This window comes from Virgisporangium aliadipatigenens, from assembly GCF_016863615.1.
GTDB classification, from domain to species: Bacteria; Actinomycetota; Actinomycetes; order Mycobacteriales; family Micromonosporaceae; genus Virgisporangium; species Virgisporangium aliadipatigenens.
In genome coordinates, this window is record NZ_BOPF01000014.1 from 1 (window position 1) to 230,686 (window position 230,686).

At 70.6% G+C, this 230,686-nt stretch carries 215 protein-coding genes, 4 tRNA genes and 1 pseudogene (1 of these 220 cut by a window edge); 132 read left to right on the top strand and 88 right to left on the bottom strand.

Features of this window, described 5'->3' with window-relative positions; genetic code table 11:
* Positions 1-63 precede the first annotated feature (63 nt).
* Positions 64-402 (top strand): thioredoxin, encoded by a 339-nt coding sequence (gene trxA / locus Val02_RS20045; RefSeq protein WP_203900668.1) that lies wholly within the window; start codon positions 64-66, stop codon positions 400-402.
* Positions 403-873: 471 nt separating this feature from the next.
* On the top strand, positions 874-2,040 hold the full coding sequence (locus tag Val02_RS20050; RefSeq protein ID WP_203900669.1) for an N-acetylmuramoyl-L-alanine amidase: 1,167 nt from the start codon (positions 874-876) through the stop codon (positions 2,038-2,040).
* A gap of 446 nt (positions 2,041-2,486) precedes the next feature.
* Here the strand turns inward: Val02_RS20050 and Val02_RS20055 are convergent, their stop codons facing one another.
* The 11 genes from Val02_RS20055 to rpmH form a co-directional block, all read right to left on the bottom strand.
* On the bottom strand, positions 2,487-3,173 hold the full coding sequence (locus Val02_RS20055; RefSeq protein WP_203900670.1) for a GNAT family N-acetyltransferase: 687 nt from the start codon (positions 3,171-3,173) through the stop codon (positions 2,487-2,489).
* Positions 3,174-6,392: 3,219 nt separating this feature from the next.
* Complete coding sequence (locus tag Val02_RS20060) at positions 6,393-7,301, bottom strand: hypothetical protein (protein ID WP_203900671.1); 909 nt, start codon at positions 7,299-7,301, stop codon at positions 6,393-6,395.
* A 235-nt stretch (positions 7,302-7,536) separates the two neighbouring features.
* Positions 7,537-8,574, bottom strand: a complete 1,038-nt coding sequence (locus Val02_RS20065) for a ParB/RepB/Spo0J family partition protein (protein WP_203900672.1) — start codon at positions 8,572-8,574, stop codon at positions 7,537-7,539.
* Positions 8,571-9,380 (bottom strand): ParA family protein, encoded by an 810-nt coding sequence (locus Val02_RS20070; RefSeq protein WP_239153217.1) that lies wholly within the window; start codon positions 9,378-9,380, stop codon positions 8,571-8,573. Before Val02_RS20070 ends, Val02_RS20065 begins: the two co-directional genes overlap by 4 nt.
* Before the next feature lie 801 nt (positions 9,381-10,181).
* Complete coding sequence (rsmG, locus tag Val02_RS48555; protein ID WP_203900673.1) at positions 10,182-11,588, bottom strand: 16S rRNA (guanine(527)-N(7))-methyltransferase RsmG; 1,407 nt, start codon at positions 11,586-11,588, stop codon at positions 10,182-10,184.
* Positions 11,589-12,991: 1,403 nt separating this feature from the next.
* Positions 12,992-13,435 carry a GNAT family N-acetyltransferase gene (locus tag Val02_RS20080; protein ID WP_203900674.1) on the bottom strand — a complete coding sequence of 148 codons (444 nt, stop codon included), beginning with the start codon at positions 13,433-13,435 and terminating at the stop codon, positions 12,992-12,994.
* A 1,649-nt stretch (positions 13,436-15,084) separates the two neighbouring features.
* Positions 15,085-15,693, bottom strand: a complete 609-nt coding sequence (locus Val02_RS20085; protein WP_373317923.1) for a Jag family protein — start codon at positions 15,691-15,693, stop codon at positions 15,085-15,087.
* A 188-nt stretch (positions 15,694-15,881) separates the two neighbouring features.
* Positions 15,882-16,937, bottom strand: coding sequence for a membrane protein insertase YidC (yidC, locus tag Val02_RS20090; RefSeq protein ID WP_203900884.1), 1,056 nt, complete (start codon positions 16,935-16,937; stop codon positions 15,882-15,884).
* Positions 16,931-17,200, bottom strand: a complete 270-nt coding sequence (gene yidD / locus Val02_RS20095) for a membrane protein insertion efficiency factor YidD (RefSeq protein ID WP_203900675.1) — start codon at positions 17,198-17,200, stop codon at positions 16,931-16,933. The genes yidC and yidD overlap by 7 nt, the downstream gene beginning before the upstream one ends.
* The gene (gene rnpA / locus Val02_RS20100; protein ID WP_203900676.1) at positions 17,197-17,586 is read right to left on the bottom strand and encodes a ribonuclease P protein component; all 390 of its coding nucleotides are present in this window, start codon (positions 17,584-17,586) and stop codon (positions 17,197-17,199) included. The genes yidD and rnpA overlap by 4 nt, the downstream gene beginning before the upstream one ends.
* Before the next feature lie 16 nt (positions 17,587-17,602).
* On the bottom strand, positions 17,603-17,740 hold the full coding sequence (gene rpmH, locus Val02_RS20105; protein WP_203900677.1) for a 50S ribosomal protein L34: 138 nt from the start codon (positions 17,738-17,740) through the stop codon (positions 17,603-17,605).
* 461 nt (positions 17,741-18,201) lie between these two features.
* Here rpmH and dnaA point away from each other — a divergent pair, with 461 nt between their 5' ends.
* The 6 genes from dnaA to Val02_RS20135 all read left to right on the top strand — a co-directional run bounded on the left by dnaA (position 18,202) and on the right by Val02_RS20135 (position 25,112).
* A complete protein-coding gene (gene dnaA, locus Val02_RS20110; RefSeq protein ID WP_203900678.1) occupies positions 18,202-20,217 on the top strand; it encodes a chromosomal replication initiator protein DnaA in 2,016 nt (671 codons plus the stop codon).
* A 630-nt stretch (positions 20,218-20,847) separates the two neighbouring features.
* Positions 20,848-21,978 (top strand): DNA polymerase III subunit beta, encoded by a 1,131-nt coding sequence (gene dnaN, locus Val02_RS20115; protein WP_203900679.1) that lies wholly within the window; start codon positions 20,848-20,850, stop codon positions 21,976-21,978.
* 28 nt (positions 21,979-22,006) lie between these two features.
* Positions 22,007-22,882 (top strand): phosphogluconate dehydrogenase (NAD(+)-dependent, decarboxylating), encoded by an 876-nt coding sequence (gene gnd, locus Val02_RS20120; protein ID WP_203900680.1) that lies wholly within the window; start codon positions 22,007-22,009, stop codon positions 22,880-22,882.
* Positions 22,882-24,003 carry a DNA replication/repair protein RecF gene (gene recF, locus Val02_RS20125; RefSeq protein ID WP_203900681.1) on the top strand — a complete coding sequence of 374 codons (1,122 nt, stop codon included), beginning with the start codon at positions 22,882-22,884 and terminating at the stop codon, positions 24,001-24,003. The genes gnd and recF overlap by 1 nt, the downstream gene beginning before the upstream one ends.
* A complete protein-coding gene (locus tag Val02_RS20130) occupies positions 23,996-24,532 on the top strand; it encodes a DciA family protein (protein WP_203900682.1) in 537 nt (178 codons plus the stop codon). The genes recF and Val02_RS20130 overlap by 8 nt, the downstream gene beginning before the upstream one ends.
* Positions 24,533-24,581: 49 nt before the next feature.
* Positions 24,582-25,112, top strand: a complete 531-nt coding sequence (locus tag Val02_RS20135) for a hypothetical protein (protein WP_203900683.1) — start codon at positions 24,582-24,584, stop codon at positions 25,110-25,112.
* On the opposite strand, the gene Val02_RS20140 is transcribed toward Val02_RS20135, so the two are convergent.
* Positions 25,030-25,587 (bottom strand): hypothetical protein, encoded by a 558-nt coding sequence (locus Val02_RS20140; RefSeq protein ID WP_203900885.1) that lies wholly within the window; start codon positions 25,585-25,587, stop codon positions 25,030-25,032. The two genes, Val02_RS20135 and Val02_RS20140, sit on opposite strands and share 83 nt — an antisense overlap.
* Positions 25,588-25,946: 359 nt before the next feature.
* Here Val02_RS20140 and gyrB point away from each other — a divergent pair, with 359 nt between their 5' ends.
* The 8 genes from gyrB (at position 25,947) to Val02_RS20175 (ending at position 33,896) form a co-directional block, all read left to right on the top strand.
* Entirely contained in the window at positions 25,947-27,893 is a 1,947-nt protein-coding gene (gene gyrB, locus Val02_RS20145; RefSeq protein WP_275415589.1) for a DNA topoisomerase (ATP-hydrolyzing) subunit B, read from the top strand.
* Between the two features lie 204 nt (positions 27,894-28,097).
* A complete protein-coding gene (gene gyrA / locus Val02_RS20150) occupies positions 28,098-30,539 on the top strand; it encodes a DNA gyrase subunit A (RefSeq protein WP_275415596.1) in 2,442 nt (813 codons plus the stop codon).
* A 2-nt stretch (positions 30,540-30,541) separates the two neighbouring features.
* Complete coding sequence (locus Val02_RS20155) at positions 30,542-31,576, top strand: DUF3566 domain-containing protein (protein ID WP_203900684.1); 1,035 nt, start codon at positions 30,542-30,544, stop codon at positions 31,574-31,576.
* Between the two features lie 80 nt (positions 31,577-31,656).
* Positions 31,657-31,730, top strand: a tRNA-Ile gene (locus tag Val02_RS20160).
* A 200-nt stretch (positions 31,731-31,930) separates the two neighbouring features.
* The gene (locus tag Val02_RS47470; RefSeq protein WP_239153197.1) at positions 31,931-32,059 is read left to right on the top strand and encodes a DLW-39 family protein; all 129 of its coding nucleotides are present in this window, start codon (positions 31,931-31,933) and stop codon (positions 32,057-32,059) included.
* Between the two features lie 56 nt (positions 32,060-32,115).
* Positions 32,116-32,191 (top strand) — tRNA-Ala (locus Val02_RS20165).
* Between the two features lie 290 nt (positions 32,192-32,481).
* Positions 32,482-33,165, top strand: coding sequence for an HAD family hydrolase (locus Val02_RS20170; RefSeq protein ID WP_239153198.1), 684 nt, complete (start codon positions 32,482-32,484; stop codon positions 33,163-33,165).
* A gap of 314 nt (positions 33,166-33,479) precedes the next feature.
* A complete protein-coding gene (locus tag Val02_RS20175; protein WP_203900686.1) occupies positions 33,480-33,896 on the top strand; it encodes a hypothetical protein in 417 nt (138 codons plus the stop codon).
* Between the two features lie 27 nt (positions 33,897-33,923).
* Here the strand turns inward: Val02_RS20175 and Val02_RS20180 are convergent, their stop codons facing one another.
* Complete coding sequence (locus Val02_RS20180) at positions 33,924-34,391, bottom strand: DUF1707 SHOCT-like domain-containing protein (RefSeq protein WP_203900687.1); 468 nt, start codon at positions 34,389-34,391, stop codon at positions 33,924-33,926.
* Between the two features lie 155 nt (positions 34,392-34,546).
* On the opposite strand from Val02_RS20180, the gene Val02_RS20185 reads away from it, so the two are divergent.
* On the top strand, positions 34,547-35,530 hold the full coding sequence (locus tag Val02_RS20185; protein ID WP_203900688.1) for an ATP-binding cassette domain-containing protein: 984 nt from the start codon (positions 34,547-34,549) through the stop codon (positions 35,528-35,530).
* Positions 35,527-36,306: an ABC transporter permease gene (locus tag Val02_RS20190; protein ID WP_203900689.1), complete on the top strand. Its 780-nt coding sequence runs from the start codon at positions 35,527-35,529 to the stop codon at positions 36,304-36,306. Before Val02_RS20185 ends, Val02_RS20190 begins: the two co-directional genes overlap by 4 nt.
* Here Val02_RS20190 and Val02_RS20195 read toward each other — a convergent pair.
* Positions 36,264-39,362, bottom strand: coding sequence for an ATP-binding protein (locus tag Val02_RS20195; protein ID WP_203900690.1), 3,099 nt, complete (start codon positions 39,360-39,362; stop codon positions 36,264-36,266). The two genes, Val02_RS20190 and Val02_RS20195, sit on opposite strands and share 43 nt — an antisense overlap.
* 27 nt (positions 39,363-39,389) lie before the next feature.
* Between Val02_RS20195 and Val02_RS20200 the strand changes: the two genes are divergently transcribed.
* From Val02_RS20200 to Val02_RS20215, 4 genes are all read left to right on the top strand, one after another.
* Complete coding sequence (locus Val02_RS20200) at positions 39,390-39,875, top strand: mycothiol transferase (protein WP_203900691.1); 486 nt, start codon at positions 39,390-39,392, stop codon at positions 39,873-39,875.
* The gene (locus Val02_RS20205) at positions 39,859-40,701 is read left to right on the top strand and encodes a TrmH family RNA methyltransferase (RefSeq protein ID WP_203900692.1); all 843 of its coding nucleotides are present in this window, start codon (positions 39,859-39,861) and stop codon (positions 40,699-40,701) included. The genes Val02_RS20200 and Val02_RS20205 overlap by 17 nt, the downstream gene beginning before the upstream one ends.
* Positions 40,702-40,821: 120 nt before the next feature.
* A complete protein-coding gene (locus Val02_RS20210; protein WP_239153199.1) occupies positions 40,822-41,550 on the top strand; it encodes an ATP-binding cassette domain-containing protein in 729 nt (242 codons plus the stop codon).
* Positions 41,547-42,242, top strand: a complete 696-nt coding sequence (locus tag Val02_RS20215; protein WP_239153200.1) for a hypothetical protein — start codon at positions 41,547-41,549, stop codon at positions 42,240-42,242. Before Val02_RS20210 ends, Val02_RS20215 begins: the two co-directional genes overlap by 4 nt.
* Positions 42,243-42,374: 132 nt before the next feature.
* Here the strand turns inward: Val02_RS20215 and Val02_RS20220 are convergent, their stop codons facing one another.
* Positions 42,375-43,142: an SDR family oxidoreductase gene (locus Val02_RS20220; protein ID WP_203900694.1), complete on the bottom strand. Its 768-nt coding sequence runs from the start codon at positions 43,140-43,142 to the stop codon at positions 42,375-42,377.
* 83 nt (positions 43,143-43,225) lie between these two features.
* Between Val02_RS20220 and Val02_RS20225 the strand changes: the two genes are divergently transcribed.
* A complete protein-coding gene (locus tag Val02_RS20225) occupies positions 43,226-43,426 on the top strand; it encodes a hypothetical protein (RefSeq protein ID WP_203900695.1) in 201 nt (66 codons plus the stop codon).
* Here Val02_RS20225 and Val02_RS20230 read toward each other — a convergent pair.
* Positions 43,411-44,103, bottom strand: coding sequence for a YidC/Oxa1 family membrane protein insertase (locus Val02_RS20230; protein WP_203900696.1), 693 nt, complete (start codon positions 44,101-44,103; stop codon positions 43,411-43,413). The two genes, Val02_RS20225 and Val02_RS20230, sit on opposite strands and share 16 nt — an antisense overlap.
* Before the next feature lie 108 nt (positions 44,104-44,211).
* A complete protein-coding gene (locus tag Val02_RS20235) occupies positions 44,212-44,493 on the bottom strand; it encodes a DUF6412 domain-containing protein (protein ID WP_239153201.1) in 282 nt (93 codons plus the stop codon).
* A 37-nt stretch (positions 44,494-44,530) separates the two neighbouring features.
* Here Val02_RS20235 and Val02_RS20240 point away from each other — a divergent pair, with 37 nt between their 5' ends.
* Positions 44,531-45,064, top strand: a complete 534-nt coding sequence (locus tag Val02_RS20240; protein ID WP_203900890.1) for a YbaK/EbsC family protein — start codon at positions 44,531-44,533, stop codon at positions 45,062-45,064.
* Positions 45,065-45,384: 320 nt separating this feature from the next.
* On the opposite strand, the gene Val02_RS20245 is transcribed toward Val02_RS20240, so the two are convergent.
* The gene (locus Val02_RS20245; protein ID WP_203900697.1) at positions 45,385-45,804 is read right to left on the bottom strand and encodes a CBS domain-containing protein; all 420 of its coding nucleotides are present in this window, start codon (positions 45,802-45,804) and stop codon (positions 45,385-45,387) included.
* 78 nt (positions 45,805-45,882) lie between these two features.
* On the bottom strand, positions 45,883-48,456 hold the full coding sequence (locus Val02_RS20250; RefSeq protein WP_203900698.1) for an Hsp70 family protein: 2,574 nt from the start codon (positions 48,454-48,456) through the stop codon (positions 45,883-45,885).
* A gap of 95 nt (positions 48,457-48,551) precedes the next feature.
* Here Val02_RS20250 and Val02_RS20255 point away from each other — a divergent pair, with 95 nt between their 5' ends.
* Complete coding sequence (locus Val02_RS20255; RefSeq protein ID WP_203900699.1) at positions 48,552-49,343, top strand: SGNH/GDSL hydrolase family protein; 792 nt, start codon at positions 48,552-48,554, stop codon at positions 49,341-49,343.
* Positions 49,343-50,599 (top strand): aminotransferase class V-fold PLP-dependent enzyme, encoded by a 1,257-nt coding sequence (locus Val02_RS20260; protein WP_203900700.1) that lies wholly within the window; start codon positions 49,343-49,345, stop codon positions 50,597-50,599. Before Val02_RS20255 ends, Val02_RS20260 begins: the two co-directional genes overlap by 1 nt.
* Before the next feature lie 116 nt (positions 50,600-50,715).
* On the opposite strand, the gene Val02_RS20265 is transcribed toward Val02_RS20260, so the two are convergent.
* The 5 genes from Val02_RS20265 to Val02_RS20285 form a co-directional block, all read right to left on the bottom strand.
* A complete protein-coding gene (locus Val02_RS20265) occupies positions 50,716-51,663 on the bottom strand; it encodes a glycoside hydrolase family 130 protein (RefSeq protein ID WP_203900701.1) in 948 nt (315 codons plus the stop codon).
* Positions 51,653-54,058, bottom strand: a complete 2,406-nt coding sequence (locus tag Val02_RS20270; protein WP_203900702.1) for a glycosyltransferase — start codon at positions 54,056-54,058, stop codon at positions 51,653-51,655. Before Val02_RS20270 ends, Val02_RS20265 begins: the two co-directional genes overlap by 11 nt.
* Positions 54,059-54,151: 93 nt before the next feature.
* Complete coding sequence (locus Val02_RS20275; RefSeq protein ID WP_203900703.1) at positions 54,152-54,940, bottom strand: maleylpyruvate isomerase family mycothiol-dependent enzyme; 789 nt, start codon at positions 54,938-54,940, stop codon at positions 54,152-54,154.
* A gap of 44 nt (positions 54,941-54,984) precedes the next feature.
* A complete protein-coding gene (locus Val02_RS20280; RefSeq protein WP_203900704.1) occupies positions 54,985-55,896 on the bottom strand; it encodes an ADP-ribosylglycohydrolase family protein in 912 nt (303 codons plus the stop codon).
* A 93-nt stretch (positions 55,897-55,989) separates the two neighbouring features.
* Positions 55,990-56,493 (bottom strand): endonuclease V, encoded by a 504-nt coding sequence (locus Val02_RS20285; RefSeq protein ID WP_203900705.1) that lies wholly within the window; start codon positions 56,491-56,493, stop codon positions 55,990-55,992.
* Between the two features lie 70 nt (positions 56,494-56,563).
* Between Val02_RS20285 and Val02_RS20290 the strand changes: the two genes are divergently transcribed.
* Together Val02_RS20290 and Val02_RS20295 are read left to right on the top strand one after the other, a co-directional pair.
* Positions 56,564-56,941 (top strand): response regulator, encoded by a 378-nt coding sequence (locus Val02_RS20290; RefSeq protein WP_203900706.1) that lies wholly within the window; start codon positions 56,564-56,566, stop codon positions 56,939-56,941.
* A gap of 9 nt (positions 56,942-56,950) precedes the next feature.
* Positions 56,951-57,982, top strand: a complete 1,032-nt coding sequence (locus Val02_RS20295) for an alpha/beta hydrolase (protein ID WP_203900707.1) — start codon at positions 56,951-56,953, stop codon at positions 57,980-57,982.
* Here Val02_RS20295 and Val02_RS20300 read toward each other — a convergent pair.
* Positions 57,912-59,912: a hybrid sensor histidine kinase/response regulator gene (locus Val02_RS20300; RefSeq protein ID WP_203900708.1), complete on the bottom strand. Its 2,001-nt coding sequence runs from the start codon at positions 59,910-59,912 to the stop codon at positions 57,912-57,914. The genes Val02_RS20295 and Val02_RS20300 overlap by 71 nt on opposite strands.
* 80 nt (positions 59,913-59,992) lie before the next feature.
* Between Val02_RS20300 and Val02_RS20305 the strand changes: the two genes are divergently transcribed.
* The 13 genes from Val02_RS20305 (at position 59,993) to Val02_RS48245 (ending at position 77,976) form a co-directional block, all read left to right on the top strand.
* Complete coding sequence (locus tag Val02_RS20305) at positions 59,993-60,526, top strand: VanZ family protein (protein WP_203900709.1); 534 nt, start codon at positions 59,993-59,995, stop codon at positions 60,524-60,526.
* Positions 60,523-62,346 (top strand): HSP90 family protein, encoded by a 1,824-nt coding sequence (locus Val02_RS20310; RefSeq protein WP_203900710.1) that lies wholly within the window; start codon positions 60,523-60,525, stop codon positions 62,344-62,346. The genes Val02_RS20305 and Val02_RS20310 overlap by 4 nt, the downstream gene beginning before the upstream one ends.
* Positions 62,343-65,165 carry a hypothetical protein gene (locus Val02_RS20315; RefSeq protein ID WP_203900711.1) on the top strand — a complete coding sequence of 941 codons (2,823 nt, stop codon included), beginning with the start codon at positions 62,343-62,345 and terminating at the stop codon, positions 65,163-65,165. The genes Val02_RS20310 and Val02_RS20315 overlap by 4 nt, the downstream gene beginning before the upstream one ends.
* A complete protein-coding gene (locus Val02_RS20320; RefSeq protein WP_203900712.1) occupies positions 65,165-66,169 on the top strand; it encodes a tetratricopeptide repeat protein in 1,005 nt (334 codons plus the stop codon). Before Val02_RS20315 ends, Val02_RS20320 begins: the two co-directional genes overlap by 1 nt.
* Positions 66,142-66,513 (top strand): immunity protein YezG family protein, encoded by a 372-nt coding sequence (locus Val02_RS20325; RefSeq protein WP_203900713.1) that lies wholly within the window; start codon positions 66,142-66,144, stop codon positions 66,511-66,513. Before Val02_RS20320 ends, Val02_RS20325 begins: the two co-directional genes overlap by 28 nt.
* 44 nt (positions 66,514-66,557) lie before the next feature.
* Complete coding sequence (locus Val02_RS20330; protein ID WP_275415590.1) at positions 66,558-67,142, top strand: TetR/AcrR family transcriptional regulator; 585 nt, start codon at positions 66,558-66,560, stop codon at positions 67,140-67,142.
* 73 nt (positions 67,143-67,215) lie between these two features.
* Complete coding sequence (locus Val02_RS20335) at positions 67,216-68,568, top strand: acetyl-CoA carboxylase biotin carboxylase subunit (protein ID WP_203900714.1); 1,353 nt, start codon at positions 67,216-67,218, stop codon at positions 68,566-68,568.
* A gap of 15 nt (positions 68,569-68,583) precedes the next feature.
* The gene (locus Val02_RS20340; protein ID WP_203900892.1) at positions 68,584-69,486 is read left to right on the top strand and encodes a hydroxymethylglutaryl-CoA lyase; all 903 of its coding nucleotides are present in this window, start codon (positions 68,584-68,586) and stop codon (positions 69,484-69,486) included.
* Positions 69,487-69,717: 231 nt separating this feature from the next.
* Entirely contained in the window at positions 69,718-70,626 is a 909-nt protein-coding gene (locus Val02_RS20345) for a hypothetical protein (protein ID WP_203900715.1), read from the top strand.
* Between the two features lie 197 nt (positions 70,627-70,823).
* Positions 70,824-72,704, top strand: a complete 1,881-nt coding sequence (locus tag Val02_RS48240) for a chaplin family protein (RefSeq protein ID WP_275415591.1) — start codon at positions 70,824-70,826, stop codon at positions 72,702-72,704.
* Positions 72,705-72,883: 179 nt separating this feature from the next.
* Positions 72,884-74,413: an acyl-CoA carboxylase subunit beta gene (locus Val02_RS20360; RefSeq protein WP_203900716.1), complete on the top strand. Its 1,530-nt coding sequence runs from the start codon at positions 72,884-72,886 to the stop codon at positions 74,411-74,413.
* 12 nt (positions 74,414-74,425) lie between these two features.
* Positions 74,426-75,568, top strand: coding sequence for an acyl-CoA dehydrogenase family protein (locus Val02_RS20365; RefSeq protein ID WP_203900717.1), 1,143 nt, complete (start codon positions 74,426-74,428; stop codon positions 75,566-75,568).
* 74 nt (positions 75,569-75,642) lie between these two features.
* Positions 75,643-77,976: an ATP-binding protein gene (locus Val02_RS48245; protein ID WP_203900718.1), complete on the top strand. Its 2,334-nt coding sequence runs from the start codon at positions 75,643-75,645 to the stop codon at positions 77,974-77,976.
* Between the two features lie 189 nt (positions 77,977-78,165).
* On the opposite strand, the gene Val02_RS20375 is transcribed toward Val02_RS48245, so the two are convergent.
* Positions 78,166-78,624 (bottom strand): MarR family winged helix-turn-helix transcriptional regulator, encoded by a 459-nt coding sequence (locus tag Val02_RS20375; protein ID WP_203900893.1) that lies wholly within the window; start codon positions 78,622-78,624, stop codon positions 78,166-78,168.
* A 143-nt stretch (positions 78,625-78,767) separates the two neighbouring features.
* On the opposite strand from Val02_RS20375, the gene Val02_RS20380 reads away from it, so the two are divergent.
* Both Val02_RS20380 and Val02_RS20385 read left to right on the top strand, forming a co-directional pair.
* Positions 78,768-79,343, top strand: coding sequence for a YceI family protein (locus tag Val02_RS20380; RefSeq protein ID WP_203900719.1), 576 nt, complete (start codon positions 78,768-78,770; stop codon positions 79,341-79,343).
* Positions 79,344-79,597: 254 nt separating this feature from the next.
* On the top strand, positions 79,598-81,082 hold the full coding sequence (locus Val02_RS20385; RefSeq protein WP_203900894.1) for a glutamate-cysteine ligase family protein: 1,485 nt from the start codon (positions 79,598-79,600) through the stop codon (positions 81,080-81,082).
* A 13-nt stretch (positions 81,083-81,095) separates the two neighbouring features.
* On the opposite strand, the gene Val02_RS20390 is transcribed toward Val02_RS20385, so the two are convergent.
* The gene (locus Val02_RS20390) at positions 81,096-82,610 is read right to left on the bottom strand and encodes a hypothetical protein (RefSeq protein ID WP_203900720.1); all 1,515 of its coding nucleotides are present in this window, start codon (positions 82,608-82,610) and stop codon (positions 81,096-81,098) included.
* Positions 82,611-82,736: 126 nt separating this feature from the next.
* Here Val02_RS20390 and Val02_RS20395 point away from each other — a divergent pair, with 126 nt between their 5' ends.
* On the top strand, positions 82,737-83,432 hold the full coding sequence (locus Val02_RS20395; RefSeq protein WP_203900721.1) for a PASTA domain-containing protein: 696 nt from the start codon (positions 82,737-82,739) through the stop codon (positions 83,430-83,432).
* A 4-nt stretch (positions 83,433-83,436) separates the two neighbouring features.
* Here Val02_RS20395 and Val02_RS20400 read toward each other — a convergent pair whose 3' ends face one another.
* Positions 83,437-83,694 carry a hypothetical protein gene (locus Val02_RS20400; RefSeq protein ID WP_203900722.1) on the bottom strand — a complete coding sequence of 86 codons (258 nt, stop codon included), beginning with the start codon at positions 83,692-83,694 and terminating at the stop codon, positions 83,437-83,439.
* 381 nt (positions 83,695-84,075) lie between these two features.
* On the opposite strand from Val02_RS20400, the gene Val02_RS20405 reads away from it, so the two are divergent.
* The 3 genes from Val02_RS20405 (at position 84,076) to Val02_RS20415 (ending at position 86,022) form a co-directional block, all read left to right on the top strand.
* Positions 84,076-84,924, top strand: a complete 849-nt coding sequence (locus Val02_RS20405; RefSeq protein ID WP_203900723.1) for a helix-turn-helix domain-containing protein — start codon at positions 84,076-84,078, stop codon at positions 84,922-84,924.
* Positions 84,924-85,154 (top strand): DUF397 domain-containing protein, encoded by a 231-nt coding sequence (locus Val02_RS20410; protein WP_203900724.1) that lies wholly within the window; start codon positions 84,924-84,926, stop codon positions 85,152-85,154. The genes Val02_RS20405 and Val02_RS20410 overlap by 1 nt, the downstream gene beginning before the upstream one ends.
* 196 nt (positions 85,155-85,350) lie before the next feature.
* Positions 85,351-86,022: a hypothetical protein gene (locus Val02_RS20415; protein WP_203900917.1), complete on the top strand. Its 672-nt coding sequence runs from the start codon at positions 85,351-85,353 to the stop codon at positions 86,020-86,022.
* 2 nt (positions 86,023-86,024) lie between these two features.
* Here the strand turns inward: Val02_RS20415 and Val02_RS20420 are convergent, their stop codons facing one another.
* The 3 genes from Val02_RS20420 to Val02_RS20430 form a co-directional block, all read right to left on the bottom strand.
* Complete coding sequence (locus Val02_RS20420) at positions 86,025-86,879, bottom strand: WecB/TagA/CpsF family glycosyltransferase (protein ID WP_203900725.1); 855 nt, start codon at positions 86,877-86,879, stop codon at positions 86,025-86,027.
* Complete coding sequence (locus Val02_RS20425) at positions 86,876-87,949, bottom strand: NAD-dependent epimerase/dehydratase family protein (protein WP_203900726.1); 1,074 nt, start codon at positions 87,947-87,949, stop codon at positions 86,876-86,878. The genes Val02_RS20420 and Val02_RS20425 overlap by 4 nt, the downstream gene beginning before the upstream one ends.
* 108 nt (positions 87,950-88,057) lie before the next feature.
* Positions 88,058-88,143, bottom strand: a tRNA-Leu gene (locus Val02_RS20430).
* Positions 88,144-88,262: 119 nt separating this feature from the next.
* Here Val02_RS20430 and Val02_RS20435 point away from each other — a divergent pair.
* The 7 genes from Val02_RS20435 to pknB all read left to right on the top strand — a co-directional run bounded on the left by Val02_RS20435 (position 88,263) and on the right by pknB (position 97,634).
* On the top strand, positions 88,263-89,033 hold the full coding sequence (locus tag Val02_RS20435; RefSeq protein WP_203900727.1) for an FHA domain-containing protein: 771 nt from the start codon (positions 88,263-88,265) through the stop codon (positions 89,031-89,033).
* Positions 89,034-89,095: 62 nt separating this feature from the next.
* A complete protein-coding gene (locus tag Val02_RS20440; RefSeq protein WP_203900728.1) occupies positions 89,096-89,587 on the top strand; it encodes an FHA domain-containing protein FhaB/FipA in 492 nt (163 codons plus the stop codon).
* On the top strand, positions 89,584-91,005 hold the full coding sequence (locus tag Val02_RS20445; RefSeq protein WP_203900729.1) for a PP2C family protein-serine/threonine phosphatase: 1,422 nt from the start codon (positions 89,584-89,586) through the stop codon (positions 91,003-91,005). Before Val02_RS20440 ends, Val02_RS20445 begins: the two co-directional genes overlap by 4 nt.
* A 26-nt stretch (positions 91,006-91,031) precedes the next feature.
* Positions 91,032-92,564 (top strand): FtsW/RodA/SpoVE family cell cycle protein, encoded by a 1,533-nt coding sequence (locus Val02_RS20450; protein ID WP_373317918.1) that lies wholly within the window; start codon positions 91,032-91,034, stop codon positions 92,562-92,564.
* Between the two features lie 40 nt (positions 92,565-92,604).
* Complete coding sequence (locus Val02_RS20455; RefSeq protein ID WP_203900730.1) at positions 92,605-94,128, top strand: peptidoglycan D,D-transpeptidase FtsI family protein; 1,524 nt, start codon at positions 92,605-92,607, stop codon at positions 94,126-94,128.
* A 13-nt stretch (positions 94,129-94,141) separates the two neighbouring features.
* Entirely contained in the window at positions 94,142-95,845 is a 1,704-nt protein-coding gene (locus tag Val02_RS20460) for a serine/threonine-protein kinase (RefSeq protein WP_203900731.1), read from the top strand.
* 58 nt (positions 95,846-95,903) lie between these two features.
* Entirely contained in the window at positions 95,904-97,634 is a 1,731-nt protein-coding gene (gene pknB / locus Val02_RS20465) for a Stk1 family PASTA domain-containing Ser/Thr kinase (protein ID WP_203900732.1), read from the top strand.
* A gap of 75 nt (positions 97,635-97,709) precedes the next feature.
* On the opposite strand, the gene Val02_RS20470 is transcribed toward pknB, so the two are convergent.
* The 4 genes from Val02_RS20470 to Val02_RS20485 form a co-directional block, all read right to left on the bottom strand.
* A complete protein-coding gene (locus Val02_RS20470) occupies positions 97,710-98,357 on the bottom strand; it encodes an aminodeoxychorismate/anthranilate synthase component II (protein ID WP_203900733.1) in 648 nt (215 codons plus the stop codon).
* Between the two features lie 8 nt (positions 98,358-98,365).
* Entirely contained in the window at positions 98,366-98,665 is a 300-nt protein-coding gene (locus Val02_RS20475; protein ID WP_203900734.1) for a hypothetical protein, read from the bottom strand.
* A 3-nt stretch (positions 98,666-98,668) separates the two neighbouring features.
* Positions 98,669-100,054, bottom strand: a complete 1,386-nt coding sequence (locus tag Val02_RS47490; RefSeq protein WP_239153203.1) for a class E sortase — start codon at positions 100,052-100,054, stop codon at positions 98,669-98,671.
* A gap of 776 nt (positions 100,055-100,830) precedes the next feature.
* On the bottom strand, positions 100,831-101,640 hold the full coding sequence (locus Val02_RS20485) for a DUF881 domain-containing protein (RefSeq protein ID WP_203900736.1): 810 nt from the start codon (positions 101,638-101,640) through the stop codon (positions 100,831-100,833).
* 100 nt (positions 101,641-101,740) lie between these two features.
* On the opposite strand from Val02_RS20485, the gene Val02_RS20490 reads away from it, so the two are divergent.
* Positions 101,741-102,004, top strand: a complete 264-nt coding sequence (locus Val02_RS20490) for a cell division protein CrgA (RefSeq protein WP_203900737.1) — start codon at positions 101,741-101,743, stop codon at positions 102,002-102,004.
* Positions 102,005-102,105: 101 nt separating this feature from the next.
* Positions 102,106-104,217: a (Fe-S)-binding protein gene (locus tag Val02_RS20495; RefSeq protein WP_203900738.1), complete on the top strand. Its 2,112-nt coding sequence runs from the start codon at positions 102,106-102,108 to the stop codon at positions 104,215-104,217.
* A gap of 5 nt (positions 104,218-104,222) precedes the next feature.
* Here the strand turns inward: Val02_RS20495 and Val02_RS20500 are convergent, their stop codons facing one another.
* Positions 104,223-104,453 (bottom strand): hypothetical protein, encoded by a 231-nt coding sequence (locus Val02_RS20500; protein ID WP_203900739.1) that lies wholly within the window; start codon positions 104,451-104,453, stop codon positions 104,223-104,225.
* A gap of 147 nt (positions 104,454-104,600) precedes the next feature.
* Between Val02_RS20500 and Val02_RS20505 the strand changes: the two genes are divergently transcribed.
* The 5 genes from Val02_RS20505 (at position 104,601) to Val02_RS20525 (ending at position 109,968) form a co-directional block, all read left to right on the top strand.
* On the top strand, positions 104,601-105,920 hold the full coding sequence (locus Val02_RS20505; RefSeq protein WP_203900896.1) for a hemolysin family protein: 1,320 nt from the start codon (positions 104,601-104,603) through the stop codon (positions 105,918-105,920).
* Positions 105,920-106,954, top strand: a complete 1,035-nt coding sequence (locus Val02_RS20510) for a hemolysin family protein (RefSeq protein WP_203900740.1) — start codon at positions 105,920-105,922, stop codon at positions 106,952-106,954. The genes Val02_RS20505 and Val02_RS20510 overlap by 1 nt, the downstream gene beginning before the upstream one ends.
* A gap of 97 nt (positions 106,955-107,051) precedes the next feature.
* Positions 107,052-108,011 carry a C40 family peptidase gene (locus Val02_RS20515; RefSeq protein ID WP_203900741.1) on the top strand — a complete coding sequence of 320 codons (960 nt, stop codon included), beginning with the start codon at positions 107,052-107,054 and terminating at the stop codon, positions 108,009-108,011.
* 164 nt (positions 108,012-108,175) lie between these two features.
* On the top strand, positions 108,176-108,823 hold the full coding sequence (locus Val02_RS20520) for a LamG-like jellyroll fold domain-containing protein (protein WP_203900742.1): 648 nt from the start codon (positions 108,176-108,178) through the stop codon (positions 108,821-108,823).
* Between the two features lie 185 nt (positions 108,824-109,008).
* The gene (locus Val02_RS20525; RefSeq protein ID WP_203900743.1) at positions 109,009-109,968 is read left to right on the top strand and encodes a C40 family peptidase; all 960 of its coding nucleotides are present in this window, start codon (positions 109,009-109,011) and stop codon (positions 109,966-109,968) included.
* Position 109,969: 1 nt separating this feature from the next.
* Here the strand turns inward: Val02_RS20525 and dcd are convergent, their stop codons facing one another.
* On the bottom strand, positions 109,970-110,560 hold the full coding sequence (gene dcd, locus Val02_RS20530; RefSeq protein WP_203900744.1) for a dCTP deaminase: 591 nt from the start codon (positions 110,558-110,560) through the stop codon (positions 109,970-109,972).
* Between the two features lie 104 nt (positions 110,561-110,664).
* Between dcd and Val02_RS20535 the strand changes: the two genes are divergently transcribed.
* The gene (locus Val02_RS20535) at positions 110,665-111,147 is read left to right on the top strand and encodes a pyridoxamine 5'-phosphate oxidase family protein (RefSeq protein WP_203900745.1); all 483 of its coding nucleotides are present in this window, start codon (positions 110,665-110,667) and stop codon (positions 111,145-111,147) included.
* Between the two features lie 30 nt (positions 111,148-111,177).
* Positions 111,178-111,248 (top strand) — tRNA-Gly (locus Val02_RS20540).
* A 46-nt stretch (positions 111,249-111,294) separates the two neighbouring features.
* Here the strand turns inward: Val02_RS20540 and Val02_RS20545 are convergent.
* From Val02_RS20545 to Val02_RS20570, 6 genes are all read right to left on the bottom strand, one after another.
* On the bottom strand, positions 111,295-112,446 hold the full coding sequence (locus tag Val02_RS20545; protein ID WP_203900746.1) for a tyrosine-type recombinase/integrase: 1,152 nt from the start codon (positions 112,444-112,446) through the stop codon (positions 111,295-111,297).
* Positions 112,439-112,648, bottom strand: coding sequence for a helix-turn-helix domain-containing protein (locus tag Val02_RS20550; RefSeq protein WP_203900747.1), 210 nt, complete (start codon positions 112,646-112,648; stop codon positions 112,439-112,441). Before Val02_RS20550 ends, Val02_RS20545 begins: the two co-directional genes overlap by 8 nt.
* A gap of 99 nt (positions 112,649-112,747) precedes the next feature.
* On the bottom strand, positions 112,748-114,370 hold the full coding sequence (locus tag Val02_RS20555) for a replication initiator (protein ID WP_239153204.1): 1,623 nt from the start codon (positions 114,368-114,370) through the stop codon (positions 112,748-112,750).
* A complete protein-coding gene (locus Val02_RS20560) occupies positions 114,370-114,618 on the bottom strand; it encodes a hypothetical protein (RefSeq protein WP_203900748.1) in 249 nt (82 codons plus the stop codon). Before Val02_RS20560 ends, Val02_RS20555 begins: the two co-directional genes overlap by 1 nt.
* Position 114,619: 1 nt before the next feature.
* Positions 114,620-114,997, bottom strand: a complete 378-nt coding sequence (locus tag Val02_RS20565) for a hypothetical protein (protein ID WP_203900749.1) — start codon at positions 114,995-114,997, stop codon at positions 114,620-114,622.
* Entirely contained in the window at positions 114,994-115,374 is a 381-nt protein-coding gene (locus Val02_RS20570; protein ID WP_203900750.1) for a helix-turn-helix domain-containing protein, read from the bottom strand. Before Val02_RS20570 ends, Val02_RS20565 begins: the two co-directional genes overlap by 4 nt.
* 449 nt (positions 115,375-115,823) lie before the next feature.
* Here Val02_RS20570 and Val02_RS20575 point away from each other — a divergent pair, with 449 nt between their 5' ends.
* Positions 115,824-116,663: a hypothetical protein gene (locus Val02_RS20575; RefSeq protein ID WP_203900751.1), complete on the top strand. Its 840-nt coding sequence runs from the start codon at positions 115,824-115,826 to the stop codon at positions 116,661-116,663.
* A 36-nt stretch (positions 116,664-116,699) separates the two neighbouring features.
* On the opposite strand, the gene Val02_RS20580 is transcribed toward Val02_RS20575, so the two are convergent.
* Positions 116,700-117,368, bottom strand: coding sequence for a GntR family transcriptional regulator (locus Val02_RS20580; RefSeq protein ID WP_203900752.1), 669 nt, complete (start codon positions 117,366-117,368; stop codon positions 116,700-116,702).
* Between the two features lie 824 nt (positions 117,369-118,192).
* On the opposite strand from Val02_RS20580, the gene Val02_RS20585 reads away from it, so the two are divergent.
* Positions 118,193-118,408 (top strand): hypothetical protein, encoded by a 216-nt coding sequence (locus Val02_RS20585; RefSeq protein WP_203900753.1) that lies wholly within the window; start codon positions 118,193-118,195, stop codon positions 118,406-118,408.
* Between the two features lie 216 nt (positions 118,409-118,624).
* On the opposite strand, the gene Val02_RS20590 is transcribed toward Val02_RS20585, so the two are convergent.
* The 7 genes from Val02_RS20590 to Val02_RS20620 form a co-directional block, all read right to left on the bottom strand.
* Positions 118,625-118,858 carry a hypothetical protein gene (locus Val02_RS20590; RefSeq protein WP_203900754.1) on the bottom strand — a complete coding sequence of 78 codons (234 nt, stop codon included), beginning with the start codon at positions 118,856-118,858 and terminating at the stop codon, positions 118,625-118,627.
* A 697-nt stretch (positions 118,859-119,555) separates the two neighbouring features.
* Entirely contained in the window at positions 119,556-120,467 is a 912-nt protein-coding gene (locus tag Val02_RS20595) for a CPBP family intramembrane glutamic endopeptidase (RefSeq protein ID WP_203900755.1), read from the bottom strand.
* A 122-nt stretch (positions 120,468-120,589) separates the two neighbouring features.
* Positions 120,590-120,859, bottom strand: a complete 270-nt coding sequence (locus Val02_RS20600) for a hypothetical protein (RefSeq protein WP_203900756.1) — start codon at positions 120,857-120,859, stop codon at positions 120,590-120,592.
* A complete protein-coding gene (locus tag Val02_RS20605; protein ID WP_203900757.1) occupies positions 120,856-121,233 on the bottom strand; it encodes a helix-turn-helix domain-containing protein in 378 nt (125 codons plus the stop codon). Before Val02_RS20605 ends, Val02_RS20600 begins: the two co-directional genes overlap by 4 nt.
* Before the next feature lie 114 nt (positions 121,234-121,347).
* Positions 121,348-122,925 carry a TROVE domain-containing protein gene (locus tag Val02_RS20610; protein ID WP_203900758.1) on the bottom strand — a complete coding sequence of 526 codons (1,578 nt, stop codon included), beginning with the start codon at positions 122,923-122,925 and terminating at the stop codon, positions 121,348-121,350.
* A gap of 234 nt (positions 122,926-123,159) precedes the next feature.
* Positions 123,160-123,669, bottom strand: a complete 510-nt coding sequence (locus Val02_RS20615) for a GNAT family N-acetyltransferase (RefSeq protein WP_203900759.1) — start codon at positions 123,667-123,669, stop codon at positions 123,160-123,162.
* Positions 123,666-123,917 (bottom strand): hypothetical protein, encoded by a 252-nt coding sequence (locus tag Val02_RS20620; protein ID WP_203900760.1) that lies wholly within the window; start codon positions 123,915-123,917, stop codon positions 123,666-123,668. The genes Val02_RS20615 and Val02_RS20620 overlap by 4 nt, the downstream gene beginning before the upstream one ends.
* 170 nt (positions 123,918-124,087) lie before the next feature.
* On the opposite strand from Val02_RS20620, the gene Val02_RS20625 reads away from it, so the two are divergent.
* From Val02_RS20625 to Val02_RS20635, 3 genes are all read left to right on the top strand, one after another.
* On the top strand, positions 124,088-124,717 hold the full coding sequence (locus tag Val02_RS20625; protein WP_239153205.1) for a septal ring lytic transglycosylase RlpA family protein: 630 nt from the start codon (positions 124,088-124,090) through the stop codon (positions 124,715-124,717).
* A gap of 109 nt (positions 124,718-124,826) precedes the next feature.
* Complete coding sequence (locus tag Val02_RS20630; RefSeq protein WP_239153206.1) at positions 124,827-125,915, top strand: PP2C family protein-serine/threonine phosphatase; 1,089 nt, start codon at positions 124,827-124,829, stop codon at positions 125,913-125,915.
* 315 nt (positions 125,916-126,230) lie between these two features.
* The gene (locus Val02_RS20635) at positions 126,231-128,087 is read left to right on the top strand and encodes an acyl-CoA dehydrogenase (RefSeq protein WP_203900762.1); all 1,857 of its coding nucleotides are present in this window, start codon (positions 126,231-126,233) and stop codon (positions 128,085-128,087) included.
* Between the two features lie 31 nt (positions 128,088-128,118).
* Here Val02_RS20635 and Val02_RS20640 read toward each other — a convergent pair whose 3' ends face one another.
* Positions 128,119-128,619 (bottom strand): SixA phosphatase family protein, encoded by a 501-nt coding sequence (locus Val02_RS20640; protein WP_203900763.1) that lies wholly within the window; start codon positions 128,617-128,619, stop codon positions 128,119-128,121.
* Between the two features lie 120 nt (positions 128,620-128,739).
* On the opposite strand from Val02_RS20640, the gene Val02_RS20645 reads away from it, so the two are divergent.
* Positions 128,740-129,003 (top strand): DUF6458 family protein, encoded by a 264-nt coding sequence (locus tag Val02_RS20645; protein ID WP_203900764.1) that lies wholly within the window; start codon positions 128,740-128,742, stop codon positions 129,001-129,003.
* A gap of 45 nt (positions 129,004-129,048) precedes the next feature.
* On the opposite strand, the gene trhA is transcribed toward Val02_RS20645, so the two are convergent.
* From trhA to Val02_RS20660, 3 genes are read right to left on the bottom strand one after another with little or no spacing between them, the layout of a single operon-like run.
* Positions 129,049-129,720, bottom strand: coding sequence for a PAQR family membrane homeostasis protein TrhA (trhA, locus tag Val02_RS20650; RefSeq protein WP_203900765.1), 672 nt, complete (start codon positions 129,718-129,720; stop codon positions 129,049-129,051).
* 10 nt (positions 129,721-129,730) lie between these two features.
* On the bottom strand, positions 129,731-131,554 hold the full coding sequence (locus Val02_RS20655) for an NHL domain-containing thioredoxin family protein (RefSeq protein ID WP_203900766.1): 1,824 nt from the start codon (positions 131,552-131,554) through the stop codon (positions 129,731-129,733).
* Between the two features lie 5 nt (positions 131,555-131,559).
* Complete coding sequence (locus tag Val02_RS20660) at positions 131,560-131,997, bottom strand: LppU/SCO3897 family protein (protein ID WP_203900767.1); 438 nt, start codon at positions 131,995-131,997, stop codon at positions 131,560-131,562.
* Here Val02_RS20660 and Val02_RS20665 point away from each other — a divergent pair.
* Positions 131,987-132,298, top strand: a complete 312-nt coding sequence (locus Val02_RS20665) for a hypothetical protein (RefSeq protein ID WP_203900768.1) — start codon at positions 131,987-131,989, stop codon at positions 132,296-132,298. The genes Val02_RS20660 and Val02_RS20665 overlap by 11 nt on opposite strands.
* Positions 132,299-134,347: 2,049 nt before the next feature.
* Here the strand turns inward: Val02_RS20665 and Val02_RS48250 are convergent.
* The 4 genes from Val02_RS48250 to pdhA form a co-directional block, all read right to left on the bottom strand.
* Positions 134,348-134,476: a hypothetical protein gene (locus tag Val02_RS48250; RefSeq protein WP_275415592.1), complete on the bottom strand. Its 129-nt coding sequence runs from the start codon at positions 134,474-134,476 to the stop codon at positions 134,348-134,350.
* Positions 134,477-134,636: 160 nt separating this feature from the next.
* Complete coding sequence (locus Val02_RS20670) at positions 134,637-136,277, bottom strand: dihydrolipoamide acetyltransferase family protein (protein ID WP_203900769.1); 1,641 nt, start codon at positions 136,275-136,277, stop codon at positions 134,637-134,639.
* An 11-nt stretch (positions 136,278-136,288) separates the two neighbouring features.
* Positions 136,289-137,260: an alpha-ketoacid dehydrogenase subunit beta gene (locus tag Val02_RS20675; RefSeq protein WP_203900770.1), complete on the bottom strand. Its 972-nt coding sequence runs from the start codon at positions 137,258-137,260 to the stop codon at positions 136,289-136,291.
* On the bottom strand, positions 137,260-138,366 hold the full coding sequence (gene pdhA / locus Val02_RS20680) for a pyruvate dehydrogenase (acetyl-transferring) E1 component subunit alpha (protein WP_203900771.1): 1,107 nt from the start codon (positions 138,364-138,366) through the stop codon (positions 137,260-137,262). The genes Val02_RS20675 and pdhA overlap by 1 nt, the downstream gene beginning before the upstream one ends.
* Positions 138,367-138,688: 322 nt before the next feature.
* Between pdhA and Val02_RS20685 the strand changes: the two genes are divergently transcribed.
* Positions 138,689-139,330: a hypothetical protein gene (locus Val02_RS20685; protein ID WP_203900772.1), complete on the top strand. Its 642-nt coding sequence runs from the start codon at positions 138,689-138,691 to the stop codon at positions 139,328-139,330.
* 71 nt (positions 139,331-139,401) lie between these two features.
* Here the strand turns inward: Val02_RS20685 and Val02_RS20690 are convergent, their stop codons facing one another.
* The gene (locus Val02_RS20690) at positions 139,402-140,073 is read right to left on the bottom strand and encodes an NUDIX hydrolase (RefSeq protein ID WP_203900773.1); all 672 of its coding nucleotides are present in this window, start codon (positions 140,071-140,073) and stop codon (positions 139,402-139,404) included.
* 74 nt (positions 140,074-140,147) lie between these two features.
* On the opposite strand from Val02_RS20690, the gene Val02_RS20695 reads away from it, so the two are divergent.
* Positions 140,148-141,161, top strand: a complete 1,014-nt coding sequence (locus Val02_RS20695; RefSeq protein WP_203900774.1) for an SPFH domain-containing protein — start codon at positions 140,148-140,150, stop codon at positions 141,159-141,161.
* The gene (locus Val02_RS20700; protein ID WP_203900775.1) at positions 141,158-142,039 is read left to right on the top strand and encodes an NAD(+)/NADH kinase; all 882 of its coding nucleotides are present in this window, start codon (positions 141,158-141,160) and stop codon (positions 142,037-142,039) included. The genes Val02_RS20695 and Val02_RS20700 overlap by 4 nt, the downstream gene beginning before the upstream one ends.
* Here Val02_RS20700 and Val02_RS20705 read toward each other — a convergent pair.
* Together Val02_RS20705 and Val02_RS20710 are read right to left on the bottom strand one after the other, a co-directional pair.
* Positions 142,036-143,985: a PQQ-binding-like beta-propeller repeat protein gene (locus Val02_RS20705; protein ID WP_203900776.1), complete on the bottom strand. Its 1,950-nt coding sequence runs from the start codon at positions 143,983-143,985 to the stop codon at positions 142,036-142,038. The genes Val02_RS20700 and Val02_RS20705 overlap by 4 nt on opposite strands.
* A 47-nt stretch (positions 143,986-144,032) precedes the next feature.
* On the bottom strand, positions 144,033-145,250 hold the full coding sequence (locus Val02_RS20710; RefSeq protein ID WP_203900777.1) for a hypothetical protein: 1,218 nt from the start codon (positions 145,248-145,250) through the stop codon (positions 144,033-144,035).
* A gap of 82 nt (positions 145,251-145,332) precedes the next feature.
* On the opposite strand from Val02_RS20710, the gene Val02_RS20715 reads away from it, so the two are divergent.
* The gene (locus Val02_RS20715; RefSeq protein ID WP_203900778.1) at positions 145,333-145,860 is read left to right on the top strand and encodes a GNAT family N-acetyltransferase; all 528 of its coding nucleotides are present in this window, start codon (positions 145,333-145,335) and stop codon (positions 145,858-145,860) included.
* Between the two features lie 78 nt (positions 145,861-145,938).
* Positions 145,939-146,931, top strand: a complete 993-nt coding sequence (locus tag Val02_RS20720; protein WP_203900779.1) for a DUF4192 domain-containing protein — start codon at positions 145,939-145,941, stop codon at positions 146,929-146,931.
* Here Val02_RS20720 and fdhD read toward each other — a convergent pair.
* Entirely contained in the window at positions 146,897-147,766 is an 870-nt protein-coding gene (gene fdhD, locus Val02_RS20725; RefSeq protein ID WP_203900780.1) for a formate dehydrogenase accessory sulfurtransferase FdhD, read from the bottom strand. The two genes, Val02_RS20720 and fdhD, sit on opposite strands and share 35 nt — an antisense overlap.
* Positions 147,767-147,819: 53 nt before the next feature.
* On the opposite strand from fdhD, the gene mobA reads away from it, so the two are divergent.
* Genes mobA through Val02_RS20740 form a run of 3 tightly spaced genes read left to right on the top strand, consistent with a single transcriptional unit; the run spans position 147,820 to position 149,871 of the window.
* On the top strand, positions 147,820-148,479 hold the full coding sequence (mobA, locus tag Val02_RS20730) for a molybdenum cofactor guanylyltransferase (RefSeq protein WP_203900781.1): 660 nt from the start codon (positions 147,820-147,822) through the stop codon (positions 148,477-148,479).
* The gene (locus Val02_RS20735; RefSeq protein ID WP_203900918.1) at positions 148,466-148,702 is read left to right on the top strand and encodes a DUF6457 domain-containing protein; all 237 of its coding nucleotides are present in this window, start codon (positions 148,466-148,468) and stop codon (positions 148,700-148,702) included. The genes mobA and Val02_RS20735 overlap by 14 nt, the downstream gene beginning before the upstream one ends.
* A gap of 47 nt (positions 148,703-148,749) precedes the next feature.
* Complete coding sequence (locus Val02_RS20740; RefSeq protein ID WP_239153207.1) at positions 148,750-149,871, top strand: T3SS (YopN, CesT) and YbjN peptide-binding chaperone 1; 1,122 nt, start codon at positions 148,750-148,752, stop codon at positions 149,869-149,871.
* Here Val02_RS20740 and Val02_RS20745 read toward each other — a convergent pair whose 3' ends face one another.
* The 3 genes from Val02_RS20745 to Val02_RS20755 form a co-directional block, all read right to left on the bottom strand.
* Complete coding sequence (locus Val02_RS20745; protein ID WP_203900782.1) at positions 149,872-150,549, bottom strand: hypothetical protein; 678 nt, start codon at positions 150,547-150,549, stop codon at positions 149,872-149,874.
* Positions 150,550-150,741: 192 nt separating this feature from the next.
* The gene (locus tag Val02_RS20750) at positions 150,742-152,691 is read right to left on the bottom strand and encodes a beta-propeller domain-containing protein (RefSeq protein ID WP_239153208.1); all 1,950 of its coding nucleotides are present in this window, start codon (positions 152,689-152,691) and stop codon (positions 150,742-150,744) included.
* A 44-nt stretch (positions 152,692-152,735) separates the two neighbouring features.
* Positions 152,736-153,173, bottom strand: a complete 438-nt coding sequence (locus Val02_RS20755) for an Lrp/AsnC family transcriptional regulator (RefSeq protein WP_203900783.1) — start codon at positions 153,171-153,173, stop codon at positions 152,736-152,738.
* An 86-nt stretch (positions 153,174-153,259) separates the two neighbouring features.
* Between Val02_RS20755 and ddaH the strand changes: the two genes are divergently transcribed.
* Positions 153,260-154,069 carry a dimethylargininase gene (gene ddaH / locus Val02_RS20760; protein ID WP_373317924.1) on the top strand — a complete coding sequence of 270 codons (810 nt, stop codon included), beginning with the start codon at positions 153,260-153,262 and terminating at the stop codon, positions 154,067-154,069.
* Here the strand turns inward: ddaH and Val02_RS20765 are convergent.
* On the bottom strand, positions 154,066-154,638 hold the full coding sequence (locus Val02_RS20765) for an isochorismatase family protein (protein WP_203900785.1): 573 nt from the start codon (positions 154,636-154,638) through the stop codon (positions 154,066-154,068). The two genes, ddaH and Val02_RS20765, sit on opposite strands and share 4 nt — an antisense overlap.
* Positions 154,639-154,655: 17 nt before the next feature.
* Positions 154,656-155,330 (bottom strand): hypothetical protein, encoded by a 675-nt coding sequence (locus Val02_RS20770; RefSeq protein WP_203900786.1) that lies wholly within the window; start codon positions 155,328-155,330, stop codon positions 154,656-154,658.
* Between the two features lie 184 nt (positions 155,331-155,514).
* On the opposite strand from Val02_RS20770, the gene Val02_RS20775 reads away from it, so the two are divergent.
* A complete protein-coding gene (locus Val02_RS20775; RefSeq protein WP_203900787.1) occupies positions 155,515-155,835 on the top strand; it encodes a hypothetical protein in 321 nt (106 codons plus the stop codon).
* Between the two features lie 11 nt (positions 155,836-155,846).
* Here Val02_RS20775 and Val02_RS20780 read toward each other — a convergent pair whose 3' ends face one another.
* From Val02_RS20780 to Val02_RS20795, 4 genes are all read right to left on the bottom strand, one after another.
* Positions 155,847-156,167 carry a protease inhibitor I42 family protein gene (locus Val02_RS20780; protein WP_203900788.1) on the bottom strand — a complete coding sequence of 107 codons (321 nt, stop codon included), beginning with the start codon at positions 156,165-156,167 and terminating at the stop codon, positions 155,847-155,849.
* Positions 156,157-156,519, bottom strand: a complete 363-nt coding sequence (locus tag Val02_RS20785; RefSeq protein WP_203900789.1) for a hypothetical protein — start codon at positions 156,517-156,519, stop codon at positions 156,157-156,159. Before Val02_RS20785 ends, Val02_RS20780 begins: the two co-directional genes overlap by 11 nt.
* 11 nt (positions 156,520-156,530) lie before the next feature.
* Entirely contained in the window at positions 156,531-157,631 is a 1,101-nt protein-coding gene (locus tag Val02_RS20790) for a C1 family peptidase (protein WP_203900790.1), read from the bottom strand.
* 100 nt (positions 157,632-157,731) lie between these two features.
* Positions 157,732-158,169 carry a hypothetical protein gene (locus tag Val02_RS20795; RefSeq protein WP_203900791.1) on the bottom strand — a complete coding sequence of 146 codons (438 nt, stop codon included), beginning with the start codon at positions 158,167-158,169 and terminating at the stop codon, positions 157,732-157,734.
* A gap of 134 nt (positions 158,170-158,303) precedes the next feature.
* Here Val02_RS20795 and Val02_RS20800 point away from each other — a divergent pair, with 134 nt between their 5' ends.
* Complete coding sequence (locus tag Val02_RS20800) at positions 158,304-158,828, top strand: PH domain-containing protein (RefSeq protein WP_239153209.1); 525 nt, start codon at positions 158,304-158,306, stop codon at positions 158,826-158,828.
* On the opposite strand, the gene Val02_RS20805 is transcribed toward Val02_RS20800, so the two are convergent.
* Positions 158,806-160,860, bottom strand: coding sequence for a SpoIIE family protein phosphatase (locus tag Val02_RS20805; protein ID WP_203900792.1), 2,055 nt, complete (start codon positions 160,858-160,860; stop codon positions 158,806-158,808). The two genes, Val02_RS20800 and Val02_RS20805, sit on opposite strands and share 23 nt — an antisense overlap.
* On the opposite strand from Val02_RS20805, the gene Val02_RS20810 reads away from it, so the two are divergent.
* Together Val02_RS20810 and Val02_RS20815 are read left to right on the top strand one after the other, a co-directional pair.
* Positions 160,859-165,268: a HAMP domain-containing protein gene (locus tag Val02_RS20810; protein WP_203900793.1), complete on the top strand. Its 4,410-nt coding sequence runs from the start codon at positions 160,859-160,861 to the stop codon at positions 165,266-165,268. The two genes, Val02_RS20805 and Val02_RS20810, sit on opposite strands and share 2 nt — an antisense overlap.
* A gap of 8 nt (positions 165,269-165,276) precedes the next feature.
* Entirely contained in the window at positions 165,277-165,855 is a 579-nt protein-coding gene (locus Val02_RS20815; RefSeq protein WP_203900902.1) for a response regulator, read from the top strand.
* Positions 165,856-165,867: 12 nt separating this feature from the next.
* Here the strand turns inward: Val02_RS20815 and Val02_RS20820 are convergent, their stop codons facing one another.
* Positions 165,868-166,194: an STAS domain-containing protein gene (locus tag Val02_RS20820; RefSeq protein ID WP_203900794.1), complete on the bottom strand. Its 327-nt coding sequence runs from the start codon at positions 166,192-166,194 to the stop codon at positions 165,868-165,870.
* An 82-nt stretch (positions 166,195-166,276) separates the two neighbouring features.
* Here Val02_RS20820 and hemL point away from each other — a divergent pair, with 82 nt between their 5' ends.
* From hemL to ccsB, 6 genes are all read left to right on the top strand, one after another.
* Positions 166,277-167,608 carry a glutamate-1-semialdehyde 2,1-aminomutase gene (hemL, locus tag Val02_RS20825; RefSeq protein ID WP_203900795.1) on the top strand — a complete coding sequence of 444 codons (1,332 nt, stop codon included), beginning with the start codon at positions 166,277-166,279 and terminating at the stop codon, positions 167,606-167,608.
* The gene (locus Val02_RS20830; RefSeq protein WP_203900796.1) at positions 167,605-168,252 is read left to right on the top strand and encodes a histidine phosphatase family protein; all 648 of its coding nucleotides are present in this window, start codon (positions 167,605-167,607) and stop codon (positions 168,250-168,252) included. The genes hemL and Val02_RS20830 overlap by 4 nt, the downstream gene beginning before the upstream one ends.
* Positions 168,253-168,254: 2 nt before the next feature.
* Positions 168,255-168,749 carry a TlpA disulfide reductase family protein gene (locus tag Val02_RS20835; RefSeq protein WP_203900797.1) on the top strand — a complete coding sequence of 165 codons (495 nt, stop codon included), beginning with the start codon at positions 168,255-168,257 and terminating at the stop codon, positions 168,747-168,749.
* Between the two features lie 8 nt (positions 168,750-168,757).
* Positions 168,758-169,504, top strand: a complete 747-nt coding sequence (locus Val02_RS20840; RefSeq protein ID WP_203900798.1) for a cytochrome c biogenesis CcdA family protein — start codon at positions 168,758-168,760, stop codon at positions 169,502-169,504.
* Between the two features lie 79 nt (positions 169,505-169,583).
* Positions 169,584-171,113, top strand: coding sequence for a cytochrome c biogenesis protein ResB (gene resB, locus Val02_RS20845; protein WP_203900799.1), 1,530 nt, complete (start codon positions 169,584-169,586; stop codon positions 171,111-171,113).
* Positions 171,106-172,044: a c-type cytochrome biogenesis protein CcsB gene (ccsB, locus tag Val02_RS20850; protein WP_203900800.1), complete on the top strand. Its 939-nt coding sequence runs from the start codon at positions 171,106-171,108 to the stop codon at positions 172,042-172,044. The genes resB and ccsB overlap by 8 nt, the downstream gene beginning before the upstream one ends.
* Here ccsB and Val02_RS20855 read toward each other — a convergent pair.
* Positions 172,029-173,483 (bottom strand): hypothetical protein, encoded by a 1,455-nt coding sequence (locus Val02_RS20855; RefSeq protein ID WP_203900801.1) that lies wholly within the window; start codon positions 173,481-173,483, stop codon positions 172,029-172,031. The two genes, ccsB and Val02_RS20855, sit on opposite strands and share 16 nt — an antisense overlap.
* Before the next feature lie 142 nt (positions 173,484-173,625).
* Positions 173,626-175,161, bottom strand: a complete 1,536-nt coding sequence (locus Val02_RS20860; RefSeq protein WP_203900802.1) for an LPXTG cell wall anchor domain-containing protein — start codon at positions 175,159-175,161, stop codon at positions 173,626-173,628.
* A gap of 188 nt (positions 175,162-175,349) precedes the next feature.
* Here Val02_RS20860 and Val02_RS20865 point away from each other — a divergent pair, with 188 nt between their 5' ends.
* Positions 175,350-176,810 (top strand): menaquinone biosynthesis decarboxylase, encoded by a 1,461-nt coding sequence (locus Val02_RS20865; RefSeq protein ID WP_203900903.1) that lies wholly within the window; start codon positions 175,350-175,352, stop codon positions 176,808-176,810.
* Between the two features lie 103 nt (positions 176,811-176,913).
* A complete protein-coding gene (mqnP, locus tag Val02_RS20870) occupies positions 176,914-177,795 on the top strand; it encodes a menaquinone biosynthesis prenyltransferase MqnP (protein WP_203900803.1) in 882 nt (293 codons plus the stop codon).
* A gap of 117 nt (positions 177,796-177,912) precedes the next feature.
* On the opposite strand, the gene Val02_RS20875 is transcribed toward mqnP, so the two are convergent.
* Positions 177,913-178,128, bottom strand: a complete 216-nt coding sequence (locus Val02_RS20875) for a DUF397 domain-containing protein (RefSeq protein ID WP_203900804.1) — start codon at positions 178,126-178,128, stop codon at positions 177,913-177,915.
* On the bottom strand, positions 178,125-179,012 hold the full coding sequence (locus Val02_RS20880) for a helix-turn-helix domain-containing protein (protein ID WP_203900805.1): 888 nt from the start codon (positions 179,010-179,012) through the stop codon (positions 178,125-178,127). The genes Val02_RS20875 and Val02_RS20880 overlap by 4 nt, the downstream gene beginning before the upstream one ends.
* A gap of 90 nt (positions 179,013-179,102) precedes the next feature.
* Between Val02_RS20880 and Val02_RS20885 the strand changes: the two genes are divergently transcribed.
* Positions 179,103-179,729, top strand: a complete 627-nt coding sequence (locus Val02_RS20885; RefSeq protein WP_203900806.1) for a UbiX family flavin prenyltransferase — start codon at positions 179,103-179,105, stop codon at positions 179,727-179,729.
* Here the strand turns inward: Val02_RS20885 and Val02_RS20890 are convergent.
* Positions 179,726-179,923, bottom strand: a complete 198-nt coding sequence (locus Val02_RS20890; RefSeq protein ID WP_203900807.1) for a BldC family transcriptional regulator — start codon at positions 179,921-179,923, stop codon at positions 179,726-179,728. The genes Val02_RS20885 and Val02_RS20890 overlap by 4 nt on opposite strands.
* Positions 179,924-180,067: 144 nt before the next feature.
* On the opposite strand from Val02_RS20890, the gene Val02_RS20895 reads away from it, so the two are divergent.
* The 4 genes from Val02_RS20895 (at position 180,068) to Val02_RS20910 (ending at position 183,740) form a co-directional block, all read left to right on the top strand.
* Positions 180,068-180,523 (top strand): Lrp/AsnC family transcriptional regulator, encoded by a 456-nt coding sequence (locus tag Val02_RS20895; protein WP_203900808.1) that lies wholly within the window; start codon positions 180,068-180,070, stop codon positions 180,521-180,523.
* Positions 180,520-181,698, top strand: coding sequence for a MalY/PatB family protein (locus Val02_RS20900; RefSeq protein WP_203900809.1), 1,179 nt, complete (start codon positions 180,520-180,522; stop codon positions 181,696-181,698). Before Val02_RS20895 ends, Val02_RS20900 begins: the two co-directional genes overlap by 4 nt.
* 143 nt (positions 181,699-181,841) lie before the next feature.
* The gene (locus Val02_RS20905; RefSeq protein WP_203900810.1) at positions 181,842-182,597 is read left to right on the top strand and encodes a hypothetical protein; all 756 of its coding nucleotides are present in this window, start codon (positions 181,842-181,844) and stop codon (positions 182,595-182,597) included.
* A gap of 618 nt (positions 182,598-183,215) precedes the next feature.
* Positions 183,216-183,740 carry a hypothetical protein gene (locus Val02_RS20910; RefSeq protein WP_203900811.1) on the top strand — a complete coding sequence of 175 codons (525 nt, stop codon included), beginning with the start codon at positions 183,216-183,218 and terminating at the stop codon, positions 183,738-183,740.
* A 1,009-nt stretch (positions 183,741-184,749) separates the two neighbouring features.
* Here the strand turns inward: Val02_RS20910 and Val02_RS20915 are convergent.
* Entirely contained in the window at positions 184,750-186,075 is a 1,326-nt protein-coding gene (locus tag Val02_RS20915; RefSeq protein WP_203900812.1) for a C40 family peptidase, read from the bottom strand.
* 315 nt (positions 186,076-186,390) lie between these two features.
* On the opposite strand from Val02_RS20915, the gene mqnE reads away from it, so the two are divergent.
* From mqnE to Val02_RS20930, 3 genes are all read left to right on the top strand, one after another.
* Positions 186,391-187,560: an aminofutalosine synthase MqnE gene (gene mqnE, locus Val02_RS20920; RefSeq protein WP_203900813.1), complete on the top strand. Its 1,170-nt coding sequence runs from the start codon at positions 186,391-186,393 to the stop codon at positions 187,558-187,560.
* Positions 187,557-187,817: a DUF4229 domain-containing protein gene (locus Val02_RS20925; protein ID WP_203900814.1), complete on the top strand. Its 261-nt coding sequence runs from the start codon at positions 187,557-187,559 to the stop codon at positions 187,815-187,817. The genes mqnE and Val02_RS20925 overlap by 4 nt, the downstream gene beginning before the upstream one ends.
* A 105-nt stretch (positions 187,818-187,922) precedes the next feature.
* Positions 187,923-189,806 (top strand): M14 family metallopeptidase, encoded by a 1,884-nt coding sequence (locus Val02_RS20930; RefSeq protein ID WP_203900815.1) that lies wholly within the window; start codon positions 187,923-187,925, stop codon positions 189,804-189,806.
* A gap of 17 nt (positions 189,807-189,823) precedes the next feature.
* Here the strand turns inward: Val02_RS20930 and Val02_RS20935 are convergent, their stop codons facing one another.
* From Val02_RS20935 to Val02_RS20955, 5 genes are all read right to left on the bottom strand, one after another.
* On the bottom strand, positions 189,824-191,452 hold the full coding sequence (locus Val02_RS20935) for an alpha-amylase family protein (protein WP_203900904.1): 1,629 nt from the start codon (positions 191,450-191,452) through the stop codon (positions 189,824-189,826).
* 30 nt (positions 191,453-191,482) lie between these two features.
* A complete protein-coding gene (locus tag Val02_RS20940; RefSeq protein ID WP_203900816.1) occupies positions 191,483-191,857 on the bottom strand; it encodes a hypothetical protein in 375 nt (124 codons plus the stop codon).
* A complete protein-coding gene (locus Val02_RS20945; RefSeq protein ID WP_203900817.1) occupies positions 191,854-192,210 on the bottom strand; it encodes a hypothetical protein in 357 nt (118 codons plus the stop codon). Before Val02_RS20945 ends, Val02_RS20940 begins: the two co-directional genes overlap by 4 nt.
* Positions 192,211-192,272: 62 nt before the next feature.
* Positions 192,273-193,022 carry a VOC family protein gene (locus Val02_RS20950; protein ID WP_203900818.1) on the bottom strand — a complete coding sequence of 250 codons (750 nt, stop codon included), beginning with the start codon at positions 193,020-193,022 and terminating at the stop codon, positions 192,273-192,275.
* 110 nt (positions 193,023-193,132) lie between these two features.
* On the bottom strand, positions 193,133-195,142 hold the full coding sequence (locus Val02_RS20955; protein ID WP_239153212.1) for a HelD family protein: 2,010 nt from the start codon (positions 195,140-195,142) through the stop codon (positions 193,133-193,135).
* A 213-nt stretch (positions 195,143-195,355) separates the two neighbouring features.
* Here Val02_RS20955 and Val02_RS20960 point away from each other — a divergent pair, with 213 nt between their 5' ends.
* The 4 genes from Val02_RS20960 to Val02_RS20975 are packed head-to-tail and all read left to right on the top strand — an operon-like array spanning position 195,356 to position 198,426.
* Positions 195,356-195,685, top strand: a complete 330-nt coding sequence (locus tag Val02_RS20960) for a helix-turn-helix domain-containing protein (RefSeq protein ID WP_203900819.1) — start codon at positions 195,356-195,358, stop codon at positions 195,683-195,685.
* Positions 195,686-195,707: 22 nt separating this feature from the next.
* Positions 195,708-196,283, top strand: a complete 576-nt coding sequence (locus Val02_RS20965; RefSeq protein WP_203900820.1) for an ArsR/SmtB family transcription factor — start codon at positions 195,708-195,710, stop codon at positions 196,281-196,283.
* Positions 196,284-196,327: 44 nt separating this feature from the next.
* On the top strand, positions 196,328-197,587 hold the full coding sequence (locus Val02_RS20970) for an MFS transporter (RefSeq protein ID WP_203900821.1): 1,260 nt from the start codon (positions 196,328-196,330) through the stop codon (positions 197,585-197,587).
* The gene (locus Val02_RS20975; protein ID WP_203900822.1) at positions 197,584-198,426 is read left to right on the top strand and encodes a menaquinone biosynthetic enzyme MqnA/MqnD family protein; all 843 of its coding nucleotides are present in this window, start codon (positions 197,584-197,586) and stop codon (positions 198,424-198,426) included. Before Val02_RS20970 ends, Val02_RS20975 begins: the two co-directional genes overlap by 4 nt.
* On the opposite strand, the gene Val02_RS20980 is transcribed toward Val02_RS20975, so the two are convergent.
* On the bottom strand, positions 198,419-199,327 hold the full coding sequence (locus tag Val02_RS20980) for a hypothetical protein (RefSeq protein WP_203900823.1): 909 nt from the start codon (positions 199,325-199,327) through the stop codon (positions 198,419-198,421). The genes Val02_RS20975 and Val02_RS20980 overlap by 8 nt on opposite strands.
* 140 nt (positions 199,328-199,467) lie before the next feature.
* Here Val02_RS20980 and paaA point away from each other — a divergent pair.
* The 8 genes and pseudogenes from paaA to Val02_RS21020 all read left to right on the top strand — a co-directional run.
* A pseudogene (gene paaA, locus Val02_RS20985) lies at positions 199,468-200,352 on the top strand (1,2-phenylacetyl-CoA epoxidase subunit PaaA); the annotation flags it as partial.
* Positions 200,353-200,366: 14 nt separating this feature from the next.
* Complete coding sequence (paaB, locus tag Val02_RS20990; RefSeq protein ID WP_203900906.1) at positions 200,367-200,636, top strand: 1,2-phenylacetyl-CoA epoxidase subunit PaaB; 270 nt, start codon at positions 200,367-200,369, stop codon at positions 200,634-200,636.
* Positions 200,633-201,316: a 1,2-phenylacetyl-CoA epoxidase subunit PaaC gene (gene paaC / locus Val02_RS20995; RefSeq protein WP_203900825.1), complete on the top strand. Its 684-nt coding sequence runs from the start codon at positions 200,633-200,635 to the stop codon at positions 201,314-201,316. Before paaB ends, paaC begins: the two co-directional genes overlap by 4 nt.
* Before the next feature lie 32 nt (positions 201,317-201,348).
* Positions 201,349-201,819 (top strand): 1,2-phenylacetyl-CoA epoxidase subunit PaaD, encoded by a 471-nt coding sequence (gene paaD, locus Val02_RS21000; RefSeq protein WP_203900907.1) that lies wholly within the window; start codon positions 201,349-201,351, stop codon positions 201,817-201,819.
* A 1-nt stretch (position 201,820) separates the two neighbouring features.
* On the top strand, positions 201,821-202,900 hold the full coding sequence (gene paaE / locus Val02_RS21005; RefSeq protein WP_203900826.1) for a 1,2-phenylacetyl-CoA epoxidase subunit PaaE: 1,080 nt from the start codon (positions 201,821-201,823) through the stop codon (positions 202,898-202,900).
* A gap of 64 nt (positions 202,901-202,964) precedes the next feature.
* The gene (gene sigK, locus Val02_RS21010; protein WP_203900827.1) at positions 202,965-203,552 is read left to right on the top strand and encodes an ECF RNA polymerase sigma factor SigK; all 588 of its coding nucleotides are present in this window, start codon (positions 202,965-202,967) and stop codon (positions 203,550-203,552) included.
* Positions 203,553-203,589: 37 nt separating this feature from the next.
* Positions 203,590-204,336: an anti-sigma factor gene (locus Val02_RS21015; RefSeq protein WP_203900828.1), complete on the top strand. Its 747-nt coding sequence runs from the start codon at positions 203,590-203,592 to the stop codon at positions 204,334-204,336.
* Positions 204,337-204,399: 63 nt separating this feature from the next.
* Complete coding sequence (locus Val02_RS21020) at positions 204,400-204,825, top strand: DUF4383 domain-containing protein (protein WP_203900829.1); 426 nt, start codon at positions 204,400-204,402, stop codon at positions 204,823-204,825.
* Here Val02_RS21020 and Val02_RS21025 read toward each other — a convergent pair.
* Positions 204,822-205,775 carry an aldo/keto reductase gene (locus Val02_RS21025; protein ID WP_373317920.1) on the bottom strand — a complete coding sequence of 318 codons (954 nt, stop codon included), beginning with the start codon at positions 205,773-205,775 and terminating at the stop codon, positions 204,822-204,824. The genes Val02_RS21020 and Val02_RS21025 overlap by 4 nt on opposite strands.
* Before the next feature lie 35 nt (positions 205,776-205,810).
* On the opposite strand from Val02_RS21025, the gene mqnC reads away from it, so the two are divergent.
* The 21 genes from mqnC to Val02_RS21130 all read left to right on the top strand — a co-directional run bounded on the left by mqnC (position 205,811) and on the right by Val02_RS21130 (position 229,947).
* Complete coding sequence (gene mqnC, locus Val02_RS21030) at positions 205,811-207,001, top strand: cyclic dehypoxanthinyl futalosine synthase (RefSeq protein ID WP_203900830.1); 1,191 nt, start codon at positions 205,811-205,813, stop codon at positions 206,999-207,001.
* 129 nt (positions 207,002-207,130) lie between these two features.
* Positions 207,131-208,657, top strand: a complete 1,527-nt coding sequence (locus Val02_RS21035; protein WP_203900831.1) for a COG1361 family protein — start codon at positions 207,131-207,133, stop codon at positions 208,655-208,657.
* 50 nt (positions 208,658-208,707) lie between these two features.
* On the top strand, positions 208,708-209,403 hold the full coding sequence (locus tag Val02_RS21040) for a demethylmenaquinone methyltransferase (RefSeq protein WP_373317921.1): 696 nt from the start codon (positions 208,708-208,710) through the stop codon (positions 209,401-209,403).
* Between the two features lie 368 nt (positions 209,404-209,771).
* Complete coding sequence (locus Val02_RS21045; protein WP_203900832.1) at positions 209,772-211,031, top strand: geranylgeranyl reductase family protein; 1,260 nt, start codon at positions 209,772-209,774, stop codon at positions 211,029-211,031.
* An 87-nt stretch (positions 211,032-211,118) separates the two neighbouring features.
* Positions 211,119-211,484 carry an NADH-quinone oxidoreductase subunit A gene (locus tag Val02_RS21050; protein WP_444545999.1) on the top strand — a complete coding sequence of 122 codons (366 nt, stop codon included), beginning with the start codon at positions 211,119-211,121 and terminating at the stop codon, positions 211,482-211,484.
* 4 nt (positions 211,485-211,488) lie between these two features.
* Positions 211,489-212,139 carry a NuoB/complex I 20 kDa subunit family protein gene (locus Val02_RS21055; protein WP_203900833.1) on the top strand — a complete coding sequence of 217 codons (651 nt, stop codon included), beginning with the start codon at positions 211,489-211,491 and terminating at the stop codon, positions 212,137-212,139.
* Between the two features lie 148 nt (positions 212,140-212,287).
* Positions 212,288-213,040, top strand: coding sequence for an NADH-quinone oxidoreductase subunit C (locus tag Val02_RS21060; protein ID WP_203900911.1), 753 nt, complete (start codon positions 212,288-212,290; stop codon positions 213,038-213,040).
* Between the two features lie 34 nt (positions 213,041-213,074).
* Positions 213,075-214,397, top strand: a complete 1,323-nt coding sequence (locus Val02_RS21065) for an NADH-quinone oxidoreductase subunit D (protein WP_203900834.1) — start codon at positions 213,075-213,077, stop codon at positions 214,395-214,397.
* Positions 214,394-215,203, top strand: a complete 810-nt coding sequence (nuoE, locus tag Val02_RS21070) for an NADH-quinone oxidoreductase subunit NuoE (protein ID WP_203900835.1) — start codon at positions 214,394-214,396, stop codon at positions 215,201-215,203. The genes Val02_RS21065 and nuoE overlap by 4 nt, the downstream gene beginning before the upstream one ends.
* Positions 215,200-216,516 (top strand): NADH-quinone oxidoreductase subunit NuoF, encoded by a 1,317-nt coding sequence (gene nuoF, locus Val02_RS21075; protein ID WP_203900836.1) that lies wholly within the window; start codon positions 215,200-215,202, stop codon positions 216,514-216,516. Before nuoE ends, nuoF begins: the two co-directional genes overlap by 4 nt.
* Positions 216,516-218,984: an NADH-quinone oxidoreductase subunit G gene (locus tag Val02_RS21080; RefSeq protein WP_203900837.1), complete on the top strand. Its 2,469-nt coding sequence runs from the start codon at positions 216,516-216,518 to the stop codon at positions 218,982-218,984. The genes nuoF and Val02_RS21080 overlap by 1 nt, the downstream gene beginning before the upstream one ends.
* Entirely contained in the window at positions 218,984-220,318 is a 1,335-nt protein-coding gene (nuoH, locus tag Val02_RS21085; RefSeq protein WP_203900838.1) for an NADH-quinone oxidoreductase subunit NuoH, read from the top strand. The genes Val02_RS21080 and nuoH overlap by 1 nt, the downstream gene beginning before the upstream one ends.
* A gap of 3 nt (positions 220,319-220,321) precedes the next feature.
* Positions 220,322-220,900: an NADH-quinone oxidoreductase subunit NuoI gene (gene nuoI, locus Val02_RS21090; protein ID WP_203900839.1), complete on the top strand. Its 579-nt coding sequence runs from the start codon at positions 220,322-220,324 to the stop codon at positions 220,898-220,900.
* Positions 220,897-221,679 carry an NADH-quinone oxidoreductase subunit J gene (locus Val02_RS21095; RefSeq protein WP_203900840.1) on the top strand — a complete coding sequence of 261 codons (783 nt, stop codon included), beginning with the start codon at positions 220,897-220,899 and terminating at the stop codon, positions 221,677-221,679. The genes nuoI and Val02_RS21095 overlap by 4 nt, the downstream gene beginning before the upstream one ends.
* A 19-nt stretch (positions 221,680-221,698) precedes the next feature.
* The gene (nuoK, locus tag Val02_RS21100) at positions 221,699-221,998 is read left to right on the top strand and encodes an NADH-quinone oxidoreductase subunit NuoK (RefSeq protein ID WP_203900841.1); all 300 of its coding nucleotides are present in this window, start codon (positions 221,699-221,701) and stop codon (positions 221,996-221,998) included.
* A 9-nt stretch (positions 221,999-222,007) separates the two neighbouring features.
* On the top strand, positions 222,008-223,909 hold the full coding sequence (gene nuoL, locus Val02_RS21105) for an NADH-quinone oxidoreductase subunit L (RefSeq protein ID WP_203900842.1): 1,902 nt from the start codon (positions 222,008-222,010) through the stop codon (positions 223,907-223,909).
* 100 nt (positions 223,910-224,009) lie between these two features.
* Positions 224,010-225,539, top strand: coding sequence for an NADH-quinone oxidoreductase subunit M (locus tag Val02_RS21110; RefSeq protein ID WP_203900843.1), 1,530 nt, complete (start codon positions 224,010-224,012; stop codon positions 225,537-225,539).
* Positions 225,536-227,086, top strand: coding sequence for an NADH-quinone oxidoreductase subunit NuoN (gene nuoN / locus Val02_RS21115; RefSeq protein WP_203900844.1), 1,551 nt, complete (start codon positions 225,536-225,538; stop codon positions 227,084-227,086). Before Val02_RS21110 ends, nuoN begins: the two co-directional genes overlap by 4 nt.
* 145 nt (positions 227,087-227,231) lie before the next feature.
* Positions 227,232-227,840: a Uma2 family endonuclease gene (locus Val02_RS21120; protein ID WP_203900845.1), complete on the top strand. Its 609-nt coding sequence runs from the start codon at positions 227,232-227,234 to the stop codon at positions 227,838-227,840.
* A gap of 141 nt (positions 227,841-227,981) precedes the next feature.
* Positions 227,982-228,974 carry a polyprenyl synthetase family protein gene (locus tag Val02_RS21125; protein WP_308440014.1) on the top strand — a complete coding sequence of 331 codons (993 nt, stop codon included), beginning with the start codon at positions 227,982-227,984 and terminating at the stop codon, positions 228,972-228,974.
* Positions 228,975-229,167: 193 nt separating this feature from the next.
* Positions 229,168-229,947, top strand: coding sequence for an IclR family transcriptional regulator (locus Val02_RS21130; RefSeq protein ID WP_203900847.1), 780 nt, complete (start codon positions 229,168-229,170; stop codon positions 229,945-229,947).
* A gap of 59 nt (positions 229,948-230,006) precedes the next feature.
* Here the strand turns inward: Val02_RS21130 and Val02_RS21135 are convergent, their stop codons facing one another.
* Positions 230,007-230,686: the end of a PhoX family protein gene (locus Val02_RS21135; RefSeq protein WP_203900848.1), read on the bottom strand. It continues 1,375 nt past the right edge of the window; the window shows 680 of its 2,055 coding nt (coding positions 1,376-2,055); its start codon lies off the right edge, out of view — the gene reads right to left on this strand; the stop codon is at positions 230,007-230,009.

A 230,686-nucleotide genomic window follows, 5' to 3' on the forward strand; every position in this document is an offset into this window, starting at 1 on the left:
CTGTGCCGCTGCCCTGGACGCCGAGCGCTACATCGCATCGCTGGAATCCGGAGAGGGGAACTGATGAAGGCCGTCACCGACGCCTCGTTCAGCAGCGAAGTACTGCGGGCCGACAAGCCCGTGCTGGTCGACTTCTGGGCGGACTGGTGCCAGCCGTGCCGCAAGGTCGCCCCGCTGCTCGAGGAACTGTCGCGTGAACTCGGCGACGAGGTCGAGATCGTGAAGGTCGACATCGACGCCAACCCCGAGGTGACCCGCGCGTACCAGGTGATGTCCGTGCCGACGCTGACGATGTTCCGGTCCGGGCGGCCGGTGAAGCAGGTCGTCGGCGCGCGGCCCAAGGGAGATCTCGTGCGGCTCATCAAGTCGGCGCTGGACGCCCCGGCCAAGACGGCCGTGTAAGACCGCTTTCTGATAGGCGCCCCGGCGGGACGGATGATTGTCCCGGCCGGGGCGCGTGCTTATGGTGATCTTCAGTTCAGGTGCTACCGCCGCACCACGACGAGCTGCGGTTTCGACTTTGGCCCACGGGCCGGCCGGATCGGCGGGACGGTCTCCGGCCCGCCGCAGCGGTTCGGTGGTCGGCTGGACGGGAATCGGCCATGCGCGCCGCGTCGACGACGTTTGTGGACGGCGCCGACGATCATGTCTGACAGGGGGCGAGGCCTGTGGCGGAGGCCGGTCGGTGCCAGGTCGGTCGGACTGCGCACCACGGACCCTGGGATACCGCCCGGCGCGCGCTTGCCACCCGCGGCGGCCCCGAGCAGGGGCGCCCCATGGTCGGCGGGCGCGGCGGCAACGGTGCCGGTACGCTCCGCCGAGATGCCCAAACCGTTGCGTTTCGCCACAGGGTGGTTGAAGGAGGCCGGACGAATGCGCCCGATCCGACGCGGTGAGACCGGTATGGCCGTTGCGGAGATCCGCGACATCCTGACCACGCTGACCCTACTGCCGGCCGCTGACGTAACCGGCGCCGGCGACGAGTTCGACGCGGCGACGGAACGGGCCGTCCGGGCCTTCCAGCAGAGCCGTGGGCTCTCCGCGGACGGCGTCGTGGGTATCGAGACCTGGCAGGCTCTCGACGCCGCACGGTGGCGTCTCGGGCAGCGTGCGCTCTACTACGCCGTGTCGGAGCCCATCGTCGGCGACGACGTGCGCCAGCTCCAGGAACGCCTCCTCGAAATGGGCTACGACGCGGGCCGCCCCGACGGCGTGTACGGCGACCGGACCGCGAAGGCGGTGGGGCAGTTCCAGCGTGAGGTCGGGCTCTCGCCGGACGGCGCCTGCGGGCCGCAGACGCAGCACGCGCTGCGCCGGCTCGGGCGCAAGGTCGTCGGCGGGCGGCCGCAGCTGCTGCGCGAGAGTGTGGCGTTCCGCTCCTCCGGACCGGCCCTCGTCGGCAAGCGCATCATCATCGACGCCGGACACGGCGGCCCCGACCCCGGTGTCGTGGTGCCCGACGGCATCCTGCGCTGGACCGAGGCCGACCTGGCGTGGGACCTCGCCGCCCGGCTCGAGGGCCGGCTGGCCGCCGCCGGCATGCGCGTCCACCTGACCCGCGGCCCCACCCAGGCCACCGAGCTGACCGACCGCGACCGGGTCCGGCTCGCCAACGAGCTCGGCGCCGACCTGTTCATCTCCATCCACGTGGACGCCCATACCGACCCGGCCGCCGACGGCGTGGCCGCCTACCACTTCGGTTCGATCTCCGGCGGTGTCTCGTCGACCGTGGGGGAGCGGCTCGCCGGGCTCGTTCAGCGCGAGATCGTCGCGCGGACCGGGATGCGCGACTGCCGCATCCACCCCAAGAGCTGGGACATTCTCCGACTCACCCGGATGCCGGCCGTCCGGGTCGACGTCGGTTACCTGACTTCACCCCTTGATCGGGAACGTCTTGTGGATCCGGCGTTCCGCGACCGGGTGGTGGAGGCCATGATGGCCGCTGTCCAGCGCATGTACTTCCGCGAGGAGTCCGACGTGCCGACCGGCTCGATCGACGTCACCCGCCTGCGGGAGCTGACGGCGGCGCTGGCGGAGTAGGCCTGCTTCTTCGCTCCTGGGATGCGCTGGGTCCCGGGACGGCGGGGTGGTCCGCACCGACTGCGGTGCGGAGCCCGCTCCGAGGATGGCGCGCATCCTGGCCATGTCGCGGCCTCTCCCGAAGGGTGGCGCTTGCTGTCCCAGTTGCCCGCTGGTCCGCCGACACGGCTTCTATGGGCGGCAGCTGTGGGACATCGGCGATCCGAGCCGGCCGTTCCCGCCGGGCAGCCACCGGCCGGCGCGGGTCGTTCTTCAAGAACGGCAGGCGTCATCGGCTTATAGGCGCCTTCGGCGTCATGGGCTTTATCGGCGTCATGGGCTTCATGGGCGCCTGCGGCTTCATCGCTTCATGGGCGTCATCGGCCGATCCGTCGAAGGCCGCGGCCGGGCATCCGCTCGCCCAGCAGCTCGGCGCCGGCCCACCCGAGGGCCGGCGTGGGGTCGGCTCAGACGGCGGCGGAGGTGGACGTGCGGGTGGCCGGGCGGACCGGGCGCAGCAGCGCGTCCGGCGTCATCGAGCCCAGCAGCTTCTCCAGCGCGTACTCGACATCGGACTTCCACGACAACGCGGTGCGCAACTCCAACCGCAGGCGCGGGTACCGGGGATGCGGCCGCACCGTCTTGAAGCCCACCGACAGGAAGTAGTCCGCCGGCGCCAGACATCCACCGGACCGCTCCGGCACCCGGGGATCATCGTCCGCTTCACCGAACTTCGCGTCGCCGAACGCCTCGATCGCCTTGACCCCGCGCTTCGTCAGATCCCGCGCGACGCCCTGCACCAGCATCCGCCCGAGCCCCCCACCGGCGAACGGCAACACCACGTGCGCCGTCGTCAGCAGCACGGCATCCGGTGACACCGGCGACGTCGGGAACGCCATCGACCGCGGCACGTAGGCCGGCGGCGCGAACATCACATAACCGGCCGCCATGCCGTCGACGTAGACGAGCTTCCCGCAGGAACCCCACTCGAGCAGCGTCTGGGAGACCCACGCTTCCTTTTCGAGAGCCGGGTCGCCGGCGGCACACGCACGCTCGGCGGAAACCGGGTCGAGCTCCCAGAACACGCACTGGCGGCAGGAGCGGGGAAGATCCTCAAGGGTGTCGAGGGTCAGATTGACCAGACGTCGAGACATGCGGCGGTCCATCCGATCGTGATGATTCGGGTAGTCCGGCTGAGGCGTGTCGGCCGTCCCAAGCACCAGATCGTACGCCGCGTGACGGAACGGTGCGAGGTGTAGCCGCTATTTGTCCCAGAATCTGCGATATGGGCACTCAGTTGATTACAGGAACGTACTGGTCGAACGCGTCCCGTGCTGACCGGATCGGCCGCCGAGCGCCGACAGATGAAAGGTCCTGACGCTGGACCGTAGCCCACATCCCGCGCGCTCGACAGGGGGACATCTCAACGCCGCCGCCCTGCCGTCGTGCGGCGGCTACCCGGAGGCCCACGACCTCGGCGACCCGATGATCCCGGCGACGACCCAGGGCAGCACGTCCGCCGCGCGTGCCGGAGGGTGATGGAACAGGCGCTCCACGACGGCGCCGTCATTCGGCGGACTGTCCGGAGATGCAGCAGTTGTCTCGCAGTCGCGGTCGGCCGCTCGAGATTGCCGCACCGCTCCATCTAAAGTCCGCCCGACGTCCGAACACGGATCGAGGCACTCTCGTTAGGTGTCCGCCCATATACGCCGCCGTGCCCGGGGACCACGGCGCGCACCCGTGCGTGCGCCGCTCATCGGTCAGGGCGTCGGCGACGGTCAGTGTGGCGGCGTCCGGTCTCTGGCCGCAGCCGTGCTCTGCCGAGCAGAGGGCGCGTCGGTGCCGTCCTGGTGGCCGTGCGGCCGGCCGCTCGTGAGTTCGTGCGCCGTCGGGCGCCGATTGGTGTGGGCGCGGGTCGGGGCGCGTCGCTTCGGTTCGTCGGAGCGCTCGCCGACTCGTCGGGGATGTACTCGTCGCGTGATCGGTGCTCGCGCGGCGAAAAGGTAGTGCGGGCGCTGATGCGGGTTTCCGGAGAGCGGTTCGAGGGATCGGAGAGACTCTGCAGCTCAGAGGCTCTGTCGTAACGTATTTTTCTGCTGCCTGGACGGTTGGATCGGCCGCCTGGGGCGGTTGCGGGGGACCTCTCGGCCACTCGCGATCAGCTGCACCGCCGGCGCGGCATTCGTGGCGTCGACGTTGATCCACACATGGCCCGTCGGCGGCGGGTCGACGACGACGGCGTGGCCGCCCGGATACAGGACATGACGCTCACCGGGTCACAGCTCGCCGCAAGCACTCGGCACCGCGTCGGCGGCACTACATCCTCGGCACGGCCGGGTCACAGCCGCGTCATCGGCACGGGTTGCGTCGGCGACGCCGCATCGTCGGCACGATGGTCTCGTGCCGCGTCATGGGCACGGCGGTGTCTGCACGGGTGGCATCGTCGCGGGCATTGTCGGCGCCGCACCGTCGCCACAGCGGTGTCGGCGTCGCATCATCGGCACGGCGGTGTCGGCGTCGCATCATCGGCACGGCGGTGTCGGACGGATGACGTCTGATGTCCTTCCAGCGCTACTCGCCGGAGCAAGCCCGCTGGCACGAGGTGCGGCCCGGGGTCACCGGCACGTGTAGGCGTCGGAGGCATTCGCCTGTCGGGCGGTGGGCATCAGGTGTCGAGCAAGCGGGGAGCGGGCGGGGAGAGCGCCCAGCCGGCAGCAGCACGACGGCGATGCGCATCACGGCGGTGCGCATCCGGGCCGGTCGCGGCGGCCGCGACTTTCACCGAGGCCCGGGCGACATCGTCGGGCAAGAGACGATGCCGGCGTCATAAGCGCGGCGTCGGTGGAGCGGCCCGACGGTCAAGACGCTCGTCCCACCCGACTCGATCAAGGCGCTGTTCGTGGAAGGACAGCACCGGCAGCCGGCTCGACGATTGCGCAGACGTCGCCGGATCCACGGCTTGGCGAGTCCCTCGTGGACAACAACCGCGTTCTCTTGGAGACCTTCGACGCAGCCCTCGATGTGGAGGCTCGAGTGTCCGAAGGTCCAGAGGCCGGAAGGGCTCGGATCCCTCGAAGTTCCGTGTGCTCAACTCCTTCGAAGCTCCGTGTTCTGGGAGAGATCCTCGCCGGCCAGGTGACCCGCACTCTCGATGGGCACACGCCGCGACGTGCCATAGGTCGCGAGGTGCCGCGTGTCTACATCAGTTCCGGATCGCGAAGTGACCTGAGCCTGGATGGGCTCCTTTCCGCGAAGCACGTGCCCAAAGACGAGCGCGCTCACCGGTAGATGCGTGGGGACGCCGCGAGCAGGAAGGCGACGCCAAGTCTGTACGCCGTCGACAAGGCCCCGCTCGCGAGGTGTCGACTCTTCGACGAGCGCAAACAAGCAACCGAGCTGGCTGGCCCAAGCCCGACGACCGACCACGGCCTACCCACACCCCTGAGCCGCTGGTTCGGCCAAGTCGAAGCGGAGTCCGCGCCAGCTACACCGCGGCCGCCACGGCCGTACTCCTCGCTCGCGGCCGCAGGCCGTACTCCTGCATACCGCGATCGCCTCCAGTGGTGATGACGTTGGCGGCGAGCCTCTGCACGCGCACCCATGGAGTCGGTGCCGGGGTCGGGCATCGGCGGGGGCACCCCGAAGTCGACGTCGGCGCGGCGAGGTCCCCGCCGAATGCCCCGTCCATCGAGCCTCCAATCGCGGTGCCGGCGTAGGAGCCGCACGACCCGTGCCGGTGGACGTGCGGGACCCGCGGGTCGCTGGCACCGGCTTTGCCCACCTCGTGGGCGGCTCCGATATCGCCGGTTAGGGAGTGTCCCGGTCGAGGTTGTCGCTCATGACCCCGAAGTAGCCGCCGTCGGGCAGCTGATCAGCGCGTCCGGTGCCGGCCCCAGCAGCACGCCACCCACCCACATGGTTGGGCTTCTCTTGCCGTCTTTGACGTCCGTGACGTCATCGCCGACCGCCCATAGCGCAGCCGGTCGAACACCCGCAGCAGGTGGCCGATGGAGCTCGGTGATCGTCATCGAGCGCAACGTTGACGTGCTCTGGCTGGTGGACTGCTGACCCCGACCCTGCCGTCCGACCGTCTACAGCGCGCTTGCCCGGCCCGTATTCGACGTCGGGCTGCGCCGCACCAAGGCGGCAGCTTCACCGAAGAGTGCCGGGCGCGGGGCGGGCGGTATAGGCCCGCGATGCCGGCTGACCCCGGCTCAGGCGCTGACCAGCCGAGTGCTTCCCGGGCAACCACGAGCGGCTCGGTCACGGGTCGCGCGGGTTGAGGTCGCCGTGAAGCGTTGCACGTGAAACCGAGCCGTTCGGAGCGTCGCCGTGAGTCCTGTCGGGGTCTCCTCAGCCGAGCCACCACGTGCTCAACCCGATCGGTGCTTGTCTGGGGCCGTTCCGGTTGTGGCGTCTGATGGTCCAGTGGCGGCCGCCGCCGCCGTCGCCCCGAAGGCTCCAGCTCCCGGAGCCGCGGTCGACGCGACCGCGGGGCCAGTTGAGCCTTCCGACGCGTTCGACGCCGTCGGGGAGCCGGTCGACGTTGAGGCGCCTGCGCCTCTGCCGGAGGAGCCGGCCGGGGGCGTTCCGGGCGAGGTGCTGTCGTCGATCGTCTCGAGCTGGCCGGCCCCGTCAGAGACCACCGCGCCGTGCGCCAGCTCCTCTGTGCCGTCCGGCGAGGCGGAGTCGCGCTGTGCCGGAGCGCTGAAGCTCACCGGCGTCTGCCAGTCGATGTGCGGCGGCTCCGCGAGTGCCTTCCCGCCGAACTCCGCCAGCCACTCCGCGACGAGGGCCAGGTTCTCCCGCCAGACCGGCTCGGGGATGCGGGGGAGGATGTCGTCCCACAGCGAAAGGAATGTGCCCCGCAGCTGCAGCCGCCCGAACGGCCGCGCCAGGAACCACACGTGCAGGTGCGCGGAGCCGTCGCCCCAACGGTTCACGTGGACCCGTGCGACGCCGTCCAGCGAGCGCACAGCGCGCTCCAGCCGAACGGTGAGCACGCCCAGCTCCGCCGCGAGAAGGTTCGGCAGGTCGCCGAGATCGAGGTGCGAACGGGACTCCAGGATCAGCACCATGGGGAGCCCGGTCGGGCGGTCGAGCGCACGCACGCGCCAGCGTTCGCTCACCCAGATGTACGCCTCGTCGGGAGCCCGGCAGGCACTGCACTCGGCTGGATCCTCGCCGTGGCGCGGCGGCTCGACATCGGCCGGCTCCTCCAGCGGCTTGACCCTGAGGTCACCTTCGAAGGGGAACGTCGGCCACGACGTAAACGCAGGCATGGGGAGGGGTGCGTCCGACACGAGCCAAACTTAGCCGACCTGCGTGCCTATGTCGTTCCCCTGTCTCGGCCTAGCTGGGGGCCATCCGTACTCCGTATCCACAGGCGCACACCGCGTCCGACCGGCCGTTTCACGTGAAACGGGGCCGCCCTGTGGAAAGAGCCTGTGGACAACAAAACGGCCGGGGTTAACCCCGGCCGCCTCGGTCGTTCATTCGCGGTGTTCCCGCGCGTTGCTACTCGGCTTGGCGCTGCTGCTCTTCCATACCGATGATCCCGACGATGCGCTCGAGGTCGTCCACGGTCGCGAACTCGATCGTGATCCGCCCCTTGCGCCGGCCGATGTCGACCTTCACCCGGGTGTCGAACCGGTCCGAGAGCCGGTCCGCCAGATCGGTCAGCGCGGGCGCGTGGGGCTTCGCGCGTCGCTGGGCGGGAGTCGACTTCTTGCCGCTGTCGTCGGCGTTCATGAGGGTCACGAGTTCTTCGGTGGCGCGAACGGAGAGCCCCTCCGCCACGATCCGCTTCGCGAGCTCCTCCTGCTTGTCGTGATCCTCGATACCGAGGAGTGCCCGTGCGTGCCCCGCCGAGAGCACGCCGGACGCGACCCGGAGCTGAACGTGTGCCGGCAGGTTCAGCAGGCGGATCGTGTTGGAGATCTGCGGCCGGCTGCGCCCGATGCGCCTTGCCAGTTCCTCGTGGGTGGCGCCGAACTCCTCCAGCAGCTGCTGGTACGCCGCCGCTTCTTCGAGCGGGTTGAGGTTGGCGCGGTGGATGTTCTCCAGGAGGGCGTCCCGGAGCATGGCGTCGTCCCGCGTCTCCCGAACGATCGCCGGGATGACCTCACGCTCCAGTGCCTTCGCGGCGCGCCAACGGCGTTCGCCCATGACGAGCTCGTACTTGCCGGAACCGAGCTCCCGCACGACCACCGGCTGGAGGAACCCGACCTCCTCGATCGAGGCCTTCAGCTCATCCAGCGCCTCGTCGTCGAAGTACTGCCGCGGCTGCTTCGGGTTGGGTTCGATCGCGTCAACCCTGATCTCGGCGAACCGTGCACCGGGAACGGGCGCGAGCTGACTCGGTGCCGGTTCCACCGAAGAAACCTGAATCGGCGCGGAGATGGCGGCGTCGCTCGGGGGAGCGGGTTGGGGAACCGTCGGGGGCGGCTCCACAGTGGCCACCGACGTCGCTCCTCCCGACTCTTCCGCCGGGGGAGCGGTCGGGATCAGGGCGCCGAGACCCCGCCCCAGACCACCGCGTCGCGAACTCTTCATGCCATGCCTCCGGTCTGAGCCCGCTGCGCACCGCGCAGGGCGATCTCCTGTGCCGCCTCGAAGTAACTCACCGCGCCACGAGAGCCCGGATCGTATGTCATGACGGACTTGCTGTAGCTAGGAGCTTCAGACACTCGGACGTTCCGGGGGATGACGGCGTTGAGGCACTTGGCACCGAAGTGGGCGCGCACGTCCTGCTCGACCAGGTCGGCGAGCCGGGTCCGCCGGTCGTACATCGTCAGCAGGACCGTGCTGACGTTCAGGATGGGGTTGAGGTGCGACCGGATCATCTCGATGTTCTCGGTGAGCGCCTTGACGCCCTCCAGCGCGTAGTACTCGCACTGGATCGGGATCATGACCTCTTCGGTCGCCACGAGGGCGTTCACGGTGAGGAGGCCGAGAGAGGGCGGGCAGTCGATGAAGATGTAGTCGTACGTGGCGGCGGAGCCGTCGATCGCCCGCTTGAGCCGCGACTCGCGAGCTACGACGGAGACGAGTTCGATCTCCGCGCCGGCGAGGTCGATGGTGGCGGGTACGGCCCAGAGGTTCGGGATTTCCTCCACGGCCTGGGTGACGTTATCGAGCGGCACACCCTCGATGAGGGCCTGGTACACGTCCGGCACACCGGAGTGATGGGGAACGTTCAGGCCGGTGGAGGCGTTCCCCTGCGGGTCGAGGTCGATGACCAGGACTCGGTTGCCGTGGAGCGCGAGCGCGACCGCCACGTTCACGGCGGTGGTCGTCTTGCCGACGCCACCCTTCTGGTTCGCCACGCAGATGATCCTGCGCTTTGGCGGACGGGGCATCTGGACCTCACCGCTGGGATTGAGAATTTCCACCGCTCGCTTCGCTTCCTGGGCCAGCGGGGGATCGTCCGGCTCGGTTTCACGTGAAACGTAGGCATCGGTCACGTCGGCCTCCGCTGGTTCGCCGTGCGAGGGCGGGCCGGGGGGAGTCACAGCCCGCGTGGGACCGTCCTGCCCGGATTCGTCGCCGCTCGGCCCCGTCCATGCCGGCCCGACCGCGGGCGCCCCACGGCCGTAGAGCGTACCGGCCCGTTGCGCGGGCGGCACGGCCGACAGTTCTGGATCAGCTACCGCGACCTGATGGGGGGCAGTGGCGCGCCCCATCACCCGAGGACCCACCGCCCCCGTGACTTCGGTGTGTTCCACGGTCTCGGTTTCACGTGAAACGGTGAGATCCGCCAACGGAGGTTCGGGGTCCCGCGCGGGAGAATTTCCACTGTCGCGCACCGTGTCAGTCCCGTTCTGTACCAATGGATGGTCGTCGTCCACGCCGGGTTGGTCGCCCTTAGCAACGACGCGCGGCTCATTGGAGCCCGTACATCCGACGCGCGGCCAGCCTACGGCGGAGGACCGGGCCGTGCTACGCCCCTCCGCGCGAAACGCCGCCCCGTGAGAGGGAACGAACACGAGAAACCCCGGTACCAGTCCCATACCCCCGCCGCAGCGCGCGCCGCCGCCTCCCGGCCAGCCGACGCCCCCCGACGCCCTGCGCCACATTCTGTTATTCCCCCGCCTTTCAACGGCCGTCGCGGTGCCACCCGCTCCGACCTCCCCCGTCGCCGCGCCTACCGCGCGACGTGATCACATCTCGCCGTCTCCTTTGTGGGAACGTCGTTGAGCACCCGACTCACCCGCATCCCCTCGACCCGGTCGACGGCCACCGGGCGGCGATTTCCGCACCCGCCCGAAGCCCTCATCACTTCCGGAGCCCGCTCCTCGCCCGGGAGCAAACCCGCCCCTTGGAACGTCCCCGCCACGGGGATCCGAGCGCTGCGAGCCGTGGTCCGCCACGTCACCACCTCGGCCACCCGAGCGCCGCGAGCCGCTACGAGTCGTCGGGCCGTCACCCCGGCGCTGCCAGCCGCGCTCCGCCGGGCCTTCACCCCGATACTCTGAGCGTCGCGAACCGTCGGAAGCCGTTCGGTCATCGCGTCGACGGCTCGAGCCCTCATCCGTCCCGTCCTCGCCGCGGCGGCCCGAGCGCCTAGAAGCATCGCGGTCAGGGGCGGAGTTGTGCGGGCGCCCCGAGTCCGACGGCCGACCACGGTCCGCCCCGGGGGAGTCGCGGCGGCCCGAGCGTGGCGAGCCCTCGCGGTCCGCTGGGGCGAAGCCCTGACGGCCTTCGCGGTCCGGGGTGGAGGAACGCCCGCGTCCGGCACCGCCGGCCCACTTGCCGACGCCATCCGGCCGCCGGCCTTCACCCGAGCCGAAGCCTTCACCGGAGGCGGGGCGCTCCTTCGTTGCCGCGCGGCGAGCAGCGGCCCGGCGCGGCTCCTCGGAGACCCGGCGAACGTCCACGATGATCGCGGGTGGCTCGATGACGCCCACACCGCACTCCTGGACGGTGGGTTCGGCTCCGCCGAGTCGCCGCACCGCAGCCGCGTGCTCGACGACCTCCTCACCGGCCGACGCTCCCTTGAGCGCCAGCAGGTGACCACCGGTCCGAAGCAGGGGTAGCGCCCATCCCGTGAGCCGGTCGAGCGGCGCGACCGCCCGCGCGGTCACGTAGTCCTGGCGAGGCAGCCGGTCGACGCATTCCTCGGCCCGCGCCCGCATGACCGTGACGCCGGTGAGGCCCAACTCGTCCACGACCTCATCCAGGAACGCCGTCCGTCGAGCCAGAGACTCGATCAGCGTGATGGTGAGATCAGGGCGGGCCACTGAAAGGACGATACCGGGCAAACCGGCCCCTGAGCCGATGTCTACTATAGATGCCCCAGAAGACACTAAACCGCTCATGGCGGCGCAATTCAGGATGTGGCGCTCCCAGATGCGCGGCGCCTCTCGTGGACCGATCAAACCCCGAACCACGCCGTCCGTCATGAGCAACTCCGCGTACCGGATCGCCAGCGGAAGCCGTTCGCCGAACAGGGCCTGCGCCGCCGGCGCGAGTTCGGGCGGAGGGGCCGGTGACGCATCGGCCGCGTCTCCCGAGTCCGTCGCGCGCGCCACGAACTCGCGCTCGTCCGGGCCGATTTCGTTGCTCATCACATGCCTTCCGATCCGCGCCCGCACACTCGCGACCGCCACCCACACGCGACCCGCGCCCGATCCGGCGCGCGTCCGCCCAACGCAATCACACGCCCCACCGGGAACATCGACCGCCTCGGCGGAACCATCCTCAATGGGCGCGCCGGCCACGGTCCGCCGGCCGCGATGTTTCACGTGAATCCACGATCAGCGCGCCTAGAAGGTCGGCCCGTCCTACGTGGCACCGGATACGTGGCAACGGATGAGGAGCGAGGAGGAAGGACGCGCACCAACGTGCGGGCCGGCGAGCGGAGTAGGGCAACGTCGACTGCGGCGCTCCCGTCCTGGGGTTCTCACGCGCGATCACCCGCGCTCGCGCACTCGGCCGGACGGAGGCCGGATCCGAACAATGCGCGCCCACGCGAGTCGGCCTGATCCAAAGAGCGCGCGAGCATCCATGCCGACACCGCACCGGACGCCGAGCCAACCCGTGTCACAGGCGAACCGGAGCATCGGCGCAACCCGCGCTCACGCCGGAATCCCGTCGAGCCGGTGCAACCCCGCGCTCACGCTGACTAACGCGAACCCGCGCCGCGCTCCGCCCGCACCAGGCTCACCGCGCCGGTGCCACTAGCGCCACGTCGACCCGGGCGAGGTTCAGGGGTGACACATGGATCATGACTGGATCGGCTGGCCCGAAGACGAGGACCACACCGGGGACACCGACCCACGCCGCGTCCGTCCCGCGCCACGCACACCGTCACCATGCCTATCCGCGCCATGCTCATCGCGACGCGCTCACCGGCGCCACGCACACCCGGCCCGTCGCCACCGGCGCCATAACCACCCGACACCCCGGCCACCGGCGCCACGGCCACCGGTGTCACGCACACCCCGCGCCGACTCGCGCCACAAAGCTCTCGCCAAAGCCAACCCCGCGCATGCTCAGCCAGAAACCCGCTTGGTGTGCCCTCGGCCACCCGCGTCGATCGGGCTCACCCGTCGAGTCCCTCATCCTCGCGAGGGGGGCAGCCCGGGAAGCGCGTGCCGCCCTTGCCTAATCCGCGCCAGCACGCACCCATGCTCAGCCCGCGCCACGTTCAACCCGCGCCACGTTTCAACACGCACCGCGTTCAACCCGCGCCGAGCCGCCCGCACAACACGCCACCGCCGCTCGTCGGCTCAAAAGATCTCGCTCGCGCCCGACCGGACTCGCCTCAGCTCTGCTCCACAGAGGCACGCCGGACTCGATTCACGCCGCGATCCCCGCAGGCGAGCGGTGTTCCGCCAGCCGCGATGAAGGCCAGGACGCCGGGGCCCAGCGTCGTGCGGTGGCGCGACCGGCCGCCCCGACCCGTTCGGGGTGCCTGGACTGCCGCCGGCAGCCGGGTACCGCCCGTGCCCGTTCGGCGCACGTGGCCTCAGTCGAAGTAGAGGCGGTACCCCTGGGCGGCCGCTCGGAATCCGCGCGCCTCATAGAACGCGTGCGCGCCTTTGCGATCAGTCCGCGACAGCAGCTGGACCTTGTAACACCCCGCCTGCCGAGCCAGGCGCACCGCGGCCTCCATCAGCGCGGTACCTACACCGGCCCGCCGGTACCCGGCGCTGACGACGACGTTCTCGACCAACATGAACGGCCGGGCGGCGCGCGTGAAGTTCGGCAGCACAGTGCAGTCGATTGTGCCGGCAAGGGCCGCTCCGGCCTCCGCGACCAGTATCGTCCGGCCGGCCTGCGCCTCGACGGCACGCCAGACCTCGGTCGCGGTGTGCGTCGCCAGTGGCGGGTCGGCGGGATGCAGTTCGGCGTAGAGCTCCAGCAGCGCGGGCAGGTCGTCTTGGACCGCCGGTCGGACAACGATCTGCACCGGGCGAGTATAGGAAGCCGTCGACGACCGGATGGACGGCCGCGACCTGCGAGCCGCTCCGGCGAGAGCGCATCCGGTACGGCCCGGCTTCAACGAGGAGGCGCCGCGGGGACGCATCGCCGAATTCGGCGCCCCCGACACGCGCCACCAACGACGATCCACAACGCGCCTCCTACGCCGCTCGAGGCCCAGCTACGGCGCATCGGCGGCAGCACGACCGCGCTCGACGCAGCCCCAGGACGAACGCACTCGGCGCTCGACACAGCACGACGGGCCTCGACCCAGGGCCACGACGCTCGGCGCAGCATGACGGTGCTTGGCGCAGACCCCAGGACGAACGCGCTCGACGCTCGGCGCAGCACGACGGCGCTCGGCGCAGACCCCACGACGAGCGCGCTCGACGCTCGGCGCAGCACGACGGCGCTTGGCGCAGCGCCCAGGACGAACGCGTAGTACGACGGCGCTAGGCGCAGCGCCCACCACAACCGCGCTCGACGCTCGGCGCAGGACGACGACACTCGGCCCGGGACGCGAGACGCGGGACCCGGCTCGCGGCAGGACGACGCGGGTGCCCGGCGTATCGCGAGCCACGCGGGCCGGGTCGGAGGGCAGGTGATACGCCACGAGGGCATCCCGGGCGGGCGCGACTCCATAGCGCGCAACGCACCCAAGAGAAGCTTCGGACCCGCCTCGGAGGTCGAGTCGGCAACTCCCGCCACGGCCGCTTACCGAATGCGCGCGTCCCGGCTGGACGCCCCGGATCGGCCGGACGGATCGTTTCGCTCCCGGGACTCGCGGATCTCCGGATCGAGGGGAGACAGGCCGGTGAGCCGTTCGAAGCGCGCTTTGCCGGTAAGCGATCCGCCTGTAGGTGCGTGCGTCGGCGGGCTACCGGGTTCATGGCGCCGGTCGCTTCGACTCTCGACGGCGCGATAGGGGAAGGCGCGGCAAGTGTCACGGCACGCAGAGACGAGCGGCGCCGACGGGGATGCACACGATCCTCGAACGCACGGTCGGCGGCGCGGGTGGTGGGTGCGAAGCCGTGGTGTCGAGCTACCCGTCGGGCTTCGTGTCAGCCGGCGCGCGACCGGTGCGAGTGGAGCACCCCGGTCGAGCCGAGATCCCGGACGGCCGCTATGCGTGGCCGAGCCGCCTCGGGTCGGCGATGCACGAATTGAGGAGACGGGCGGGCGGTGCGCCGCGTGGCCGCCCGCGCGGCGCGGGTACGCCGAGAGCGGGCCGTCCTCTCAGCGCCGCCGCACGCGCAGCACACAGGTGAAGGTGCGCGCGTCGCTACCGGAAGGTCGGCGGCACGCCGATGCCCCTGCGGCCGCGGCGCCTTCCCGACCCGGCGGGCCGAACCAGGTCTCCACGCCACCGCGAAACAGCCGCCCGGTGCACCAGTTATCGAGGGCGGCGAGATCGGCCGCACACGTCAGCGGGGGGACGCCGGCCGCCCTCAGATGTGCCAGGCGGCGCGATGGCGCACCGAACGGCCGTCGCGTCGTTGATGCAACGAAAACGGCGTCCCACACCGACGCGCCGAGCCGCAGACGAAAGCCCGAGCCGCGCAGCCAACCCCGGGCCGAAAACGAAAAGCCAAGGGCGCCGGCGCGCACACGCACCGACGCCCTTGGCGAAGCAGCTGGTCAGGCCGAGGGCCGCACCACGATCCGGCGGCTCGGTTCGACGCCCTCCGACTCGCTCTCGACTCCGGCGAGCGCGTTGATCACGTCGTGCACGCACTTGCGTTCGAAAGCGCTCATCGGCTCCAGGCGCACCGGCTCGCCGAACTCCTTGACCTTTTCCGCGGCGTTCTTGGCGACGGCGCCGAGTTCCTTGCGTCGGCCGGCCCGGTAGCCACCGATGTCGAGCAGCAGCCGGCTGGGCGTGCCGGTCTGCCGGAACACGGCGAGTCGGGCCAGTTCCTGGAGGGCCTCAAGGGTGGCGCCACGCGTGCCGACGAGGGCGTTGAGCCGGCCGCCGACGACCTCGACCATGGGCCGGCCGGCGGAGACCAGTTCGTCGATGTCGCCGTCGTAGTCGAGGATGTCGAGCAGGCCCTCGATGTAGTCGGCAGCGATCTCGCTCTCGCGGAACAGCGTCTCGGTGCCCTTGCCGCTCTTGCCCGTGGCGGCCGCGCCTTCCGCGGCGTCGTCCTCGTCGTCGCCGTCCTCTTCGTCCTCGTCCTCTTCCTCATCCGCGTCGGCGGAGGCGGAAGAGGAGTCGTCGAGGATCGGGGCGGCGGCGTTCTGCACGTCGTCGCGTTCGGCGTCGCCGGACGAGGCGACCATGGCGTCGTCGGCGTCCTCTGCCTGGCGGGGCGAGGCGCTGCTGGTATCAGTCACGTTGGTACTCCGCATGTTCGGGGCTCCCGAGAGGGGGAGCCTGACGTCTGCTCAGGGGAGCGCCAGGGCGCGGAGTCGGTGGCCCCGCGCCCGTCGCATCAACCCGCCGGTCTGCGCGCCGGTCCGCGTTTCTTGGGGTTGTTCGGCTTGGCGCCGGGGCGTGGTGCGAGCGCGCGCCCGATGGTGCCGGCCGGGGTTTCCTCGTTCTTGGTCAGGTTGGGCTTGCCGTTGGGGCTCTTGCCGGTGGCCTTCTTGGCCGTCCCGGTGCCGGCCTTGCCGGTGCCCGTCTTGCCGGTGCCGGCCTTGGCGGTCGAACCGCCGCTGGTCTTCTGCGTGCCCGTGCCCGTCTTGCCCGCCATCGGCGGCGGCGGGTACTTGCGCAGCACCCAGAACTGCTGGCCGAGGGAGAACAGGTTCTGCGTGGTCCAGTAGATGACCACACCGATCGGGAAGATCCCGCCGGAGATCAGCAGCGAGAACGGGATGCCGTACAGCATCAGCTTCTGGATCATCCGCTGCTGCGGGTCCTCGGACCACCCGGTCTTGAGGATCATCTGCCGGCTGGTGAGGAACGTCGTAGCGATCATGATCGCGACCAGCACACCGGCCGTGATCTTCACCCCGACCGTGGTGCCGCCGAGCTTCTCCAGCTCGGCGGCGGTGGAGGTGAAGTGCGCCGGGATGGGGGAGCCGAACAGCTTCGCCGACGACGCGCTCTCGAACTGCTCCGCCGTCCAGCCGTACAGCGTCTGCCACTTCTCGGCGCGGCCGGGCGCCAGCCGCTTCAGCGTGTGGAACAGCCCGAGGAAGACCGGGATCTGCAGGAACATGGGCAGGCAGCCCATGAGCGGGTTGGCCTTCTCCTTGCGGTAGAGCTCCATGAGCTCTTTCTGCATGGACTCGCGGTCACCCTTGTGCTTTTCCTGGAGGGCCTTGACCTGCGGCTGCAGCGCCTGCATGGCCCGCTGCGACTTGATCTGCTTCACGAAGACCGGGAAGAGGATCACGCGCACCGTGATCACCAGGGAGATGATCGCGAGGATCCAGCGCCAGTTGGTCCCGAGGACCTCGCCGTCGGGGAGGACCTTCGACCACAGATCGTGCCACCGCAGCAGGATCCAGGAGATCGCAGTATAAATAGCGTCCATCACGATGCGGCTCCAGGCTCACTTCGGCTTGCTGGCGGTACCGGGTCGTACCCGCCGGGGTGGAAGGGGTGGCAGCGCAGCAGCCGCCGGATCGCCATCAGGACTCCGCGGAGCGGGCCGTGCACCGCGACCGCCTCCAGGGCGTACGCGCTGCATGACGGATAGAACCGACAGCGTGCCGGCAATGCCGGGCTTACCCAACGACGGTACGCGACAATGGGCGCCGCAACGATTCGGCCACCCCGCGTCGTGGGCATGGGCAAGGTCATCGCCGCCTCGCCGCCGTCGCCCGCGCCAGCGCCTCGTCGAGGTCCTTCTCCATCTGAGGGAACGTCCGTGAGCTTGCCAGCGGCAATGCGCGCACGACGAGCGTGGTGCCGGACGGGAAGGCCGCGATGCGTTCGCGCATCAGGTGCCGGAGCCGGCGCTTCACGAGGTTGCGCACGGTGGCGCCGCCGACCGCTCGGGAAACGACGAAACCGGCCCGGGGTGGAGTGGGCTCCACCGGTCGGGCCGGTTCGCTGTCGTCACCGGGGTGCCGGACGCCGGGGACCAGCATGTGGACCACCAGGGCACCTTTGCTGGCGCGCCGTCCGCCGCGAACGGTGGCGGCGAAGTCGGCACGCCGACGCAGTCGGTGGGCGGCCGCCAGCACCAGGGCTCCGCCGGGATCAGGCCGCGAGGCGGTCGCGGCCCTTGGAGCGGCGGGCGTTGATGATGGCGCGCCCGGCACGGGTACGCATCCGCAGCCGGAAGCCGTGGGTCTTCGCACGACGGCGGTTGTTGGGCTGGAAGGTGCGCTTGCTCACGTGAGGCTCCGAGAAGTCGTGGTCCAGTGGCGTACTTTGCAGCTTACTTCGGGCACGCCGACTCTCCGCGCTGTGGACAACACGGCCGTTACAGGGTACGCACCCCGCCCCGACCGGTCAAAACGACTCGTGGAGACCCTTGACCTGTGGACAGCGGTTGAGCCCTGTGGACAACGCTGTTAGCGTCGCCGGTTGCCGCTGCGCGCCGGGTACCGCGAATCCCATCCATTTGGCTACCAGGCAGACACGGCGCGTGTGGAGGGTCTGACCACCGGAACCGCGAACACCGGTCGGTCGTTCGAGACGATGTACCTGTACATCGCCGCGATTTCGTCCGTACTGGACGGGCCATCGGCGGGGGGTCACTCGTTGATACACAGGTTGTGGATAACTTGTGGATGACGAGGGAGGCCCGTCGTCCTCCGGTGACACGCTGACCGCGAGCAGCGAGGGGGTACGCGGTGGCAGACGCCGACGACTTGGCAGCCGTATGGGACGCCGCCACTGATGAGCTCGCCGACGAGATCGTGTCGGCGAGCCAACGGGCGTACCTCCGGTTGACCCGGCTTCGCGCCATCGTGGAGGACACGGCGCTGCTGTCGGTGCCGGACGCGTTTACGCGGGACGTGATCGAGTCGAAGCTGCGGCCGGCCATCACGGAGGCGCTGTCGCGCCAGCTCGGCCGGCCGATCCAGGTGGCCGTGACCGTGCGGCCGGTCGAGGACGCCGCGGCGGTGCCGGTGGCGCGTTCCGCGGATCGACTGTTCGACCTGCCCGAGGAGGGGCGTGCCGGCCGTGGCGGCGGGCTCGCCCAGGAGTCACTCGACTACGAGGCGCGACGCGACGGCTACCTGCCGGCTCATGACGTTCCACCGCATGATCGGGAACACGACGGTGCCGGGGACGCGGACGCCGAGCCGGTGAGCGGGCCGCCCGCCGAAGGCGTGGACAGTATGGAGTCGGACGGTGACGGGCCGGCCCGTGGGCGACGGCCGCGACCGACCGACAAGGGCGACAAGCGGCGCCCGCCGGTGCAGGAGGCGCTCGACTTCGACGGCCGGGTGCGGCCGCGCGACCCCGACGACGCCCGGCCGGCGGACGGCCCGCCCTTCGACGAGAGCGACCATCGACCCGCCGCATACGACGGCGCCGGCTACAACCGGCCCGGCTACGAGGCGCGCTACGAGCCGGCCCGGTACGACGCGCCCGGCTACGAGAACGCCCGCTACGAGCAGCCCGGCTACCCGCCGCAGGGGTACGAGCAGCGCGGGTACGACCCGGCCTACCGCGCCGGCTTCGACGCGGGGACCAGCTGGGGCGCCGGGCCGAGCACCGCCGCGGCGGCCGCCTCCCGGGCCGCGAACGACGGTGGCCCGCCCGCGCAGCGCCCGCACGGCCCGGGGACCGGCCGCGACGAGCGGCGCCCCGGCGCGGCGCCCGACACCGGCGGCAACCGGCTCAACCCGAAGTACACGTTCGAGACGTTCGTCATCGGCTCGTCGAACCGGTTCGCGCACGCCGCCTCGGTGGCGGTCTCCGAGTCGCCGGCCAAGGCGTACAACCCGCTGTTCATCTACGGCGACTCCGGGCTGGGCAAGACCCACCTGCTGCACGCCATCGGTCAGTACGCGCAGCAGCTCGGCAACGCGCGCCACGTGCGCTACGTGTCGACCGAGGAGTTCACGAACGACTTCATCAACTCGCTGCGCGACGACAAGACCAGTGCGTTCCAGCGCCGCTACCGGGATGTGGACATCCTCCTGATCGACGACATCCAGTTCCTGGAGAACCGGGAACGGACGCAGGAGGAGTTCTTCCACACCTTCAACACGCTGCACAACGCCAACAAGCAGATCGTGATCAGCTCCGACCGTTCGCCGAAGCAGCTGGCGACGCTGGAGGACCGGCTGCGGACGCGGTTCGAGTGGGGGCTGCTGGCCGACATCCAGCCGCCGGACCTCGAGACGCGTATCGCGATCCTGCAGAAGAAGGCGGCCCAGGAGCGGCTGTACGCGCCGGCGGACGTGCTGGAGTTCATCGCCTCCCGGGTCTCGAACTCGATCCGGGAGCTCGAGGGCGCGCTGATCCGGGTGACGGCGTTCGCGTCGCTGACCCGCTCGCCGGTGCAGCTGTCGCTGGCCGAGGAGGTCCTGCGGGACTTCATCCCCGACGGGTCGGGTCCGGAGATCACGGCCGACCAGATCATGGCGTCGACGGCTGAGTACTTCGGTGTGAGCCTGGACGACCTGAAGGGCCACTCCCGCTCGCGCGTGCTCGTCAACGCCCGCCAGGTGGCCATGTATCTGTGTCGGGAGCTGACCGACCTGTCGCTGCCCCGGATCGGGCAGGCGTTCGGCGGGCGGGACCACACGACCGTGATGCACGCCGACCGCAAGATCCGTCAGCAGATGGCCGAACGCCGGTCGCTCTACAACCAGATCGCCGAGCTGACCAACCGGATCAAGCAGACGGCGTAGACGCGTCGCGTCACCCCGCATCTACCTGCGGTAACTCCCGGCTGCCCGAACGTGTGATTCGCGTCGCGGCACGTTCGGACCGTTACCCCCATCCCTACTCACACCCTGTGGATAACTTCTGGGGATAACTCTGTGGACGTACCCGTGCAGTGACCCTCACGCGTACGACGCGTGAACGGCGGGTTGCTCGCAGCCGGTGGATAACCGGTGTGGACACGGGGGAAAACATGTGGAAAACCGGTGGATGACCTGTGCACCGTCATCCACAGCCCGTCCACATGTGGATGGCAACCGGGTTTCGACACGTGTCCATCCACCGTTCGTCCACTGGCACGAATTGCTGCTGAGCTGCATCAACAGGGGTTTTCCACAGTTTCCACAGGACCGACTATTACGACTGTTAGATCTTCAATAGAGAAAAAAGAAAATCACCAGGGCGTGGATAAAGTTCTTTCTCGAAAAAGCCGGGGTCCGGTGCACACGCCCGGGCCGGACGCCTTAAGGTGCGAGGGGCAACTTCCAAGGGCCGACTGTGCCCACCCGTCGCCGGGGCTCTGGTCCCGATGCGACGGAGGACCTACCGTTGCCCAGTCCCGATCCCCAGCACACCTCTGACGCGGAGGACCCGCGATGAAGTTCCGAGTCGAGCGCGACGCGTTGGCCGATGCCGTCGCGTGGACCGCCAAGAGCCTGCCCTCCCGCCCGTCGGTGCCCGTTCTGGCCGGCGTCATGCTGCGCGTCTCCGACGGCCGCCTCCAGGTGTCCGGCTTCGACTACGAGGTCTCCAGCCAGGTCGGGGTCGACGTCCAGGCCGACGCCGACGGTGCGGCACTGGTGTCCGGTCGGCTGCTCGCCGAGATCACCAAGTCGCTGCGGGCCCTTCCGGTCGAGCTGGCCGCCGTGGGGTCGCACGTGGAGCTCACCTGCGGCAGCGCGCGGTTCACGCTGCCGACGATGCCGGTCGAGGACTACCCGACGCTGCCGGACATGCCGGCGACCGCGGGCACCGTCGAGGCCGGGCCGTTCGCGGCGGCCGTCGCCCAGGTGGCCCTCGCCGCCGGTCGGGACGACACGCTGCCGGTGCTGACCGGCGTTCGGCTGGAGCTGGAGGGCAAGACCCTCACGATGCTCGCCACCGACCGGTACCGGCTGGCGATCCGGGAGCTGGAGTGGCGGCCGGAGGGCGGCGAGGTCAGCGCGGCCGCGCTCGTTCCGGCGCGCACCCTCAACGACACCGCGAAGGCGCTCGGCCCGCTGGGCGGCTCGGTCACCGTGGCACTGTCCCGGGGCGGCGTCGGCGAGGGCATGATCGGGTTCTCCGCCGGCGCGCGGCGCACCACGTCGCGGCTGCTGGACGGGGAGTTCCCGAAGGTGCGGGCGCTGCTGCCGGACACGCACAACGCCCAGGCGCGGGTGCCGGTGTCGGCCCTCGCCGAGGTGGTCAAGCGGGTCGCCCTGGTCGCCGAGCGGGCCACGCCGGTGCGGCTGTCGTTCGGCGAGGACGGGCTGGTCGTCGAGGCGGGCGGCACCGAGGACGCGCGCGCCAGCGAGGCGATGGACTGCGAGTACACCGGCGAGCCGATGACGATCGCGTTCAATCACCAATACCTGCTGGACGGCCTGGCCGCACTCGACGGGCCGGTCGCTGTGTTGTCCTTCACGGAGCCCAAGAAACCCGCGATCATCGCGCCTGCCGGGGAAGATGGACAGATCACGTCGAGCTACCGGTACTTGATCATGCCGGTACGCATCGGCGGCTGACATACCCGCCAGGGAAGGACTGTCCACAATGCAACTCGGACTCGTAGGACTCGGTCGGATGGGCGGCAACATGCGTGACCGCCTCCGCGCCGCCGGGCACGAGGTGGTCGGCTACGACCACCACCCTGAGGTTTCCGACGTGTCCAGCCTTTCGGAGCTGGTCGAAAAGCTCACCGAAAGCCCCAGGGTGGTGTGGGTGATGGTGCCCGCACACGTCACCGAGAGCACCATCGACGAGGTCGCGGCGCTGCTGTCCGAGGGCGACATCGTCATCGACGGCGGCAACTCCCGGTTCAGCGACGACCAGCCGAGGGCCGAGCGGCTGGGCGCGCGCGGGATCGGCTACCTCGACGTCGGGGTTTCCGGCGGCGTCTGGGGCAAGCAGAACGGCTATGCCCTCATGGTCGGCGGCGAGAAGGCCGACGTCGACAAGTGCATGCCGCTGTTCGAGGCGCTGAAGCCGGCCGGGGAGTTCGGCTTCGCGCACGCCGGGAAGCACGGCGCCGGCCACTACGCCAAGATGGTCCACAACGGCATCGAGTACGGCCTGATGCACGCCTACGCCGAGGGGTTCGAGCTGCTGCAGGCGGCCGAGATGGTGGAGGACGTGCCGGCCGTCTTCAAGTCGTGGCGCGAGGGCAGCGTCGTCAAGTCGTGGCTGCTCGACCTGCTCGACCGGGCGCTGGACGAGGACCCCACGCTCGCCGGCATCAAGGGCTACGCCGAGGACACCGGCGAGGGCCGCTGGACCGTCGACGAGGCGATCCGGCTGGCCGTTCCGCTGCACGTCATCTCGGCCTCGCTGTTCGCACGGTTCGAGTCCCGCCAGGACGACTCGCCGGCGATGAAGGCCGTCGCGGCGCTGCGCAACCAGTTCGGCGGGCACGCGGTCAAGAAGGGCTGATGTACGTACGCCGGCTCGAACTCGTCGACTTCCGCAGCTACCCCAGGGTGGTGGTCGAGTTCGAGCCGGGCCCGGGAGTGTTCGTCGGGTCCAACGGCGTGGGCAAGACAAACCTCGTCGAGGCCCTCGGATACGTCGCGACCCTCTCGTCGCACCGGGTCTCGACGGACGCGCCACTGGTCAGGATCGGGGCGCAGCGCGCGGTGGTGCGCTGCGCCGTCGTCCACGAGGGCCGCGAACTCCTGGTGGAGCTGCAGATCGAGCCGGGCAAGGCCAACAAGGCCCGGCTCGGTCGGGCTCCCACCACCCGGCCGCGGGACATCCTGGGCGCGCTGCGGCTGGTGCTCTTCGCGCCGGAGGACCTGTCCCTGGTGCGCGGCGAACCCGAGGGACGGCGCCGGTTCCTGGACGATCTGCTGGTGGCGCGGCAGCCGCGCTTCGCGGCCGTGCGTTCGGACTACGAACGGGTGCTCAAACAGCGCAACGCGTTGCTGCGCACGGCGTACCTGACCCGGCGCGTGAAGGGCTCCGGCGGTGATCTGTCCACATTGGACGTGTGGGACGCGCACCTGGCCGAACACGGTTCGCGGCTGTGGGCGGCCCGCCTCGAGCTGACCGCCGCACTCGCGCCGCACGTCGAACGCGCCTACGACGCCGTGGCCGCCGGCAAGGGCACCGCGCGGGTGCGGTACCACTCGCGGAACGAGACGACCGAGACCGCGCCTCAGGAGCTGGAGAAGGTTCTCGCGGAGGCGCTCAAGAACGGCCGCCCGCAGGAGGTCGAACGCGGCGTGACCCTCGCCGGCCCGCACCGCGACGACCTGTCGTTGCTGCTCGGCGAGATGCCGGTGAAGGGCTACGCGAGCCACGGGGAGTCGTGGTCGTTCGCGCTGGCGATGAAGCTGGCGGCGTACGAGCTGCTGCGCGCGGAGGGGATCGAGCCGGTGCTGGTGCTGGACGATGTCTTCGCCGAGCTCGATGCTGGACGCAGGGAACGCCTCGCCGATCTCGTGGGCGGGGCCGAGCAGGTGCTGGTGACCTGCGCGGTGGACGCCGATGTGCCGGCACGGCTGCGTGGTGCGCGGTATGCCGTTCGGGAGGGCGAGGTGGAGCATGGCTGAGTCGGACAAGCCCGCGGAGAAACCGGCCGAGGGGCCGCGCGGGCCGGAGCTGGCGCGCGCCGCGCTGGAGGCCGCGCTGGCCAAACGGAAGCTGCCGCCGCCGAAGCGGGCCGTCGGCGGTGGTTCGGGGTCGGGGCGTCGGCTGCGCGGTTACTCGGGTCCCGGGCCGGACCCGCGGGATCCGCAGCTGCTCGGCTCCGTGCTGGCCAAACTGGTGAAGAACCGCGGCTGGCAGCGGCCCGCGGCCGAGGCGACGGTGTTCGGGGAGTGGTCGCGCGTGGTCGGCGAGGACGTGGCCGCGCACTGCCGCCCGGTGAAGCTGGAGAACGGCGAGCTGACCGTCGAGGCGGAGTCGACCGCGTGGGCGACCCAGCTGCGGCTGCTGGCCGGCCGGCTGTTGGCCCAGATCGGTGGCGCGATCGGGCACGGCGTCGTGAAGAAGCTACACATCCACGGCCCGGCCGCGCCGTCCTGGGGGCGGGGGCCGCGGCGGGTCCGGGGACGCGGGCCGCGCGACACCTACGGCTGAGCGGGATCCGTTCGCGCCCCGGCCGCGTCCGAGTCGTATGCGTCGGTGGATGGTGGCGGCGGCGGTCGTGGGGCTCATCGCGACGACCGGCACGCCGGCGGCGGCCTGTTCGCCCTGCCCGAGCCTGACCGCGGAGGAGAAGGAGCGCCTCGCCGACGTGATCGTCGAGGGCGTGGTCACCGATCTCGACCGTCCGGGGTGGTTCCGCGACGGCTGGGTCGCGACGGTGCGGGTCGAGGGCGCGCTCAAGGCCTACGCCGGGGGAACGCTCCGGATGAACACCGCCGGGCCGGATCCGGTCTGCGGGTTCGCGCTGCGGGAGGGGTACCGGTACCGGCTGTACCTGACGGAGATCGGTGGCGAGTTGGAGGCGTTGCCGTGCGGTGGCACGACCGCGCTGTCGCGCGAACCGGTGTTGCCGTGGTGGCGGATATCCGACGAGTCGCTGCTCGCCCTCGCCGGGTTTCTCCTGTCGAACGTCCTGGCGGCGGCCGCGCTCAGAAGTCCGCGTAGACGGCGAAGCCACGATCCGCGCAGCGCCGGTAGAACGCGGCCAGCACGGTCAGCTCCGTCAATGTGAACGACCACTGCGGCGGCTCGCCGCTCTCGTCCCGCAACGCGTCGAGCCGGTTTTCCAGCCAGCGCAGTTGTTGCTCCGCCAAACGCGTTCCCTCGAGTGCTTTACGGAGAACGGCCCCGACGGACTCGAAGGTGACCTCGTCACCGTGATCACGGTGGCCCTTGATGAACCGCTCGACGCCGCCGGCGACCCACGCACAGCCGTCCGGGTCTATCACCGGGTCCTCGTCCTCGGCGCTGGCGTCCGTGGCGTAGAGCACACCGCTCAGTCCGAGCAGAAGATCCACCAACTCGCTGTAACCGGTGGCGCGGATCGTGCCGGTCTTGGCGACGTGGTCGGCGAGGGCGGCGGCCGGCCCCGGCATGGTGGGGCTGCGGTCGGCCAGCTCGGCGAAGTCGACGAACTCGGCCGGAGCGACCGGATCGTAGAAACGGCCGGTACGCGGCCATTGCACCGCCACGTTGTCCAGGCCCATCGATTCCTCCCACACCGAGCGATGTTGCGCGCGGGAATCTACGCTAAATGCGCCGTTTTGGCGAGAGCGTGCGGTCCGGCCTTACGGGCGGTCCAGTTTCCGGGTGCGTTCCGGTGAGGTCCGGTCGCGTGGGGGGAGTCGCGCCGGGGGGCTTTCGGGCCGCTGTGAGCGCCACAGGTGCCCGCGAGGCACATTCTGTCGGTCCGGCACAGTAGAATCGGAGCAGCACTTCAGCAACGCGTGTGCGTCATCAGCCACCGGTACCCCGGGGGATCCGCTCCCGAGGGCCGCCGTGTGCTGTGCGTGACGACGCGCCCTACCCCGTCCGCGGTACGTCGCGGGCGAGAAAGCGACCGAGTGTGACAGCGCCGAAGCAAGCGGACGATTACACCGCCAACACGATGACGACCCTCGAGGGTCTGGAGGCGGTGCGTAAGCGCCCCGGCATGTACATCGGTTCGACCGGCGAACGTGGCCTGCACCACCTGGTGTGGGAGGTTGTGGACAACTCCGTGGACGAGGCCCTCGCCGGCTTCTGCGACACGATCCACGTGACGATCCTTCCGGACAACGCGATCCGCGTGGTCGACAACGGCCGCGGCATCCCGATCGACGTCAACACGAAGACGAAGCTGACCGGTGTCGAGATGGCGCTGACCCAGCTGCACTCCGGCGGAAAGTTCGAGGGGAAGAACTACGCCGTCTCCGGCGGCCTGCACGGCGTGGGCGTCTCGGTCGTCAATGCGCTGTCGACCCGGGTCGACATCGAGGTGCGCAAGGCGGGGCACGTGCACCGGCAGTCGTTCGTCGACAGCAAGCCCGCCGCCAAGCTCGAGAAGGGCGAGGCCGCCGAGGGCACCGGCACCTCGGTGACGTTCTGGCCGGACGGCAAGATCTTCGAGACCACCGTCTACAACTACGAGACCATCTACCGGCGGCTGCAGGAGACGGCGTTCCTCTGCCGCGGACTCACGATCACGCTCCGGGACGAGCGGCCGGAGGCCGCCGAGGAGAAGCGCGAGGTCACCTTCTACTACGCGGGCGGCATCGCCGACTTCGTGCGCCACCTCAACCAGTCCAAGACGCCGGTGCACAAGTCCGTCGTGGAGTTCGGCGCCGAGGTCGAGGGCATGGCCGTCGAGGTCGCCATGCAGTGGAACGAGTCCTACGGCGAGAGCGTGTACACGTTCGCCAACCTGATCAACACGCACGAGGGCGGCACCCACGAGGAGGGCTTCCGCGCGGCGCTGACCACGGTCATCAACAAGTACGGCGCGGACAAGAAGATCCTCAAGGGCGACGAGAAGCTGACCGGCGAGGACATCCGCGAGGGGCTCGCCTGCATCATCTCCGTGAAGATCGCGGAGCCGCAGTTCGAGGGGCAGACGAAGACCAAGCTCGGCAACACCGAGATGAAGAGCTTCGTACAGAAGACCTGCAACGAGTGGCTGACGGACTGGCTGGAGCGCAACCCGGCCGAGGCGAAGATCATCATCACCAAGGCGTCGCAGGCGTCGCGTGCGCGGATCGCCGCCCAGCAGGCGCGCAAGCTGGCCCGGCGCAAGTCGCTGCTGGAGTCCGGTTCGATGCCGGGCAAGCTGGCCGACTGCCAGTCGACCGACCCGCGCTCCTGCGAGCTGTTCATCGTCGAGGGCGACTCGGCCGGCGGTTCGGCCAAGCAGGGGCGGGACCCGAAGGTCCAGGCGATCCTCCCGATCCGGGGCAAGATCCTCAACGTGGAGAAGGCACGCATCGACCGCGTGCTGAAGAACAACGAGGTCCAGGCGCTGATCACCGCGCTGGGCACCGGCATCCACGACGAGTTCGACATCGAGAAGCTGCGGTACCACAAGATCATCCTGATGGCGGACGCCGACGTCGACGGACAGCACATCTGCACGCTGCTGCTGACCCTGCTGTTCCGCTTCATGCGGCCGCTGGTCGAGCTGGGGCACGTCTACCTCGCCGCGCCGCCGCTCTACAAGATCAAGTGGAACAAGAAGGGCGACGACTCCCAGTACGCCTACTCCGACCGCGAGCGGGACGGCCTGATCCAGCTGCGCCAGGCCAAGAAGGCCAACGCCAAGCCGGACGACATCCAGCGGTTCAAGGGCCTCGGTGAGATGAACTACCCCGAGCTGTGGGAGACCACGATGAACCCGGAGACCCGCACCCTCAAGCAGGTCACTCTCGATGATGCTGCAACCGCCGACGAGCTCTTCAGCGTCCTGATGGGTGAGGACGTCGAAGCCCGCCGGTCGTTCATCCAGCGCAACGCCAAGGACGTGCGCTTCCTCGACATCTGAGGTCCGTGGACCACCCACCCCGTGCGGCCCGACCGACTGATCTAGTAAGGAACTTTCGTGACGCAACCCGATGGTGCGCTGCCCGACGACAACGAGGCCTCCTCCGCTGGCGACCCCACGAGCGGGCCGGTAGGCGCCGGCGCGGGCGAGGCACCCGGCCCGGCCGGTGCGCCGGGCCTCGCCGGCGACGGCACTAACGGCCGCATCGAACCCGTCGGCATCGAGGTCGAGATGCAGCGCTCGTACCTCGACTACGCGATGAGCGTGATCGTCGGCCGGGCACTGCCGGACGTGCGGGACGGCCTCAAGCCGGTGCACCGCAAGATCCTGTACGCGATGTACGACTCCGGCTACCGGCCGGACCGCGGTTACGTGAAGTGCTCCCGGGTCGTCGGCGACGTGATGGGCCAGTTCCACCCGCACGGCGACTCGGCGATCTACGACGCGCTGGTGCGCATGGCGCAGACCTGGTCGCTGCGCTACCCGCTGATCGACGGCAACGGCAACTTCGGCTCGCCGGGTAACGACCCCGCCGCCGCCATGCGCTACACCGAGTGCCGGCTCGACCCGCTGGCCATGGAGATGCTGCGGGACATCGACGAGGACACCGTCGACTTCCAGCCCAACTACGACGGCCGGGCCCAGGAGCCCACCATCCTGCCGTCGCGCATCCCCAACCTGCTGGTCAACGGCTCCGAGGGCATCGCCGTCGGCATGGCCACCAAGATCCCGCCGCACAACCTGCGCGAGGTGGCCCAGGCCGTCCAGTGGTGCCTGGACAACCCGGAGGCCGACGAGGCGACCACCCTCGACGAGCTGATCAAGCTGGTGAAGGGCCCGGACTTTCCGACCCACGGCCTGATCGTCGGGACCCAGGCCATCCAGGACGCCTACCGCACCGGTCGCGGTTCGATCCGGATGCGGGCCGTCGTCGACGTGGAGGAGGACAAGCGGGGCCGCGCCACGCTCGTCGTCTCCGAGCTGCCGTACCAGGTCAACCCCGACAATCTGGCGGAACGGATCGCCGAGCTCGTCAAGGACGGAAAGCTCGCCGGCATCGCCGACATCCGCGACGAGTCCTCCGGCCGCACCGGCATGCGGATCGTGATCGTGCTGAAGCGCGACGCGGTCGCGAAGGTCGTGCTGAACAACCTGTACAAGCACACGCAGTTGCAGGAGACGTTCGGCGCCAACATGCTGGCGCTGGTCGACGGGGTGCCGCGCACGCTCAACCTCGCGCAGTTCATCCGGCACTACGTCGCGCACCAGATCGACGTGATCGTCCGGCGCACCCGCTACCGCCTGCGCAAGGCGGAGGAACGGGCGCACATCCTGCGCGGCCTCGTGAAGGCGCTCGACGCGCTGGACGAGGTCATCGCGTTGATCCGGCGTTCGATGACGGCCGAGGAGTCGCGCACCGGCCTGATGCAGCTGCTGGACATCGACGAGATCCAGGCGACGGCCATCCTGGACATGCAGCTGCGCCGGCTCGCCGCGATGGAACGCCAGAAGATCATCGACGAGTTGGCGAAGATCGAGATCGAGATCGCCGATCTGCAGGACATCCTCGCCAAGCCGGAACGCCAGCGGAAGATCGTCTCCGACGAATTGGCCGCCATCGTCGAGAAGTGGGGCGACGACCGCCGCACCCAGATCATCCCGTTCGACGGCGAGGTCTCCATGGAGGACCTCGTCGCCCGGGAGGACGTGGTCGTCACGATCACGCGCACCGGATACGCCAAGCGCACCAAGGTCGACCTCTACCGGTCCCAGAAACGGGGCGGCAAGGGCGTCTCGGGCGCGTCGCTGCGCCAGGACGACATCGTCAGTCACTTCTTCGTCACATCGACGCACGACTGGATGCTGTTTTTCACGAACAAGGGTCGGGTATACCGCGCCAAGGCCTACGAACTTCCCGAGGCCAACCGCGTGGCGAAGGGACAGCACGTGGCGAACCTTCTGGCGTTCCAGCCGGAGGAGCAGATCGCCCAGGTGATCCAGATCCCGGACTACCAGGTTTCTCCCTACCTCGTGCTGGCCACCAAGAACGGCCTCGTGAAGAAGACCCGGCTGGAGGAGTTCGACTCCAACCGCTCGGGCGGCATAATCGCGATCAACCTGCGCGAGGACGACGAACTGGTCGGGGCCGCCCTGTGTGGCCCGGAGGAAGACCTGTTGCTGGTGAGCAAGAAGGCACAAGCAATCCGATTCAATGCCAACGACGACGTCATGCGTCCGATGGGACGAGCGACGTCTGGCGTGATCGGCATGCGGTTCACCGACGGAGACGAATTGCTCTCCATGGAGGTTGTCCGCGAAGGTATGGATGTGCTGGTGGCTACCGACGGCGGGTTCGCGAAGCGCACGCCGATCGAGGAGTACCCGGTGCAGGGGCGCGGCGGCAAGGGTGTCCTTACCGCTAAAATCACGTCCCGCCGAGGGGGACTGGTCGGCGCCGTGGTGATCAACCCGGATGATGAACTGTTTGCGATCACGTCGAACGGTGGCGTGATCCGGACCCCGGTCAAGCCTGTACGCAGGACCCGGGATCGGAACACAATGGGGGTCAAGCTCATGGACTTGCCCGCGGGTGTGACCCTGATTGCGATAGCCCGCAACGCCGACGAGCCGGACGAACAGGACTAGTAATGACGGAAACTCAGGCGTCCGCGAACGCCCGTGCGGCGGAAGCGGCCGGATCGGCCAACCCGCAGGGAGCCGATTCGGATCCCTCCGCGCCGGCTTCCGGCCCGCCGCGTCCGGCCGGCTCCGACGGTTCGGCCCGTGGCAGTGCCCGTCCGCCGTCCGCGGCGCCGGTCAGCGGTGCGGCCGCCGGTCGTGCCGCCCCGGGCGCCGCCACCGGGCGTGCCGTGGTCGGTCGGGTCACCGTTCCCGGTTCGGGCTCGGGTGCGGGTGGCTACAACCCGCCGCCCGCGCACTCGCCGTCTTCGCAGTCCGATTCCGGTGAGACGACCGGCTCGGCACCGAAGTTCCAGCGGGCGCCTGGTATCACTCCGCCCGACCTCGCCAAGCCGACGGACCTGCCGAGCACGCCGCCTTCCGGGCAGCCGCACGCCGGCGGGCCGTCCGCCGGGCGGGGCGGGCAGGACGGGCTGAGCACGACGGGGACGTTCGCGGCTATCGCACGCCTGGGCCGGCCGGCCGCGCGCGGGGCGGCGAGCGTCAGTTCGTCGTCGGCGACGGGCACCGTGCAGGGGCCGGTCGACGGTCCGACCGGGGCGATCCCGGGTTCGGCGCGGGTCACCGAGGCCGTGCGGGCGGCCCGGGCCACCGTCTCGTCCGCCGCGGGCCGTGGGCCGCGTCGCGCGCGCCTGCACATCAAGCGGATCGACCCGTGGTCGACGATGAAGTTCTCGTTCGCGGTGTCGCTGGTGCTGTTCTTCGTCGCCGTCGTGGCGACGTCGGTGCTGTACCTCGCGCTCGACGCGATGGGCGTGTTCGACCAGGTCAACCAGGCCTTGGCGGAGATGATCGGCAGCACCGGCGGCAACGCCGACAACAGCTTCCGGATCACCGCCAAGGGCGTCGTCGGCGGGTCGGCGCTGATCGGCGCGGTCAACGTCGTGCTCTTCACGGCGCTGGCGACGCTGGGGGCGTTCATCTACAACGTGTGTGCCGACCTGGTCGGTGGCATCGAGCTGACCCTGGCCGAAAAGGACTGAGCAGCAACGGGGATACCGGTTTGGGGCGTGCATCCCCCATGCGGTAACCTTGCTCGTCGCGCCGGTACGTCACGGCGGGCGGGGCTATAGCTCAGTCGGTTAGAGCGCAGAGCTGATAACTCTGAGGTCGCTGGTTCGATTCCAGCTAGCCCCACAGTTTCCTTCGGTGGTTCCGGATCCGTCCGGGGCCACCGATTTGTTTTTCGGGAACGCCTGCCGGTGCGGCCCACGCACTGCCGCCGCTGGAGCGCGGGGGTAGGATCTGCGGGCAGTCAACACCGGGAATCGCGTGGTTGTGTAGGCTCGGGCTTCGTATTCGCCGGTTCATCAGCTACTCCGCGAGGAGACATTTCGATGGTCAAGAAGCTGCTCGTCGTAGCGGGTCTGCTCGGCGTCGCGGTCGTGGTGGCGCGGAAGGTGCGGGCCGCCAACGAGGAGCGCGCGCTCTGGCACGAGGCGACGACGGCGCCGGACCTCCGGTAAATTCGTTCGCCGGTACCGCTCGGCCCGCGCCATGATGGATGAACGCGGGCACCTCCGGGGGCATAGCTCAACTGGCAGAGCACTGCCTTTGCAAGGCAGGGGTTAGGGGTTCGAGTCCCCTTGCTTCCACCAATAACACCCTCCGAGCTGCGGTTCAGCACTCCCCAAGATCGTCGTTTGCAACGGCGGTACAAGGCAGAGCGGATCATGAGGCCGTCCGCCCGTCCCGACGGACCCGAGCGGCAGCCAGCGCGCCACCGACGATCCCCTGCAGCTGGACCGCTTCAGCTACCCGGTGGTCGAGCATATGGTGACCGTCGAGGGGAAGTCGATGACGCCCTACGATGCGATGGGCAAGGACTCGATCCTGTTCCCGTTTGCGCCGAGCGCCGAGCAGACACCATCGCCCGCGAGTATGCGACGTGAGCCGGCTCGCCTCGATCGTGAAGCGCGCCCGGGTCCTGCTTCTCGACTTTGACGGACCGGTTTGTTCCGTCTTCGCGGGGTACCCCGCTGACACCATCGCGGCCGAGCTGCGGCGCGCGCTCGTGGACCAAGGCATGAGTTTGCCGGCCGAGCTGCTGGACGAGCCGGATCCGTTGGAGGTGCTGCGGTACTCCGCGACGCTCAACCGGCCCGGGGTGATGCGCAAGGTGGACGAGGTGTTCCGAGCCGCCGAGGTGGCGGCGGTGCGGAGTGCTTCGCCTACGCCGTTCGCTCGGGAAGCCATCGTGACGGCCCATCAGACGGGGCGTCGGGTTGCCATCGTGTCGAACAACTCCGGTGAGGCGGTGCGGGAGTATCTGGTCGAGCGCCGGCTGACCAGGTGCGTGTTTTCGGTGGTCGGGCGGCCCGCCGACGATCCGGCGAAGATGAAGCCTGATCCGGTGGTGTTGCTCGTCGCGATGAAGTCGCTCGGTGCGCAGGAGAGCGACTGTCTGATGATCGGCGACTCGGTGAGCGACATCCAGGCGGCGCGGGCGGCTGGCGTGCCGGTCGTCGGATACGCGAACAAGCCCGGCAAGGATGCGCGGCTCGCCGAGGCCGATGCGGTCGTGTCGAGCATGGCTGAGATCGCCGAGGAGCTGTCCGAAGCCGAGCTTTAGTTCCTTTCCCAGAAACGAACGCCCGGCGCCTGAACCTCGGCCCGGGATCGTTACTGCGCCGTCGGGCTGGCGGAGCGCGATCTCTCGTGCACCCATCAGATGCAGGCCCATCGGCGGACGATAACTGGGACGCGGCGAGATAGCGCAGCGCGAGGTCTCGGAGACGCACAGTTATGCACAGGCTGTCCACACCGTCGAACACAGGCGAGACGTGGTTATCCACAGGATAGGCCTGAGTTATCCACAGACCCCGGCGTTGTTTCACGCGAAACGGTATCGACGAAAGTGCCGGTGAGAGGAGTAGGAAGGGACACGTGTGGACCACCGAAGAGGACCTGACCAACGCCCGTGAACGGTTCGCCGCCCGGATCCCGGGCTATCGGCCACCGGCCGCCTGTGGGGTGGCGCGCCGCGACGGCGACCGTCTGACGTTCGGCCACGTCAACCCGCCGGGGGTCGTTCGCGGGCTGCCGGCCGTGGTGCTGGCGACCGTGGCCGGCTATGTGGACACGACCGCCGTTGTGCGGCTGGACCGGGCGGCCTTCGAAAAGGCGGTCGAGCTGTTGGCGCCGGCCGAGGGCGCCACCCACAAGTCGCACCCCAACCTGTGGACCTGGCGCGAACTGCTCGACGGGTCCACAGAGGACAGTGTGTTCCTGGTGTTCCTCGTCGCCGACGTCGAGGATCCGGTGGTCGACGCCGATGACGCGGAGTTCCGTCGACGGTGGTGAGCCGGTGGAGTGCGGGAGACGGAGTGGTCAGCCGAAGAGGGTGATCACGAGGACGAGCAGCGAGAGCGCGATGCCCACCAGCCCGAGGCCGATTCCCGCGATCGCCTGCGGCGGGTTGGCGCCGTCGCGCAGCGCCCGGACCCCGAACACCGCACCGACGATCCCCAGAATGCCGCCGGCCCCGACGCACAGCGCGGACGGGATGGCGATCGCGCCGAGGATGACGCTGGTCAGCGCCTCGTTGCTGGCGCGTTCCCGCCGGCGTCCCTCGGCACCGGCCGGCGGCAGGTGGCGCGGGTCCCAGCGGAACTGCGGCGGCAGGTCGGCGACCTGCGCGTAGAGGGCGTGCACCGTCTTGGCCTGGGTCACCTGCGGCATGCGGTTCTCGTACTCGTGCAGCTCGAGGTAACCCTCCTCCAGCGCACGGTTGAGCAGTTCGAGAACGGCGGCGCGCTGAGCGTGCCCGACGCGCTGCTGTTGAAGCCCTCCGCCCATGGTCCACCTCCCCGTCGTGGTGCGATGTGTCAACAACGCTGTCACAGTCCGGCAACCGCAACCTCCCCAAAAGAGGCCGCGACGTCATCAGAGCCCGCCGCCCGTGAAACCGCGGTGAAACCGCCGCAATACCGGGGGCGTTCAGCCTCCTACCCATGCCAACGACAGCTATCTCGGCCATCGGCCTCCACAAGTCCTACGGGGACAGTGTGGTGCTCGACGGCCTCGACATCGAGGTGCCGGCCGGCACGATTTTCGCGCTGCTGGGCCCCAACGGCGCGGGCAAGACGACGACCGTCCACATCCTCGCCACGCTCATCTCGGCCGACGCCGGCGAGGTCCGGGTCGCGGGTCACGATCTTTCGCGGGAACCGGACCGGGTGCGCGCCGCCATCGGCGTGACGGGCCAGTACTCGGCGGTCGACCAGCTGCTCACCGGCCGGGAGAACCTGCGCATGATGGGCCGCCTGCACCACCTGAGCGCGCCGGCCCGGCGGTGCCGCGAGGCGGAGCTGCTCGAACGCTTCGACCTGGTCGACGCGGCCGACCGGATCGTCGCGGCCTACTCCGGGGGCATGCGCCGGCGGCTGGACCTGGCCATGACGCTGGTCGGCAGCCCGCAGGTGATCTTTCTCGACGAGCCGACGACCGGCCTCGACCCGCGCAGCCGCCGCACCATGTGGCAAATGATCCGCGAACTCGTCCGGGACGGCGTGACGATCTTCCTCACCACGCAGTACCTGGAGGAGGCGGACCGGCTCGCCGACCGGATCGCGCTGCTGGACCGGGGGCGGCTGGTCGCCGAGGGCACGTCGGAACAGTTGAAGCGGCTGGTGCCGGGCGGTCACGTCCGCCTGCGGTTCCCGGATGTCGAGGAGTTGGACCTGGCGACGCGGGTCTTTCCGGACGGGAGCCGCGACGACGAGGCGCTCACCCTGCAGGTGCCGGGCGGGGGTGGGGTGCGTGAGCTGCGGGCGTTGCTGGACCGGCTGGCGGACGCCTCGCTGGAGGTCGAGGAGCTTGCCGTGCACACGCCGGACCTCGACGACGTGTTCCTGGCGCTGACCGGCCGTCCCGAGAACGCGCCGGGCCACACCGAGAACGCGCCGGGCCACACCGAGAAGGAAGGTGCGCGATGAGTGCGAGCTACGCGATCGCTGACTGCCTCACCATGCTCGGCCGCAATCTCAAGCGGCTCCGGCGCTACCCGTCGCTCACGGTGATGCTGCTGGCCGTTCCGATCGTGTTCCTGCTGCTGTTCGTGTACGTGTTCGGGGAGACGCTGGGCGCCGGACTGGGCGACGCCGGCCGGGCCGGATACCTGCGGTACGTGCTGCCCGGCATCGTGCTGATGACCGTGGCCAGCGGCGCGCAGGGCACCGCCATCGCCGTCGCGACCGACCTGACGCAGGGCATCATCGCGCGGTTCCGCACCATGGCGATCTTCCGGCCGGCCATCCTGACCGGTCACGTGGTCGGGGCCGTTCTGCAGACCATGCTGATCGTCGTGGCGGTGGTCGCGGTGGCCGTGCTGATCGGGTTCCGGTCGGGGGCGTCGGTGTGGGAGTGGCTGGCCGCCACGGGACTGGTGGCGCTGACGGCGTTCGCGATGACGTGGTTGTCGGTGGCGATGGGGCTGGTCTCCAAGACCGTCGAGGGCGCCAGCAACCTGCCGCTGCCGCTGGTCTTCCTGCCGTTCCTGGGCAGCGGGTTCGTGCCGACCGGGTCGATGCCGACGGCGTTGCGGTGGTTCGCGGAGTACCAGCCGTTCACGCCGATCATGGAGACGCTGCGCGGGCTGCTGCTCGGCACCGCGATCGGACACCACGGCGCCGGCGCGGTCGCCTGGTGCCTGGCCCTCTCGGCACTCGGCTACGCCTGGGCGAGGCGATCGTTCAATCGCGAGCGCTCATGACGTTCGACCAGAAATGAGACGGCGGCGCGGAGGTCGCGGTGATCAAGGGCCGAGTACCGCGACGCCGCGTCGGCGTGGGTCGGACCGTCGGCCTTCGCGACCGCGCGCCGGACGGCGGCCGGGGAGACGAAGCTGCGCTGGTAGCGGAGGCGCTCGGCCATCGCGAGCAGCCGCGCGCGCCCGCCGGGGTCGGCCTCCGCGTACGCCAGCGCCACGAGCACGGTCCCGATCAGGGGGAACTCCGTGAGCGTCGGCGACGGCCCGCCGGGCGGCTGCGCGAGAAGCGTGCGCAGCAGGCGCGGCAGCAGGGCTGCGACGTCCCGGACGGCGTCGAGGCGATCGTGCCGGCCGTGCGCCACCACGGCGGCGGCCAGCACCTCCAGCCCCCACGGCGCGACGCCGGCCGGGCCCGCGGCGAGCACGTCCGCGAGCGCGCGCCGCCACCACCGGAGCCCCTCCTCGACCTCGCCGCGGAACAGGTGCAGTTCGGCGCGGATGCCGTGCTCGAACGCGCGCAGGCCGTGGGCCGGATCGGCGGCCTCCCGTTCGGCGGTGCGGAGCCAGTACTCCGCTTCGTCGCCCTGCCCCAGGTGGATGCAGGCGAGCACCAGGTTCCAGCGGAGCTGGTTGGCGTCCGGGCCCTCGCCCATCGCCCGCAGCGCCGCCAGGAGGTGCTCCTTCGCCTCGGCGCCCCGGTCGAGCTGCATGGACAGTTCGGCCATCCGCGAGTGCGCGAGGATGCGCACCCAGGGGCCCGGCCCGTCGGCGAACGCCGCCAGCATCCGGCGGGCGGCGGCGAGCGCGCCGGGCCAGTCGTCGTTCGCCACGCGGGTGTAGGTGGTGAGGCCGTTCGCGAGGCCGGCCAGCAGCGGCGCATCGCTGTCGCAGAGCGCGTCGAGGCCGGCGGCGTCCAGCCCGGGCAGCGCGCGCATGAGCGCCGCCAGCGCACCGAGCGGCGAGTCCGGCCGCGCCGGCGGCAAGCGGCGCAGCACCACCAGGCTCCGCGTCGCCCGCGCCCCGTACAACATGAACGTGGTGATCGCGCACAGCGCCGCCGCCGCACGTGCCGCGTCGACGTACTCCGGCGCGGGCCGGTAGTGGGAGAGCAGGCGTTCGGTCTCGGCACGGAGCGTGATCACGCGGGTGTACGCGGCGTCGGTGATCCACAAGCCCGCGAGCACCGCAGTGACGGCGGCCGTCGTGGCACCGTCGTCGCGTGCGAGCGCGTGGCGCAGCGCCTGCACCAGGTTGTCCTGTTCGGCGCGCACCCGAGCGGCCACGGCGAACGCCCGCGGGCCGAAGAGTTCCCCGTGAAACGTCGTGCCGAACCCGCGCGCCCAGCCCCGCAGAAGCTCCGCCCCGGAGCCGTCCCGATGGGCCGCGGCGAACTCCCGGACGGTCTCCAGCATGGTGAAACGCGCCCCGAGCGGGGTGTCGGTGACCTTCAGCATGGACTGGTCGACGAGCCGTTCGAGCACGTCGTAGGAGACCGGTGCCATGTCGGCGGTGAAGCCGGCCGGGAAGATCGACAGCGTGCGCATGGCCGCGCGTTCGGCCGGTGCGAGCAGGGCCCAGCTCCAGTCGACCACCGCGTGCAGTGTGCGGTGCCGCTGCGGCGCGTCCCGGGGACCGCCCCGCAGCAGCGCGAACCGGTCGTCCAGCCGCCGCACGATCTCGACGACCGACATGACGCGGACGCGCGCGGCTGCCAGTTCGATCGCGAGGGGGAGGCCGTCGAGCCGGCCGCACAGCTCCCGCACGGTCTCCGCCGGCAGTTCCACGCCGGGGCGGGCGGCGCGGGCGCGCATGCCGAACAGTTCGACCGCGGTGCCGGGATCCAGTTCGGCCAGGTGGTAGACGGACTCGGCGGACAGCCGGAGCGGTGCCCGGCTCGTCACCAGGACCCGCAACTGCGGTGCGCCCGGCAGGAGCGCGTGCACCAGGTCGGCGACGGCGTCGAGCACGTGCTCGCAGTTGTCGAGGATGAGCAGCGTCGGCCCCGAACCGAGCACGGCCGCCAGGTCGCGTCGACGGGCCCAGAGCGGGGACTCGCCGCCGCCGAGCGCGGATGCGACCGCGTCGAGCACGTCGTCGGGGCTTGCGACGCCGGCCAGCGGGACGAAATGCACGACGCGCTGCGGTGCCCGGCGACCGACGGCGTGGGCCAGTCGCGTCTTGCCGAGCCCGCCCGGTCCGACGACGGAGGTGACCCGTGCGGTGCCGACCAGCTCCACCAGGGCGGCGAGGTCGTGGTCGCGGCCGAGCAGCGGGTTGGGTTCGTCGGCGACGTGGTGCCTGATCCGGGGCGCCTGGTCGTCGAGCAGGGTCCGGTACAGGGCGCGCAGGCGGGGGCCCGGTTCGGTGCCGGTCTCCGCGCGTAGCGCGCGCCGGTAGGCGTCGTAGCGGGCCAGCGCCGCGGCGGGACCGGTCACCGCGGCTTCCGCGCGGAGCAGTTCGAGCAGGATCTCCTCGTCGGCGGTGGGCGCGGATTCGGCGGGGCCGTGGACCACGTCGCCGGCGCGGGGCGCTTCAGCGAGCGCGATCAGCGGATCGAGGGCATCCGCCGCGCGGCCCGACCGGGCCAGGGCCAGTGCGCGACTCCGGACCAGGCCGGCGAAGATCCGTTCCAGGTCGTGCCGGGCGTCGGGCGGGATGTGGCCGGGCGATACGCCGTTCCACAGCAGAAGACCGGCCTCGGCGGCATCGAGGGAGGCGACCTGATCGCCGGCCGCGGCGTGGCGGGCACTTGCGGCGGCGTGCCGCGCGAGCGCCGCGGCGTCGACCTGCTCCGGAGGCAGCGTCAGGCGGTACCCGGCCGGGGTCCGCGCGATCACCTCGGCACCGAGCCGCGCGCGCAGCCGGGAGACGAGAATCTGCAACGCCTTCCGCGGATGCTCCGGCCGCTCGTCCGGCCACAACGCCTCGACCAGCCGCGACGCGGTGCAGCCGGTGTGCAGGTCGGCCGCGAGCAGCGCCAGCAGGGTGCGCAGCAGCGGGCCGCTGATCTCCCGGCCGCGGTAGGAGACCCGCGACAGCACGAGGAGGTCGGGGGCCACCCGCCCACAGTAGTTAAGAATGTGGCGATGGAGTCGATCCCGGAACCCGAGGACGGCGACGAGCTGGCCCTGCTGCGCGACTGGCTGCGGTACCACCGCGACGCGATCACGGCCAAGTGCGCCGGCCTCACCGACGAGCAGCTGGTGGCGACCAGCGTCGCGCCGTCGGACCTGTCGCTGCTCGGCCTCGTCCGGCACCTGACCGAGATGGAACGGGTCTACATCGTGCGCCCGCTGCGGGGCGGTGAGTTGCGCCTCGTGTACTGCACGGAAGAAGAACCGGACGGCGACATCGTCGGCCTGAACGCCGGCATGGTCGCCGACTCGCTGAAGCGCTGGCACGACGAACGCGCCGACGCGGACGCGCTCCTCGCCGCGGTGACCGACCTGGACGTGAAGATCGGCCGCTACTCACTGCGCTGGTACCTGCACAAGGTCATCCAGGAGTACGCCGGCCACAACGGCCACGCCGCCCTGATCAGGGAGAGGATCGACGGTGCCCGGGGCGACTAGGCCGACACTGCGCATCACCACCCGCAACGCGCAGTTCCAGCAGTGGCAGGCACTGCTGACCAACCGCACCAAGCGCCAGCGGGCGGGGGAGTTCCTGGTGCAGGGCGTGCGCCCGATCAGCCTCGCCGTCGAACGCGGCTGGACCGTGCGGCACCTGCTGCACAGCGACGGCAGCGACGGCCGCGGCCTGTCCCGCTGGGCGAGCGAACTCGTCGACGGCCTGCCCGCCGGCCGGGCCGCCCTCGCGCCCGAGCTGATGCGCGAGCTGGGCGGCAAGGACGAGGAGGCGCCCGAGCTGCTCGCGGTCGTGGCGCTTCCGGAGGACAGGTTCGAGCGGATCCCGGTGGGACCGGGCCTCCTGGTCGTCGTCTTCGACCGACCCACCACTCCGGGGAACGTGGGAACGCTCGTGCGCTCGGCCGACGCGTTCGGGGCGTCGGGCGTGATCATCACGGGGCACGCCGCCGACCCGTACGACCCGAAGGCGGTGCGGGCCTCGACGGGGTCGCTGTTCGGCCTGCCGGTCGTGCGGGTGAGCAGCCACCGCGAGGTGATCGAATGGGCTCTCGCACTCAAGGACCGCCCGCAGATCGTGGGCACCGACGAGCACGGCGACGCCGACGTGTTCGCGCACGACCTCACCGGCCCCACGATCATCGCCGTCGGTAACGAGACGCACGGCCTCAGCAGCGCCTGGCGACAGGCCTGCGACCGGATGCTCCGCATCCCCATCACCGGAACGGCATCGTCACTCAACGCAGCCACCGCGGCTACGGTCGTGCTGTACGAAACCGTCCGGCAACGGAGTGGTCATCTCGGAGCGTGAACAATTCAAGGTCTTCGGGAAACTGTCCGTAAGGGCTTGCGCGATCGATGACAAGGTCGCTTGGATCGAACGGTGCGGTTGGCGGATGTCTGGCTACGCTACCGACGGCGAGGGCCGTGGGTGCTACGTGGAGTAACCGCACAGCTCAATCCGGGCGAGGCCGCGACGATCGTCGGCCCCAACGGCGCCGGAAAGTCCACGCTCCTCAACCTCGCCGCCGGGCTGCTGCGCCCCACGCACGGGCTGGTCACCGGCCGGCCGGCGCGGGTCGGCTTCGTCCCCGAACGCTTCCCCGCCGACCAGCCGTTCACCGCGCGGCGGTATCTCACCTTCATGGCCAAGGTGCAGGGGCTCGCCGACCCCGCGCCGCGCATCGCCGAACTCTCCGACCGGCTGCGCCTGACGCCGCTGCTCGACACGCTCCTGCCGGAGCTGTCCAAGGGTTCGGCGCAGAAGGTGGGCCTCATCCAGGCCATGCTCATCGAGCCGGAGCTGCTCATCCTCGACGAGCCCTGGGAGGGGCTGGACGCGCGCACCCGCGACGAGGTGCCGCTGATCATCGCCGAGATCCTGGCGGCCGGCCGGCGCGTTCTGGTCAGCGACCACTTCGGCCAGACCGCCGAGCTGCCCGGCATCCGGGTGTGGGAGCTGGTCAACGGCGAACTCGTCGACGAGGGCACCGACGACGAGGCCAAGTGCGTCGTCGAACTGGTCGTCAAGGCCGACGAGGTGGCGAAGACCGTCGCCGACCTGCGGGAGGGCGGGCACCACGTCAACCGCGTGCGGGCCGCCGACCGCGAGGACCTGGAGTCCTGGCACGACATGGCGCGCTCCGAGGGTTCCTCGTGATCGTTTCGCTGGCGCGGATGCGCCTCTTCTCGTTCGTGCGCACCGGCCGGGCGATGGCGCCGTTCCTCGGTGTGCTGGTGATGCTCGGCGTGATCTACGGCGGCGGCCCGGCCCAGCCCGGCGAGGCGTACGGCTTCTCCGCCGCGATCCTCTTCCCGATCCTCGCCTGGCAGACCAAGATCCTCCTCGACGTCGAGCCCGACGTGCAGCGGCGGCTGACCGTCGTGGCGATCGGCGGGCTGCGCAGCGAGATCGTCGCCGGCATCCTCGCCGCGCTCGCCACCGGTGTGGTGCTCGTGCTGCTGACGCTGGTCGTGCCGTGGATGATCGGCGGCATCACCGGGCCGCGTGAGGCCGGCGACCCGCCGCTCGCCGACGGGGTCATCGCCGGCGTCTGGGCCAACCTGCTGCTGCTCCCGCCGGCCCTGGCGCTCGGTGCGCTGGCCAGCCGGGCGGCCGTCGGGACGGCGGCGCGCGGCGTCGCGGTGCTGGCCGGTGGCGCGGTGGTCGGGTTCGCGTTCGGCGTGCGGGACTCGCCGGTGGCGTGGCTGGCGCCGCCGCTCATCCCGACCAGCCGCAGCACCGTCGACGGGCTCGCCGTCGGGTCGATGCTCGGCTACACCGCGCAGGCCCTGGTGTGGGCGGTGCTCGTCCTGGTCGGTTACGTCATGCTCCGCCGCCGCAACGACTGACAAGCGTCATGTCGCGCGTCCGCCGTGCGCACGACCGCCCGCTCCCGCGCGCACCGCTCCGGGTCGATCCGCCTGCGGCGTGACCGACCACTCCGCTGCCGGGTCCGCGTGCAGCCCCCACCCGGCGCGTGGTCAGTGCGCGAGCCAGTCGGCGAAGCTCGGGCCGCGCTGACCGGACGGGTCGGGGACGAGGCCGGCGCCCGCGCGGCCGGCGCGACCGGCCGCCCCGGGGATCGGCAGCGGGATCAGGAGGCCTCTGCCGCCGCGCTTCTTCAGGACCGCGCGGGCCAGGTCCGGGAGGTACTCCTCCGACGGGCCGCCGATGTCGTCGGCGCGGCCCGTCGCCGGGCCCTCGGCGAGGTCGACCAGGGCCGTGGCGACCTCGGCGGCGGCGATCGGCTGGACGCGCATTGCCGGCATGAGGTGGACGGGGCCGAGCCTCATCCGGTCCAGCATCTGCCCGGCGAACTCGTGGAACTGCGTCGCGCGCACCACCGTCGCCGGCACCGGCCCCTCCAGGGCGACCTTCTCCTGCGCCAGCTTCCCCTTGTAGTAGCCAAGCGGGATGCGGTCGATGCCCACGATGCTGAGCACCACCAGGTGCCGCACCCCGGCCGCTTTCGCCGCGTTCGTCAGCCGGGTCGTCGCCTCGGTGAACCAGCGCACCGCCTTCGCGGCGTTCGTCGTCTGCACGTGTGCGCAGTCGATGACGGTGTCCACGCCGTCGAGCGCCGCGGCCAGGCCGTCACCGGTGCCGAGATCCACCCGCCGACCGGTCGCCCGCGGGTCCGGCGAACCGCCGCCGCGCGACGCCGCAACAACCTCGTGTCCGCGCGCGAGCGCCGTCAGCACCACGTGCCGCCCGACCACGCCCGTGCCGCCAGTAACCAGAATCCGCATAACGTCTGGACGGTACGCCGGGTGCGAAGGTGACGTCGTCCCGTTGGAATGACAGCGGGCAGCGGAGCGCTTACGGTCAAGTAATGAACTCCGCGCTTGCCTCATTTCTGGGCCTGGTGTTCACCGCCATCGCCCTGTACGGGTTCTACTGGGTGATCCGACTGGCCGTCCGCGACGCGATCCTCGAAGCGGACCGGCGCCGCGCCCGGGGTGAGGGACCGGCCGGACCGGCCGACCCCTCCTATCCACCGGCGGTACCGGCCGAACGTCAACCGGCCGAGTAGCGCCTCCGCAGCAGCGGCGCCTCCACCGCCGACCAGGCGGTGCTGGTCAACAGGTACATGCCGGCCGCGAGCGGCATGAACAGCGCCGGCACGACGGCGATGTACGGCAGGATGCCGACCAGTGCCGGGGCCGGCTGCGGCGCGACGCCCTGCGGCTGCGCGGCGTCCCGTTGCGCCGCGGCCTGGCGGCGGGCGCGGCGCACGTTCACGGTCGCGATCGCCACCAGTGCGGCGACGAGCACCAGCAGCGGCAGGCCCGCCGCGAGGCCGTGTGCGTGCAGCGGCACCCCGAGCAGGTCGGCGTCGAGCAGCGCGTTGTGGCGACCGTCCACAGTGGAACGGCTGAACGCCGGGTACAGCGCCAGGAACACCGGCATCTGGAGCAGCATCGGCAGGAACACGCCACCCATTCCCTTGGTGGCGTCGAGGAGTTCGGCCTGCATCTTGGCGGGGTCGTCGCCGGCCCGCTTACGCGCCTCGGCAAGCGCGGGCGCCTTGGCGAGCTGGGCCTGCATCGCCCTGGCCTGGCGCCGGGCGAGCGGGTGCAGGGCGAGCCGGACGAGCGCGGTCAGGAGCGCCACGCCGGCGAGGACCGCGACCCCGCCGTCGATCGGGGCGAGAGCGTTGACAAGCGTCGTGAGGACGTCGAGAGCGAAACCACTGGCAGCATCGAACATGACGGGACCTTCCGGAGTGTCGAACGGGACATGCCGGAGGGCCGCGCACACACGCGGACGCGCGCGGGCCCGTTGAGCCCACACGTGAGAGAAAGAAGGCGCCGGTGTCTACGCGGCCGGGCCCGAACCCGGTGCGCGTGGCCTCGGCCGCCCGGCGGCATCCGGGTCGCAGAGGCGGGTCGTGCGCATCATGCCGGCGGCGGTGCCCGTGCGCATGCGGCGCACCGGGACCGGGACCGGACGGGTGGCGGCGGCGCGCCGGACGGCGACCATCGCGAAAGCGGCGAACAGCGTCGCCACGGCCAGCGCCGTGAACGACGACAGCGCGCCGTCGGTCGGCACCAGGGACAACCCGGCGCCGGCCCAGATCGTGCTCCATACGGTCAGCACGTTCCCCAGCGTACCGGAGATGGATGATGGAGCCGTGCTGGGAAAACTGACCACCGAACCCGCCCGGGAACACCCCGAACTGCTCGCCCCCGCCGTGACGGCGGCCCTGAGCGGCTGGCCCGAGGAGGATGTCCTCGTCGCGCCCATCGACCCCGAACTGGCCGACACGGCGGCGTTCTGCGCCGCGTACGACGTGACGCTGGAGGAGTCGGCCAACTGCGTCGTCGTCGCCGGTAAGCGCGAGGGGGAGATCCGCTATGCGGCCTGCGTCATCCTCGCGACGACCCGCGCCGACGTGAACGGCGTCGTCCGCAAGCGCCTCGACGTTCGCAAGGCGAGCTTCGCGCCCATGGCGGAGGCGGTGGAACGCAGCGGCATGGAGTACGGCGGCATCACGCCGATCGGGCTGCCCGCCGACTGGCCGATCCTGGTCGACGCCCGCGTCATCGCCACCGAACGGGTGATCATCGGAAGCGGCATCCGGGGCAGCAAGATCGAGCTGCCGGGCGCCGCGCTGGGCCGGCTGCCGGGCGCCGTAGTAGTGGAAGACCTGGCAAAGCCGGTGCTCTGATCGAAACGGGTGGATTCCGTTGCACGTGAAACCTCGGCGGTGCAACGCATCCCATCGGCCTTCGTGCCCAACTCGTTGGGGCGCCCCGAAAAAGTTCGCGCCGACCGCAACCAATTCGTGATGGCGCGGCGTCTATCAAGGCAGTGGCCCCGCCGCGAGTGGGGCCACGCCAGAACTTTCCGGAGAACCTGGGGAGGTTCGCCTGGCCGGATCCGGTGTTCACGCACCGGATCCGGCCGGCACCCCGGTCCGAGCAGCACAACCTCCAGTCCCACGACGGCCCACCCGAACCACAGGGTGGGCCGTCGTGGTACCGGGGTTCAGTTGTTCGGGTCGGCCTGGCTGATCCCGCCGAGCACCGAGTCGGGGTCGATCCGTTCGGCCAGGTCGCCGATCGACACGACACCCACCAGCCCTTGATCGTCGTCGCAGACCAGCAGGCGCCGGATCGCGCGGTCGCGCATCAGGAGCGCCGCCTGCTGGATGGTGTCCTCGGGCCGGACGGTGACCAGTTCGCGCGTCATGATCTCGCTGATCGTGGTGGCGTCCGGGTCGCGCTGCTCGGCGACGGCCCGCACCACGATGTCGCGGTCGGTGACGACACCAGCGAGACTGGTGCCGTCGGCCACGATCACGTCGCCGATGTCCTGCTCGCGCATGGTCCGGGCTGCCTCGGCGATGGTGGTCTCGCCCGGCAGGTACACAACGTGGGTAGTCATCACGTCTTTGACGATCTGCATGCGGGAAGCACCTTTCGCACCGCTGGATTGGCGTTTGTGTGGTGCTACCCACCCGCGGTGACCGTTAATCCGCAACGGCTACGGCGCGAACACCCGCACGTCGCGGAAGCGCACCGCACCGGCGCCGGCCTCCTTGGACACGGCGATGCCGAGCGCCGCACGACCGCGCGGGTAGCTGCCGTCGCGCCAGTCGCCCACCTCCCGGCCGTCCTGCCGGAACCGGAAGTGGTCGCCCTGCGCCACCAACGCGACGCGCGTCGCGGCACGTTCCGCGACCTCCGGGATCGGGAACTCCCGCGCCTCCTCGATCGCCCCGTCGGCCCGGTGCCGGCCGGCGACGAGCCTGGTGCGGCACACCTTCAGCAGATAGCCGGCCTCGGCCCCGTTCTCGTGCCGCCCGAACCGGAACCAGATGCCCGCGCACGGCGCCTGACGGACGAGCGTGACCTCGACGGTGATGGCGAAGTCGGACTCCTCGTCGCGCTGGCCCGGGCAGCGGAACGTCCCGCCCTTGCGCATCTCCACCTCCAGCCCACCGTCGACGAACCCGCACGTCGCCTGCTCGTCGGGCCGAACGGTCGGCGCCCAGTTGCGCGGGGTCGCCAGCGAGTCGCCGTACTTGAGCGGCCACGGCGGCAGGCCGGGGTCGGCCCGTCCGGCGGTGCCCGTCCCGTCGCCGGGTTCGTCGGACGGCACACCGAGGCGCAGCACACCGGTGCCGACGAGCGTGCCGATCAGCGCCACCACCAGCACGAACATCCCCAGCGCGAGGAGTGCCCCACGCCGCCGCCCGGGCCGCACCGGCGGCGCCGCCACGATCGATCGCGGACCCCACGTGCCGCCGGGCGGGTGTGGAGCCCACGGGCCGCTCGCCTCATGAACACCTCCGGGTCGGCGGGCCGCCGGCACATTCGTGGTCGGCCCGCCGCCGGGTGCGCCGTACGCGGCCCGCACCGCCGGATCGGTTACCGCGCCGCCGTGCCACCCGAGCGGGTCGCCCGCGTGTGGAAACGGTGGGCGGGCCACCGTCCCGTGTGGACGGCCGAGCGGGTCGGCGCCGGCGGGGCCGGCCGGCCACGGGCCCGAGGCCGGCGTGGGTCGGGGGAAGATCGGGTGGCCGGCGGGCGGGGCGGTGGCGGAGGTGTCGCTCTCCAGGTGCGGCAGCCGCACGGTGATCTCATGCCGGAGCCGGGTCGCGGGCGCCGCGCCGGTGCCGGTCTCGTCGCGCGTCCACGGCGACGGCTGCGCCGGCACCGGACCGGGCGCGGGCCAGCTCCCGGACCAGGGATCACTGGCGGCCGGAAGGTGCGCGGCGGATCCAAGGTGAGCGGCGGATCCGAGGTCTGCGGCGGCCGGGAAGTGAGCGCCGGATCCGAGGTCTGCAATGGGCGCGGGGTGTGCGGCGGGTCCGACCCGAGCGGCGGCGGCTTCCGGGCCGGATACGGCCGTGGATCCCGACCCGGGCGGGCGCGGGGCCGGGACCGGGGACGGGGACGGGACGAGGGTGGTCGAGGTGCGTTCGGGCCAGAGCAGGCCGGAGTCGTGCAGGGCGGAGTCGTGCCAGGGAGAGTCGGGCGGGGCGGTGGCGGGGTCGGGATCGGCCCACCCCACGAGGCATCCCTCGGCCACGACCGTCTCCGGCTGTTCGGTCACGGTCGGCGCCACCCCGAACGCCTCCACCAGCGCCGTCTGGACCAGCGGCAGCCGGCTGGAGCCACCCACCAGGAGCAGGTGCGCCACCTCGACCCCGGCGTACCGGGTGAGTGCCGTGGCCGTGCGCACGGTGCGGTCGATCAGCGGCCGGGCGACGTTCGCGAAGTCGGCGCCGGTGAGCGGAACGGAGCCGGCCAGCAGCGGCGGCCGTAGGTGGGCGGTGGCGGTGCGGGAGAGCATCTCCTTGCCGATGCGCACCTCCGACCAGAGGTCCATGCGCAGCCGCCGGTCCTCCACTGTGGACGGATTGACGAGCCGTTGCCAGGAGGCGTCGTCGTAGCGCGGCCGCAGCCACTGCACCAGCGCGGCGTCGATGTCGAGCCCGCCGACGTCGGCGATGCCGTCGCTGCCGAGGATGTGCGGTTCGGTGCCGGCGCGGATGACGCTCACGTCGAACGTTCCGGCGCCGAGGTCGTAGACCAGCAGGGTCTCGCCGGTGCGCAGGAGCCCGCCGAGCACAGAGGTGAAGAACCGGGCCGCGGCGACCGGTTCCGGGACGAACGCCGGTGTGGGCAGGCCGGCCGTGCGCGCGGCGTCGCTGAGCATGAGGCGGCGCACCGGTCCCCAGCCGGCCGGGTGGGAGAGCACCAGCGCACCCGGTGGGCCGGCGACCCGTTCGGCCTCGTGCGCCACGCGCGTCAGCACCGCGGCGATCAGGTCCACGACGGTGAACTCGCGCGCGCCGAGCAGGACGCGGCCGTCGTCGATGCGCCGCTTCGGGTTGGGTTCGAGGGCGGCGGGCACGTGGCGGCCCTGGTGCAGCGCGTCGTTGCCGACGACGCAGTCCGACTCACCCTCGGGGGCGAACACCGCGGAGGGCAGCAGCGGCGTGCCGTCGAAGAGCAGCGGCTTGATCCGGCCGTCCGGCCAGCGGAGCATCGCGACCGTGTGGGACGTCCCGAAGTCGACGCCCAGTACCCGCCCTTGCCCCACCGGCATAGCGGGAGTTTGACACGGTTCGTGGCGGCACGCCCCGTTCTGTGGCGGCCAAGGTCACCCTTGGGAGGGGCCGTTCACCCTGAGAGGATGCCCCCATGGGGTGGAACAGTTACGTCGCCGTCGGCGACAGCTTCACGGAAGGCCTGGACGATCCCTACGACGACGGGCGCGGGTTCCGCGGGTGGGCGGATCTCGTAGCGGCGCAGCTCGCGACACATGCGGCAGCCGATCGCCCGCCGGGGGAGAAGTCCGATTTCAGGTACGCCAACCTCGCGATCCGAGGGAAGCTGTTCGATCAGATCGTGGCCGATCAGCTGCCGGCCGCGCTGGAGATGCGGGCCGACCTGTACAGCTTCGCGGCGGGCGGCAACGACGCGCTGCGCCGGGGGTTCGACCTGGCGACGCTGGCGGCGAAGTTCGAGCGGGTGGTGGAGCAGCTGCGCGGCACCGGCGCCGACGTGGTGCTCTTCCGCTGGGCCAACGTCAGCGTGCACCTGCCGGCCCGCAAGACGATGGAGTCCCGCGGCAAGGCGATCAACGACATGATCGTCGAGATCGGCGACCGGCAGGGTGCGCACGTCATCGACCTGTGGGGCGACGAGGCGTTCGACAACCGGCGGCTGTGGGGGCCGGACCGGCTGCACATGTCGCCGATCGGGCACCAACGGGTCGCCGCGCACGTGCTGAGCTCGCTGGGCGTTCCGGCGGAGGAGGAGTGGCTGGCGGCCGTTCCCCCGCCGGAGAGCCTGAGCTGGACGCGGGCCCGGGCGGCCGACGCGCGCTGGGCGGCGACGCACCTGGCGCCGTGGCTCAAGCGGCGCCTGACGGGGAAGTCGTCGGGGGACCTGCTGACCCCTAAGCGGCCCACGTTGGAGAGCGTTTTCTGATGGTCGGGCGGCGGGAGCTGATCGCCGGCGGCACGCTCGCCGCACTCGCGGCCTGCGGTCCGAAGGCGAAGGCGCCCGCCGCTCCCTTCGACGCGTCCGACTGGTCGAGCGTGCGCGCGCAGTTCGGGCTGGAACGCGACAAGGCGCACTTCGCGGCGTTCGTCTTCGCCAGCCATCCGGCGTCGGTGCGGGCCCGGATCGCCGAGCACGCCGCCGGCCTCGACCGGGATCCGGTGGGCTATCTCGGCCGGCACGAGGAGGAGCTGGAAGCCCGGGTCGTCGAACGCGCGGCGGCGTATCTGGGCGTTCCCGGTGGTGAGGTGGCTTTCACCGACTCGACGACGGCCGGGCTCGGGCTGCTGTACAGCGGGTTGAAGCTGGGGCCGGGCGACGAGATCCTCACGACCGAGCACGACTTCTACGCCACGCACGAGTCGCTGCGGCTCGTCGCCGCGCGGACCGGCGCCGTCGTGCGCAAGGTCCGCCTGTACGCCGACGCCGCGCGGGCCACGACCGACGAGATCGTCTCCGCGTTCACGGCGGCGTTGACGCCGTCGGTCAAGGTCGTCGCGCTCACCTGGGTCCACTCGGGAACGGGTGTGCGCCTGCCGGTCCGCGCCCTCGCCGACGCGGCCCGTTCCCGCACGCAGGCGCTGATCTGCCTGGACGCGGTGCACGGGTTCGGGTGTTCGGCCGGCCCGGTGACCGACCTCGGCGTGGACTTCTTCGTGTCCGGCTGCCACAAGTGGCTCTTCGGCCCGCGCGGAACCGGGTTGGTGTGGGGCTCGGCCGAGGCGTGGCGGCGGTACACGCCGGTGGTGCCGTCGTTCTCCGGCGCCGGCATCGGCGCATGGCTGGACGGGACCGTACCGGCGCGGGAGCCCGGCCCACTCGCGACGCCCGGCGGCTACCACACCTTCGAACACCGCTGGGCCCTCGCGGAGGCCTTCGACTTCCACACGACCATCGGCCGCGACCGCGTGGCGCAAAGGACAGCCGCGCTCCAGCAACGGCTGGCCGACGGGCTCCGGCAGATCCCCACCGTCACCGTGCACACGCCGAAGGAGCTGAGCGCCGGCCTGGTGTGCTGCGAGCTGAGCACGGCGGATCCGACGACGGCCGTGGGCAGGCTCTACGAGCAGGGCGTTCTCGCGTCCGCGACCCCGTACCGCGAGCGCTACCTACGACTGGGCACCAGCATCGCGACGGACGAGACCGACGTGGACAGGGCACTGGCGGCGATCAGAGCGCTCTGACGGCTGCACACGGAGCCGGCAGCGGAGCGGCCGATGAAGCGGAGCGAGTCGGCCCGGAGCGGTGCGCGCGGGAGCATACGGTCACGCCCTCGACGCACGCGCGTAAATAAATATCCCTAAATCTGTTCCGGTTGGCTCAAAACGTAATCCAATACTTCCGAATATGCCGCGGTGGCCACGGCGATGGTGGAGTCGGCGGCACCGTAGTAGAGCCGCAGCTCGTCGGTCCCCTCGTCGTGCACGAGCCCGGTGGGGAAGACGACGTTGGGCACGTCGCCGACCCGCTCGTACGGCGCGTCCGGCCCGAGCACCCAGCTCGTCGTGCGCCGCAGCACCTTCGTCGGGTCCTCCAGGTCGAGCAGCATCAGGCCGACCCGGTAGATGTCGGTGGCGACCATCTTCTTCACGCCGTGGTAGATGCACAGCCAGCCGTGCGGCGTCTCGATCGGCGTCGGCCCCATGCCGATCCGGGTCGCGTCCCACCACGGGCCGGAGCGCGACTGCACCACCGGCTCTGAGGCCGTCCACGACCTCAGGTCGGCCGAACGCGACAGCCACACGTCCGCGCGCGCCCCGTGCTGCGCCACCGGCCGGTGGAACAGCACGTACTGGCCGTTGATCGTGCGGGGGAGCAGGCAGGCGTTCTTGTCCTCCGGCGGCATGATGATGCCGTACGGCTCGACGGAGACGAAGTCCCTGGTCAACGACAGCGCCACGCAGGGGCCGGAGGGACCGTAGGCGGTGTACGTGATGGCGTACGCGTCGAGCTGCGGCACGTGCGTCACCCGCGCGTCCTCGACGCCCCAGCAGATCGTCGGGTCGGTGGGGTCGTCGGAGATGAGCGGCTTCGACTCGACCCGCCAGTCCTTGCGACCGTCCGCGCTGCGCGCCACCGTCAGGTGCGAGATGCCGCGGCGGTCCTCCACCCGGGCCAGCAGCACCGTGTCCCCGTCGTGCATCGCGGCGCCCGGGTTGAACACGCTGTTCATCGGATACGGGAAGTCGTGCGCGGTCAGGATCGGATTGCCGGGGTAACGCTGGAACAGCTCCGCCTCATCGTGCATCGTTCTGGCCCTCCGTGGTGCGGGTGCGGTGCTTGGGTCGGACCGGTGGAGTGGTGCGCCCCGGCGCGGCGGGAGTCGCGGGCGGCGGCGCGGCGGCGGCCGTTCGGAGCCGGTTGCCGACGCGGTGTCCCGCCTTGGGCCGGTCGGGCCACGCTGCCAGACCCGCCCGCAGCAGGGTCACCAGCGACTGCTGGTGCGCAAGGGTGGATTCGGCGCCGCAGTTGGGGTTTGCGGTGGTTGCCGCCAGTCCGTCGTGACATGCACCGGTGTCCGTTTCGTACAGTACGGCACCCGCGCGGTTGCGACCGTGGAACCACGAATACGCCACCCCTGCGAGGTCCGCGTAGCGCGGGCTGCCCGTGTAGGCCCACGCCTCCACGGTGGCGTCGACGGCGGCGGCGGTGTCGATCGGCTGTTCGTCGCCCGCGTCGCCCCAGCGCACCGGGTCGTCGTCGCGGCGGTGCCAGCGGTTGCCGACGTTGCGCAGCGTGCCGTCGGTGAGGCCGACGTGCGCGACGTACCAGTCCAGGGCGTTCAGGGCCCGGGCGGCGGTGGCGCGGTCGCCGAGTGCGGCGGCGCCGGCGAGCAGCGCCTGTGGCAGCCGCGCGTTGTCGTAGGTGAGTTCCGGCTCGAACCAGTACCAGCCGCCGCCGCTGGCGTGTGCCCGCAGTTCCCGGTCCAGTGTGGACACCAACTGGGGCAGGTGTGCGGTGCGGTCGGCGCGCACCAGGCCGAGCAGGGCGTAGGCGACGCTGCGCAGGCCGATGGCGGCCAGTTCGGGAACGCGCGGGCCGAGCGCGTCGAGGAGGTCGGTGGCGTCGCGGCGTTCCGGGTCGGGGACGGCTGGCGTGCCGGCGAGGACGCCCAACGCCCACACGGTGCGCCCCACGTGGTCGCCGGGATGCGGCCGGTCGGTCCAGGAACCCCCGTAGGTCATGCGGTTGTGCATGACCGCACTGTCCACAGTGGACCCGAGCGCCGCCCGCAGGAAGCGCAGCGCCAGCCGGATCCAGCGCGTCGGGAGGTCGCCGCCCTGGCCGAGGGTGAGCAGTTCGGCGGCGACGATCGCCAGGCGGGAGACGTCGTCGACGTTGTAGCCGTAGGCGAGGTCGGGTTCCCGCCCGCGGCAGAACTCGATGATGCCGAACTCGTCGGTGAGCCGGCGCAGGTGGTCCAGGCGCAGCGGCGGCACGGAGAGCGGCCCGAGGCGGGTCACGGCGTGCCCCGGCGAGTGGCGGGCGACGGAACGGATGAGGTCGCCGGCGATGAGCGCGACGGCCGGCCAGACGAGACCCGCGCCGCGGGCGTCGGCGGCGGCGCGCGTCTGCGCCAGCAGCGCAGGGTCGTCGAGCAGCCGGTTGACGGCGTCCGAGAGGCCGGCCACGTCGTGGCAGGGCACGATGATCCCGGCCCCGTTCGCCAGCAGATCCTCCGCGTAGCGGTACGCGGTCGACACGACCGGGCACCCGGCGGCGACGGCGAAGGTCAGCGCGCCGGAACAGATCTGTTCGGGCGACAGGTACGGCGTCACGAAGATCGTCGTCCGGCGGAGCAGCGCCGACAATTCCGCCGGCGTGAGGAACGAGTCGACGAAGTGCACGTTGTCGGTGAGCCCGAGCGAGCGGACCCGTTCGTGCAGCCCGTCCCGGTAGGACTCGCCCTCGTGACGGACCACCTCGGGGTGCGTGGCGCCGGCGATGACGTACCGCGCGCGGGGATGCCGGGCGACGACGGCGGCCATCGCCGAGATCGCGTCCTCGAGCCCCTTGCCGGCGCTGACCAGCCCGAAGGTGGTGAGCACCGGGTCGTCCCCGAACGACTCCAGCAGCCCGTCCAGCGCGGTCGGCGGCGGAGCGGTCCGCAGGACGGACGGGGCGCCGTGCGGGACGACCGTGATCTGGTGGGCTGCCGCGATGCCGGCGGCGACGGCCATCCGACGCGCCGTCTCGGTGAACACGGTCACGCCGGCCGCGCCGGCGCAGAGCGCGGTGAGCGTGGCGGCCTGCCCGGGCGTCGGCGTGGACAGCAGCGTGTGCAGCGTGACCAGGTACGGGATGCCGCGGGTGGTGAGCGCGCGGGCGAGATGGAGCACGTGCGAGCCGTTCGGGCCGCCGAATATGCCGTACTCGTGCTGGATGAGTACGACGTCGATGCCGGCGGACCTGATGCGCTCGGCGACGTCCTCGTAGTCGGCGATGTGGTCCTGGCGGATCGTGGCGACAACCTCGTCGCCGTAGCTGAGCCCGTCACGGTCGATGGCCACGACGACGCTCTCGATGTCGTCGGTGGCGACTCCGAGTGCCTCGCGGAGGTCGGCCGTGTAGGTGGCTAGCCCACAGCGGCGCGGCACGTAGGTCGACACGATGCCGAGCCGGTACGTAGCGGCACGGTACATGGACGCATTGTTGCCGCTTTTGTGAGAACGGTACGGGTTATGGCTAATTAGCCTCTTATGCGAGGTTGCCCTGCTATGGGGCCACGGGGAGCGCTATGGGGCGACGTTGAGCGCGTCGACCAGGCGTTCGCCGAGGTCGCGGTCGCCTGAGATCCAGACCGGGCCGGATGGCAGGTCACGGCCGGCGCTGCGCCGCACGTACTCGGGCCGGCTGAGCGTGACATGCGCGGTCGGCGCCGCCACCGCTTCGCTCGTCGCCTCCTCGAAAGAAGCCCGACCGTCGTCGCCGACCCGCACCGTCACGTCGAACCCGCCGAGGACCGACACCCGCACGGCCGAACCGATCGGCGCCCGGGCGTCCTTGGCGACGATCTTCGGCAGGGCGGCGAGCAGGATCCGGCCGACCAGCACCGCGGCCGGCCCGTCGGTGACGGTGTGCGCCGGGCCGGGGCCGTGCCGCAGCGCGTGCAGCGCCCAGCGCACGTCCTGCTCGTGCACCCACAGGTCGAACGTGCGGTGGCGCATCTGCGTGGCGAGTGTCGTTCGGGTGCCCCAGGCGGTGTGCGCGATCGACTCGGGATCGGCCGTCTCCAGCTGCTCGGCGCGGGCGCGGAGCACTTCTTCCAGTTCGTCCAGGACCGCCGTGCGCGGGGTGTCCCGCCGCGCGTCCACGTCGCGTTGGGTGAAGTCGTCGACCGGCAGGTCCGGCGCCCCCTTGCCGTCGCGCATCCAGGACTCGACCCCCACGTGGTGGGCGAAGATGTCGCCGACCGTCCACTTCGGACATCCGGTCGGGGCGGCCCACTCCGCGTCGCCGAGCCGGCGGCCGAGCGCGAGGGTGTTGGTCGATACGTGACGCCACGCGGCGATCGTGCGCTGCATGCCACGCAGCATCGCCCGCGCCGCGCCGCGCGGGCAAGACCCGCTCAGGCTTGTGCGACCGCCGTCGTGGGCGGCGCGAGCCACGTCGGGAGCGGTTCGCGCGCCTCCAGCCATTCCGGGGGAACGTCATGAGCTTCCAGTGCGGCCCCTACGATTCCGCCGACGACGGCACCCGTGGTGTCCGTGTCCCCGCCGGCGCGCATGCAGGCATCGAGCGCCGCCACGAAGTCGTCCGCGTGCCGCGTGGCGACCCACAGGCAGAACGGCACGGTGTCCTGGCAGGTGAACCGCGAACCGTTGCCGAGCGCGGCGGCTGCCTCCGACACCGACACCCCGGTCCCGAGCCGGTGCGCGCGCAGCACACCCGCCCGCACCTCGCCGGGCGGCAGCGCGGCGGCCACCGCACCGAGCAGATCCTGGGTGCCCCGAACGGCGTGCGCCGTGGCCACCGCCACCGCGATCGCGCCGGCCACCGCCTCCGGGTGGGTGTGCGTCACGACGGCGGAGCGCGCCGCCTCGGCGGCCGCACGGGCCGGCATGTCGGCGAAGTACGCCCCGATCGGCGGCACCCGAACGGCCGCGCCGTTGCCGCAGGAGCCCTGGCCGCCGTACGCGGCGGCGGCGAGCTTGCGCCAGTTTCCGCCGTCCCGGATGCGGTGCAGCAGTTGGACCGCCCCGGGGCCGTACCCCCGGAAGGGCTCGCAGCGTTCGGCGAAGTCGATCGCCAACGCGTCCTGGTCGATCCCGTCGTACGCGAACAGTGATGCCACGACCGAGCACGCCATCTCGGTGTCGTCCGTCCAGGGCCAGGGTGGCGGAGGTGCTGGGTGATTCTGATAGTCGCCGGGCTGGCTACCGGATCCGAAGTACAGCGAGCCGTAGGCGTCGCCGATCGACAGGCCGATGAGGGCATGCCAGGCGCGGGCGGAACGAATCTCCCGGCTGGCGTCCAGCATTTGATCAGTTTACCGATAGCTTTTGCGGTATTACCCAGTTAAAGAGTGGAGAATATCTCGCTCAGGGCGAGCTCGCGTTGTGCTATGTGGCTGCTAATACACGCCTCTCCGCGACAGGTGATCGACGCGCTTGAGTGCGTCGGGCATCCGGTGCCGGCCCGCCATGTTCCGCACCAGATCGGCCGCCACCTGGGCATCCATGCCGGCGGCGGTGACATACAGCGCCCGCGCCGAGTCGCCGCGCAGCACCTCGATCGCGTGCGTCGCGCCGCGGAACGACGTCTTCGCGACGCCGATAATTGGCACACCGAACCGCTCATGCGCATGGGCCCCGAGACCCGGCCGCCCCTGCGGATCCAACGTCACGTAGCCGTCGATCACCAGCAGTTCCACCGGGTCGGCGACCGCCAGCACGGCCTCGAGGGCCGGCAGTTCCCGTTCGAAGAAGGCGCCGGGCTGGTAAGGCGCCACCTCCTCGAGCCGAACGACGTGCTCGGCGAGCGGATCGGCGAAGCCGGGATCGCCCGCCACGACGAGCGCCGCGGTCGCCCCACCGGCCTCGGGGTAGTACACATCGACCGCTCCCGTGCGTGTCACGCCGGCAGGCTACCGACCATCTGCCGCAACCACCCTCCGCTGCACCTTCGAGTGCGGATAATTCGGACCTATGACGCACCCCTCGATCCTCGTGGTCGACGACGAGCCCGACCTACGCACGCTCATGGACCGGATCCTCAAACGGCGCGGCTACGACGTGCGCACGGCCGCCGGCGTCGAGGAGGCGCGGGCGGCTCTCGACGCCTACGCCGAGCCGCCGGACCTGGTGATCACCGATATCAGCATGCCCGACGGCCGCGGCCTCGACCTGGCCGAGGAGGTGCACAAGCGATACGCCGGCGAGGTCGACGTCATCTTCGTCTCCGGTTACAACCGGGACCGGGCGGTGGCCGAGGGGCTGATCCACGCGGACAGCAACCTGCTGGAGAAGCCGTTCAATCCGAGCCAGCTCGCCGAGACAGTAGAAGCCGCACTGAGAGTGCATTAGCCTCCGGGCATGTCGAGCGAGACCACGCCGGACGTACTGGGTGCGCCGTACGTGCGGCGGGACATCACCCTTCCCGACGACGCGGAGGGGCCGGTCGTGGCGACCCTGGTCTCCCGCCGCGCCGAACACCCCACCGACGCCGCCGTGCTGTACGTGCACGGCTGGGTCGACTACTTCTTCCAGACCCACCTCGCCGACTTCTTCGTCGAGGCGGGTATCGACTTCTACGCCCTCGACCTGCGCAAGTACGGGCGCAGCCTGCGCGAGCACCAGACCCCCAACCACTGCCTCGACATGACCGACTACTACCCCGAACTGGACGAGGCGGTCCGGATCATCCGCGAGGAGGACGGGCACGACCGCCTCCTGATCAACGGGCACTCCACCGGCGGCCTCCTCGCCGCCCTGTGGGGACACGACCGCCGCGCCGACGGCGTGTACGACGCGATGATCCTCAACAGCCCGTTCTTCGACTTCCCCGCCGAGGGCGTCACCAAGAACGTCGTCCTGCCCGCGGCCGCCGCGCTCGGCGCCCGCCGCCCCCTGGCCGCGCTCAACGTGCCGGCGAACCTCGTCTACGGCCACTCGATCCACAAGGACCACCACGGCGAGTGGGACTACGACGTGGCCTGGAAGCCGATCAAGCCGTTCCCGCTCTTCGCCGGCTGGGTGCGGGCGATCCTGGCCGGACACAAGCGGGTTCACAGCGGCCTCGACATCACGGCCCCGGTGCTGGTGGGCTGCTCGACGGCGAGCTACAAGCGGGCCCGCTGGGACGCCGCGGCCACCACCTCCGACTCGGTGCTGCGCGTCGACCACATCGCCCGCTGGACGCCGGCCGTCGGCCGCAACGTCTCCCTCGTGCGGATCGACAAGGGCCTGCACGACCTCGTGCTCTCCCCGCCACCCGTGCGGGCGGCGTTCTTCGACGCGATGCGCACCTGGATGGGTGCCTACTTCCCCACGGGGTCTACGCGTCGAGGACTTCCCGCACGGCCGTCAGCAGAACTTCTTCAGAAAACGGCTTCTCCACCAGCGTGACGCCGGACTCCAGGGTGCCCGTGCCGGCCAGCACCGGCCGGGCGTACCCGGACATGTACAGCACCCGCGTCTGCGGCCGCGCCTTGTGCACCGCCTCCGCCACGTCCTTGCCGAGCACCTGCGGCATCACCACGTCGGTGAGCAGCAGGTGCAGCGGCCCCTCCCGGGTGCGGGCGATCTTGATCGCGTCCATGCCGTCGTTCGCCAGGATCACCTCGTAGCCGTTGCGGTCGAGGATGCGCCGGGTCACCTCGCGGATCGCCGGTTCGTCCTCGCAGACCAGGATCGTCTCGCCGCCGCCCTTGCGGCTCTTCTTCAGCTGCGGGGCGGGCGCGGGGAGTTCTTCTTCCGTGGCGGGCAGCAGCAGCGTGAAACAGGTGCCGACGCCCAGCTCCGACTCGATCCGCACGTCGCCGCCGGCCTCCGTGACGATGCCGTACACCGTGGCCAGCCCCAGGCCGGTGCCCTCGCCCTTCGGCTTCGTCGTGAAGAACGGTTCGAACGCGCGCGCCATCACGTCCTCCGGCATGCCGCGCCCGCTGTCGGCCACCTTCACCGTCACGTAACGGCCGGGCTTGAGGTTGCCGTCCTTCTCGTGGATCTCCAGGTTGTCGGTGCTCATCGTGACCGTCCCGCCGCCCGGCATCGCGTCGCGGGCGTTCACCGCGAGGTTGACCAGGACCTGTTCGAGCTGGGCCGGGTCCGCGTGCACGGGCCACAGTTCGCCGCTGAGGCGTCGTCCCAGTTCCACGTGTTCGCCGAGGGAACGCCCGAGCATGCGGTGCACGTCGCCGATCACGTCGTTGACCGAGATGACCCGCGGACGGGCCACCTCGCGGCGGCCGAACGCCAGCAGTTGGTGGGTCAGCGCGATCCCACGATCGGCCGCGCGCTGGATCTGCGCCACGTCGCCGATCACCGGGGCCCAGCGCTCCCGGTCCTGTTCACCCGCGGCCTCGAGCTCCTCCGCGACGAACGCCGCGTAGTTGACGATCACCGCCAGCAGGTTGTTGAAGTCGTGCGCCACCCCGCCGGCCAACTGGCCCAGGCTCTCCAGCCGCTGCGTCTGCTGCAGCCGCCTGGCCAGGCGTTCCTCCTCGGCGAGGGCCTTGAGGCGGTCGTGCTCGGCCTGCACGGCGAGGCGCTCCGAGGCGTCCCGGATGGCGGCCGTGATGAGCCGCCCGCCCTCGGTGTCGACCGCGCTCAGGCTGATGTCGGCCGGGAACCGGCTGCCGTCGCGCCGCTGCCCCTCCAGCTGCTGGCCGACGGTGCCCATCGGCCGGCTCACCGGATGCTGGATGTACCCGCGCCGGTGGCCGACGTGCCGCCCGCGCTGTTCGTCCGGGACCAGGGTCTCCACGTGGCGCCCGATCAGCTCGTTGCGCGCATACCCGAACAGCCGCTCGGTCTGGGCGTTCGCCAGCACGATCCGCCCGTCGGCGTCCACCGCGACGATCGCGTCCGGGGCGGCCTCGAGCAGCCCGAAGTACTTCGCCTCGGCGAGCTGCTCGGCGCTCACCACGCGGGACAGCGAGGCCGCGCCGACGACGACCCCGGCCCCGTCGCGCACCGGCCACGCCGTGATCGAGACCGTCACCAGCGAACCGTCGCTGCGGTAGCGCTGCGTGCGATAACGCTCCACCGGGCTGCCCACGGCGATCGACGAGAGGATCCGCGCCTCCTCGTCGCGGCGCTCCAGCGGGAAGAGCAGGCCCGCGTGCCGGCCGATCACCTCTTCCGGCCCCCAGCCGTAGACGCGCTCCGCGCCGGCGTTCCAGTCGGTGATGATGCCGTCGAGGGTCTTGCCGATGATCGCCTCGTGCGCGGAGCGCACCATCGCCGCGAGACGGGCGTCAGCGGCGTTCTGGCCGACGACGTGGTCGGGCTCGCCGCGTTCCGGCAGGATGGGGTCGTCGGGCGGCCGCGCCATCTACCTAACGGTAGTGGGACGAAAGCGAGAAGTAGTCACGTTCCCGGGAAGAGCCCCGGTTCCGGACGGATGGGGTGCACATGGGGATCGGATGGGGCCGCTGGATCCCGGTGGTGGCGGTCGCCGTCGTCTGCGTCCCTGTCGCGCTCGTCTTTGTGGCCCTACGTGCCCGGCGGAACGGCTGGAAGTACTCGCTGGCCGAATCCGCCGTCGTCCTCGGCCCGATTCCCTGGGTGTGGATGATCCTCACCCCGCTGCACCAGCCGCGCGAGTTCCTGTGGAACCCGATCGACGAGGCCGTGACGGGGGTCGGCGAACGGCCGGTCTTCTTCACCGTGCAGATGCTGGCCAACCTGCTGCCGTTCGCGACGCTGGGTGCCGGGCTGCCGGTGCGCTGGCCGGTGCCGCTGTGGGCGGTCGGCACGTTCGCGGCGCTCTTCTCGGCGACGCTGGAGTTCCTCCAGTACGCGCTCTACCTGGGGCGCACCGCATCCGTGGCCGACGTACTGCTGAACACCTCGGGCGCGATCCTCGCCGCCCTGCTGACCCGCCCCTGGTGGCGGACACGGGCGGGCGCGCCCACACCCGCTGCCGGTACGGTGGGGCCGCGATGACCAAGGACAGCACCGTGCCCCACGACAGGGATGTCACCCCCGACCCGAGCCGCACGTTCCAGGTGGACCTGCGCGGCTTGGTGGACCTGCTCAGCCGCCACCTCTACGCCAGCCCCCGGGTCTACGTCCGCGAGCTGCTGCAGAACGCCGCCGACGCGATCACCGCCCGGCGGGAGATCGACCCCGGGGCGCCGGCCCGCGTCCTGATCGACCCCGACCCGGACACCGGTGGGCTGAAGGTGCACGACACCGGCATCGGCCTCACCGAGAAGCAGGTGCACGAGCTGCTCGCCACGATCGGGCGCAGCTCCAAGCGGGACGAACTGGGCTTCGCCCGGCACGAGTTCCTCGGCCAGTTCGGCATCGGCCTGCTCTCCTGCTTCCTGGTGGCCGACGAGATCCGGGTCGAGACGCGCCATGCCGACGAGCCCACCGTTTTGTGGACCGGCTACTCCGACGGTCGCTACTCGGTGTCGCTGGCCGATTACGCCAGAGCGGAGTCGGGCACCACGGTCACCCTCGTGCCGCGCCGGGACGCCGAGGCGTGGCTGACGCCCGCGAAGGTCGCCGAACTCGCCCGGTTCTACGGGTCGCTGCTGCCGATCGAGGTGCGCGTCGGACCCACCAGGGTCACCGACGACGCGCCGCCGTGGCAGCAGGCCGACCGGCGCGAGGCGCTGATCGCGTACTGCCGGGAGACGTTCGACTTCACGCCGTTCGACGTCGTCGAGCTGGACGTGCCGGCCGCCGGCATCCGCGGGGCGGCGTTCATCCTGCCGCAGCCGGCCAATCCGGCCGCGCGCGCCGGACACCGGGTCTACCTCAAGCGGATGCTGCTCTCCGAAGGGGTCGAGAAGCTGCTGCCCGAGTGGGCGTTCTTCGCGCGGTGCGTGGTCGACACCGCCGAGCTGCACCCCACCGCCAGCCGCGAGGCGCTGTACGAGGACACCCAGCTCGACGAGGCGCGCAGCGCGCTCGGTGCGCAGCTGCGCGCCTGGCTGGTCCGGCTGGCCTCGGTCGACCCGAGCCGGCTCGCCGAGTTCCTCGGCATCCATCACCTCGGCGTGAAGGCGCTCGCCCTGCACGACGACGAGATGCTGCGCCTGGTCGAGCAGTGGTGGCCGATGGAGACCAACACCGGGCGGATGACCCTCGCCGAGTTCCGCGAACGCCACGGGCTCCTGCGCTACGCGGCCACGCTTGACGAGTTCCGGCAGCTGTCGGCCGTCGCGGCGGCCCAGGGCGTACCGGTGATCAACGGCGGGTACACGTTCGACGCGGAGATCATCCAGCGCATCCCGACGCTCGACCGGATGGCGATCATCGAGCAGCTGGTGCCGACCGATCTCGCCACCCGGTTCGACGCCGTCGACCCGCACATCGAGCTGTCGCTGCGGGACTTCCTCAGCGCCGCACAGCGCGCCGTGGACCCGCAGGGGTGCCAGGTCGTGCTGCGGGCGTTCGACCCGCCGACGCTGCCCGCGATGTACCTGATCGACCGCGACATCGCGTTCGCCGACAACCTCAGGGAGACCCGCGAGAAGGCCGACGACCTCTGGGCGGGCGTCCTGGACGCGCTCGCGGCGACGGTGACCGACGACCGCCCGCAGCTCGTGCTCAACCACCGCAACCCGCTCGTGCGCCGGATGACCACGGTCAGCGACCCGCACCTGGTGGCCCTCGCCGTCCAGGCGCTGTACGGCCAGGCCCTCCTGCTCGGCCACCACCCCCTGCGTCCCGCGGACTCCGCGCTGCTCAACGGTTCCTTCCTGGGCCTGCTCGAGCGGGCCGTCCCCGACGGGAAAGACGACCCGAAATGACAACTCCCGAGCAGGTCCACCGGCTGATCCAGCAGTGCTGGGAGGCGCCGTACGGCGCGGGCCAGATCGCGCTGGCCGACGAGGCGATCCGGCACGCCGACGCGCTCGGCGACCCGGCGCTGCAGTTCGAGGCGCGGCTCGCCGGCACCGAGGCGTACCAGATGGGCGGCGAACCGGCGAAGACGTTCGTCACCTTCTCCTGGTGCCTCGCCGAGTACGACCGCAACCCGGGCCGCTTCGGCGCCCGCGAGGACGGGCTGCTGCGCTGGTACTTCAAGTGGGTCGCCGGCTCGCTGTGCCGCTTCCCCGAGGTGCCGCTGGAGCGCACCTACGCCGTCCTCGACGACATGGAACGCCGCTACCGCCTCGGCGGCCACAGCATGCACGCCGTCTACCAGCACCGTTGGCTGATCGCCAACCACATCGGCGACGTCGCGGCCGCCAACGACTGGTACGAACGCTGGACCACCGCACCGCGCGACGAGAACTCCGACTGCGCCGGCTGCGACCCGACCGACCGCGTCGAGCACCTCGCCGACACCGGCCGGTACGAGGAGGCGGTCGCGCTCGCCGAGCCGGTGCTGGGCGGCCAGCTCACCTGCGCCGAGCAGCCGCAGGCGATCCTCACCTCGCTGATGCTGCCCTACCTGCACACCGGCCGGGTCGACGAGGCCCGCGACGCGCACATCCGGGCCTACCGGGCGCACCGGCACCAGCGTTCCGACCTCGCGTCGATCGCCGATCACGTGCTGTTCTGCGGCCTCACCGGCAACGAGGCGCGCGGGCTGGAGCTGATCGACCGGCACCTGGACTGGCTGGAGAAGGCGCCCTCGCCCTACGCCGAGCTGGAGTTCGCCTCGGCCGCGGCGTTCGTGCTGCGCCGGCCGCAGGTGCGGGAGCTGCGGTTCCGCGACGCCACCGCGGGCGAGCTGGGCGACGCGCTCGCCGCCCGTTCCCGCGATCTGGCGGAACGCTTCGACCGCCGCAACGGCACCTCGCACCAGGGTGACCGGTTGCGGGAACGACTCGACGCCGAGCCCCTCGTCGCGCACCTCGCACTCAGCGCGGTGGCCCGCGCGGTGGCCTCCGGAGTGGCGACGTCCGCGCCGCGCCCGGCACCGGTGACGGCCCCCGACGACCCGGCCGAACTGCTGGACCTCATCGACCAGGTGCACCGCGCCGGCCCGCCGGAACGCGCCGAGCAGCTGCTCAACACGCTCGACGCCCGCCACCCGGACCTGCCGCCGCTGCTGGCCGCCCGCCGCGCCGACGAACGCGCCCGTTGGCTCGCCAACGCCGGCCGCATGACGGAGGCGGAGCACGAGTGGGACGCCGCGGTCGCCGGCTACCGCGCGGCCGGTGACGAACGCCGCCTGTACACCGCGCAGGCCCGGCTCGGCCTCATGTACTGCGTGACCGAACGGGTCGACGACGGGCTGGCCCTGGTCACCGACGCGAGCGGCTACGCCGACCGGCACGGCGACGCCGAGTACCGGGCCAGCGCACACCTGCGCCGCTGCGACGCCCTGATGGCGGCCGAACGCTTCGACGAGGCGCTGACCGCCGTCGACGTGGTGCTGTCGCTGGCCGGCCCGGGGGACACCTCGTCGGACGGCGACGTCGACCGGCTGATGGTCGAGGCGCTCGCCCGCCGGGCACACCTGCTGCACGAGAGCGACCGGACGGCCGACGCCCTCATCGCCGCCGCCCAGGCCCGCGAACTGGGCCGCACGCTCGGCGCCGGCGACACGGCCGCGGTGGCGGCGTTCCAGCACGGCGAACTGCTCCTGGCCACGGACGACAACGAGGCGGCCGCGGCCGCGTTCGCCGAGGCGATCGCCCTGGGGGCCAGCGGCGGCATGCGCTTCGCGGCCCACGCCAACCGGGGCAAGGCGTTGAGCGCCGCCGGCCATGCGTCGACCGCCGTCGAGGAACTGGTCGAGGGCGTCGCCGGGTTCGTCGGCGCGGGGGCCACCGGCCCGGCCGCCTATGCGCGGTTCGACCTGGCGATCGCGTACCACCGCAGCGGGCAGCACCTCGAAGCGGCCGAGATCGGCGAGGAGGCGGTGCACGCGCTGGACTCCGTCGGTGCCGCGGACGCCGCCGACCGGTGCCGGTACCTGCTCTCCTACGTGTATCGCGCGCTCGACGAGCCGGAGCAGGCGCTCACCCAGCTGGCCGAGCTGGCGCGCCGGTTGGACGGGTTCGACAACCTCGGTGCCCGCGGGCAGATGCTCGAAGAGGCCGGCCAGATCATGTACCGCCGCGACCAGGACGTGGAGGCGGCGGAGAAGTTCGGCGAGGCCGCCGCTGCCTATGGCCGGGCCGGCGCGATCCTCGACGAGGCGCGCGCGGTTCGCTGGCAGGCACTCTCGCTGCGCTGGGCGGAACGCCCCGACGACGCGCTGTCCGCGATCGCCCGCGCCGATGCGCTGTTGGCCGCGGCGGCCGAGGGAACGGCCGCGGACGAGCCGGCGCTGCGCTACGAGCTGGCCATGCTCGGCTACGACGCGGCGCGCGTGCTCATCGGCGCGGAGCAGCTGCCCGAGGCCCTCGACCGGGTGCGGCCGGTGGCGGAGCGGTTCCGCGAGATCGAGGCGTACGGCGAGGCGCTGCAGGCCGACCTGCTGCAGGGCGAGGTGCTGCTGCGCATGGGCCGGGCCGAGGAGGCCGAGCCGCTGGTGCGTTCGGCGCTCGGTGCGGCTCCCCGCGACACCGACCTCGCCCAGAACGCGGCCTGGCTGCTCGCGGAGTCCCTGGAGGGCCAGGGGCGTTCCGACGAGGCGGCCGAGGTGCGCAAGGAGTACGGCCTGGACTGATGGCGTTCATCATCGGGTTCGCGGTGCTCGTCGTCGGGGCGGTCGGCTGGCTGGTCTGGCGATCGCGGCACGGCACCCGGCTGCTCGACGACATCAACGCCGACGAACTGCACGCCGGGTACCTGGCCGCGTGCAGCCTCGCCGACGCGGGTGACCTGGAGGCCGCGGCCGGCCGGTTCGAGTCCGCGCTCGCCGACTCGGTGCGCATCCACGGCGCGGCGGATCCGTTCACACTGGAGCTCATGGGTCTGCTCGCGGCGGTCCGGGTCGGCACGGGCGACCTCGACGATGCTCTCGACCTGCGCGAACGCGCCCACGCGGCGGCGCCGGAGGGCGTGGGCCGGATCTCTGCGACCCTCGACCTGGCGGCGGTCCGGCTGATGCGCCGCGACCTCGCCGATGCCCACCGCCTCTACCGCGACGCGCTGGACGCCGCCCGCGCCCAGCTGGACGGCATGCACCCCGAGGTCGGCGCCGCCTTGGTCGGGCTGGCCCGGGCGTCGGCCGCGCAGGGCGACACCGAGGCGGCGGTCCTGCTGCTCGCGGAGGCCGCCGAGCACCACGTCGCCACGGTCGGCATCGACCATCCCGACCGGGTGGCGGCGGCCCGCGACCATTCCCTGCTGGCGGCCGGCTCGGTGACGGGCGCGGAACTGGCCCGCGGCGACCTGCTGGTGGCCCGCGCGCTGCGCACGGAGGCCCTCGCCGAGGCCGAACGCCGCCACGGCGAGGACCACCGCGAGACGGTCATCGCGTTGAACGCGCTCGGCGAGGTGCTGCGCGAGCTGCGGGACACCCGCGCGGCGTACCGCGCCTTCGAACGGGCCAGTGCGATTTGTACGCATCTGCCCGGCGGCCCCCACCGGGAGGCGCTGGTGGCGGACCATTGCCTGGTGCGGGTGATGCTGACCCAGGGCGATGCCCGGAGCGCGGCCGAGGTGCTGCTGGACCTGCCCGCGCCACCCGAGTACAAGGCATGGGTGGAAGCGCGGGCCGCGGAGTGACGGCCGCGCACGACGAGCGGCAACGCGCACTGGTCGAGCGGATCGCGGCGATCCTGGCGGCCCTGATGCCCGAGGACGCCGTCCGGATCCGCGCCGACGGCGAGCTGGCCGAATCGAACGCGGGTGTCGCGTTCGACTGGGTGACCGACTCCGGCGCCGTCGGGGCCTTTCCCTTCGACGATCAGCCCTTCGAGGCGGTCATCGAAATGAGCGACGCGTTCGTGGCGTTGCGGGACGCGACGGTGGCCGCCGGGCAGGAGGAGTGGTCGGGTATCGCCTTCACGCTGGAGCGCGACGGTCGTTTCGACGTCGAACTTCGCTACGCCGACCGAACCGCAACCTGAACGAGCGTTCAGGCCGGGCATCGATCGGCGGTAGGGTGTCTCCCGTGACTGTGGACGCCCCCGGAACGACCCCTCGTCGGAGGTCGCGTCGCGACGAGATCCTGGAGATCGCCGTCGGCCTTTTCGCCGCGCGCGGATACCACGGCGTGTCGATGGACGACATCGGTGCCGCCGCCGGGGTGACCGGCCCGGCGCTGTACCACCACTTCGCCGGCAAGGAGGCGATGCTGATCGCCGCGCTGATCCCGGTCAGCGAGCGGCTGCTCGCCGGCGGTCGGCAGCGGGTCGAGGCGCATCCGGACGACCCGGCGGCGGCGCTGGCGGCCCTGGTCGACTTCCACGTCGAGTTCGCGCTGGAGGATCAGGCGGTCATCGCCCTGCACCTGCACGAGTTGGACCGCCTGCCGGAGGAGCCGCGGCGCCGGATCCGGCAGCTGCAGCGGGCGTACGTGGAGGAGTGGGTGGAGTTACTGACGCGTTTACGTGATCTTTCACCCGAGGAGGCCCGTGTGGTGGCGCATGCGGCGTTCGGCCTGATGAACTCGACGCCGTTCATCGGGCCCGAAGTGACCCGCGAACGCCGTGCGCAACTGCTGCGGACGGCAAGCCTGGCGGCACTGCACGGCTAACCTGCCGTTATCCACAGGCTGTTAGTGCTTATACCCACAGAGTTATCCACAGGTGTGTAGAAAGGGAGCGCGCATGATCGAGTCACTCCTCGTCGCCAACCGAGGGGAGATCGCCCGCCGGGTGATCCGGACGGCGCGCCGGCTCGGCATCCGCACCGTTGCGGTGTACTCGGAGGCGGACGCTGACCTTCCCTTCGTTCGTGAGGCCGATGACGCCACGCCGATCGGGTCCCCCAATCCGGTACAAAGTTACCGTAACCCGGAAGTAATTCTCAATGCGGCCAAATCGGCAGGAGTGGCGGCAATTCACCCCGGCTACGGCTTCCTCAGCGAGAACGCCGACTTCGCCCGTTCCGTGGCGGAGAACGGGCTGATCTGGGTCGGACCCAGCGCGGACGCGATCGCGGCGATGGGCGACAAGATCCAGGCCCGGAACCTCATGGCGGACGCCGGCGTGCCGGTGGCGCCCGGGACCCGAGAGCCGGCACCAGACCTGGACGCGGCGCTGAAGGCGGCCGAGGCGGTCGGCTACCCGATCATGGTGAAGGCGGCGGCCGGCGGCGGCGGCATGGGGATGGCCGTGGCGGCCGACCCCGAGGCGCTCGCCGTCGAGTACGAGAAGGTGCGCGGCTTCGCGGAGCGGATGTTCGGCGACGGGTCGGTGCTGCTGGAGCGCTACTTCCCGCGGGTGCGCCACATCGAGGTGCAGATCCTCGGGCTCAACGACGGCACCGTGGTCGCCCTGGGCGAACGCGAGTGTTCCGTGCAGCGGCGCAATCAGAAGGTGCTGGAGGAGACGCCGTCGCCGGCGCTCAGTGCGGCGCAGCGCGCGGAGATCCTCGCCGCGGCCGTCAACGCCGGGCGCGCGGTCGGCTACCGCAACGCCGGCACCGTCGAGTGCCTGTTCGACCCGGAGTCCGGCAAGGCCTACTTCCTGGAGATGAACACCCGTCTCCAGGTCGAGCACCCGATCACCGAGGCCGTGTTCGGCGTCGACCTGGTCGAGGAGCAGCTGCGGATCGCCTCCGGGCTGGCGCCGACGTTCGGCTCCGCGGTGCCGGCGCCGAGCGGACACGCCATCGAGCTGCGGGTCAACGCCGAGGACCCGAAGCGGTTCCTGCCCGGGCCGGGTGCGATCACCGCGTGGGTCGAGCCGACCGGCGAGGGTGTGCGGGTCGACGCCGGCTACGGGCCGGGCAACGTCGTCACCCCGCACTACGACTCGCTCATGGCCAAGCTGATCGTGCACGCCGGGAGCCGCGACGCCGCCGTCGAGCGGGCCCGTCAGGCGGTGGCCGGGTTCGAGATCGCCGGGCCCAAGTGCAACCTGCCCTTCTTCACGGAACTGTTCGACAACGCCGAGTTCCTGAGCGGCGACTACGACACGGGCATCGTGGGACGGATGCGCGCCAAGCCGAAGAAGTAAGGAGCCGTCATGCAGTTGCCGGAGAAGGTGTCGATCCGTGAGGTGGGCCCGCGCGACGGCCTCCAGAACGAGGACCCGGTCGCCACGGCCGACAAGGTGCGCCTGCTCGACGCCCTCTCCGGCACCGGCCTGCGGCGCATCGAGGCGGTCAGCTTCGTGCACCCGAAGGCCATTCCGCAGATGGCGGACGCGGACCAGGTGTGGGCCGCCGCCAAGCCGAACCCGGATGTGCGGTACTCCGCGCTGGTGCCCAACCTGCGGGGTGCGCGCCGAGCGCTGGAGGCCGGGTTCCGGGAGATCGAGGTGGTGGTGTCCGCCTCCGACACGCACAACCGCCGCAACATCAACCGTTCCACCGAGGAATCCCTGGACGACCTCGCCGAACTGATCGCGGCGCTGCACGACGGCGGTGCCTCGGCGGAGGTGATCGTGGCGACCACATTCGGCTGCCCGTACGAGGGCGACGTGGACCCGGCCCGGGTGGCGGGGATCGTGGACCGCGTGCTGGCCGACGGGGCGGACCGGGTGGCGTTCGGGGACACGACGGGGATGGCCACGCCGCGGCGCGTGATCGACGTGGTGGACCGGGTGCGGGGCGCCCATCCGGACGTGCCGCTGCTCTTGCACTTCCACAACACCCGCGGGGCCGCGCTGGCCAACATCCTGACGGCGCTGCAACTGGGCGTGACGGAGTTCGACGCGAGCGTCGGTGGGCTGGGCGGCTGCCCCTACGCGCCCGGTGCCAGCGGCAACGTCGCCACCGAGGAGGTGGTGCACATGCTCCACGACATGGGCGTGGACACCGGTGTCGACCTGTCCGCCCTGATCGACGTCGCGCGCGAGGCGGAGCGGATCGTGGGCCGCGAACTTCCCTCGGGCGTGCTCCGCGCGGGGCCTCGCGTGCCCGGGTTGGGATAAGAAGTCCGTTTTTAGTACCCGGCAGGCGTGACTTCGGAGCCGGATACCTCGTTCCCTTAAGCGGTACGTTCAGTGACCGCTTCGGCATTACGGGTTAACGAGGGGCTGGCAATGACGAGCACGGGGGTCGGACGCGAAGCGCGTGCGGCTCAGCCGTGCCCGCCTGCCGCACATACCCGCGATGCCGGATCCCGGGGCGCGAAGCACACGGGCCGCTGGGCCCGTTACGCATTGCGGGGCCTGGTGGTGGCCGGGTTCGCCGGGGTCGCCTGGATGTTCGGGTCCGCCATGGCACAGGCCGCGTCGCCGGCCGTGTCGGAGGGCATGGATCTGGGCGGGGTCACGGAACTGCTGGCCGGAGAGGGGACCGGACGCACCGGCTTCCCGATGTCCGAGCCGCCGACCGTGGGCGAGCGGAGCGTCGCGGCGTTGCGCGCCGTCGGGGGCACGCGTGCCGTGCCGGGTTCGTCCACTGTGGTCGGTGGGTTCACGGGTTTTTCCAGGGACATCCGCGCCGCGCTGCCGGTCAGGAAGGCGCAGCCCGCGCCCGTTCCGGCCGATGAGCGGCACGACTCCGGGGCGTCCACGGTGGTTCGCGCCGCCGCGGACCGGGCTTCCGGGGCCCGTTCGACCGGAGCCCGGACGATCCGGAAGGACCACCGTGCCACGGTGGCCAGCGGTAAGAAGAGCGCCCGAGCGAAGGGCGACCGCGGCTCCGCGCCGGCCTCCGTGGCCGGCCGCGCCACCGTCGAGCAGCCGTCGGCCGATGTCGGGACCGCAGTGCCAGCGGTCTCGCGAACGTCGGTCGAGCGGCGCCCGGCGGCGGGTGGAGCCACCGCGCGGCGTGCGGCGGACAGCCGCCCCGCTTCCGGGCCGACCGAAGGGAACCGGTCCCACCCGACCGGGCTCACGGGGGAGTCGTTGCCGGCGCCAAGCCCTGCGCCGATTCCGGCACCCGCGGGTCCGGTCATGATCGGGACGTCCACCACGACGTCCGGATCCAGTTGGGACGGCGCCGCCACCGCCGTTCCGACGAGCAGGTTCGCCACCGGCGCGATGGGCCGCGAGTCCGCGGTACCGGCAGCCGATGTCGCGGCCCGGCCTTTGACGGCCCTGGTCCCGACCGTTTCACCCGACTAGCGAGGTTCCCTTCCGCACGCCTGCGGAGGGATCGCCACGCACTGGAATCGCACGTTTGTCGGGCGCACGTCGACAGGGACGGACTTCGTACCGACCCGCGCCCACATCCAGGGTGCTCGGGAGGTTAGGCCGGGCACCCGCCGGATCCGGAAACAACTAAAAGCGACATCTCAACACTCGAAAGGCACAGCTAACTCATGAAGACGTGGGTTCGTAAGTCCCTCAACGTCGGTGTGCTGTCCGCCGGTTTCCTGCTCGTCGGCGGCACCGCCGCACACGCGGCGGACTGGCACACCGGTCCCAACGCCGGGCTGCTGAACGGCAACCAGCTCGGCAGCGTTCTGCAGATCCCGGTGGACATCAGCGGGAACGCCGTTGCCGTCGGCGGGATCGCGGGCGCCCAGAGCCAGGGCGGCGCCGTCGCGTGGAACGCCGAGAGCGCCACCACGGAGAGCGCGACCACGGAGAGCGCCCGGACCGAGGCCGACATGACGTCGGGCTTCAACTTCGGCGCCCTGAACGGCAACCAGGTCAGCAGCGTCATCCAGGTGCCGGTCAACGTCTGCGGCAACTCGATCGCGGTCCTCGGCTTCGCCAACGCCTCGTGCGTCGGCGGCGCGACGGCGGTCAACGGCGGCGGCGGTCACGACCGCGGCGGCTGGGACAACGACCGGGACCGTGACTGGGACGACCGCGACCGCGGCGGCTGGGACCGGGACCGCGACTGGGACGACGACGACAACGGCAACGCGGCCGGTGGCTACGGCCAGGCGCGTCCGAGCGGCGGCTACGGGCAGGCCCGCCCGAGCGGCGGCTACGGGCAGGCCCGCCCGAGCGGCAACTACGGCGGCGGCCAGGCGGCCGGCAACGACAACGACGACCGCCGGCACCACGGCAAGCGTCACCACGGTGGCGACTTCCGCGGCGCGAGCTGGGGCGACGACAACGACCGTGACGGTCGCGGGCACGGCCGGGGCGGCTGGGACCGGGACGGCCGCGGCGGTGGCTTCGGCGGCGGCGCCTCCGCGCACAACGGCGGCGGCGGCAACATGACCACCGGGTTCAACGGTGGCATCGCCAACGGCAACCAGGTCAACAGCACCATCCAGGTGCCGGTGAACGTCTGCGGCAACTCGATCGCCGCCCTGGGTGGCTTCGCCGACGCCTCGTGCGGCGGCGGCGCGGTGGCCGTGAACGAGAGCGCCACGACGGAGAGCGCCCGCACCGAGGGCGACATGACGTCGGGCTTCAACTTCGGGCTCCTCAACGGCAACCAGGTCAGCAGCGTCGCGCAGGTGCCGATCAACGTCTGCGGCAACTCGATCGCCGTTCTCGGCTTCGCCGACGCCTCGTGCGCCGGTGGGGCGACGGCGGTCAACGGCGGCGGCCACGGCCACGGCGGCTGGGACCGGGACCGTGACTGGGACGACCGCGACCGCGGCGGCTGGGACCGGGACTGGGACGACGACGACAACGGCAACGCGGCCGGTGGCTACGGCCAGGCCCGCCCGAGCGGCGGCTACGGCCAGGCCGCGCCGAGCGGGAACTACGAGGGCCCGGGCGCTCAGGCGATGAGCTCCTCCGGTGACGTCAAGCCGAAGGGCATGAGCTCGGGCAAGGCCAAGGGCCTCAGCTCGGGCAAGGCCAAGAAGATGAGCGACGGCGGCGACCAGGAGCACGGCAAGGCCATCGCCGGCAAGCACCACTGGAAGGGCAACGGCGGCGGCGCGCAGGCGGCCGGCGGCTACGGCGCCAACCAGGCGGGCGACTACAACGGCGGCGCCGCCGGCGACGACGACAACGACGACCGCGACTGGGACCGGGACGGCCGCGACCGTGGCGGCTGGGACCGTGACTGGGACGGCCGGGACCGGGGCGACTGGGACCGTGGCGGCGACCGCGACGGCGGCAGCTGCGGCGGCGACATGACCACCGGGTTCAACGGTGGCCTGCTCAACGGCAACCAGCTCAAGAGCGTCGCGCAGGTGCCGGTGAACATCAGCGGCAACTCCGTCGCCCTGCTGGGCTTCGCCAGCTCCCGCAGCGTCGGCGGCGCGACCGCCGTCAACTGCAGCTGATTCACCGCAGCATGATCAACGGGTAGCCAAGGGCGGCCGCGCCGACCAGGTCGCCGGCTACCACGGTTGCGAACTGATTGCCGACAGGGGCCAGTACTGCCAGTACTGGCCCTTTCGGCGTTTCACCGGCTACGCTAGGCGCCTGAACGATCGTTCAGGTTGATCTGGGGAGGCTGTCGGTGACGCTCGACCGCGCGGCACTGGAGGAGCTACGCAAGCGCGCGCAGGCCGGCGGTGCAGAGAAATACCACGCCGCCAACGCCGCCAAGGGCAAGCTCTTCGCCCGGGAACGGGTGGATCTACTGGTCGACCCGGGTTCGTTCGTGGAGGACGGGCGCTACGCCAACGCCATGGCCGACGGGCTGCCCGCCGACGGGGTGGTGACCGGACAGGCCACCGTCGACGGCCGGCCGGTCTGCCTGATGGCCAACGACTCCACGGTCAAGGCCGGCTCCTGGGGTGCCCGCACCGTCGAGAAGATCATCCGGATCATCGAGCGCGCCTACGAGACCGGCGTGCCGATGGTGTACCTGGTGGACTCGGCCGGTGCCCGCATCACCGACCAGGTGGACCTCTTCCCGGGCCGCCGCGGTGCCGGTCACATCTTCTGGAACCAGGTGCGCGCCAGCGGTTCGATCCCGCAGGCGTGCGCGCTCTTCGGGCCCAGTGCGGCCGGCGGCGCCTACATCCCGGCGTTCTGCGACGTGGTGGCCATGGTCGACGGCAACGCCAGCATGTACCTCGGTTCGGACCGCATGGTCGAGATGGTCACCGGCGAGAAGACCACCCTGGAGGCGATGGGCGGCGCGAAGGTCCACTGTGAACAGTCCGGCGTCGGCCACTTCCTGTGCAAGAGCGAGGCCGAGGCCATCGCGACGATCCGGCGCTACCTGTCCTACCTGCCGAGCAGCTATCGCGAGCGGCCGCCCGCCGTCGAGGCGCAGGAGCCGCCGGAGATCGACCTCGCGGCCCTGATCCCGCCGAGCGAACGGCAGGCGTTCGACATGCGCCGCTTCGTCAAGGGCGTGCTGGACAAGGACTCGTTCTTCGAGATCCAGGCGCGCTGGGCCAAGGAACTTACCGTGGGGTTCGGCCGACTCGACGGCAAGGTCGTCGGCGTCGTGGCCAACAACTCGATGTTCAAGGGCGGCGTGCTCTTCGTCGACTCCGCCGACAAGGCGACCCGGTTCGTGCAGCTGTGCGACGCGTTCAACGTGCCGCTGCTCTTCCTGGCCGACGTGCCGGGGTTCATGGTGGGCACGGCCGTGGAGAAGCAGGGGATCATCCGGCACGGCGCCAAGATGATCAGCGCCGTCAGCGAGGCGACCGTTCCGAAGATCTGCGTGGTCGTGCGCAAGGCGTACGGGGCGGGGCTGTACGCGATGGCCGGTCCCGGGTTCGTCCCGGACGCCACGATCGCCCTGCCGAGCGCGAAGATCGCGGTGATGGGAGCCGAGGCGGCCGTCAACGCCGTCTATGCCAACAAGATCGCCGCGATCGCTGACGAGGACGAGCGCGCCGCGTTCGTCGCCGCGCGGCGGGCCGAGTACGAGCAGGACATCGACCTCGTCCGGCTGGCCAGCGAACTGGTCGTCGACAGCATCGTCGAGCCGGCCGAACTGCGCACCGAACTGATCCACCGGTACGCCGCCACGAGCGGAAAGGACCGGCACTTCGCGCGCCGTCACCACGGCGTCACACCCGTCTGAAAGGTCCTTCCAGTGCAGCTCAACGACGAGTACCAGGCCCTCCGCGAAGCCGTTCGCGAGTTCGCCGTCGAATCGGTCGCACCCGTCATCGGCGACTTCTACGAACGCCACGCGTTCCCGTACGACCTGATCCGCCAGATGGGCAAGATGGGCCTGTTCGGGCTGCCGTTCCCGACGGAGTTCGACGGCGAGGGCGGCGACTACTTCGCCCTGTGCCTGGCCCTGGAGGAACTGGCCCGGGTGGACTCCAGCGTCGCCATCACGCTGGAGGCGGCCGTCTCCCTGGGCGCGATGCCGATCCACCGGTTCGGCACCGAGGAGCAGAAGGAACGCTGGCTGCCGGCGCTGTGCAAGGGCGAGAAGCTGGCGGCGTTCGGGCTGACCGAGCCGGGGTTCGGCTCCGACGCGGGCGGCACGGCGACGCGGGCGGTGCTCGACGGCGACCAGTGGGTGATCAACGGTTCGAAGGCGTTCATCACGAACTCGGGCACCGACATCACGTGCCTGGTCACGGTCACGGCCGTCACGGGCACCAACCCGGACGGGTCCAAGGAGCTGTCGACCATCATCGTGCCGTCGGGCACCCCGGGCTTCACGGTGCTGCCGGGCTACTCGAAGGTGGGCTGGTGCGCCTCGGACACGCACGAACTGGCGTTCGACGACGTGCGGGTGCCGGTGGGCAACCTGCTCGGCGAGCGCGGGCGGGGCTTCGCGCAGTTCCTGCGGATCCTGGACGAGGGGCGGATCGCGATCGCGGCGCTCTCGGTCGGTCTGGCGCAGGGCTGCGTCGACGAGTCGATCCGCTACGCCAGGGAGCGGCGGGCGTTCGGGCGTTCCATCGGGGACTTCCAGGCGATCCAGTTCAAGATCTCGGAGATGGAGGCGCGGGCGCACGTGGCGCGGCTGGCCTACTACGACGCCGCGGAGAAGATGCTCGCCGGCCGGCCGTTCAAGAAGGAAGCGGCGATCGCCAAGCTCACGGCGAGCAACGCCGCGATGGACAACGCGCGGGACGCGACGCAGATCCACGGCGGCTACGGCTTCATGAACGAGTTCCCGGTCGGCCGCTTCTACCGGGACGCCAAGATCCTGGAGATCGGTGAGGGCACCTCGGAGATCCAGAAGCTGGTGATCGCCCGGGAGCTGGATCTGTAACCTTTCGGTCCGTAACCATCGCGCGACCTTTCCCCGCTGTTCCGGCTCCGGCGTCATGCGTAGCGTTCAATGTCATGTCGACGCCGGACCAGGACGGGGGCACCACCGGCGCCGGATTCGCCGCTCTGCTGCGCGGCTACCGGCGTTCCGCCGGACTGACCCAGGCCGAGCTGGCCGAGCGCGCGGGCGTCGGCGAGCGCACCGTTCGGGACATCGAGAGCGGTCGCGCGCGCCGGCCGCAGCGCGGCACGGTGGTGCTGCTGGTCGACGCGCTGCGGCTCACGGGCAACGCGCGGACCCGGTTCGAGGCGGCGGCGCGGGCGTTCGGCCCGTCGGCGGTCGACATCCTGGCGCTGCCGCCGCTGCCGGACCTCGTGGGTCGCGACGGGGACATCGACGAGCTGGTCCGCCTGGTGCCGGCGAGTGACGCGGTCGTGCTGGCGGGCCTCGCCGGCGTGGGCAAGACCGGCCTCGCCGTCGCGGTCGCCCACCACGCGGCCGGTCACTTCCCGAGCGGGGTCGCCGGAGTTCCGGTCAGCGACGTCCACCGGGACACCGACATTCTCGCGGCGGTCGCGGCCGTCTTCGGTGTCGGTCTTGCGGGGGAACTGCCTGAGCGCCTCGGCGCGGGCCCCGCTCTGCTGGTGCTCGACGGAGCCGACCAGCAGCCGGAAGCCGTCGCGGCGGTGCTGCGCTGGACCCGGGCGTACACGCCGGACCTGCGGCTCCTGGTCACCAGCCGCCGGCCGATCGACCTGCCCGGGATGGTGGTGTGGCCGGTGCCGCCGCTGTCCGCCCCGAGCGCGTTGGAGCTGTTCGAACGCCGCGTCCGCCAGGTGCGCAGCGAGCCGCTGGAGCCGGCCGAACGCGCGGCGGCAGACAGCCTGCTGCGCCGCATCGGCGGGCTGCCGCTGGCCATCGAGCTGGCCGCCGCCCGCTGCCGCGTGCTCACGGTCGAGCAGCTGCTGGCCCGGTACGGCGACCGGGTGCTGGACCTGACGGGTGCCGGTGCGCGCGCGGGGGAGACGCTGCGGGACGCCGTCGCGGCCAGCTACCGGCTGCTCGAACCGGGCGACCGGGCCGCGCTGCGCCGGCTGGCGTCGATGCGTTCGCGCTGGTCGGTGGAGGTGGCGGAGGCGCTGCTCGAGGAGCGTTCGGCGGGGCAGGTGGAGGCCCTGCTCGACCGGCTGGTCGGGTTGGGGCTGGTGCACGTGCGGGGGACCGGCGCGTGGCGGTTCCGCATGCTGGCGGTGGTGCGTGAGTACGCGGCCGAGGCCACCGTCGAGGCGGGCGAGCCCGCGCAGGTCGCCGAACGCCACGCGCGGGTGCTCACGACGTTCGCCGAGGAAATGGCACCGACGCTCGACGGGGCCGCCATGCGCGCCACGATCGGGATGCTCGATCAGCTCGCGCCCGATCTGCGCGCGGCGCTGGAGCACGCGCGACGGGCCGCACCCGAGACGGCGCTGCGGCTCGCGACGGCGACGGCACGCTGGGCGCGTTTCCGCGGCCGCGACTGGGAGACGCGGGTCCTGCTGCGCGAACTGCTCGCCGCGTGTCCGCAGGTCGGGCCGGCGGTGCGGGCCCGCGCACTGCACGCGGTGGCCCTGCTGGCGCACTCGCACGGCGACGGCATCAGCGAGCTGGCCGCCGCGCGGCAGGCGCACGAGCTGTCCCGGACCCTCGACGATCCGCGGCTGCGGCTGGACACCACGCACCTGCTCGCGACGCTGCTGCTGGCGGCCGGCGAGCACAAAGCGTCGGCGGCCTTGACCGAGGAGGCGCTGGCTCTGGCCCGCGGCGGCGCCCGGGAACGCGACGTCGCGGTGGTCCGCCGCCTGGCCGCCACGCAGGCGATGGTCGCCGGCGACCTCCCGAACGCCCACCGCCGGCTGGCGACGGTGGCGCGGATGGCGGTGGGCCTGGGTGACGAGCGGCTGGCCGCGCTGGTGACGGCGCAGCTGGCCGAGTGCGCCCGGCTGGACGGCCGCCCGAGCGACGCCCTCGAACTGGGCCGTCGCGCGGCCCTCCGGCTGGCCGAGTACGGCGATCCGGGCCAGCGGGTGCGCGTGGCCGCGACGGTGGCGATGGCGCTGACCGAACTGGGCCGGCCCGACGAGGCGGAGCCGATGCTCCCGGCGATCGGCTGTCCGGGGCTGCACCCGCTGCTGGCGGCCTACCTGGCCTGGGGCCGCGGCGACACGGCGAACGCGGCGAAGCTGTTCGGCGCGGCGGCGGACGCGCTGGTCGGGCGGCGGGATCTACGGGAGGTCTGCGAGGCGCTGGTCGGCGCGGTGTCCTGCTGCCCGGACGAACGCCAGCGCGAGGTGTACCGCGCGGAGCTGGACCGGGTGGTGGCGCGCGGCGTGGCGCTGCTCCCGCGCGAGCAGGACCTGCTGGTCAGGTAGGAGTTCGCCGGTAAAGCAGGGGGCCCGGCCGATCGGCCCCCTTCACCGATCGGACGGGCCCTGCTCGGTGCCTCCCGACCTCAAAGGGTAGTAAGAGGGGCGGCGCGAATTGCCGCATTGATGGCGTTTGTGGCCCGCAACTGCCGAACCTGCCGGCAATCCTGCCGCTTACGTCGCGAACGCGCGACACTACTTGGCGTGGTGGTCCTCGACCGGCTCGGCGGTGCCCGCGGCGGCCCCGGGACGCACGGCGTCGCGGATCTTCCGCAGCGCGCCGAGGAACCCCTCCAGCTCCGCCGGCTCCAGCAGATCGATCAGCCAGGTGTCGATGAGCCCCAGGTGCTCCGGGAGAACGTCGGTCAACCGGGCCCGGCCGAGGTCGGTGATCTGGGCGAAGAGGCCGCGCCGGTCAGAGGGGCACGCGGTGCGCTCGACCAGCCCGCCGCGCTCCAGTCGGTCGATCAGGCGGGTGATGCCGCTCGTAGTGAGCGAGGTCTGGGCGGCGAGGTCGCTCATGCGCAGCCGCCCGCCCGGCGAACGACTCAGCCGCAGCAGCACCTCGAACTCGGCCATCACGAGCTTGTGGCCCACGATCTGGTTCGCCAGCTTCGCGGAGACCCCGGTGAACGCCTCGGTGAACAGCCCCATCGCGGTGATGCGGTGGTCCGCGAAGAGGTCGGTCTCGGCGATGTTCTGACTCACACCGCAAGAGTACTTGACGAGTCAACGACCTGCGAGCGATAGTTGTCCAGGCAACATGCGACGATGCAGATAGTATGGAGGTTCTCATTATGACTGCTCCCACCCACGTCCGCGACTTCAACGGACTGACGATCCCCGCCCCGGGCACCTACTCGATCGACCCGGCCCACACCGAGGTCGGCGCGGTCGTGCGGCACCTGGTGGTCAGCAAGGTGCGCGGCTCGTTCCACAACGTCACGGGCACGATCACGGTGGCCGAGGATCCGCTGAAGTCCAGCGTGGTGGCGGAGATCCCGGCCGAGACGATCAACACCCGGGTCGCCGACCGTGACGCCCACCTGCGCAGCGCCGACTTCCTCGACGTCGAGAACCACCCCAAGCTCACGTTCGCCAGCACCGGCGTCGTCAAGAGCGACGGCAACGAGTTCGTCCTGCGCGGCGACCTGACGATCCGCGGCGTGACCCGCGAGGTCGAGCTGGCCGTGGAGTTCGACGGCGTGACCGGCACCCCGTACGGCACCGAGATGATCTCGTTCACCGCGTCGTTCGAGTTCGACCGCGAGGACTTCGGCATCCTGTGGAACCAGGCCCTCGAGACCGGCGGCGTCATGGTCAGCAAGAAGGTCAAGGTGGAGATCGACGCCCAGGCCATCCGCCAGCAGTAGGCTTCGCAGGGTAGGGGTTGCATCGGAAACCCTTGATCGGACCCGATCCGCACCCAAAAAAGTGAGATATCTTCAGCGACCCCGGGCAGACTGCCCGGGGTCGCTCATTGTTACCTGTTGCACACCGCGAGATGCCCATCGATTGCTGAACGCACCGTGTCGCTTACTCTGCGCCAAGCAATAGACCGCTTTGTCCCTAGCCCCGGGGGTTCGCCCCTCGTAACGTATGGACGCCGAAGGGTTGGTGGATGCCGATGGGCCAGGACGTGTCACAGTCCGCGTTCACGCGCGAGGACCGTGCGCGCTACCGGCACAAGGTGCGGCGCTGCCTGGACGTATTCGCCCTGATGCTCAACGACTTCAAGTTCGACGTCGACCGGCCCACCACCGGCCTCGAGATCGAGCTCAACCTCACCGACCCGGGGTTCCAGCCGGCCATGCGCAACGCGGAGGTGCTCGCCGACCTGGCGGACCCGGCGTTCCAGACCGAGCTGGGCCAGTTCAACCTCGAGCTCAACGTCGCCCCGCGGCTCATCGCCGGCGCCGGCTTCGCCGAGTACGAGGACATCGTCCGGGCCGCCCTCCGGCACGCCGACGACCGGGCCCACAAGTCCGAGGCGAGCCTGGCGCTGATCGGCATCCTGCCCACCCTCACCCAGGCCCACACCGTGCTCGACAACCTCTCCCACAACCCGCGCTACCGGCTGCTCAACGAGCAGATCGTGGGTGCCCGGGGCGAGGACATCGTGCTCGACATCAGCGGCGTCGAGCACCTGCGCGCCGACACCGACTCGATCGCGCCCGAGGCCGCCTGCACCAGCGTCCAGTTCCACCTGCAGGTGGCGCCGGACGACTTTGCCTGCCACTGGAACGCCGCCCAGGCGATCGCCGGGGTGCAGGTCGCGCTCGGCGCCAACTCGCCGTTCCTGTTCGGGCGGCAGCTGTGGGCCGAGACCCGCATCGCCCTCTTCGAACAGGCCACCGACACGCGCTCCGACGAGCTCAAGGCGCAGGGGGTGCGCCCCCGGGTCTGGTTCGGCGAGCGCTGGATCACGTCGATCTTCGACCTCTTCGAGGAGAACGTCCGCTACTTCCCCCCGCTGCTGCCGATCTGCGACGACGAGGACCCGGTGGAGGTGCTGCGCGCCGGTGGTGCCCCGCGACTGCCGGAGTTACGCCTGCACAACGGCACCATCTACCGCTGGAACAGGCCGGTGTACGACGTCGTCAACGGCCGTCCCCACCTGCGCGTGGAGAACCGCGTGCTGCCGGCCGGACCGACCGTGCTCGACGTGCTCGCCAACGCGGCGTTCTACTTCGGGCTGGTGCGCTATCTCGCCGAGGCCGACCGGCCGATCTGGACGCAGCTGCCGTTCTCCGCCGCCGAGGAGAACTTCCACACCGCCGCCCGGGACGGGATCGAGGCGCGCGTGTGGTGGCCGCAGCGCGGCGAGAGCGCCGTTCCGGAGCTGATCCGCGAGGTGCTGCTGCCGATGGCCTACGAGGGGCTGGACCGGTTCGGCGTCGATCCGTTCCACCGGGACCGGCTGTTGCAGATCATCGAGGACCGCTGCCGGGTGCGGCGCAACGGCGCGGTGTGGCAGGTCGAGACCGTGCGCTACCTGGAGAAGGCGCACGGGTTGGACCGGCCCGCCGCGCTGCGCGAGATGCTCCGCCGCTACAGCACGTACCTGCACGCCAACGAGCCCGTACACAGCTGGCCCATCGGACAGGCGTGATTCTCCGCAGTGCTCAGCGGCGGCGGCCGCGCCGGCCCCGCGTCGTGGGTGGCTCGTCGTCGTCGCTCTTGTCCGCCTCGCCGTCGGCGTCCTTCTGGGTCGGCCACAGCGGGGTGGCCGTGCCGGTCGCCTTCGCCGGGGTGGCCTTGGCGGGCTCGGCCTTCGGCTGCTCGACGGTGTCGGTGGCGTAGGCGCTGGCGTTCGGGTCGGTGCCGGGATAGGCGCGGGAGGGTGCGTAGGCGTCCTCTTCGAGGCTCGCGTCGGCGTCCTTGTCCTTGACGGCCGCCCGGCCCTTCGCCTTGCTGCCCGCCGCGACCGGCGCCGGGGTCTTGCCGCTGAGCTCGGAGGCCCAGTCGTCGAGGTCGTCGTCCGGCGAGCTCGCGGCCGGTGTCTCGGTCTTCTCCGGCTTGGCGGCCCTCGAGGAGCGCGACCGGAACAGCCCCGACCGCTTGGCGGCGGGCGCCTCGTCCTTCGGCTCCTTGCCGGCGATCGGCTCCGCCGCCGTGGTGTCGACGGCCGGCTTCGGCTTCGGCTCGGCGAACGGGTCGCTCTCCACCGGGTCGGCCTCGGTCCCGACCGGCTTCGGCCGCCTGGCGAACCAGCTCCGCCCACCTCTCGGCCCGAGCGCCGCCACCAGCACCGAACCGGCGAGGCCGGCGATCACCGCGTACGGCGCGAACAGGTAGGCCGACCACTGCCCCAGGTCGACGTCGCCGCTGCCGGTGAGCTTCGGCGCGGCCAGCAGGTACGCCGCGGCGACCAGCAGCGGGCCGACGGCCCCGGAGGTGGCGACCCCGACCCGACCGTCCCCGCGCCGGCCGGCCCGCCACGAGGAGAGGATCCCGATAAGGAACGCGCTGGACAGCATCACCAGCACACCCGGCACGTAGAAGTCCCGCACCATGGGCCCGCCGTTGAATTTCCAGAACGCCAGCTGCGCGAGCACCGGCTCGGTGCCGTCGCGCAGCGCGTCGATGATCGCGACCAGCCCGAGCACCCACAGGTAGGCGGCCGAGGCGACGACGTTGGCCGACACCGACCGCGAACTGAGCGCGGCCAGCGCGATGACCAGCCCGACCAGCACACCGAGCACCGCGTAGCCGGCGACGGTCCACTCGTCGCCCGAGACGACCAGCTCGTCCGGCGGAATCTGCGCGGTGCGCGACATCTCCCGGGCCTGAACGGCGTGCGCCTGCACCGCGGCGAGCGGGGCCACCACGACGGCACCGACCGCCGCCCCGAACGCCAGCGTCGCCCGGAACGACGCGAGCAGGAACCCGGAGCGGTCCGGTCCCGCGCCGAATCCGGCCAGCCAGTTGGCCGTGACGGCACCGAGCACCGTCGAGTTGGCCGCGATCCACACGACCCACGCGAGGCTGGAGAGCAGTGCGATCTGGCTGTGCTGGTGGTCGGCCGGGAGCCAGACGACGATGCCGAGGCCGTATCCGACCCCGAGTTGCGCGGCACCGGCACCGGCCGCGACCCCGATCGCGGTGATGGTGGAGCCGAGCCAGCTACGTGCCGCCATGCCGCGCAGCGTACGCGCCTGTACCAAAAGCGGCGATACCTTGGCCCGCCAAGGTCGTTTTGTCGGACGACGGGTTCGGAGATCGCGGGACGGCGGCACACCGCGCGGAGCTGGGAGAATCGGGTCATGGCGGAAGATCACGGGCGTTCGGCGGGTCAGCCGGACGAGCCCGTCGGGGGGACTGCACCGCGGCCCGTGGGCGAGACGGCACCGCCGCCGGCGGACGGCACCCGCGTTCTGCCGCCGGTGGCGGCGGAGCCGGAGCGCTGGTCAGGCAGCGCGTCCGTGCGCCCACCACGGCCCGATCCGGCACCGGTCGCCTACGGGTATGAGGAGGAGCCGCTCCCGATCGGTCCCGGCGAGCGCAACTGGATGCTGCCGGTGATCGTCGGCGCGGTGGCGTTGCTGCTGCTCGGGGCGCTGCTGACCGGCCTGTGGCTGATCTTCACCGCCGATGACGACCAGGGACCGGCCCCCGACGCGTCGAGCGCGGTCGCCACCACCGGCGCGGCCCCCACCACGGCGCCCACGACCAGGGCACCGACCTCGGCCGCGCCGACGACGGAGGCGGCGCAGACGGTGCCGGTACCGAGGCTCTTGGGACTCTCCGAGGACGAGGCCCGACAGCGGCTCTCCGATGTCGGGCTTCGGGTCGAGGTGGAACGCCGGCCGGAGCCGAACGCCGACCCCGGCACGGTGGTGGAGGTCCAGCCCGGGGAGGGTACCGAGGTCGCCGCCAATTCGGTGGTACGGATCGTGGTGGCCAACGACCCGTCGCGCGGTGGGACCCGTTCGGCCAGCCCCACCCCGTTGAACGGCTGAACGCTCAGCCGACGGTGGTGCGGGAGCGGCTCTGCGCCGGCACGGTGCCGATGCGGCCGGGGCGCAGCCCTTCGAGCTGCACGAAGATGGACCGGCGCGACACCGCGTCGCCGGCCGCGTTGAGCTGGTAGCCGTCCAGCCAGGCCCAGCCGTCGTAGGTGGGCCAGTCGTGCATGCGGATCACGCGAAACAGCATCGGTTCGACGAACTGCACACTCGCGGCCCGGGTCACCCGTAAGACGTCACCGGATCGGGGAATCACGGTCGCACTCCTCGCGGTCGGTGCGCTGGTTCGCGGCCAGCGCGGAAACCGAGTCGATTGCTAGTGGGCGTCGGTCACAACCCGACGGGAACCCGATCGTTAAACGCCTCGAGTGCCCCGCCGCAACGCCCCGCCCCCGAGAAATCCGCCGAAACGTGAAGCTTCTGCCGATTTGGGAGTGAACGGGGAGTGAACAGCCTCACACGAACAGACTGCCCCATTGCCGGTCACATTGCAACTTGCAACTTCGTGACCGACGGGTAGCTTTTGGATCGCAACATTCGCCGTGCAACGTTCTCGGAGTTTCCGGGTTGATGCAGTAACGTCCGGGCGGCAGACTGAACCGGATTCGGCTGTTGATCGATCGTGCGGAGGTGCTCCGTGGCTGGCCGGCGGGGCAGTCCGACGCTGCGGCGTCGACAGTTGGGACAGGAACTTCGCCGACTCCGTGAGGTCTCCGGGGCCACCATCGACCAGGTCGCCGTGAAGCTACGGTGCTCGGCCTCGAAGATTTCCCGCATCGAGACCGGGATGTCCGGCATCAGCCAGCGCGAGGTGCGCGACATCCTGGATGCCTACGGAGTGCTCGGCGACCACGCCGAGGCCCTGGTGGAAATGGCCCGCGAGGCCAAGCAGCGCGGCTGGTGGCAGCTTTACGGCTCGGTGCTGACCAGCGCGTATGTCGGGATGGAGTCCGCCGCCGACGAGATCTGGTCCTACGAGGTCCTCGTCGTGCCCGGACTGCTGCAGACGGCCGACTACGCCCGGGCAATGATCCGGGCGGCGCGGCCGGACGACTCCGACGAAGAAATAGAGCAGCGCGTCCGTGTCCGGATGAACCGCCAATCGTTGTTGGGTCAGGATGACCCGCTCACGTTCACGGTTGTTCTCGACGAGGCGGTACTGCGCCGTCCGGTGGGTGGACCGTGGGTGATGCGGCGGCAGTTGGAACGACTCTGCGAGGCGGCCGAACTGCCGAGCGTGACCCTGCAGGTGTTGCCGTTCTCAGCGGGAGCCCATGCGGGGATGGACGGCACGTTCACCATGCTCCGTTATCGCGAATCGGCCGACCAGGATGTCGTTTTCGCGGCCAACGCGGCGGGCGGGCTGTTCCTGGAAAAGGATGAGGAACTCGATCGGTACGCCCTCATCTTCGAACTGCTCCGGGCGCGTGCCCTTACGCCGTCGGAGTCGGTCGAGATGATCGAAGGGCTGGCAAAGGAGCCGTAGTGGAAATTGAGGCAAAGGGCTTCCGGGTCAATCTCGACAACGCCGTATGGCAGAAGAGCAGCCGGAGTGGACCGTACTCCGACAACTGCGTCGAGATCGCGTTCGTGGACGGTGCTATCGCCATGCGCGACTCCAAGCACCCGACCGGCCCGGTGCTGGTGTTCACGCCCGCGGAATGGGACGCCTTCGTCGAGGGCGCCAAGGACGGGGAGTTCGACCTGGACGATTGAACCGTCCTCCTTTCGCTCGTGCGCTGGCCTCGCCGGGGTGCCCTCCCTGCGGCGGGGCCGGTGTGCGTTCTGGGGCGTTCTCGCGACTTTGTTCTTGTATGCCGGTAAGCGTCGCCCTTGTCCGTTCTGTTCGTTGTACCAGACGGCTGCGGAGGATGCCGCGCCAACGCGCACCAGAGGGATAAGAGGCAGCGAGATGACCATTGGCCCCGACAACCTGGGAAACGGCTCGGCCAAGACCGAGGACCGGTTCTCCGGGCAGCTCGGTTACCGGCCGCGCGGCTCCCGCGACAACGGCTCTTCGGTGAACGGCACCAACGGGCACAACGGCCACAACGGCCACGGCACCCACAACGGCCACAACGGGTCCGACCCGCTGGGCGGCCCCCTCGACGGGCTCGTCGACGAACTCAAGCAGCGCAACGGCATGCCCGGCATCGACCGGCTCAGCGCCCCGCTCGACATCGCGAACCCGCTCGACATGGGCAGCCCGCTGGACATCGCCCACCCGATCGCGGCCACGCTGACCCAGCCGAAGCTCGCCGAGCCCGCCATCCTGCGGGAGCCGGCGTTCCGCGCGGATCCGTACGGTGTGGACACGACGTTCCCGAACGAGCCGTTCGCGAGCGAGCCCTTCCCCAACGAGCCGTTCTCCAGCGAACCGTTCCCGAGCGAGCCGACGTTCCCGAGCGAGGCGTGGCTGGAGGCGGCGACCGGCAGCATCGCCGATCACCCGCTGCTGCGCGGCCTCCTCCTGGAACTCCCGCCGAAGGGCTCGCCGCTGCGCGCCCAGTACCTCGAACGGTGGTTCGAGGCGGCGCGCTCGATCCTGGAACTGCTGTACCGCTACGAGCCGGACAACGACTGAGTTCAGACGGGAAAGGTTTCGGTCGTCGACCACTCTGGGCCGCCCTGCACGGTCCGCGGGCCAGAGTGTGTCGAAGCGGCCGGGGCCGGGGCAGGCGGCGGGGACCACAGACGCAGCCGCTGAGCGGCGAAGCGGAGCAGATACTCCGGATTGAGCAACACATACCGGCGCCACAGCCGGCGCGGGTCCTGCGTGAGCCGCCACAGCCACTCCAGCGCATGCCGTTGCATCCACGCCGGCGGCGCTTTCAGCGTTCCCGCGAAATAGTCGAAGGCGGCACCGACCGCCAGCAACGGCATCGCCAGGTGCGGACGCAGGGCGTGGGCGAAGATCTCCTGCCGGGGGCAGCCGAGGCCGACCAGGACGAGCCGGGCTCCCGAGGCCCGGATCCGGTCGGCGATCTCGGCGTCCTCACCCGGTCGCGCCGCGCGGAAACCGGACGGTTCCAGCCCCGCCAGCTCTATCCGGGGGAACGCGGTGAGCAGCGCCGTCCGCAATCTTTCGAGCGTCCGCGGCGTCGAGCCGTACAGATATACCGGCAGCCCCTCGTCGGCGGCGCGGGCCAGCACCTCGCGCATCAGCCGCGGCCCGTAGACCCGGTCGGCGAGGCCGCTGCGATGGAGGGCGTTGAGCGCCCAGCGCACCGGCTGCCCGTCCGGCGTCACCAGGTCGAACGAGTTCAGCCGCGCGCGATGCGCCGGATCGTGCACGCCGGTCATCACCCCGTGCACGGCCAGGGCGGTCGCGGCGAACGGGCGGCGGTGCCGGGCGGCGTCCAGCACGCGGGCGACCGCGGCCGCGTAGTCCACCGCGTCGACCAGCACCCCGAGCACACTGTGCCGGCCGCGGTCGATCATCTCGTGGGGGTCCAGCGGTCGCGGTTCGCGTCGTGGATCTCGTACAGGATGTCGAGCACGTCGTAGGTCGGCCGCCAGCCGGGGTGCTCGGCGGTGAAGCGGGCGTTCGAGCCGATCCACCAGCGGTGGTCGCCGGGGCGCGGCCGGTCGGCGTAGGAGCGCTCGAGTTCCTCGCCGGTGATCTTCTCGACCAGTTCGATCGCCTCCAGCACGCTGCAGTTGGCGTGCCGCCCGCCGCCCAGGTTGTACACGGCGGCCGGCCGCGGCTCCCGCCAGAACGCCTCGAACGCCCGCACCACGTCGCGGGAGTGCAGCGTGTCGCGCACCTGTTTCCCGCCGTGCCCGACGACGGTGTACGGCCGGCGCGTCATCGCACAGCGCATCAGATACCCCAGGAACCCGTGCAGGTGCGCGGCCGAGTGTGCCGGGCCGGTCAGCGTGCCCGCCCGGAAGCACGCGGTCCGCATACCGAAGTACCGCCCGTACTCCTGCACCAGAACGTCGGCCGCGAGCTTCGAGGCGCCGAAGAGGGAATGCAGGCTCGCGTCCACGGGCATCTCTTCGGGGACGCCGCCGGCGTACGGATGGGACGCCGCCAGTTCGAACCGGGTGTCCAACTCGACCAGGGGGAGGTCGTTCGGGCGGTCGCCGTACACCTTGTTGGTGGAGCAGTGCACGAACGGCGCTTCCGGGCAGTGTTCGCGGGCGTTCTGGAGCAGGTTCAGGGTGCCCGTGGCGTTCACGTCGAAGTCGGTGAACGGATCGCGGGCCGCCCAGTCGTGGGACGGCTGCGCGGCCGTGTGGATCACCACGGAGACGGCGTCGCCGTAGCGGCGGAACGCGCGGGCCAGCGCCTCGCGGTCCCGGATGTCCAGGGTCAGGTGGGTGTAGGCCGGGCCGAGGTCGCGGGAGAGCCGCCGGGCGTTCCACGCCGTCGACGCGTCGGCGCCGAAGAACGAGCTCCGCAGGTCGTTGTCGATTCCGACGACCTCGAAACCGAGTGCGGCGAAGTGCCGGACCGATTCCGAACCGATAAGTCCGGCGGAGCCCGTTACGAAAGCGACGCTCAACGCGTCCAACTGATGTCAGACTTGGTCATACCCCAGTAACGACGGGGGGCCGCGGGAGATGTGTCATCAAAAAGCGGCAGACCCGTACCGAAGTACGGGCCTGCCGGCTGGTGGGGAAGGGGGGAGTTGAACCCCCACACCCTTTCGGGTACACGGACCTGAACCGTGCGCGTCTGCCATTCCGCCACTTCCCCATGGCTGCTTGGCGAGAGTAAATCGCGAAGAAGCGTTACTCTGCCCTGCGACGCCCCGGAAGAGTAGCACGGGACGACCGGTCGGCGTGCATACGGGCGAGCCGCGCCCGGATACCATCATGTCCTCGGGACCCGAGGAGGAGCCGGTGAGTGTGCTACAGCGCTTCGAGAAGCGCCTAGAAGGTCTGGTCGAAGGGGCCTTCGCCAAGGTCTTCAAGGGGGTCGTCCACCCCGTGGAGATCCTCAACGCCATGCAGAGGGAGGCCGAAGCGCATAAGGCCATCCTGGCCGGTGGTCGCACGCTCGTGCCCAACCGATACGTGATCGACCTGTCGCCGTACGACCACAGCCGGCTCGCGCCGTACGCGGCCGCGCTGGCCCAGGAGCTCGCGCAGTCGCAGGCCGAGTTCATCGGCGAGCAGGGCTGGACGGTCTACGGCGACGTCATCGTCGAGATCGAACGGGGCGAGGGGCTCGACACCGGCATGTTCCGGGTGACGGCCGAGGTGTACACCGGCGGGGACGTCGCGCCGCAGCCGTACTCGGAGCCGGCCCCCGATCCGTACAGCGGGTACCAACCGGCCGGCGGTGCCGGACCCGGCGGGCAGGCCCGTAACGTTCGCCTGATGTCGAGCGACGGGCGCGCGTATCCGCTGTCCATGGGCTCGACGGTGATCGGCCGGGGCGACCAGGCCAACCTCCGTCTGCCCGACGTGGGTATCTCGCGTCGGCACGCCCGTCTGGACTTCGACGGAAGTCAGGTGGTGCTGACCGACCTCGGATCCACGAACGGGACTATGGTCAACGGGCAGCGGGTCTCCGCCGTCGCTCTCAGCCCCGGCGACGTGGTGCAGCTCGGCACCACGACGCTCACGTTCCGGATGGATTGAGCCTGTGCGCCTGAGTCAGAGTTCCGTAGCGGTCAGAGGACGAGGACGGGGATAGGCGGTCCATGCCGGAGTTCGTCCTCACCGTCGCCCGTTACGGGTTCCTCGTGCTGCTGTGGATCTTCGTATTCACGGTGGTCGGGGTCATTCGTCGTGACCTTTTCGCCGGCACACGGGCCAACCGGATCGTCGCCGCACCACGCGGTGTGGGTCCGGTGGCGCCCGCTGGCGGCGGCCGGCAGGCCCGGGTCCCCCGACGGGGCCGGGTAGCCCGTCAGGCCGTCGTGACGGCGGGGGCACTGGCCGGTACGCGGATCACTCTCGCCGAGGCGCCGATCACGATCGGCCGGGCGGAGGATTCCACCCTTGTGATCACCGACGACTACGCTTCCGCACGACACGCTCGTCTCGTTCCGCGAGAAGGGCAGTGGTACATCGAGGATCTCGGCTCGACCAACGGCACCTACCTCGACCGGGGCAAGGTGTCGGCTCCCACCCCCGTCCCCCTCGGCGTGCCGATTCGCATCGGCCGCACATCGATCGAGTTACGGCCATGACACTTACCTTGCGGTACGCGGCACGCAGTGACCGCGGCCTGATCCGGGGCGGAAACCAGGATTCCGTCTACGCCGGGCCGCGGCTGCTAGCCGTTGCCGACGGCATGGGCGGCATGGCCGCCGGTGACGTCGCGAGCAACATCGTCATCGGCACCATGGCGCCGCTGGACGAGGACGTTCCCGGCGGTGCGCTGCTCGACGCCCTACGTGGCATGGTCGATTCGGCCAACCAGCAGATCCGGGACACCGTCGAGGCCAATCCCCAGATGGAGGGGATGGGCACGACCCTCACCGCGATGCTCTTCGCCGGCTCCAAGCTCGGCATGGTGCATATCGGGGACTCGCGCGCATATCTGCTGCGCGACGGCGACTTCAATCAGATCACCAAGGACGACACGTACGTCCAGATGCTGATCGACGAGGGCCGGATCAGTCCCGAGGAGGCGGACACCCATCCGCAGCGCCACCTGCTCTACAGGGCGCTGGACGGGCGGGACGCCGAGCCGGAGTACTCGGTCCGCGAGGCGCGCAACGGCGACCGGTATCTGCTGTGCAGCGACGGCCTCTCCGGCGTCGTCAGCGCGGAGACCATCGCCAACACGCTGCGCGAGTACGTCGATCCCAACCAGTGCGCCGAGCGCCTGGTGCAGCTGGCCCTGCGCGGCGGCGGACCGGACAACATCACGGTCATCATCGCCGACGTCACCGACCAGGACATCATGGAGCTGGCGCCGATCGTCGGCGGTGCGGCGGCGCAGGACCGGGGCAACACCACCTCGGCCGACGAGACGCTCTCCGCCGCTCGCGCGTCCGCCGTCACCAGTCCGCGTCCGTCGACGCCGGAGCCCGCCGACGACACGTACGACGACGAGGGCGAACGCCCCCGACGCCGGCCGCTGCGAGCACTGGTGCTGGTGACGCTGCTGGTCGTGATGCTCGGCGGCACGCTGTACGGCGGCTGGTACTACACCCAGACGCGGTACTACGTCGGCGTCGAAGACGGCAACGTCGCCATCTTCAAGGGCGTTCCGAGCAAGATCGCCGGCCTGAAGCTCTACTCGTTGCACTCCCGCAGTGCCACGAAGGCCAGCGACCTGAACCCCGTTGCGCAGGAGGCCGTGCGTAAGGGCGTGCCCGCCAACAACGAGGCCGACGCCCAGAAGAAGATGGACGAGCTGGTCAAGGGTCAGCTGAAGGCCTGCCCGCCCAGCCCGATGCCCTCCGGCGGCACGGATCCGTCGCCGACCGACTCCGCCGGCACACCCGGCACCTCGGTGGTTCCGCCGAGCGGCAGCGCGTCGGTGGGCGCGGGCAGCGCCACGGCGTCCGCCAGCAGCGTGCCCCCGTCGACCGCACCGGCCGCCAGCGTGTCGAGCAGCGTCCCGTCTCCGACGCCGACCAACTGCAAGAACCCGTAACGACGACGCCGAGGACGACGACTGACGTGACCGCCCCCGTAGCACCGGCTCCGCCGCCGGCACCCGGAAACCCTGTGACCGGGCAGTTGCGCGCGGCCACGTCGGGTTTCCAGCTCGCCACCCGGCGCAACGTCGAACTGGCCCTGCTGCTGTTCGTCATGGTGCTGCTGCTGGGCTACGCCGCCGCTGTCGAGGCCGCCGTCATCGAGGAGATCACCGGCGACTTCTGGGTGCAGACGGCCACGCTCGGCGTGCTGTTCTTCGCCGCCCACTTGGCGGTGCGGTTCCTCGCGCCGAACGCCGACCCGGTGCTGCTGCCGGCGGTGGCGTTCATCAACGGGCTGGGTGTGCTCTTCCTGCGGCGGGTCGACTACGCGTACCTCACGAAGGCGAAGGTGGCGCTGCGGGCGGACTTCTCGCCCTGGGCCGGCCTCGGCGGCAAGCAACTGCTGTGGACCGTCATCGCGCTGGTCTTCGCCATCGTGATCCTGGTGGTGGTGCGCGATCACAAGTCGATGTCGAAGTACGCGTACACCCTCGGTCTGCTCGGCATCATCCTGGTGCTGATCCCCGCGCTGCTGCCCGCCTCGCTGGCTCAGCGCGAGGGCCAGAGCAACGGCGCCAAGCTGTGGATCCGGGTCGGCTCGTACTCGATCCAGCCCGGTGAGTTCGCGAAGATCATGCTGCTCGTCTTCTTCGCCTACTACCTGGTGAAGAAGCGCGAGGTGCTGTCGCTCGCGAGCCGCCGGTTCCTCGGGATCGACTTCCCGCGCGGGCGCGACCTCGGGCCGGTCATCACGGTCTGGGTGCTGAGCCTCATGATCCTGGTGTTCGTGAAGGACCTCGGCACCTCGCTGATGTACTTCGGGATGTTCGTCGTCACCGTGTACATCGCGACCGAACGCGCCAGTTGGCTCATCATCGGCCTCGGGCTGTTCCTCGGGGGCGCGTTCCTCGCGTACTTCCTGGGCGCCTCCGTCGGTGGGCCGTTCGCCAACTTCTACACCCGTGCGGAGATCTGGCTCGATCCGTTCGCGGATCCGTCGGGCGACGGGTATCAGCTCGTCCAATCATTACTAGGGCTGGGCCAAGGCGGGCTGTTCGGCGAGGGGCCCGGCAACGGCAGTCCCCGGTTCATCCCCGAGGTGCAAAACGACCTGATCTTCGCCGGCCTCGGCGAGGAGATCGGCCTGTTCGGGCTGACCGCCATCCTGATGGTCTACCTGCTCATCGTCGAACGCGGCCTGCGTACCGCGCTCGGCGTCCGGGACGCGTTCGGGAAGCTGTTCGCCGGCGGGATGTCGTTCACGCTGGGGTTGCAGGTGTTCGTCATTGTTGGCGGAGTGACCAGACTGATCCCGTTGACCGGCCAGACGACGCCGTTCATGTCGGCGGGCGGTTCGTCGCTGATGGCCAACTGGATCCTGATCTTCCTGTTGCTGCGCATCTCGGACGCCGCCCGTAATCCGGCGTCGACGAGCGCCTCCGCCCGCCCGGGCGTGGGCCGCCGCAACCCGCCCGAGCAGCTGCACGACGCGCCGACGGAGATGATTCGATGAGCGCGCGATTCGTTGCCGCGCCGCTGCGTGGGAGGCACCGATGAGTACGCAAGGGGGCTTCAACGCGCCCCTGCGCCGCGTCGGGGTCGTGACGTTGGTCCTGTTCGGGATGCTGTTCGTCAACCTCAACTACGTGCAGGGCGTCAAGGCCAAGGACTACCGCACCAGCGACTACAACGCGCGGGTGCAGACGGCCGAGTACGACGTCGAGCGCGGCAAGATCATCGTGGGCGACACGGCGGTGGCCGAGAGCAAGGAGACCACGGACAGCCTGAAGTACCTGCGCACCTACCCCGGTGGCGAGATGTACGCGCACGTCGTCGGGTTCCGCGGGGTCAACATCGGATCGTCCGGCGTCGAGAAGCTCGAGGACGAGTACCTCAGCGGCAACTCCGACGCCCAGTTCGCCGACCGGATCTCCGAGATGTTCACCGGCCAGAAGCCCGGTGGCAACGTGGTGCTGAGCCTCTCCAAGGGGGCGCAGGAGACCGCGTGGAAGGAACTGACCGGCCAGAAGCTCAGCAAGACCGGCGCCGCGGTCGCCATCGACCCGCGCACCGGCGCGATCCTGGCCGCGGTGTCGTTCCCCAGCTACGACCCCGGCCCGTACGCCAGCCACGACACGAAGGTGGCGGTCGACGCCAAGACCAAGGTCGAGAGCGACAAGGAGCTGAAGCCCTCGCTCAACCGGGCCTTCTCCGACCGGTTCCCGCCCGGCTCCACGTTCAAGGTGATCACCTCGGCGGCGGCGCTGGCCAACGGCGCGACGCCGGAGACGGTGATGCAGGCGGGCAACAACTACCAGCCGCCGCAGACCAGCAACTTCTCGATCAAGAACTCCTCGCAGAACACCTGCCCGGAGCCGAGCATCACGCTGAAGCAGGCGCTGACGGTCTCCTGCAACACCTCCTTCGCCCGGTACGCCGTCGAGTCGCTCGGCCCGGACAAGCTCAAGGAGATGGGGCGCAACTTCGGGTTCGAGGAGATCCCGCACATCGAACGGGACGACAAGAACTTCGCATTCGGAGTCGCGAAGAGCGAGATGGGCACGATGAGCGGCCCCGACGGCAAGGTCGACCCGCCCGCGCTCGCCCAGTCCGCGATCGGTCAGCGGGAGGTCAAGATGACCCCGCTGCAGGGCGCGATGATCGCGGCGACGGTCGCCAACAACGGCTCGCAGATGCGCCCCTACCTGGTGCAGGAGCTGAAGACCTACGACCTGACGACGACGCACTTCACGGCGCAGCCCAAGGAGTTGCGCCGCTCGTGCACGCCGGCGATCTCCCGCGACCTGCAGGACATGATGGTCAACGTCGTCGAGAACGGCACCGGCAAGAAGGCCCGCATCAACGGGTTCAAGGTCGGGGGCAAGACCGGTACCGCGGACGGCGCCGAGGAAGAGGGCGCGCACGGCTGGTTCATCGGGTTCGTGATGAAGGACGACAAGCCGATCATCGCGACCGCTGTCTTCCTGCAGAACGCCGGCAAGGGCGGCAGTGGCGAGGCCGCCCGCATCTCCGGCGAGATCATGAAGTCGTACATCGCCGAGAAGGGCCTCTCGTGATGGGGTGGGCACGATGCTGACTCCCGGCGGCATGCTGGGTGGCCGATACAAGTTGGACGAGCGCATCGCCGGCGGCGGCATGGGCGACGTCTGGAAGGCCACCGACGAGGTGCTCGGCCGCGTCGTCGCCGTCAAGGTGCTGCTCGCGGCGCTGCTCGAGGAGCCCGGCTTCGCCGAACGCTTCCGGGCCGAGGCGCGCACCATGGCCACGATCAACCACCCCGGCGTCGTGGACATCTACGACTACGGCAACGAGAACGGCACCGCGTTCCTGGTGATGGAGTACATCGAGGGCGACGCGCTCTCCCGTACCCTCGCCCGGGTCACCCGGCTCACGCCGGGGCGCACCATGGCGCTGATCGCCCAGGCGGCCGACGCCCTGCACGCCGCGCACGAGAAGGGCATCGTCCACCGCGACGTGAAGCCCGGAAACCTGCTGGTGCGCCCCAACGGCACGCTGGTGCTCACGGACTTCGGCATCGCCCGTTCGGCGGCGATCGGTCAGCTGACGCAGCCCGGTTCGGTGCTCGGCACGGCCTCGTACATCTCGCCGGAGCAGGCGGCCGGGCAGGGCGCCTCGCCGCTGTCCGACGTCTACGCGCTCGGTGTGGTGGCGTTCCAGTGCCTGGCCGGGCGGCGGCCGTTCGAGGGGGAGAACCCGCTCGAGATCGCGATGAAGCACGTGCGCGATGCCCCGCCGCCGCTGCCGCCGGATGTTCCGCACCCGGCCCGGCTGATCGTCGAACGGGCCATGGCGAAGGAACCGTCGCAGCGCTTCTCCAGCGCGGCCGAGATGGCGCACGTCGCCCGCCAGGCGGCGGCCCAGCTGTCCTCGCCGCAGACCGGCTACACGCCGACCGGCCAGACGTCCGCCCCGCCGGCGGGTCCCGTCTCGGGTGGGCCGGCGTCGCAGGTGTCGGGCGTTCCGGCCGGGCCGGTCTCCGGTGTGCCGGGCGCGCCGACGTCGGGTGCGCCCCACCAGGTCTCCGGGCCGCCGGTGAGCGGTCCGGTGTCGGGGCCGCCGAAGCAGGAGTTCGAGGGCGGGCCGGCCGGTACTCAGGTGCTGCCGCCGGGTGCGTTCCCGGAGGCCGCGCAGCAGGCGCCGGTCGGGCAGGGCAACGCGGCTCCGGGGCAGTTCGCCCGCGGGGTCGCCGGTGCGCCGCCGGCCGCGTCAAACAATCCCGACACCGGTTACACGTACGTCGGCACCGGCCCGGTGCAGACCGCCAACCAGCCGGGATTCCCCAGTTCCCACCCGTCGCCCGGTGCAACCAATGGGCGACGCCCGAACGTCATTCTCATCGGCGGTCTGGTGGCGGCTGTCCTTGCGCTGCTCTGTATCGGTGGCGGGGCGTTCTGGCTGAGCAGCCTCAACGGGGACGACAAGCCAGGGGCGAACCCCCCGGCTTCGACGGCGGCCTCGGCCGGGCCGACCGGCCCGGTCAAGGACATCGACTGCAGGGGGATGAAGGACAAGAGGGCGCCGAGCGTCGAGAAGGCGCTCAAGGAGCAGGGCTTCACGGTGAAGGTGACCAAGGTCGACGAGCCCGGTGAAGCGGACACCGTTGTCGAGGTGCCCTGTTCGGCTCCGGAAGGTTCCGAGGTAGAGATGAAGGTGCGGTCCGGTAACGGCGCCGGCGGTAGGGCCACGCCGACCCCGTGCTCGACCGGCGTCTTCGGCGGTATCGGCGGAAACCGCACCTGTCCGCCCCAGTAGGTGACTCATCGTGACGTGGCAAGGTAATACCGATGACCGAAGAAGGACGAGAGACGACATGACCGCGCAGGCCCGCCTTCTGGGCGGGAGGTACCAGGTCGGCGAGCTCCTCGGCTTCGGCGGCATGGCCGAGGTGCACCGTGGTCGTGATCTGCGGCTCGGCCGGGACGTGGCGATCAAGACGCTGCGTCACGACCTCGCACGGGACGCGACGTTCCAGATGCGGTTCCAACGGGAGGCACAAAACTCCGCCTCACTCAACCACCCGGCGATCGTGGCTGTCTACGACACCGGTGAGGAGATCGGCTCCAGCGGCGAGAAGCTGCCCTACATCGTCATGGAGTTCGTCAACGGTCGGACGTTGAAGGAGGTGCTCGGCGTCGAGGGACGGCTCCAGTCCCGGCGTGCGCTCGAACTCACCGCCGACGTCTGCTCCGCCCTGGACTTCAGCCACCGGCACGGGATCATCCACCGGGACATCAAGCCCGGAAACGTGATGATGACCCAGACCGGCCAGGTCAAGGTCATGGACTTCGGTATCGCGCGGGCCCTGGCCAGCGGTGCGAGCACGATGACCCAGACCTCGGCCGTGATCGGCACCGCGCAGTACCTGTCTCCGGAGCAGGCGCGCGGCGAGGCCGTCGACGCCCGCAGCGACGTCTATGCGACCGGCTGCCTCATCTTCGAACTGCTCACCGGCCAGCCGCCGTTTGTCGGCGACAACCCGGTGAGCGTCGCCTACCAGCACGTGCGGGAGGAGCCCCGCGCACCGAGCGAGCTCAATCCCGACGTCACGCCCGAGATCGACTCGGTGGTGCTGAAGGCCCTCGCGAAGAACCCGGCCAACCGTTACCAGAGCGCCGGCGAGATGCGCGCCGACCTGCTGCGTGCCGCGGCCGGTCGCCCGGTCTCGGCCCCGCCGGTGATGTCCGAGGACCAGCGCACCGCGATGATGGCCCCGCAGCAGCGGGTGGCCGGTCCGCCGACCCGCCCGGTGGCGCGGGTGGCCGACCGGCGTCAGCAGAAGAACGGCGCCACCGCGATCGTGGTGTTGATCACAATCCTGGGCATGCTGGCGTTCGGCGCACTGGGGCTGGGGCTGTACCTGGCCAACCAGAGCAGTGACGTCAGCGTTCCCGACCTCACCGGCAAGACCGCCCAGGAGGCGGAGAAGCTGCTGGCGGACCAGAAGCTGCGCGGGAAGTCGGGCAACGCGCCGGACAACTGCGACCAGAAGACGATGAAGGACAAGGTCGTCGCCCAGCAACCGGCGAAGGACACCTCCGTCGCCGAGGGCACCGAGATCAGCTACCAGGTCTGTCGCGGCCCGGGTGAGACGACGGTGCCCAACCTCGTCGGCAAGAACCGGGCGCAGGCGCAGAAGGAACTGGACGACCGCAAGCTCAGGGCGGAGTTCAAGGAGGTCTCCGACAAGGCGCCGGTCGGCCAGGTCGTCTCGACCAGCCCGGGCGGCGGGGACGCGATCAAGGAGGGCGCGACCGTCACGGTCAACCTCTCCAAGGGCGACCAGAAGCAGATGCCCAGCCTCAAGGGCAAGAGCCGGGCGCAGGCCGAGCAGGAGCTCGAGGGCGCGGGCATCGACTACCGGGTGGTGGAGCAGACCACCACCAACTCGTCCGACTTCGGCAGGGTGATCAGCACGGACCCGGGGGCCGGCGCGACGGTCCGGTCCGGTCAAACGGTGACTGTCAACGTGGGCAAGCAACAGGCAGCACCGTCGAGCGCACCGCCGTCGTCGCCGAGCGGCAGCCCGTCACCGAACCCGTAGCCTCACCAGATACGAGAACGGCGCCATCCCGCACGGGGTGGCGCCGTTTCTGTCGATGCGTCGGGTGCCGGTCCCTCAGGCGGCGAACGCCGCGAGCCGCCGCGCCTCGACCTCGGCGGCCAGGGCGGGCGCCCGTTCGGTGGCCTCGGCGAACCCGCACGCCGCGAGCCAGTTGGCCAGCATGAGATGCCCACCCTGGGTCAGCACCGACTCGGGGTGGAACTGCACACCCTCGATCGGCAACGTGCGGTGGCGCATGGCCATCACGACGCCGCTGGCGGTGCGCCCGGTGACCTCGATCTCCGGCGGCAGGGTGGCCTCGTCGACGGCGAGCGAGTGGTACCGCGTCGCGATGAACGGCGTCGGCAGCCCGGCCAGCACCCCGACCCCCGCGTGGTGCACCTCGGAGGTCTTGCCGTGCAGCAGTTCGGGCGCCCGGTCGACGACCCCGCCGTACACCGCCCCGAACGCCTGGTGCCCCAGGCAGACGCCGAAGATGGGCAGGTCACCGGCGTACTCCTCGATGACCTTCATGCAGATGCCGGCGCGCTGCGGGGTACCCGGCCCGGGGGAGAGCAGCACACCGCCGGGGCGCGAGGCTCCCACCTCGGCGACGCTGATCTCGTCGTTGCGCCGAACGTCGCATTCGACCCCGAGCTGCCCCAGGTACTGCACGAGGTTGAACACGAACGAGTCGTAGTTGTCGATCACCAGGACGCGCACGACGTGCTTTACCTCCGGCTCGGCGACGGGGTCGGGACCGACGTGATCGAGGCCGACGGGTGCGGCTGGTTCTGCTCCGTGTCGTACGGGATCACGCCGTCCGGCGGCAGGCTCTCCGACGGGTCGACGCTCGTGGGCCGGTCGCCGTTCTCGTCGGAGACGTTCACGTCGTCGAACGGTAGCAGTGGCTCGGCGGCCGGGAATCCCCAGAACCAGAGGCCCGACACCGCGACGGCGATGAGCAGCAGCGAGCCGATGATCTTTCCGGGCAGGCCGAACGGCAGCTTGCGCCAGATGAACGCGTACACGGCTCAGCTCTCCAGTTCGCGTGGCTGGCCGCTGTCGTGCGGCGACGAGCGGATCAGTTCCGCGTGCACGATGAGCCGCTGATAGTTGTTGTACTTCGGGTTGCACGTGGTCAACGTCAGCATCGCCGTCGTCGGCGCGGCGCCCGGCTGGTTGGGCACCGGGGCCACCACCTGCACCGCCGTCGGCAGCACGACGTGCGACTGCTTCACGGAGTACACGTACCAGTTTTGCTTGGTCTCGACGACGATCGCGTCACCGAGCTGGATCTTGTCCATGTCCCAGAAGATCGACGGCGTGCGGTGGCCGGCGACGGAGAAGTTGCCGATCTCGCCCGGCATCACGGTGTCGGGGTAGTGCCCCGGCGCGTGCTTGATGTCGGACGGCCGCACGCCCTGGTTGATCACCCAGTGCTTGCCCATCCGCGGGATGTACAGCTTGGCGAACGGTTCCCCCAGGGCCGGCGGCGGCTGCGGGCCGGAACTCGCGCTCGGCGACGGGCCGGGCGACTGCCCCCAGTCCTGTGCCAGCTGCTTGTCGAGGTTGCCCTGTTCGGCGGCGACGATGGCGGCCTTGCCCCACACCTCGTACGCCGCGAAGAGCAGCACGATCAGGCCGAACGTGATGAGGACCTCGCCGGTACCCCGGGCGAAGGCCCGCAGCATCGTCGCTGGAGTGGTGCGGGTGAACTGGACAAACACGCTCTTGTAGCCGTCTCCGGTTCGCACGGGTCGCAGGGGGATCACCTTGACCCCCTTGGGCGCGGCCGACGGCCTGCCTCCGTCGTCCTCCGGAAGGTCGTCCTCGGGCGATATCCGGGGGATGATCGCCGTGCGGTCCTCGGGCGCGATCGGCTTCAGCACCGTGATGGTGGCGCCGTCCCCATCGTCGCCCAGGTCGCCGCCATCGCGGGTGTTCTTCGCCGAATCCGCCTCGATCCGGTCGTTTTTCCGGGAACGCCGTGAGCGCCGGCCGCGCGGCTCCGGCAGCCGCGGCGGCGCCAGCCCGAGGTCCGCGAGCGACGAGTCGGCGAGCACCGGCAGGATCGTCGTGCTCTCCGCGAGAGCGGCGTGCGCGGCCCCATCCGGCGCCCCGACCTGAACGCCCGCGGGCTCCGCGGCATACGCGGGCGGGACCGGCGCGACGGCCGTCTCGACCGCCTGCGTGACGCCGGCCGACGTCGACAGCTCGATCGCCCCGCCACCCGAAGCCGCGCCACCTGAAGCCAGACCACCCAAAGCCGGGCCACCCAAAGCCGAGCCGCCTGAAGCCGGTCCGGCCACAGTCGGGCCGACCACCGTCGGCGGCCCGCTCGCACCGGGCGAGCCGAGGTCGCCGGGCAGGTGCGCGTCGGCTGCGGAGAAGGCGTCGGCGGGCGGGACAGCGACCACCGGCGAACCGATCTCGCCCAGCGGGGCGACCGCCCCAGGCGGCGGGCCCGCAAGCGGCAGGCCGACAACCCCGGGACCGACCGGCGACACAAACGGCTCGGTGGCCCCCGGCCGAACGCCCCCGGCGAGCGGCGCTACGACCGGCAACGCAACATCCGCCGGAGCGGCATCCGGCAGGGCGACGCCCGACAGCGCGGAGGCGGACTGAGCGGTGTCCGGCCGAGCCGGGTCATGCGGGGTCGCGGCCGGGAGAGCCGCATCTGGCCAGGCGACGGCGGACAGGGCGGTTTCCGGTCGAGCCGCGTCGGGCGCCCCCGGCACCGGCTCGTCGTCGGGATCGGGAGCCCGCCGCGACCCGCGATACTCCCGCTGCACCGGCACCTCCCCGGGTAACGAGCCCGCCGAGTGCGACGAGCCCCCCAAAGGCAAGGACGCCGAGTGCGACGGGGCCGCCAGAGGCGAGGAGCCCGAGGCTGCAGAGGGCGAGGGGATCGGCGCCGGCGGCGCCGGCGGGAGTGGCGGCGCCGGCGGGACCGACAGGGCCGGCGAGACCAGCGGGGCCGGTGAGGCGGCCGGAGCGGCGGATGCCGGCGAAGCGGCGGGCTCGGCAGCCCGATGCGCACCCCCGTTCGCGGCCGGCCGCGACCCGTACGTGCGCTGCGGCGGTGGAGCCGCAACCGGCGCAGCGGGCTCGACAGTGACCGTGTCCCCTCCGGACTCGGACCCCGGCTGCTCGAACCTGCTGCGCTCGCTCATACCGTGCTACCCCCACCCGTTCACGACGGCACCTTGGCCGAGCGCAGCGTGAGCGAACCCTGGTAGGCCGGCACCTGCACGTCACTCTCGACGCGCACGTCGTAGCCCAGCCCGTAGTCGACCACCGCGGCACGGAAGAGCCGTACGCCCTCGGCGTTGTCCAGCGCCCGCTGCATCGCCGCCGCGTCGCCGATAGCCGAGATCACAAATGGAGGAGAATACCTGCGTCCGTCGAGCAGGAGCGTATTTCCGACGCAGCGAACCGCGCTGGTCGAGATGACCCGCACTCCCATGATCGTCATCGCCTCGGCGCCACCCGCCCAGAGCGCGTTGACCACGGCCTGAACATCCTGCTGGTGCACGACCAGGTCATCGACGCTCGCACCGGCGGGCCGGCTGCCGTCGGGGCGCCGCGGTGCGTCGTTCAGCCGCACGGTCAGCCCGGGGCCTCGCAGCGCGGTCAGCCCGGCCCCGCCCTGCTGCGAACCGGCCGTCGCCTGCGCTCGCGCCACGCCGACGTCGTAGCCGGCGACGTTGCCCGTGAGCTCCTGCACCTGGCGGCGCAGCTCGGCCGCGCGCGCCTCGGCTTCCTTGACGTCGCGTTCACGCTCGCCGATGAGATTGGTCAGTTCAGGGCGGCGGTCATTCCTCAGGTCCGTCCCGGCGGCGGTGCGGGCGGTGGTCGTGAAGAGTAGCCCGGCGGCGAACGCCACCGTCGGCACCAGCACTGACCAGCCTCGACGGCGGTCGCCGCGCCGCCTGGGACGCAGTGCGGAACCGGTGCGACGAAGGGCCGCCGACCACGACGCGCGGCCGGATGTGTACTCCACTACGCCCCCTCCCTGTGAATGCGCGCCGATTTGACTACCCTGGTCGTGAGCATTCTCGCACCGCGGGGGTGCGCACACCGAGCCCCTCCTGGAGAGCGCAGTGCCGAAATCGAGCGTACGCAAGAAGAAGATCTACACGCCGCCCGCCGAGTTGCGGCCGACGACGACGACAACGTCGCGCAGGCCGAGCCCGGTCTGGGTGCCGGCGCTGGCGGTGACGCTCATCACGGCCGGTATCGGCTGGCTGGTGGTGTTCTACCTTTCCCAGGGCCTGTACCCGGTCAACTCATGGGGATACTGGAACCTGGCCGTCGGGTTCGGCGCCATGGTGGCATCATTGGGCATTCTGTCCAAGTGGCGTTGAGTTCATCACCCGTTCGGTCCCTCAAGTTACCGGCTGGTACGTGACGGCCTAAGCTTCCTCTGATCGCCCCAGGCGGGTGAGAGGCGTTCGGAGGGGGCAACATGGGCCCGGTCCAGGTGGTGGCAACGGTGCTCGCCGCGATCATTACGGTCACGGCGATCGCGCTCGCGGTGCGCGCCGTCCGTCAGATGGTCAAGGTGATCCGGCTCGGCCAGCCGGTTCCGGTCGAACGGTTCGGAGCTGCCGGGCAGCGCACCGTCACCATGCTGCGCGAGACGCTTGGGCACACCCGCATGCTCAAGTGGACCTGGATCGGGGCCGCGCACTGGTTCGTGATGGTGTCCTTCGGGATCCTGTTCACGCTGGTGCTGGAGGCGTATTTCGACGTCGTCAGCCCCACCGCGCACCTGCCGCTGCTGGGCGGTTGGACGCCGTACGGGCTGGTGACGGAGTTCGTGGGGTACGGCGGGCTGGTCGGCATCCTGTACCTGATGAGCGTGCGCCTGCGAAACAGGCCGGGGCGCACGCGCGGGCTCTCGCGGTTCACCGGCTCGACGATGTGGCAGGCGTACTTCGTCGAGTACGTGATCCTCGGGGTGCTGCTGTGCGGCATCCTCATCCGTTCCCTCAAATACGCGTCGGGACACGGGGAGTACCCGGCGTGGGCGACGCCGCTGAGCTACGGCCTGGGCCAGGTCCTTCCGGACAGTGAGACGGCGATCACGCTGGTCGCCCTCGTCAAGATCTTCATCTCGATGTCGTGGCTGATCACGATCTCGTTGAACGTCACCATGGGCGTCGCCTGGCACCGCTTCCTCGCCTTCCCCAACATCTGGTTCAAGCGCAGCGGCACCGAGAAGGCCGCCCTGGGCGCGCTCCAGCCGATGATGTCCGGCGGCAAGCCGCTCGACTTCGAGGAGGCGGACCCGGAGAAGGACGCGTTCGGCGTGGCGACCGTGGAGCAGTTCACCTGGAAGGGCCTGCTCGACTTCTCGACCTGCACCGAGTGCGGCCGCTGCCAGTCCCAGTGCCCGGCGTGGAACACCGCCAAGCCGCTGTCGCCGAAACTGCTGGTCCTGAGCCTGCGCGACCACGCGTACGCGAAGGCGCCGTACCTGCTCGACCCGGAGGGTGCCCCGGAGGCCGCCAAGCTGGAGGCCGACCGGCCGCTCATCGGGACCGAGGAGGAGAACGGCATCATCGACCCGGACGTCCTGTGGTCCTGCACCACCTGCGGCGCCTGCGTCGAGCAGTGCCCGGTCGACATCGAACACGTCGACCACATCGTCGACATGCGCCGCTACCAGGTGCTCATCGAGTCGAACTTCCCCAGCGAGGCCGGCGTCATGCTGCGCAACCTGGAGAACAAGGGCAACCCGTGGGGCGCCGCGCCCAACACCCGCGAGGACTGGACGAAGGGCCTCGACTTCGAGGTGCCGCGCGTCGGCGAGGCCGAGGACTTCGAGTACCTGTTCTGGGTGGGGTGCGCGGGGGCGTTCGAGGACCGGGCGAAGAAGACCACGCGGGCCGTGGCGACGCTGCTGCACGAGGCCGGCGTGAAGTTCGCGATCCTGGGCGAGGGCGAGACCTGCACCGGTGATCCGGCGCGGCGCATCGGCAACGAGTTCGTGTTCCAGATGATGGCGCAGCAGAACGTCGAGACGCTCAACGAGGCCGGCGTGAAGAAGATCGTCGCCACCTGCCCGCACTGCTTCAACACGCTGGCCAACGAGTACGGCCAGGTCGGCGGCAACTACGAGGTCATCCACCACACGCAGCTCCTCGCGCAGCTGGTGGCCGACAAGAAGCTGACGCCGGTGCAGCCGATCGACGGCGGCCTCACCTACCACGACCCCTGCTACCTGGGCCGGCACAACCGGGTGTTCGCGCCGCCGCGCGAGGTGCTGGGCGCGATCGCCGGACCGGAACAGTCGCTGACGGAGATGCCGCGTTTCGCGGAGCGGTCGTTCTGCTGCGGTGCCGGTGGGGCCCGCATGTGGATGGAGGAGCGCATCGGCAAGCGGATCAACGTGGAACGGGTCGAGGAGGCGCTCTCCACCGGGGCGAACACGGTGGCGGTGTCGTGCCCGTTCTGCCTGACGATGCTGGGCGACGGGGTCACCGGCAAGAAGGCCAACGGGCTGGCCGACGACGCGGTCGAGGTGGTCGACGTCGCGACGGTGCTGCTTCGTTCGGTAAAACCGCAGAGCTGAGAACGCTACATCTTTCCGGCGGCGCGCAGCCCGAGGAAGAACACGAACAGCAGACCCAGCACGGCCAGCACCGCCTTCAGGCTGTGCAGGCCGGTGTCGTTGCGCTTGGTGCGCAGGCCACCCATCAGCTGCTTGGTGCCCTTGAGGTTGGCACGCGCCGATTTGAAACGCGCGAAGCTGCCGCCGGCCCAGACGCCGACGACGAGCGCGACAACAATGAAAACCAACGTGTCCATCAATCCTCCACACCGGGGGACACACCGAGGCGACAGACGGTAGCCGCCAGCATCCCGTGCCGGGGCGGCAAAGACAATGGTGACATGCACACCGTCGCCGGCAGGGGAGACATCCGCCCAGTACGATGACGGCGAGGTGAGACGACGATCGACGCCGCACTACTGACCACGCTGCTCCCGCTGCTGGCATTCGTTCTGCTCACCGCGGCCAATGCCGGATTCGTCGCCGCCGAGTTCTCCCTCGTGACGGTTGACCGGGCGGAGATCGACCAGCGTGCCGCCGACGGCGACCGGGCCGCCAAGACCGTGCGCAGGGCGCTGCGGGAGCTGTCGTTCCAGCTCTCGGGCGCGCAGCTCGGCATCACCATCACCGCGCTGCTGACCGGGTACATGGCCGAGCCGGCCATCTCCAGGCTGATCGAGCCGGTCTTCGGCGGCGTGTCGGACGCCGTGGCGCTGGCGATCGCCACGCTGCTGTCGATGCTCTTCGGCGAACTGGTGCCCAAGAACGCCGCGCTCGCCCGGCCGATGCCGGTGGCGCGCCGCACCGCCGGGCCGCAGCGGATGTTCTCGACGGCGTTCAAGTGGCTCATCGCGGTGCTCAACGGATCGGCCAACTGGTTGGTACGGCGGTTCGGGGTGGAGCCGCAGGAGGAGTTGGCGAGCGCGCGTTCGCCGGAGGAGTTGGGGCTGCTCGCCGCGATCTCCGCCAAGGCCGGTGAGCTGCCGACCGAGACCGCGGTGATGTTGCAGCGCACGATCCGGTTCGGGGACAAGAGAGCCGCCGAGGCCATGACGCCACGCGTCGATGTCGTCGGGCTCCGCGCCGACGATCCCATTACCGATCTGATCGAACTGGCGAGGCGCACCGGGCACAGCCGGTTCCCCGTCTACGTGCAGACGCTGGACCAGGTGCGCGGCGTCGTGACGGTGACCGATGCTCTGGGCGTTCCCCCGGCAAAGAGGCCGACCACGACGGTGGCGGCGGTGGCGCGCGAGCCCGTCTTCCTGCCGGAGAGCCTGGATCTGGACAACGTCCTCGCGGCGCTGCAGGCGGCCGACGCGGGCCTGGCGATCGTGGTGGACGAGTACGGCGGCACGGACGGCGTCGTGACCGTGGAGGACCTGGTCGAGGAGCTCGTCGGCGAGATCGACGACGAGCACGACCCCGTGGAGATCACGCACGAGCTGTACCTGCCCGACCCGTCGGGGACCCCGAGCACCGAGCCGGTGCTGGTCAGCGGCGTGCTCCGGGAGGACGAACTGTTCGAGATGACCGGCTTCCGGCTGCCGGCGGGGCCGTTCGAGACGCTCGCGGGCTTCCTGATGGCGCGCCTGGGGCACATTCCGTCGCCCGGTGAGACGGTCCGCGAGGGCAACTGGGAGCTCACCGTCATCGAGATCGAACGCCGTCGCGTCGAGCAGGTGCGGGTGGTCCGCCACGTGCCCGAGGCCGGGGACGAGTGATGCTGCCGCTGCTGGTCACCTTCGGGCTGCTGCTCGGGAACGCGTTCTTCGTCGGTGCGGAGTTCGCGCTGATCGCCTCGCGGCGCACGGTCATCGAGCCGCAGGCCGAGACGTCGCGGCGGGCCCGTTCCGCACTCCGCGCCATGAACGAGATCCCGCTCATGATCGCCGGTGCGCAGCTGGGCATCACGATCTGTTCGCTCGGCCTCGGCGCCATCGCCGAACCGGCCCTCGCCCACTTCCTGGAGAAGCCCTTCCACCTGGTCGGGATGCCGGAGGCGGCGATCCATCCGGTGGCGTTCGTGCTGGCGCTGGCGATCGTGGTGTACCTGCACACCGTCGTCGGCGAGATGGTGCCGAAGAACCTCACGCTCGCCGGCCCGGAACGCGCGGTGCTCTGGCTCGGGCCGCCGATGTACGGGTTCTGCCTGGTGACGAAGCCGCTGCTGGTGGCGTTGAAGTGGATCGCCAAGGTAATCCTGCGGATCTGGGGCATCGAGGCGTCGGAGGCGGTCAAGACCGTTTTCACCGCCGAGGAACTCGCCGGCCTCGTGTCGCAGGCGCGCACCGAGGGATTGTTGGACGCCGGTGATCACGCCCGCATCACCGGCGCGCTCGCGCTGAACAACCGCACCGCCCGCGACGCGCTTCGCCCATGGCCCGTGGTGACCGTTGTCGCCGAGGATGTTTCACCCGCGTCACTGGAGGTGCTGGCAACACGCACCCGACGTTCGCGTTTTCCGGTGGTCGAACGCGCCACGCGTAGGGTGCTCGGATTTGTCCACGTCAAGGACATCCTGGGCGTTGTGGGGCCGGAACGCCGCGCACCCATTTCGGCCGACCTCATCCGGCCGCTTCCCGTCGTTACACCCGAGCGCACGCTGGCCGAACTCCTGCTCGCCATGCGCCGCGAACGCCGCCACATGGTGCTGGTCAGCGACGGGCGCACCCCGTTGGGCGTAGTGACGCTTGACGATGTCCTAAATGCCGTGGTGGGAACACCCTCCGTATCCGGGTCGGCGCTCACCGAGTAGTAAATGTTCGTCGGGTTGCCGGGACGCTTATGTATTCATTAATCTCTGCGGGTCCCGCGCGGAAAATGCCGCCGGGCATTCGGAGGGTGTAGTCCTGATGTCTGGACGGTTGCGCCGCGGACTGGTGGTGCTGGCCGGAGTTGCCGCGATCGTGTTGGGAATGGGCGCGCAGGCGCACGCCGACCCGACACCCGAGCAAATCGAGGCCATGCTCGACGAGGAGTTCGCGAAGATCGAACCGATCATCGAACAGTACAACCTGGTCGAAAGCCAGCTCAAAGAGAACAAGGCGAAGGCCGCCGCACTGGAGGCGCAGCTCGCGCCGCTGGAGGCGAAGGTCGCCGACTCCATGGGCCAGGTCAGTCAGATGGCCATCGAGCAGTACAAGGGCGGGCGCGCGTCGGCGTTCAACGCGATCCTCGGGGGCGGTTCCCCGAGTGCGTTGCCGGCTCAGCTCACGCAGATGGAGGTCGTCGCCCGTTCGCAGCGCGCGAAGGTCAGCGACGTTCAGGCGGTGCGCGACCAGTACCGCAACGACAAGCGTGCGCTGGACGAGCTGATCGCCCAGCAGAGCAAGCAGGAGGCCGAGCTCGCCGCCAAGAAGGCGGAGATCGACGCCCGCATCGCCGAGCTGAAGAAGATGCGCGACAAGGCGTACGGAGGTTCGCCGCCCAAGCAGGTCGCCGACGGGCTCACCACCTGCCCGATCGGTGGCTCGGGTGCCGGTTACACGGCCGCGAAGTTCGCCTGCGACCAGCGCGGCAAGATGTACGAGGCCGGCGCCGAGGGGCCCAACACCTACGACTGCTCGGGCCTGACCCAGGCGTCCTGGAAGGCCGCGGGCAAGTCGATCCCGCGGACCTCGCAGCAGCAGATGTCGGTACGTCAGGTGGCGGCGAGCGAGCTTCAGGTCGGCGACCTGGTCTGGTACGGCGCGGGGCACGTGGCGATCTACGTCGGCGGCGGCTTCATCGTGCACGCCTCGCGGGCGGGGAAGCCGATCGCCAGCCGGGGCATCTCGGCCGGTTCGACGCCTACCCGGTACGGGCGACCTTAGGTAGCACGAAACGGACTTATGCCCCATACTCGGTCGTCGTGGCCGGGTATGGGGTTTTCGTCGTTGTGGGGCTCGCGTTCGTCTCCCTCGCCGGCTGCGGTTCGTCCGCCCCCTCGGGGGTCGCGGCCTCGCCGTCGCCGTCGTCATCAAGGGCGGTGGGCGCCGTGCGCTTCGATTTCGACCGCGTGATCGAGTCGAACGGCGCGTTGCGGCTCGAAGCGGTCCCGGAGTCCGGCGCGGCCCTCGAATCCCACGTGGCGGCCGGTGGCCGGCTCCGCTCGGAGTCGCACGGAAGCGGACGCGCCGTGCGCTTCCCGGCGGTGTGCCCGACCTACGGTGACCCGGGCTGCCCGCGCGCCATCCTGGAGGCCGACGCCGGGGCCGCGGTGAGTCCGGGCGACGGTGATTTTCGTTACGGCGCCTCGGTGCTTGTGCGCCCCGACGAGACGACCGAGGGGGCGAACGTTCTGCAGAAGGGGTATTCGGTCGGACACAGTCAGTTCAAACTGCAGATCGACGGAAAGGCCGGCCGGCCGAGCTGTGTGCTGGTCGGCACGGATTCCTCGGAAATCCACGTCGTGACGGCGCCGACCACCGTCGCGAATGGACAGTGGCACGCGATCGACTGTGTACGCAGCGGAATGGATCTGTCCGTCTCCGTAGACGGAGTAATCGTGGGACAGCGCAACGTACCCGGTGAACTGTCCATTGTGAACAGTGACCCGATTCGCATCGGTGGCAAGGGAACGGCGCCCAACAACGACCAGTTCCACGGCGCAATCGATGATGCATACGTCGCAATCGGACCATAGATACCGGACATTCACGATGAAAGGGCTAGGTGGACTTGCCGCTCGGCGAAGCGGCGCCTAGCGTGGGTGCGCCGGAAGGACCGATAGGGCAAGGCACGTCTCGTATGGCCGAGATTCGCGATGGCCGCCCTGGGGTGAGCGAAGGGGTTTCCACCACAGTGGAGCGAGCGCGCTTCAAATCTCTGTTGGCTGCCGCGTGCGGGCTGCTGGTTGCCGTCTCCATCGGGGCGAGCGCACATGCGAATCCCTCGACTGCCGAGCTGGAGAAGCAGATCGACGAGGCCTGGTCGAAGCTCGAGCCGACGATCGAGGAGCACAACCGCGTCAAGATCGAGCTGAACGCCAACCGCGAGAAGGCCAACAAGCTCGCCGATCAGCTCAAGCCGCTCGAGGCGAAGATCGACGAGGTGCGCGGCAAGGTCGGCGGCTTCGCGGTGATGCAGTACAAGACCGGCCGCAGTGGCGCGTTCAACGCCCTGCTGGGCAGCGGCTCGCAGGAGACGTTCGTCGACGACATCTCGCGCCTGGAGATGATGGCCAGCCGGCAGAACGAGTCGATCGCCGACGTCGTGAAGCTGCGCAACGAGTACAACACCCAGAAGCGCGCACTCGACGAACTCGTCGCGAAGCTCGACGCCCAGGAGAAGGACCTCGCGGGCAAGACGGTCCAGATCGAGGCCGACATCAAGAAGCTCAACGAGATGCGGCTGCAGGCGTACGGCACCACGCAGGGTCCCGGTTCGATCGCACCGGTGGCGTGCCCGCTGCAGTACCCGGGCGGCGCGGCCGGCATCGCCGTGCGCACGGCGTGCAACCAGGTCGGCAAGTCGTACGTCTTCGGCGCCGAGGGGCCCAACACGTTCGACTGCTCGGGGCTCACGAAGTTCGCCTGGGCGAAGGCCGGTGTGGACCTGTACCACTACACCGTCACGCAGTTCAACAGCACCAAGACGGTGGCCCGCGCCGACCTGCGCCCGGCCGACCTGGTCTTCTTCAACAACCTCGCGCACATGGGCATGTACATCGGCAAGGACAGCAGCGGCGTGGAGTGGATGGTCCACGCACCGACGACCGGTGACGTCGTGCGGTTGAAGCGGGTGGACGGCTTCCCGGACATCGAGGGCTTCCGCCGCCCTGGGGGCTGACCTACTCGGTCGGCGTCGACGTGGGCCAGACCCGCCAGCTCTTCCACGAACGGCTGGCGGTCGGCCCGCGCTGACCCTGATAGCGCGACCCGTAAACGGCGGAACCGTACGGGTGCTCCGCCGGCGACGACAGCCGGAAGATGCACAGCTGCCCGATCTTCATGCCCGGCCAGAGCATGATCGGCAGATTGGCCACATTGGACAGCTCGAGCGTCACGTGCCCGGAGAACCCCGGGTCGATGAACCCGGCCGTCGAGTGCGTCAGCAGCCCCAGGCGTCCCAGCGAGGACTTACCCTCGAGCCGCCCCGCGAGCTGATGCCCCAGCGTCATCACCTCGAGAGTGGACGCCAGCACGAACTCCCCCGGGTGCAGCACGAACGGCTGCCCCTCCTCGACCTCCACCAGAGCCGTCAGATCATCCTGCTGCTGCGCCGGGTCGATGTGGGTGTACAGATGGTTGTTGAACACCCGGAAGAACCTGTCCAGCCGCACGTCGATGCTGGACGGCTGCACCAGCGCCGGATCGAACGGGTCGAGCTGAAGCTGGCCGGACTTGAGCTCGGCCGTCAGGTCCCGGTCGGAAAGCAGCATGGCGCACAGCCTAGCCATTGGCTCCTGCGGTCTTTTGCGCCCCTCTTCCGGATCTCTTCGGCGTTTTGCCGGATCTTCGAACGTGTGTTCGATATCGTTGGACCATGGCACGATGGTCCGAGTTCGCCGAGGTGGAGCCCAGGCTCGCCCAGGTCGTCCACCAACTCCTGTACCAGTACGGCCCCGGTCTCGCCTACCTCGCGACGGTTCGGCCCGACGGCGGCCCCCGCGTCCACCCCGTGTCGCCCGTCATCAACAACGGCGGCCTGTACTGCTTCATCATCGACTCGCCCAAACGAGGCGACCTCGAACGCGACGGGCGCTACGCGCTCCACGCGTTCCCCCCGGAAAACAGCGACGACGAGGCCTACCTGTCCGGGCGGGCCGCACGCGTCACGAACTCCCTCGTCATCACCCGGCTGGCCAGCGAGATGCGGGCCGAACCGCGGGTCGACTGGCGGCTGTACGAGTTCTCCGTCGAGGTGGCGATGGCCGTGCGGCGCGGCTCGGCACCCACGTCGGCGGAGAGCGACGACCCGCGGGCGCGGCGGGTTTGGCGGGAGAGGGGGATACCTGTTCGCGGTTGAACGGAAGATTCGGTACAGTGGGGGCCGCTCGCGGGTGTAGTTCAATGGCAGAACATCAGCTTCCCAAGCTGACAGTGAGGGTTCGATTCCCTTCACCCGCTCGGAAGGTAAGCCCAGGTCAGGCTAGGTGCCCGACCTGGGCTTCATCTATTGGGCTCGATTCCTGCTGCGGTTGTGCCCGTTGCGTGCCCGATCGCGTTCCTTGGTGATGTGGGTGCTAAGTGCATCCGCGATTGTCTTGTCGCGTTCCCGGGTGGTGTGCTGGTAGATCAACGCGGCCCGGGTGGAGGCGTGGCCCATTCGGGCCATGAGGTCGGCGAGGCTTGCGCCGGTACGGGAAGCGAGCGTATTTCCGGTGTGCCGGAGATCGTGGAAGTGGAAGCCGGGCAGTCCAACGGTGCTGACCGTCGTGGTCCAGTTGGAGGTCCGTTGGAAGTTGGACCGTCGTAGGGGTGCTCCCTTTGCGCCGGTGAAGATCAGGGCGTCGGGCTCGTTGATGACGTAGTCGCGAAGGTGTGCGCGAAAGTCGGCCCGGATGGCGGTGGGCACGGTGACCGTGCGGAGTCCGGCATCGGTTTTCGGTGGTCCGAAATGGAGGCTGCCGTCTTGCAGCTCTACGAGAGTGGCGCGGACGGTCAAGGTCCCGCGACGTGAGTCGAAGTCCTGGCGGCGCAGTGCGACGAGTTCGCCGTAGCGCAGGCTGGTGAAGGCAGCCAGGAGGACGAGTGCCCGGAAGCGGGCGGGGACCAGGCCGGCGAGTTCGAAGACCTGGGCGACGGTGGCGGTCGGGCGTTCAGCGGCCCGTTCAACGCCTGCACCCTTGATGCGGCAGGGATTGCGCCGGATCAGCTCATCATCGACGGCTGTATTCAAGACGGCGCGGAGTAGCCGGTACGCCTTAGCGACCATGGTCGCGGCGGATCCTTCGGCTATCAGCTCTGCCCGCCAGGCGCGGACCGTGCCCGGGGTGATGTCGCTGAGAAGGTGCTCGCCCAGGTATGGAGCAAGATACTTGCGGTTGAGCCAGCGGTAGAGGTCAATCGTTCGTGGCCGCAAGTTCGGCCGGTGGTTGATCCATGCTGTCAGGTAGGGGTCGAGCGCTTCCCTGCCGAGGTCAGGACTACGCCAGGTGCTTTTGACGATGTCGGTCTCGACACCTGCCAGCCAACGTTCCGCGTCGGTCTTGCTGTTGAAGGTGCGCGGTGCCGGACGGTCAACGCCGTCAGGACCGAGGTAGCGCGCCTGGTATCTGCCCGACGAGAGCTTGCGAACCCGTCCGAAGCGACGCTTCTTAGGCATAGACGGCCACCCCGTTTCGGTACGTCAGAACCGGCTGAATGGCGTCAACGCGGGCTTGACGCAGGTAGTCGTCAAGGTCGTCGGGGTGGAACCGGACGTACTTGCCGACCTTGTAATAGGTGATGCGGCGTTCAGCAACGAGCCGGCGGACAAACCGGGGCGGGGTGCCGAGCCGCTTTGCGGCTTGGTTGACGTCGAGCATGGCGACGTCGGTGGGGTCGTTCAGTGGATACCTCCGGTGGGTGTGGTTGTGGCCGGCGGCCGGAGAGTCCGGTCGCCGGGTGGTGCTCAGGTGGAGTTGTCAAGGAACGGGATGTTCGTCAGTGAGGGCGTCACGGGCGGCGGCTTGTCGTTCGCGGGCGAGGGCGGCGGCGGTGTTGGCGAGGAGGGCGTCGCCGGTGGTGTGCCAGCCGGCTCCGACGAATGTCAGAAAGTTGACGACGAGGGTCGTGTCGGGCTCGGTTGCGTCGGTGCCGGGCGGTGCCTCGGCCTGCCGGCGGTAAACGATTCGGTTGTCGCGGAGGAGTTGGAAGGTGACGACGTGGCGGCGGCTTTTGGTGAGGAAGTGCCCGCCGAAGCCGAGCATGTGTGCCCAGCGGCGTAGACCGGCCCAGTCGCGATGGTTGCCGAGGGTCCAGCAGGCGTCGATGAGGCGTTCGGGGTGGGTGCCGTCCGGGTTGGCGTAGAGGCCAATGGTGTCGCTGGCGAGCCGGCGGGAGGTGTGGCCGGTGATCTCGGTGGCTTTGGTGGCGTACTTGGCGAGGTAGCCGGCGGCCATGCTGTCGGTGACTTCGCCGGTGCCGGTGACGGTGATGGGTCGGACGTCGAAGCCCTTGCTCGGGTCGCCCCAGGTGATCGGCCAACCGTTCGGGTTGGCGGGGTGGGGGCCGGTGTGGAACCGGGTGACGGTGACGGCGTGGGTGAGCGCGTCAACCAGGTCGTCGACGCCGAGTCCTTCGGGTGGAGGTAGGAGCTCGTCGACGTCGGGGTGGTGGCCGTCGAGGCGGATGACAGCGTGGAAGTGGACGACGCCCCGACGTTGCATCTCGGCGACGTTGCCGTAGGAGAGTCGAACCGAGCTAGCGGGGTGGCCGAGCTGGCGAGCGCGAGCGCGGACGGCGCGCGTGACGGCTGTGGTGGTGCGTCGCCACAGTTCCCGTGCGTGGTTGTTCCAGACCACCTGTGCGTGGTGGTCGTAGCAGTCCGGGCACAGCGGTTGCCCGAGACGCGGATCGGTGGGGTCGTGCCGCGCGTAACAGGCGATGACTGTCCCGTGTGGACAGACGGTGGCGTTTCGCCTTGCGTGGCAGGGTTCCGGGCGGCAGTCGCAGCGGTTGCGGCGGATGCAGGTGTGCCGGTCGACGTGTCGAGTGTGGACGGTGCCGAACGACGGTGCGGTGAAGGTGGCGAACACGGCCGGGTGCTGCGCGACGGTGACGGGGATGCCTTTGCCGCCCACGAGGAAACTGCGCAGGATCTGGTAAGCGTCCTGGCGGTACCGCTCCGCGCACGAGAGGCAGACAGTGGCACGGCGGTTGCCACACGGCTTATAGATGGCCGCGTCGGGAAGGTCGGTGGTGTGCCGGCGGGACAGTAGGACGCCGGTTTCTCGGTCGACGGTCCACATCTCGCCGGATAGGCGCACCGGGGACGTACAGCCGGCGGCGGCTTTCACATGGTGCAGCCATTTGGATACGTCGGGGGCGGCGGTAGCCCGGTGGAAGGCGTGCTCGGCGGCCGAGGCGCCGGCGGACGGACGGCGGAGACCCAGCGCGGATCGGGGCGGCCGGGTGTCAAGCGTGGGTTGACAGTCGACTGCCGAGAACCGGGTTGGGGTGGTGCCGGTGAGGGTGGGGTGTGACCCCGGTCGAGAACTGGTCTCGACCGGAGCCATCACCGTTGTGCGAGCGAGGAACGTGGTCATCAGACCGCGACCCTCATGTTCGTACGACCACGACGGTCCGGCACGTTGCCCAGGACGCGTTCGAACAGGGTCGCGTACAGGCCGGGCACAGGTACCCGGTTGTTCTCCCAGAGAAAGACCAGACGGATCATCTGCCAGGTCTGCGGGAGAACGAGCCCGTCCCGGGCGGCTTCGATCTTCAGCCGTCCGATGAGCTGAACGGGTTCCCAGCCGCGGGCCAACCGGCACTGCCGGTAGGTGGCGCCCATCTCAGGCCACCACCCTGGATGCCCGGCCGAAGACTCGGGTGAACACGGCCGCGTTTGCGGCGATCCGGTCTCGTGACCCGCATCCGGGACACACCTGTACCACCACATCCGCAGACGGCGTATCGGTGGGGGTGTCGACGGCAAAGAGGCTCTGTGCCGTCTCGCCGGGGAACATGCGTTCGAGGACCTCGCAGTGCACCGCGAAGGGCAGGCCCTTCACCAGGCCGGATGTCCACCGGTACAACTGCTTCGCGGTCGGGTATCCACCGACCAGTTTGGGATCGATCGACCGGGCGGCTCGGTCGTACTCCCGGCAGAACTGCTTGTACGTCTGCCAATGGCGCTCCCGCAGGAGTCGCTTCAACCGCACGGCGCTCACGAGGATGCCCCCTCGCCGTGAACCGGTACGCCCAGGTGCGAGACCCTGACCTGGGGCACACCGTCGTCGGTGCGGATGATCACCGTCACGGTGATCGGTACATCGCCGTTCGGCACCGATGTGTCAGCAATGACAGGAACCGGTGCCGGTTCGGCACCGACGAGCTGGCGATGTGAAACGCCGATCAGCTCACAGAGGAGCTGGCGGTAGCGGCTGCTCGGCAGCTTGGTGCCCCGCTCCCACTTGGAAACCATCTGCGGGTCGACGGCGACCATCTTGTTGGTCTTCCGCCAGGCCAGAGCCGCCAACTGCTCGGCGACCTCTCGCTGTGTGAAGCCGTACCGGATGCGGTACTCACGAAGCACCCGGCTGAACATCTGCCGAGGATCGACCGGTGCGACACCGGAACGGGTCGCAGGAACAGGACTGTGAACATGAGTAGGGCCAGCAACAGCGGCGACCGGAACGCCGCTGGTACGCCGTGACTGCACCACGCGAAGCAATCGCTGAGAGCCCACGCCAGCCGGCACGTTGCTCGGCGTAGACGGAAGCGTCGCAACAGCGGCAGGCGCTACCAGAGGACTCGGGTCGGTGCGACGTACCGAACTACGGATACGCTGAACAGGCATCGTGACCGTCCTTCCAGAACGTGGTTCGATGCACCGGCCTCGACGGGGGACCAGCCCGTCGGGGCCTTCTTGTGCACTCATCCGGAGTGCCGGTTCATCGTATACGTAACTTCGTATACGTACAAGGGTCAACGGATCGCTACTGTAGGGGGTGTCAGACCGTCACTCGCGGGCAGCATTCAGCGACAATTCTTGGCATGGCACCACTCACACTCACGCCGGAACGGCGCGCCGAACTCGCTGAGCTGCTGGGCAACGAGCAGCGCTTGGAGGTCGAGTTCCCCAAAGTGGCGGAGTACCTGGACACGGCAGCGACGTTGCCAGGCACCGGGGATGACGAAGCGGACCGCGCGTTTGACTTTCGGATGCTGCACTACATGACCGGTGATCGGTCGGTAAGCAAGAACCCATACTGGGACATCGTTGCCCCAGTAACATCCATGGACGGTAATCGTCGAATCGTGACCGGTGGCCGGCCGCAGGGTAGTGCGCGACTTGCCTATGCACAGACGCTGCTACAAGCGACATACGCATATGCGATTCCTTCGCCGGAGACAGTCAGTTGGATTATCAACTTCTGCTCTGGACAGCCCATCGTCGAGATGGGGGCCGGACGCGGCTACTGGGCTGTGCAACTTGCACACGCGGGAATGACGGTCGATGCCTATGATCTGGAACCGCCGGACAAGACCGAGAATGTGTCGTTCCCGCGTGCGGACGGGCAATCCGATGTATGGCATCCCGTCGGCGGTGTGGAAGATTTCAAAAGCCGGCTGCAAAACGGACCTGAAGCCGTTCTACTGCTCTGCTGGCCTCCCGGGTGGGAAAACCCGATGGCATCCGAGGCGCTCGCTGCCTTCGAGGAAAGCGGCGGCAAACGGATCATCTACATTGGAGAGCCTAGAGGCGGAAAGACTGCAAATAACCAGTTCTTCGACGCTATAGAAGCACAATGGTCGCTCGAATCGGAAGATCCGCAGTTCGTCTCTTGGTGGAACCTCGCTGACAAGGCCCAAGCTTGGGTTCATCGTCGGTGAAACCACCAAGAGACGATCTGTACGCAAGATGTGCCGTTAGCCGTTAAGTGCCATACGGAAGGTGTAGCTGTCATAGCGATCACGCGGGTATGAGATGTCAGACAACATAATCACACGTCCGTTAAAAGTGATGAATCGCTGACTGACGCGCTTCACCAGGTCGCCTGGAGTTGTCCGCAACCACTCCGAGTGTGTCTCTACGGGAAGTCGATCGGAAAGCGTTTCCTCCAAATATGCTGCCAAAGAGACCCCCGTTACATCCGGTGGCTGATAGGTGTCCGAGATGGAAATCGGACGTCCGCCTTCGGAAGCCTTCGTGACAACGTGCACAATCTCATCACCAGGCGAGACCGATAGCGCGTCCGCCAATTCCTTAGTTGCCGGAATCCGTGCTACCTCGCGGACAACGTTGACGGTAGACACTGCCTCATTGCGAAAACTAGTCTCGGCGTCCTGCATCTGCCGTTCAGGTGAGATACGGACCAGTGATGGTCGGTGCGTGACGAAGATGCCACGACGCCGAACGGACCGAACCAAGCCCTGTCCTTGTAGAAGTTCGATCGCCTTCCGAACTACAATATCGGATACCCCATTTTGCTGCGCAATCTCTGCGTAGCTAGGCAATTGCGATCCGGGCGCGATATCTCCGCTGCGAATGCGACGCGCGTATTCGCCTGCAATTGAGACGTAGGCAGGCTCCGGCATTTCATTTCCCCTTGCTCATAGTGGATGACACAACCTTAGTATACGCAGTTACGTATACGAAGGCAACCCACCACATTTTGTCGGAGACTAGATGAAGGAAGCAAGAATAAATCAGTCATTCGAATCCGTCGAAATAGCTATTTATTCGCACGAATATAAATTGCGCCTGCATTCAGCGCAACGCGCGTGACGCCAACAACGATTTAGCGCTTGGCGGTACCAGTCGGCCACCGGCCACCAGCCACCGGCCAGATCGGTGAGGACTTTCTGTACGTCTTCAAGGCGGCCCGAAGACGGGGCCGCACGCGCCGCCGGCCGGGCCACGTCGCCGCCTTCGCTGGCGCTCCATCGGCGACGCTTCTACCGAGCCCGCCGGCTGGCGCGGAAACGCGAATAGCCCCGGACCGCCAAGACTGGCAGTACGGGGCTGACGTTTGTTCGAGTGGCCGGCGGCAAGGCCGGGCGCCGGCGCGGCGTACGTCGCGCGCCGGGTCATCACGCGCGTTGCGGCCGTCGGTGGTGGGGCGGCGTCGTGCGCAGTGTGTCCGGGCCGCCCCTCCAACGTCAAGGGCGCTTCGCGTCGCACGCGACCGGCCGCAAGCGGCCGGCCCTTGAGCGTTGGAGCCTCTGCGACCCTCTCGTGCAGGAAGCTACCGGTCAGGCCCAAGGGCCTGCCTCGCAACGAGCGCACGCCGCCGCCCCACCACCGACTCAAGCGTCGACTCGGCGTCAAGGCGGACTTGACAGTTAACGCTGCGAAGGGCCAGGGAGCGATTTCGCTGTTCGGGCTCGGCTATGGACGTTGGCCTGAGATTCTGATGCCCGTGGACTTTGAAGACTCTGCCAGGCTCAGCCGCGAACACCTCCGCCTCCTTCAGGAGGGCCTAGACAAGATCTCGCCGATCGTGGCTGGATTGCCCGCGTCAGAGGTGAAGAGTCAACTGGAGACGCTCACCAAGGACCTCATGAGCGACGTCCAAGATTCGATTGCCAGGCTCGACCGCCACGTACCTGACCAGGACCGGCCGGAAGGAACCTGAACTCGTGCCCGTTCCGTGCCCGATCGAACGGTCAATACGGGTCAGCATCATCGCCACACCATATGGATTACTTGCGGTGGGTGATCTAATGTGCCGAAAGACGCTACGCTGGGTATAGATCAACACGATTCCCAAGCTGACAGTGAGGGTTCGATTCCCTTCACCCGCTCCACGCAAAACGCCAGGCATCAGTCACATCCAGGCTGATCCGCCGGATCACGTCGCCCGTTCGACAAGAACCGCTCGGGCCCAATCCGCGACCCGCCTCGCGTAAGCCGACCGGTCCTCAAACGGATAGGCCGGCCCCGAGGTCTCGAACACCCACCGCCCGCCGTCGTTCGCCGCGCAAATGGAGCGCTCGATGGCCAGTGGCGGAGCGCCGTCGGGCCCGTAGACCTCGAGCAGGCGCGCCGGGTATGTCGCGGTGTCCTCGACGTCCATCACGCGCATGGCTCTGCAGCGGAGTTCTCGCGCTGCGTAGCTCGGGAGGACTCCGACGTCGGTGCCCAGCGGACCGTTGTTGAGCAATGCCGTTCCAGTGGCCGACGGGCACACACAGGTACCGGGTGGCCATGGTGCCGGCCGCCAGGAGGACGACGGCGTCTTCCAAGGAGGTCACCGGCGCCGTTCGTGCGGTCCACGCGTCGTCGAAGCCGTTCGCGATCCAGTCGGCAAGCGTGGCGGCGTCGACTTCGAAGTAGCCGACCTGCGTGGTGGTTGCGCCACCCGCGTTCGAAGGAAGGGTCATGGCACGAGGTCATCTCCGTTCGCGCGCCGCCGCCGGGCGCCGCCAATCGCCCGAGGCGCCCGACATCGGTCAGGACCACCGCGCCGGTGCCGGCGACGGCCGCCACGAGGCCGATGAGCAACGCCTTCGCGCCCAGCGCCAGCCGCCGCCGGGGCATCACGGAACGTCCAGGCAGGCCGCCTCGAGATTCACTCGGGAAGATGCTCTGCGCCGCCATCATCCCGCGTGTAGAGGTGGCCTGCGGCGCCCACGCCGGCGAAGGCGCATCAACTGCGGGCCGCTCCACGGCTGGGCCGCCCGGTCGGGCAAGACCGAATCAGTGCAACGCCGACAAGGGGGAACAAACACACCAGCCCGGCGTCACCCTGTCAGGGTTTCGCCGGGCGCAAGGTGCGTGGGTCATCCGACCGGAACCGCCGGCTTCTCCGCCGACTCCTCGACGTGCGGCTGCGAATCCGCGCGCAGCCCGAGCCGCCCCTTCGTGGCGACGATCAGCACCACCGACACCACCACCGAAGCGATGAGCTGAGCCAGAATCGAGTCGGTGTCGGCGTCGAGGTTGGTGTACACCTCGGGCCAGACCAGCGAGTACGTGGTGTTGATCCCGGCGTGCAGCAGCATGATCAGCGGAACGCTCTGGCCGGTGCGGTTGAACACCCAGGTCATCACGAGGCTCAGCGGCACGCAGCCGAGGATGAAGACGACCGGCAGGGTCCAGGTGACGTTCGGGCCGCCCCACTCGGTGAGGAACAGCGGCAGGTGCCACGCGCCCCAGAGCAGACCCAGGACGACGGTGCCGAGCACCGGGCCGAACCGGTCCTGCAGGCGGGGCAGGGCGAAGTCACGCCAGCCGGGTTCCTCGGCGGTGGCCGTGGTGAGGAACTGCATGATCAGCAGCGGCAGGTACGCAGCGAGGATCATGATGCTCGGCATCGACAGGTGGCCCCAGGTCTTCGGCAATGCGAGCGGTGCCACCAGGATCACGGCCGGCACGGTCACCAGCACGGCGAAGAACCACTTCCAGCCGACCCGCCAGTGCGTGAGGCGGCGCGCCCAGTTGCGCAGGCCCGCGCGGCCCTCCGCCAGCGCCGTCACGATGAACGCCGCGCCGAGCGGGCCGACATAGGCACCGGGCAGTACACCGATCAGCTGGCCGCCGAGCTGGCCGCCCGGAATCTTTATGTCCGGCTCGAGACCGAGGCCGTGGTCGGAAAGAATGTACGGCATCCAGAACATCCAGCTCAGCCCGAATGCCAGGGAGAAGAAACTCAGCACCGGAAAGCGGCTGACGATTGTGCGCAGGACGTTCATGGCTCCTCCAGAAAAGAACGTGCCGGGTGTTTCTGACAGGTTCTATTCGACCGGAGAAAGCGATTCGGGTCATTGCAGAAGAGGGGCCAACGCGGGTACAGCAGGCTGTACCGCACAGCGGGTCAGTCGGTGCTCCGTTCGGCCCACCAGCGGCCGCCGCGCACCTCGAAGCCGGGCAGCAGCCCCTCGGGATCCACGAGGCTGGCGACTGCCTGCGCCAGGTCACCGCGCATCTCGGCCACCGCCTCCTCGAGGGTGTCCTGCTCGGCGTCCCAGTCGATGTTCGCGTCGCGGAGTTGTCGCTCGGCCAGGTCGTGGACCCGCTCGGGATCGTCGATCAGCACCTCGATCTGGCAGTGCACCCGCATGACGATCGGTTCTTTCCCGGTCACCGGATCCAGTTTTCCCAGTCGATGGTGTCGATGTCGTCGAGCAAAAGCTTTTTACGTTCATCCGTGAGAACGGTGGAAGCTTCGACCGCGTCGCGCATCTCGTCCATCGTCAGGTCGCCGACCAGCAGGTCGAACCGGGCGCGCACATGCGCCGGATCAGTAGGTGTGTACGGGCGGAGCAGCACGATGAGATCGTCGGCCGGCGTGTCGAGCCCGCGCGCGAGGGTGCGAACGGTGGCGGTCGATGTGACGGTGCGTTCGCTCATCAGGCGTTCGATCGTGCTGACGGCCATGGCGGATCGGCGCATCACGTCCTTCGGACCGAGGTCGGCCCGGGTCATGAGGAGCTGCACGAAGCGGCCGAACGGCGTCACAAAGCACAGCGTAACCATCGACCCGAAGCACATGCCAGGGTCGTCAGGCGTCGATGTTCCCCGAAAGGTGAAGTCCCCGGGAACGGCCGGAACCGTCCCGGGGACGCACACGAGTTACCAGGGCCAGGCGGCGTCCCGCCCCGCTTCCAGCAACGGGATCATCCGAAAGGCCTGATCGGTCAGCCCGCCGAACGTGTACCGGTACCGCCCCGACGGCGCGTGTCCCATCCGGTAGCCGGCGAGGTTCCATGTGTAGAGCGGCACGGTGGACGGCAGGGCGCCGGAAACCCCGCCCGGCGACGCCGCGGCCTGCTCATCGGTTACGATCACGACCCGGTCGTGCCGGTCGTAGTGCCGCCGCACCGCGTCCGCCGTGTCGGTCCCGCCGCCGATGAAGTAGCCGCCGGACTTCCACCGCGCGACGGAGGCGAGCAGCGACTCGGCGGGCCGCAGCCCGAACACCTTCGTCTGCCGGGTGGAGGCGAACGACACCACGTCGGCGGTGGCGCACCGCAGTGCCAGCGCCACCCCGAATATCACGGCGGCGTCCCACCGCTTGAGCGTGCCGTCCATGGAGAACGCGTTGTGCATCGAGTACGACGTGTCGACGAGCACCAGCGTCCGCCCGTCCAGCCGCGGCACGTTGGCCAGCGAGTGGCCGAGCGCCCGCTCGAGCGGGTATCCCCAGCGCAGCGACGGTGCCGCGCGGTGCGCCGACAGGAACCGCATCGGGAACTGCCGGGACGACGCCACCTGCGCCGGGTCGGCGAGCCGGGTCGCGGCCGCGGAGGCCACGTCGTCGGGCACGCCCGCCTCGTCGAAGTTTCGCAGGTTACGCAGCAGCGCCATGTAGCCCATCGACGGGATCATCGCGGACCACAGCTTCGCCTTCGCGAGCCGCGGGCCGGCGAGCGAGAGCGCGTCCTCCCAGGTCATGCCCGCCTCGCGGAGCGCGTCGGCGTCGTACAGGACCGCCGGCTCCGCGGCCGCGCGCCGCCGCAGCGCCGCGTTGCGCACGAGCATTTCCAGCGCCGCGGGCGGTGCCGCGCCGCGGTGGTGTCGCCGTTCTAGCGCCACCTTGAAAAGCTCTGACTGTCCGGGAACGGGGCGAGGGTGCACGATCTCGATGACGTCGGCGAAGCGCCAGGCGTGCGTGGCGGTGTCGTACTTGAGCAGGTTGCGCTCGGTGTAGAGGCGGCGCACGGCGTCGGCGATGCCGTTCTTGAGCGGCATCGGGATGCGCCGGCCGTAGTGCGACGTCCAGTAGGCGAGCAGCTCGCCGGGCTCGTCGGCGCGCTGGAGCACCGAGTCGACCACCTTGCGGTTGGTGACGACCGGGTCGCTGACGCCTGCCTCGACGCGTGCCTTCACGAACTCCGCCGCCCCGACCAGCGCGGCGGTGCGCATGTTGGCCTCGCCGCGCAGCCAGCGCAGGAAGGCGGCCGTCCACTGTGGATCGCCGACGGCGGCCCGGCGGACCAGCGCGACGTAGCGGCTGTCCCGCCCGCCGGCCGGCTCGTAGAACGTCGCCTCGCCCACCATGTTGCTGACGGCGAGCAGGAAGAGCTCCGACTTGAGATCGCGCGCGAACCCGTGGCCACCCTCATGGGTGCGGCCGGACGGCACGCGCTCGGATACGACGGGTGCCAGCCCCGGCGCAGTGCGCGTGCTGGCCCGATTGAACTTGGCCACAGTGATCGAACCCTCGAAAGGAAGAATGGAGAGGCGGGGCCGAGAACAAGTCGGCGTCGGAACATAGTGCTCTATCCGCTGAGCTACGCCCCGATGTGACCGGGACGGCGGGGAGTCGAACCCCGCGACCTCTCTATCCGAAGTAGAAGTAACCGGCGCCTGCGCACAGGCCCCACCTGAAATCCCTGAACACCAACGACCGTAAGGGTTCCGCACCCCCGCCGCGAACGGTTTTCAGGCGCCGATCGACAGCCGCAGCCGCACGAAGTCCGTTCCCTTGACGGCCGGCCGCAGCACCCGGTCGAACTCCCAGCCGCGGCCGGCGTAGAAGGCGCGGCCGCGTTCGTTGTGCTCCCACACCTCCAGGTGCGCCTCGGCCAGTGCGCGCGCCCGCCACTCGGCCAGGCACGCGTCGTGCAGCCGCCCGCCGATGCCGCGCCGCCAGTGTGCGGGGCGCACGTGGATCTGCCACAGTTCGCCGACGCGGGTCGGGTCCGCGGTGTCGTCGTGCGGCGGTCCGATGAGGGCGAACCCGAGCGGGGTGCCCTCCTCCTCGGCCACGTGCAGCGCGAAGCCCGGCTTCGCCAGCTTTTCCATCGTGTAGCCGCCGTCGGTGATGTAACGTGCGCGCTCCGCCAGTTCCTCCGGAGAGAGAACGCCCGCCCAGTAAGCGGCACGCGCCTCGACGTGGATCTCCGCGACGGACGCCAGATCCTCGGCCCGTGCCGGGCGAATGGCGATCAACTCGCCTCGGCGATGATCTCGGGGGCGAGGCCCGGGTACTGCATGGAGTCCACCATCGGGTCGATGGCGTCCGGGTCGGCCCCGCAGAGCACCTCGGCCACGCGGTCGACCTCGGACAGGGGCAACCGGAACGATGCGCGGCACAGCCCGCCGGCCCAGATGGACACGACAGCGACCCCGCGATCGGGGTGACGGCTGACGCGCATGGTCCGACCGTTGCCGCGTTCATCGACGAAGAACTCCGCCATGCCACCACTGTGCCTTAACCAACCTGTTATATGGAAGCCTTGCGTCCCCCTTGACTTTTGGTCAAACGCGGCGGACATCTTGGGCAAATGGCATCTTGAGCTTGACGAGTAGGGTGTCGAACCGGAAGCGTGCGACCCCGGACCAGGTTGGCTAACGGAAGGTTTACCCCGTGACCGGCAGACATGCCGAGGGCAAGCTCAGCCGCAGGACCGTCATCATCATCGCTGTCACCGTCGTCGTGGGCGCCCTGGGCGCGGGCAGTGCGGTGGCGTTCAGCATGCGAGGCGATGACCCCAAGAAGACCGCATCGACATCCGCCGCGGACGACGCGCGCGCGGCGGCCGAGCGTGCCGCCCGCGACGCGGAGCGTTCCGAGTCGCCGGTGCCGCTGCCGAGCGAGAGCCCGAGCGCCAGTCCCAGCCCGAGCCCGAGCCCTAGCCCCAGCAAGGCGAGCCCGAGCCCGAGCAAGCGACCGCCCACGTCGAAGACGACCGAGGCCGGTGGCGGCAACGTCACGAGCAGCGGCAGCTGCGGCGCGTCCTACTACGACACCGGAAGCCGCACGGCCAACGGCGAGTCGTTCAACCCGGACGGGATCACCGCGGCGCACAAGACCCTGCCGTTCAACACCCAGGTGCGGGTCACCAACAAGGCCAACGGCAAGTCGGTCGTGGTGCGGATCAACGACCGTGGGCCGTTCGTGAGCGGCCGCTGTCTGGACCTCAGCCGTGGGGCGTTCAAGGAGATCGCTTCGCTGTCGGCCGGTGTGCTGACGGTGGACTACCAGGTGCTCGGCTGACGAATTCCTGACGCCGTCGGAGTAACGGCTGGAAGCAACTCGGCGGAAGGTCGATCGGCCGATCGTTCGAAGGGCCGGACGGGCTTCGGATGGCATGCTGAAGCCCGACATGAGACGTTCCACCGATCCGACCGCGCGCGCCGGCCTCGGCGCGTCCTTCGCGCTGCTCGCCGTGGTGGTGGCGGTCGAACTGGCCGACGGCCCCCGCGCCAACCTGTTGGGACTGCTGGCGGCCGCGCCGTTTCTCGCGGCGGCGTTCGCGTCGTGGCGCGACGTGTGCGCGGTCGGCGGCGTGGCGTGGCTGATCGCCGTGCTGTTCGCGTTGCCGGCCAAGGCGGGTGAGCCGCTGCCGCTCGCCGTCAACGTCGGCGGGATCGTCGTCGCGACGGCCATCGCCGCGATGGTGGGCTCGATCAGGCAGCGCCAGTCGGAGCACTTCGCCGAGGTGTCGCAGCTGGCGAACGTGGCGCAGCAGGCGGTGCTGCGCCCGATCGGCGGGCGGATGGGTTCGTTGACGATCGCCGGCCGCTACATCTCCTCCAACGCGGCGGCCGACATCGGTGGCGACCTGTACGAGGCGCTGGATACGCCGTTCGGCATGCGAATGATCATCGGGGACGTGCGGGGCAAGGGGCTGGACGCGGTGCGCCTGGCGAGCACGGTGCTCGGCTCGTACCGCTACGTCGCCTACGAACGCCCCGATCTCGCCGCCGTCGTCGACGACCTCGACCGGGCGGTCGCCCGTGCGGTCAACGACGAGGACTTCGTCACGGCCGCCATCGTCGAGGAACGCGGCGGCACGATCACGATCGTCAACTGTGGACACCCGGCGCCGCTGCTGCTGCGCCAGGGGCAGGTCATCCCGCTCGAACCGCCGACCTCGTCCCCGCCGTTGGGGTTCAAGCCGGTGGTCTGCCCGCGGACCGAGCTGCTGGAGCCCGGTGACCGGCTGCTCTTCTACACGGATGGATTGGCCGAGGCGCGCCGGGAGAAGCAGTTCTTCCCGACGGCCGAACGCGCGTGGGGCCTGTTGGGTCACGGGACCGTCGCCGACGGGCTCGCGTCGTTGGAGAGCGCACTCGTGGAGTGGGTCGGCGGCGTGCTGGACGACGACATCGCGCTGATCCTGGTCGAGTACACCGGGGCCAGCGCGGCGCCGATCACCGTTCCTAGCTGGGAGCTTGGCGCTCCGGAGTGACGCTGCGGCGCATCCGGTGCCGGCCCCGGTAGTTACGCGGCTGGTCCCGTGGTGCTCGTGGAGCGAACATGGCGATCATGAGACGGTTCAACACGGTCGCACCTCCTGTCCGGTTGACGCTCCTAACGACCGCCGGATCCCCGGGTGACGTACCGCCGGGTGTCGTGTGAGTTACACCGCACTCAAGTTCGCGTTCATATGGACGATATCCGCGCTGTGACGTCGCTCACCCGCACGCGATAGGCACTGGTTGCGGTTACTAGCGGGTAAGTACCATCGGATCTACTCGTCGGTAACCAGCGGTAGGGGACGCGGATGACCCACTACAAGAGCAGCCTGCGCGATCAGCTCTTCAACCTCTTCGAGGTGTTCGGGGTAGAGGAGATGCTCGGCCGAGGGCGCTATGCGGAGGTCGACGCCGACACTGCGCGGAGCGTCCTGACCGAGGTCGAACGGCTCGCCCGGGAGGAACTGGCCGCGTCGTACGTCGACGCCGACCGGAACCCGCCGGTCTACGACCCGGAGACGTTCAGCGTCAAGATCCCGGAGTCGTTCAAGAAGTCGTACCAGGCCTTCATGGACTCCGAGTTCTGGCGCCTGGAGATCCCGGCCGAGATCGGCGGCACGCCCGCCCCGCGGATGGTCGTCTGGTCGCTCGCCGAGCTGGTCCTCGGTGCGAACGCGCCGGTGTGGATGTACGCCTCCGGCCCCGGCTTCGCCAACGTCCTGTACCAGGAGGGCACGCCGGAGCAGAAGGAGTGGGCCAAGCTCTTCGTCGAGAAGGGCTGGGGCGCCACGATGGTGCTCACCGAGCCGGACGCCGGTTCGGACGTCGGCGCCGGGCGCACCCGGGCCATCCCGCAGCCGGACGGCTCGTACCACATCGAGGGCGTCAAGCGCTTCATCACCAGTGGTGAGCACGACATGAGCGACAACATCGTGCACTACGTGCTGGCCCGCCCGGTCGGCGTCGAGGGCGCCGGTGGCCCCGGCACCAAGGGGCTGTCGCTGTTCGTCGTGCCGAAGTTCCACTTCGACCCGCAGACCGGTGAGCTGGGCGAACGCAACGGCGCCTTCGTCACCAACGTCGAGAAGAAGATGGGCATCAAGGTCTCGACGACCTGCGAACTGACGTTCGGGGAGCACGGCGTGCCGGCCAAGGGCTGGCTGCTCGGTGACGTGCACGAGGGCATCCGGCAGATGTTCCTCGTCATCGAGGGGGCCCGGATGATGGTGGGCACCAAGGCGATCGCCACCGCGTCGACCGGCTACCGCAACGCGCTGGAGTACGCGAAGGAGCGGGTGCAGGGCGCCGACCTGCTGCGTTCGACCGACAAGACGGCTCCCCGCGTGGCCATCACGGCCCACCCGGACGTGCGGCGTTCGCTGCTGCTGCAGAAGTCGTACGTCGAAGGGCTGCGCGCCCTGGTCTGCTACACCGCGCAGTGGCAGGACAAGGCGGCTATGGCCGAGGACGCCGGCGACACCGCCGCCGCCGAGGCCGCCGCGCGGGTCAACGACTTCCTGCTCCCGCTGGTCAAGGGATGCGGCTCGGAGCGCGCCTACGAACTGCTGGGCCACGAGGCGCTGCAGACGCTCGGCGGCTCCGGATTCCTCCAGGACTACCCGCTCGAGCAGTACGTGCGGGACGCGAAGATCGACACGCTGTACGAGGGCACCACGGCGATCCAGTCGATGGACCTGGTGTTCCGCAAGATCGTTCGGGACCAGGGCGTCGCGCTGATGACCGTCGCCGGTGAGATCCAGGCGTTCCTGACCGCCGAGGGCGGCAACGGCCGGCTCAAGGAGGAACGCGCACTGCTCGGCGCCGCCCTCGCCGACGTGCAGGCGATGCTGGGCACCATCACCGGCTGGATCACCAAGGCGCAGGGCGGCGAACCACGCGCGATGTACCAGGTGGGCCTCGTCAGCCGGCGGGTCCTGCTGGCACTCGGCGACCTCATCGTCGGCTGGCTGCTGCAGCGGCAGGCCGACGTGGCGCTGAAGGCGCTGGCCGGCGAGCAGAGCCCGGCCGAGAAGTCGTTCTACGAGGGCAAGGTCGCGGCGGCGCGGTTCTTCGCGCACGAGGTGCTGCCGCGGCTGCGTTCGGACCGGCGCATCGTCGAGAACACCCCGCTGGACGCGATGGACGTCGACATCGACTCCCTGTAGGGGAATGAGCCCCCGCCCGGGTCGCAGGTTTCTACACCGCGGCCCGGGCGGTGTGCGTTCCGGTCAGCGGTGCCGTGCCGCCGGCGAAGTCGGTCCAGTCGCCGTCGAGCCGGTGCACCGCCAGCCCACCGGTGCGTAGCCCCTCGGCCACCTCCGTGCCGGGGTCGAGCAGCGTCGACAGGAGCGTCACCGTCGGGTTGTGCCCGATGAGGAGAACGCAGCCGACGTCCGGGCTGACGCCGTTCACCAGGGAAATGCTCTGGGGAACTCCGGCCTCGTAGAGGCCGATCTCGAAGACGGCCTCGGCGGACGGCGGACCCAGCGCGACGCGGACGCCGTGCCAGGTCTCCCGCGTCCGGCGCGCCGGCGAACAGAGCACCAGGTCGGGCCGCAGTCCCTGGGCCGCGAGCCACGCTCCGGCCGCTGCGGCGTCGGCGTGACCGCGCTGGGTCAACGGCCGGTCGATGTCGGCGAGGTGGTCCGGGCTCTCGGCCTTCGCGTGCCGTAGTACCACCAGCGTGCGTGCGGTCATGAAATTCAGCCTGTCTGATTGAGTACCGCGTCGACGGGGTATCTCCTCCAACGTCGGGTTCACCTTAAGGACAGCGGTCAGCCGACCGCACCCGATCACCGCATCACAGGAGGAAACCAAATGGGTATCGGTGGCAGCATCGCTCTGCTGGTGGTCGGCGCGATCCTCGCTTTCGCGGTCAAGGACACGGACCTCGGCGGCTTCCTGGACCTCAACGTCGTCGGCTGGGTGTTGATCCTCGCCGGCATCGTCGGCCTGGTGTTGACGCTCGTGTTCTGGAACAGGCGTCGGGTGGTCGTGGCGCAGCAGCCGATCGCGACCGAGCGTCGCATCGTCCAGGAGCCCACGGTGACCGAGCGTCGGTACACCGAGCGCAACTACTGATCTTTATCGCACCGCTGAGAAGGGCCGGCATCGCCGGCCCTTTCTCTATGCGTAGAGCGCGAAATACACGCCGACGTGGTGGCAGAGCGCGGCGACGAGCGTGCAGGCGTGGAAGAACTCGTGGTGCTCGAAGACCTTCGGCCACGGGTTGGGTCGGCGGATCGCGTAGCAGACCGCGCCGATCGTGTAGAACAGCCCACCGACGGCGAGCAGCACGACGCAGACGATGCCGCCGCCCTTGTAGATCGCCGGCAGAACGGCGATGGCCACCCACCCCAGCGCGACGTACAGCGGCGCGGAGAGCCAACGCGGCCCGTGCGGCCACAGCAGCTTCAGCGCCACGCCCGCCAGTGCGCCGCCCCAGACCACGCCGAGCATGATCTCCGCCGTCGATTTGTTGAGCAGAAGAACAGCGAACGGCGTGTACGTCCCCGCGATGAAGATGAAGATCATCGAGTGGTCGAGCCGGCGCATGACCGGATACATCTTCGGGGTCCACACGCGCCGGTGGTAGAGCGCGCTCGTGCCGAAGAGCGCGATGACCGTGATGCTGTAGATGACGCAACTGACCAGCGGGGCGGTGCCCGGCCGTGCCGCGGCCAGCGCACAGAGGACGATGCCCGCGACGGCGCCGACGCCCGTGGCGTAGGCGTGGAGCCAGCCGCGCATACGCGGTTTACCGAGATCGACGGGACGGAGGCGGGTGCTCGTCGTCATGTCAACAAGGTTACGGCACCGTAGGTTCGGTCGGCAGTGATCCGTTTCCGGCGCCGCGCAGAACGAGCGGCAAACGACCGGCGCCGCTCTCCGAGACCCGCACCGGAACGCCCCAATCCTGCCGCGTCAGGTGACATGCCGGATATTCGGCGTCGATGTCGCACGTCGCCGCCTGGGCGGTGACCTGCAGCACGCCCGACCCGGACGCCAGCCTCAGCACCCGCCGCAGCGCGCCGTTGGTGACGCCGCCGCCGTCGACCAGCAGCTCCGGCGGCGACGCCGACACCTCCAGCCGCAGTGGCGAGCCGAACTGGTCGTCGAGCTTCTGGCCCGGTGCCGGTTCGAAGATCACATCCAGGATGACCGAGCCCTGCTGAAGGTCGGTCACCGGGCGTTCGGTGCGCATCCGCCCGCCGTCCCGCGAGGTGGAGCTGAGCGCGATCCGGGTCAGGCGGTGCGCCGCCGACTCCACCACGACCACCGCGCCGTCGTCGGTCACCACCACGTCGCTCGGTTCGGCCAGATCGGTGGCCACCGTCGTCACGAGCCCTCGGTGGAACGACCTGAGCGCCCCGTTGTACGTGTCCGCCACGAGCACCGATCCGTCGGCCAACGCCGCCACGCCCAGCGGATGCTGGAAGAGCGCCTGATCGGCCGGACCGTCGACCAACCCGAAGTCGAAGAGGCCCTGACCGACGGCCGTGTGCACCTGACCGTCCTCGATCCAGCGCAGTGCGCTCGACTCGCTGTCGGCGATCCAGAGCCTGCCGTCGCGCGCCGACAGTCCCGACGGCTGCGCGAACCACGCCTCCTCCTTCGGCCCGTCACGCAGCGCCTCCACCGTGGTGCCCGCGTACACGCCCACCGTCGAGCGGACCGGGTCGAACCACCACAGCTGGTGGATGCCGGCCATCGCGATGATCACGCGGTCGTCGTACCAGGCCAGGTCCCAGGGGGAGGAGAGGTCGGCGTTCAGCGCGTCGTGCGGATGGGTGTCCGCGTGCTGCGAACGCCACGGGCGCCCCGTGCCCGCGACGGTCACGACCTCGCCGGTCTCCGCCCGCACGCCGCGCAGCAGGTGGTTGACGGTGTCGGCGACCACCAGTTCGTAGCCCGCCTGCTGTGCCACCTTCGGCGGCAGCACGCACAGGCCACCGGGCTCGCTGAACTGCGCCTCGCCCGGCTTGCCGTCGTTGCGGCCCCGGGTCCCCGAGCCGATCCGCCTTCTCGGGGTCTCGCCGTCGCTCTCCAGTTCCACGAGGCTGTGGTGCGCCGAGTCGGCGACGAGGAACCCGTCCCGATAGGCGATCGCCTTACCCGGGAAGCGCAGCGTCGTCTCCGGCTCCTTCGGCGGCTGGTACGGGCCGTCGCCGCGGTGCAGGGTGCCCTTCGCCTCGTGCGTGGCGATCAGTTCGGCGATCAGCCGGTCGAGCCCCTCCGCGTGGCCCTCGCCGGCCATCGACGCGACGACGTAGCCCTCCGGGTCGACGACGTTGAGCGTGGGCCAGGCCCGGGCGGCGTACTGCTGCCACATCTCCATCGCCGGGTCGTCCAGAACGGGGTGGTGCACGCCGTAGCGCTCCACCGCCGCCCGCAGCGCCGCGGGATCCTTCTCGTGCTCGAACTTCGGCGAGTGCACACCGACGATCACCAACACGTCGGCGTACTTCTCCTCCAGGGGACGAAGTTCGTCCAGGACGTGCAGGCAGTTGATGCAGCAGAACGTCCAGAAGTCCAGAACGACGATCTTGCCGCGAAGGTCCTTGAGGGTGAGCTGCCGGTCGCCGGTGTTCAACCAGGCGCGGCCGCGCAACTCCGGCGCACGTACCCGCATCGCTCCTATTTCTGTTCAGTCGGTTTGAGGCACAGGACCTCGTCCTTGCCGGAACGCCGTTCGACCACCACGTAGGGCTGCGCCTTGTCGGCACAGTCGTCGACCTTCGACTCCTTCGAGACCACGGTGAACGACCCCGCCTCCTTGCAGTCCACCGGAACGGCCTCCTGGCTGCCGCCCCGCTTCACGCACGAGCCGACCGCGTACGAGTTCGACCGGTTGAACGCCGACGTGACCACCACTCCGGTCGCGGCGAGCAGAATCAGGACGCCCGCCACCACCAGTCCGATCACCAGCGGCTTCTTGCTGCGCTTCGGTCGTTCGCCGGTCTCCTCGGGTGCGGCCGCGCTGCCGTGGACGCCGCTCTGGCCGGCCGGCGCCGACTCCGGTGCGCTCCACGGCGCGGCGGCCGGCGCCCCGAACGAGTTCGGCGTGCTCTCCACCGGCGGCCCGCTGGTCGGCGGCGCGAACGCGGTCTGGGCGCTGGGCGGAACGCTGCCCGGCGGGGTGGCGGCGGGCGGCGTGGGCCAGGTCGGGACGCCCGGCTGCGGCATGCCGCTCACCGGCGCCCCGCTCACCGGCGACGAACCGGCGGGTGGGGCGCTGGTCGGCGAAGCCGGCGCCGGGGTGCCGGCCGCCGCGCCGTACACGCCCGGGCCGCCGGCGGAACCGGGTCCCGATGCGGCGGTGCCGGGAGCTGCCGGCGCGCTCGGCGGTGCGGCACTCGAGGCGGCCGCGCCATAGACGCCCGGCGTTGCCGTTCCCGGCGCGGCGGTGCCGTGGATGCCGGGCGCGCTCGGTGCGGCCGCTGATGCGGCTGTGCCGTAGACGCCTGGCGTGGGAGCGTTCGGCGGGCCTGGCGGTGTCGTTCCCGGCGCGGCGGTGCCGTGGATGCCTGGTGTGCCGGGCGGGGCAGCGCTGGGAGCGCTCGGCGCCGCTCCGGCTGAGGGCGCGCCGTAGACGCCGGGAACGCTGGGCGACGTGCCGCCGTAGACGCCCGGAGCGCTCGGCGGTGCGGGGCTCGACGGGGGCGCGCCGGGGGCGCTCGGCGAGGCGCCTGATGCGGCGGCGCCGTAGACGCCCGGCGCGGCGGGGCCGCTACCGCTCGCGGGAGCCGTACCCGGCGCCGCGCCGTACACCCGGCCGCCCTGGGCCGGCCGCGGCTGCTCGGCCGGCTGAGGCGCCGACACCGACGCGCGTCCTGCCTGCGCCGCGGCCGCCGCGTCGGGATTCGGTGTTGCGGTGGGCTGGCCGGGTGCGGACGATCCACCACCGGGCCCATCCTGCTGGCCGGGCGGAGTGGATGCCTGGTCGGAGGCGGCCGGTGGAGCGGGTCGCGCCGACCCGTAGACGGTCGCCCGGGCGGCCGGTGGCTGCCCGGCCTGCTGCGATCCGGCCGCGGACCCCGGTGCGGCCGGTGGCTGCGGCGCTCCGGCCGTGGCAGCCTGTGCGGCCGGTGGCTGTCCGGCCTGCGGCGATCCGGGCGCGATGGGGGTCGGCGGGGCGGTTCCGGGTGAGCCGCCGGCGGGCGTGGCCGGCGTAGCCGGTGTGCCCACGGCCGGCGAAGGTCCCGGGCCCGGCGTCGAGGGTGAGCCGTACACGCCCGCGCGGGCCGACGCGGGCGTCCCGTAGCTCGCGGCCTGCGGCGGCGTAGGTACCCCGGCGGCGGCCGACGCGGTCCCGCTGCCCGGCGCTGCTCCGCTGGTCGGTGCTGGTTCGGCGGGCGGCGGTGTCGTGGCTGAGCCGTACGTGCCGGCCGGAGCCGGCCCCGGAGGGGACGCGGCGGGTGTGCCGTAGGTGCCGGGTTGGGATGTCGCCGGTGTGCCGGACGCTGCGGACTGCGGGGATTCGGCGGGCTGCGCGCCGGCTCGGCCGCCGTACACGGTCGGGGTGCCGGGCTGCTGGCCTGCGGCGCCTGCGGGCGGCGATACGACTGCGGAGCCGTAGACGCCCGGCTGGGCGCTCGCCCGCGCGCGGCCCGCCGTCGGAGCGGCCGACCCGGACGGGGGCGTCGCCGTCGGGCCGGACGGTGGGAAGGGACCGGGCGGCGTGGCCGGAGCGGCCTGGTCGCCGCCCGCGAGTGGCGTCGCCTGGCTGCCACCTGCCGGCGGCGTGGCTTGTCCACCGCCTGCCGGCGGAGCGGCCGTCCCGGGCGGGGGCGGTGTCGGACCGGCGGGCGGCGTGGCCGTGCCGGGCGGAAGCGGCGTGGGACCGGCGGGCGGGAAGGGGCCGGGCGGGGGCGATGTCGGACCTGTGGGCGGAGTGGCAGCACTGGGCGGGGGCGGCGTCGGACCGGCGGGCGGGAAGGGGCCGGGTCGCGCGGCGGCCGCGGTCTGAGCGGCTGGAGCGGCGCCTACCTGAGGAGCGGCGTCCTGGCCTTCGGTCGCCGGCGGCGACCCGGCACCGCCGGAGGCGGGTGGAGCGGCCGATGCGGCGCCGTCCGTGGGGTGTACCGCGCCCGCCGGTGCGGATTGCGAGCCGGCAGCCTGCGCGTCACCGGCCGGCGCGGATCCAGCGGGGGACCCGGGCACCGAAGAGCCGGCCGAGGGAGCGCTCGGCGGTGCGTCCTCGGACGGGGTGGGGTCGCCTGGTGCGCGTTCCTCGGCCGTCATGCGCGTCTCCTTGCGAATGCCCGTTCCTGCCGGCGGGCTCGCTGACCCGCGGCAACGACCCAACCTACCGGGGCCGCCTCCGCTAATGAAACGACGAGCCGTCCACCGCTGGGCGAAACGGAGCGACCCGACCGGTTGAGCCCGGTCGGGTCGCTCTCGGGGGAGGGAGTTTGGCCTGGGGTCAGCGGGAGGCGATGGCCTCCAACTCCTGACGGAGGGCGTGCGAGGGGTTGGCGTTGATGGCGCGGGTAATGGCGTCGCGCCGCCGCATGGCGTCGCGACGGGCGCGGTAACGCTCGACGAGCTTCATGTTCTGCACCTCCTTCGCGCTGCTCGCCTTCTATAAGACGCCTTGGAGCCGCAAAATTCCATCGATTATAAGGTGACCTCGCGCACAAGCCGACGAATGAAAGGCGAAGCCCCCGTTCCGTCAAGTGCGAAACGGGGGCCACGCGGTAAGAAGTGGACTGCTATCCCCAGGCCAGCAGGGCGGTCTCCGGATCGGTCAGGAACGCGCCCACGTCCCGCAGGAACAGCGATCCCAGTTCGCCGTCGATGATCCGGTGGTCGAACGACAGCGCGAGCGTCGTCACGTGGCGCACCTTGACCTTGCCCTTGTGCACCCAGGGCTGTTCGCGCACGGAGCCGAGGGCCAGGATGGCGGCCTCGCCGGGCGGCAGGATCGGCGTACCGGTGTCGACGCCGAACACGCCCACGTTGGTGATCGTGAACGTGCCGCCGGACATGTCCGCAGGTGGCGTCTTCCCCGACTTGGCCGTGGTGACCAGGTTGTTCAGGGCGTCGGCCAGTTGGCGCAGGGAGAGCGCGTGGGCGTCCTTGACGTTGGGGACGATGAGGCCCCGGTCGGTGGCGGCGGCGATGCCCAGGTTGACGTAGTGCTTGACGACGATCTCGTCGCCGGCCCACGTCGAGTTGACCATCGGGTACCGGCGCAGCGCCGTCAGCACCGCCTTCGCCACCGGCAGCAGCGGGGAGATCCGCACGTCGCGCCAGTCCCGGTGCTGACGCAGCCGTTCGACGGCGCGGAGCGAGCGGGTCATGTCGACCGTGAGGAACTCCGTCACGTGCGGCGCCGTGAACGCGCTGGCCACCATGTTCTCGGCGGTGAGCCGGCGCACCCCCTTGACCGGGATCCGCTCCTCGCGACCGGGCGCCGAAGCGGCCGCGAAGGCCGACCCCGCCGAGGAAGCCGACGCCGCCGAGAAGGCCGAAGCCGACGACGCCGCGACAGCGGAAGCCGCACCCGCCGACGCCGCCATCACGTCGTCCCGGGTGATCGAGCCGCTCGGGCCGCTGCCGGTCAGCGTGGTCAGGTCCACGCCCAGGTCGCGGGCCAGCTTGCGGACCGGTGGCTTGCACAGCACCCCGGCGCGCGCGAGCGCACCCGGCGCCGCCGACACCGCTCCCGGCATCGGCTGTCCCAGAGCCGACCCCGCCAGACCGGCCGATCCCGCCGTGGCCGGCAAACCGACCGGAGCCACCGATCCCGCAGGGCCGGCCGCAGCCGGGGACCCCGCCAGGCCCACTGGGCCGGCCGCGGCCGCCGAGCCGCCGGGACCGGTCACGGACGCGGGGGGCGCCGAGGCAGCCGAACTCGCGGCGCCGGGAGCCGCATAGGCCGCCGGAGCCGCAGCGGACACCGACGCAGGTGCAGAGGCGCCAGAAGCGGGTGCCGCCGCCGGAGCGGATCCCCCGGCAGTGGAGGAGACCCGCGGGCGGCGCTTCGCGGCGACGTTCCGCGGCCCGTAACCGACAAGCACGGCGGTGCGCCCACCAGGCGCGGGACCACCGATGAGCCCGGCCTCCACCCCGGAGGAGTCCGAAGCGGCGGAGGACCCGGACCCCGGCTGGGTGTCGATCGAGATGATCGGCGTGCCGACCTCGACGGTCGTTCCCTCGGGATGGTGGATGGCCACGACCTCGCCGGCCCACTTGGCGGGCAGCTCGACGGCCGCCTTGGCGGTCTCGACCTCGCAGATCGGCTGGTTGAGGGTGATCGTGTCGCCGACCTGGACGAGCCAGCGGAGGATCTCGCCCTCCGTCAGCCCTTCACCGAGGTCGGGCAGCGGGAAGTCCTTGACGCTCGACATGGAACTTCCCCTCAGAACCCGAACGTGCGGTCGACGGCGTCCAGCACCCGGTCCAGGTCGGGGAGGTACTCCTCCTCGACGCGGGCCGGCGGGTACGGCGTGTCGAACCCGGTGACCCGCAGCACGGGCGCCTCCAGCGAGTAGAAGCACTGCTCGGTGACCCGGGCGGCCAGTTCGGAGGAGAGGCTCACGTGCGAGGGCGCCTCGTGCACGACCACGCAGCGCCCGGTGCGGCGCACGGACTCGTAGACCGGCCCGAGGTCGAGCGGGGAGAGCGTGCGCAGGTCGATGACCTCGATCGAACGCCCGTCCTCGGCGGCCGCGGTGGCGGCGTCGAGCGCGGTGCGCACCATCGGCCCGTAGGCCACGACCGTCACGTCCGTCCCCTGGCGCACCACCTGCGAGGAGAAGAGGGGGATCGGCGAAGCGTCGAACGAGACCTCGCCCTTCTCCCAGTAGCGCCGCTTCGGCTCCAGGAAGATGACCGGGTCGTCGCCGGAGATGGCCTGCTGGATCATCCAGTAGGCGTCGTTCGGGTTGGAACAGGCGACGACCTTGAGGCCGGCCGTGTGCGCGAAGTACGCCTCGGGAGACTCGGAGTGGTGCTCGACCGCGCCGATGCCGCCGCCGAACGGGATCCGCACGACGACCGGCACCCGCACGTTCCCCTGCGAGCGGTAGTACATCTTGGCCAGCTGCGACACGATCTGGTCGTACGCCGGGTACACGAACCCGTCGAACTGGATCTCGCACACCGGCCGGTAGCCGCGGATCGCGAGGCCGATGGCGGTGCCGATGATCCCGGATTCGGCGAGCGGCGTGTCGATCACCCGCTGCTCACCGAAGTCCTTCTGCAGCCCATCGGTGATCCGGAAGACGCCGCCCAGCTTGCCGACGTCCTCGCCCATGATGACGACCCTGTCGTCGGACTCGAGCGCGCGACGCAGCCCGAGATTCAGGGCTTTCCCCAGGGTTTCCGCCATCAGTGGCCTCCCTCGAACGAAGCCAGGTACCGCTCCTGCTGGGCCCGTTGCTCGTCCAGCAGCGGGGAACCGCCCGGGTAGACGTTGTCGAAGATCGAGAGCGGCCCGGGGTCGGGCAGGGCGAGGACGCGTTCGCGCAGCTCGACGGCCTGCTTGGCGGCGTCGTCGTCGACCTGGGTGAAGAAGTCGTCGTCGGCGATTCCGGCCTTCGTGAGGAAGATCCGCATGCGCTTGATCGGGTCCTTGTCGCGCCAGGCCTCGACCTCGCTGCCGGCGCGGTACCGGGTCGGGTCGTCGGAGGTGGTGTGCGCGCCCATGCGGTACGTGTAGGCCTCGACCATCGTGGGGCCCTGGCCGAGCCGGGCGTTGTCCAGCGCCTGCTTGGTGACGGCGTACGTGGCGAGCACGTCGTTGCCGTCGACCCGGATGCCGGGGAAGCCGAAGCCGCTGGCGCGCTTGAACAGCGGCACGCGGGTCTGGCGTTCGAGGGGTTCGGAGATGGCGTACTGGTTGTTCTGGCAGAAGAACACGACGGGTGCGTTGAACACGCTGGCCCAGACGAACGACTCGTTGACGTCGCCCTGCGCGGTCGCGCCGTCGCCGAAGAACGCGATGACGGCCTCGCCGTCCTCGGTGCCGACCTTGCCGTCCATGGTGATGCCCATGGCGTAGCCGGTGGCGTGGAGGGTCTGCGCCCCGATGACGATCGTGTACATGTGGACCTTGTGCTTCTGGGAGTCCCAGGCGCCCTGGTCCACGCCGCGGAACAGGCCCAGCGGCATGATCGGGTCGATGCCCCGGCAGTGCAGGATGCCGTGTTCGCGGTAGGTGGGGAACGCCATGTCCTGCGGCCGCAGCGCGCGGCCGGCGCCGACCTGCGCCGCTTCCTGACCGAGCAGGCTGGCCCAGATGCCCAGTTCGCCCTGGCGCTGCAGGGCGGTCGCCTCGGCGTCGAGCTTGCGGATGATCACGAGATCGCGGTACAGCCCGCGGTACTCATCAGGGGTGAATTCGACGGAGTAGTCGGGGTGTTCCACCCGTTCGCCGTCAGGATCGAGTAGCTGAACGAACTCGGGGTCCGGGGGGATCCGGTCTCCGTTGGTCATCCGTGTCTCCCTGTCGTATCGCGGCGGCAGCGGGGTTACCCTGCCGCGTTGCGGAAGGAACCGCGCGTCGCCCTGTGGGGCAGGCCCGCGGCGGGGAGCCGACGCCGACGACGCGACCTCGCAGGTTGTGATGCGAGACACGGCCTCGGTGCCGCCGACTACAGCATCCCAGAAAATGGGCACCTTGCCACCGGGTCGGCCTGTCGGCAGATGCGGCCGCTGTGTCAAGCCTGTCGACCGACCCGGGCGAAAGTCGTGACGGGGCATATCCCGACCGGACCGATCGCGTTGAACCGTGCGGTCTCATGGAAGGGAGTCCCGCGTGCCCGTCCCCCCGCACGCGCCGGCCCGCCACAAGGCACTGTTGCGCCCGCCCGGGCGTCGTACCTGGCTGGCGGTCGGTCTACTGGTCGCGCTGACGACCCTGCCCACGATGGTGGTGGTGCTCGCAGGCCGCGCCGCGCTGCGTTCGACCCTGCCCGACGGTGTGCCCTACCGCGCCGACAGCGGACCGACGGTGGTGGTCGAGCCGCCCTCCGGTGGCGGTGCCGGTCAGGACGGGTCGATCGACGGTCACCCCGAGCGGGTGTACGCGTCCGACCGGGCCGTCGACCCGTCGGCCGGGTCCGCGCTCCCGGACGTGCCGCGCGCCGGTCGCGCCGGTCGCGAGGAGGCAAATTCTTCCGGGGGAACGGGCACCGCGCCCGCACCCGCCCCAGGCCCGGCCCAGGCCGGTGACGCCACGACGGCCACGCCGCCCGCACCCGTTCCGACGCCCGCGGCGGAACCTCCGGCGGCGGCCGCCCCGAACCCCCCGACCGCGCCGGCCCAGCCCGCCGACGATGCCGCGCAGGGCGACGACAGCCACGGCGACCAGGGCGTTCCGTCCGGTGGGGGCGCCCGGCAGAACCCGCCCGGCGGCGGGTTCATCGAGCGCGTCCACGACGGCCTCGGCATCGGCTGAACCCCACCCCCTTACCCGCGCCCGGCCTCTCCTGACCGAGGGGCCGGGCGCGGTGCCGTGTCCGGGGTGTCCTATGTCCGGGCCGGCCGCATGATCGGCGGGTGGAGCACCTCGGCCTCCCCGCGGCGGAACAGCTCGGCGGGCCGGCCGACCCCGGTGCGGCGTTCGCCGGTGGGCGCGACGAACCCGTCGGTGGTGGTGACCTTGCGGTGGAAGTTCCGCGGGTCGAGGGTGGTGTGCCAGACCGCCTCGTAGACGGCGCGCAGCTCCGCGATGGTGAACTCCGCCGGGCAGAACGCCGCTCCCAGGGAGGTGTACTCGAGTTTGGCGCGGGCGCGTTCTACGCCGTCGCGCAGGATCTCCCGGTGGTCGAACGCCAGGCAGGGGCCGGGCAGCGGATGCCAGGCCGCACCCGAGGCGTCCGAACCGGCGGTGGGCGCCGGCAGGTCGGGCAGCAGCGCGAGGTAGGCGACGCTGACGACCCGGCCGCGCGGATCCCGTCCCGGGGCTCCGTAGGTGCGCAGCTGTTCCAGGTGGCCGGCGCCGACGGCGGTGACGCCGGTCTCCTCGCGCAGTTCCCGCACCGCGGCCGCGTCGAGGTCCTCGTCGTCGAGCACGAACCCCCCGGGTAGCGCCCATTCGCCCTGGTAGGGCGGTATGCCGCGCTGGACCAGGAGGACGTTGAGCGCACCGGCGCGGATGGTCAGCACGACCAGGTCAACGGTCAGTCGGAATGCTGCCACGACTTATCACCACCTTGACGATAACTGGCGGAAGGGATTATCGTCGTTCTGACGATAACACCGAGGAGGCGGCGATGGCCGACATCACCCGACGCGCGTTCCTGCGCCATCTGCGCGGCGCCCCCACCAGCTACGTCCGGCACACCGTGCGCGGCAAGGTCCGCCACGAGGGCATCGGGCAGTCCTTCTGGTACCGGCCGCTGACCGCGGTCCTGTCCGAGGTGCCGGTCGACGACCGCGAGCTGCCGCTGCTGTTCCACGCGCGGACCGCGGACTTCTCCGACGTGACCGTGCAGGCCACCGTCACGTACCGGCTCAGCGACCCGGGCGTGGCGGCGACCCGGCTCGACTTCTCCATCGACCCGTTCACCGGGGAGTGGGGTGCGCAGCCGCTCGACCAGGTCGCCACGCTCCTCGCCGAGCTGGCCCAGCAGCCCGCGATCGACCTGCTCGCCCGCGTGCCGCTGACCGAGGCGCTGACCGCCGGCATCGCCCCGCTGCGCGAGGCCGTCACGGCGGGCCTGTCGAGCGACCCGCGGCTGACCGAGACCGGCGTGACCGTGGTGTCGGCGCGGGTCGTGGCCATCCGCCCCGAGCCGGACCTGGAGAAGGCGCTGCAGACGCCGACCCGCGAGTCGGTGCAGCAGAACGCCGACCGGGCCACCTACGCCCGGCGCGCGGTCGCCGTCGAGCAGGAGCGCGCCATCGCGGAGAACGAGCTGCAGAACCGCATCGAGCTGGCCCGCCGCCAGCAGCAGCTGGTCGAGCAGAACGGCGCCAACGAACGCCGCAAGGCCGAGCTGGACGCCGCGTCGAAGCTGGTCACCAGCCAGGGCGAGACCGATCGGGTGCGCCTGATCACCGAGTCCGAACGGCTGCGCAGCGACGCCAAGGCCGACGGCATCCGGGTCGTCGGGCTGGCCGACGCCGAGGCGCACGCCGCCCGGCTCAACGCCTACCGCGACCTGCCGGAGAGCGTCGTGTACGCGCTCGCGATCGAGAAGCTGGCCGGTCAACTTCCGCAGATCAACGAGCTCACGATCACTCCCGACGTGATCACCAAACTGGTCGGAAGGCTGGGGCAGTGACCCTCGCACCCCGCGTGGTCGTCGTGTCGCGGCGCAGCGAGCTCGACGAGCTCCTCGCCCGGCACGGCACCCGCGCCGCCGCCGCGTACTTCCTGCGCCAGCGCGGCCGCGACCTCGCCGAGGTGCAGCAGCGCCACGACGCCCTGACCGCCGCGCTGACCACCGTCGGCGCGGCCGTCCCGACCGACTGGCGGCGCGGGCACGTCGACCGGGAGGACCTGCCCCGGTTCCTGTTCGCGCCGGAGGACGTCGTGGTCGCCGTGGGCCAGGACGGGCTGGTCGCCAACGTCGCCAAGTATCTCGACGGGCAGCCGGTGATCGGCGTCGACCCCGAGCCGGGCCGCAACGCGGGTGTGCTCGTCCGGCACCGGGCGGACGCGGTGCGCGGGCTCCTACGACGTTCCCGCGAGGTGGAGGAGCGCACGATGGTCGTGGCGGAACTCGACGACGGCCAGGAGCTGGTCGGACTCAACGAGATCTACTGCGGGCACATCACCCACCAGAGCAGCCGATACGTGGTGTCCACACCGGACGGACGGCGGGAGCGCCACTCCTCGTCGGGCGTGCTGGTCGGCACCGGCACGGGCGCGACCGGCTGGTGCGGCTCGGTCGCCCGCTCCCGGCCGGACCCGCCGCGGATGCCCGGGCCGGGACAGCCCGCGCTGTGCTGGTTCGTGCGGGAGGCGTGGGACTCGCCGGCGACCGGTGTCGCGCTGACGGCCGGTGTGCTCGGCCCCGACGAGCGTCTGGAACTGGTCAGCGAGAGCGAACGCCTCGTCGCGTTCGCCGACGGGCTGGAGGCCGACCGCCTCGAACTCGCCTGGGGCCAGCGCCTCACCGTCGGCGTCGCCGCCCGCAAACTCGCCCTGGTCAGCTAGAACGAGATGCGCGCGGCGATCACCTTGCGGCTGCCCGTCACGATCGTCACCACGTCGCCGAACACGTCCACGTCCTGCGGCAGGTTCTCGAACTCGCAGAACACCGGCGTCGTGTACTCCAGCGTCTCGACGTTCAGGGCGAAGAGGTAGTAGCCGTACTCGGTGCCCGGCCAGCCCGGATCCTCGGCGGCCTCGACGATCGCCGTGTGCCCCTGGGCCGCGTACGACTTCATGCTCAGCGAGCTGCGCCGGGCCTGCGTGACGTCCCACGGGTCGACCGAACGCGCCACACCGGTCTGCGTGATGCTGGTGCCGAGCACCCGCTTGTCGAGGACCGTCCAGTCCGACGGGCTGAACGTCGTCCCCTTGCCCGCCGGTGCCGCCATCGTGCGCAGGTCCGCGGCGGCCTTGCCGGTCTCCACGTCGATCGGGACGATCAGGCCCTGCGTGGCGTCACCCGCGTCGACGCAGACGACCTTCGGCGCGCACGGCTGCGGCCGGGCGATACTGCCGGCCTCCGGCAGCGGCGTCTGCCACCTCTGCTTCAGCGTGGTGATGTCGTAGCCGGTCAGCACGCCGCCCCGGCTGCCCTGCGACGAGTACGCCACGAGCGTTCCGGCGAGCACGACCTGGGTGAACTTGCGACCGGTCTTGCCGCTGACCTTCACCTGCCCGGTCTCGCCGTCGATGACGTAGGTGTTCTCCTCGTCGTCGTCGACCACGATCGTGCTGATGTCGGCGCCGGCCGAGGTGCGGAAGCGTTCGCCCTTGTCCCCGAGATAGTCGGCGAAGCCGTCGAACGGCTGCGCGGCCGGCTGCTGGCCGTTCGGCCACACGTAGCCGACCGTCGCCTGGCGGCCGATCGAAAGGACGCGGCCGGTGATCTCGCGGCTCCACTTCGTGGTGCCGGTGCGCAGGTCGAGGCGTTCCACATACGCCTTGCGATCCTTGAGCTTGGAGAGGATCAGGTCGGTGCCGACCCGGGCGATGACCTCGCGCTGGTTCGGCGGCCAGGTGTCCTCGGAGAGCTTCGATCCGTCCTTTGTGGACAGTACCGAACGGTGTGCCCCGCGACCGCCGCCGAACGACAGTTCCACCAGGAGCAGGTCCTCGACGACCGTGAGCCGGGCGTCGTCCGGGATGTCGGGCACGCTCGACTTCCAGTTGTGACCGCCACTGCCGATCGACTTCGCGATCACGGTCGTCCGGGCGTCCGAGCCGCTGTAGGCGTAGTAGAGGGTGCTGCCGTCCGACGTCGCGGCACCCGCCTTGGCCCCGTCCGGCAGCTGGATCTCGGCGACCACGTCGAGGGTGCCGGACGGGCCGTCCAGGCCGTCGATCTGCAGCCACCGGTCCTTGTAGTGGAAGTAGGCGCCGGCGCCGCCGCAGCAGACCAGGACGACGGCCAGGAAACCGCCGATCAAGGACCAGATCAACTTCTTGTGGGAACGGCGTGGGCGGGCCGGCGGGGCCTGGATGCCGGGCTGCCACGGCGCGGGCGGCGGGTGGCCGGGCGCCCACGGCTGCGGTGGCATCGCACCCGGCGGCACTGCCCCGGGCGGCATGGCACCGGGCGCCCATGTCTGCGACGGATCGGCGTGCGGCGGAGCGACCGCCCACGGCTGCGCGGACATCGGCGCGGCGAGGCCCGGCTGGTCGGGCGCGGCCGGCGGCCAGGGCTGGGCGGGCATCGGCGCCGATGCGGGCGGCGGCGCGGCGAGCCCCGGCTGGTCCGGCGCGGCCGGCGGCCACGGCTGGTCGTACGGCATGCCCGACTGCGGGGCGGCCGGCGGCCACGGCTGCTGGTAGGGGACGCCGGACTGCGGCGCGGGCCATCCCTGGGAGCCGGTCTGGCCGGTCTGGCCGGTCTGCGCGGGGTCCTGCGGCGGTGGGGCGCCCTGCGGCGTACCCGGATCCCCGGGTCCCCCCGGCCACGGTGCCGACATCGACGACCACCTCCCCCATGGTGAATCGAGGGAATGGTATGCCCACGTCAGGGCCCCGTGCCCGCCGCCCCTTCCTCACGCGCGTTGTAGTCGTCGAGCCATTCGGCCAACGCCTTCTCGTCGTTGATGTCGACGCCGTCCTTGAGGAGTTGGGCCATCGCGCGCACCGCCGGGCTGCGATGGTCGTCACTGCGGATCCGGCGGGTGAACTCGCCCTTGTGCCGGGCGACGGTGGCGACGTTCTGGGCGACCTCGCGCGGGCTCAGTCCGCTGACCCGGCCGGCCCAGCGGACCCAGGCGCTGAGCGCGGCGGGGAGGAGTTCGGAGTCGGCGCGGTCCAGCAGCGCCTTGGCCGGCACCCACTCCAGCAGGAAGTCGGCGATGCCGTCCGGCGTCCAGCGCAGCGCGTCCTGCTGGGAGTACTCGACGATGAGCTTCAGCGCGAACGTCAGCGACTCCGGATCGGCACCCGACACCCGGGACGACTCGGGAGCGGCCTGGAAGTCGGCGATCGTGAGCGGCGGCTCCTCGGCGGCCTCCGGCAGCAGCCGCAGGCGGTGCGTCGCCAGTGCGCGATCGCTCGTGAGCGAACGGGCCTCGGGCAGCTCCGGCAGCTCGTCGGTGATGCTCAGGAAGCGTTCGACCTCGGTCCGCAGTTCCCCCGGATCGACCTCGACCAGGCGCATGTCCTCGTCGGTGGTGGCCGCGGCCTGGAGCTGCGCGAGCAATGCCCCCGCGGGTGCGGCGACGAACAGGTCACGCACGTGACCGGCCCGGTGATCGACGAGCGCCGCCACCACGTGCTCGGGACCGCCGTCGTCGGTGTCGTCGTAGGCGAAGCAGGCCAGATACGTGGTCTGGTTGCCCTGGTCGTCGCCGAACGCGTAGGTGCCGGTCGGGTGCACCACGCCGACATGCGGCAGCCACCCCGGCGCCTCGGCCGGAGCAGCGGCACGGCTCCTCGTCGTCACCCCACCCACCTCGCCGAGAACCGTGCGCAGCAGCGAAGCGGTGCGGGTCCGGCGGCGGGCCAGGTGCCGGCGCAGCCCCTCGGCGGTGCCGGTCAGCACGGCCGCCCGGTCCCGGTCGGCGACGGCGTACGCGGCCCCGAGCATCGTCGAGACGAGCAGCTCCGCGTCGTAGGCCGTGGTGACCCGGTCCAGGTCGCGGGCCACCTCGAGAAACAGGTCGTAGCGGGCGGTCGACGGGTCCGGCTCGGGCCGACGCGGCCCCGGCACATCGGGATCGGTCCGCTCCGTCGGCATGCGGGCGAGTCTACGGCGCCGTCCACGGGAGCAACGTGGGGATTCGCGCCCGTTAGTGGGGAGGAAGCCGCAGCATGGAAACATGACGCACACTCTCGCTCCGTCGCGTTCGACGGCCACCGTGCGGCCCTACCGGCCCGCCGACCACGGCGCCTGCCGTCAGCTGTGGGCGGAGTTCGTCGTGCAGCAGAGAGCGTTCCTCAATGAGCCCGGCCTCGGGGGCAGCGATCCCGGCGCCGGATTCGAGGAGTACCTGACCCGGCTCGACCTGTCCGGCATGTGGGTCGCCGACGACGGGCACGTCGTGGGCTTCGTCGGGCTCGTGCTCGACGGGCGGGCCGGCGCGGTGGACCCCGTCGTGGTCACCGCGGCCCGCCGTGGTGCGGGCATCGGACGTTCGCTGCTGCAGCACGTCACCGAGCAGGCGCGGGAACGCGGGCTCAAGCAACTGACGATCTCGCCGGCCCTGCGCAACGTCGAGGCGCTGCACTGCCTGCACGCCGCCGGCTATGACGTGCTCACCAACGTGACCCTCGCGCTCAGCCTCAACGACCGCCCGCAGAACGCCCACGAGCGGCTCGAGCTGCACGGACAGAACTTCCGTTACTGACGTTCTGTGGACGGCGGCTGTCCACAGCGGATTTTTCGCCGTTCCGGCCGGGGGTGCGGGCGGGCCACGCTTCCCGCCATGGACGCACTGACCCTCCGGACGCCCGTCGACGTGCTCGCCGCGGTGCCGTACCTGCTCGGGTTCCACCCCACGGACAGCCTCGTCGCGCTCGCGGTGCGCGGGCGCAAGCTCGTCTTCCAGGCGCGCACCGACACGCCGCCGCCCACGGAGGCCACCGGCCTGGCGAGACGGCTCGCCGCGGTGCTGGCGCGGCACGGGCCGACCGGCGTGCTCCTCGTCGGCTACGGGCCGCCCGAGCCGACCGGCACGGCGCTGGCGACGTTCACCGTCGTGTTCGAGGGCGTGGGTGTGCCGGTCGTCGACGCCATCCGGGCCGACCGGGGCCGCTGGTGGCGACCGGACTGCGACGATCCGGAGTGCTGCCCGGTCGAGGGCATCCCGTACGACCCGGACGTCACGGAGGTCGCGGCCGCCGCGACGTTCGCCGGGATGGCCGCCGCGCCGACCCGGGAGACGCTCTCGGCGCTGCTCGCCCCGATCGGCGGCCCCGGGCTCGAGCCCGAGCTGCAGCGCGCCGCCGAACGCCTCACCGAACTGTCCGCCGCCGGGACCCGCCGCCGCGGTTCGGCCGCGCGGGCGGCCGTCAACCAGGCGTTGGCCACGCGGCGCGCGGGCGGCCGGCTCGACGACGCCGACGTCGCCTGGCTCGCCACGCTGCTGACCGACACCCGCGTCCGCGACGATGCCTGGCGGCGCATCGTCTCCGCCGACAACGACCCCGCCCACGCCGAACTGTGGCGCGAGGTGCTGCGCCGGGTCCCCGACCGGTACGTGCCGGCACCGGCCACGCTTTACGCGCTCTGTGCGTGGCGGCGCGGCGACGGGACCACCGCCAACCTCGCGGTGCAGCGGGCGCTGGACGTCGACCCCGGCTACCGGATGGCCGACCTGCTGGGCCGGGCGCTGATGGCCGGGCTCTCGCCGAGCGCCCTGGACGAGCTGCCCGGGCCGGTGGTCACGCGCCGCCGGCCGAGGATCCGGGGAGCGTGATCCGTTCGCGGCCGCTGTACACGTTGAACGTCCTGCCGCGCAGGAAGCCGACGAGCGTGAGCCCGGTCTCGGTGGCCAGTTCCACGGCGAGGGTGCTCGGTGCGGAGACCGCCGCCAGCATCGGGATTCCGGCGAGGGTCGCCTTCTGCACCAGTTCGAAGCTGGCCCGGCCGCTGACCATCAGCACCAGGCCGCTCGCCGGCAGGCGACCGTTGCGCGCCGCCCAGCCGACCACCTTGTCGACGGCGTTGTGCCGGCCGACGTCCTCGCGCACGCACACCAGCTCCCCGTCCGGGGTGAAGAGCCCGGCCGCGTGCAACCCGCCCGTCGTCTCGAACGTCCGCTGCGCCGCACGCAACGCGTCCGGCAGCCCGATCAGGGTCTCCGCGTCGACGGCGGTCCGGTCGGCGTCCAGGTCGAACCGGGACTTGACCCGCACCGCGTCGATGCTCGCCTTGCCGCACACGCCGCAGGAGGAGGTGGTGTAGAAGTTCCGCGACGGGTCGGTGACCGGCGGCGCCACATGCCCGGCCAGCTGAACGTCCACCACGTTGTACTGGTTGGGCTCGTTGGTGCCGGCGCACAGCTGGGCCAGCACGACGTCGTCGGCGCCGGTGATGATGCCCTCGGTGAGCAGGAACCCCACAGCCAGATCGATGTCGTCGCCGGGGGTGCGCATCGTGACGGCCAGCGGGGGGCGCTTGCCGCCGGCCGGGCCGACCCGGATCTCCAACGGCTCCTCGGCGGCCAGGGTGTCCGGGCGGTCGCGCGTGACGGCCGCCGTCCCGGAGAGATCCACCTTGAGGACTTTGCGTCGTGCGCTGGCCCGGCCCATGCGTTCGAGAGTACGGCGGAGTTCGATGAGTGCCTACGGTATACGGTCGTGCGATGGCTGCGGTGGCGCACGGATATGCGGCGATCGTGCTCGCCGGCGGCGGCGGGCGGCGCCTCGGGGGACCGGCGAAGCCCACCCTCGAGGTGGCGGGCGTGTCGATGCTGGCGCGGGTGCTGGACGCCGTCGCGGACGCCGCCATCCGGGTGGTGGTCGGGCCGGCCGAGCTGGAGGGCCTGTTGCCGGACGGGGTGGTGCTGACCCGGGAGGAGCCGCCGGGCGGCGGACCGGTGGCGGCGCTGTGGGCCGGCCTGTCGGCGCTGGACGGTGAGCCTGCGCAGGCCCGGCCGGAGGCGGGCGGGCTCGTGGCCGTGCTCGCCGCCGATCTGCCGCTGCTCACCCGCGGCGCCGTCGGGCTGCTGCTGCGCGCCGTCAGTGCACCCGCCGCGGGCGGCGAGCGGGACGGGGCGGTGTTCGTGGACGGCGACGGGCGGCAGCAGTTCCTGTGCGGGGCGTGGGCCGTCCCGGCCCTGCGGACCCGGCTCGGGCACCTCGCGCCGCACGCGGGGCTGTCGCTGCGGCAGGCGTTCGCGCCGATGCGGGTGGCGGAGGTCGTCGCCCCGCCCGGCACCCCGCCGCCGTGGTACGACTGCGACACCGCCGAGGAGTTGGCCGAGGCACGGCGCCTGTGGGGAGAGGTTCATGGCGACGCTTGAGGAATGGGTGGCGACCGCGTCGGAGTCGCTGGGGATCGACGCGTTGACGCACGAGGAACAGCAGATCGTGCTCGACGTCGCCCGCGACGTGGCGCACAACGTTCTGCGGCCGGGTGCGCCGGTGACGACGTTCCTGCTGGGAGTAGCGGTCGGCCGCGGCGCGCGACTGGGCCCGACCGCAGCCGTGATCCAGGCACTGGCCAGCAAAAACGCGGGTGAGTAAGGGGCGGCGATGTCGGGTGCGACGGATCGCATCGTAGGGTGGGCGGCGTGACGACCGAACCTGCCCTGACCGGCGCCGCACCACCGGAGGCCGCGCTCCTCGACGACCTCACCGCGGACCTCGGCACCAAGGTCACCGAGGCGTGGCAGGAGTTCGGCCGGGCGCTGGCCGTGGCGCTCCCGCACCTGCCGGCGGGGGCGAGCGTCGAGTTCACCCTCGACCCGACCGCTTCCGGCACCGAGGACGCGGTGTACTCGGTGCTGGTCAGCTCCGGCACCGACGGTTCGCTGACGGCGCTGGCCGTGGGCAACGCCGGCCTGCCGAGCGGATACCGGCTCAGCCGCGAGGCGATCGGCGACCTGGTCGCGCTCGGGTGGCAGCCGCCGGGTGTGGTGCCCGGGTCCGGCGACTCGTTCGGGCTGCGGCTGATGGCCGGTGACGGTGCCCGGTTGGCGGTGATCGTCACGCGCACGATGAAGGACGTGTACGGGGCGCCGCATCCGGCGTTCCTCACCTACGCGGCGACCCGCGGCGACGGTGCGGTGGTGCCGATGCCGGCCCTGGGATCCGCCCGGGCGCTGCTGGACGACTTCGACGGCGAGCCGGCCGACCGCGCCGCCGCACCGGGCCCGGCCACCACGGAGCGGGGCGACGCCGCCGAGGACGTCGACCACGCCACGGCAGCCGCCGCGCTCGCCGGTCTGCCGCTGACCGAACGGGTCCAGCTGGTGGTCGCGAAGCTGCAGAAGACCTCGCCGGACCAGTTGCAGATGGACGCCGACGGCGACATCGGGATCCGGGCCGGTTCGGCGATGGTGTTCGTGCGCGTGCGCGACAACCCGCCGCTGATCGACGTCTTCTCGCCGGTGCTCACCGAGATCGAGCCGAGCGAACGCCTCTACGTCCGCCTCTCCGAGCTGACCAACCGCATGCCGATCGGCCGCCTCTACTGCACGAACGACACCGTGTGGGCCTCGGTGCCGGTGATGGGCCGTGACTTTCAGGCCTCGCACCTCATGCTCGCCGTGCAGGTGATGACGGGCCTCGCCGACGAGCTGGACGACCGCCTGCAGGGGGAGTTCGGCGGCAAGCGCTTCTACGGCGACGCGGAGAAGGTGGCCGCCCGCGGCACGGCCGACGGCGACGAGCGCACCGGCATGTACCTGTAGCTACTGAAAGAACCAGTGGTGGAAGAGCGGGTTGCCCCGCGGCTCGGGGTCCCGGTCCTCGAAGTGGCGCGGGCGTTCGCGCTGCTGCGGGCGGGTCGTCTCGATGGGCGCCGGCTCGAAGCCCATCGTCGGGTCCTGCCAGTCGTTGCCGGTCCACGGCACGGTCGCGGGTGCGGCGGGCGCCGGCGGGATCTCGTTCGGCACCGGCTCGGTGGGAACGAAGTCCGGCACGTCGGGCACCGTCGGCACGGCGTCGGCCGGCACGGGCACGGGCACCTCGGGCACCGGAACGGCCGGCACGGCGACCGGCGGCACTCCGGCGGGCCGGCCGTCGCGTTCGTCGACGACGGCGTCCTCCGGCCGGATGCGCCCGCCCTCCGGAGCGGCCGGCGTGCCGAGGAGCGCGGGGTCGGGCGCGGCGGACTGCGGGATGCCGACGATCGGCGCCGGCACCGAGGAGGCCGACGGACCGCCGCCGCTGTCCACCTGAGCCGACCCGGGGTCGAACCCGGTCGTGGTGTCGAAGCTCGTGGTGCTGGCCGGCGCGTAGTCGACCATCCAGGCGAGGCCGCCGACGGCACCTCCGGTGAGGCCGGCGGCGGCCACGGCGGCGAGGGCGAACGCGAGCGGGGAGGGGCGCCGGTGCGTGCCGGAGTCCAGGATGTCGTCGTCGTACACGTGAAGGCCCTTCCCCCGCGGGCCGCCGCGGAACGTTCAGCGCGGCACCCCGAAATCCAATTAGGACAAAGTGTCCTTATATGCACTTAATAGTGCCATCTTTCACGCGGAGAAAGACCCGAAAGTAGGAGCGGCCGGACGTCCCGCCAGACGTCCGGCCGCTCCATCCAGGGGAGAAGCAGGTCTTGAGTTTTACGTGAACGACAGCCACGCCTGCTGCGCCAGCGTCTGCAGATCATTGGCCATCAGGCCGTTCTGCGACAGCGTCCACAGCGTGCCGTCGATCACGATGGCGCGGCGGATCGGGTAGAGCGCACCGCGCTGCGGGGTGTTGCCGTTCGGCGCCGGGTGCTTCAGGAACCCGGCCTCGGTGATCCCCGCGTCCGACACCTTCAACGCGAGCGCACCGCTGGCGGAGCCGCCGTCGTCGGCCGTGTACCTGTTCAGCGGCACCACCAGCAGCCCGGTCTTCGGCCAGTAGAGGAACGCGTGCGGGTCGAACTCGGCCTCCGAGTGCCCGTACTTCACGTGGTACTGCGCCAGCCGCTTCGGCGCCGCCGGATCGCTCACGTCGAACATCGACAGCTGCGTGCCCTGCGTCCGCCCGGTCTCGCTGGCCTCCTGACCGATGCCGATGAGCCGCCCGTCGCCGGCCGGGTGCAGGTACGCCGAATACCCGGTGATCTTCAGTTCGCCGGTCACCTTCGGCTGCTTCGGGTCGCGCAGGTCCACTGTGTACAGCGGATCCGTCTGCTTGAACGTCACCACGTAGCCCTGCGTGCCGACGAAGCGCACCGAGTAGATCCGTTCGCCCTTGCCGAGGCCGCCGACCTTGCCCTCCTGCACGAGGTTGCTGCCGTCCTGGCGCAGCACGTACACCGACGAGTCGGCCTCTCCGGTGGTGGCGATGCGCAGCCGACCGTCCCACTCGGACATCGAGTACTGGTTGAGCAGCCAGCCGTCGACCGCGCCGCCGGCCGCGAAGGTGGGCTTGCCGGGCTTCGACGTGTCGAACTTGTAGACCTCCGTGCGCTGCGGCTCCGGGTCCGCCCGCCGGGCCGCCGGCATCGCTGGGCCGCCCCGCCAGCGGCGGTCGTTGGCGACGTACAGGCTCTGGCCGTTGGAGTAGACGGTGTCGCCGTCCGCGGCCACCGTCACCGGGTCACCCTCGCCGAGCGCGGGCTTTCCGAGGTCGAACGTCAACACGGTGAGCAGCTTGCTCGCGCTGTAGCCGGCCGGGTGGGCCACGGACGAGCAGCCCACGCGGCCGGTGCCGGTGCTGCCGCCCTCGCCGGTGACCGTGTACTCGGGCAGCCAGTCCTCGATCGGCGACTGGTTGATGGTGCGCAGCATCGCGGCGGCGTACTCGTCGGGGTTGGCGCGGTGCTGCGGGCGTTCGATATCGGGGGTGGAACGCATGACGACCCGCACCTGGGCGCCGACCTGGCGTGCGTCGACCACCTGCCCGTCCATCGCGAACGTCCCCAGCACCCGCGGCTGCGCCCCGATGTCGACCAGGGTCAGCTGGGGCGACCTCGCGGCGGGCGGGGCCTCCTCGCGTCCGTAGTACGTGTTGCGGTTGATCAGGAGCACGTGGTCGCCGGAGAGCAGCAGGTCGCCGCCCCCGCCCGGGTAGCGGAGCGCCTGCGTCTGGCCCAGCGCCACCTTCGCCGTCTCGACCCGCCGCGCGGCGTCGTAGACCCGCAGGATCCCGTCGACCACCGTGATGATCCGCTTGCCGTCGGTCTTGACCAGGTCGGGCTCGTCGACGCCGGCCTCGTGCGTGTTGGTGCCGGAGTAGCCGCCCTGCTCGCCGGTCTTGGCGGCCGACTCCGCCTGGGCCCCGGCGGCGTTCGGAGCGGCGACCGCGCCGCCGCCGGTGTCCGCCGCGCCCCGCCGGCCGTCGACGGTCGGCGGCTCGGCCGCGTAGCCCCACGCCTCGAGGCTGTCCCGGGCCGCCGCACGCAGTCCGGCCAGCGCATCCTCGCAACTCGTGAACGACACGAGCCGCACCGACCCGGCAGCCGCCTCACCGCCGCCGGGTCGGTGCCCGTTCGTGTCCGGCGCATCGGTGCAGCCCGTCGCCAGGCCGGCGATCAGGGTCACGGCGGCGGCGGTACGCAGATGCCTCGAGCGGGTCATGCCGGATACGACGCAGCGGTCCCGGGTCGGGTTCCCGGAGATTTCTAGGTGGTGGGCAGGAGCCTCGACAGGACGACCATGCTGCGGGTGCTCCGCACGAACGGCTCCGCGCGCAGCTTCTCCAGCGCCTGTTCGAGGGCGGCGATGTCGGCCGCGCGCAGGTGCACCAACGCGTCGGCCTCGCCGGAGACGGTGTACGCGCCCACGACCGCCGCATGCCGTCGGGCCGCCGAGGCGATCTGCACGGGGGTGGTGCGCCCGGTGCAGAACAGCTCCACGAACATCTCCGCCGTCCAGCCGACCGCCACCGGGTCCACGACGGCCGTGAATCCCCGGATGACCTTCTCCGCCCGCAGCCGGTCCACCCGCCGCTTGACCGCCGGTGCCGACAGCGAGACCTTCGCGCCGATCTCCGCAAACGAACTGCGCGCGTCCTCCTGGAGCAGCGCAATGATCTGCTGGTCCACGTCGTCGATCCGCAACGAACCGCTCCTGCCTCGCAACGCCGATGGCTGTCGGCGGCAACGTACCGCACCTAACGTTTGTGATCGTGGGAGCGATGGAACGGATGCCGCGAAAGCGGACATATTTAATGTCGCCGCCGGAGCACTTCGCGGTCGAGTACACGATCAACCCGTGGATGGACCCCACCGCGCCGGTCGACGTCGAACTGGCCGTCAAGCAGTGGGAGAACCTGCGCGAGACACTCGTCCGTCATGAGCACACCGTGCACGTGCTGCCCCCGCACGCCGGCCTGCCCGACATGGTGTACGCCGCCAACGGGGCGTTCTCCGTCGACGGGGTCGTGTACGGCGCGCGCTTCCGCTACCCGCAGCGTTCGGCCGAGGCGGCGTTGCACCGCGCCTTCTACGACCCGGGTTCGTGGCGCTTCCACGATCCCGTGGAGATCAACGAGGGGGAGGGCGACTTCGCCTACGTTCCCGGGACCGGCGGCGGGGTGGTGCTCGCCGGGTTCGGGTTCCGGACCGATCCGACCGCGCACGCCGAGGCGCAGGAGGTGCTCGGCCGTCCCGTGGTGTCGCTGCGGCTGACCGACCCCCGGCTGTACCACCTGGACGTCGCGTTGGCGGTGCTCGACGACACGAACGTCACCTACTACCCGGGCGCGTTCTCCGACGGCTCCCGCCGGGTGCTGGAACGCCTCTTCCCCGACGCGGTGCTCGCCGACGAGGCGGACGCGCTGGCGTTCGGGCTCAACCTGATCAGCGACGGCCGCCACGCGTTCCTGAACTCCGAGGCGACGGCGCTCGGCGCGAAACTGAGCGCCGCCGGATACACCCCCGTCCACGTCGAACTCGGCGAACTGAAGAAGGGCGGCGGAAGCGTCCGCTGCTGCATCGCGGAGCTGCGCCCCTAACGCGTCTTGGCGAGAAGTTCGATGATCTCCTCGGTGGTGCCGACCTCGCCGAGCCGGGGGAAGATCCGTTCGACGGCGTGCCGGTGCGCGTCGGCGTCGTGATCGGCCGTGGCGTCGGCGGCGACCGTGACGTGGTAGCCGTGCTCGTGCGCGGCCCGGGCGGTCGACTCCACGCCGAAGCAGGTCGCGACGCCGGTCAGCACGACCTGCGTGACGCCGCGCCGGCGCAGGTGCAGGTCGAGATCGGTGCCGTAGAAGGCGCCCCAGTTCTTCTTCGTGACGACGATGTCGCCCTCGCCGCGGATCTCGTCCACCAGCACGTCCCAGTTGTCCGGCCGGGTGCCGCCGCGCGGCGCCGCCGCGATCCGGCCGGGCGGTGCCTCCTCCGGGCGCGCCGACACGCGGACCAGCACGACGGGCAGGCCGTGGCCGCGGAACGCCTCGGCGAGCGCGGCGCTGCGCGCCACCACGTCCGGGACGGCGTTGGGCTGGGTGGGCCTGCCGAGAATGCCGTGCTGCAGGTCGATGACGACCAGCGCGGTCTTCGGGTCGAGCGAGGTGAGGGTCATCCAGAAGATCCCTTCGGTCAGGACTGGAGGAGTTCGGCGACGCGGACCAGGGGAGCGGCCAGCGCCGGTATCTGCTCCGGCGCCTCGATCCGCCCCTTGCGGTACGACAGCAGTTCCGTGCCCTGCACGCTCCACACCGGCACCCGCCCGGCGATGTGTTCGCTGACCAGGGCCGGGCTCAAAACGCTGTGCACCTGCACCGGCACCACCGTCCGGATCCGGTACATGCGGTCGAAGCGTTCGTCGCCGATGGCGGTCGCCGCGTCGCCGAAGACGGCACGGCCGAGCTTCGACAGGCCGCTGCGCCGTTCGATCGAGAGCGTCGGGTACATCGTGGGCAGCCGCACGGCCGTGACCACGAACCGGTGCGTCTCCGACGTGCTGTTGCCGTGCGCGTCCGTGCTCGACGTCGTGTAGGAGTACTCGGCGACGGTGACCGTCCGGCCGTCGACGGTGCCGTGGACCGAGAGCGAGACGCCCCGCGGGTTGCGGCCCGGCAGCCGGTCGGCCCAGTCGACGGGCGGCTGCTCGCGCAGGTACCACCCGTGGTGCTTGGCCCACACGCGTAGGGCGTCGTGGCGGCGGCGTTCCCGATGGCTGTTGAGGATGACGGAGACGACGACAAGCGCTAGCGCGGCAGCGATGACGACACCGAAGACGGTGCACAACCCACCCGTCACCAGTGCTTCCATCGACCCCCGCCTCTCCCCGTCAGTCGATCCGACCGGATATCGATGCCGCAGCCACCGTAGCTCTTCTTCCGGCCTCCTCACCGACCGTGCGATCGGCGGCCACGTGCGCCGCCGGTGGAGGTGTACTTGTCCCGTTCACCGGGTACAGCCCCATCAACCCGCAGTAGTTGGAAGGGCTGATCACATGGCAGCGTTCACCGTGGTCCGGTTGGGTGGAGCCGCGCTCATCTGGGCAGACTGCGCGATGGGTGGCGCGCTGGCGCCCCGTCTGCACGAATCCCTGGACCGTCTCATCGGCGAGACGGCCTACCCGATCGTGGTCGACCTGGTGCGGGTTCCGTCGCTCGACGACGGGGTCGTGGCGGTGCTCGCCGCGGCGGCGATGCGCCTCGGTCAGCTCGGCCAGGGCCTCGAACTGCGGCTCGCCGGCGGGCGCGCGGTCACCGCGCGCAGCGCGGCCCAGCTGCGGCTGGTCATCGCGCAGACGTACCCCAGCGCCGCATAGCGGCAGCGGCCTCAGATCTCCAGTTCCACCGAGAAGACGTCCACCGCCGACGAGGGCGGCTCCCAGTCCCGCCTGAGGCGCGCGGTCACCCGGACCGGCACGTCGGGTGACCCCACCGCGAACGTGAAGGTCCGCCGCCCGGTCGCCCCGGCGGCATCCCGACCGCCCGGATCGGTGCGCTCGCCGACGAGCACCACCCCGGGCGGCAGCGGGTCGAGGATCCAGCGGTACCCCGTACCGCCCTGCTGCGGCAGCGCCGCCTCGACCCGCTCACCCGGCACGACGCGCACGACCCGGCCGTTGTCGGCGGGGCCGAGCGGGTCACCAGACATAGATCTCGCGTACCACGTCGTCGGCGCCGATGTTGATCGACGCGGCGTTGCCCTGCATCCGGGCGGCGGCGCCGAGCTGCGCCAGGTTGGTGTGGCCGGAGTCCCCGGCGGTGGCGAGCCGACGCCAGCCGACGCCCTCGACGTTGATCCAGCCGTTGCGCCCGTCCGCCGTGGTGAACAGCGACAGGATCCGCGCGGAGACGAACCCCGCCGCCGCGCCGGCCGCCGCGCCGGCCGTCGCGGCGGCACCCGGCGGGTCGAGCGTGGGCCGGCCACCGACCTGCGGCGCGGTGACCCCCTTGCCCAGCGCGAGCGAGAGTTCCGACTCGGTCAGTACCCGTGGAACGGTCATCGCTGCTCCTCTCAGTACACGTAGACGGTGTCGACGACGCCGTTGTCGGTGAACGCGTTGACCTGCCGGCCCGCCACCTTCGCGGCCGTCATCTGGGTCAGCATCGTGGACTGCACCTGGTCGGACGTGCCGGCGAGCCGGTGCCAGCCGTAGTTCTCCAGGTAGGTCCAGGCGTTGCGCTCGGCGCCGTCGCTCCACAGGCCGAGCACCCGCGCCGTGCCGGTCCAGGCGCGCAGCCGCACTCCGGTGACGCCGACGACCTGCCACGACTCGATCTCGCACTGGCCGTAGCCGATGCGCACGAAGCCCCCGTCGCCCCAGCCGGAACCCCAGCTGTTCTTGGCGATCCAGCAGCCCTGCGCGTCGTCGTAGCCGACCAGGGAAACGCAGTGGCCGCCCTCCTCGCCGCCGGTGACGTGCCGGTAGACGCCGGAGCGGTACGGGAAGAAGTCGGCGAACACGACGAAGCATGCGGTGACCGCGCCGTACGTCGAGATGTGTTCCTTGATGCGGTCCGGCTTGCCGGTGAGGTCGACGACGTCGCTCGCGCGGGCGAGCCGATTGGGCCAGTCGCCGTTCAGGGTGGCGCCGCCGGAGTTGCCGGGCGTGTACGGGAAGTAGTCCTCGTACGTGATGCCGATGTCGTGCGCCATCCGCAGCGCGGGCCGGGGCAGCCAGCCGGTGTCGCAGGTGACGCCGACGCTCTTGCCGTGCGCGTAGAAGAGGTGTGCCTCGCTGAGGTTCAGCTCCAGCGCGGGCTGCCGACGGGTGAACGCGGCGGTCGTCTCGAGCACGCTCACCGACCCGAACGCGACGCAGGACCCGCACGAGCCCTGGTCGCGCACATCGGTGACGTAGTTCCCGCCCGCGACGTCACGGGCGTCGAACGCGGCCGGCGCCACGGCCGCCGCGGGTCGGGGCCGCGCGTGGAAGGCGAGCACCCGTTCGTGCCGGGTGGCGATGGCGGCCCGCTCGGCCTCGTCGGGGAGCGGAACGCCGAGGCGGCGCCGGCGTTCCGCCTCGGACAGCTGGGTGATCGGGTTCTCGGCGGCCTGCCACGGGTGGCCGGCGGCGTCGAGGGCGGCGTTGAGGGATTCCTCCGGGGACGTCACCACTTCCTCCTTCGTCGAGGTCGGGTGTGACGCCCGCGATTCTGCTCAGTGCGACGGTGATCGCAGTCCGTTACCGGACTGGGCCGCCACCTTCGTCCGATCAGGCCGGCACGAGCACCCGGCGGAACACCCCGGAGAGGACGTTCGCCGTGGTGTCGGCGTCGTCCGAGCGCACCCAGAAGTGTTCCCGCACGCCGTCGAACGCGGTCGTCGCGGAGAACGCCACCCCGCCCATGGCCGGTTCGGGGGTCCACAGCACGTCGATGAGGTCGCGGCAGGCGGAGTTCAGGTGCAGGCGCAGCCGGCGGAGGACGCGGCTCTCGGCGGTCACGACGAGGCGTTCGGCGGTCAGCAGCAGAACGTAGCTGCCGCGGTCGCCGGGGCGGTCGACGCGGGCCAGCAGCAGCGGTTCGTCGGCGTCCGGGACGCAGCGGCGCAGGATCGGCAGGTGCCGGCGGAACATCGATGCGTCCGGTGCGGCGGCACCGGCGTCGGTCGCGGCGGTCAGGAGGCGGTGGGGGAAGTCGAGCGGCTCCATGCAGGGGGTAACGACGGGAATCGCCGCAGGCTGCGGCCCCTTTGCGGGAGTCGCACAGCGGGTGCGAGGCGCGACGTTTGATGGATCCCCGACCGGCGGGAGGCCGTACCCCCACGAATACCCGTGCGCGTGCCATGCTGGCCGACGTGGACCTGCGCCCACCGGCCATGCCGCCGGATCATCCCGGACCGGACTTCCTGCCGCCGTCGACCATGCCGGACGAGCCCGTCGACCTCGACGCGCCGGTCGAGTGGCGGGTGAACCCCGGCGTCGCGTGGACCAAGGCGGCCGGCGCGGCGGCGTTCGCGATGCTGGCGGTCGCGCTGGGTCGCACCGACCGGGGTGCCCTGTTCATGCTGGCGCTGGGGGCCGTCGTGCTCGGCCTGATCGCCGCGCGTGACCTGCTCGTGCCGGTGCGGGTGGCCGCGGATCCGACCGGGGTCACCGTCGCGACCGGGTTCGCCGGCCGTCGGCACATCGAGTGGTCCGAGGTCGAGGCGGTCCGCGTCGACGAGCGGGCCCGCCTGGGCATTCGCAACCAGTTGTTGGAACTGGACACCGGCGAGCAGATCTACCTCTACGGGGAACGCGAGCTCGGGGCGCCCTGCGCCGAGGTGGCCGCCCGGCTGGAGCAGTTCAGGACTCGTTCCGCAGGGTGAGCACGGCGATGTCGTCGCGCGGCGGCTCCGGCGAGAACGCCACCGCGGCGGCGCGCAGCCGGGCCGCCACCACCTCGGCGGGGAAGCCGGCGAGCGCGGACGCCTCCCGACGCAGCCGGTCCACCCCGAACAGCGTGCCGCGATGGCGGCGTTCGGTGACGCCGTCGGTGGTGAAGATGAGCGTGTCGCCGGGCGCCATCACGAGATGCTCCACCGGCGTCTTGATCACCGGCAGCAGCCCGAGGGCGGTACCGCAGCGCCCCACCAGCCGGGTGCGGCCGTCCGGCTGAACGAGCACCGGCTGGTCGTGGCCGGCGAGGTGCAGCGCCGCGTCGACCGTTCCGTCCGGCCGGCGCGACAGGGCCGCCAACGCCAGCGTGCAGAACCGGCCGGCGCCGCGTTCGACCAGGGTCTCGTTGAGCCGGGTCAGCGTGTCGGCGAGCGGCCGCCCGTCGCGCACGAGCGTGCGGGTCACGTCGCGCACCAGGCCGGTGACGATCGCGGCCTGCACACCCTTGCCCGACACGTCGCCGATCACCACGAGCCAGCGGCCGTCCGGCAGCGCCACGACGTCGTAGAAGTCGCCGCCGACGTCGACCGCCTCCCCGGCCGGCACGTACTCGGCGCCCAGGTCGATGCCGTGGATGACGGGCAGTTCCGGCGGGAGCAGCGAACGCTGCAGCGCGTGCGCGATCGCGCGGCGTTCGGCGTAGATGCGGTTGTTGTCGATGGCGAGCGCCGAACGCCGGGCGATGTCCTCGATCGCCGCCTGCTCGTCCGCGCCCTGCCAGGTGCCGACGTCACGCCCCACGGAGAGGGTGCCGATGCGCTGCCCGCGCGCGATCAGCGACACGGCGAGCCCCTCGGCGGGTGCGCTCAACGCCACCGGGCCGTCCAGCCCGACGGCCTCGATGATCTGCGCCCGGGCGTCCTCCAGCTGGTCGAGCAGGTCCTGGGTCTGGGCCTCGTCGCGGTGCGCGGCCGCCGCGAGGCGCAGTTCGCCCTCGTCGCTGAGCATGTGCACCGCGCACCAGGTGCCGAGCCGGGGCACCACCAGGCGCGGGATGAGCGCGAGGGTCAGTTCGACGTCCAGCGACTGCGCCAGGAGATCGCTCGCCTCCGCGAGGAACGTCAACCAGTTGCGCCGTTCGAGGTCGGTGCGGCGCAGCCGGTGGTTCTCCAGCAGCAGGCCGATCCGCTCGGCGGCCAGGTGCACCACCGGGGTGTCGACGGGCGGGTGCACGACCAGTTCGGCGCGCCAGGGCCGGGCGACCGACAGGGCGATCCGGGTGCCGGCCTCGGCGCGCGGAGTCGTGGCGGCGGTGCCGGTGTAGGAGGAGAGAGCGTGCGGGCCCACGCCGTTGTTCTCGTCGACCAGGACGGTGGCGCTCGACGCGCCCGTGGCGAGCGTGAGCCGGCGCAGCTGTTCCTCCAACTGCTCGGACAGGTCGGAGCCGTCCGGCACCGGGCCGAGCGCGGCGACCGGGTCGACCGCGGGCGTCAGCGGGCCGGTGGTGCCGTCGGTGTCGTGGCTGAGGCGGAACCACACCACCTTGCCCTGCCGGTGGTACACGGTGCCCCAGCGGTCGGCCATCTCGTTGACGAGGATCAGGCCGCGGCCGCGTTCCTCGCTCGGCGGGTTGGCGGCGGCCGGATCCGCACCGGGGCCGAACCCGGGATCCGGCGCGCTGTCCAGCACCGAGACGGTGAGGCCGTTCGGGTCGACGACGATCTCCACGACGAGTTCGGTGCCCGCGTGCAGAACGGCGTTGGTCACCAGCTCGGTGGTGAGGAGCAGCGCCTCGTCGAGCAGTTCGGCGGCGGCTTTGCGGTCGACTCCGTTGGGGTGCTCCAGCAGCGCCGCCCGTACCGCGGAACGCGCGGCGGCCGGCGAACGCAGGTCGGCCGGCAGCGGAAGTCTCCGCACGATCGGGGCGGTCACAGTTCGCAGTCTCCCTGCATCGGCTGTAACAATCCAACCGGGACGCTCGCCCGACCGGGCGACGGAGGCGAACGATAGCGAGGACGCCATGACCGTTGCGGACCAGAGCCTGCCGGCTGACACGTCGGCCGACGCCCTTCTGGCCGAGTTGGCCGACGCGCTCGACAGGGTGGCCGCGGGCGATCTCAAGGTGCGGCTGCGCCGGCGCACGGGCACCGCCGGTGAGGTCGTCGACCGGTTCAACCGCGTGGTGGAGATGCAGCAGCGTTCGACCCGCGAACTGCTGCGCATCAGCCGCGTCGTGGGCCGCGAGGGCCGCCTCTCCGAACGCCTCGACGACGAGGGCTTCGAGGGCGCCTGGGTCGACCGGATCCGCGCCGTCAACTCGCTCATCGACGAACTGGGCCGTCCCACGCAGGAGATCGCGCGGGTCATCGCGGCGGTGGCCGACGGGGACCTGTCGGAGCACATGGCGCTGGAGATCGAGGGACGGCCGCTGCGCGGCGAGTTCCTGCGCATCGGCCGCACCGTGAACACGATGGTCGACCAGCTCTCGTCGTTCGGCGAGGAAGTCACGCGTGTGGCGCGTGAGGTCGGCACGGAGGGCAAGCTCGGCGGGCAGGCCGACGTGCGGGGTGTGGCCGGGACGTGGCGCGACCTGACGGACGCGGTCAACACGATGGCCGCCAACCTGACCGGCCAGGTGCGCTCGATCTCCGTGGCGGCGACGGCGGTGGCGCGGGGCGACCTGTCCCAGAAGATCACCGTGTCCGCCAAGGGCGAGATCGCGGAACTGGCCGACACGATCAACTGGCTCACCGACACGCTGCGCGTCTTCGCCGACGAGGTGACCCGCGTGGCGCGCGAGGTCGGCACCGAGGGCAAGCTCGGCGGGCAGGCGGAGGTGCCCGGCGTCGGCGGCACGTGGAAGGACCTCACCGACGCCGTGAACTACATGGCGTCCAACCTGACCGGCCAGGTGCGCAACATCGCCCAGGTGGCGACCGCCGTGGCGAAGGGCGACCTGTCGCAGAAGATCACGGTGGCGGCCCAGGGCGAGATCCTCGAACTGAAGGACACCGTCAACACGATGGTGGACCAGTTGTCGTCGTTCGCCGACGAGGTGACCCGCGTGGCCCGCGAGGTGGGTACGGAGGGCAAGCTCGGCGGTCAGGCCCAGGTGAGCGGCGTCTCCGGCACCTGGCGGGATCTCACCGAGAACGTCAACCAGCTCGCCGGCAACCTGACCGGCCAGGTCCGCAACATCGCCCAGGTCACCACGGCCGTCGCGAAGGGCGACCTGTCGCAGAAGATCACCGTCGACGCGCGCGGCGAGATCCTGGCCCTGAAGAACACCGTCAACACGATGGTGGACCAGTTGTCGTCGTTCGCCGACGAGGTGACCCGCGTGGCCCGCGAGGTGGGCACGGAGGGCAAGCTCGGCGGTCAGGCCCAGGTGAAGGGCGTGTCGGGCACGTGGCGTGACCTGACGGACAACGTGAACTACATGGCGTCCAACCTGACCGGCCAGGTCCGCAACATCGCCCAGGTGGCGACCGCGGTGGCGAAGGGCGACCTCTCGCAGAAGATCACGGTCGACGCGCGCGGCGAGATCCTCGAACTCAAGAGCACGGTCAACACGATGGTCGACCAGCTGTCGTCGTTCGCCGACGAGGTGACGCGAGTGGCGCGCGAGGTGGGCACCGAGGGGAAGCTGGGCGGTCAGGCGCAGGTGAAGGGCGTGTCGGGCACCTGGCGTGACCTGACGGACAACGTGAACTACATGGCGTCCAACCTGACCGCCCAGGTGCGCAACATCGCCCAGGTCGGCACGGCAGTCGCCAGGGGCGACCTCTCGCAGAAGATCACCGTGGCGGCCCAGGGCGAGATCCTGCAGCTCAAGGACACCGTCAACCTGATGGTGGATCAGCTGTCGTCGTTCGCCGACGAGGTGACGCGGGTGGCCCGCGAGGTCGGCACCGAGGGCAAGCTCGGCGGGCAGGCCCAGGTGAAGGGCGTCTCCGGCACCTGGCGCGACCTCACCGACAACGTCAACTCGATGGCCTCCAACCTGACCGGCCAGGTCCGCAACATCGCCCAGGTCACCACGGCCGTCGCGAAGGGCGACCTGTCGCAGAAGATCACCGTCGACGCCCAGGGCGAGATCCTGGAGCTGAAGAACACCGTCAACACGATGGTGGATCAGCTGTCGTCGTTCGCCGACGAGGTGACGCGGGTGGCCCGCGAGGTGGGCACGGAGGGCAAGCTCGGCGGTCAGGCCCGGGTCCGCGGCGTCTCCGGCACCTGGGAGGACCTCACGGAGAACGTCAACCAGCTGGCCTCCACTCTCACCACCCAGCTGCGCGCGATCGCCCAGGTCAGTACGGCCGTCACCCGGGGCGACCTGACCCAGCGCGTCGCCGTCGCAGCACAGGGCGAGGTCGCGGAGCTGAAGGACAACATCAACCAGATGATCGTCACGCTCCGCGAGACCACGAAGAAGAACGCGGAACAGGGCTGGCTCGACTCCAACCTGGCCCGCATCGGCGGCCTGCTCCAGGGCCAGCGGGACCTCACCGAGGTGAGCCGCATGATCATGTCCGAGGTGACGCCGCTCGTCGACGCGCACCTCGGCGCGTTCTTCCTCTCGGCCACCGACGCCGACAGCACGCTGCGGCTGCGGCTCAACGCCAGCTACGGCTACACCGCCCCGGGCCAGGAGGTCGACTTCGCGCCCGGCGAGGGCCTCGTCGGGCAGGCCGCCCTCTCCCGCCGCGCCATCCGCGTCTCCGCCCCCGGCGATCAAGGGCTGACGGTGCGGTCGGGACTCGCCGCGACACCGCCCGCCGACCTGGTCGTCCTGCCGGTGCTTTTCGAGGGGGAACCGCTCGGCGTGATCGAATTCGCGTCGGTGAGCACCTTCAGTGAGCTGCACCTCGGGTTCCTCGACCGGCTGGTGGTCACCATCGGCGTGGCCCTGAAGACGATCCTGGCGAACCGTCGCACGGAGGAACTTCTATCGCAGAGCCAGCGCCTCGCGTTGGAGCTGCAGGACCAGTCGGCCGAACTCCAGCGCACCAACGCCGAACTGGAGGAGAAGGCGGCGCTGCTCTCCGAGCAGAAGGCCAACATCGAGACGCAGAACCGCGAGATCGAAATGGCCCGCCTGGGCCTGGAGGAGAAGGCGCAGCAGCTCGCGCAGGCGTCGCAGTACAAGTCGGAGTTCCTGGCGAACATGAGCCACGAACTGCGCACCCCGCTCAACTCGATGCTGCTGCTGTCCCGGCTCCTCGCCGAGAACTCCGAGTCCAACCTCACCGCGAAGCAGATCGAGTTCGCGCGCACGATCCACGGGGCCGGTTCCGACCTGCTCGGGCTCATCGACGACATCCTCGACCTGTCCAAGATCGAGGCCGGCCGGATGGACGTGGAGCCGGGCGAGGTGACGTTCGAGGACGTGTGCGGCTACGTCGAGCAGGCGTTCGGGCCGCAGGTCGAGGAGAAGGGGCTGGACCTGGCCGTCACGGTCGCGGCCGACGTGCCGCCCGTGCTGGTCACCGACCCGCAGCGGCTCCAGCAGATCCTTCGCAATTTGCTGTCGAACGCCGTGAAGTTCACCGACAACGGCTCCGTGGAGCTGTCCATCCGGCCGGCGCCCGACGGGGCGGAGTACGGCGTGCCCTCCCTGGACGGGGCGCGGCGCGTGATCGCGTTCGCCGTCTCCGACACCGGCATCGGGATCTCCCAGGACAAGCTGAACCTCATCTTCGACGCCTTCCAGCAGGCCGACGGCACCACCAGCCGCAAGTACGGCGGCACCGGCCTCGGCCTGTCGATCAGCCTCGAACTGGCCCGCCTGCTCGGCGGCTCGATCCAGGTGTCGTCGCGGGTCGGTGAGGGCTCGACGTTCGTGCTGTACCTGCCGGACACGTTCGTCGCCGAGGCGCTCCCGGCCCTGGGCACACTGCTGCCGGGTGCACCACCGGCGCTGGCCGGCCCGCTGCCCACCCGGGAACTGCCGGCCCGGGAGACGCCACCGGTCCGGCCCCCGAGCCCACTGCGGCCGGTCAAGGACCCGGAACGGCGTTCCAGCACCGCCGCCCAGCAGCTCGACGGCGCCACGGTCCTGATCGTCGACGACGACGTCCGGAACGTCTTCGCGCTGACCAGCGCCCTGGAGATGCACGGCATGACGGTCCTCTACTCCGACAACGGCGCCGACGGTGTACGCCTGCTGACCGAACATCCCGAGGTCGACATCGTGCTGATGGACGCGATGATGCCCGACATGGACGGCAACGAGACCACGCGCGCCATCCGCCGGAACCGCCGCTTCGCCGACCTCCCGGTCGTCTTCCTGACGGCGAAGGCGATGCCCGGTGACCGAGAATCCAGCTTCGCCGCCGGGGCCAGCGACTACATCACGAAACCGGTGGACCTCGACGAGCTGCTCGACGTGATGGCAGCGTGGGTGACGGGCACCGGGAGGGCGGTGTGAACGGCGGCGTGAGCGGCGTGGCGCGGGTCCTCCTGGTGGACGACCGCAAGGACAACCTGCTCGCCCTGGAGGCCATCCTCCAGGGCCTGCCCGTCGTCACCGTCGCGGCGCACAGCGGTGAGGAGGCGCTGAAGCACCTGCTCGTGGAGGACTTCGCGCTGATCCTGCTCGACGCCCAGATGCCCGACATGGACGGCTTCGAGACCGCCCGGCACATCAAGCGCCGCGAACGCACGCGCCACGTCCCGATCATCTTCCTCACGGCCGCCGACCGGGACGCGCACATGGCCATGCGCGGGTACGCGGTCGGCGCCGTCGACTACCTCACGAAGCCGTTCGACCCGTGGGTGCTGCGCGCCAAGGTCTCCGTCTTCATCGAGCTGTGGGTCAAGAACGAGCAGCTGCACGCCCAGGCGGAGACGGCCCGCGTGCGCGACAACGCCATGCGCGCGGCCGGCGTGGCGGTAGGTGAGGCGCTGACGGCGCTGCGCGCGGCTCAGGCGGTCGGCGAGGCCGGAGCCCCGGCGTTGGAACGCACCCACGCCGCCCTCGACCGGGCCCAACGCCACTTGAACGTCTCCGGCTGACCCGGCGCTGCGCTAGGCCTCGCGGATCGAGAGGGCGCCGCGCAGCCCCGTGATGTCCAGCACCCGCAGCAGGAAGTCGCCCACGTTGACGAGGATCAGCGCCGACTGCGCCATGCTCGCCTTTCTGCTGAGGACCACGAGCGTCCCCAACCCCTGCGAGTCGCAGAACGTCACCTCGGTCATGTCGAGCACGACACGCGGCGGGGGCTCGCTGGCGAACATGTCCCCGACGACCTTCGACAGTCGTTGAACGGTTGACATGTCGATCTCGCCGGCAAGCGTCACGACCGCCTCTGCGGGGGTTCGTGCGACACCGATGTTGAGGTCCGGCCGATCCACGCCCGTAGCCTAACGCGACCTTGCGCAGCCGGCTGGATCGGTGTGCCCAAAGGCGTTCGTCGCCTCACGTGGTAGCCCCCGGATGGGCGATGACCCGCCGGTAGGACACAATGGGCGCACCGTGACCAGTGATGCTGCCTCCGCTGCCCTGTTCGCCCGCGCCCAGGCCATTGTGCCGGGTGGGGTGAATTCTCCCGTGCGCGCGTTCAAGTCCGTGGGCGGCACGCCGCGGTTCATGGTGCGCGGCGAGGGATGCCGCATGGTGGACGCCGACGGTAATTCCTACGTCGACCTGGTGTGCTCCTGGGGACCGCTGATCCTGGGGCACGCGCACCCGGCCGTGATCGAGGCCGTGACGGCGGCCGCCGCGAAGGGGACCAGTTTCGGCACGCCGACGCCGGGCGAGGTGGACCTGGCGGAGGAGATCGTGTCGCGCACGCCGGTGGAGGCGGTGCGCCTGGTCAACTCGGGTACCGAGGCGACGATGACGGCGATCCGGCTGGCCCGCGGGTTCACCGGGCGCAGCACGATCGTCAAGTTCGCCGGCTGCTACCACGGGCACGTGGACGCGCTGCTGGCCGCCGCCGGGTCCGGGGTCGCCACCCTGGCCCTGCCGGACACGCCGGGCGTCACCGGTGCGAGCACCGCCGAGACCATCGTTCTCCCGTACAACGACGTCGCCGCCGTGGAGGCCGCGTTCGCCGAGCGGGGCGACAGCATCGCCGCGATCATCACCGAGGCCGCGCCGGGCAACATGGGCGCCGTCGCGCCGCGGGACGGGTTCAACGGCAAGATCGCCGAGATCGCGCACCGGCACGGCGCGCTCCTGATCCTGGACGAGGTGATGACCGGGTTCCGGATCACCCGTTCGGGGTGGGTCGGGTACGAACCGGTCGACGCCGACCTGTACACGTACGGCAAGGTCATGGGCGGCGGGATGCCGGCGGCGGCGTTCGGCGGCCGCGCCGAGATCATGAATCGGCTGGCCCCGGCCGGGCCGGTCTACCAGGCGGGCACGCTCTCCGGTAACCCGCTGGCCTGCGCGGCCGGGCTCGCCACGCTGCGGCACTGCACGCCCGAGGTCTACGCGGCCGTCGATCGCGCGGCCGCCACCGTGGGCAAGCTGGCTTCCGATGCCCTGAGCGCCGCCGGGGTCCCGCACCGGCTGTCGGCTGCGGGCAACCTGTTCTCCATATTCTTCGGGGAACATGATGTGCGCGACTTCGACGACGCGAAGAAGCAGGACATCGGCGCGTTCCGGGCGTTCTTCCACGCGATGCTGGAGCGCGGCGTGTATCTGCCGCCGAGCGCCTTCGAGGCGTGGTTCGTGTCCGCGGCGTTGGACGACGCGGCGTTCGAGACGATCGAGGCGGCGCTCCCGCACGCCGCGCGTGCTGCTGCGGAGGCTGCATGAGCAAGACGGTCGTGCATGTGCTGAGGCACGGCGAGGTGCACAACCCGGAGAAGATCCTGTACGGGCGCATTCCCGGCTACAAGCTCTCCGAGCTGGGCCGCCAGATGGCCAAGGCCGCCGCCGAGGCCCTCTCCAAGAACGACATCACCTACGTCGTGGCCTCCCCGCTCGAACGCGCGCAGGAGACGGCCGAGCCGATCGCGGCGCAGTTCAAGCTGGGCGTGGCCGCCGACGAACGGCTGCTGGAGAGCACGAACCTCTTCGAGGGCAAGACGTTCGGCGTCGGCGACGGTGCGCTCAAGCACCCGCGCAACTGGTGGAGCCTGCGCAACCCGTTCCGGCCCTCCTGGGGTGAGCCGTACATCGAGGTGGCCCAGCGGATGTTCGCCGCCGTCGAGGCGGCTCGGGACGCGGCCCGCGGGCACGAGGCGGTCTGCGTGTCGCACCAGCTGCCGATCTGGACGCTGCGCCGCTGGCTGGAGGGGAAGCGGCTGTGGCACGACCCGCGCAGCCGCGAGTGTGCCCTGGCCAGCCTCACGTCGGTCCACTTCGAGGAGGACAAGGTGGTGAGCGTGGGCTACCAGGAGCCGGCGTCGCACCTCATCGCCCTCTCACCCGAAGCCAGGACGGCCAAGGGGGCGTAGCCATGCGGATTCTCCGGCTCCTGCTGTCCGTGACCGTGGCCCTGGCCCTGGTCGCCGGATGCTCGGCAGACAGGCCGGAGAAGGCGCCCGTTCTCCAGGGAGAACTGCTCGGCGGCGGCACCTACGACCCGGCCACCCACGCCGGCAAGATCGTGGTCGTCAACTTCTGGGGCTCCTGGTGCGCGCCGTGCCGCGCCGAGGCCGCCGACCTGAACGCCGCCTACGAGGCCACCAAGGACTCCGGCGTCGCGTTCCTGGGGATCAACATCCGCGACCCCAACAAGGATCAGGCGGTCGCGTTCGTCGAGAACTTCAAGGTGCCCTACCCCAGCATCTACGACCCGAAGAGCGAGCTGGCGCTGGAGTTCGACGTGCCGCCGACCGGGATCCCGAACACGCTGGTGCTCGGCAAGGACGGCCGGGTGGTGCACACGTTCCGGGCGGTGGTGGGCAAGGACGAGCTGCTCGCCCAGATCAAGGCGGCCCAGGGTGGGTGAACTGCTGCATGGGTGAATCGTTCGCGGGCGTCGCCGAGTCCGGGCCCCTGGTCGCCGCCGTCGCCGTGGCCGCCCTCGCCGGGCTGGTCAGCTTCCTCTCGCCGTGCATCCTGCCGCTGGTGCCGGGTTACCTGTCGTACGTGACCGGGCTCGCCGGAGCCGACCTGGAGGCCGGGCGCCGGCGCGGTCGGATCGTGGCGGGGGTCGGGCTCTTCGTGGCCGGCTTCTCGGTGGTGTTCATCCTCGGGTCGGTGCTGGCCGCGACGGTGGGGCCGATCTTCCTGGACCACCAGCGCGTGCTGGAGATCGTCATCGGTGTGCTGATCATCGTCTTCGGACTGGCCTTCGCCGGTCTGGTGCCGGCGCTGCAGAACGAGTGGCGCATCCACCGGCTGCCGGCCGCGGGACTGTTCGGAGCGCCGGTGTTCGGGGCGGTCTTCGCGCTGTCCTGGATCCCGTGTGTCGGGCCGACCCTGGGTGCCGTGCTCGGGCTGGCGGCGACCGGGTCCACGCCGCGCGCGGTCGTTCTCGCCGTCGCCTACTGCCTCGGGCTCGGCCTGCCCTTCCTGATCTTCGGACTGGGCTTCCAGCGGGTCCTCGGCATCTCGCGCGCCGTGCGTCGCAACGGGCAGTGGGTCACCCGCATCGGCGGCGCGCTGCTGGTGCTGACCGGGCTCGCCCTCGTCACCGGAATCTGGACGGTCTTCGTGGACTGGCTCCGCGCGTCCATCATCGGATTCGACATCCTGCTATGAGCGGACGCTTGCGGAAGCGAATCATGGAGCACTGCGCGCTCAGGACTCAGGGCGCCGGGGAGCGAAGCGAGCCGGTGACATGAGCCTGCTGCGCAACTCCTGGCGTCAGCTCACCAGCATGCGCACCGCACTGGTGCTGCTGTTCCTGCTCGCCCTGTTCGCCATCCCGGGAAGCGTCTTCCCGCAGCGCTCCATCGGCCCGGAAGCCGTCGACAGGTACCTGCGCGACAATCCCGACACGGGGCCGTGGCTCGACCGGCTCCAGGCGTTCGACGTGTACTCGTCGGTCTGGTTCTCGGCGGTGTACCTGCTGCTGTTCGTGTCGCTGGTCGGATGCGTCGTGCCCCGGCTCAAGGCGCACGCGGTCGCGCTCATCCGCGTTCCCCCGGAAGCTCCTAAACGGCTGGACCGCCTGCCCGCGCACGCCGACGACCTCGACCACGACGGCGATCCGGAGGCGGCCGCCGACGCGCTCGCGGCGCTGCTCAAGGGCCGGCGCTTCCGCGTGGCGCGGCGCGGGCGCACGATCAGCGCGGAGAAGGGCTACCTCAAGGAGACCGGCAACCTGGTCTTCCACTTCGCGCTGCTCGCGCTGCTGGGCGGGATGGCCGCCGGGGGCCTCTACGGCTGGCACGGCAACCGCATTGTTGTCACCGGAGACACGAACGGCTTCTGCAGCAGCACCCAGCAGTACGACGAGTACGACCTCGGCACCCGCGTCGACGCCGCCGACCTTGCCCGCTTCTGCGTCACGCTCGACTCGTTCCGCGCGGAGTACCTCGACAGCGGGCAGCCCAGCCTCTACCGGGCCCGCATGAGCTACGCCGCCGACGGCGAGCGCGGCACGCGCACGGTGGAGGTCAACCACCCGCTGCGCCTCGCCGACGCCAACGTGTACCTGCTCGGAACGGGCTACGCGCCCACGCTGCGCTACACCGACCGGGCCGGCCGGACCCAGACGATCACCGTGCCGTTCCTGCCCCAGGACAACGCGCTCACCAGCTACGGGCTGGCCGCGTTCCCCGACGCGAACATCGGGCTGACCGAGCCGGACGGCCGCCCCGCACAGGTCGCCTTCGACGGGCTGTACCTGCCCACCGTGCCGGAGAACGTGGCGCACGGCGCGTCGCTGTTCCCCGCCGAGCGGGATCCACGGCTGATGCTGCGCGCCTACATCGGCGACCTCGGCCTCGACAGCTTCCGCCCGCAGTCGGTGTACGCGCTGAACTTCGACCAGGTCGAGGGGAAGATGCTGCAGGCCAGCGGGGACCAGTTCGCGCTGAAGCCGGGTGAGTCGCACACGCTCGCCGACGGCACGAAGATCGAGTTCCTGGGCACGCAGCCGTGGATCGCCGTGTCGGTGCGTCACGACCCGGGCGAGAAGGTCGTCCTCGTGGGTGGCATCCTGCTGGTGATCGGCCTGCTCGGTTCGCTGACCGGGCGTCGGCGCCGGGTCTTCTTCCGGGTCACGCCGGACGGGGTCGTCGCGGGCGGCCTGCCGCGCAGCGAGTACGAGGGCTTCGCGGCGGAGTTCGAGCAGATCGTGGAGAGTGCCCGGGCCGCGCTCGGGGAACGCACGCGGGAGAAGGCGGGGAGCCGAGATGGCTGAGGTGTCCGACCAACTGCTGGTCGTGACGATCATGACGTACCTGGCGGCGCTGGTCGCCTACGCGGCCGAGTACGCGTTCGGTTCGGCGACCCGGGTGTCCCGGGTGGCCAACCGGGAGTTGGTGGGCCCCGACGGTCTGGCGGTGGTGGTGGACGACGAGCCGGCACCCGTGTCCCCGAGGGACCGGTACATCGGCTACGCCGTCCTCGGGCTCAGCGTCGCCGCCACCCTCGCGCACGCCGCGACCCTGATCACCCGCGCCGTCGCCGCCGGCCGCGTGCCGTGGGGCAACATGTACGAGTTCCTGCTGGCGCTGACCCTGGTCGGCTCGGTCGCCTGGCTGGTCGTGCTCTTCGCGCGCCCGGCCGTGCGCGCGCTCGGGCTGCTCGTCACGACCGTCGTCATCGTGCTGCTCGGCACCAGCGGCATGCTGCACACCGACGCCGGCCCGCTGGTGCCCGCGCTGAACTCGTACTGGCTCGCCATCCACGTGAGCGCGGTCGCCACGGCCGGCGGGGTGCTGCTGGTCGGGTTCGTCTCCGCCGTGCTGTACCTGCTGCGGGACGGCTACGAGAACGGGCGCACCGGTTTTCCGTTCGCCCTCGCGGCCAAGGCGCCGGCCGCCGCCACGATCGAACGGCTGACGTTCCGGGTGCACGCGTTCGCGTTCCCGATCCTGACCGTGGGCATCATGTGCGGCGCGATCTGGGCCGAGGCGGCGTGGGGCCGCTACTGGGGGTGGGACCCCAAGGAGGTCTGGTCGTTCATCACCTGGGTGATCTACGCCGGCTACCTGCACGCGCGGGCGACGCCGAGCATCAAGCGCCGCACCGCGAGCTGGCTGGCGATCGCCGGGTGGGCCGCCGTCGTGTTCAACACCTACGGCGTGAACCTCGTCTTCAGCGGCCTGCACTCCTACGCCGGCGTCTGAACCTCCTCGGTCTTCTCGGGCTTGCGCCCGAGGAGCACCAGCATGAAGCCGGCCATCAGCATCATTCCGCCGGTCCACACCAGCATCGGGACGTTGGTGCTGGTGCCGGTGATCGGGAGCGACCCGTTGGAGGTGGTCGTCCCCCCGTTGTTGCCGCTGGTCGAGGAGGGGTTGATGACGACCTTGGCGGTGTCGTTGGCCGTGTCCTTGTCCGCGGGCGGGTCCTTGATCTCGGCGAACGGGTTGTGGAACGACACCGTCCCCGTCGCGTCCGCCTTCACCTCGGTGATCTTCAGCGTGAACTTCTTCGAGTCCGTGCTCCCCGCCTTGAACCACACGGAGTCGGTGACGCATCCGTAGAACGTCCCACCGGCCGCACCGGGCTTGATGTCGACGCCGCCGCCCGACTTCTCCACGTACGACGAGCAGCCGGCCGGCACACCCGTCACCTGCGTGCCCGGCGGCACCGCGAACGTGTACGCGAACGGCGACGCACCGGTCGCCGAGCCGTCCAGCGTGGCCTTCCCGTTGTTCTTCACGCCGATGGTGACCTCGACCGAGGCGTCCTTCGCGCCCGAGGCGTTGGCCCCGTTGGCGGCGATGTCGTAGGTGTTCTTGACGGTCGTCCCGAAGATGGCCGTGTTGTCATCCACATTGATGTCGGTGCCCTGCGCCGACACGACCGGCTCCGCGGCGGCGACCGCTTCCAGGGCCACCACGGTCACGCTCACCGGCTTCGACCCGAACGCGTCCTCGCTGAACCCGAACTCCAGCGCCGGCAGCCCCCACGTGTTGTGCGCCGGGATGCTCTGGTCGTAGGTGCAGGTGAAGCGGCGGGCGTCGGCGTCGTTCTGGCAGCTCGCGTAGTTGCTCGGGACGACGCCGAGCGCGTAGGAGTAGACGACCTGGATGCGCTTGGCCGTGACGCCGCCGTAGTTGGCGACCACCGGCGCGATCGTGAACTTCTGGTCCGGCGTGTACTCCTTGGCCGCCGGGAACTCCTGCAGCGTCAGGTCGACACCGGCGTGCACGCTCACCGGGATCTCCTGGGTGTGCGGCTGGACGCCGTCGGCCGTGGTGGTGACGGCGATGCTGCCCTTGGCGCCGGCGGCGACACCGGCCTTGGGCCGCACGACGACGTCGACCTGGGCCGGGCTGCCGAGCGCGCAGGTCACGGCGGTGCCGGTCGTGACGCACGCGGCGGGGAAGCCGAACGTGGCGACGTCGGCGGCCTTCGCCAGCTCGAACGTCGCCTTCGCGTTCTTGGCGTCGCCGACCGTGAACTGGAAGCGCACCGTGCGCGGGAAGCCGTTGACGGCGAGGAGGATCTCCGGCGCGGCCGCGAGCCGTACCGCACCACCGGCCGGGTCCGGTGCGGCGAGCGCGGTACCCCCGCCCACCCCGACGGCCACCGCCAGAGCGGTGAGAACCGTGGCCACGGACACCAACCGTCGACGACGCATGATTCCTCCCCAGTAGTCATGTGTCGGCTACGAAGATTATCGTGAATGTCCCTTCGGCCGCAGCCCGCCCCGTGGGGACAGGGCCCGGAAGTCGATACTCCCGGGCCCCTCGCGCTGCCTAGTGCTCCGGCGTCACGAGCACGATCCGCCGCCGTCGGAACGCCACGAACAGTCCGACGCCCACCGCGACCAGCACGGCACCCGCGCCGCCGGCGATCGCCGCGTTGGTGCCGGTGATCGGCAGCGAACCGCCGCCGCCACCACCGCCGCCCCCGCCACCGTTCCTGGTCGGGTTGATCACCACCTGCGCGGTGTCGTTGGCGGAGTTGTCGTCGACCGGCTCGTCGTGGTCGTAGAGCGGATCGTCGAAGGTCACCCGTCCCTTGGCGTCCGGGATCACCTCATTGATCTTCAGCCCGAACGGCACCGAGAACGTGGTGCCGACCGGGAACACGTTGGGCTCGCCCTCGCACTGGTACAGCGGCGCACCCGGCTTGCCCGTGACGCCCTCGTAGGAGCCGTCCGGCTGCTTGAAGATGCCGACGCACTTCTGCGACACGGTGACCACCTCGGTGCCGGTCGGCGGCTCGAACCAGTAACGCCAGGCGGGTTCGCCGCCGCTGCGGCTGATGTCGCGCGTGCCCTTGCCGACGTTGCGCGCGCCGACCGTGACGGTGACCGTGCTGCCGGCCGTACCCGAGGCCGTGGCGCCCACGGCCGCGATGTCGATCTGGTTGGCGACCTCGGCCTGCCACTCGGAGCCGTTGTCGTCGGTGTTGAGCTCCCGCGCGGCGCGGACCGATGCCGAACGGGTGGCCGCGCCGGTCAGCCGCTTGCCGCCGGTGCCCCTGGCCCGCAGCGCCGCGGCGTCGCTCTCGGCGAGCGCGTCGGCGTAGGTCCAGACACCCTTGTCGCCCCAGGCGTCCGGCGCGAAGCCGATCACGAACGGTTCGACCGTGAGCGTGTAACCGGGCTCCAGCGCGACGTCGAGATCGCAGATCGCCTGGTACGTCTGGTAGGTGCAGTTGTCGTAGCGCGGCGGCACCGTGCCGGGACGGGTGGTGTAGCTGACCCGGACGCCGTCGGCGGTGCGGTTGCCGACGTTGTCGATCACCGCGGTCACCGGCATGGTGTCGGCCGGCGTGAGCTGGTGTCGCTCCGGCCCGAACTCGTGCATGACGAGGTCCACGCCGTCCGCGACGTTGACCGTGATCGGGGGCGAGAAGCGCTCGCCGAGGTTCTTCGCCTCCACGGCGGTCTTGATCTGGCCTTTCGCGCCCGCGCCGGCCTTGGCCGTCACCACGAGCGGGAGGTCGAACGTCTCGGCATCGGCCCCGAGCACGTCGGGGAAGGCGCACGCCGTGCGGGTGCCCGTCGTCGTGCACGTGGCGGGGAAGCGGATCGACACGATCCCGGCGACGCCGCTCCAGTCGAAGTGCACCCGGGGCGCGATCGCGTCGCCGACGTACACCGACCCGTGCACCGTGCGGCCGCCCGTACCGGCCGGGATGGTCATCGCGTTGTTGAGGAATCCCACGAAGACGTACGGATGGTCACCCGGCGCTGCCTGGGCCGGGGTCCCCACGCCCACGAACAGGCCGGCGGCGGCCAGGACCGCCCCCGCGGCGGCCGCCAACTTTCGAAGCTTCTTCATCGAGTCCTTCTCGGCAAGGATCTTGCAGCGGTGGATCCGCGCCCCGGGAAGGTAGCGGTGAGGTACGACAGTCCGCTGCTGGATTAGGCGCTTCGACGTCCCCGCGCAGGGACCGCACCGGGGACATCTGACCGAACGGTTGAGGCCGGTGCCCCGCGCGGATCGTTCCCCGGCGCTGGAACACTGGGCTGATGGCACGAGGCTTCCCGTACACCGATCTCAAGGACTTCCTGAACGCCCTCGACAAGGCGGGCGAGCTGCACCGGGTGCGGGTGCCCGTCGATCCGCACCTGGAGATGAGCGAGATCGTCACCCGCACGGTCCGCGCCGGCGGCCCGGCACTGCTGTTCCAGCAGCCCACCCGCGGAGATCTCCCAGTGGCGATCAACCTCTTCGGCACCCACCGCCGCATGGCGATGGCGCTCGGCGTGGAGGACATCGACGAGATCGGCCGACGGATCGGCGCGATGGTCCGCCCCGAACTGCCCGTGGGCTGGTCCGGGATCCGGGAGGGGCTCGGCAAGCTGCTCCAGCTCAAGTCGGTGCCGCCGAAGCACGTGAAGGGCGCGCCCTGCCAGGAGGTCGTGTTCAAGGGCGCCGAGGTGGATCTCAACCGCCTGCCGGGCCTGCAGACCTGGCCGGACGACGGCGGGATCTTCCACAACTTCGGGCTCACCCACACCAAGCACCCGGAGACCGGAAAGCGCAACCTCGGGCTGTACCGCCTGCAGCAGCACAGTCACAACACGATCGGCATGCACTGGCAGATCCACAAGGACTCCACGGCCCACCACGCGGTCGCGGAGCGCCGGGGCGAGCGGCTGCCGGTCGCGATCGCGTTCGGCTGCGACCCGGTGGTCAGTTACGCGGCGACCGCACCCCTGCCCGGCGACATCGACGAGTACCTGTTCGCCGGCTTCCTGCGCGGCGAGCGGGTCGAGATGGTGGACTGCCTGACCGTCCCGCTCCAGGTCCCCGCGCACGCCCAGGTCGTTCTCGAGGGCTATGTGGAGCCGGGGGAACGCCTTCCCGAGGGGCCGTTCGGCGATCACACCGGCTTCTACACGCCGGTGGAGCCGTTCCCGGTGCTGCACGTGGAGGCCATGACGATGCAGAAGAACGCGGTCTACCACTCGATCATCACGTCGAAGCCGCCGCAGGAGGACGGGCCCATCGGCCACGCCACCGAACGCATCTTCCTGCCGCTGCTCAAGATGCTGGTGCCGGACATCGTGGACTACCACCTGCCGGCCGCCGGAGGGTTCCACAACTGCCTGATCGTCTCGATCAACAAGCGCTACCCCAAGCACGCCCAAAAGGTCATGAACTCCGTCTGGGGCGCCCACCTGCTCTCGCTCAGCAAGTTGATCGTGGTGGTCGACGACGACTGCGACGTGCACGACTACAACGAGGTCGCGTGGCGGGCGTTCGGCAACGTCGACTACGCGCACGACCTGCTGCTCACCAGCGGGCCGGTCGACCACCTGGATCACGCCTCCTACCAGCAGTTCTGGGGCGGCAAGGCGGGGGTGGACGCGACCCGGAAGCTGCCCACGGAGGGTTACACCCGCGGCTGGCCGGACGAGGCCACGATGAGCCCGGAGGTCGTCGCCAGGGTCACCAAGCGCTGGAAGGAATACGGGCTGTGAGCGTGTCGACGGCGACGCGGCGTCGTCCGGAAGGAGCGCAGCGAAGCGGAGCGGGAGGAGGGCGACGCCTGAAGGCGGCGCCGGCGACTGAGCGGGGAGCACTGTGACCACGGTGGAGCAGCCGAACCGGGTCAAGTCCTTCCTGAAGCTGGTGGCGATCGAGCACTCGGTGTTCGCGCTGCCCTTCGCCTACCTGTCGGCGCTCGTGGCGATGGGGGACGGCCCGGTGCGCTGGGGCGACCTGGTGCTGATCACCGTGGCGATGGTGGGCGCGCGGACGTTCGCGATGGCGGCCAACCGGATCATCGACCGGCACATCGACGCCCGCAACCCCCGCACCGCCGGCCGCGAACTGGTCACCGGCGCCGTGAGCGTGCGCACCGCCTGGATCGGCGCCGCCGTGGCGCTCGTCGTCTTCGCCGGCGCGGCCGCCGCCCTGAACCCGCTGTGCCTGGCGCTCTGCCCGCTGGCCGTCGTGCCGCTGGTGGTCTACCCGTACGGCAAGCGCTTCACGGACTGGCCGCACGCGATCCTCGGCGTGGCTCAGATGGTGGGTCCGGTCGGCGCGTGGCTGGCCGTCACGGGCACGTTCGTCGGGTCGGGGCCGGCCTGGGTGCTCGCCACGGCCGTCGGGCTGTGGATCGGCGGGTTCGACCTGATCTACGCGTGCCAGGACGCCGAGGTCGACCGGCAGATCGGGGTCCGGTCGGTGCCGTCGCGGTACGGCATCCCGTTCGCGCTGACCGCCTCGACCGTGGCCCACGTGGTGACGTTCGGCCTCTTTGTCTGGTTCGGGGCGCTTGTTGGGCTCGGTTGGCTGTGGTGGATCGGACTCGCGGTGACAGCGATCGCATTCGGGTACGAACACGCCATTGTTCGGCCCGATGATCTTTCGAGGGTGAACCGGGCGTTCTTCACCGCGAACGGCTTTGTCGGAATCGCGCTGTTCGTATTCGCTGTCGCCGATCTTGTGCTTCTCGGCTAAGTGACGCGGAGTATTTCCGGCGCGTATCGTACTGGAACTGTTCCGGCCCGGGCCTAATCATTGTTGGCACCGTACGACTATGGGTACGGGGTATTTCCGAAGCGGAGTACGCGCAGCTCAGCTCAGCGGGACATCGAACTCGCCCCGCCTGACGGCGCCGATGAAGCGTCGCCAGGTGGGGGGAGTGAATTCGAGCACATCGCCGGCGTTCCCGGCCTTGCTGTCGCGCACGCCGACGGTTTTGTCGCCGGCCACCGCCACTTCGACGCAGTCGCCGCCGTCGTTTCCGCCGCTGCGGCTCGACTTTCGCCAGCCGGTAAACCGATCGGTCATCGCCTTGTCCTGCTCCTGGTGCCAGAGTTGATCGCTTTAAGCGCCCTGACAAGGTAGGTCAGGGTGTCCTCCGAGGACAGGGCAACGGCGGTAAGTCGGTCGAAAAGTCGCAGGTAGGGACCCACTTCGTCCGGTTCGATAAGGACCTGACTGGCGGCAACCTGGTCCAAGAGGACGACAACCGGGTCGTGCGGGTCGTCGTAGGTGCAGATCGTGAACGGCGCCCGCGGCGCGCGCACGTCGAGGAGTTCGACCTCGACGGGGACGATGCCGAGAGTGATCTGGTCGTGCTCGACCAGCCCGATCAGGTGCTGCAGCTGCTCGGCCATCACCTCGCGCGGCACCACGAGCCGGCGGATGGCCTGCTCCTCCAGGATCACCGCCATGGTGCGGTCCGGCTTCTGCGTGAACTCCTCCTGCCTCCGCAGCCGCCCGGCCACCGTCACGGCGTGGTTGAACACCGCGCCCTCGCCGGCGACGATGTCGTTGCGCGCACGGACGTAGCTCTCGGTCTGCACCAGGCCGGGGATGAGGTGCGACTCGTAGATGCGCATCGAGGTGGCGCCGCTCTCCACGTCCGCCCAGCGGGCCTGACCGCCCATGTCGGAGAAGGACTGCGTCTCCCACCAGCCGCGGGCCGCCGCGTCGCGGGCCACGCGCACCAGTTCGCGCCAACGGTCGGTGCCCTCGTCGATGCCTAACGTCTCCAGGACCTTCATGACGTCCGCGACATCGGGCTTGCGGGCCCCGGTCTCCAGGCGCGATATCTTCAGTCGGGACTCACCGATCCGGCGCGCCAACTGGTCCGCGGTGAGTCCGGCGGCTTTCCGCAGGTCCCGCAGCTCGTTTCCGAGCCGGAGCCTCCGTACGTACGGGCTGGGCACAGGCGATACCTCCAGGTGGAACGGTTCCACGCGGGACAGTAGTGCAGTGATCGTGAAGAACCTTCCCCGACCGTCGGGAAGAATGGATCTGTGCGCAGGCCGTGGGTGGTGGGAGTCAGTGGTGCCTCGGGCACCCCGTACGCGTCGGCTGTGCTGCGCGGCCTGTTCGACGCCGGACACGCCGTCGACCTCGTCGTCTCACGCGCCGCCCGGCTGACCGTTCTCGACGAGACCGGTCACCCCTTCCGGGACGCGCACTGGCGTTCCGACCTGGAGCGATGGCTGTGCCTGGAGCTGCCCGACGCCGACGTGCGGTACTGGGCCGCGGGCGATCTCGCGGCCGGCCCGTCCTCGGGGTCGTACCCGGTGCGCGGGATGCTCGTCGTCCCGGCCAGCACGGCCGCCTGCGCGGGCATCGCGATCGGGCTCTCCAAGGACCTGCTCCAGCGGGCGGCCGAGGTCAACCTCAAGGAACGCCGCCCGGTGGTGGTGGTGCCGCGGGAGACCCCGGTGACCCGCAGCCATCTGGAGCACCTCATCGCCCTGCACGACGCGGGAGCGGTGGTGCTCCCGGCCAGCCCCGGCTTCTACGCCGGCGGGGCGGGAGCGACCGCGCAGCAGCTCGTCGACTTCGTGGCCGGCAAGGTGCTCGACGCGGCCGGGGTGCCGCACACGCTGTTCACGCGGTGGAGAGGCGAACTGGCCAGCCGGCCCTAGCCCTCGGCGTGGTCGTCGTCCAACTCGCCCTCGAGCAGCGCGCGAACTTCCGATTCCCGAAACCGCCGGTGTCCGCCAGGGGTGCGGATGCTGCTGATGCGGCCGGCCGCCGCCCAGCGCGTCACCGTCTTCGGATCCACCCGGAACAGTGCTGCCACCTCGCCCGGTGTGAGAAGACGATCTCCCGTGTCCACAACCCCTCCTAGCTGCGATCATGCGCCCCAAAAGGCGTGATCATCGAGGCTTGGGATCATTAGAGCACCGGCAAGGTGCAGTGTCCGACAAACATGGAAAACGCACATGTTGTGCCGGTCTGCACCTGCGTTATGGTACGGGGCGTGGACGCCATTGACCGCCGGCTGCTTGATCTTTTGCGGGGCAACGGCCGGCTGTCGTACGCGGAACTCGCGCGCCAGGTCGGCCTCTCCGCGCCCGCCGTTCACGAACGGGTCGGCAAGCTCGAATCCTCGGGCGTGATCCAGGGCTACTCGGCGACCGTGCAACCCGAGGCGATCGGTCTCGGCGTCACCGCGATCATCGGCATCGTGCAGGACAGCACCGGCGACACCGACGAGATCCAGAAGGCCCTGCACGACTTCCCCGAGGTCGAGTCGTGCTACTTCATGGCCGGCGAGGAGGCGTTCCTGCTCAACGTGCGGGTCGCCACGATCGCCGAGCTCGAACGGGTCATCGTCCAGCTCAACCGCACTCCCGGCATCGCCCGTACGCGCACCGCCATCGCTCTGTCGACCAAGTGGGAGGGGCGCCACCAGGCCCTCGGTGAGGGAGTATGACGGGTGTGAACCCACTGACCCAGGTCGATCCCGCCGCGCTCCGCAGCCGTCGCAGCATGAAGTGGCGGAAGTATCCTGACGACGTTCTCCCGCTATGGGTGGCGGAGATGGACACCCTCCTCGCGCCGCCGATCGCCGAGCGACTGCACGCGGCCGTCGACCTCGGCGACACCGGGTACGCGGCGCCCGGACAGCTCGCGGAGGCCCTCGCCGGATTCGCGTCGGCCCGCTTCGGATGGTGGCCCGACCCAGCCGAGATGACCTTCATCGGCGACGTCGCCCAGGCGGTCGTGCGGACGCTCGAGGCGATCACCGCGCCCGGCGACGCCGTCCTGCTGAACACGCCCGCGTACCCGCCGTTCTTCGCCGACCTCGCCGACATCGGCCGCCGGATCAAGGAGAGCCCGCTCGCGCGCACCCCCGACGGCTACCGGCTCGACCTCGACCTCCTCGCCCGCGACTTCGCCGCACCGGAGGTGACCGCGTACCTGCTGGTCAACCCGCACAACCCGACCGGCCTCGTGCTGAGCCGCGAGGAGCTCACCGCCGTGGCCGCGCTCGCCGACGCGCACGGCGTGCGGGTCATCGCCGACGAGATCCACGCCCCGCTGACCTACCCGGGGGTCGAGTTCGTGCCGTACCTGTCGGTGCCGGGGGCCGGTCGCGGCATCGCGTTCCATGCCGCGTCCAAGGCGTGGAACCTCGCCGGCCTGAAGGCCGCCCTCATCGTTCCCGGCCCCGACGCCGTCGCGGACGTTCGGCGCATTCCGGAGAACGCCCGCTACACGGCCGGGCTGCTCGGCATCATCGCGTCCGAGACGGCCTACCGCAGCGGCGGCGCCTGGCTCGACGCCCTCATCGCCGGCCTCGACGCCAACCGCAAGCTCTGCGGCGAACTGCTGGCCGCGCACCTGCCCGCCGTCGGCTACGTGCCGCCGGACGGCACCTACTTCGCCTGGCTGGACTGCCGGGCGTTGGGCCTGTCCGCCGAGCCGGCCGACGTGTTCCTCGAACGCGGGCGCGTGGCGCTGTATCCCGGGCCGGCCTTCGGCGCACCGGGCGTGGGGCACGTGCGGCTCAACCTCGCCACGTCGCCCGACATCCTCACCCAGGCCGTGGAACGGATGGCCGCCGCGACCCGCTCGGGGTTCATTCCGTCGGTTGGAAACCGCTGAACAGTTCGTTGATGAAGTCGTTCGCCACGGTGGCGACGAGCACTCCGAAGCCGATCAGGAACACCAGCACCAGCGCCATGATCACAACGACCTTGGTCGTGCGCGAACGCGGCGTCGTCGTGTCCTGATTGCCCTGCGACAGGATGTGGCCGGTCAGCGAGCCCGTTCCCTCCACCGCACTCGGCCGCTGGAACGCCGGCGGCGACGACTGTGCGGCGGCGCCGCGCCCGTACACCGTTCCGCCGGGACGGGAGGCCTCGGCCGGACGCGAGGCCGCCGGTGCACCCCCGAACGACGTAGGCGCCGCCGCGGGTGCCGCACCCGGCCACAGCACCGGCTGCGCCGGGTCGGACTGCGGCGCGCCGGTCGTCGGCCGCGACGCGTGCGAACTCGCCGGAGGCGCGCTGGTCGGCGGGGGTGGTGGGGTGCCCGGGGTGTTCTGGATGACCGAGGCCGGCCACGCCGGGAGAGCCGTGCCGGGGCCGGAGACGGGTGCCTGCGAGGCTGCGGAGGCCTGCTGGTTACCGCCCCACAGCGGCTGCTGCGGACTGCCGGCGGGCGGTGCGCTCGGCGGCGGGGACCACGGTGCGCCCGGTGCGGCGCTCTCCGTGGACGGCGGGTTCGGCGGCGGGGACCAGGGGGCGGCCCCGCCGGCGGGCGGCGCGCTCGGCGGTGGCGACCACGGTGCGGCATTGCCGGCGGGCGGCGCGCTCGGCGGCGGTGACCAGGGGGCGGCACTGGACGCGCCGCTGTCCGACGCCGGCGTGCTCCACAGCGGGGCAGGGCCGCCGCTGCTCGGCGTGCTGCTGCTCGGCGGAGCGCCGCTGGGCGCACCCGCCCGCGGTGTCCCCGCGCCCGGCGAGCCGTACTGCTGCACACCGCTCGACGGGGTCGTGTAGACGGGAGCCGGCGCCGGCTCGTTAGCGGCCGGCCACGCCGGAACATCCGACCCGCCGGCACCGCGCTGCGGCAGCGACGACGAACCGGACGGCACGCGGGCGCTGCCGCTCGACGGCGGACCCTGCTGCCAGGGCTGGGCGCCACCGGAGACGGGATCCGGGGCGGAGGGTCCGACCTGGTACGCCGCCGCGCCGAATGCCGGTGCCGCCGCCCCGCTGACGGGCGCTGCCGAGCCGGCGCCCGGCGCCGTTCCGAAGTCCGGCGCGGACCCGGTACCCGATGCCCCACTCGCTCCGGAAGGCCCACCGACCGACGCGCGGCCCGGCACGGAGGCCGACCCGAACGACCCGGGCACCGACGCCGATCCCGCGGCAGCCGACCCCGGGACGGAAGCTGACCCCGAGCTGAACGGCGACCCTGCGGAGGCCGCGGACCCTGGGACGGAGGCTGATCCGGCGCCGGAGGCCGGCACGGCGGCCGATCCGGAGCTGAACGGCGATCCTGCGGAGGCCGCGGACCCTGGGACGGAGGCTGATCCGGAGCCGTAGGCCGATCCCGGGACGGACGCTGACCCGGCGCCCGAGGTCGGCACCGGAGGCATGGGTGGCGAGGGCGGCGTGGGTCCCGGCCCAGGGAATGGTCCTGGCCCGGGCGCCGGAGCGGGCGGCACCGGACTCGGGAACGGCGAGGGCCCCGGCGGATCCGACGGCCGCGGCGGCTGCACCGGATCGGACGGCTCGGGCACCGGCGGGGTCGACTCACCGGCGCGGTACATCCGGGATCCGACCGGCGGCACCGTCGATGCGGCGGCGGCGCGTTCGGCGTCGGTGAGCCGGATGTTCTGCGGCACGCTCGCGCTGGCCCGGGCGACGTGCCGGCGCGGCGGCGCGTCTTCCAGCGGGGCCGGCGCCGCTTCGGGCTCGGGCTCGGCCGGCGGCGCGACGGATGCCGAGGCGGACGCGCGTTCGACCACGGGCGCCTCGGGCTCGGCCTGTTCCCCCGCCGAACGGTGGGACCGGACGGGCGGGATCGGGGTCGGCCCGGACGACGGCGCGGCCTCGGGGGCGGCCGACTCGGTGCCGGACTGGTTCCACTGGGCGAACGCCGCCCACGGGGACGCACCCTCCGGAGAGGCCGGCTGACGCCGGGGCAGCGCGCCACCGGTGCCGGAGGGAACGGACGACGGCGTGAACCCGGATCCGCCGGGAAGCAGCTCCGACCCGCTCACCTCGGGCGACCGATCACCGTCGAGCCGCGAGGGCAGGTCACCAGCGCCCGCACGCGAGGGCAGGTCGCCACTGCTCGACCCCGACGGCAGGTCGCCACCGCTCGACCGCGAGGGCAGGTCACCGCCGCTGGTCCGCGAGGGCAGGTCGCTGGCGCTCGCAACTGACGGCAGGTCGCCGTCGCGCGAGGAAAGGCGAGAGGGCAGCTCGGCAGCCGAGGAATCGCGGTCTCCGGACCCGGCCGCGTCCGGCTCCCGGAGGCCGGGCCGCTCGGCCGCCAACCACGGCGCCGGCGGTTCCTCCTCGGCGGAGCCGAAAGAGCCCGCCGATCCGACCGGCCGCGAGGCCGGCGGCTCCGGCGCGGCGCCGGCTCCACCCGGCCACATGGCCGCCGCGTCGAACGTCGCGGACGGCGGCTCGAACGGCTCGTCCTCGCTACCCGCGGCCGGCGTGGGCTCGGCCCGGATGGCGTCGAGTGACGCGCCGACGGGCGGCGGCGCCGGAATCGGCGGCAGGTCGTCCGACTCGGCCGCCCGCTCCGGCAGGTGATCGGTGCCGAGTGGCCCGCTGGTCCACGCCTGGTCCCGCTCCGGCGTCGTGGGCTGAACGCCCGCCGCCGTGCCGCAGGTCGGGCAGGTGCGCGCGCCGTCCGGCAGTGGATCACCGCAGGCTAGGCAGCGGACCGCCTCCCGCCCTTCCATGACGCCTCCTTGCAATGCCCTTGGTCCGCAGCCGTGCCCTTGGCCAGATCGTGCCACCCCGAGGTGACGCCGTCTGCCCTCGCGTACGCCGTTCGGCCACGCGTTGCGCCCTCAACGGTGCTGCTCGGGCACACGGTGCCACATCGGTGCCCGCCGAACCGATGCGGATGCGCGAGTCTAAACGCTGCCCTAGCTCCTGTCTCGTGGGCTACGGGCCGGATCCATTACCCGGCGGACTGCGAGGTGGACGCCCCGACCGACCGGCTCGCGGAGGCCCCGGCACTGGCCGCCGGCGACTGCGATTTGCTGGTGGCCGGCGGCGCCGGTGAGGGCGATGGCGACGGGGACTGGGACACCGACGGGTCCGGGATGGGACTCGGGCTCGACGCCGTCGGATCCGGCTTCGGCGACGTGGAGGGCGTCGGCGACGGCTGGGTCGGTGTCGGTGTCGGTGTCGGCGTGGGAGTCGGGTTGGAGGGGTTGGTCGGCGTGCCACCGACCGGCGGGTTGGACGTGGGCGGCGGCGTCGCGCGCGCCGGCAGCGGCCGCGTCGCCCCGTAGAACGTCCGCCACCGCACCTGCGAGATCTTGACCACCTGGCCGGTGGTGGGCGCCTCGATCATCTTGTCGCCGCCGATGAAGATCGCGACGTGTCCGATGCCCTGCCACGGCCCGGGCGGGCCGAAGAACAGCAGGTCGCCGGGGAGCAGCGCCTCTCGCGACACCTTGGTGCCGGCGGCGTACTGCGTGTTGGCGATCCGGGGGAGCTTGACGCCGACCTGCCGGTAGGAGTCCCACGTGAGGCCGGAACAGTCGTACGAGTTGGGCCCCTCGTCGCCGAAGATGTACGGCTTGCCGAGCTTGCTCATCGCGAACGAGATGACCTTGGCGACGTCCGGGTGGGCGTAGTTTCCGCCGGAGGCCTCGCCGAGTTGGTACTGGGCGCCGATGCCGCGCTCGTAGGCGTCGGCCTCCGCCTCGGCCGCGGCGAGGGCGGCGGCGTTCTGGTCGCGGAGCTGCTGGAGCTGCGCGGCCCGCTGGTCGTACTGCGACTTGACCGTGTCGCGTTGGGTGACGGCGCTCGCGTGCGCCTGCCGGGCGGCTTCGAGCGCCTGCCGGGTGCGCTGCTCCTCGGACTGGGCGCGGGAGTACTCACGCGCTGCCGAGCTGCCGCCGGGCTGCTCGCCGAGGCCCGGGTGGACTCGCGAGTACTGGTGATAGTCGTCCGCGTACTCGCCGAGCGGCCCCAACTCCTGGGCGCGCTTGTAGGCGTCGGTGGCCGCGCTGTTGGAGTCCTCTTCCAGCTCGCCCAGGTAGGCGCTGGCGCGGTCCCACTCCGCCTGCTTGGCGTCGACGTCCGCCGCGGCGTCGTCGACCTTCTGGTTGAACGACGCGAGCTGGCCGGCCAGCCGTTGGACCTCGGCCGTCTCCTTCTGCACCTGCTGCGCGAGCGGGCTGAGCGGCATCGACGCGCCGGTCGGGACGGTGACGCCGTCCCCGTTGCCGGTGCCGTTGCCGCCGGATTCGCTGCCGGGTGTGGGAACGCTCACTGCCGGGGGTCGGCTTCCCGCGTCCGGCACCCCTGAGCCTCCCGGCTCCGCCAGTGCCGGCCGACCGATCACCAGACAGAGCAGGGTGCATGCCGTCGCTGACACCGCCAGAGCGCGTCGCCGCAGCATCTTGCCCCTACCCGTCCTCGTATCGTTCGGCGGGTTTCCCGTCCGACCGTTTGTGTCGCTCATCTCACCGCCCGCCGCACCGTCGCGTACCCCCACCCTTGTTACCTCACGGTCGGGTGAGGTGTCGATAGGCATCGAATGGTTTGGCCCAATTGCCAGGTTCTTAACAGGCATTAGGCTCGTAGCGTGGATGTGGGACTCAAGCGGGAACTCGAAGCCAAGGTCTACGCCGGCGAGCGGCTCAGCCGGGAGGACGGCGAGGCCCTGTACGCCAGCGACGATCTGGCCTGGCTCGGGCGCCTGGCGCATCACGTGCGCACCGCGAAGAACGGCGACCGGGTGATGTTCAACGTCAACCGGCACCTCAACCTCACCAACGTCTGCTCGGCGAGCTGCGCGTACTGCTCGTTCCAGCGCAAGCCGGGTGAGAAGGACGCGTACACGATGCGCGTGCACGAGGCGGTCGCCAAGGCGAAGGAGATGGAGGGCGAGCAGCTCACCGAGTTGCACATCGTCAACGGCCTGCATCCGACGCTGCCGTGGAAGTACTACCCGCGGGTCCTGCGCGAGCTGAAGTCCGCCCTGCCGAACGTCAACCTCAAGGCGTTCACCGCGACCGAGATCCAGTGGTTCGAGAAGATCTCCGGCCTGCCCGCCGACGAGATCCTGGACGAGCTGATCGACGCCGGCCTGGAGTCGCTCACCGGCGGCGGCGCCGAGATCTTCGACTGGGAGGTCCGGCAGCACATCGTCGACCACGCCACCCACTGGGAGGACTGGTCGCGCATCCACCGGATCGCCCACGCGAAGGGGCTGCGCACCCCGGCGACGATGCTGTACGGGCACATCGAGGAGCCCCGGCACCGGGTCGATCATGTGATGCGCCTCCGCGAACTCCAGGACGAGACCGGCGGGTTCGTCGTCTTCATTCCGCTGCGCTACCAGCACGACTTCGTGGACTCGGCCGACGGCAAGATCCGCAACAAGCTGCAGGCGCGCACCACGATGGCGGCGCCCGCCGAGTCGTTGAAGACGTTCGCGGTGTCGCGTCTGATGTTCGACAACGTGCCGCACGTCAAGTGCTTCTGGGTCATGCACGGGTTGTCGCTGGCCCAACTGTCGCTGAACTTCGGGGTCGACGACCTGGACGGTTCCGTCGTCGAGTACAAGATCACGCACGACGCCGACAGCTACGGCACGCCCAACACGATGCACCGCGAGGACCTGCTGCACCTGATCCGCGACGCCGGGTTCCAGCCGGTCGAGCGCAACACCCGCTACGACGTCGTCCGCGAGTACGACCCGCCGGTGCCGCTGGCCGAGCGCCGCGCCGAGCCGCAGCAGGTGTGGGCGTGAACCCGGTCGTCAAGTACACGCTGGCGCGGCTGGGGCTGTTCGTCCTGGTGGCGGCGGTGCTGCTGGTGGTGCCGCTGCCGCTGGACGTGTTCCTCCGTTTGCTGATCGCGCTGCTGATCTCCGCAGTAGCCTCATATTTCCTGTTCAAGGGAATGCGGGACGAGGTGGCGAACCACCTGGCGGCGGCGATGGAACGGCGCCAGGAACGCAAGGCCCGCCTCCAGGCCGCACTGGCGGGGGAGGAAGACGAACGGTAGACCCTTCCACCGCCCCGCGCAGTTATCGACGTCTATTGATTGGCGGCGGGCGGCGTGGTGGATTGACCGGATCCCTCTCCACCTCCGCTGACCATAGGAGGCGTCATGGATCCGCGCGTCGAGGCCCGGAAACCCCGGGTGCGCAAGAGAGCGTTCCTGCTCGTGACGACATCGGCCCTCGCACTGGTGCTGGGCGCGATGCCGGTCGCGGCGGAGCCCAAGACCGACCCGACCCCACAGGTGTCCGCCCAGTACCAGGTGAAGGGCCCCAACAAATGGGACCAGGTCAACCAGGTGGCGCAGACCGGCGCGGCGATCGACTCCATCGAACACGGCCGGGTGTACATCACCGCGACGCAGTCCGAGGTCGCCGCGATCCAGAAGCTCGGATTCGAGGTCGTGGCCCTTCCGGACGCGGGTGCCGCGCACGCCACCGAGGGTGACGCGACGGTCCAGGACTTCCCGCCGGCCGACTCGGCCTACCACAACTACGCCGAGATGACGGCCGAGATCAACCAGATCGCGGCGCAGCACTCGAACATCGCGAACGTGCGCACCATCGGCACCACCTACGAGGGCCGCAACATCGTGGCGCTCAAGATCTCCGACAACGTCGGCACCGACGAGGACGAACCCGAGGTGCTGTACAACGCGCACCAGCACGCGCGCGAGCACCTGACCGTCGAGATGGCGCTGTACCTGGCGAACATGTACACCGACCAGTACGGCACCGATTCGCGGGTCACCAACGTCGTCAACTCCCGCGAGATCTGGATCATCCCGGACGTCAACCCGGACGGCGGCGAGTACGACATCGCGACCGGCTCCTACCGTTCGTGGCGGAAGAACCGGCAGCCCAACAGCGGCGGCTCCTTCGGCACCGACCTCAACCGCAACTGGTCGTACCAGTGGGGCTGCTGCGGCGGTTCCTCGGGCACGCAGACGTCGGAGACGTACCGGGGCACGGCGGCGTTCTCGGCACCGGAGAGCCGGGTGGTGCGCGACTTCGTGCTGAGCCGGCGGGTCGGCGGCGTGCAGCAGATCAAGGCGAACATCGACTTCCACACCTACTCCGAGCTGGTGCTGTGGCCGTTCGGCTACACCACCGCGAACACCGCCCCCGGCCTGAATGCCGACCAGGAAGCGGTGTACCGCACGTGGGGCCAGCAGATGGCCGCCACCAACGGCTACACGCCGGAGCAGGCCAGCGACCTGTACATCACCGACGGCGACATCGTCGACTGGATGTGGGGCGACCAGGGCATCTGGTCCTACACGTTCGAGATGTACCCGGGTGAGAACAGCAGCCAGGGCTTCTACCCGCCGGACGAGGTCATCCCGGCGCAGACGTCCCGCAACAAGGACGCCTCGCTGCTGCTGGCCGAGTACGCGGACTGCCCCTACCGGATCACCGGCAAGGACGCCCAGTACTGCGGCACGACGCCGGGTACGACGGTCTACCAGGACACGTTCGAGTCGGCGACGGGCTGGACGGTCAACCCGAACGCCAACGACACCGCCACCACCGGCGCGTGGGAGCGGGCGAACCCGGCCGACACCACGGACAGCGGCGCGAAGCAGCTCGGCACCACGTACAGCGGCAGCTTCGACCTGTCGACCGGCCCGCTCGCCGGCTCCAGCGCCGGCACGTACGACGTCGACGGCGGCACGACGAGCGTGCAGTCGCCGGCGATCACGCTGCCCGGTACCGGCACGCTGACCCTGCGCCTGCAGTACTACCTGGCGCACGGCAGCAACTCGTCGTCGGCGGACTTCTTCCGGATCAGCATCGTCACGTCGAGCGGCACCACCCAGGTGCTGAACGTGGCGGGCGCGGCGAGCAACCGCAACGGCGCGTGGACGGCCGGTTCGATCGACCTGTCGGCCTATCGCGGCCAGTCGGTCCGGATCCTGATCCAGGCCGCGGACGCGTCGACGGCCAGCCTCGTCGAGGCCGGCGTCGACGACGTCACCATTATCCAGTCCTGAGAGGTTGTCCCCGGGCCCTACGTGAGCCGGATCCACCGGTAGCCGTAGGGCCCGAGGGCCAGCTTCGCGAAGTCCAGGCCGTCGTCGTACGGCTGGTCGCCGAAGAGTTCGTCGCCCCGGTCGGCGATCGACGACAGGTCGACCGTGCAGGCCTCCTCGCCGAGGTTGTGCAGGAAGAGCATGCTTCCCGTCACGCCGTCCGCGCGATGCGCCAGCACCGTCCGGGGCACGGGGACGTCCGCGTGGGTACAGGTCCCGCACCCGACCTCCGGGCTCTCCCGCAGCGTGCGGATCATCCGTTCGAACCACCTGAGCAGCGACCCCGGGTCGTGCCGCTGCCGGTGCACGTTCACCGTCGTGTAGCCGAAGTCGCCACCGGTGACCACGGGCCGGACCAGATCGCGTTTGAGCGCGGTGGAGAAGCCGCCGTTGCGCTCGCCGGACCACTGCATCGGCGTGCGGATGGCGTTGCGGCCGGGCTGGGAGAGATCCTCGCCCATGCCGATCTCGTCGCCGTAACGCAGCACCGGCGTGCCGCGCAGGGAGAACTGCAGCGAGTAGGCCAGTTCGAGGCGGCGCCGGTCGCCTCCGAGCATCGGCGCGAGCCTGCGGCGGATGCCCCGGTCGTACAGCTTCATCCGCTTCTCGGGCCCGAACTCGGCGAACACGTCGGCGCGCTGGTCGGCGGTGAGCCGCGAAAGGTCGATCTCGTCGTGGTTGCGCAGGAACGTCGCCCACTGCGCCCCGTCCGGCAGCTTCGGCGTGTCCCGCAGCGCGTCGATGACCGGTTCGGGGTCCTTGCGGGCCAGCGCCAGCGCGAGGCGGCTGTTGAGCATGAAGTCGAAGAGCATGTGCAGCCTGCTGTGCGAGCCGCCCAGATCGGTGAAGTAGGTGCGCAGCTCGTCGGGTTCGACGTTCGCCTCGGCGAGCAGGACACTGTCGCCGCGCCGCCACTGGCAGTGCTGACGCAGTTCACTCAGAAAGTCTTTGTCCTTGGGTGAGTCGGAATTACCCGGCTCGGTCAGCTCGATGATGAACGGCACGGCGTCGATCCGGAACCCGGCGACCCCGAGCTGCAGCCAGAACGCCACGATCCGCTTGATCTCGTCGCGGACCTCGGGATTGCTGAAGTTGAGGTCGGGCTGGAAGTCGTAGAACCGGTGGTAGTACCAGGCGCCGGCCCGCTCGTGGAACGTCCACGTCTCGCTCTGCTCGCCGGGGAACACCATGCCCTCGAAGCGGTCGGACGGCTCCTCGTCGGACCACACGTACCAGTCGCGGTAGCGCGAGTCGGGGGAACTGATCGCGTTCCGGAACCAGGGGTGCTCGTCGGAGGTGTGGTTGACGACGAGGTCGAGCATCACCTTGATGCCGAGATTGTTCGCGCGGTAGAGCAGTTCGGCGAAGTCGCCGAGCGAGCCGAGGCGGGGGTCGATCCCGTAGAAGTCGGTGACATCGTAGCCGTCGTCGCGGCCGGGTGTGGGGTGGATGGGGTTCAGCCACAGGCAGGTCGCGCCGAGGCGGGCGAGGTGGTCGAGTCTGCCGATGAGGCCGCGGATGTCGCCGCAGCCGTCGCCGTTCGAGTCCGCGTAGGTCTCGACGTCGAGGGAGTAGATGACGGCCTCGGTGTACCAGCGGGGCTCCATGGCCTGCGGATTGCCCACGAGGAGCGTGCGCTAATCGCGCCGTCTCAGCCAGAGCAGGCCGAGGATCGGCAGGATCAGCGGGATGAAGCCGTAGCCCCTGCCGAAGATTGACCAGACCGTCTCGTCGGGGAACTCGGCCGGCTGCACGAGGCTCCAGATGCCGACCAGGATCACGCCGGCCAGCTCGATGCCGCACGCGATGAGCGCGAGCTGCCGCTTTCCCAGGGCCAACGCCACGGTCGCCACGATGTACACGACCGCCGCGAACGCGCTCAGCACATAGGCGACCGGCGCGTCGGAGAACTTCGTCGCCAGCTGGTAGAGCGCCCGGGAACTGGCCGCCACCGCGAACGTCCCGTACACGGCCAGCAGCAGCCGCCCCGGACCCGAGTTGATTCTTCTCATGACAGCGCCCAGATCTGCAGGAGCCGCAACACGAGCGGCGCGATGACCAGCCCACCCGCCGCGAGGATCGCCGACCCGTAGCGCGTCGGCTCCATGCGCGCCAGCACCACCGCCGCCGGCAACAGCAGGAACTCCGTCGCCAGGTACCCGAGGAAGAGCGGCGCGTCGAGATCGTGCCCGCCGATCATGCCCGCGAGCGCGATGACCGCCTGGACGGCCACGAGCGCGAAGACCACGCCGGTCGCCCCGAACAGCCACCGGTCCGGTGCCCGGTCCCGCTTGGCGGCGATCCCGCCCCAGGCCGCGAGCACCAGCGCCGCCGCGATGGTGACGTACCCGAGAGCGTCGATCACCTGCGCAGTTTAGGAGCGCGGACCGGCGGTACCCGCACCGGGCACCGCCGAGGTCCGCGGGCTTACAGCAAGGCCCCCCGCGCGGCCTTCGCCAGTTCGGCCACGACGAATGTGGCGCCACCCGGGTCGGAGACCCGCGCGTAGCGGCACACCGCCGTGTCCAACGCCTTGCCGATCGTGCGCCCACCCCTGGCCACGATCTCCTCCGTGGTCGCCGAGCAGTCGTCGACCATCACGACGACGTTCCAGCTGGCGTGCCGCCGCGGGACGAGCCCGGCGACGGAGTCCTCACCCTTGATCCACTCGAACGCCCCGTCGATGGTGAGATCGGGTTTCGGCTGCCAGTTGAAGACCGACGCGTAGAACCGGCGCGCCGCGTCGACGTCCGGGCAGCTCAGCTCGTACCAGCACAGCGCACCCGGCTCGTTGAACACCTGGGCGCCGTTGAAGATCCCGCGTTCCCACCCGGCGAAGACGGCACCGGTCGGGTCGGCGAACAGGGCGGTCCGGCCGGCCTCGCCCATGTCGGTCGGCGGCAGCAGTACCGTGCCGCCCGCGTCACGCACCGCCGCCGCGGTCGCGTCGACGTCCTCGGTCGCCACGTACATCAGCCATCCGGCGTTGCGGGACGGGTCGGCCAGCTGCCCGATCCCGGCCACCGGACGGTCCCCGAGCTGGCAGATCGTGTAGCCCTCGGCCCCGCTACCCGTCCACCCGAACATCGATCCGTAGAAATCCAACGCCTTGCCCGGGTCCACACTCGACACGTCGGCCCAGCAGGGCGTGCCCGGTGCGTACCCACGAATCCGCATATGTAGTGAGTCCTTCCCCGTGGTGGACTTTGCGTGGATGCCACTATCCCCCGAGTGGCCGATTTTCCACGTTAGTACGCACCGGCGCGGGCCCGTTTGTCAGGAAAGTTTCACTCCGTGAGCAGCGCGTCCGGCAGCGGTCGCGCGTGCAGGACATCGAGCCTGGAGACTGCCCTGGTCAGGACCACGTAGAGGCGGTTCAGGCCGCGCGGCTCCGCCTCGACGATCTCCGCGGGTTCGACCACGATCACGTGGTCGTACTCCAGGCCCTTGGCGACCGTGGCGGCCAGCAGCGTTACCCGTTCCGGAGAATCCACCTGGTCGGGATCGGAGAACGCGATGTCCGCGGCGGCCAACCGATCCGCGAGGTCGGGGACCCTCGCCTCGGGCGCGATCACGCCGACCGATCCCTCGGACGCCAGCGCCGCACGGACCGTCGCCACCAGGGCGTCGGCCGCGTCGGGCACCGGCCGGATCCGCAGCGCACCGTCACTACGCAGGGACACCGCCGGGGGAACGTCCACCGCCAGCGCCGGCAACAGGCGGTTTGCCAGGACCAGTACCGCCTCCGGGACCCGGAAGCCGGTGGTCAGCGGCACGACGCGCCCGTCCGGCTTGCCCAGGTGCGCCAGGCTCTCCGCCCACGACGTGGCCGCCCACGGCGCGGTCCCCTGAGCGAGATCGCCGAGCACCGTCAGCGAACCGTGTTCGCTGCGCCGGGCGATCGCGCGGCACTGCATCGGCGACAGGTCCTGCGCCTCGTCGACGACCACGTGCCCGTAGCTCGCCGGCCGGTCGATCAGCCCGTTCGCCTCGTCGATCAGCACGAGGTCGGCGGCGCTCCACCGCGCCGACTTCACCGTCTTGGGCGGCTTGGCCCAGCGGATGGCGTCCCGCTCTTCCGGCGTCAGGGTTTCGGCGGGCGGATCTCTCAGTACGGCGGCGACCAGCTCCGGTCCCGTCACCGCCGGCCACACCTCGTCGAGCACCGCCACGACCGGCTTGCTGCGCCCCATCCGCCGCAGCCACGCCTCGCCCGGCGACTCGCCGCTGCGGTACTCGGCCTGCCGCTGCAACAGCGCGGTGATCCTGGCCCGGACCCGCTCGCGGCCCACCCCGTAGGCCGGCCCCTCCCGCCGGACCTCGTCGACGAGCCGCCGCAGCACGCCCTCGTCGATCCGCCACCGGTACGCGCCGTCCGAGACCTGCAGCGGGCCGGTGGGCCGTCGCACGTGGGCCCAGAGCGCGTCGTGCAGGACCGCGGCCATGCGCACGTCGTGCTTGACGGCCGCGGCCTCGGGAGAGTCCGTGCTTCTGACCTCCGTGCCCGGAAGAAGACCGTCCACAGTGGACTGCTGCACCTCGACCTCGCCCAGCGCCGGCAGGACGGACGCGATGTAGTGCAGGAACGCCGTGTTCGGCCCGACGATCAGCACGCCGTTGCGCTTGAGCCGCTCGCGATGCAGGTACAGCAGGTACGCCGCCCGGTGCAGCCCCACCGCCGTCTTACCGGTCCCCGGCGCCCCCTGGACGCAGATCGTGTCGGCCAGCTCGGCGCGGACGAGTTCGTCCTGCTCGGGCTGGATGGTGGCGACGATGTCGCGCATCGGGCCGACGCGGGGGCGTTCGATCTCGGCGGTCAGGATCCGGCTGGCGGTCCCCAACTCCTCGCCGCGGTCGAGGTGCTCGTCCTCGAAGCTGGTGATCTTCCCCTTGACGAACCCGAACCGCCGCCGGACGGTGACGTGCTGCGGATCCTTCGCGCTGGCCCGGTAGAACGCCCGCGACAGCGGCGCCCGCCAGTCCAGCACCATCGGCTCGCCGAGCGGGTCGGTGACGTGCCGCCGCCCGATGTGGTACCTGCTGCGCGGGTCGTCCCGCTCCTGGTCGAGATCGAGTCGCCCGAAGAAGAGCGGCGTCTCCGGGTCGTCGGCGAGTTCGCGCACGCGGCGAGCCATGTGCCGGCCCAGCTGCTCGGCGGTGTAGGCGTCACCGGCCACCTTGTCGCCGGTGGAGTAGAGCTGCTCGGCGCGTTCGCGCATGCGGTGCAGTGCCGCGCGGGAGGCGGTGAGGTGGTCGCGTTCGTGTTGCAGGTCGGTGTCGAGGTCGGGTGCGGGCACGCTGAGTTCCTCACGGGGTCTCGTGCTGCTCGCTCGCGTATCCGGGGGCGGATTGCCGGCCGCCGGCGCGGGGACGTCCGCTGCGGTGCTACCTACCCAGGGCCGTCAAGCGGCCATCCAGAGTACGCCCTGCTCACGCGATGTCCACCGAATTAACGCCGTTGCGCGCGACGGTCGATGGGTTAAGAATATTGTTAAGTCGGAGGTGGTGCTGTGGAGTGGGAGGGCGGGGTTAAGCGGTGGCGGGACACCGATCACCTGGATCGCGCGATCGAGACGGCCGGCGGCCGGGAGGCGTTCGACGCTGCGGTCGGCGGGATGCTCGACGAGGCTCGCGGCTGGCGTCTGGCTGAGCTCCGGAAGCGGCGCGAGATGACCCAGGAGCAGGTCGCGACCAGGATGGGTGTCTCGGTGGCGCGGGTGTCGCAGATCGAGGCGGGCAATGTCTCGACGCAAGAGGTGCTGAGCCGCTACATCGAGGCGCTCGGCGGGACGCTCAAGTTGATCGCGGATTTCGGCGACGAGCAGCTCAAGGTGGCCTGAGTCGGGGTGGGAGGCTGGGTGGGTGGAGAACGAGACCGTCCAACGCACCCGCATCAGTGACGCCCGCACCCTTCGCGCCCTCGCTCATCCGGCCCGGATCGCGATCCTGGGCGAACTGCACGCCGGCGGCGCCGGCACCGCGACGGGCTTCGCCGAGCTGACCGGGTTGTCGCCGAGCGCGACGAGTTACCACCTGCGCGCACTGGCCAAGGCGGGCCTGGTCGAGCAGGCGCCGGGGCGGGGGGACGGCCGGGAGCGGCTGTGGCAGGCCGTCGGCGGGCCGGGGCTCGAGATCGCCACGGGGCCGGACGCGGACGCCGAGACGCAGCTCGCCGAGCAGGAACTGATCGCGCTGCTGATCAGTCGGGACGAGGCCCGAGCGCGGGCGTGGTTGGCGCGCTGGCACACCGAGACGCCGGAGTGGTACGAGGCCGCGAACATCAACTCGGCCTCGTTGGTGATCACCGCCGAGGAGCTGGCGGAGCTGAACAAGCAGGTCACGGCGCTGCTGGAGCCGTTCGCCCGCCGGGTGCGCAAGGACCCGCCGGCGGGTGCGCGCCGGGTGGAGATCGTGTACCGGAGCATCCCGGAGGGCTGAGCCAGCTGTTGCGCCCGAGAGATGTGAAGCAGATACTTCGAAGTATGCGCTTCACATCTCCGAACGACCCTGCCGTGGAGAAGAGCGACGACTGGCGGGACGTCTGGCTCTCCACCGGCGCGCGGGGCATCTCCGTCGCCGGTGACTTCCTGGCCGCGAACGCCCTGCTCCTGGCCCTGCAGGACCGAGGCGCCGACGGGTACACGATCTCCGCGCTGATGCTGGCGGCCGTAGTGCCGATGATCGTGTTCGCCCCGATCGGGGGGCGGATCGCCGACCGGTTCGACAGCCGGGTGGTGTTGACCTCGGTCGGGCTGGCACAGGCGGCCTGCTGTGCGGCGATGGCGTTCGTGTCGTCGCCGGTGGTGCTCGTGGCGCTGGCCGCACTTCTTTCGGTCGGGTTGGCGGTGACGCAGCCGACGTTCGGGGCGTTGCTGCCGGACATGGTCGACGCCGCGAACCTGCCGAAGGCCGTCGCCCTCAACCAGACCGCCTCGACGGTCGGCATTCTCGTCGGGCCGGCGCTCGCCGGTGTGCTCGTCGGTGCGGTGGGCCTGCGGGTGCCGTTGCTCATCGACGCCGCCTCCTACCTGGCGGTCGTCGCCGCGGGACTGCTGATCCGCACCCGGCGCAACCGGGCGGGCCATCCCCGGAAGAAGACCGACCGGAGCTGGCGGCTGCGCGAGGATCCGGTCCTCACGGGCGTCTTCGCGGCCACCGCCGTCGCCGTTCTCGCGGTCGGCGTGGTGAACGTCGCCTACGTGTTCTTCGTGCGGGACACGCTCGGCGCCTCGATGGCGATGTTCGGCGTCGTGGAGACCGCGTGGACCGGATCCATGCTGGTCGGCGCGTGGGCGGTGGTCCGGTTCGTCGGCACGCAGCGGCGGCTCGTCGTCGGGATCGTGATCATCCTGGGCGGCCTCGGCGCCTCGAACCTCGCCGTCGCCGCGGTGCCGACGGTCTGGTGGCTGATCGCGGTTTGCCTGGTCGGTGGCCTGTTCAACGGGGCGATGAACACCGTCGCCAACCTGATCATCGCGGGGCGCGTGCCGGCCGCCGGCCGCGGGCGGGCGCTGGGCATCTACACGAGCGCGGTCAACGGGGCGATGGCCGGCGGGCTCGCCCTCGCCGGGCCGCTGCTCGACGTGCTGAGCACCCGCCGGACCATCGCCGTCGCCGGCCTCGCGGCGATCGCCATGGTGGCCGTCGCGGGCGTACCGGTGCTGCGGAACCTGAGAGGTGTGCCGCACGTGAGCGAGGTCGCCGGCATGACCCCCGCACGTGCGGGCACCATGGTGGGGTGATCGCGCACCGGCCCCGGGTGGGGCACATCCAGTTCCTGAACTGTCTGCCGATCTACTGGGGGCTCATGCGCTCGGGCGCGCTGCTCGACGTGGACCTGTACAAGGACACCCCGGACCGGCTCAACGAGGCGCTCGTGTCGGGTGCGTTGGACATCGGCCCGATCTCGCTCGTCGAGTACCTGCGCAACGCCGACGACCTGCTGCTCCTGCCGGACCTGGCGGTCGGGAGCGACGGGCCGGTGCAGTCCGTGATCATCCTGTCGACGCGGCCGCTCGCCGATCTCGACGGGCGGAAGGTGGCCCTCGGGTCGACCTCGCGGACGGGCGCGCTGCTGGCCCGGATGCTGCTGGCCGACGCGTTCGGCGTTCACCCGAAATACTTCCGGTGTCCGCCGGACGTGACGACGATGCTGCTGGAGGCGGACGCCGCGGTCCTGATCGGGGACGTGGCGCTGCGCGCCGTGCTCGACGCCCCCGGGCAGGGGCTCTACGTCACGGACCTCGGGGCGGCCTGGCGGGCGTGGACCGGGCTGCCGATGGTCTTCGCGACGTGGGCGGTGCGCAAGGACTACGCCGCCGAGCACCCGGGGCGGGTCAAGGACGTGCACGACGCGTTCCTGCGCTCGCGCGAGCTGTGCCTCGCCGAGCTCGACGAGGCCGCGGCCGCCGCGGCCCGATGGGAGCCGTTCGACGCGGAGACGCTCGCCGCCTACTTCCGGGTTCTCGATTTTTCGATGGGGGAACGTCAACTCGCCGGCCTGCGGGAGTTCGCGCGCCGGGCGGCCGACCGGGGTGCGGTGCCGGCCCTGCCGCCGAACGGGCCCCTCCTGTTCAGCTGACGGCGCCCAGCTGCACGGCGACCTGCTTGCACACGTTGGCGCCGTAGGTGCGGCCCAGGTTCGACGGGTAGACGACCAGCACGGACAGCGCCCATTCCGGCGTGACGGCCAGGCACGAGATGTGCCACTTGCCGTCGTCGCGCGGGATCCAGCCGTTCTTGAACGCCACCGTCTTGGCCACGTCGGTCGGGAACGCCTGCACGATCCCGAAGCGCCCGACGCCGCGCACGCCGCGCATCTCCGCCATCAGCCACGCGGTCCACTCGGGTCCGGCGGCGCGGCCGTCGGCGAGGCAGGTGGCCAGCCGTGCGCCGTCGCGCGCGGAGATCTCGGTGGTGCTCCACGAACCGGAGTCGTTGACCCGGCTGTCGGTGAGCCCGCAGATGGCGATCATGCGCTGGATCGAGCCGATGCCGCCGTTGAGCCCGTGGTACGTGGTGGCGATCTCGTTGACGCTGTCGCGGATCATCTGGCTGAGCTCTTTGCGCTGTTCGGCGGTGACCGGCTTGTCGGCCTCGGCGGCGCGGCGCACGAAGTCGGCGGCGATCCACGGTTTGACCATCGAGGCGGTGTCCGAACGCGCGGTCGCGTTGGGGGAGCCGGCCTGCTCACCGGTGCGCCGGTCGATCATTCCCCAGGACCAGAACCCGCTCACGGTCAGGTTCACCGGCCCGGAGCGCAGGGTCCTCGCGGTGCCCGCCTTCGCGCGAACCGCCGGTGCCTGTGCCGGTGGGGCCGGTGGCCGTTCGGGCGCGGCGACCTGGGCCGGTGGTGCGGCGTGCTCCGGAGCGACGAGTGCCGGCGGCGGGCTGGGCAGCGGCTCCGGCAGGCGATGCCCGGTCCGATCGATCGCCTCGGGTACGAAGAACATCGCCGCGGCACTCATGATCACCGCCGTCACGAATGGCGTCCCCCGAATACGCACGAGGGTTCAACGCGCAAATGGCGCAAAAGGAACCCCTGTTACACCTCATTGCGGGTTCGGCCGAATGCTGTAACACTTTTGGGGTGACCGGCATCACCGCGACCCGTTCCTTCGACGCGCTGATCGCTGCCGACCAGCGGATCGAGCCGCGCGACGAGATGCCCGACGCCTACCGCGCCGGCCTCGTCCGCCAGATCGCGCAGCACGCGCACTCCGAGATCATCGGCATGCAGCCGGAGGGAGCCTGGATCAGTCGGGCCCCGTCGCTGCGGCGCAAGGCCATCCTGCTGGCAAAGGTGCAGGACGAGGCGGGCCACGGGCTGTACCTCTACGCCGCCGCGGAGACCCTCGGGGTCAGCCGCGACGAGCTGGAGGGACTGCTGCTGACCGGCCGTCAGAAGTACTCCTCCATCTTCAACTACCCGACCCTGACCTGGGCCGACATCGGCGTGATCGGCTGGCTCGTCGACGGCGCCGCGATCGTCAACCAGGTGCCGCTGTGCCGCTGCTCCTACGGGCCCTACGCGCGGGCGATGATCCGCATCTGCAAGGAGGAGTCGTTCCACCAGCGGCAGGGCTACGAGCTGCTGCACACTTTGGCGCACGGCTCGCCGGCCCAGCGGGAGATGGCCCAGGACGCCGTCGACCGGTGGTGGTACCCGTCGCTGGCGATGTTCGGGCCGCCGGACGGCGAGTCGACGCACTCCGCGCAGTCGATGAAGTGGGGCGTCAAGCGCTTCTCCAACGACGAGCTGCGGCAGCGGTTCGTGGACATGTGCGTGCCGCAGGCCGAGGTGCTCGGCCTCACGCTGCCCGACCCCGACCTGCGCTGGAGCGAGGAGCGCGGGCACCACGACTTCACCCCGCCCGACTTCGACGAGCTGATGCGGGTGGTCAAGGGCGACGGCCCGTGCAACGCGCAGCGCATGGCGCACCGCCGTGCCGCGCACGACAACGGCTCCTGGGTGCGCGAGGCGGCCGCCGCGCACGCCGCCAAGTAGAAGGCGGTGGCGTGATGCTCTTCGAGGTGTTCGTCCGGCCGCGGCGGGGGCTGTCCCACACGCACGTCGGCAGCCTGCACGCGCCCGACCCGGAAATGGCGCTGCGCAACGCCCGCGACGTGTACACCCGCCGTCAGGAGGGCGTCTCCATCTGGGTGGTGCCCGCCGAGTCCATCACCGCCAGTTCGCCGGACGAGAAGGACGCCTTCTTCGACCCGGCCGCCGACAAGGTGTACCGGCATCCGACGTTCTACGAGGTGCCGGAAGGGGCGCCGCACCTATGACCGACGTGCTCGCGCTCGCCGACGACGCGCTGGTCGCCGCGCAGCGGCTGGCGTGGTGGTGTTCGCGCGCGCACGACCTCGAGGAGGACATCGCGCTGGCCAACATCGCGCTGGACCAGCTCGGGGCCGCGCGCCTGTTGCTCACCTACGCCGGGGAGCTGGAGGGCGCCGGCCGGGACGAGGACGCGCTCGCGTACCTGCGGGGGCCGGACGAGTTCCGCAACTGCCTGCTGGTCGAGCTGCCCGACGAGGACTTCGCGTGGGCGATCACCCGCCTGCTGTTCCTCTCCGCCCACCAATGGCTGCGCTACGGCGAACTGGCCGCCGGGCCGGACCCGCGGCTCGCGGAGATCGCGGCGCGGGCCGTCAAGGAGTCGGCGTATCACCTCGACCATGCGCGCCTGTGGACGAAGCGGCTCGGCGACGGGACCCCCGAGTCGCGGCGTCGGATGACGGCGGCTGTCGCGGGGCTCTGGCCGTTCACCCTGGAGCTTGTCGAAAATCGGGCGGCGTGGCTGGAGATCGTGGACGGCGCCCTCGCCGACGCGACGCTGGAACGGCCCGCGGACCCGGCGGATCCGCCGACCGGCGGGCGGGCCGGGCGGCACACGCCGCACCTGGCCGCGCTGCTGGAGGAGATGCAGTCGCTGCACCGCGCGCATCCGGGGGTGACCTGGTGAACGGGGTGGGCCGGGCGGATCCGGAGGCCGCGCTGGAGCGGGCGGTCGCGGCGGTGTCGGCCGTGCCGGACCCGGAGGTGCCGGTGCTGACCATCGAGGAGCTGGGCATCCTGCGCGGCGTCGACCTCGGGCCGGCCGATCGGCTGGTCGTGACGATCACGCCGACGTACAACGGCTGTCCGGCGATGGACGCGATCCGCGCCGACGTGCGCGCCGCCGCGGCGGAGGCAGGGCACCCGGACGCGGAGGTGCGCACGGTGCTCTCCCCGGCGTGGACCACCGACTGGATCACCGAGTCCGGGCGGGCCAAGTTGGCGTCCGCCGGCATCGCGCCGCCACCGGCCCGGCGGGGTGGTGCGGTCGCGCTCGCGCTGAGCGTGCGCTGCCCGCTGTGCGGCTCGCCCGACACGACCGAGCTGTCGCGGTTCGGGTCGACGGCGTGCAAGGCGTTGTGGCGGTGCCGCGGCTGCGGCGAGCCGTTCGACCTGGTGAAGGCGCACTAACATGTCTGTGACAGCCACCCGAAGGCCCACGTTCCACGCGCTCACCGTGTCCGGGGTCGAGCCGGTCGCGGAGGACGCGGTCGCCGTCGAGTTCGCCGTGCCGGCCGCGCTGCGGGAGACGTTCGCGTTCGCGGCCGGGCAGCACGTGACCGTGCGCCGGCAGCGGCCGGAGGTGCGGCGTTCGTACTCGATCTGCTCCACTCCGGGCGAACTGGCCACGCACGGCCGGCTCCGCATCGGTGTGCGTCAGGTGCCGGGCGGGGTGTTCAGCACGTTCGCCGCCAAGGACCTGCGCGCCGGCGACACCGTGCTGGTGCTGCCGCCGTTGGGGAGCTTCACGACGGCGTTCGACCCGGGGCGGGTGCGGCGCTACGGGGCCGTGGCCGCCGGTTCGGGGATCACGCCGGTGCTCTCCCTGGCGTCGACCGCGCTCGCCGTGGAGCCGCGCAGCCGGTTCACCGTGGTGTACGGCAACCGCACGGCGCGCAGCGCCATGTTCACCGAGGAGTTGGCCGACCTCAAGGACCGCTATCCGCAGCGGCTGCACCTGGTCTACGCGTTCTCCCGCGAGCAGCGCGACACCGAACTGCTCTCCGGCCGGCTCGACACCCACCGCCTGCGCCGCATCGTCGACGAGCTGGTCGACCCGGACGGCGTCGACGAGTGGTTCCTCTGCGGGCCGTACGGGCTGGTCACGGCCGCTCGGGACACGCTCGGCGGGCGGGCCGCGAAGGTGCACGTGGAGCTGTTCCACGCCGAGGAGGCCGTCGTGGCGCGCCCCCGGCCGGCCGCACCGCAGGGGGCCACGACCGAGGTGACGATCCGCCTGGACGGCCGCACCTCCACGGTTCGGATGGCCCGCGACGAACGCGTTCTCGACGCCGCGCTGCGGGTGCGCCCCGAGCTGCCCTACGCGTGCAAGGGCGGGGTGTGCTCCACCTGCCGGGCCCGGCTGGTCGACGGCGGCGTCGACATGGTGAGCAACTTCGCGCTGGAGCCGGACGAGGTGGCCAGGGGCGACATTCTCACCTGCCAGGCCGTTCCGTTGACCGACGCGGTCGTGGTCGACTTCGACATGTGAGGCTTCTCCAGAAAGTCGGGGATCGATGAGCCATCCGGACGGCGGTCCGCCACGAACCACCGGCATGCCGAGACCCGTGACCCGCCCGCTGCAGCCGGTCCCCGAGGATCCGAGCGGCGGCCCCGATGAGCTGCTGCGCCGCGTCGCCAGGGGTGACCAGGCGGCCTTCACCACGCTGTACGACCAGGTGGCACCGCGGGTCTACGGGCTCGCGCTGCGCGTGGTCCGGGATCCGGCCATGGCGGAGGAGGTGACCCAGGAGGCGATGGTGGAGGTGTGGCGCACGGCGACCCGCTTCGACACCGCCCGCGGTTCCGCGCTGTCGTGGCTGCTCACCATCGCGCACCGGCGCGCCGTCGACCGGGTCCGCAGCGAGCAGGCGAGCACCGCGCGCATGCGCAAGGTCGCCACGGTGGAGACGCCGTACGACGAGGTCGTCGAGCAGGCCACCAGCCGCATCGAACGCCAGCAGGTGCGCCGCTGCCTCAACGGACTCACCGAACTGCAGCGCGAGTCGATTCTGCTCGCCTACTTCAACGGGCACACCTACCGCGAGGTCTCCGAACTGCTCGACACGCCGCTGCCGACCATCAAGACGCGGATGCGTGACGGGCTGATCCGGCTCCGCGACTGCCTGGGGGTGACGGCATGACTCGCACGGGTCTGTTCAGGGGTGGAAGAGCATGACGATGAGCGACATACACGCGCTGAGCGGGGCCTACGCCCTGGACTCGGTCGACGACATCGAACGCGCCACGTTCGAACGGCACCTGCGCGAATGCGACACGTGTGCGCAGGAGGTGCGCGAACTGCAGGCGACCGTCGCGCGGCTGGCGGACGAGTCGGCGACGCCGCCCCCGCCCGGCCTGCGCGCCGAGGTGCTGCGGCAGATCTCGCAGACGCCGCAGCTCACCAACGGGCAGGCGGCGCGGGTGTCGCGTTCGCAGGCGGCGCAGGTGACCCGCTGGCGCCGGTACGCGGCGGTGTCCGTGGCGGCGGCGGTCGCCGCGATCGCGGTCGGCGCCGGCACCTGGGCCGTGTCGGAGGCGCGCGTGCGCGATGCCCGCGACCAGCTCGCCGCGGAACGCCGCAACGCCTCGGACATGCAGCGCGTGCTGGCCGCGCCGGACGCGCGGGTGCTCACCGGCCCCGGCCGGGACGGCGGCTCGGTCACGCTGGTCATGTCCCGTTCGCAGGACGCGGCGGTGGCCATGCTCGGCGGCATGCCGGACGTCGGCGACAAGACGTATCAACTGTGGCTGATCACCGGCAACCAGGCGCAATCGCAGGGCATCGTCGGCAACGGCGTCACGGCCGGCGCCATGATCGTGCGGGGCCTCGGGTCGGCCGACACGTTCGGCGTGACGGTGGAGAAGCCGGGCGGTGCCCAGCAACCCGACCTGACCCAACTTATTCGTACGCTATCCCTCAGCTAGACCCGTCCGCGCAGGTCACGGCAGCGAATAGGAGTCAGAAGCCGATTCTGCGCGGAGGATGAAATGGCCACGTACCAGTCCACGACCGGCACCCGTGCCGGCACCAGTTTCAACACGATCGTCGCGTTCGCCGCCGGTGCGGTGTTCGTGCTGGTGGGCCTTCTCGGGTTCACCGTCTCGGGCGAGCACACGGCGGTGGGCCACGAGGGCGGCGCGCTGCTCGGCCTGTTCCAGGTGAACGTCCTGCACAACGTCGTGCACATCGCGGTCGGCGCGGTCATGATCGGCGCGGCGGTGGCGGGCGGCCGGATCGCCAAGGCTACCAACGTGACGATCGGCGCCGTCTACCTGCTGCTCGGCCTCGTGGGGCTGATGCTCACCGGCGACACCCCGCTCAACATCATCGCGCTCAACGGCGCCGACAACGGTCTGCACATCTTCCTGGGCGTCGCCCTGATCGGCCTCGGCGTCGGCCTCGACCGCCGCTAACCCAGGATCTCGTCCAGCGCCCGGCGGTCGGAGTCCGTCGGGCGCCACGACCCGGCCGCCGCGTTGGCGCGGACCTGGTCGGGGCTGGTCGCACCGGCGATGACGCTGGTCACCGCCGGTCGCGCGGCAAGCCCGCCGATCGCCACGTCCAAAAGCGACAGATCACGATCCCGGGCGAACGTCTTCAGCGCGTCGATCCGCGCCCAGTCCGCACCCGCCAGCCGATGCGCCAGCCGCGGCTCCGCCAGCCGGGAGCCCGCGGGGGCGTCCATCCCCTCGGTGTACTTGCCGGTGAGCAGCCCGCTCTCCAGCGGCAAGTACGGGAGCAGCCCGAGCCCGAAGCGTTCCAGGGCGGGGATGAGTTCCTTCTCGGCCGTGCGGGTCAGCAGGCTGTAGTGGTTCTGCGCGCTGACGAACGGCGTCAGCCTCCGGTCGCGCGCGATCCAGTCGGCGTCGGCGACCTGCCAGGCGGCGAAGTTCGAGTGCCCGATGTAGCGAACCTTGCCGGCGCGCACCACGTCGTCGAGCGCGGCCAGGGTCTCCTCGACCGGCGTCATGCCGTCCGGTGCGTGGTACTGATACAGGTCGATGTGGTCGGTGCCGAGCCGGCGCAGCGAGGACTCGACGGCGCGCGCGATGTAGCGCCGCGAGCCGCGTGCCCCGTGGTCCGCTCCGAGACGGCCACCGAGGCCCATCCCGAACTTCGTCGCGATCACGGCCTCGTCGCGCCGCTTCCCGAGCGCGGCACCGAGGATCTCCTCGGAGTTGCGGCTCTGCTCGCCGTACGAGTCGGCCGTGTCGAACAGGGTGACGCCCAGGTCGAGCGCCGTTCGTACGACCTCGGTCGCCTCGGCATCGCCGATCTTGCGCCCGAACGTGTTGCAGCCCACGCCGACCGCGGACACGACCAGTCCGGAGCGGCCCAGCCGGCGGTACGCGATGTCGGTCACGTTCAAGATCCTAGTGGTGCGGTTACGCTCGGAACGTGACCGAGACCCGGGTGATCAGCGACATACTGCAACGCGCGGCCGACGGCGGGCGCATCACGCCGGAAGAGGCGCTGCTGCTCTACACCGAGGCGCCGCTGCACCCGCTGGGCGAGGCGGCAGACGCGGTGCGCCGCCGGCGTTACCCGGACAACGTGGTCACCTACCTGATCGACCGCAACATCAACTACACGAACGTCTGCGTGACGGCGTGCAAGTTCTGCGCGTTCTACCGGGCGCCGAAGCACGCCGAGGGTTGGACGCACGACACCGAGGAGATCCTGCGCCGCTGCGCCGAGGCCGTCGAGCTGGGCGCCACGCAGGTCATGCTCCAGGGCGGCCACCACCCGCAGTACGGCGTCGAGTACTACGAGAACCTGTTCGGCGCCGTGAAGAAGGCGTTCCCCCAACTGGTCATCCACTCGATCGGGCCGAGCGAGATCCTCCACATGGCCAAGGTCTCAGCTGTCTCCATCGAGGACGCGATCAAGCGGATCAAGGCCGCGGGCCTGGACTCCATCGCGGGCGCCGGCGCGGAGATGCTGCCGGAACGCCCGCGCAAGGCCATCGCCCCGCTCAAGGAGTCCGGGGCGCGCTGGCTGGAGGTCATGGAGGTCGCGCACACGCTCGGCGTGGAGTCGACCGCCACGATGATGATGGGCACCGGCGAGACCGCGGCCGAACGCATCGAGCACCTGCGCATGATCCGTGACGTGCAGGACCGCACCAAGGGCTTCCGGTCGTTCATCCCGTGGACCTACCAGCCGGAGAACAACCACCTGAAGGGGCGCACGCAGGCGACCGGCCTGGAGTACCTGCGGCTCGTCGCGGTGGCGCGGCTCTTCTTCGAGACCGTGCCGCACCTGCAGGCCTCGTGGCTGACCACCGGCAAGGACATCGGTCAGCTCTCCCTGCACATGGGCGTCGACGACCTGGGTTCGATCATGCTCGAGGAGAACGTCATCTCCTCCGCGGGCGCGCGGCACCGTTCCAACCTGCACGAGCTGATCGGCCTGATCCGCACGGCCGACCGGATCCCCGCGCAGCGCGACACCCTGTACAACCGGCTCGCCGTGCACTGGACGCCGCAGGACGACCCCAAGGACGAACGGGTCGTCTCGCACTTCTCGTCGATCGCGCTGCCGGGTGGCGGGGCCGGCCGTTCCCTGCCGCTCATCGACGCTAAGTAGTTCGCCTTTGACGCATTGTCCACTGTGGACGTGGTATCTGTAACGGCTTCGCATTGGGTCTGGTGCATTCGCTTAAGCAATAGATAAGTTGCCGCGGTTCCCTTCCTCTCGCATGCTCCGGGGAGAGTCATGAGGCTGCCGCGGTTGGTTCACCGGATCGGCGCTTCCGCCGCCGCGTTCACGACGGGGGCGGCGCTCCTGCTGGCGGCCGTGCCGGCGCAGGCCGCTCCGGCGGGCTCCGCGGACCTGGAGTTCCGGGTCGCCGGCGAGTCGGTGGTGCGCACCGCCACCAAGCCCTTCTGGCTGCAGCTGAGCAACAACGGCCCGGCCCCCGCCACGAACATCCGCGTCACCATCGAACTGCACGACATCGACGCCAGCGAGGTCGAGGTCGTGCTGCCCGACGACAACGGCTGCGTGGCCACCGGCACCAAGGCCGTGTGTCGCGTCGGCGGGCTGGCGCCGGGCGAGAACCTCCCGCCGTTCAGCGTGCTCACCGTGACCTCCGTCAACGCCGAAGGCGCCGGGGTGGTCGACGCCGGTTCGGTCAGCGTCTCCGTCGAGTCGGACACGCCGGACAGCAACCCCGCGAACAACAAGAAGTCGACCGTGCCGCTGAAGGTGTCGCCGCTCGCCGTCGACATGCAGGTGACGCTCGCCGACGTCTACGCCGACCTCGACACCAAGGCGCCGGTGCCGCCGGGTGAGACCGTCGAGCTCAACATCTCGCTGATCAACTGGGGCACCGCGCCGGCCGTGGGCGTCTTCTACGCGGTGAGCCTGCCGCGGTACGTGACGTTCGCCAACACGGTGCCGGGCTGCGTGTACAACCCGATGAAGACCGTGGCGGCGTGCATGTCGCCGGACGCGGTGGATCCGCTGGTGACGGTGCTGCCGCTGACGCCGTTCAAGGTGACGGTGTCGGAGAAGGCCCCCGGGCCGGCCGCGCTCACCAACGGCATCGTCGCCGGTGGCGCGCTCGGGCCGGACGAGGCGCCGGTCGACCCGGTGGAGCTGGACAGCGTGGGGGACACCGGTAAGTCGTTCCGGGTCAGCAAGGCGGGCCTGGTGCGCAAGGCCGAGGCCGACCCGACGGACAACTTCGGCCGCTTCAGCGTGCACACCGGCCCCAACTACTCCGACCTGGCGATCACCGCGGGCTCGGCCAGCGGCGCCGTCGGCGCCACGGTCACCGTCGCCGTGAAGGTCACGAACAACGGCAAGGCGGCGTCGCCCGAGACGGTCGTCAAGGTGACGGCGCCGAGCGGTACCCAGCTCACCGGCGCCCCGGGTGGGTGCGCGATCGACCAGGCCGGCAAGACGGCCACCTGCGAGGGCGAACTCGACGCCGGTGACAGCGACGAGGGCGGCTTCGCGTTCAAGATTCAGAACGCCACGGTCGGCGGCGACGGCGTTGCCACGATCAGCGGTTCCAACGCGGATCCCGAACCGAAGAACAACAGCGCGAAGGTCACGATCACGGTGACCACCGGCGGTGGCCCGGGCAACCCCGGCAACCCCGGCCTGCCCATCACCGGCGTCAACGCCATGATCATCGGCGGCGTCGGCGCGGCGGTGGTGGCGCTCGGCGTGGTGCTGTTCCTGACCACGCGGCGCCGCAAGGTGATGCTGGTGACGCCCTCCGAGGACAACTGAGGCTGAGCCGTCGCGAAGACGTGTCACGCCGGCCGGATATCTTGGTCGGCGTGACGGGAACCAGGGCCGGCCTCGACCGCGATCCGCGCGAGGTCGCGCAGATGTTCGACGGCGTCGCCGAGAAGTACGACCGCACCAACACGATCCTGGCGTTCGGGCAGGATCGCAGCTGGCGGCGGCTGACCCGCGAGGCGCTTGACCTCAAGCCCGGTGAGCGCGTGCTCGACCTGGCCGCGGGCACCGGCGTCTCCACCGAGGAACTGGCCCGCTCCGGCGCGTACGCGGTCGGCGTGGACTTCTCGATCGGCATGCTCTCCGCCGGCCGCCGCGTGCGTCCGTCGGTGCCGCTCGTCGCCGGTGACGCCCTGGCGCTGCCCGTCGCCGACGCGAGCTTCGACGCCGTCACGATCTCGTTCGGGCTGCGGAACATCTCCGACCTCGACGCGGCGCTGCACGAGATGGCGCGGGTCACCAGGCCCGGTGGGCGCATGGTCATCTGCGAGTTCAGCCACCCGGTGGTGACGCCGTTCCGGGCCGTGTACCTGCGGTACCTGATGGGTGCGCTGCCGGCCGTTGCCCGCAAGGTGTCCAGCAACCCCGACGCGTACGTGTACCTCGCCGAGTCCATCCGGGCATGGCCCGACCAGCGAGCCCTGGCCGAACGGATCACGGCGGCCGGATGGCAGCGGGCGGCGTGGCGGAACCTCACCGGCGGTGTGGTGGCGCTGCACCGCGCGTACCGCTGAGGGGTTATCCACAGGCGCGGGTGCGCAGGTGGCGAGGGTTTTCCCCTGCCGCTGTCCACAGATTGTGGATAACTTGCTCGGTTATCCACAGCTCACCGTCGACTGTGGACATCGTGTGGTTACCCCACCGAGGCTGAACTTCGGTCGCCACCCTCCGTCGAGCCCTCTCATGATCGCGACCTTTACGAAAAGGTGAGATCTGCTGACAGTTTCCGTAAAAGGTCGCGATCATCAGTGCCCTCCAGCCGGAGCGGGGCTGGTCGGGGCGGGGTTAGGGCTGCCTAAGAAAGCAGCACTTACCAATCGGTCCTAGACTGACACCCCGGAGCTTGTGAAGACTTTCACGAGCACCGGGGAGGAGGACCGCGATGATCGATGCGGATGTCATCGTCGTCGGTGCCGGACCGGGCGGCTCCACTGCTGCGTACCACATGGCCCAGCACGGACTGTCGGTGCTGGTGTTGGAGAAGACGCAGTTCCCGCGCGAGAAGGTGTGCGGCGACGGGCTGACCCCGCGGGCGGTCAAGGAGCTCATTCGCATGGGCGTCGACACCTCACCCAAGGGCGGCTGGCTGCAGAACAAGGGCCTCCGGGTGATCGGCGGCGGCATGCGGCTGGAGCTCGACTGGCCGGACCTGGCGAGCTTTCCCAACTACGGGCTGACCCGCACCCGGCTGGACTTCGACCAGTTGCTCGCCGACAAGGCCGTCGAGGCGGGCGCCAACCTCCGGACCGGGCACAACGTCACCGGGCCGATTCTCGACGCCTCCGGGCGCGTGGTCGGCGTGACGGCCGTGCACGAGGGGGAGACGAAGGAGTTCCGGGCGCCGGTGGTGCTGGCCGCCGACGGGGTCTCCGCGCGGTTCGCCCTCAACCTCGGTATCAACAAGCGCGAGGACCGTCCCATGGGCGTGGCGGTCCGCCAGTACTTCCACTCGCCGTCCCGCCACGACGACGAGTACCTCGAGTCCTGGTTGGAGCTGCGGAGCAAAGAGGGCGGCGACAACCTTCTCCCGGGTTACGGTTGGATCTTCGGACTCGGGGACGGCCGCATCAACGTCGGGTTGGGGGTGCTCAACAGCAGTGTCGCGTTCGGCAAGACCAACTACCGCCGCATGCTCGGCGACTGGTTGGCCAACACCCCGGACGACTGGGGGCTGAGCGACCCGGCCAACGCCGACGGCGACCCGCAGGGCGCGGCGCTGCCGATGGGGTTCAACCGGGTGCCGCACTACTCCCGCGGCGTACTGCTGGTCGGCGACAGCGGCGGCATGGTCAACCCGTTCAACGGGGAGGGCATCGCCTACGCGATGGAGTCCGGCGCACTGGCGGCCGAGGTGGCCGTTCAGGCGTTGTCCCGTCCGGCCGGTCCGCTCCGGGAGCGGGCGCTCGCGCACTACTCGACCGAGCTCAAGGCGCGCTACGGCGGCTACTACCGGCTCGGGAACATGTTCGTGAAGGTGATCGGGAACCCGCACCTCATGAAGATCGCCACGCAGCACGGCATGCCCCGCCCGATGCTGATGAAGTTCGTCCTCAAACTGCTGGCCAACCTCAGTGAACCGCGCGGTGGCGACGCCATGGACCGCGTGATCAACGCTCTCACCAGGATCGCCCCGGCAGCGTAAAAACGCACCCGCCGGGGCGGCGCCTGAAGTATGCGCTTAGTGTGTCAAGTAAGTAATACGGGTGATTCGGATAGGACGGAGCAGGCAGTGTCGCTGTCCCCGTACATACCCATCGTCGGGTTGTTCGCGCTCGGTGCCGGGTTCGCGCTGTTCTCCGTCGCCATCGCGCCGTTCGTGGGTCCGCGCCGCTACAACCGCGCCAAGCTCGACGCGTACGAATGCGGTATCGAACCGACGCCGCAGCCCATCGGTGGCGGCCGCTTCCCGGTCAAGTTCTACCTGACCGCGATGCTGTTCATTGTTTTCGACATTGAAATCATCTTCCTGTACCCGTGGGCCGTCTCGTTCGAGGCGCTGGGAGTGTTCGGGTTCGTGGAGATGGTGCTGTTCATCATCACCGTGTTCGTCGCCTACGCCTATGTATGGCGGCGCGGCGGGCTGGACTGGGACTAGAGCCATGGGTATCGAAGAGAAACTCCCGAACGGAATCCTGCTCACCACCGTCGAGAAGCTGGTCAACTGGACCCGCAAGTCCAGCTTCTGGCCGGCGACGTTCGGGCTGGCCTGCTGTGCCATCGAGATGATGGCCACCGGTGCCGCCCGCTACGACCTGGCGCGCTTCGGCATGGAGGTCTTCCGGGCCAGCCCCCGCCAGGCCGACCTGATGATCGTGGCGGGCCGGGTGAGCCAGAAGATGGCGCCGGTGCTGCGCCAGATCTACGACCAGATGCCGGACCCGAAGTGGGTGCTCTCGATGGGCGTCTGCGCGTCGAGCGGCGGCATGTTCAACAACTACGCGATCGTGCAGGGCGTCGATCACATCGTTCCCGTCGACATGTACCTCCCGGGCTGCCCGCCGCGGCCGGAGATGCTGATCGACGCGATCCTGCGCCTGCACGACAAGATCATGGACGAGCCGCTCGGTGACAAGCGCCGCAAGGTGCTCGAAGCCCGCGAGCCGGCCGTCGTGCCGGCCGGCTCGATGCCGTCGAGCTTCCGCCACAACAAGGAGCTGCGCGCCGCATGGGAGAAGGCCGCCGCCCAGGGGCGTGAGGAGCAGCTGCGCATCGAGAAGTGGATGGAAACCCAGGCCCGGAGGAACTCGTGAGCGTGTGGACGACGCCGCGGCAGCGGCTGGACCGGAGCGCAGCGGAGGGAAGCCGCTGCCACCGGGCGGCGGCGGCCACTGAGCGGGGTGCACTGTGACGGCGCCGCAGCAGCCCACCGTCAGCGCCGAGGTGCCCGCCCCCGGTGCGGTGAAGGAGACCGAGGGCACCGGCGACAAGGGGGTCGTCCCCCCGGGTTCCACCCCGGTCGCCGCCACCCCGGCCGGTGCCGTCACCGGTGCGCCGGCCGACTTCCCGCCGTCCACCGAGGCGGGCCGCGGCCTGTTCGGGGTGCACGGCACGGGTGACACCTCCGGCTTCGGTGGCCTCGTGCGCCGGCGTTCGGCGCTGGTCAGCTCGCCCAAGCCGTACGGCGGCTACTTCGACGAGGTGGTCGACGCGCTGGAGGAGGCGTACCCGCAGTTCGGCGAGGCGATCGAACGGGTCGTCGTGGACCGCGGCGAGCTGACCCTGCACATCAAGCCGGAGCGGATCGCCGAGGTCTGCCAGGCGATGCGGGACGACCCGGCCCTGCGCTTCGAGCTGTGTTCGTCGGTCTCCGGGGTGGACTACCTGGGACACGACGACCGGCGGCTGCACGTCACCTACCACCTGACCTCGATGACGTTCCGCCGGCGGGTCCGGCTGGAGTCGGCGGTCAGCCCGGAGGAGCCGCACCTGCCCAGCGTGACGAAGGTGTACCCGACCGCCGACTGGCAGGAGCGGGAGACCTACGACATGTTCGGGATCATCTTCGACGGCCACCCCGCACTCACCCGGATCCTGATGCCGGACGACTGGGAGGGCCACCCGCAGCGCAAGGACTACCCGCTCGGCGGCGTGCCGGTCGAGTACAAGGGCGCTGAGATCCCACCGCCGGACCAGCGGAGGTCGTACCAATGAGCGAGTGGACGCAGGCCACTGAGCGGGGAACACCATGAGCACCGAAACCGACTACGCCGAATCCCGCGAGACGACCGAGGGGCGGGTCTTCACCGTCACCGGCGGCGACTGGCAGTCCGTGGTCGACGAGGCCGGGGCCGAGGAACGCATCGTCGTCAACATGGGCCCGCAGCACCCGTCGACGCACGGCGTGCTCCGCCTCGTTCTCGAACTCGAGGGTGAGACGGTCACCGACGCCCGCACCGTCATCGGATACCTGCACACCGGCATCGAGAAGAACCTCGAGTACCGGAACTGGACGCAGGGCACCACGTTCGTGACGCGCATGGACTACCTGGCGCCGATGTTCAACGAGACGGCCTACTGCCTCGCGGTGGAGAAGCTGCTCGGCATCGAGGATCAGATCCCGGCGCGCACCAACACGATCCGCGTGCTGATGATGGAGCTCAACCGCATCTCCTCGCACCTGGTGTGGCTCGCCACCACGGGCATGGAGCTGGGCGCGCTGTCGATGATGATCTACGGCTTCCGGGAGCGGGAGTTCATCCTCGACATCTTCGAACTCGCCTCCGGGCTGCGCATGAACCACGCGTACATCCGGCCGGGCGGCCTCGCCCAGGATCTGCCGGACGCGGCGGTCGACAAGATCAAGCAGCTGCTCGACTTCATGCCCGGCCTCGTGGACATGTACGAGCGGCTGCTGTCCGGCAACCCGATCTGGCAGTCGCGCACCCAGGGCGTGGCGATGCTGGACGTGGCGGGCTGCCTCGCGCTGGGCGTCACCGGGCCGGTGCTGCGCTCGGCCGGCCTCGCGTGGGACCTTCGCAAGACGATGCCGTACTGCGGGTACGAGACGTACGAGTTCGACGTTCCCACGAGTAAGGACGCGGACGTCTGGGGCCGGTACCAGGTCCGGCTCAACGAGATCCGGGAGAGCCTGAAGATCATCAAGCAGGCGCTCGACCGGCTCGAGCCCGGCCCGATCATGGTCGGCGACCGCAAGATCGCCTGGCCGGCGCAGCTCGCGCTCGGCACCGACGGCCTGGGCAACTCCCTCGAACACGTCGCGCACATCATGGGCCAGTCCATGGAGGCCCTGATCCACCACTTCAAGCTGGTCACCGAGGGCTTCCGGGTGCCGGCCGGCCAGGTGTACGTGGGCATCGAGGCCCCGCGCGGCGAACTGGGCGTGCACGCCGTCTCCGACGGTGGGACCCGGCCCTACCGGGTGCACTACCGCGAACCCAGCTTTGTGAACCTCCAGTGCATTCCGGCGATGGCCGAAGGTGGCCTCCTCGCCGACGTGATTGCCGGCGGTGCCTCCCTCGACCCCGTGATGGGCGGTTGCGACCGATGACGTCAGTTCAGAACCATCCGCTGCTGGACCCCGCCCTGCGGGAGAGCGCGCTGGAGATCATCGCGCGCTACCCCGAGGGGAAGCAGCGTTCCGCCCTGCTGCCGATGCTGCATCTGGTGCAGTCGGCGGAGGGTTACGTGACCCCGCACGGCGTGGCGTTCTGCGCCGAGCTGCTCGGCATCACCAAGGCCGAGGTGAGCGCGGTCGCGACGTTCTACACGATGTACAAGCGCCGGCCGACCGGCGACTGGCTCGTGAGCGTGTGCACCAACACGATGTGCGGCGTGTCGGGCGGAGACAAGATCTTCGACACGCTCAAGGAGTACCTGGGCGTCGGGCACAACCAGACCACGCCCGAGGGCGACATCACGCTGGAGCACGCCGAGTGCCTCGCCGCCTGCGACTACGCGCCGGTGGTGACGGTCAACTACGAGTTCTACGACGAGATGGACGCCGACAAGACCATGTCGCTGGTCAAGGCGTTGCAGAACGGCGAACGGCCGCAGCCCAGCCGGGGCGCGCGGCTGTGCACGTTCAAGGAGCTGTCCCGCCAGCTGGCCGGGTTCTCCGAGGAGCGCGACGGCGTCATGGGCGACGGCCCCGCCGGCGCGCCGACCCTCGCCGGCAACCGGGTCGCCGAGCAGTACGGCATCTCGGTCCCGGGCTTCGACCCGGACACCCCGATCGGCAGCCGTGAGCAGAAGCCGGCAGAGAAGCCGGCGAGCGCGCCGAAGGCCGCGTCGGACAGCAAGCCGGCCGGCGACGGCCCGGTCGTCCAGGACCCGAAGGGAGCGAAGAACGCATGACCACTCCCTCCAAGGAGGCGCTGGCCAAGATCGCGCCGGTGCTCACCAAGCGCTGGCTGTCGCCGGACGCCTGGAAGCTCAGCGTGTACGAGCGCCTCGACGGGTACACCGGCCTGAAGAAGGCGCTGAAGGCGCACCCGGACGACCTGATCCAGCTGATCAAGGACTCCGGCCTGCGCGGCCGTGGCGGCGCCGGCTTCCCCACCGGCATGAAGTGGGGCTTCATCCCGCAGAACGACGGCAAGCCGCACTACCTCGTGGTCAACGCCGACGAGGGTGAGCCCGGCACCTGCCAGGACCTGCCGCTGATGATGGCCGACCCGCACTCCCTCATCGAGGGCGTGATCATCGCCAGCTACGCCATCCGCGCCAACTTCGCCGCGATCTACATCCGCGGCGAGGCGATCCACGCGGCGCGCCGGCTCCGGCAGGCGGTCGACGACGCGCGGGCCCGCGGCTACCTGGGTCGCAACATCCTCGGCTCCGGGTTCGACCTGGACGTGGTGGTGCACAGCGGCGCCGGCGCCTACATCTGCGGCGAGGAGACGGCGCTGCTCGACTCGCTGGAGGGCTACCGGGGCCAGCCACGGCTGCGGCCTCCGTTCCCGGCGACGCACGGCCTCTACAACAGCCCGACCGTGGTGAACAACGTCGAGACCATCGCCACCGTGCCGTACATCGTGCTCGGCGGGTCGGCGTGGTTCCGCACGATGGGGACCGAGAAGTCGCCCGGCACGAAGATCTTCTCCGTATCGGGCCGGGTGGTGCAGCCGGGCCAGTACGAGTGCGGGCTCGGGGTCACCCTCCGGCAGCTGATCGAGCTGTGCGGCGGCATGAAGCCCGGGCACAACCTGCGGTTCTGGACGCCGGGTGGCTCCAGCACGCCGCTGCTGACCGACGAGCACCTCGACGCCCCGCTCGACTTCGAGGGGATGATGGGCGTCGGCACCATGCTCGGCACGGCCGCGGTGCAGATCTTCTCCGACCAGGACTGCCCGGTGTACGCGACGTACCGGTGGATCGAGTTCTACCACCACGAGTCGTGCGGCAAGTGCACTCCCTGCCGCGAGGGCAACTACTGGATGAAGGGCATCCTGCGCCGGATCCTGTCGGGCCAGGGCACCCACGCCGACCTCGACACCCTGCTCGACGCGTGCGACAACCTGCTCGGGCGTTCGTTCTGCGCCCTGGGCGACGGCGCGACCAGCCCGGTGACGTCGTCGATCAAGTACTTCAAGCAGGACTACCTGGACTACATCGAGGGTCGCAAGGCGCCGATGTTCTCGCCCGGTGAGCTGGTAGGGGCGCACTGATGACGGAAGTTGCGAAGAAGGTCGACACGGTCAAGCTCACCATCGACGGCATCGAGGTCGAGGCCGCCAAGGGCGAGCTGGTGATCCGGGTCGCGGAACGGATCGGGATCGCCATCCCGCGCTTCTGCGACCACCCGCTGCTGGACCCGGCGGGTGCCTGCCGGCAGTGTCTGGTCGACATCGAGGGCCAGCGCAAGCCGTCCGCCGCCTGCACCCAGACCGTCGCCGACGGGATGGTGGTGCGCACCCAGCTGACCAGCGAGGTGGCGAAGAAGGCGCAGGAGGGCATTCTCGAGTTCCTCCTGATCAATCACCCGCTCGACTGCCCCATGTGCGACAAGGGTGGCGAGTGCCCGCTGCAGAACCAGGCGCTGAGCAACGGCCGCGAGGAATCCCGGTTCCACGAGCACAAGCGCGAGTACACCAAGCCGGTGCCCATTTCCTCCCAGGTGCTGCTCGACCGCGAGCGGTGCGTGCTGTGCCAGCGGTGCACCCGCTTCTCCGACGAGATCGCCGGGGACAAGTTCATCGACCTGATGGAACGCGGCGCCGACGAGCAGATCGGCGTGTTCAGCGGCCGCCTCGACGTCGACCCCGCGGAGGTCGTCGGCGAGACCGGGCTGGAGGGCGCGATCGACGCCAACCTGCTCGACGCGCCGTTCAACTCCTACTTCTCGGGCAACACGGTGCAGATCTGCCCGGTCGGCGCGCTCACCGGCGCGCAGTACCGGTTCCGGGCGCGGCCGTTCGACCTGGTCTCCTCGCCCAGCACGTGTGAGCACTGCGCGGCCGGCTGCTCGATGCGGACCGACCACCGGCGGGGCAAGGTCATGCGGCGGCTCGCCGGCGACGACCCGCAGGTCAACGAGGAGTGGAACTGCGACAAGGGGCGCTGGGCGTTCCAGTACGCGACGGCGTTCGACCGGATCACCGAGCCGATGGTGCGCGACCCCAAGAGCGGCGAGCTGCGCAAGGCGAGCTGGCCCGAGGCGCTGAACGCCGCCGCGGAGGGGCTGCTCAAGGCCCGCACCGAGGGTGGCGTCGGCGTGCTGACCGGCGGCCGGCTGACCGTCGAGGACGCCTACGCGTACGCGAAGTTCGCCCGCGTGGTGCTCGGCACCAACGACATCGACTTCCGCTCGCGGCCGCTGTCCCAGGAGGAGACCGACTTCCTGACCTCGGTCGCCGGGAAGTTCCAGGTCACCTACTCCGACATCGAGGCCGCGCCGGACGTCGTTCTGGTCGGGCTGGAGGCGGAGGAGGAGTGCCCGATCCTCTTCCTGCGGCTGCGCAAGGCCGCCAACAAGCGGGGCACGCGGGTCACGTCGATCGCGCCGTTCGTCACGCGAGGGCTGGAGAAGGTGGCCGGCACGCTGGTCCCGACCGTCCCCGGTGCGGAGGCCACGGCCCTCGCCGAGTCCGCCGAGGTCCGGGCCGCGCTCAGCAAGCCGGGTGCGCTGCTTTTCGTGGGGGAACGCCTCGCGGAGACGCCCGGCGGTCTCTCGGCCGCGGCGCGGCTGGCCGCCGAGACCGGTGCCCGGCTGGCCTGGGTGCCGCGGCGGGCCGGTGACCGGGGTGCCGTCGAAGCGGGCTGCCTGCCGACGCTGCTGCCGGGTGGGCGTTCGCTGGTCGAACCGGCCGCTCGCGGCGAGATCGGTGCGGCGTGGGGCCTTGAGGTCGGTGACCTGTCCGAGCGGCCGGGTCGCGACACCCTGCAGATCCTCGACGCCGCCCGCACCGGTGCGCTGAAGGGCCTGGTCGTCGCCGGCGTCGACCCGCACGACCTGCCCGATCCGGCCGCCGCCGAGGAGGCGCTGGAGAAGGTCGGCTTCCTGGTCAGCCTCGAACTGCGGCTGTCGGCCGTGTCGCGGCGGGCCGACGTGGTGCTGCCCGTCGCCCCGGCCGTCGAGAAGTCCGGCTCGTACCTCGACTGGGAGGGCCGGGTCCGGCCGTTCGACGCGGTGCTGCGCAGCGCCGCGATGACCGACGCGCGCGTGCTCGACGCCCTGGCCCGACAGCTGGGCTACCAGCTCGGGACGGCCGACACTCTCGCCGTTCTCAAGCAGATCGGAGAACTGGGCGAGACCCGGGCGCCCCGCGCGGCCGCGCCCACGGTGGACGCCGAACGGGTGGCCGAGCCCGGCACGGGCGAGGCGGTGCTCTCGACCTGGCACCAGCTCATCGACCTCGGCGCGCTCCAGGACGGCGACGAGTACCTCGCCGGCACGGCCCGGCCGCCGGTGGCCCGGATCAGCAAGGCCACGGCCGCGGCACTCGGTGTCGCGGACGGCGAGCCGCTGAACGTGTCGACCGAGCGCGGGCGGGTAACGCTGCCGGCGGCGGTCGTCGACGTGATGGCCCCCGGCGTGGTGTGGCTGCCGACGAACTCGCCGGGCTCCACGGTGCGACGCACGCTCGGCGTGTCGTCGGGTGCGACGGTGCGGATCTCCGCAGGAGGTACGTCCTGATGGACGACAAGCTGACCCAGTTCGGGCAGGACGTCTGGTGGCTGGTGCTCGCCAAGGTCCTGCTGGTCTTCGTGTTCCTGGTCCTGATGACGCTCTTCGCGATCTGGTACGAGCGGCGGGTCGTGGCCCGCATGCAGGTGCGCCCCGGACCCAACCGGGTCGGGCCGGCGGGTCTGCTCCAGTCGCTCGCCGACGGGCTGAAGCTGGCGTTCAAGGAAGACATCATGCCGAAGATGGCCGACAAGGCCGTCTTCTTCATCGCTCCGGTGATCTCCACGACGTGCGCGTTCACGGCGTTCGCGGTGATCCCGTTCGGGCCGACGGTGTCGGTGTTCGGCGAGAAGACGCCGATCCAGCTCACCGACGTGCCGGTGGCCGTTCTGCTGGTGCTGGCCTGCTCCTCGATGGGCATCTACGGGATCGTGCTGGGCGGCTGGGCCTCCGGTTCGACCTATCCGCTGCTCGGCGGCCTGCGCTCCAGCGCTCAGATGATCTCGTACGAGGTCGCGATGGGGCTCTCCATCGTGGCCGTGTTCATGACCGCCGGCACCATGTCGACCTCGCAGATCGTCGACGCGCAGAAGGACACGCAGACGCTCACGCTCGGCGGGTTCGACCTGACGGTGCCGGGCTGGTACGCGTTCCTGCTCATCCCGAGCTTCCTGATCTACGCGATCGCCGCGGTCGGGGAGACCAACCGGGCGCCGTTCGACCTGCCCGAGGCCGAGTCCGAACTGGTCGGCGGTTTCCACACCGAGTACTCGTCGCTGAAGTTCGCGCTGTTCTTCCTGGCCGAGTACATCAACATGGTGACCGTGTCGGGTCTGGCCACGACGCTGTTCCTCGGCGGCTGGCGGGCACCGTGGCCGATCAGCCTCTGGGACGGCGCCAACCAGGGTTGGTGGCCGCTGCTCTGGTTCACGATCAAGGTGCTGCTGCTCCTGTTCGTGTTCGTGTGGCTGCGGGGCACGCTGCCGCGGCTGCGCTACGACCAGTTCATGCGCTTCGGTTGGAAGGTGCTGATCCCGCTCAGCCTGCTGTGGATCCTGACCCTCGCCGGGATCCGCGTGGTGCAGGGCTCCGACCTGACCGTTCAGGCCCGGCTCGCCGTCGTCGGCGGTCCGATCCTGGTCGCGCTGGCCATCTGGATGTTCTGGCCGGACAAGCGCAAGGCCATCGAGGACCCGGGCGTGCACGGCGTCGACGCCGCCGGCCGGATCGGTGGCACCGAGGGCTTCCCGGTCCCGCCGCTCAACCTGGAGGTCCCGGTCTCCCCACGTGCGCAGCGCGTGCTGGGTGAACGGGAGACCGTCTCCACCAGTAAGGAGTCCTGAACCGTGGGCCAGTTCATCGGCACCCTCAAGGGCTTCGGTGTCACCTTCTCGCACATGTTCAAGAAGGTCGTCACCGAGGAGTACCCGGAGAAGCGGGTGCCGCTCGCGCCGCGATACCACGGCCGGCACATCCTCAACCGTCACCCCGACGGCCTGGAGAAGTGCATCGGCTGCGAACTGTGCGCGTGGGCCTGCCCGGCCGACGCGATCTACGTAGAGGGTGCCGACAACACCGACGAGGAGCGCTACTCCCCGGGTGAGCGGTACGCCTCGACCTACCAGATCAACTACGCCCGCTGCATCTTCTGCGGGCTGTGCATCGAGGCCTGCCCGACCCGTTCGCTCACCATGAGCAACGAGTACGAACTGGCCCGCGACAGCCGCCAGGACCTGATCTTCACCAAGGAACAGCTCCTCGCGCCGCTGCTTTCGGGCATGGAGCAGCCGCCGCACGCGATGTACCTCGGCGACAGCGAGAAGGACTACTACCTCAGCGGTCCGACGAACCCCGGCTCCTCGGCCGGCGCCGAGAAGAACCCCGCGCACCGGATCGCCGACCGGGACGGGAAGGTCGCGCAATGAACGGGCTCGTGACCCTCGCGGCCGCGGCCGGCGAGGTGAAGGGCGGCGAGGCGGCCACCTTCTACCTGCTCGCGCCGATCGCCGTCATCTGCGCGATCGGCATGGTGTGGGCCAGGAACGCCGTGCACTCCGCGCTCTTCCTGGTCGTCACGATGCTCTGCCTGGGCGTGTTCTACGTGCTCCAGGCCGGGCCGTTCATCGGCATGGTGCAGATCATCGTCTACACCGGCGCGATCATGATGCTCTTCCTGTTCGTGCTGATGCTGGTGGGCCGCGACGCCTCGGACTCGCTGATCGAGACGCTGCGCGGGCAGCGGATGACGGCGGTGCTGCTCGGGCTCGGGTTCGCCGGGCTGGTGGCCACCGGCCTGTACCGCGCACTGGGGAACCTCGACTCGGTGGGGCTGACCCAGGCCAACTCCGTCCACGGCGGCAACGTTCCGGGGATCGCCGCGCTGCTGTTCACCAAGTACGTCTTCGCGTTCGAGGTGACGTCCGCGCTGCTGATCACCGCGGCGGTCGGCGCGATGATCCTGGCGCACATCGAGAAGCGGCCGGATCAGAAGATCGCGCAGCCGGAGCGGATGCGGGCGCGGTTCGCGCCGGACAACTACCCCGGCCCGAAGCCCGGCCCCGGTGTGTTCGCCAACTCGACCTCGGTCGCCACGCCGGCGGTGCTGCCGGACGGAACGCAGTCCGAGCGCAGCATGTCCAAGATCCTGCCGCAGCGCGAGCTCACCGCCGCCGAGGCCGCACCGAAGGGGACGGAGCACCAATGAGCGCTGAGCGGGGTGCACTGTGAGCCCTACGTACTACATCGTGCTGGCCTCGATCCTGTTCACGATCGGGGCGGTCGGGGTGCTGATCCGGCGCAACGCCATCGTGCTGTTCATGTGCGTGGAGCTGATGCTCAACGCCGCCAACCTGGCGCTCGTCACGTTCAGCCGGGTGCACGGCAACCTCGACGGCCAGATCATGGCGTTCTTCGTGATGGTGGTCGCGGCGGCCGAGGTCGTCGTCGGGCTCGCGATCATCATGGTGATCTTCCGTACCCGGCGCTCCGCCAGCGTCGACGACGCCAACCTGTTGAAGTACTGAGAGGCACTCGTGGAAATCGAGTTCGCCGCAGCCGAAGGCTGGCTGCACAACGTCTGGCTGCTGATCGCCGTACCCCTGGTCAGCGCCGCGATCCTGCTGCTCCTGGGCAAGCGGGCCGACAAGTGGGGGCACTGGCTCGGAGCGGGCAGCGTCGGTGTGACGTTCGTGCTCGCGTTGACGTTCTTCTTCCAGCTGCGGGGGATGGACGAACGCGAGGGCGTCGAACTGTCGCTGTTCGAGTACCTGCCGGTCGCCGGGCTGAAGGTCGACTTCGGGCTGCTCTACGACCCGTTGGCCGCGATCTTCACGCTGCTGATCACCGGCGTGGGCTTCCTGATCCACGTGTACGCCGTGGGCTACATGTCCCACGACCCGGGTCGGCGACGGTTCTTCGGCTTCTTCAACCTGTTCGTCGCCGCGATGCTGCTGCTGGTCCTCGGCAACAACTTCGTGATGCTGTACATCGGCTGGGAGGGCGTGGGTCTCGCCTCCTACCTGCTGATCTCGTTCTACTTCGACCGGCCCGCCGCGGCGACCGCCGGCAAGAAGGCGTTCCTGATCAACCGCGTCGGTGACGCCGGGTTCGCGATCGCGATCTTCCTGATGTTCGCGACGCTCGGGACGACGCAGTACGACGAGGTGTTCAACGGGGTCGGCCAGTTGACCGGCGCCACGGTGACGGCCATGGGCCTGCTGCTGCTCCTCGGCGCGTGCGGCAAGTCCGGCCAGTTCCCCCTGCACACCTGGCTGCCCGACGCGATGGAGGGCCCGACGCCGGTCTCGGCCCTCATCCACGCGGCCACGATGGTCACCGCGGGCGTCTACCTGATCGCCCGGTCGCACCCGGTCTTCGACGCCTCGGAGACCGCGCAGGCGGTCGTCGTCACGATCGGCGCGATCACCCTGCTGATCGGCTGCATCATCGGCTGCGCCAAGGACGACATCAAGCGGGTGCTCGCCTACTCGACGGTGTCGCAGATCGGGTACATGTTCCTGGCCGTGGGCCTGGGCGGGGCGGCGTACGCGCTCGGCCTGATCCACCTGCTGGCGCACGGCTTCTTCAAGGCGGGACTCTTCCTCGGGGCCGGTTCGGTCATGCACGGGATGCAGGACCAGACCGACATCCGGCGCTTCGGCGGACTGGCCAAGCACATGCGGATCACGTGGATCACGTTCCTGCTCGGCTACCTGGCGATCATCGGGCTGCCGCCGCTGTCGGGCTTCTTCAGCAAGGACCCGATCATTCACTCGGCGTTCGAACGCCACGGGTGGAGCGGCTGGGTGCTCGGCTCGGTCGCGCTGATCGGTGCCGGGCTGACGGCCTTCTACATGACGCGGCTGTACGTGCTGACGTTCCACGGCAAGCCGCGCTGGACCGAGGGGCAGCACCCGCACGAGTCGCCGCCGGTGATGACGATCCCGCTGATCCTGCTGGCGGTCGGTTCGGTCGCGGCCGGTGGGCTCATGGCCACGAGCGTCCCCGGCTGGCTCGAACCGGTCCTGGGTGAGCACGAGGAGCACCACGCCCGCCTGAGCGAGTGGACCGTGACCGCGATGACCATGGCCGTCGTGATCCTCGGTGCGGGCCTCGGGTTCGCGCTGTTCCGGCGCGGCACGGCCCTGCAGGAGCAGCCCGCCGGTCCGCTGGTGACGGCCGCCCGTCGCAACCTCTACTTCGACACCCTCAACGAGGTCGTGTTCGAACTCCCGGGCAAGCTGCTGACCCGGGCGCTGGTGTTCCTCGACAACCGGGGCATCGACGGCGTGGTCAACGGGCTGGCGGCCACGGTCGGCGGTGGCTCCGGCCGGCTGCGTCGGGCCCAGACCGGCTTCGTCCGCTCCTACGCCCTGTCGATCCTCGGAGGTGCGGTCCTCGTGGTCGCGGCAATGATGGCGGTGACCCTCTCATGAGCGCGTATCGGGACGGCGCGGTGCCGTCTGGACTGAGGAACGAAGTGACGAGGGAAGACGGCACCGAGAGCGCCGGCACGATCTTGCGCGGGGGGAATCGATGAAGGACTTCCCGTTCCTGAGCGTGCTCGTCGCGGCGCCGCTGGTCGGGGCGATCGTGGTGGCGCTGCTGCCGAAGTCGAAGGCGGCGCTGGCCAAGCAGGTGGCGCTGGTCTGGTCGCTGGCGGTGCTCGGCCTGACGATCGTCATGTGGACGGCGTTCAAGGCCGACGGCGACCGGTTCCAGTTCCGTGAGTCGTACGTCTGGATCAAGGCGTGGGACGCCCGGATCACGTTCGAGGCCGACGGCATCGCGCTGGTGATGCTGGCGCTGATCGCCTTCCTGGTGCCGCTGGTCATCCTGGCCTCGTGGCACGACGCGGAGCGCAGCAGCCGTTCGGTGCCGACCTACTTCGCCCTGCTGCTGACCCTCGAGACCACGATGCTCGGCGTCTTCGCCGCCGCCGACATCTTCCTGTTCTACGTGTTCTTCGAGGTCATGCTCGTCCCGATGTACTTCCTCATCGGCTCCTACGGTGCCGGCCAGCGGCAGTACGCGGCGGTGAAGTTCTTCCTCTACTCCCTGGTCGGCGGCCTCTTCATGCTGGCCGCGGTCGTGGGGCTGTGGGTGCTCGGCGGGCACACGTTCGACTGGCACGAACTACAGAAGGCGGACTTCTCCACCGGGGCCGAACGCTGGCTCTTCCTCGGCTTCTTCCTCGCGTTCGCGATCAAGGCACCGTTCTTCCCGTTCCACACCTGGCTGCCGGACGCGGGTTCGGCCGCCCCGGCCGGTGCGGCGGCGTTGCTCGTCGGCGTGCTGGACAAGGTCGGGACGTTCGGCATCCTGCGCTACTGCCTGCCGCTGTTCCCCAACGCGTCGAAGTACTTCGCGCCGCTGGGGCTCGCGCTGGCGCTGATCGGCATCGTGTACGGCGCACTGCTGGCCATCGGCCAGAACGACCTGAAACGGCTGGTCGCCTACACCTCGATCGCGCACTTCGGGTTCATCGGCATCGGCATCTTCGCGTTCACCACGCAGGCCGGTTCCGGGTCGGTGCTCTACATGGTCAACCACGGGCTCGCGACCGGGCTGCTCTTCCTGGTGGTGGGCATGTTCGTCAGCCGGCGCGGCAGCGCGATGGTGGGCGACTTCGGCGGCGCGGGCAAGCTCGTCCCGGTGCTCGCCGGCGTCTTCTTCATCGCCGGCATGGCGTCGCTGGCACTGCCCGGCACGTCGCCGTTCGTCTCCGAGTTCCTGGTGCTGCTGGGCGTCTTCACGGTGAACAAGACCGTGGCGGTGATCGCCACGCTCGGCATCATCCTCGCGGCGGCCTACGTGCTGTGGATGATCCAGCGCACCACGCAGGGCGAGCTGAACCCGGCCCTCACCAAGCTGGAGTCGATGCGCAAGGACCTGTCGCTGCGCGAGACCGTGGTGGTGGCCCCGCTCGTGGTGCTGATCCTGGTGCTCGGCGTGTACCCGAAGCCGGTTCTCGACGTGATCAACCCGGCGGTGTCGGCAACCCTGGAAGACATCGGCAAGAAGGACCCCGCACCTACAGCGGTCGAGCGTGAGGCGGCCAAATGACAACCGACATCGCGGCTGAGACTCTCAAGCTGCCGTCTCTCGACTACGCGGCCCTCGCGCCGATGCTGATCCTCTTCGGAGTCGGCTGCGTGGGCGTGCTGGTCGAGGCGATCGCGCCGAAGAAGGCGCGGTTCCCCGTGCAGCTGGTGCTCGCGGTGCTCGGCATCGCCGCCTCGCTGACGGCGATCGTCCTCGCCGCCGGCACGGAGAAGGTCACCGCCGCCGGCGCGGTCGCCGTCGACGGTCCGGGGCTCTTCCTCCAGGGCTCGATCGCGGTCCTCGGCCTGGTCGCGCTGCTGCTCATTTCGGAGCGTTCGTTGGAACGGGGTGGGGCTTTCGTGGCCCAGGCCGCCGTGACGGCCAACAGCGAGGCCGACCGGGACCAGGCGACGCGCGGCTCCGGCGCGACCGAGGTGTACCCGCTGATCATCTTCAGCCTCGGCGGCATGATGCTCTTCGCCGCCGCGAACGACCTGCTGACGATGTTCGTGGCGCTGGAGGTCTTCTCCCTGCCGCTGTACCTGCTGTGCGCGATGGCCCGCCGCCGGCGGCTGCTGTCGCAGGAGGCGGCGCTCAAGTACTTCCTGCTCGGGGCGTTCGCGTCGGCGTTCTTCCTGTTCGGCATCGCGCTGGTGTACGGCTACGCGGGCCGGGTCGACTTCGCCGGCATCCACGCCGCCGTGCTCGACTCCCCGAACGACATCGCCCTGCTGTACATCGGCCTCGCGATGGTGGCGATCGGCCTGCTGTTCAAGGCCGCGCTGGCGCCGTTCCACGTGTGGACGCCGGACGTCTACCAGGGCGCCCCGACGCCGGTGACCGCCCTGATGGCGGCGTGCACCAAGGTGGCGGCGTTCGGTGGGCTGCTGCGCGTGCTGTACGTCGCGTTCGAACGTTCGCAGTGGGACTACCGGCCGGTGCTCGGTGCCATCGCGGTGCTGACGATGCTGGTGGGTGCCGTTCTGGCGGTCACGCAGACCGACATCAAGCGGCTGCTGGCGTACTCGTCGATCGCGAATGCGGGCTACGTGCTGGTCGGCGTGCTGGCCATCAGCAAGGCCGGGCTGGCCAGTTCGCTGTTCTACCTGGTGGCGTACGGGTTCTCGGTGCTGGCGGCGTTCGGCATCGTGACGCTGGTGCGCGACGCCGACGGTGAGGCCACGCACCTGTCCCGCTGGGCCGGGCTGGGTCGGCGTTCGCCGCTGTACGCGACGCTGTTCACGTTCCTGCTGCTGGCGTTCGCGGGTATTCCGCTGACGTCGGGGTTCACCGCCAAGTTCGGGGTGTTCGCGGCGGCCATCGAGGCGGATCAGACCTGGCTGGTGATCGCGGGTGTGATCACGAGCGCGATCATCGCGTTCCCGTACCTGCGGGTCGTCGTGATGATGTGGCTGTCGGAACCGGGTGAGTCGACGCCGGCGGTGTCGCTGCCGGGTGCGCTGACGGCCGCGGCGGTGACGATCGGGGCGGCGGCCACGCTGCTGCTCGGAATCGTGCCGCAGCCGCTGCTCGACATGACCGAGAATGCGGCGCATTTTGTAAGGTAGTCAGATGGCTTTCCACGGCCCGCCGGCAGAAATACCTGCTGGCGGGCCTTTTCTTTTAGATCATGAATAAACGGAGCCACTACTCCGTTTGGCGAAGTTAAATGAGAGGTGCGCGGAGGAGGAACGGTGCGGTATAACGGTGGGCGTGGCTGCTCCTGTGATGACTGAATTCGATCCCCTGCGTGACCTCGCTGGGAAATGGACCACGGATCTCGCGGAGCAGTACCTGCCACTTCCAAGCCACCCGTATCACACGTACGAGTGCGTCGATGGAAGGCTGATCATGTCTGCGGCGGAGTGCTACGAAAACGGCTTCGCGCAGATGCGGATCGACCGGATCTTGGGTGAGGCCGTCGAAGCCGCGGGATACATACTCCTGGGGCAGGTAAACCTGACCTTCGCCGACAATCGGTGGATCGTTCCGGACGCGCTCGTCATCAAAGAGCCGCCGGCGCGGGGAAAACAGCGCACCTGGATTCCCTATATGCATGCCGTCATGCCGATCGAGCTCGTCTCGCCGTCCAGCGAAGATCGCGATTGCATCGACAAGCCCGCCATGTGCGCGGCGGCGGGCGTTCCCTATTTCATGCAGATCCAGGTCCCCAAGTCGATCGGGCCGGTCAGGGTTTCCGTGCAGCGGCTGCGACGGCGCGGCGCGCCCACCGTGATCGCTTCCGGCCGGTCCGGGGATCGGGTCACGATGGACGAGCCGTTCTCGGTGTCGTTCGACCCGGAGCGGTTCAACGCTCCCTGAGGAGCGTCGTCCCGGCCGGGCTGCGGCGGCTGGCGGTGATCGGCGTCGCATCGACCGGGGCCGGGAGGTGCTGGTCGCCCCGGGGTACGCGCCGTATGGCATCGTTGAGGCGTGGAGAAGGCGGGCGGCGGGCGGCGTGCACTGATCAGCTTCGACGGCGTTGATCCCGATCTGGAGGCCGGCGTCCGCGCGATCCTCGACGGTGTCGAGGGCACATTGCGCGAAACGGTCGCCAGCTCCGACCGCCTGATCGACGAGGCGGCCAAGCATCTGGTGGAGGCGGGCGGCAAGCGGTTCCGGCCGATGCTGGTGGCGCTCGGCGCCCAGTTCGGCGACCCGCGCTCGCCGATGGTCGTTCCGGCGGCGGCGGTGGTGGAGCTGACGCACCTCGGCACCCTGTACCACGACGACGTGATGGACGAGGCCGAGGTGCGGCGTGGTGCCCCGAGCGCCAACTCGCGCTGGGGTAACTCGATCGCGATCCTCATCGGCGACTACCTGTTCGCCCGCGCGGCCGATCTCGCGGCGGAGTTGGGGCTGGACGCGGTGCGCATCCAGTCGCGCACGTTCGCCCGGCTGGTGCACGGCCAGATCGCCGAGACGCTGGGGCCGGCCGAGGGCGAGGACCGGGTCGCGCACTATCTGAACGTCATCGCCGAGAAGACCGGTTCGCTGATCGCCACCAGTGCGCGCTTCGGCGGGATGTTCGGCGGTGCGCAGGAGGCGCACATCCGGGCGCTGACGGAGTACGGCGAGACGATGGGCATCGCGTTCCAGCTCTCCGACGACCTGCTCGACATCGCCAGCGACTCCGAGGAGTCCGGCAAGACGCCCGGGACCGACCTGCGCGAGGGTGTGCCGACCCTGCCGGCCCTGTATGCGCTGGAGTCGGACGACTCCGATGCCGCGGCCGTTCGGCTACGGGAGCTGCTCTCGTCGGGGCCGCTGGTCGACGACGCGCTGCACGCCGAGGCGTTGGGGTTGCTGCGCGAGTCGACGGCGCTCAAGCGCGCGCGGGAGACGGTGCGCTCCTACGCGGAACGTTCGCGGGCGGCGCTGCTGACGCTGCCGGACGCGCCGGCACGGCAGGCGATGGAGTCCCTCTGCGACTCGATCGCGGACCGTACCAGCTGACGCAACATGCACACCTTGCTGACCCTTGGTGCTTGAGATCTCACAGCGAGCACCGATGCATTGCTCAACTTCTGTGGAATATCAGCCGTCCGCGCCCTAAAAATCACCCTCAGCCACTGTCGGGTCCTCCCCGAATCGCCCGCAGTTTCATATTGTGTAAAGCCTGTTACTGCTGCGACTGGGGAGGGCGGCGGTGCGAGATCCACAGGCTGAGCCTTCGGATCTCATCCGCAGCGTGTCGCGGGCCTTTCGGGTACTCGAGGCGGTGGGCCAATCGCCTCGCGGGTTGACGGTCAAACAGATCGCACGCCGGTGCGAGCTGACCGTGGCCACGACGTACCACCTGGTCCGCACACTTGCGTATGAGGGTTACGTGATGCGCCGCGAGGACGGCACCTACATAGTCGGGCTGGAGGTGGCCGACCGGTACCGCGAACTGGTGCTCGCCTGCCGCGGCCCGCAACAGGTGCAGGACGTCTTACGCAGGGCGGCCGTCGACTCGGGCTACACGCACATGGTCGGGCGGTTCATCAACGGGCGGGTCGCCATCGTGGCCTGTGCCGAGGGGATGCGCTCACCGCAGGTCGACGACCTGGTGGCCGGGTTCGACGACGGGGCGCACGCGACGGCGCTCGGCAAGGCGCTGGTCGCCACGCTGAGCGCCGACCACCGGTGGCGGTTCCTGAAGGAACAGGGGATGCCGGCCTACACGCCGCAGACGCTGACGTCGCTGGAGGCCCTGGACGCCGACCTCGCGGCCGGTGAGCGGCGCGGGCTGCACATCGAGGTCAACCAGTTCCGGACCGGGCTCGCCGGAGCGGCCGTGCTGGTCGTCGCCGACCGCGAGCAGGAACGCCGGGTCGCGCTCGGCTGCACCGTACCGGCCGCCGACATGATGGCCTCCGCCAAGACCATCCGCACCAGACTCGTCGCCACGGCACAGCAACTGGCCGAGGCGCTACGCGAGGGCTGAAAACAAGCGGCGGGAGCGACGGTCCGCACCACGGCGGACCGTCGCAACCAATCAGATCGCTAGGAACCCACCGGTCCGTTGTCCAGCTTCCAGGTGACCGCGATGCCGGGCTTGGCGAAGTCGCCGTCCGGCCAGGTGGAGGCCGGATTCTCGACCCGGGCACCGTCCCGCTCGCCCGGGTGCTGAACGGCCGTGAAGACGCTCTTGCCGTCGGCCGAGATGAACGGGCCGCAGGACTCGGCGCCGAACGGCACGCTCAGGAACTGCTTGAGGTAGCCGGCGTTCGGGCCTTCCAGCGGCACGGCGAACAGCCCGTCGTTGGCCTCCAGCGCGTTGCCGTCCGTGGCGATCCACAGGTTGCCGGCGGCGTCGAACGCCACGTTGTCCGGGCAGGAGATCGGCGAGACCTTCGACTTGTCGAAGCCGAGGAAGTAGGTCGACGGGTCGGCCGGGTCGCCGCAGATGATCGGCAGCTTCCACGAGAACGTCTCCGACGCGTTGTCGCCGTTGTCCTCGGTGATCTCCAGGATGTGGCCGTGCTTGTTGTTGGCGCGCGGGTTGACCGGGTCCACGCCGGGGTCGGTGCCGACGCCGCGCCGCGAGTTGTTGGTCAGCGCGCAGTAGACCTTGCCGGTCTTCGGGTTCGGCTCCACGTCCTCGGGGCGGTCCATCTTGGTCGCGCCGAGCTTGTCCGCGGCGAGGCGGGTCAGGATCAGCACCTCGGCGACGGTCATGCCCT

Coding starts and splice junctions, on each gene's coding strand:
- Val02_RS20795 (WP_203900791.1), bottom strand. CDS start 158,169: ATGGAGCCGCTCGACTTCCCCCACCGCCTCCTGACCGCCGCGACCGAC.
- Val02_RS20200 (WP_203900691.1), top strand. CDS start 39,390: ATGGAGTCGATCCCGGAACCCGAGGACGGCGACGAGCTGGCCCTGCTG.
- Val02_RS20300 (WP_203900708.1), bottom strand. CDS start 59,912: ATGGCGCGGCCGCCCGACGACCCCATCCTGCCGGAACGCGGCGAGCCC.
- Val02_RS20590 (WP_203900754.1), bottom strand. CDS start 118,858: ATGCGCGTGATGGACGTCGAGGACACCGCGACATACCCGGCGCGCCTG.
- Val02_RS20265 (WP_203900701.1), bottom strand. CDS start 51,663: ATGCACGATGAGGCGGAGCTGTTCCAGCGTTACCCCGGCAATCCGATC.
- Val02_RS20570 (WP_203900750.1), bottom strand. CDS start 115,374: ATGTTCAGCCGGGTGCTTCGTGAGTACCGCATCCGGTACGGCTTCACA.
- Val02_RS48240 (WP_275415591.1), top strand. CDS start 70,824: ATGAAGACGTGGGTTCGTAAGTCCCTCAACGTCGGTGTGCTGTCCGCC.
- Val02_RS20335 (WP_203900714.1), top strand. CDS start 67,216: ATGATCGAGTCACTCCTCGTCGCCAACCGAGGGGAGATCGCCCGCCGG.
- Val02_RS20050 (WP_203900669.1), top strand. CDS start 874: ATGCGCCCGATCCGACGCGGTGAGACCGGTATGGCCGTTGCGGAGATC.
- Val02_RS21065 (WP_203900834.1), top strand. CDS start 213,075: ATGAGCACCGAAACCGACTACGCCGAATCCCGCGAGACGACCGAGGGG.
- Val02_RS48245 (WP_203900718.1), top strand. CDS start 75,643: ATGTCGACGCCGGACCAGGACGGGGGCACCACCGGCGCCGGATTCGCC.
- Val02_RS20595 (WP_203900755.1), bottom strand. CDS start 120,467: ATGAACGTCCTGCGCACAATCGTCAGCCGCTTTCCGGTGCTGAGTTTC.
- Val02_RS20860 (WP_203900802.1), bottom strand. CDS start 175,161: ATGAAGAAGCTTCGAAAGTTGGCGGCCGCCGCGGGGGCGGTCCTGGCC.
- Val02_RS21020 (WP_203900829.1), top strand. CDS start 204,400: ATGGCCACGTACCAGTCCACGACCGGCACCCGTGCCGGCACCAGTTTC.
- sigK (WP_203900827.1), top strand. CDS start 202,965: ATGCCGAGACCCGTGACCCGCCCGCTGCAGCCGGTCCCCGAGGATCCG.
- Val02_RS20375 (WP_203900893.1), bottom strand. CDS start 78,624: ATGGGGCTGTTCACCGAGGCGTTCACCGGGGTCTCCGCGAAGCTGGCG.
- Val02_RS20060 (WP_203900671.1), bottom strand. CDS start 7,301: ATGCCTGCGTTTACGTCGTGGCCGACGTTCCCCTTCGAAGGTGACCTC.
- Val02_RS20440 (WP_203900728.1), top strand. CDS start 89,096: ATGCCGGAGTTCGTCCTCACCGTCGCCCGTTACGGGTTCCTCGTGCTG.
- nuoH (WP_203900838.1), top strand. CDS start 218,984: ATGGACGACAAGCTGACCCAGTTCGGGCAGGACGTCTGGTGGCTGGTG.
- Val02_RS20900 (WP_203900809.1), top strand. CDS start 180,520: ATGACGGGTGTGAACCCACTGACCCAGGTCGATCCCGCCGCGCTCCGC.
- Val02_RS20705 (WP_203900776.1), bottom strand. CDS start 143,985: ATGTCGGCACCGTGGCCGGGGGGACCCGGGGATCCGGGTACGCCGCAG.
- Val02_RS20950 (WP_203900818.1), bottom strand. CDS start 193,022: ATGCGGATTCGTGGGTACGCACCGGGCACGCCCTGCTGGGCCGACGTG.
- dcd (WP_203900744.1), bottom strand. CDS start 110,560: ATGCTGCTTTCCGACCGGGACCTGACGGCCGAGCTCAAGTCCGGCCAG.
- Val02_RS20785 (WP_203900789.1), bottom strand. CDS start 156,519: ATGACCGTTCCACGGGTACTGACCGAGTCGGAACTCTCGCTCGCGCTG.
- Val02_RS20550 (WP_203900747.1), bottom strand. CDS start 112,648: ATGCTCGACGTCAACCAAGCCGCAAAGCGGCTCGGCACCCCGCCCCGG.
- Val02_RS20780 (WP_203900788.1), bottom strand. CDS start 156,167: ATGTCTGGTGACCCGCTCGGCCCCGCCGACAACGGCCGGGTCGTGCGC.
- rsmG (WP_203900673.1), bottom strand. CDS start 11,588: ATGAGCAACGAAATCGGCCCGGACGAGCGCGAGTTCGTGGCGCGCGCG.
- Val02_RS20320 (WP_203900712.1), top strand. CDS start 65,165: ATGGCGTTCATCATCGGGTTCGCGGTGCTCGTCGTCGGGGCGGTCGGC.
- Val02_RS20270 (WP_203900702.1), bottom strand. CDS start 54,058: ATGTACCGTGCCGCTACGTACCGGCTCGGCATCGTGTCGACCTACGTG.
- Val02_RS20445 (WP_203900729.1), top strand. CDS start 89,584: ATGACACTTACCTTGCGGTACGCGGCACGCAGTGACCGCGGCCTGATC.
- Val02_RS20290 (WP_203900706.1), top strand. CDS start 56,564: ATGACGCACCCCTCGATCCTCGTGGTCGACGACGAGCCCGACCTACGC.
- resB (WP_203900799.1), top strand. CDS start 169,584: ATGAGCCTGCTGCGCAACTCCTGGCGTCAGCTCACCAGCATGCGCACC.
- pknB (WP_203900732.1), top strand. CDS start 95,904: ATGACCGCGCAGGCCCGCCTTCTGGGCGGGAGGTACCAGGTCGGCGAG.
- Val02_RS20720 (WP_203900779.1), top strand. CDS start 145,939: ATGGACGCACTGACCCTCCGGACGCCCGTCGACGTGCTCGCCGCGGTG.
- Val02_RS47470 (WP_239153197.1), top strand. CDS start 31,931: ATGGTCAAGAAGCTGCTCGTCGTAGCGGGTCTGCTCGGCGTCGCGGTC.
- Val02_RS21080 (WP_203900837.1), top strand. CDS start 216,516: ATGACGGAAGTTGCGAAGAAGGTCGACACGGTCAAGCTCACCATCGAC.
- Val02_RS20940 (WP_203900816.1), bottom strand. CDS start 191,857: ATGAGAAGAATCAACTCGGGTCCGGGGCGGCTGCTGCTGGCCGTGTAC.
- Val02_RS20275 (WP_203900703.1), bottom strand. CDS start 54,940: ATGCAGCGCACGATCGCCGCGTGGCGTCACGTATCGACCAACACCCTC.
- Val02_RS20295 (WP_203900707.1), top strand. CDS start 56,951: ATGTCGAGCGAGACCACGCCGGACGTACTGGGTGCGCCGTACGTGCGG.
- Val02_RS20515 (WP_203900741.1), top strand. CDS start 107,052: ATGTCTGGACGGTTGCGCCGCGGACTGGTGGTGCTGGCCGGAGTTGCC.
- Val02_RS20435 (WP_203900727.1), top strand. CDS start 88,263: ATGTCCTCGGGACCCGAGGAGGAGCCGGTGAGTGTGCTACAGCGCTTC.
- Val02_RS20670 (WP_203900769.1), bottom strand. CDS start 136,277: ATGTCGAGCGTCAAGGACTTCCCGCTGCCCGACCTCGGTGAAGGGCTG.
- Val02_RS20495 (WP_203900738.1), top strand. CDS start 102,106: ATGGGCCCGGTCCAGGTGGTGGCAACGGTGCTCGCCGCGATCATTACG.
- ccsB (WP_203900800.1), top strand. CDS start 171,106: ATGGCTGAGGTGTCCGACCAACTGCTGGTCGTGACGATCATGACGTAC.
- Val02_RS20635 (WP_203900762.1), top strand. CDS start 126,231: ATGACCCACTACAAGAGCAGCCTGCGCGATCAGCTCTTCAACCTCTTC.
- Val02_RS20130 (WP_203900682.1), top strand. CDS start 23,996: ATGGCTGAGTCGGACAAGCCCGCGGAGAAACCGGCCGAGGGGCCGCGC.
- Val02_RS20180 (WP_203900687.1), bottom strand. CDS start 34,391: ATGGGCGGAGGGCTTCAACAGCAGCGCGTCGGGCACGCTCAGCGCGCC.
- Val02_RS20695 (WP_203900774.1), top strand. CDS start 140,148: ATGGCCGACATCACCCGACGCGCGTTCCTGCGCCATCTGCGCGGCGCC.
- Val02_RS20930 (WP_203900815.1), top strand. CDS start 187,923: ATGGATCCGCGCGTCGAGGCCCGGAAACCCCGGGTGCGCAAGAGAGCG.
- Val02_RS20630 (WP_239153206.1), top strand. CDS start 124,827: ATGAGACGTTCCACCGATCCGACCGCGCGCGCCGGCCTCGGCGCGTCC.
- Val02_RS20560 (WP_203900748.1), bottom strand. CDS start 114,618: ATGGGCGCCACCTACCGGCAGTGCCGGTTGGCCCGCGGCTGGGAACCC.
- Val02_RS20155 (WP_203900684.1), top strand. CDS start 30,542: ATGACGGAAACTCAGGCGTCCGCGAACGCCCGTGCGGCGGAAGCGGCC.
- Val02_RS20280 (WP_203900704.1), bottom strand. CDS start 55,896: ATGCTGGACGCCAGCCGGGAGATTCGTTCCGCCCGCGCCTGGCATGCC.
- Val02_RS20840 (WP_203900798.1), top strand. CDS start 168,758: ATGGGTGAATCGTTCGCGGGCGTCGCCGAGTCCGGGCCCCTGGTCGCC.
- nuoE (WP_203900835.1), top strand. CDS start 214,394: ATGACGTCAGTTCAGAACCATCCGCTGCTGGACCCCGCCCTGCGGGAG.
- Val02_RS20770 (WP_203900786.1), bottom strand. CDS start 155,330: ATGGAAGCACTGGTGACGGGTGGGTTGTGCACCGTCTTCGGTGTCGTC.
- Val02_RS20055 (WP_203900670.1), bottom strand. CDS start 3,173: ATGTCTCGACGTCTGGTCAATCTGACCCTCGACACCCTTGAGGATCTT.
- Val02_RS20710 (WP_203900777.1), bottom strand. CDS start 145,250: ATGCCGACGGAGCGGACCGATCCCGATGTGCCGGGGCCGCGTCGGCCC.
- Val02_RS20545 (WP_203900746.1), bottom strand. CDS start 112,446: ATGCCTAAGAAGCGTCGCTTCGGACGGGTTCGCAAGCTCTCGTCGGGC.
- Val02_RS21095 (WP_203900840.1), top strand. CDS start 220,897: ATGAACGGGCTCGTGACCCTCGCGGCCGCGGCCGGCGAGGTGAAGGGC.
- mobA (WP_203900781.1), top strand. CDS start 147,820: ATGGCTGCGGTGGCGCACGGATATGCGGCGATCGTGCTCGCCGGCGGC.
- Val02_RS20715 (WP_203900778.1), top strand. CDS start 145,333: ATGACGCACACTCTCGCTCCGTCGCGTTCGACGGCCACCGTGCGGCCC.
- Val02_RS20415 (WP_203900917.1), top strand. CDS start 85,351: ATGACCATTGGCCCCGACAACCTGGGAAACGGCTCGGCCAAGACCGAG.
- Val02_RS20305 (WP_203900709.1), top strand. CDS start 59,993: ATGGGGATCGGATGGGGCCGCTGGATCCCGGTGGTGGCGGTCGCCGTC.
- Val02_RS20805 (WP_203900792.1), bottom strand. CDS start 160,860: ATGGCGTCCTCGCTATCGTTCGCCTCCGTCGCCCGGTCGGGCGAGCGT.
- Val02_RS20380 (WP_203900719.1), top strand. CDS start 78,768: ATGACTGCTCCCACCCACGTCCGCGACTTCAACGGACTGACGATCCCC.
- Val02_RS20675 (WP_203900770.1), bottom strand. CDS start 137,260: ATGGCGGAAACCCTGGGGAAAGCCCTGAATCTCGGGCTGCGTCGCGCG.
- Val02_RS20875 (WP_203900804.1), bottom strand. CDS start 178,128: ATGACCGATCGGTTTACCGGCTGGCGAAAGTCGAGCCGCAGCGGCGGA.
- Val02_RS20535 (WP_203900745.1), top strand. CDS start 110,665: ATGGCACGATGGTCCGAGTTCGCCGAGGTGGAGCCCAGGCTCGCCCAG.
- Val02_RS20555 (WP_239153204.1), bottom strand. CDS start 114,370: ATGACCACGTTCCTCGCTCGCACAACGGTGATGGCTCCGGTCGAGACC.
- Val02_RS20810 (WP_203900793.1), top strand. CDS start 160,859: ATGACCGTTGCGGACCAGAGCCTGCCGGCTGACACGTCGGCCGACGCC.
- Val02_RS21110 (WP_203900843.1), top strand. CDS start 224,010: ATGAAGGACTTCCCGTTCCTGAGCGTGCTCGTCGCGGCGCCGCTGGTC.
- Val02_RS20065 (WP_203900672.1), bottom strand. CDS start 8,574: ATGAAGAGTTCGCGACGCGGTGGTCTGGGGCGGGGTCTCGGCGCCCTG.
- trxA (WP_203900668.1), top strand. CDS start 64: ATGAAGGCCGTCACCGACGCCTCGTTCAGCAGCGAAGTACTGCGGGCC.
- Val02_RS20255 (WP_203900699.1), top strand. CDS start 48,552: ATGGGGTGGAACAGTTACGTCGCCGTCGGCGACAGCTTCACGGAAGGC.
- Val02_RS20260 (WP_203900700.1), top strand. CDS start 49,343: ATGGTCGGGCGGCGGGAGCTGATCGCCGGCGGCACGCTCGCCGCACTC.
- Val02_RS20835 (WP_203900797.1), top strand. CDS start 168,255: ATGCGGATTCTCCGGCTCCTGCTGTCCGTGACCGTGGCCCTGGCCCTG.
- recF (WP_203900681.1), top strand. CDS start 22,882: ATGTACGTACGCCGGCTCGAACTCGTCGACTTCCGCAGCTACCCCAGG.
- Val02_RS20775 (WP_203900787.1), top strand. CDS start 155,515: ATGGCAGCGTTCACCGTGGTCCGGTTGGGTGGAGCCGCGCTCATCTGG.
- Val02_RS20385 (WP_203900894.1), top strand. CDS start 79,598: ATGGGCCAGGACGTGTCACAGTCCGCGTTCACGCGCGAGGACCGTGCG.
- fdhD (WP_203900780.1), bottom strand. CDS start 147,766: ATGGGCCGGGCCAGCGCACGACGCAAAGTCCTCAAGGTGGATCTCTCC.
- Val02_RS21045 (WP_203900832.1), top strand. CDS start 209,772: ATGATCGATGCGGATGTCATCGTCGTCGGTGCCGGACCGGGCGGCTCC.
- Val02_RS20750 (WP_239153208.1), bottom strand. CDS start 152,691: ATGACCCGCTCGAGGCATCTGCGTACCGCCGCCGCCGTGACCCTGATC.
- Val02_RS20395 (WP_203900721.1), top strand. CDS start 82,737: ATGGCGGAAGATCACGGGCGTTCGGCGGGTCAGCCGGACGAGCCCGTC.
- Val02_RS20315 (WP_203900711.1), top strand. CDS start 62,343: ATGACAACTCCCGAGCAGGTCCACCGGCTGATCCAGCAGTGCTGGGAG.
- Val02_RS20500 (WP_203900739.1), bottom strand. CDS start 104,453: ATGGACACGTTGGTTTTCATTGTTGTCGCGCTCGTCGTCGGCGTCTGG.
- dnaN (WP_203900679.1), top strand. CDS start 20,848: ATGAAGTTCCGAGTCGAGCGCGACGCGTTGGCCGATGCCGTCGCGTGG.
- Val02_RS20390 (WP_203900720.1), bottom strand. CDS start 82,610: ATGGCGGCACGTAGCTGGCTCGGCTCCACCATCACCGCGATCGGGGTC.
- Val02_RS20620 (WP_203900760.1), bottom strand. CDS start 123,917: ATGGCGGAGTTCTTCGTCGATGAACGCGGCAACGGTCGGACCATGCGC.
- Val02_RS20135 (WP_203900683.1), top strand. CDS start 24,582: ATGGTGGCGGCGGCGGTCGTGGGGCTCATCGCGACGACCGGCACGCCG.
- Val02_RS20645 (WP_203900764.1), top strand. CDS start 128,740: ATGGGTATCGGTGGCAGCATCGCTCTGCTGGTGGTCGGCGCGATCCTC.
- Val02_RS48250 (WP_275415592.1), bottom strand. CDS start 134,476: ATGAAGCTCGTCGAGCGTTACCGCGCCCGTCGCGACGCCATGCGGCGG.
- Val02_RS20905 (WP_203900810.1), top strand. CDS start 181,842: ATGTGGCCGGTCAGCGAGCCCGTTCCCTCCACCGCACTCGGCCGCTGG.
- Val02_RS20185 (WP_203900688.1), top strand. CDS start 34,547: ATGCCAACGACAGCTATCTCGGCCATCGGCCTCCACAAGTCCTACGGG.
- Val02_RS20455 (WP_203900730.1), top strand. CDS start 92,605: ATGAGTACGCAAGGGGGCTTCAACGCGCCCCTGCGCCGCGTCGGGGTC.
- hemL (WP_203900795.1), top strand. CDS start 166,277: ATGGGCGATGACCCGCCGGTAGGACACAATGGGCGCACCGTGACCAGT.
- Val02_RS20230 (WP_203900696.1), bottom strand. CDS start 44,103: ATGTTCGATGCTGCCAGTGGTTTCGCTCTCGACGTCCTCACGACGCTT.
- gnd (WP_203900680.1), top strand. CDS start 22,007: ATGCAACTCGGACTCGTAGGACTCGGTCGGATGGGCGGCAACATGCGT.
- Val02_RS21055 (WP_203900833.1), top strand. CDS start 211,489: ATGGGTATCGAAGAGAAACTCCCGAACGGAATCCTGCTCACCACCGTC.
- paaE (WP_203900826.1), top strand. CDS start 201,821: ATGTCTGTGACAGCCACCCGAAGGCCCACGTTCCACGCGCTCACCGTG.
- Val02_RS20190 (WP_203900689.1), top strand. CDS start 35,527: ATGAGTGCGAGCTACGCGATCGCTGACTGCCTCACCATGCTCGGCCGC.
- nuoF (WP_203900836.1), top strand. CDS start 215,200: ATGACCACTCCCTCCAAGGAGGCGCTGGCCAAGATCGCGCCGGTGCTC.
- pdhA (WP_203900771.1), bottom strand. CDS start 138,366: ATGACCAACGGAGACCGGATCCCCCCGGACCCCGAGTTCGTTCAGCTA.
- Val02_RS20460 (WP_203900731.1), top strand. CDS start 94,142: ATGCTGACTCCCGGCGGCATGCTGGGTGGCCGATACAAGTTGGACGAG.
- Val02_RS20250 (WP_203900698.1), bottom strand. CDS start 48,456: ATGCCGGTGGGGCAAGGGCGGGTACTGGGCGTCGACTTCGGGACGTCC.
- Val02_RS20420 (WP_203900725.1), bottom strand. CDS start 86,879: ATGATCGACCGCGGCCGGCACAGTGTGCTCGGGGTGCTGGTCGACGCG.
- ddaH (WP_373317924.1), top strand. CDS start 153,260: ATGCCGCGAAAGCGGACATATTTAATGTCGCCGCCGGAGCACTTCGCG.
- Val02_RS20140 (WP_203900885.1), bottom strand. CDS start 25,587: ATGGGCCTGGACAACGTGGCGGTGCAATGGCCGCGTACCGGCCGTTTC.
- Val02_RS20225 (WP_203900695.1), top strand. CDS start 43,226: ATGAACTCCGCGCTTGCCTCATTTCTGGGCCTGGTGTTCACCGCCATC.
- Val02_RS20935 (WP_203900904.1), bottom strand. CDS start 191,452: ATGGAGCCCCGCTGGTACACCGAGGCCGTCATCTACTCCCTCGACGTC.
- nuoN (WP_203900844.1), top strand. CDS start 225,536: ATGACAACCGACATCGCGGCTGAGACTCTCAAGCTGCCGTCTCTCGAC.
- Val02_RS20245 (WP_203900697.1), bottom strand. CDS start 45,804: ATGCAGATCGTCAAAGACGTGATGACTACCCACGTTGTGTACCTGCCG.
- Val02_RS20765 (WP_203900785.1), bottom strand. CDS start 154,638: ATGACCCTCACCTCGCTCGACCCGAAGACCGCGCTGGTCGTCATCGAC.
- paaB (WP_203900906.1), top strand. CDS start 200,367: ATGCTCTTCGAGGTGTTCGTCCGGCCGCGGCGGGGGCTGTCCCACACG.
- Val02_RS20640 (WP_203900763.1), bottom strand. CDS start 128,619: ATGACCGCACGCACGCTGGTGGTACTACGGCACGCGAAGGCCGAGAGC.
- Val02_RS20800 (WP_239153209.1), top strand. CDS start 158,304: ATGCTGGCCGACGTGGACCTGCGCCCACCGGCCATGCCGCCGGATCAT.
- Val02_RS20735 (WP_203900918.1), top strand. CDS start 148,466: ATGGCGACGCTTGAGGAATGGGTGGCGACCGCGTCGGAGTCGCTGGGG.
- Val02_RS20580 (WP_203900752.1), bottom strand. CDS start 117,368: ATGCCGGAGCCTGCCTACGTCTCAATTGCAGGCGAATACGCGCGTCGC.
- yidD (WP_203900675.1), bottom strand. CDS start 17,200: ATGACCTTGCCCATGCCCACGACGCGGGGTGGCCGAATCGTTGCGGCG.
- Val02_RS20070 (WP_239153217.1), bottom strand. CDS start 9,380: ATGCCCCGTCCGCCAAAGCGCAGGATCATCTGCGTGGCGAACCAGAAG.
- Val02_RS20220 (WP_203900694.1), bottom strand. CDS start 43,142: ATGCGGATTCTGGTTACTGGCGGCACGGGCGTGGTCGGGCGGCACGTG.
- Val02_RS20830 (WP_203900796.1), top strand. CDS start 167,605: ATGAGCAAGACGGTCGTGCATGTGCTGAGGCACGGCGAGGTGCACAAC.
- Val02_RS21015 (WP_203900828.1), top strand. CDS start 203,590: ATGAGCGACATACACGCGCTGAGCGGGGCCTACGCCCTGGACTCGGTC.
- trhA (WP_203900765.1), bottom strand. CDS start 129,720: ATGACGACGAGCACCCGCCTCCGTCCCGTCGATCTCGGTAAACCGCGT.
- Val02_RS20970 (WP_203900821.1), top strand. CDS start 196,328: ATGCGCTTCACATCTCCGAACGACCCTGCCGTGGAGAAGAGCGACGAC.
- Val02_RS21035 (WP_203900831.1), top strand. CDS start 207,131: ATGAGGCTGCCGCGGTTGGTTCACCGGATCGGCGCTTCCGCCGCCGCG.
- Val02_RS20310 (WP_203900710.1), top strand. CDS start 60,523: ATGACCAAGGACAGCACCGTGCCCCACGACAGGGATGTCACCCCCGAC.
- Val02_RS20325 (WP_203900713.1), top strand. CDS start 66,142: ATGGGTGGAAGCGCGGGCCGCGGAGTGACGGCCGCGCACGACGAGCGG.
- Val02_RS20575 (WP_203900751.1), top strand. CDS start 115,824: ATGGCACCACTCACACTCACGCCGGAACGGCGCGCCGAACTCGCTGAG.
- Val02_RS20510 (WP_203900740.1), top strand. CDS start 105,920: ATGCTGCCGCTGCTGGTCACCTTCGGGCTGCTGCTCGGGAACGCGTTC.
- paaC (WP_203900825.1), top strand. CDS start 200,633: ATGACCGACGTGCTCGCGCTCGCCGACGACGCGCTGGTCGCCGCGCAG.
- Val02_RS20655 (WP_203900766.1), bottom strand. CDS start 131,554: ATGCGGGTACGTGCGCCGGAGTTGCGCGGCCGCGCCTGGTTGAACACC.